Here is a 230,686-nt window from a genome sequence, read left to right as displayed (position 1 = left end):
AGACCAACGCCGAGCATCAAGTCAAACTGCCGGCCAACGTCGCCCAGGAACTCTTCGCCGAATATCCCGAAGTCGACACGATCTACGGCAGGCAGCGCCCTTGGGCGCCGTCGGTTGCGATGTGGGAAGCTCCTGCTTTCTATCATCGCCCGCTTTACTTCGAAGAAGTGAACTTAGAGCGTTATGGCAATCGCCATCGCGTCGTACAACCGGCGGTCTCGGCGGCTCACTTCTTCGCCAACACGCTGATCTTGCCCTACAAGATCGGCGTTAATCCGCCGTGCGAACGGATCTATACGCTGGGTCACTATCGCCCGGGCGACAACAATCCGCACGATCGACACGGACTCCCCTGGAGCTGGCGTGGAGCCGCCTACATGGGAACGTTCTATACCGGGGCCGCGTTCGTCCTGCCGTAAAGCGGATGCAGGCGGCGCTACAGTTCAAAACGAAAGTTGCCGCTGATCCACCGAGAGATCCGCTCTCCCACAGAGAGCGAGCGTCCCAGGACGATCGCTTTGCCGCGAGTTCCCGGCAAAAGAGTCGCCGGCAGCGAATCCAATTCGACCGTCGCTTGATAGGTTCGCTCGACCAGCGCCAATTCGCCGGATTCTCCCTGCTGGATCGCCACCTCGGCGCCTTGGGCCAGATTGCGCGGAGCGGCGAGCAGTTCGGCCCGCGAGATCTCAACGATTCGTCCCCGGATCGTACTGCCTGAGAGTCCGTCAAATAGCAGTTCGACCGCGTCTCCTGCGGCGATCAGATCGACATCTCGCTGATGGACGAGCAGTTGCGCCTCGATCCGATTGGTCGCGGCGACGATCGCCAGCGGTTCGCCGCGGCGAAGCAGCGCTCCGCGATTCGTCAGATCCAGCGGCGTTCCGCTCCACGAGGGAAGCTGGCGATCGCTACTAGGTTGTTCTACGCGTAGTGGAGGGGGAAAGACGATCCCATCGCTGGGCGCTCGAATGGTCAGCCGCTCGACGTCTCGATTCACCACCTCCAATTGCCGCTCTAAATCGGTCAGCACCGCGGCGGCCGCAGGAATTTGCGCCGCGGCGGTCGGATCATTGTTCAACTGCCGACGCAGGTTCTCGACATGCTGTCGCTGCTCGTCCAGATCGCCGGTTAACTCGACGCGCCGCAGTTCGATCTCCTCGTTCAATAGTTTAGCCAACGCCGCGCCGGCGACGACTCTTTCACCCGCTGCGACCGTCGACTCGATGCGACCTTCGACCGGAACATAAATCGTTTGCGAATCGGCCAACTGGGCCAAGATCGGCGCTTGCACGCGCGCCGCCCAACGGATTTGCAGCATCCCCAGCAGCAATAGACCGACGACAACTACCGCCGCCGCGAAACGTTTTCCTCGAAGTTCACGCATCGCCATCGGACGTTTCCACCACCTCGCTAAACCAATCGCCGGCTGCAACAGCAACCCGGCGAGCACCAGCATCACGACCGCATCGCCCAGCGGCGCCATGTCGTTCGCTTTTAACATTTTATAGACGAACCAGAGCAGAACTCCGATCACCATCGTGCGATAGGCGAGCGCCAGCACCGCATAGGTTCGCAGGAACGCCGGACTTGCGTCGAGCCGGATGTCACTGGTTGCGCGGCGTGTGAAAAAGTGCGCCAGCGGGCGTTGCAACGCTTCGCTCGCTTGTTGCGACAAATTCGGCACGTCAACCCAATCGGCGAACAAATAATATCCATCGTAGCGCATCAACGGATTGCCGTTGACTAGCACCGTGCTGACGCCGGCGATCAACATCACGCTCAAGCAGATCGACTGCACGATCCCCGGCTCACTGAAGTACCACAGCACCGCGCAGAGCGAAGCGATAATCAGCTCGACGTACATTCCCGCCGCCGAGACGAACATTCGCTTTTTACGCTCCGGCAGCAGCCAAGCATCCGATACATCGCAGTAGAGACAAGGGACAAACGCCAACAGCATGACGCCGATCTGATGACATTCGCCGCCAAAATGCTTACAGGCCAGTCCGTGTCCCAGCTCATGCAGAATTTTGACCAGCGCCAGCGCGAGCGTCATCCACAGCAGATTTTCACCCTGCAATAGCGACTGCGCACTCGGCATCCGGTCGAAGATCTCCTCGGCATGCAACAGCCCCAGCAACATCAGCACGCTTGCGAAGCTCAAGACCAACGCGACCGTCGTTCGTTGAAAGAGCCACGCGAAGTAGGGAGCGACCGCCGTCAGCGTTTGATCGAGATCGACGCCTGGTAAGCGAATCGAGAGAATCGAGAGCGGCGTCGTCGACCAGCGCCAAAGTCGTTGCTGATCGGCTCGCTGCAGTAGTTGCTGCGATTCGCCGGTCACGCCGCCGATCGCCAACCCACGCGAATGCAGCGAGTGACAGAACGAGGTGATCTCGATCGGGCGAATCTTCAGGGGAGCATATTCTTCTTGGTACGCCGTTTGAATTTCGGCGACCGACATCTGACCATTCAGACGCCGCATGATGAACATCTCGTGTTCGCCAAAGTAGAAATAGCGCAGCGCGACAGGGTCCTTCACTACGTACCGCGGCTCTAACGTCCCCTGCTGACGAACGATCTTCAGATCGGGGCGAACGCGAACTTGCAGCGATGCGGCCACGGCTTAGCTTCCCACTGCGACCTCTTCGGCCGCCTGATCGTCGGTGTTGTCGGTCACCGCCGCGTTGGAGATCGACATCTCGACTCGCAACCCGGGACGAAGTTTTAAGTCGACATTCTCGATCTCTACCCAAACGCGTACGTCGCCGCTGACCGGGTCGACTTCGGGATCGACAAAGGTCACCTTGCCGGGCGCTACCAACTCTGCGCTGCGCGGCAGCGTCACGCGAACGGTCGCCGAGCGACCTTGCAGCCCCAGCGCCGCTTCTTCACTCCGTACGAATCCTTCGGCTCGTAGTCGATCGATCCGTACGATCTTGACGACCGGATCGGCGATGTCGACCCATTCGCCGGCGCGACGAAAGACGCGAACTACCATCCCTTCGATCGGCGCGGCGATCTGATGCTTGGCCAATTTCTCGGCGGTAATCTCCGCTTCGGCTGATTTCAATTCGGCGGTCAGCTTGGCGATTGCCTGCTGTTCGCTCGACTGTTCAATCTCCAGGCGATTCTTCTCGACCAACAGTCGCAAGCGATCGAGTTCGGTATCGGTAACGGCGTTCGGAAAGGTCGCGATCGCGTCGAGCGCTCGTTGCAGCTCGGACTGAGAAACCTCCAATGATTTGCGGGAAAAGCGAATATTAACGTCGTTCGTCGCTTCGCGTTGGGCGATCGCTTGTTCGGAGCGTTTGACGCTCAGCTCCAACTCCATCTCTTTGGCGGCGACGTTGGCGATCACCTCTCCTCGCTCAACGAGCGAGCCTTCATGGACGTTGACTTTCTCCAGTGCGCCCGACTGCTGAGCCGGAACTTCGACCGTTTCAATAATTTTGAGCAGCGTCGCACTGACCGGTATGTCGTCTGCGTTGGCCGACGATACGGCTAGCGCCGCCAAGCAGAACGTCATCGAGAACAATCGCTTCATAGGGCTTCGTTACCAGAAAAGGCGGCGGCGAACCGCGTCGAACAGTTCGTGCGTCCAGACATAAGCCAAACTGCGCGTGCCGCAGTTGACGCGTCCCGCAACCGTCACGCCGGGGCGCAGAAAATCGACTTCCGCTTTGTCGAAGTGAGCCGTCAGCAGCGCCGCCGGCTCGTCGGTCTCGGTTCCAACTTCGATGACCTGCGAAATCTCGGCCAACGTCGCGGGATGCTTGACGCCGGGCTCGCTCACCAAGTGAAACGTGATCGGCAGCGGTTCGTCGGCTGCGGCCTGAGCGTTTAAAATATGTTTGGTGCGACGATCGGCGGCTTCTAATTTCAGCACCCAGGGACCGTCGACTTCGGCAACTTTCAGCAACGAGTCTCCCCGAGAAACCGGCCGAGACTGCAACGTCTCTGCGATATCCCAGCTTAAGATTTGGCCGGCGACAGGCGCGACTAGCGTCAACGCTTTCCCTTGCGCTTCCAGCAGCAGCAGTTGTTCTTGCAGGTTAGCGATCCGCCGGGTAAGGCGAATCTCGTCGGCCGAAAGCTTGTCGCGATCGGCGCTGCGACTGTTGCGACGATCGTCATCGCGACGAACGTTTTGCGTTCGTTCGACGCGCACCGCATCCAGCTCAGACTGGGCGGCGGAAAGCAGCCCCGCCGTTTCGGTTTGTCTCAGTTCCAAGTCAGGCGAACGCAACGTCGCGACCACCTGGCCGGCGGCGACCAGCTCGCCATGTTTCACCAGAATCTCATCGACATAACCGTCGAGCGGTGCGAACAGTTGCCGTTCGACCTCCGGCTGCAATTGCCCGCGGACGTCGATTTCAAACGGCGCCGGAATCCACCAGGTCGCCAATAGCGCTAATAGCACCGGCAGCACGTAGCGCATCGTTCGCGATAGTTTGCGCCAACCGAATTGGGCGAGCGTCGTACCGATCAGTTGCATGACGCCGCGAAGCGGAAGTCGCTCGTAGCGCTGCGCGTTGGCCAGAGCCAAAGTCGCCGACTCGGCCAGACTACGCGTGCGTGCGAGCAGGCGTTCTACTTCGGTCGATTCCAATTGCTCGACAATCATCACGCCGATCAGGATTCCGTCATTCGACGTCCGAGGTTCTGCGGCGGCGTCCTCCGTTTCGCGGACAAGCGGCACGGCGATCAACAGACGAGCAGGCGACTCTTCCAAGTAGTCGACCAGCGCCTCTTCGATTTGCGGCGGCAGATTTTCTCGATCGCCGCGAAAGATCAATGGTTGTCTTTGTTTGGCGACGGCGGTCGCCAAGCGTTCTAGCTTGCGGACGACAGCGGCGCGACGGTTGAGGACGTCCACGCCGCTGATCGCTTGGACCTGCGCCGCAGGTCCATCCCACTCGGCGACGCTGACCCGATCGGCGTCAAGCGCTTGTCGTGCGTCGTTGGCGATCCGGTAACAGGTCTGTTTGACGTCCAATTCGCGATGAACGTCGCGGGCAAAGTGAAGCTGATTCTTCCAGTTTTGTTCGGCGCCGGAAAAATCGGCCAGCAAACGCCGTTCTTGGAAGTGGATGGCGATTTCGCCAAATGCGTCCAACAGCCGAAGATGACCGTTTTGCGTCACGGCCGGCAGATCGGCCGGTTGATACAACACCAACAAACCAGTCGCCCGCGCGGCGGTGGTTAAAGGGGCGACCAACATCAAGCGGGCGGGACCGCCTGCCTGACCACCGCTAACGATGGTCGACGCCTTCGGTTTGCGGAGAGCCGCTTCTAGCGAGCACGCGTCGATTTCGATCGCCACATCCCGCTGGTGACCGGGATAGACTTTGTCAAAGCCTTGCTCAAACAGCGGCTGCAACCGCCGTGATCCTCCCCATTGCCAGATCGCGGCGCCGTGGGCGGAAGCGGCGAAGACTAACCGCGACAACAGTTCGGGCCAGAACTCTTCCGGCGCAGAGGCCCCCTCAGCCAGATCCGCGAGTTCGTCTAACAACGAATCAAGCTGCCGGCGAGCATCATCTGCTGTTCGAACGGAAATAGGAGTCTCGGAAGACATAGTCGGACTAAAAAGCGGCGCAAACGGCTGGACATCCTACCCAGGCCGGGGCCTCTTTGTGCGGCGGCGATCCTCGCTGCGCATCCGTTGCATGATAATGGTCGACCTTCGCTGGGGGCAAATCGAAGCGATCGACAAGTTCCAATATATTCACACATCGTCCCGCCAGACGACTCTTTCGTGATTCCGCGACCCAGGGTGCGACATTTGGTTACTACAACCGCTCTAACCCACCCAAACGGTACGTCTATCAGTAGGAAGCGAATCGCCGGGGGATGCATTTTCGCCCACGGCGTTTAGCGGATCCTACACTCCCGAAGATACATTGCATGCCGCTGTCAGCCCGCCAACCTCCATCCGTACTGCGAAAGCCGCCCTGATGTCCGGACTCAATCTGAAATCACTCGTCGGCAAACTGAATCCCGTCTGCCGAGGCGCTCTCGAATCTGCCGCGGGGCTCTGCCTATCGCGCACCAACTACAACATCGAGGTCGAACATTGGCTCACCAAGATCTTGGAAGCCCCGTTCACCGACCTGGAAGCAATCCTCAAGTACTACGAAATCGACCGCTCGCAGTTCACCTCAGAACTGACAAAAGCGATCGATCGCTTCAAAACCGGCAACGGCCGTCCGCCGAGCATTGCTCCGGCGATCGTCGATCTGGCTCGCGAAGCCTGGCTGTTGGCTTCGATCGAATACGGCGAACCCGAAGTACGCACCGGCCACATCTTGCTGGCCTTGCTAAGTGACGAAAATTCGTCGCGGGCGATCGTCGGCAGTTCGTCGGCGCTCGGCAAGATCTCGGTCGAATCGCTGAAACGTGAACTCCCCAGCATTATCGCCGAAACGGATGAAGCGACCAAAAAGCCTGAATCCAAAGATGCCGCGGCGACCGGCAAATCAGGCAAACCTTCCAAAACGCCGTCACTCGATCAATTTACGGTCGACCTGACAGAGCGAGCCAAAAGCGGCGCGATTGATCCGGTCCTCGGCCGCGATGACGAAATCCGCCAGATCGTCGACATCCTCTGTCGCCGTCGACAAAACAATCCCATCCTCACCGGCGAGGCCGGCGTGGGCAAAACGGCGGTCGTCGAAGGCTTCGCGCTCCGCATCGCCGCCGGCGACGTGCCGGAAGTGTTGGCCAACGTTTCGATCCGCACGCTCGATCTCGCCCTGTTGCAAGCAGGCGCCGGGGTTAAAGGTGAATTTGAAAACCGCTTGAAGTCGGTCATCGAGGAAGTCAAAAGCTCGCCCAAGCCGATCATTCTATTCATCGACGAAGCCCACACCATGATCGGCGCCGGCGGTCAGGCAGGCCAAGGAGACGCCGCCAACTTGCTGAAGCCGGCGCTCGCTCGCGGCGAATTACGCACGATCGCAGCGACCACTTGGGCCGAGTACAAAAAGTATTTTGAACGCGACGCTGCTCTAGCGCGACGTTTTCAAGTGGTGAAAGTCGAAGAGCCGAGCGAACCGAAATGCATGGACATGATGCGTGGTCTGGTTGCGACGCTCGAAAAGCATCACTCGGTCCGCATTTTGAACGAAGGAGTCGAAGCCGCCGTCAAACTGTCGAATCGCTACATCACCGGTCGGCAGCTTCCGGACAAAGCGGTCAGCTTGCTCGATACGACCTGTGCTCGGATCGGGCTGAGCCAGAACTCGACTCCGCCGGAGATCGAAGACTCGCATCGCCACATCGAACAGCTGACGACCGAGATCGTCATTCTCGAACGAGAAATGGCCGCCGGCGCCGATGATCACACGTCGACGATCGCCGATCTAGAAGCGACCCGCGATGTCGAGACCGAGCGTCTCGCCAAGCTCAACCAGCGCTGGGCGAATGAAAAAGAGCTGGTCTTCAAAATTCGCGACCTGCAAAAGCAACTGATCGAAGACGACGCGCTGCGCGGCGCCCCCGTCAAAGAAGGGGAAGAACCGCCGGTTCTGTTGACCGACGAAGAGCGGAGCGAGATTCGCACGCAAATCCAAACGACGCACGCCGAATTGGAAACCGCTCAAGGCGAAGATCCGCTCGTTCATGTCTGCTGCGACTCGGCCGCCGTCGCCGAAACCGTCGCCGCTTGGACCGGAATTCCGGTCGGCCGCATGGTCTCAAACGAGCTCAAAACGGTGATGAACCTCCAAGGTCTCATGGAAGAAGCGGTGGTGGGCCAAACGCACGCCATGCTGCAGATCGCCGAAAGCATTCGGACGTCGCGGGCTCACCTGGATGACCCGAGCCGCCCGATCGGCACTTTTTTGCTGGCCGGCACCAGCGGCGTCGGTAAGACCGAAACGGCGCTGACCTTGGCCAACTTGTTGTACGGCGGCGAGCAGAATCTGACCGTCATTAACATGTCGGAGTTCAAAGAAGAGCATAAAGTCTCCCTGTTGATGGGTTCGCCTCCCGGCTATGTCGGTTACGGAGAAGGAGGCGTGCTGACCGAAGCGGTGCGTCGCAAGCCGTACAGCGTGATCTTGCTCGACGAAATGGAGAAGGCGCACCCCGGCGTGCAGGACATCTTCTACCAAGTCTTTGACAAAGGTCATATGAAAGATGGCGAAGGTCGCGACATCGACTTCAAAAATACCGTGATCATCATGACGTCCAACGCCGGCACGGACCTGATCATGCACATGTGCCGCGACCCGCAACAACAACCGAGCCCAACGGTCTTGGGCGAAGCGCTGCACGAAGAATTGCTCAAGACGTTCAAGCCGGCGTTTCTCGGCCGTGTGAGCGTCATTCCCTACTTCCCCTTGGCCGACGACGTGATGAAGCAGATCGTCCGGCTGAAGCTGAAAAAAGTGGGCAAGCGCGTCAAAGAGAACTACAACGCCGCGTTCGAGTATACCGACCAACTGGTCGACGCGATCGCCGCGCGCTGCACCGAAGTTGACACCGGCGCTCGTAACGTCGACAAGATTTTGACCCGCACGCTGCTGCCGGAGCTCTCGTCCGAGTTCCTCGCGCGGATGGCCGACGGGGGAGAGATCGGCGGCGTCAATGTCACGGTCAACCAAACAGGCGACTTCGCTTACGAGATTTTGTAAGCCAAACAAGTCGCCAATCTTACGCACGTCGGGGGCGGTCACTCAGCAGGACCGCCCTCTTTTGGTTTCTTGACGACTCGAGATCGTTTCCAGCGAAGCATGGAACACGGCAACGGCACAGAGGAAGAACGGAAAGACACGGTCGGAAACTTCTCCGCACAAGCGTCGAATAAGCTCGTTCGGATCTTCCTGCGAAAAGCAAACCATTCCTAGTATTTGATCACGCGAGTTTTCGGCCTTTTCACACCGCTCTAGCTTCTCGTCGAACCTAGGCGGCTTCTAGGCGAACTCTCGCCTGCCGGATACCATTCATGATGCTTGTCTTCTCCGTTTCCCAGAATCTCGCAATATCCTAGTCTTCCACTGTCATGCCGACCTATCAACTTGAGCCGGATCTTACGGTCCCCGAATTTCAAGATCTGCTCGAGCGCTCTACCCTGGCCGAGCGTCGGATGGTCGATGATGCTTGTCTAGAAGGGATGTTGCGAGGCGCTGACATAATTGTCGCTGCTCGCGAGGGAGACTTGCTGGTCGGCATTTCCCGAGCGATCAGTGATTTCCACTATTGCACCTATCTGGCCGACCTAGCGGTCGACGTCGCCTATCAAAGGCAAGGGATTGGCAAGCAACTGATCCAGCAAACGCACGAAGCGGCAGGGCTCAATACGATGCTTATTTTGCTGTCGGCGCCGGATGCGGCCGACTTCTACCCTCACATCGGCATGGCGCAGCACCCATCCTGTTGGATTCAAATGGGGGAGTAACGCAGCGACGTTAGCGAGAAATCCAGAAGGCCGACGCGCCTGGCTCTTCGCCGCCGAAATCGATTTCCTGCTCGTTGGACGCTTCGCTGACCATCGGCGGCGAGTTCTCGGCGCCCAGCGGATTGTCCGCCGAGGCCTGTTGAACGCTCGGCGTCTCGCTTTTCTCTTGTCGCAGCGGATTCTCCGGCGTCGTGTCGGCTTCTGACGTCTCGGGGAAGGCCGGACCTTCAAAGATCGGCGTCGACTTATACGGCTTCTTCGACGGCTCGAGTGAGAAGTCGACCTTTTTTGGACGCCCGATCACCGCGTCGTTGATCACAAAATTGGTCAACGCATGCCGTTTGTTCAAGTCGCGTTGCAAAGCGTCGTTGTACGCTTTTTGCGGCCACGGGCCTTCAGCCATATAGATGTTGTTGTGCTCTAGCAGCGAGCCCTTCTCGTAATGCACGTTCTTGATCGCTTGGGCGTAGTCGACGCGGGCCTGATAAAACAAGATGTTGGCGTCGATCACGCGGCGCTGCGCTTCGAGCAGCAAGTCGAGCGGAGCAAAGCCGGCTTCGTGCGAAGCTTCGACGGCACGCTGCTGAGCATAGGCCGCTTCTCGCCGATTGAACTGGGCTTCCATCACCTGATGGGCGCGTTCGATCTCGCCGTAGGTGTTGCTCAGCCCGTACATGATGAAGTTTTCCTGCTCGCGCAGAATCGCCTTTTCGCGAGCAAGCGCCAACTCAGAGCTGCGTACCGCCGCATGTCCGCGGCGGAAGCCGATCGGCATGTCGAACTCGACCCCCATTTGATACTCTTGGAAGTCGCGGTCCATCATGCTTTGAATCGCGTTGTCGTATTGCGGCTGATCGTAGCCCCACAAGTCTTTACCGAAGCCGCGCAGCCGATAGCGAGCGACCAGGTCCAATTGCGGCTTCAGGAAGTTCTTGTTGGCGATCAACTCCAGCTCGCGCTGCTTGATGACCCACTTCTGGCGGCGAAGCTCTGGGCGACGCGCGACTGCTTCCAGTGCGATCGCGTCCCAGTCGAACTTCACCTGCGCCACGGGAGGATCATCGTCTGGACGCAGCAACTGCTGTCCGTTGATCTCGACGGCCATGATCACTCGCAGTCGGCGTTCCGAAACGCGAACGCCGCCGTTTTGGATGAACGTACCGCCGTTACTGCCGTAGTTGGTTTGCGTCCGCGGGGTCAAACGACCATGCAGCGCGTTGATCACTTCCGACTCGAAGCGATAATATTGCTCGCGCGCCTGACCTTCCTGATCGGCGGTCCGGCGACCTTGTCCGGCGTTGGCTTGAACGTTTTGCCAAACTCGCAGCGCGTTGTCACGCGCTTCCACTTTGGCGTCCAGATCGCGATACGCGTAGTAGAGATCCCAGTAGGCGTTTTCGGTATCGCTGACCAGATTGCGGACGGCGATCTCAAAGTCGGCCAAGCTGATGTCAGTACGCGTGCGAGCGACTAATACGCCGTTGGCGAAACCAGGTTCGCCGTTGGGACCGGCGATCCGGTTGTACATCACGCCGGCGCCTTGCAACAACGGTTGACGCCACTGGGCTTCGGCGTAGTTCGTCCAGGACTGGCCAAAGACAAACGGGTTGGTGATGAACGACGCTTCTTGATTGTTATTGTCGTATTGCGTGACGTTTCGCAAAGTGAACGTAGCGCCGGTAACGCTCTTCTTTTGCAGCGACATCTCGTAGTTGTTGTAGTCTTGCTTGAACAGGCCGTTCTGCCCGACCGTCACGTTGTTCACGCCGTAGTCGTTTTGTTCAAAATAGGCGCTGGCGCCGAAACTAGCGTCGAAAGCGCTCAACGCCGCTTCTTCACCAAAGCGGCCATCGGTGTAAGTACGGGCCGGATCGTAGATCGTCGCCAAAGCCGCCGGGCTGCGGAGTACGCCCCCCAGGTCTTTCATGACTTGCGAGTTCGCCAGCGCCGTTTCGACCGCTTCCTGCAGCGAGAGGTTCTTGTACTTCACTTCCCCGCTGACCGCCGTATCGGGCGACACCGGGACGCTGGGAAAACTGTCATCTTCACAAACGTTGCGCTCCGGGTCCTCGATCTTTAGACCGCGGCCCGCGTACTTCAGAATTAAGTCCTCTTCGTAGGCCGGCGGATCAGGACAATCATAGAGTCGCCAGCACTGCAACGAACAACCGTTGAGCGCAAGCGCGACGCAACCTAGCGTCGCAATGATCCATCGTGTCCAGCGATGCGGCATCGCCGTCCTTTCCTCGAGGCTTCCGACCAAGGGGATCCACGCGCCTCCCCTCTGCAGAGACCGCTTCGGCCGGTTGAGCCCGTCAGCACAACGCGCAACGTCTTCCGGCAGAAACAGAATCCATCGTTTGTCTTTTCGGCAAATGCGGCATACCTGCTCCACCAAACCCGCAATTTCGGATTCTTTCCCCAAATCCGCACCTTGCTAGCAACCGTCAGCATGCGGATAATCGCGCCCTCTACGGAGGAAAGGCAAGATCGGGCGAATTCTAACGCCTCTATTTTTGGCAGCGCCTGCGACAATTCGCCGCAGTTGCCAGCACTGCTTTCAGCAGTTAATCTCAATCAATTATTCGGATTGGAGGAATTAGGCGTGATGCTCGGCCTCGCCCAACGCGGCCAACGGATACTGCGAATAGCTCGCAGCAGCGTTCTCATGCGCCGGCATAGCCTGATCGCGATCCTGCTGATCGCCAACATTATCTTCCTGTCGTTCGGCGTTCGTTTTCACGGGACGGTGCTGCAGGACCTCTCGATTCCATTTCCCTGCCAAGGGGGAACATGCGGTTGTCGCGACGCATATACCTGCTGGAACAACTGCTGCTGCAATACGGCCGCAGAACGGCTGGCCTGGGCGAAAGCCAACGGCGTCACGCCGCCCAATAATGTCATGGCGCGATTGCTGCAAGAAGCGGCGCTAATCACTGCCGCTGGCAGTTGTGAAACGCCGAAGGTCGCTTCCTGCTGTGCGGCTAAGACAAAAAGTTGCTGCGCTACGCAGAGCGCCCCCTTGTGCAGTACGCCTACACCAGGAAGCTGTTGCGAAACAAAAACTACCCCCGCCCGACCGCAGCCCTATAAAGGTCCGTTCTTCACGGTCTCGCGCTGCGGCGGCTTGCCTGAGTTGTTTGCGATCTTCTCTAGCTCGGTTGTCGAAACGGTCGCTCCTTCGTGGAGCCCGCGACTAGAGTTCTGTGGCTATCTCTTGGCCTGCGACAAAGTGCCCGCGTCTATCTTTACGACGCCGGTAAGTCCACCGCCGGATGCGACTGCGGTTTAGTACGAATTTCGTTGGCTCCAACGAATCCGAACTATTCGATCGCCGGATGTGCTTGCGCATTTTGCTGCGCATGCGTTTTCTACCAATCGCAACCAGATCCCCTGAATTCAATCGACATGAAAATACGTCACGCATTTACCTTAGTCGAACTGCTGGTGGTGATCGCCATCATCGGCGTTTTGATCGCATTGCTACTGCCGGCCGTTCAACAGGCCCGCGAAGCGGCGAGACGAATGTCTTGCACGAACAACCTGAAGCAGTTGGGACTAGGGCTGCACAACTACGAATCGACGTTTACGGTCTTCCCGATGATGGGAACGGTCGACGTTGATTTCTCGGTACAGGCCCGCCTGCTCCCCTTTGTCGAACAAGCGAATCTGCAAGATCAACTTGATTTCTCACAGGATGCATTCACCGGAGGTTGGAGCGGCAAATCGCCAGCTCCGGAGTTCGTCACCGCATTTGAAACTCCCCTAGAATTGTTTCTTTGCCCCAGTGATCCGGCGCCGTCGCAAACCACAGCGAACGGATACACCTATGGCGGCAACAACTACATGGTCAGTTTCGGCAGCGGAACCGGAACCAACTATGACTTAAAAAAGAGAACCGACGGTATCGTCTATGAGAATTCGGCCGTTGGTTTCCGAGACATGACCGATGGAACGTCCAACACGGTCGTAATTAGCGAAACAGTTCGCAGCGTCGGTCCTGATATGACGCTCGCTTCTGGGGAGAAGCCGCCGTTTCCTTATCAGTTCACGCTCAACGGATCCTCCGGCGTCGACTCGGGCTCGCAGCCGGGACAAGGAATGACCGCTTCCGGCGGAGGCTGGAGCGGCTATACCAACGGCGACGGCGTGATCTTCAACCCAGACCTCTCCAGCTTTTGGACCGATTTCACCTCATGGCGCGGCGGCGAAAGTTCGGCGATCCGCGGGCGTGGGATGTCATGGGCGTTTTGCGGAGCGATCAACTCGCTCACCAATGGGTTCCATACGCCCAACAGTCGTATTCCTGACATCGTGACGCATTGGACCGGTTACTTCGCGCCGCGCAGTTTCCACTCCGGCGGCGCGAATGTCACGCTCGGCGACGGATCGGTTCGTTTCCTTCCCGACACGATCGACCTGACGACGCACCGGGGGCTGCACAGCACCAACGGCGGCGAAGTTCTCGGCGGATTCTAGGCGAACCCTTTCGCCTGCTCGCAAATTGCGGCTAGCGCGCTTCGTTGCGGAAGCGCGCCGGCTCGCGTTGCGCCCCCATCGGTCCATTCCCCCTCCAACAGTCAGCGAACTATGAATACTCGTGAAGCGCCGCGCAAGCGGCCTTGGCCTGACTACCGCGCCGTATGGCGTTGGCACTTTTATGCAGGCCTGTTTTGCATTCCCGTTTTGCTCGTGCTGTCGATCAGCGGCACGATCTATTTGTTCAAGCCGCAGATCGAAGCTTGGCTTGACCGGCCATACGATCAACAAGCGGTCACCGAAAATACGCAGCCGATTTCGACGCTGATCGAAACGACGCTGGCGACTCTGCCTGGCTCCAAGTTCCACTCGCTCGAATTGCCGACGGCGGATAATGCGGCGACTCGGATCGTGGTCACGCAACAGGGCGAGCGGATTCGCTGCTATGTCGATCCAGCGAGCGGGCAGTTGCTGCATCAAACGCCCGAGGCGGATCGCTTCATTGCGGTCGTGCGTCGTTTGCATGGAGAATTGTTTCTCGGCAGCCGCGGATCGTACCTGGTCGAACTGACCGCTTGCTGGACCATCGTCTTGATCTTCACCGGTCTCTACCTGTGGTGCCCCCGCAAGTGGAGCGGGTTTGGCGGAGTCCTTTTTCCGCGTTTGACGAGCGGCAAGAAAATCTTCTGGCGCGACATCCACAGCGTCACGGGAATCTGGATCTCTGGGTTCGCGATCGTGCTGATTCTCTCCGGTCTTCCCTGGTCCAGCTTTTGGGGAAACTACTTTCGCACTGCACGGCAATGGACCGGAACGGCCGTGGCGCGCCAGGATTGGCAAATCAACCGGCCTCGAAAAGAGCAGTCGACCGACGAGAAACCGCCGTTCGATTTCCAATCCGTGGATCAGGTCGCCGCCGCGGCGACGACGCTACGTTTGCCGCCGCCGGTGATTATCTCACCGCCGCGCGGCGATTCCACCGACTGGAAGGTGCAGTCCATGACGCAAAATCGTCCCTATCGTGTTGATTTGACGATCGACGGCGAGCGCGGCGAAGTGACCAGCCGAAAAGATTTTGCCGATCGCCACGCGATCGATCAAATCGTGGGCGTCGGCATCGCGCTGCACGAGGGACAGTTGTTTGGCTGGCTCAATCAACTGCTGGCCGTCATCACAACCAGCGGGCTGATCCTGCTTTGCGCCAGCGGCGTCATCTTGTGGTGGCGACGCCGCGATCGCGGCGTCTTGGGGGCTCCCAGCGTCGGCGCCGCTCCCCGGCTATCGATTGGGTTGACTGCGATCGTGCTTGGACTCGCGATCTATCTTCCTCTGTTCGGCGCGTCGCTCCTGGCCATTTGCCTGGTCGAACGTCTCTTGCTGCGTCGCATCCCCAGCGTCCGCGGTTGGCTTGGTTTACGCAGTTTTCATACGCCGGAGGTCACTCCTCAATGAACCGTTTGAATATACTCCTGACGTTGTCCGCGATTTTATTGCCGCTCAGCGTCGGTTGCGGCCCGCAGCCGGTTACCGGCGGAACTTCCGGCACGCTCGTGACCAGCGGAAATCCGCTCGGCGAGATGCAGGTGCACGTCTATCGGTCTGATGCAGCCGACGATACGCCGCTCGGTTTTGGCGTCACCGCCGCCGATGGTTCGTTTGAGTTGGTTCAGCCAGCCGCGGCGGGGCCGCTGCAGTTAGAGCCTGGCAAGTATTTGTTTACGGTCGAGTCTGTTGGTTCGCCGGTCATCTTGCCGAAGAAGTACGCCAGCCGCAAAACGACGCCGTTGGAAGTCGACTGGCTGCCTGACCAACCGCTTGAGTTAGATATTCCCGGTCTGAAGTTGCCGCGATAAAGAAGGCGAAAAACAAAAAAGCGTGCCGGAGTAATCTCTCCCGCACGCTTCTGCTTGCTTCTTGTCGAAAGTTGCGACGCTTACGCCAAACCGCGCCGCTTCAGTTCGCCGACGACATTTTGCACGATGCGGGCGACTTCGTCCGAGTCGACTTCTTCTTTGATCGCACAACCGCCGATCGGTTCGTCAACGTACCCTTCGGCCGCCAACAAACATTGCAGTTCGCGTTTCAGTTCATCAATCGCCAAAAGCTGACTGTCCGACTGCGGCTGACGTCCTCGCCCTGGCTGGAAACCGCGCAGCGCCAGCGCCGCTCGGAAACCTTCCGGAAATTCGCTGTTATAGAGCATCGCGTCAAACAGCTTGAGCAGCCGATACTGCAAATCGCAAGCTTCATCCAAGCGCCCGGCTTTGGTCAGGTCATAAAGTTTGCGGGTGATTTCCGGCACGACACCGCTGGTCGCGTTGGTTCCGCCGTCGCAACCGATCAACATCATCGGCATCAGCGCGGCGTCCCAGCCGGTCATAAAGCCAAAATCAGGACGCAGCGGGCGAACGGCCGCGATCATCCGCATCATGTGAGGCAAATCGCCCGACGAATCTTTGATCGCAATCACTCGCGGACACTCTTCGGCCAACCGCTGCACCGTCGGCACATCGATCGGCGACGCGAACATCGGAATGTTGTAAAGCGTGACGTCGATCGGCGTGTTGTCGCCGATCTCTTTGAAGTAGGCGTAAACGCCGGCCGGGCTCAGTTTGTAGTAAAACGGCGACACAATCGCGACGGCGCGGCAGCCATACTCATAATAGTTTTCGCAAGCTTTGATCGTTTCACGAACATTCGCTTCGGCGGCGCCGGCCAAGATCGGCACGCGACCGGCCGTCTGGTCGGCCATGATCTCGATGATCCGACGGCGTTCTTCGGCCGTAAAACGGAGGAACTCGCCGGTTGATCCATTCGGGTAAAGACCATGCACGCCGCGTTCGATCAGCCAATCGACGTAGCGCCGCAGCTCTGGCTCATTGATATCTCCGCGAGCATCCAACGGGACAATATTGGGTGTAAAAATACCGGCGAGACGGGCTTGATTCGACATGATTAGCGAGGCTTGGCCTAACGGCGACGGGCTGACGGAGGTAAAATCAATTTTATACGATTTAGATATCTTAGTTCATGTTCCGCTCGAAGTCAGCGGTGACTTCCTCTTTGGATTTTTCGTGCTTTTCAAACAACATATCCTTGAACAAATCGCCGCCGGCAAGGTGACGCTCGCTTTTCGGCGCTGGAAACGGCCCACCGTCAAAGTGGGTGGGACGCTCACCACGGCGATCGGCGTGCTGGCGATTGAGGAAGTAAAGCCGATCCAGCCCCAGCAAATCAATGAACGCCAGGCGGCCCAGGCCGGCTTTGACTCGCTTGCCGACCTCCGGGCCAATCTCACGACGCAGCGTGACGCTCCGCTTTACCGGATTCGGTTTCGCCTGGCTGGCGAAGATCCCCGGATCGCCCTGCGTCGCGATGACGACCTGACCGCGGAAGACCTGGCCCTGTTGCTGAAAAAATTGGGCAGATACGACGCCGCGTCGAAACAGGGCGCCTGGACCGAGCGCGTGCTGACGATGATTGATCGCCAGCCCAAGACCAAAGCCGGCGACTTGGCTGACTTGCTGCGGGTCGATAAAGAATGGCTGAAGCTCAACATCCGTAAGTTAAAGCAACTGGGACTGACCGAAAGCCTGACGCCGGGCTATCGAATTTCTCCCCGGGGCGCGGCGCTGCTCGATCACTTGAAGCAACAAGCGCAGGACGCGTAGTCGTATGTCGAAAAAATCTCGCCGCGAGCGAACTGCTTCCTCATCTTCTGACGCCACAGAAGTGGGATCCCCCCTTCACGATCACCGCCGATTTGTCCCGGCGGCGTTGTTGGCCCTGCTGAGCTTCGGCTATTTGCTCGTTTATTTCCAAGCGCCGCTGCCGGTCTACCGTCAGGAACCAGCCGATCGCCTAACCGTGCTGTTCACCATCCTGGGCAACTTCACGTCGGTCTTGGCGACTTGGGCTGATCTACTGGTTGATCCCCTGCCCTTCTTTACTCAGCGGACGCCGGTGTTGCTGGCAGCGATCGCCATCCTGGTCAGCGCAACGCTGGTCGGTCGATTTTTGCTGACCAGAATAGGTTTGCCGGCGATCTTGTCGCGGCTAGAAATGTTCGTCCTTTCGGCGGCTCTCGGCATGGCGGCCGTTTCGCTCTGGACGTTCGCCATTGGTTTCGCCGGCTTGCTTCACTACCCCTTATTGATCGTCGCTCCGCTCCTGTTGATGGCCGCATGGGGAGCATTCGATTGGTATCGACAACATCGGTTGAGCCGCGTTGAAGCGTCGACCAGCGAGCCAATTCCTTGGCCCTGGATCGCCGCGGCGGCGCCGATTGTCATTTGCACTTTGTTGGGCGGGATGATGCCGCCTTACGAATACGACGTATTGGAGTATCACCTGCGACTGCCGACCGAGTGGCTCGCCAGCGGCCGGATCGCCGTGGAGTCATACAACGCCTACAGCGGGCTGCCGATGGGCGCCGAGATGTTTGCGCTGTTGCCGATGACGTTGTGGCCCAGCGATCAAGCCTGGTTCTGTGGCGCGCTGGTCGGCAAGACGCTGATCAGCATGTTCGCGCCGCTGACCGCGCTCGCCGCTTACTGCGCCGCAAGACGCATCGCAGGGTCCTATGCCGGGCAAATCGCGGCCATCGTCGTGGTCGGAACTCCCTGGATCGTCTTCGTCGCCGTCTATGGCCTGGTCGACGGCGTTTGGGCCTTTTACACGTTGGCGACGATCTTGGTCGCGATCCTCTGGTTTCAAGCCAAACGCAGCAGCGAAGCTGAATCGGCGGCTCCACTTCCGCGGCTCGCGCTGTTGTGTGGACTCATGGCCGGCATGGCGACGGCCTGTAAGTATCCGGCATTGCCGCTGCTGGTGATGCCGCTGGCAGTTTGGATCTCGCTGGAAGGGGGCCGGTTGAACTTCAAGTCGGCCATCGCGTTTACGATCGGCGTGACGCTACTATTCGCGCCGTGGCTGATCAAAAATGTCGTCTACACCGGCAACCCGGTCTATCCGTTGGCGGGCTCGGTCTTCGCCGATTCGATTCGCACGCCGGAACAAATCGCCCAGTGGCGCGCCGCGCATCGCGTTCCGACCGACGCCTCCGGCCATAGCGTTACGCCCACTTTGCTATTGAACGGGCTTAAAAAAGTCGCCTACGCCAGCGATTGGACCAACGTAGCGCTGACGCCGTTGGCGCTAGCGGCGCTCGCGGTTTTTTCCTTAGCACGTTGGTGGCCGCGGTCGTTTCCGAAGGACGAATCCGATGGGTCGCTCGCCGACGCCGCGGTCTGGCGATTGGCTCTTTACGCGGTTTACTACTTCGCCGTTTGGTGGCTGTTCACACATCGGTACGATCGCTTTTTGATCCCGCTCGCGCCGGTGGTGGCGCTGATCGCCGGATATGGCGCCGCCCGATTTCGGGCTGCCGGTTGGCGAGTCGTTTGCAACTCGATCACCGCCGCGGGCCTAGTCTTCTGCTTTTTTTGGATCAACTGGCAAAACTCGTTTCTGGCGCCCACCTTCTACTTCACCGATTATCGGTTGCTGAAAGAGGCCAACGCCGGTCCCGATGTCCCGCTGCTCGCTGCACTGGTTCCGCCTGATCACTGCGCGATTGTGGAAGGGAAAGCGGACGTCTTCTATATGCAGACGCCGATCCACTATCACACGTGCTTCGACAGTTCTCCCCTCGTTTGGCTGAAAGACAAAACGGCGGCCGAGCGAAAGGAGATCCTGAGAGCCCGCAAAGTCAGCCACGTCTACGTAAACTGGAGTGAAATAGCCCGGTTTCGCAGCCCCGGCAACTATGGGTTTGCGAAACTGGTGACCCCCGAGTTTTTCGCGGAGCTGGTCGCCCAAAACGTCCTGCAGCCGGTCGCTCCGCCGCCATCTGACGACGAAAATCAGCCTTCCGCCGCGTGGGGCCAGTTTTATGAGGTCATTCCTTAACCTTCGGCTAACCCGTCGCTCTTGCCAGAATGGCCTGGCTCGCCTACCTTGATGATTCGTTAGAACGCGTAGGATCGCTTCTAACCTCATGTTTCCGTCGACGTCAGGAAGGATTGCATGGAAGGCGCCTCCCCCACGGCGAGCAATCGCATCTCGCAATACGCTGTCGACCTGCGCGCGAAAGCTCGCGCGGCTGTCGCTTCGACCTGCGATTGGCTCCTCTCTCACCAACACGCAGACGGTCATTGGTGCGCCGAGCTCGAAGGCGACTCGATCCTGCAAAGCGAGTACATCCTGCTGCTCGCCTGGCTGGGCAAAGAGCGAACCGAAATCGCGCGGCGCTGCGCCGCGCATCTGCTGAAACAACAAGAGCCCAACGGCGCCTGGACGCAATTTCCCGGTGCGCCGATTGACGTCGGTTCGAGCGTAAAAGCCTACTTCGCCCTCAAGCTGACCGGGCATGACGCAGCGGCCGATTATATGGTCCGCGCTCGCAATGCGATCCTCGAAGCCGGCGGCGCCGACAAGGTCAACAGCTTTACGCGGTTCTATCTGGCGCTGCTCGGTCAAATTCCGTTCGAGCTTTGCCCGGCCGTTCCGCCCGAGATGGTCTTGTTGCCCAACTGGTCGCCGATCAACATCTATCGAATCAGTTCGTGGTCACGAACGATCTTCGTGCCGCTGTCGATTGTCTGGGCCCATCGCGCCGCTCGCGACATTGTCGAAGACGTGTCGATCCACGAACTCTTCATTCGTAAGCCGGAAGATTGGCCCGAGCTCCGCTGCCCTGGACTGGAAAAGCCTGCCGGACTGTTCAGTTGGGATCGTTTCTTTCGCACCGCCGATAGCGGGCTCAAATTACTCGAAAAATATGGCCTGCGTCCGCTACGCAAACGAGCGCTACGACAAGCACAGCAGTGGATGCTCGACCGCTTTCAACAGAGTGACGGTCCTGGCGCAATCTTTCCGCCGATCGTCTGGAGCGCCATCGCGCTGCGAACGCTTGGCTACGCCGAGGATAGCCCAGAGATCCAGTACTGCTTGGATCATCTGGAGCGACTGGTGCTGGAAGATGGTGAAACGACCAAGCTGCAACCTTGCAAATCGCCGGTCTGGGATACGTCGATCACATTGCGAGCTTTGGCCGCCGCCGGCTTGGGACTCGCTCAAGAGCCGACCTGCCGCGGCGTCGAGTGGTTACTGTCAAAAGAGGTCCGCGTCCCCGGCGACTGGACCAATAACGTTGACTGCGAACCAGGCGGCTGGTTCTTTGAATACGAAAACGCGTTCTATCCCGATAACGACGACACGTCGATGGGGATCATGGCGCTGGCCGATCAATTGGCCGCCGCCAACATCACGCTGGAAGTTCATCCCGGCGAAACGCTGGCCAATACTTCGGTCGTTGTCGGTGGTCGCGGCATTGCTGAGCAGCTCGCCGGCTCCTCCGCCGCGATGATGGAACAAGCGGCCGCGGCGACGCGCCGCGCCGTCGCGTGGATGGTCGCGATGCAAAACAAAGATGGCGGCTGGGGCGCGTTCGACAAGAACAATGACGCCGAGTTCCTCTGCCATGTGCCGTTCGCCGATCACAACGCGATGATCGATCCCAGCACGCCCGATCTTTCGGCCCGCGTGATCGAATCGTTCGGCCGGCTCGGCGTCACGATCGAATCTCCCGGTAAGCTGGGCGACACCGTTCGTCGCGCGGTCGCTTACATTCGGGCCAATCAACTCTCGGACGGCTCGTGGTTCGGCCGCTGGGGCGTCAACTACATCTATGGCACTTGGCAGTGTCTGGTCGGTCTACGGGCTGTCGGCGTGCCGGCCAACGATCCTGCGATCGAGCAAGGCAAGCTCTGGCTGCTCGCGCATCAGCAAGCCTGCGGCGGTTGGGGCGAATCGTGCGAAACGTACGAAGACCCGTCGCTACGCGGACAAGGGAGCCCGACTGCTTCGCAAACCGCGTGGGCGTTGCTGGGAATCATCGCCGCCGGCGGCGCCAACTTGGCTGAAGTTGTTCACGGCGTGCAGTATCTGATGGATACGCAGCGCGAGGATGGAGCCTGGGACGAAATCGAGTTCACCGGAACCGGTTTCCCCCGCGTCTTCTATCTGAAGTATCACTATTACCCGATCTATTTTCCCCTCTTGGCCTTGGCCGAGTGGAACCGCGCAACCGCGCGAAGTTAGGAATCGACATGGGCGTACCCGTCTCGCAAATGTGGACAGTGGCCAGCTACGTGCTGAAAGAACGCCTTTCAGGGCGCAAACGCTATCCGCTGGTTTTGATGCTCGAGCCCCTCTTTCGCTGCAATCTGGCCTGCGCCGGTTGCGGCAAGATTCAGCATCCGGTCGAAACGCTCCGTCGCCATCTGACGCCGGAGCAATGCTTCCGCGCGGTCGACGAATGCGGAGCGCCGATCGTTTCGATCCCCGGCGGCGAACCGCTGCTGCACCCGCAGATCAACGAGATCGTCGACGGTCTGGTCGCGCGTAAAAAGTATATCTACCTCTGCACCAACGCATTAAAGCTGGAAGCGGCGCTGCCGAGCTTCACGCCCAGCAAGTACCTGTCGTTCTCGGTCCATATGGATGGTCCGCGCGAAGAGCATGACGCCGCCGTCTGCCGCGAAGGGACGTACGACATCGCCGCCAGCGCCATCAAAGCGGCGATTGACGCCGGCTTTCGCGTGACGACCAATACCACCATCTATGACGGCGTCCAGCCCGAGCGGATTCGCGACTTCTTTGACGACATGATGGAATTGGGCGTCGAAGGAATGATGATCTCTCCCGGCTATCGCTACGAAAAAGCGCCCGACCAGGACCATTTCCTGGCGCGCAACGAAACGAAGACGCTGTTTCGTCAGTTGCTCGACAACGCGAGAAAGTGGCGCTTCAATCAAAGCCCGCTCTTCCTAGAGTTCCTCAAGGGGAACTATCAGCTGGAATGCACGCCGTGGGGCAATCCCACCTACAACTTGTTCGGCTGGCAGAAGCCTTGCTACCTAATGGACGAAGGCTACTGCGAAACGTTTGCAGAGTTGATGGCGACAACACAGTGGGAAAACTACGGCTGCGCCAGCGGCAATCCTAAGTGCGCCGACTGCATGGTTCACAGCGGTTACGAGCCGAGCGCCGTCGATGCGACGTTCGGTTCGCTCAACGGCTTCTGGAATACGGTCAAACTGACGCTGCTCGGTCCGCCCAAACGCAGCACCAAGCCGCTCGCCGCGCCGGCCGATCGCCAGGCGCAAGAGCTCAAGCTGCGCCGCGACATCCCCAGCGCCAAACCATCGCCGACCACGCGTCCCGATGATATTCCGCTGCCGCTGATCAACGACCGCTAGAGCCAGCGCAGCATTTTTCTCTGCATCTCGCTGCGCATGTAACGGGACGGATCCGCAGACTGGATGGCAACCCAGCATCTGCGCACGTCGTTCTTGAGAATTGAAGATCAATCCAACCGAAAGTTTCGGCCGACTTTGCGCTTTGTTCGCTGTTCCCAACTCTTCTCTTGAACCGCCTTATTTTTACGCAAGCGCCAGATTGCCGGTTTTTGCAGTTGCCTATCGATGATGCACTCTCCAAAAAATTTATCACAAGATTTGCCCTCCCCTACCGCGAATTCTTAAGGGCCGCAAGGGACCGATAATCCCCTCCAAAGAACGTCCTTAGGCCAGTCATTTCTACTTTGCTTTTCATCTTGCCGGATCTCTCCGGCTAAATTTCGCCAGCATTGCCCACTGGTACGTCAATTGCAAAAGAATTTGCTTAACATCGCATGATGTCACGATATATTAGCAACGTTTCCGCAGTTTTTGGCTTTAAATCGCCTAGGCGCGAGATTGCACATCAGTCATTCCGCTTTCTCGTTGACCTCGGCTCCTCCCTCACCAAAAGGCTTGGGCATGTCTATGCAAAGATTCTCTCGCAACGGTTTTACGCTCGTGGAACTGCTGGTCGTGATCGCGATTATCGGCGTTTTGATCGCACTCCTTTTACCGGCCGTACAACAAGCGCGCGAAGCGGCTCGGCGGATGCAATGCAGTAACAATCTAAAGCAACAAGGTCTGGCGATGCACACGCATCACGACACCTATCTGACCTTTCCCGACGGCGCTCCCAATTCTCAGCGCCCCAATTGGCGGTTTCAACTGTTACCAGGACTCGAGCAAAAGTCGCTTTTCGATCAGGTCGATCCCGATGGAGCGATGCATTCCGGCTGCAACTCAGACAGCACGTATGGTCAGCAAGCGTACGACTCGAATCTCATTTTGATCGACTTGACGGTTCCGGTTTACAGTTGCCCTTCTAGCGCACTGTCCGATCATGCAGAAACGAGCATGTGCAACTACGATCGTCTGCAAACGATCGACTATGTCGGAGTCAGCGGCGCCTTTCCTGATCCGGCCGATCGGGACGACGTTTGTTCGACTGGCGCCGATTACGGCGTCTATTGCAACACCGGGATGCTGGTCCCCAATAAAAAGTTGAAATTCCGTGATGCGACCGATGGGACGACCAACACGATTATGGTGTCCGAGCAGTCAGCGCCGGTTGGCAACAGCGACTATCGCGCCAACTACCATGGCGGCTGGCGCGGCTGGTCCAGCAGTGGAGATGTAGTCACGAAAACTGGGGCGCATCACATTTCCGGAGTCACCAGCGTCGCGTTCAGCATCAACGCAAAGTCAGGACAAACAGGTGGAGCTACGGTGCCAAAATCGGACCGGCCCTACGCCGGCAACACCATTCTGACGTCGTACCATCCCGGCGGCATCCAGGTGCTGCTCGCCGATGGATCGGTCCGATTTATCGGGGAGACGCTTGATTTTCTCACGCTGCGACAGCTATGCGTTCGTGACGACGGACTCGTGATTGGACCTTTCTAGTCCCAGCAATCGAGTCGCTCTCGTTCTACGTTCACGCAATATTCCAGCTATCAGGTACATCGATATGACAAACACAATTTCCACCAGAACCTGGAGGGATCTCATCCCCTGCGTTCTGTTTGTCGCCGCGACTTACGTGGGCGCATCCGGCTGCAACGCTACCTCAGGACCACCAACCGGCGTCGTCCAAGGTCAGGTCACCTTTGATGGAAAACCAGTCACCAACGGCGATATCACTTTTTACTCGGGCGAATTAGGAAGCGGCATCTCGGAAGCGTTGGATGCGGACGGCAAATACGTCACGCAAACGCCTATCCGAACCGGCAGCTACACCGTGACCATCCTGCCGCCGTCACAACCGCCGCCGGAGGACCCCCGACAACTGATCGTCCGAGTCGTCTCGAAAGATATCCCAGCCAAGTATCGCGATCCCAAGAAAAGCGGCTTGAGGATCGACGTGCGCGAAGGCGACAATTCGTTTGATATCGAGATGAGCGAATAGCGATTTAAGCGGCCGAGCCAACACGAGCCCGCTGCGCGACTACTTCGCGGCGCGGCTGAGCGTTAGATTGTCGCGGTGGATCAGTTCGACGTAGGGACAGTGTCCCAAGATGTCGCTGATCTTGTCGCTTTGAATGCCGCGAATGCGGGCCACTTCGGCGGCGGAATAGTTAGTCAGACCGCGCGCAACTTCGTTTCCTTCCGGTCCGCATACGCGGACGACGTCCCCTTTTTCAAAGTCTCCTTCGACGCCGACCACGCCAATCGCCAGCAAGCTGCGGCCTGACTCTTCGACGGCTCGTTTCGCGCCGGCGTCGACGGTGATGCGTCCCCGCGGTTCGACCGAGAAGCCGATCCAACGCTTCCGCGGCGAGACCGTTTTGCCTTGCGGCAGAAAGAGCGTGCCGATCGTTTCACCGGCGACAATTTTGGTGATCGCCTGCGGATCGCGACCAGATGCGATGATCACGTTCTCGCCGGCCGTCGTCACCAGCCGAGCCGCTTCTAACTTGCTGGCCATGCCCCCTTTGGAGAGGCCTGTCTTTTTGTCGCGGACAAACGACATTAACTGGTCGTCAAATTTGTGTACGACCGGAATGACCTGGGCCTGCGGATCATCGGGGGAGCGATCGTACAAACCGGCGACGTCGGACAAGATGACCAACAGCGGCGCTCGCAGCAGATTGGTGACGCGAGCCGCTAGGCGATCGTTATCGCCAAAGGTGGTCATCAACTCGTCGACGGCGACGGTGTCGTTCTCGTTGATGATCGGCAGCACGCCAAACTCAAGCAGCGAAACGAGCGTATTGCGGATGTTCAGATACCGAACGCGATGATCAAGATCTTCGGCCGTCAGCAAGACCTGGGCGCCATGGCGACCATGCACGGCCAACGTTTGATCGTACGCTTCGATCAAGCGAGCCTGACCGACGGCGGCGACCGCTTGCAAGCGAGCCAGGTCGGTCGGACGCTGCTTGAGCTTCAAGCGATCCATTCCGGCGCCGACCGCTCCGCTCGAAACCAGCACCATCTTGCGGCCCGAATCGAGCAAACGGCTCATTTCTTCGGCAAATTGGGCGATTCGCTCGCGATTGAGCGTTCCATCCGGCGCGGTCAGCACGCGCGTTCCGACCTTCACAACGATCAGATCGGCGGTCGCGGCGATTTCCTGGCGCAGAAGATCGGTCATAGCAAGCAAGAGCGGCGAACAAGGACGAGTTACGACAAACCGTAGTTATCGACCCCCGCCGCAATCGCGGCAAGGGGACGCCAACAAATGAGTTAAGCCGATTGCGGCTGCACGTCACGCAGCAGTGCGACCAAACTGCTGGGATCGACCGGTTTGACGACGTGGTCGTCGAAGCCTGCCTCTTTGCTGCGACGACGATCCTCAGGTCCGCCCCAGCCGGTCAACGCGATAATCTTCACTCCATCTTGCCGCTGATCGGCGCGGATGCGTCGCGCAACTTCGTAGCCGTCCATCCCAGGAAGACCGATGTCGAGCAAGATGAACTGCGGCTTCTGGCGACGCAGTAAATCGATCGCCATCGGTCCATCGTAGGCGACGGTGATCTTCATCCCTTCAAAGGTCAATAACATCGACAACGTCTCGGCCGCATCCCGATTGTCGTCGACGATCATGACCGAGATCGAAGCCAGATCAACCAACTCGCGACTCTTGACCACGCGAACCGACGGCGTCGGCAATTCGACCAGCGGCAGACGAACTTCAAAGCGACTCCCCTTGCCGGGGCCGCGACTGATGGCGTCGACCGTGCCGTCGTGCAACTCGCACAATTGTCGCACCAGCGCCAATCCCAAACCGAGTCCCCCATGGTCGCGGGTATGCGAAGAATCAACTTGGGCGAACGCTTCAAAAATGCGAGCGCGATCCCCTTCGGCAATGCCGACGCCGTTGTCGGAGACGGCGAGAATCGCGAATCCATTTTCGGTGCGCAAATCAATACAGATACGGCCCCGACGCGGCGTATACTTCGCCGAATTGCTCAGCAAATTAGAAACGACCTGGACCAGGCGAACGCGATCCCCATTGACGCCGATCGGTTCGTCCGGAATTAACAGACGGACGTCATGCTCTCGCTCGTCAATTTGCGGCTGCAACATTTCGACCGCGGCGCCGATCGCTTCTCGAAAATCAAACGGGTCGCGCACCAGCCGCATCTTCCCCTGTAAGTAACGGGAGACGTCCAACAGATCGTCGACGATCCGGACCAATTGCGACAACTGCCGCTGCACGGCGCGGCGGAGCGCATCAAACCGGCGACCGTCATCGCGACAACGAGCCATCAGATCGACGCTGGTCGCGATCGGCGCGAGCGGATTGCGCAGTTCGTGGGCCAACAGCGCCAGGTATTCATCTTTTTGCAGGTCCGACTTCTTCAGCGTTTCGGTCAGCGCCTGGTTTTCGGTCGAACGTTGCTCCGCTTTGCGTTGGTCGCAACGCGTCTTTTCAAACGTCACGATCGTAACGCAACCGACAATCGCATAGATCAACAGCGAGACCCAGTCGGCTGGTTCGGTGATCCACAAGCTGGAGGCCGGCGGAATGATAAAATGAGCGGCGGCCAACGTTCCCAACACCATCGCGACGGCGGCGGCATGCGTGCCGCCTAACCAAGCGCTGATGATGACCGACAGATAGAAGACGCCGAAGGGAAGCCGCTCTTGCAACACGGGATCAAGCAGCGTTCTGACCCACAGCGCGGCCGCGGTAGCGGCAATCGCGAAAATGTAACCGCGAAAATGCTCCACCAAAACATTTCGCATGCTAGCACTCCCTTGGGCTTTATTGCGGATGAGACGCCGATACGAATCCTCGATCGGCTTCGCAACTTTATAAACCCGCGCTGGTCCATTCGCCAAGCAGCAATACGGAAAGAAATGGTTAGTATTTCCCTATTGCCGGAAAACCGCACTAGATCCTACATTGAACGTTCTGAGAAGTTGCGTGTGAAATGGAAATCCACGCCAGGATTGATCCGCGATCAGGCTTAAGGAGTGAGCCGGGTTGTCGCAGGGTGAACGCTCTCTTGCTTGAGCGGCCCTCACAGGATGATTGTCCGCCGCTTGTTTTGCGGCCCTGGTATGGAGACCTCCCCATGTTAGTTCTATCTCGCCGCGCCAAAGAAAAGATTGTTTTTCCCAATCTCGCGATCACCGTCGAACTGCTCCAGATTCGGGGAAAGATGGTGAAGATCGGGATCGATGCTCCCAAAGAGGTATCGATCATCCGCCCCGACGCTTGCAGCGAAGGGGAGTTAGAAGAAATGCAACGCAAAGCTTCCCCCTTGCTAGGGAGCCATCAGTTTCGCAATCGCCTGAATACGCTCAATCTGGGTTTGCATCTTTGCAGCAAACAGATTGACGCCGGGATGACCGCCGAAGCGACCAATACGCTGCAGCGTCTACTTTCGGAACTGAAAGACCTGGACGCCGAAGTGGGCCAAGGCCGCGCCTCGATCCAACGCGACCGCTCCAGTGACAAATCGCGCAATCTGCTGGTGGTCGAAGATGACGACAACGAACGTGAGCTGCTCGCCGGCCTGCTGCGGATGTACGGCTTCAACGTCTCGGTCGCCAAAGATGGCCAGGCGGCGCTCGAGTATCTGGCGCTGAACGATCTGCCCGACTATGTGCTGCTCGACCTCAGCATGCCGCGGTTCGACGGCCCGGCCACGTTACGCGTCCTGCGAAATGACCCCCGGATGGGCAAGCTCAAAGTGTTTGCCGTCACCGGCAGCGATCCGAAGCAATTTGCAGACGACGGAAATGAACCCGAAGATCAATTCGACGCGTGGTTCCGCAAGCCGTTGGATCCGGCCGAAATTGTCGAAGCGGTCAGCCAAAAGATTCGCCCGGCCCTGGCGGCCCGCTAAAGACGCAATCATTCTCGCCCACCACCAAAAAAGCCCCCGACATCGCCGAGGGCTTTTTTCATGTTCCGATCATTCAGCGGCGCCGTAGCGCTACTTCGTCACGATCTCAAACTTCAGATCGCGCGATCCTTCGTCTGAGATCGTCGCCGTCAAACCTGATCTTTCAGGATTGGCGTACTTGCGCGGCACGAGATGAATGTTTGGCGGCGAAGGGGGATATTGGCCGGTTTTCTCTTGGACCGCCTGCGGATCGAGGGTCACTTTGTTCGTATCCACGATCGATTTGATAATGGCGACTTGATAGTCGCCCGGCAAGATTCCGTCGGCCGGCTCCAGGGTTCCTAGCGAGAACTCGCCCGCTTCGTTGGTCATTGCATTGGCCGAGCGACCATCTCCGCTCGGCGAAAATATGACCGTCGCGCCTTCCAACGGCACGCCGTCTAGCAAGACGATTCCTTTGGCCTCGACGCCGCCGGGAAGCAAATTGCTGCTGCAGCCCGTCAAAATCATCGCGGCGCTTGCCGCGCAGTAAATGATGAATCGCATGAATCGATTTCCTCCAAAGCGAAATGCGGTCGCAAAATCGACCGCACGCGGGATGACGGCGTCAATCGGCCGCCGCCTGCGGAAAGGAGAGTACGGGAAACAGGTCACGGACAACTAAAGCGAAGTACTTACTTCACCGCCGCTCTTGGTTCCGATAGCGCCCCACACTCCGAACGGAGAAGGACCGCTGCCGGTGGGGATGGTCGAGAGATTTCCGGTGTCAATCGTCTCGGTATAGAAATGAGCCGAGCCGTCGCCGAGCAACCCATTCGCTCCGCCGGGATGAAAACTATTGGGGGTCATAATGGCCGCCGAGCCATCCCAGGTCGAGTCCGAAAAGCAAGACGGTGAGTTCGGGGGCAAAATGGTCGTGATCGATCCGCCATACGGATTGGCGCCATCACTCCAACGACGACCGAGATAGTTTTTGGTCGTCACTCCCGGCAAATATCGTTTGCCAGCGCCGGCTTTCGCCGCACAAACCGCAGGCGTCACCTGATTGTCATTAGAATCGCTCACAGAGCCCGGCCAAGCGTCGGCCGCTAGGACCAACCCACCGCCGATGATCTTGTTCGTATCCACTCCGACGGTTCGCTCGGCGACCGCCAGCGTGTTACTGAGTCCATCGGTCACAGCGCTGAATTTGAACCAACTCAACGCTCCAAACATGCCGTTCGACACGGGATTGTGCGACCGCCGCGGCGTATCCCCGATCGAAAATGCAAAATTGCAAAAACCCAGCTCGGTATCGAAGTTACTGTCGGCGCCATCCGAGGGGCAACGCAGCGCGTCGATCTTCGTATGCCAGAGCGTGTATTCGTTGTACCACGGAGCGCCGCCGTAAGGATTCCAATCGTGGCCATTGAAGGTTTGCGGCGACTTGATTTGGTCGTACAAATTTCCTTCTTCGAGAAACGACAACAGCGAAACCCAGCCGCTGAGACGCGACGCGTTATGGACGTAATATTCGCCCGATGCGCCTGTGGTCCCCCCCTGACGCGCCGGCAACGCGCCGAAAGTGTCATGGTAGTTGTGCAGCGCTAAACCGATTTGTTTTAGCTTGTTCGTACATTGCATCCGCCGCGCCGCTTCTCGGGCTTGCTGAACGGCAGGCAAGAGGAGCGCGATCAAGACCCCGATGATCGCGATCACCACCAATAACTCGACGAGCGTAAAAGCAGAACGTTTCATGGCATGACCTTCGGGCGGGAATATAGGCGGGATAGATGCAATATGCTGCCCAGCAGCAATCAACGGCAGAGAGGGCATGATTATCACGGCTTAACGCGCAAATGCAATAGCTTTCATGTTAATTCGATGAAGATCGAGATTCCATACTCAAAAGCCGTACCACAAGGGGGGCATTTTTACTTCCCTAACAAGCGGAAATCCGCTGTCTAGGACGGTTGAGTCTTTGGGGGGCGACTCCTAGAATGAAGTTTCCCGCCTCTTCGATGGAATTTTCTGTGAAGACAGCGTCGCAAGCAGCGACGTAAGTCCCAGTCCGGCAACGGTTTTTAGCGCGAGTCGTTCATGAGCGAGCTATTTCACGAGTGCGGGATCGCCGCCGTTTATCACCTTCCCAGCGACGAGATCAGCCCTCTTTGCCCGGACCAAGGGATCGATCATGTGTCGCGGTTATTGCCGCGAATGTTGCTCGATATTCAAAATCGAGGTCAGCTAGCGGCTGGGATGACTTCTTATAATCCCGACCGCAAGCAGTTGATCGACACGCATCGCGACATCGGCACGGTGCGCGAAGTCTTTCGCTTGTCGCATCGCGGCAAGAGCGAAGCGCTGATGCGAGAATACGCTGGCTGCGCTGCGATCGGGCATGTTCGCTATGCGACCTGCGGCCAAGACGACCGCAGCTACGCCCAGCCGTTCGAGCGGCACCATCTGATCAAACACAAATGGTTCAGCTTCGCGTTCAATGGCCAGTTGGCCAACTACGACGAGCTGCGCGATCGCCTATTGGCCGACAATGATCACCATTTGGCGCGTGAGACCGACACCGAAATCATCATGCACGAGCTGAGCCGCGAGATGAACGGCGAACGCAAAGTGCCGTTGATCGAGGCGCTCCGCAACGCCAGCAAACGCTTTGACGGTGCGTATAGCCTGGTCATGATGAACGCCGAAGGCGAAATGCTGATCGCCCGCGATCCGCTCGGCATCAAGCCCCTTTGCTATGCGATCGAAGGTCCGATGTTCGCCGCCGCCAGCGAAAGCGTTGCGCTGCTGAACCTGGGCTTTGAGCCGGAAAGCATCAAGTCGCTTGAGCCGGGTCACGCGATCACGATCTCGAAAGGGAAGTTCGCGATTCAGGAATTCGCCAAATCCCCCCGCAAAGCGCACTGCTTCTTCGAGTGGATTTATTTCGCCAATGTCGCGAGTACTCTGGATGAGCGGAGCGTGTACGTCACCCGCACCAATCTGGGGGTCGAACTGGCCAAGATGGAACGGGAAGACGGACGCGTCACGATCGACGACGACACAATTGTCGTGCCGGTTCCCGACACGAGCAAAGCGGCCGCCGATGCGATGGCGTTTGAGTTGAAAATACCGTCTCGCGAAGGGCTGATCCGCAATCGCTACTCAGGCCGTACGTTTATCGAAACCGGCAATCAGCGCCGTCGAGCCGCCGAGGTCAAATACACGCCGCTCCGCGAAGTACTAGAAGGTAAACGCATCTTTCTGGTCGAAGACTCGATCGTCCGCTCGACCACCATGCGAGTGCTGCTCGATCGCCTGCGGGATCGCGGCGGCGTGAAAGAAATTCACGTTCGCGTCGCTTGTCCGCCGATCATCGCTCCTTGCTTTTACGGCATCGACATGTCGACGATCGGAGAGCTGTTCGCTCCGCCGTTTTTGCCGGATGGTCAACTGACCGAAGAGGCGCAAGCCGAAATGGCGGTCGCGTTGGGCGCCGATTCGGTCCGTTTCCTTCCGCGGGCCGCGATTTCCCGCGCTGTCGGTCTTTCCGGCGAACAACTCTGTCAGGCCTGTATCAGCGGCGATTATCCGACGGTTGGTGGAGAACGCTTGTATCAAGTGGCGCTCGATAATTGCATCAGCGGCAACGAAGGACGAACCTACGAACGACGCGATCCGGCGATTTCGACCACGTAAGTAGGTCGCTTTTGCGACTTGCTTCGCTCGAATGCCCCTTTGCGAGCGGCGGGCCGGCGCTTTAAGCTGGTTGGTTCGATTCTACCCTCCGTCCGCAACAGCAGATCGCTATGGTTCGCACACGCTTCGCTCCCAGTCCGACCGGATATCTCCACATCGGCGGGGTTCGCACCGCGCTGTTCAATTGGTTGTTCGCCAAACGACATGGCGGACAGTTCGTTTTGCGCATCGACGATACCGACCAACAGCGGAACGTCGACGAGGCCCTGGCCCCGATTCTGCATGGGTTTCGCTGGCTCGGCATGGACTGGGACGAAGGCCCCGAAGTCGGCGGACCGTTTGAACCCTACTACCAATCGCAGCGACTCGAGCGCTATCAAACGGCCGCTAAAAAATTGCTGGCCGATGGTTTCGCTTACTACGACTACGCAACGCCAGAAGAACTAGACGCCGAGCGAAAAGCGGCCGAAGCCGCGAAACGCCCCTTCCAGTACAGCCGCGCCTACATGGCCGAAACCGAGGCCGAGCGCGCCAAATGGGAAGCGGAAGGCCGCAGTTTTGTCGTTCGGCTGAAAATGCCCCGCGAAGGAGTTTGCGCCTTTAACGACAGCGTCCGCGGCGATGTCGAGTTCCAATGGTCCAAAGAGAATGACCACGTCATCCAGCGGGCCGACGGCACTTGCTTGTATCACTTGGCGAGCGTCGTCGACGATCACGACCTGGAAATCACGCACGTCATTCGGGCCGAAGAGCATCTCTCGAACACGCCGCGTCAGATCTTCATCGGGCAGTCGCTCGGTTACGAACTGCCGCAGTACGCTCACTTGCCGTATGTCGCCGAGCCCGGCAGCAAAAACAAGCTGAGCAAGCGGAAGCTCGAAAAGTACCTGAAGAACGCCGATTTCAAACGGTTGAACGAACATGGTCAAGCGATCGCCGAGCAAATCAAGCTGCAAACGTCGGCCGAGACCTTCAATCCGGTGATCGTCGACTTCTACGAACTGACCGGCTATTTGCCGGAAGCCATTCTGAACTATCTGGTCTTGCTCGGTTGGTCGCTGGATGACAAGACCGAAGACCTGACGATCGACGAGATGATCGCCAACTTTTCGTTGGAGCGCGTCACCAAAGCGCCGGCCAGCTTCGACTGTAAAAAGCTGTGGTCGTTTCAAGATCGCTACATGCAAAAGTTGCCGCTCAAGCAGAAGACCGCCAAGTGCTTGTCGTTCCTGCAAGCGGCCGAGTTGGTCGCTGATCCGGCGCCGTGCGAAGCAGGCCCGAAGCTGACCCGCATCATCGAAGCCTGCGGCGATCGCTTGAAAGTGCTGGGCGACATCATCGCCTACGCCGACTACTTCTTCGTCGCCGACGATCAGATGAAGTACGACGAGAAAGCGTTCGCCAAACGACTGAGCGACCCACAGCCGCAAGCGCTGCTCGCCAAGTTTCGACAGACGCTCGCCGCGCTCGAGACCTGGGACGTCGCAACCCTGGATAAGGCGATGCACGACTTTGTCGCCGCCGAAGGGATCAAGATCGGCGAAATCATTCACGCAGTCCGCATCGGGACCACCGGCCAAGGAGTCGGCCCCGGATTGTTCGACTGTCTCGACATTTTGGGAAAAGAATCGTGCCTGGCCCGCATCGATCGGACGCTGGCCCTGGCCGCAGAAAGGAACGCGACGTAACGTCGCTATACAACCAACATGTCGCAACAAATTCCCGCCTCAGACGTACCCAAGGCAGTCTTGCTCCCGCGCAAGGCGCAGCCCTTATACGGACGTCATCCCTGGGCGCTGCACTCGGCGTTTGATCACATTGATACAGCGGCTGTCGACGGCGACGTCGTGCAGTTGGTCGGCGACCATGGTCGCTTCGTCGCTTACGGCGTCGTCAATCGCAAGAGCCGCATTCATGTCCGACTTTACAGCTGGGATGTCGAGCAGCCGCTGACAGACGACTTCTGGAAACAAAAGATCGCGACGTCGATCGACGCGCGCCGGCAACTGGGCCTGTTCGACGAAAACGCCGGCTGTCGCTTGATCTATAGCGAAGCGGATGGGCTAAGCGGTTTGATCGTCGACTACTTCGCCGGGCACATCGTGTTGCAAGTCAACGCGCTGGCGATGGAACGTCGTCTCGATGTGATTGTCGCCGCTTTAAACGAGCAGGTTTCTCCCAAGAGCATCACGCTCCGCGGCGAAGCCGGCGTCATCAAGGCCGAAGGGGTCACGATCGAACCCCGCGTCCTGCAAGGAGAAGTTCCGACCGAGCCGATCTTCATCCAAGAGAACGGCATCGAGTTTGAGCTCGATCTCTCCACCGGGCAAAAGACCGGCTTCTATCTCGATCAGCGCGAAAATCGGGTCGCTGCGGCCAAGTATTTTTCGGGCCGCCGCGTCCTCGACATGTTTTGCTATACCGGCGGATTCGCATTGGCCGCCGCCAAGTTGGGCGGAGCGAGCGAAGTGATCGGCATCGACGGCAGTGACAAAGCGATCGATCTGGCTCGTCGCAACGCCGAGCGCAACGGTCTGTCAAACGTCCGCTTTGAATCGGTCGACGCTTTCGATCATTTGAAAGCGCTGGTCGACGCCGGTGAAAAATTCGACGCGGTGATTCTTGATCCGCCGAAGTTCACCAAGACCCGCCGCAATATCAACGAAGCGCTGAAGGCCTACTATCACATCAACCGTCAGGCCGTCAATCTGCTCAACCCCGGCGGCATCCTGGTCACCTGCAGCTGCTCGGGAAACATCTCACGCGACGACTTTCAGATGACGCTGCTCGGCGTCGCCCAAAAGTCCGGCCGCGATATTCAATTGCTCGAGCAACGCAGCGCCTCGATCGATCACCCGACGCTGCTGACCTGCCCCGAGACGCAGTATCTCAAGTGCTTCATTTGTCGGGTGGAGTAATGATGCAAATGTCTAAGGACGAACGTCGAATCCGAAAAAACACGATCCAGAGGCGCAAGCCGATGCATCGCGGCCTCTACCGGATGGACCGGACTTCCCCCAAAAATCAGCCGCACGGCGTTAGCTGCGGCTTCTAACTTCGCGACCGCCAATGAAGATCACGACAAAGTAAAACGTAGCCCCGATTCGATGTAAATCATTGCCGAGCGGTCTCAGGTTGAACACGTGAAGCACAAGCCCGGCTGGACCATCCAGCCGCGGAATACGGCGGGGCTGAAAACTTGGACGGGACTCGCTCGTTGGACAGGACTCGATCGTTGGACGGGACTCGCTCGTTGGATGGGACTCGCTCGTTGGATGGGACTCGATCGTTGGATGGGACTCGATCGTTGGATGGGACTCGATCGTTGGATGGGACTCGATCGTTGGATGGGACTCGATCGTTGGACAGGACTCGCTCGTTGGACGGGACTCGCTCGTTGGACGGGACTCGCTCGTTGGATGGGACTCGATCGTTGGACAGGATTTGATCGTTGGATGGGACAGGACACTTTTTTTCTACCGGCGCCTTTGGGTGATCGCTCAGGTAATACCTGGCGTTAACCCCGGTCGGCTTTTCTTTGTCACGCGCGGTCATGACGATTTCGCTGATGTCGATCATTTCGTCCCAGATGGGACTAAACCTTGTGCCGCTGATGCCGCTCTGCTCGCGAATTTTCGACTTGGTCGCTTTCTCCGGATCCAAGCGCTGGATCGCGGCGCGGATTTTGGCTCGTAACTTTTGGGCGACTGAACTGGCTTCTAACTGAGCCGCTTCGTCTTGCAGCGACTTGGTCTCGTGCAGCGTGACCTCCCATTTTCGACGCGCCGGATCGGCGAATGTTCCTTCATCAATGTCGACGCCTAGGATGCCGCCGTGCCCCGCGTTGCCGCCGTACGTTAACCACAAATGATGCTGACCGCTCCCCGGTTCATATTGTTGGCGGCGATTTATCAGCAGCCACTGCCGAGCGAAATCGAGACAACCGGCGCTTTGCATGTCGGAGACATTCATCGGGCGTAACGGAAGCGACTTGCGGGCCAGGCAACAGACGATCGGCGTAGCGCCTGCTTCGAGACAACAGCGGACTAGCACGCGCAACTGCGTCGCTTGCGCCGCTCCGCGAACTGCGATGAGTTGCTGCGGATCGATCACGACCGCTTCCAACCGATGGCGCGAAATCCAGTCGCGCAGCTGGCTCAGGCTCGCGGCGCTGGTCGCGTTGTTCATCATCAACGCCCAGAACAAGTTCGCACGCTTGCAGGGATCGTCGTGGGCCGCACCGCTGCGGCGCCGCGCGACATCGGCCAACGTTGGCCGCTCCCCTTCGGCACTGAGAAAGCCGACCCGAAACGGACGTTCGGCCGAATATTGCCCGAGGAATTCCCCCCCGAACGCCAGCGCAGCACACAAGTCGACCGCCAACGAGCTCTTCATACTTTTGCTCGGTCCCACGATGACCGCCGGTTCGTTGCGGACCAGAATGCCCGGTAGCAGCCACTGTAGCGGAGCTTGTTCGTCAAGAAGTTCGGCGGTGGTGAGCTCTAAGAACGAACTGTCGTTTGTCGAGGTAGGCAGGGCATCTTTTCCGTTGTGCGCCAAGCTGTCGACGGCAATATCCTCCGGCGGATCGCCCTGGAAACATCGCTCCGCAATCACCGGATTGCGATCGACGTTGTAGACCACCCATTGAGATTCGACCGGTTCTCGCGGCAACGGATTGCGCGCGACCGAACGGCTTCGCCCCGCTGCTTGGAGCTTTCGAACTCGCTTTCGCCGCTGACGAAGTCGCTTGGTTCCCATGCGAATTGCCCCCTATCGAGAGAAGAGAAGTAAAGATGACAGAAATGCGCGCAGAGAGATCCGCCCTGGTCGCCGGGCAACAAACCGCACGCCTTTACCGATCGATTAAGAACCAAATATTAACGAAGTCCTAAGACTTTGTCAACACTTAAAAGAGACTATCACGGGTTACGGCGAGACCATCTTCGCCTTTCGCTCTGCGAAAGAAGCGTCTTACTGGATCCAGTTTGAGTGGCGAGATTTTGGTGGCGCCCAAGCGCTGCTTTTGCGGAGCAAGAGGGGACGATGGGGTAACGCCAACGCGTCTCGAGGGGAATTACCGTCGAGCGAATCGATCGTTCCGAGTTCAAACACTTGGGGAGCGTAGGCTGCTGGTCAAGCCAGAAGCGGCACACGATGCATTCGTCATTCGCCGAATCGCGTCTTCCGCCGTCATTCGCGTCGTCGGCAATACCTGCGTCAGCGGCAGCGGCACATCATCTAGTCGGTGCATGCTGCCGCCGCACTCGACGCCGGGTTTGGCGACGCGAAATTGGATGTTGGCCGGCAGTTCGCTCTGACGCCAACCCAGCGAGATCGTCGGTAGCTTCGCCATCGCGGTCAGCAATTCTGACGGCGCGCTGGTCAGCCAATCGCCGTCAAAGCGAATCAGCGCGTCAACTTGCCCACGCGACAATAATTTCGCCGCTCGATAACCGGTCGGATCAAACGTCGGACCATCGGCGGCAAAGCGAACGGGGCTGGGATAGCCGGTTCGCCAGGCGATCGACTCCGCAGCTCCGATCCAATTAGGTCCGCTGCGCTCGAGTGAGATGATCGCGCGGCTGTTACGATTTAACTCACGCACATAATCGGCCAACGTTTCCAAAATGGCGGCTCCGTCAGCGCCGCCATAAAACCTGGGGGCGCAGACGATCGCCGCGTAGGTCGCCGACGAGAGTCGCGCGTGAATCGATTCGATATCCTGCAGTTGCGGCACACGCTTTCGATCGATCTTCTTACCGCGGGCCAGTGCTAACAGCGTATGCGCCGTTTCCAGATTTTGAGAGAGCGGCGACTCGCAAAACAATTCAGCGCGCGCCGTGGTCGCTGTCGCCTGACTGTCGATCGCCAGCGCCGTTCGCGGAGCTGTCAAAAACCGGCCTGGCGCGTCGAGACTAAATCGTGTGAAGTGACGCGGCTGCGTCGTCGCCGGATCGGCGTTCCAAAAGAGAATCACGTCGGCCCGATCGCGAATTTCTCCCAGCGTCGCAGTAATCATTCCGGTCGACTGCAAGACGACGCCGCTCGGATCGGATTCGGCAGGATTTCCGGCGTCGACATAGGCGCCTAACCGGTCAGCCCAATCGAGCGCCGCACGTTGGCCGTCGATCGTCAGTTCGCCCAGCCCCAACAGCAGCGGCGACTTGGCGCCGGCGAGCAACTTGGTAGCGGCGGCGATCGCAGTGTCGATGGTCGCGGCTTTTCCGTTGATCTGGCAATTCGACTGGGCATCCTCTGCGATCGCAAAATAGCTAGCCGCGTGTGGACAAGCTGGGGCAATTTGCGCAATTTGTCCCGCGGCGACGGTGATTTGCAAGTCATCACAGAGACAACTGCAACCGCAACAAACGACGTCGGCAAAGGTAATGGGCTGGCTCAATTCGATCCGATCCGCTGCTAGGTGGTGATTTGATATTATAACGAAACCATTTCGCCGAAATGTCCCCCTTTTCGCGATGAAATTCGCCGCCCAGGACAAGATTTTGCCGCCGCGAGCGAATACCATAGCGTTTTCACGAGGAAGACCGTAGTCACATGGGGAGATGATCACTGTTGAAGTGCGACAACTGTGGAGGAGATTCATCGCCTGGGGCGAGCTTTTGTCAATACTGCGGCGCTACGCTGGTCTGGAAGAGCGTTGAAGAGCTTAGTCGCGAACAGACGTTCGCCAAGATTCGTGCTTCGCAACAATTCCAGCAGGCTCTATCGTCGGCGCGAATCGTCAAGCTCCCCAAGATTCACGGCATTCAAAAGGCGATGGTGACGATCGCTCCGCTCATGATCCTCTTGGTCGCTGTGCCGATGCTCTTTATACCGCTGGTCATGGGGGGCATCTTTGCCGTGGTTGGGTTTTCGTCGCGATCGCCGTGGGGGGGACTCCTGGGGATCGTCCCGCTGATTGCGATTCCCGTTCCTTTGATTGCGATTGGGGTCGGCATCTATCTGTTCAAAAATCTCCGCAGCAATATGAACAAGATGGAGAACGCTCCGGTCCATACTGAACCGGTGATCGCCGTCGCGAAACGGACCCACATCTCAGGCGGCGGCGGTGACCATTCGGCGTCTACGCATTACTATGTCACCTTTGAGTTGGAAGATGCGGAGCGCCGCGAGTTTCCTGTCTGGGATGGCCGGATGTACGGCCGAATTGCCGAACAGGATGCCGGCGTCCTCTTCTTGCGTGACAAATTCGCCGTCGACTTTGATCGCGTCGCGATCACCCTTTAGTTATCGAGCGATCTGGGACCGAGCACCTATCATGAAATGCGACAGTTGCAGCGCCGACATCTCACCAGACTCGCTGCGCTGCGCCTTCTGCGGTTCACACGTGCATCGTGCAGCGCCGGTCGCTCATGCTCCTAAGTCTCGTTCGCGATCTGACATCTTCGCGCAAATCAAAAGTTCTCCTCAATTTCAAGCAGCGGCGCTTGGGCAAGGATTGGAACCGCAGTCGGCGCCCTTTGCTCTCTATGCGCAAGCCGGATTTCTGACCCTGTTTATCGGCGTAACGATCTTCATGACAATTGTCTTCGCCCTCATGGCGGGACCGATGTGCATTGTCCCCTTAGGGATGGCCCTATTCGGTTGCTTTATGCTGGCGAAGTCAGGCTCCACGATTCACTCATTCGCTACGTCGCCTGCGACACCGATTCCGGCAATCGTCGCGACAAAGCGAGTCGAAATGCGCGGCAAAAATGGAAACATGGCCTGCTATTTCGCCACGTTTGAATACGAAAGCGGCGACCGCGAAGAGTTTCCGATCTGGGAACGAAAGCTGTTTGGGCAACTCGCCGAAGACGACGCCGGCGTCCTCATCCGGCGCGGAGAAATCGCCGTCGGTTTCCGCCGCGTGCCGAGGTAGGTCCGGCCTTGGCCTAATCTACTCCGATTCTCTCTACTCGACCGGCCAAACGTACTTGGTCAGCAAGTAATACTCGCCGCCGATCACGGCCGCGCACGAAACGAAAAAGAAGAGCGTATTAAAGACGCTGCCGTCCGTTTCGGGCTCACTGTCGATAAATGCTCGCATGAAGGAGGGGACCAAGGCCGCTTTGATAATCGCCAGCGTCGTCTCCCAAAACGAATCGGCGGCGTTGTGCGTCGAATCGAACATAATCCAGCCCAGCAGCCAATAGACGGGAATATTGAGAATCAACAGCACCACGATCAACGTCATTTTCTGCTCCCTGGGAGATCGAAATCGACGACTCTATTATTTCGGCAGCCAATCCCGGTCGCAAATCAGTTTTTGCTTTTCCCGAGCCGAAATGAGGTACAATACACCAACTGCCCTGAAGGGATTTCACCCCGTTTGCGAGAGAACCGATGACTGACATCAACTGGACCGAAGTCCTGACCGCCTACGACGAGAGCCAGGCCGAAGTGATCAAGATCGCGCTGGCCGAAGAAGGAATTCCCTGCACGATTGAAAACGCCCATCAAGGCGGCTTCACCGGCGTCTTTCAAGCGCGCGTCTTGGTGCCGGAAGACTACGCCGCCGCCGCCAAAAAATTGCTTGACGCGCACCAACAAAAATAATAGAGGGTCGCCGGTAAGATTCAGCCGGCGCTGGCGAATAGCAGAGCAAGGGTCTGCCCCGCTCTCGAACAACAAGGATTTTGGATGAATCAAAGCAATACGCATTCGCTGCTGATCGGCTATATCTGCTGGATCTTTGGATTTTTCGGCGCTCATCGATTTTACTATGGTCGCCCGATTACCGGTACGATCTGGTTTTTCACGTTGGGGCTTTGCTTTATCGGCTGGATCGTCGATCTCTTTCTCATCCCGTCGATGGATCGCGCCGCCGACCAGCGTTATGCGCCAGGCCGAGTTGACTACAATATCGCGTGGATCTTGTTGGCGATTCCCGGAATCGGAACCCTAGGTGCGCATCGCCTGTATATGGGCAAATGGGTGACGGCGATCATCTGGTTTTTCACGATTGGACTCTTTGGGGTTGGTTGGCTGTACGACCTCTGGACCCTGAACGCACAAATCGACGAAGTGAACCGCACGCCTGTTTGATGCGTCATCAGGCGTAATTTCCTTCGCCTGGAGCGCCGTAAATGCCGCTGAATGACGAAAGCCCCCCGAGCGGACGTCTGGATAATGACGCCGCTCTGCTGGCTCGCTTTGAACAACAAGCGATCCCCCGCGATCAATGGACCCATCGTCGGCATTTTCAGATCGCCTATCTCTATCTGACACAGCGCCCGTTTGACGAAGCGCTCGAGAAAATTCGTCGCGGCATTCAGGCCCTCAATCAGCGAAACGGCGTCGTTGACGCGCCCGACAGCGGCTATCACGAGACGATGACCGCCGCTTACGCCCAATTGATTTTTCAGCGCCTCGCGGTCGACAGCTACGCCGACTCGGTCGACTTTTGCCACCGCAATCCCGACCTGCTGAAAAAAGGGGTCTTGCTGCATTACTACTCAACCGAAGTGCTGAAATCGCTCGAGGCTCGCCGCACCTTCGTCATGGCCGACATCCATCCGCTCGATTCTTCGGTCAACACGACCCACGAGACGACCATCGTCAAGCAGGTCATCGTCATGCGGCACGATCTGGGGATGCGCCGCGGCAAACAAATCGCCCAAGGCGCTCACGCATCGCTGGCGTTTCTGGCCTACCGCATGTTTCAGGGCCCCGTTGCGATCGAAGACTTTGGCCCTGCTCAGCAGGCCTGGCTCTCGGGGCATTTCGCCAAAATCTGCTGCCGGGTCAACAGCGAGCAGGAACTGCTCGACATCTACGCCGCCGCCCAAAAGGCGAGACTCGAAGTTCACCTGATCACCGACAGCGGGCGAACCGAATTTCACGGCCAACCCACTCACACTTGCCTGGCGATCGGCCCAGATGAGGCCCAAAAAATTGACGCCGTAACCGGCCATCTGCAATTGTTGTAATCGCCCTACCCCAACCATTGGCCATTCCGACCCGAACCACTCCGACTAGTTCGTGTCCTGCTGCGCGGCCCCTTGATTCCGTAGCGGCAACATGGAAAATGAGGGGACGACGTCGAGCACTGCCTGGGCGTCCAAGGAGTTCAAAAAGCTTCCCCAGGGCCCCTTGCCCGGCAGAGAGTCGAAGCTATACTTGAAAACTTCCCAGTGATGGTCCAAGGCCGCCTGTAACCCAGGCAAATTTGACCAAGTCGCTTTTCAGGTCCCCTGAAGGCGACAATCATCGGGAAACCCAAGAAATTGGGGCCGTAGCTCAATTGGTTAGAGTCCCGGACTGTCGATCCGGAGGTTGCGGGTTCGATCCCCGTCGGCCTCGCTTGCTGCGACTTGTCGTCAGCACGAGATATTTGAAACGCTGAGAGTTTTACTCTCAGCGTTTTTTTATGCGCCCGCCGAATCGGGCCCAACAACGGCAAAATTGCAGCTGGGAATTCTAGTGCTAGCAGCTTTTTGCCCCGGTCATACCAATTTTGCTGGCGCCGTTGGCCTGGTTCACGTCGCCGCGAATGGAAGGCCGAACAACAGACGAGAGGCTTTTGTCGGCAAAATTGTTTTGACCCATGCTGTGGATGATGACGCGGACCTTTCTGTTTCTCTTGGTGCTAAGCGTCACCGATGCTCCGGCGATTGCTGTAGCACAGTTTCCTCTGCCAAGCATTTCCGAGCATGCTTTTGCTCACCGCGGCGAAGGTGATGAAGAAGACGAGATTGAGACCGATCGAGACTCGTTTACACCGGCGACTTCGGTGGTGGGTTATCACCATACGGTGATCGAATCGGCCTATACGTTTATTGATAACCGCGGCGTGCCGGAGACGCACAGTTATCCGGAACTGATTGCCCGCATAGGGCTGAGCGAGACGATCGAATTGCGCTTGGGCTGGAACTACGAAGTCGGCGGCGCCGGCAATCCCGTGTCGGGCAATGTGCCGGACTACGATGAAGAAGAAGCGGAAATCGAGCGTGAAAGCAGTCTGTTGTATGGCGGCAAATTTTTGCTGACCCAGCAATGCGGCTGGACTCCGCGCAGCTCGCTCATTTTGCAAGGCTACACGCCGACCAGCGGTGACGCGAACGACAGCAGCTTTTCGACCTCCTACGTAAGTGGTTGGCAGTTTTGGGACGGCTGGCAGTGGGACTCAGCGATCCGCTACAGCACCAATAGCCAGGAAGAAGATCATTTCAACGCCTGGGCGCCGTCGACCGTGCTCAAGGTCCCTGTTGGCGAACGCTGGAAGGCGCACGCCGAATACTTCGGAATCTACACTGACGGCCGCGAAACGGAAAGCGTGCAGCACTTTTTCAGCCCCGGACTGCATTACCTTGTCACGCCCAATCTAGAAGTCGGCTTCCGCGTCGGCTGGGGCTTGAACGATCAATCGCCCAACTTCTTCAGCAACTTCGGCGGCGGCGTTCGCTTCTAAATCGTCGCGCGTGCAGACGCCGACGCGAACTGCTCATGCGTCAAGTGCGCGAACTGTCTGATACTTCCCAGCCTGTAAGCTGCGACTTGCCGTTTAACACGAGCCGATAACCCTCCCCGATTAGGTGAATTTCATTCCGCCTGAGGGATGAAAGTAAAAACTTCCTTTTTTGCTTGACGCAGATTGTGCATTATGCACAATGCACAATATTGATGTGCAACTTGGGCGTTTTGTCCGTTCTCAACTGGAGTCTTCGCCTGATGGCTACGATTCATTCCCTGCAAGAAACGGGGAGCATCTCTGGATCTCTCCGCATGGATATCTTCACGCAGATTTTGCTCGCGATCTTCCAAGGCGAGTTCCCCCCTGGCGCTCGACTGAAGGTGCAGCATGTCGCCGCTCAGTTTGGCGTCAGCAGTACGCCGGTGCGGGAAGCGTTTGTGGAGCTCGTGGGACTGGGCGTAATCGAGATGGTTCCGAACCGGGGCGCGACGGTCTCGCCGTTTGGCGTCAAAGAAGTTCGCGAGATCTACCACATCCGCCGCTTGCTAGAAGTCGAAGCGGTGCGCTGCGCCTGCGACTGCGCCGACCTGAAGCCGCTACAGCAGATTCAGCAAGACACAATCGCGCTGCAATCCGCCTATCGCGACAAAGATTGGGGCATCCGCTGTCTAGAGTTGGATCGTCTGACGCATCAAGCGATTGAGGAAGCGTCCGGCGTCAAACGCCTGGCGACCGAGATCAATCGCTACAACCGCCTTGTCCACATGATGAGGTTGTTACTACGGCATCAAGACAAATATCTCGATCCGGTCCTGTCGGAACATCTGACCTTTTTCGAGCCGCTGCTGCGACGAGACAAAGAGGCGGCCGGCCAAAAAATGGCGCTGCATATCGATGCGACCTGCGAGCGAGTCGTTGAGGGAATTTTCTCCTCTGATCGTGCGGAGAACTAGCTTGCATTGCGGTCCTGCCGAGGACGCCGGGAACGATCACTCGGGCGTCACGCGGCTCTGCTTCTCGACAATCTATTCGGAACGGCAAAACTCTTTTCCCATATCCATTTTATCCCCTTCTTTTCGTAGCGGAGACGAACCATGGTTCGCAAAAAATCAGGATTTACACTGGTCGAATTGCTGGTAGTGATCGCGATCATCGGCGTATTGATTGCGTTGTTATTGCCTGCGGTGCAACAAGCGCGAGAAGCGGCTCGTCGCATGTCATGTACGAACAATTTGAAGCAGCTCATCTTGGGGCTGCACAACTATCATGACACGCATCTGAAGTTTCCGCCCGGCATGATCTATCGAGATCCCCTGCCCGGCACGACGGCGACGAAGCGAACTCCTTTCTGCATTCATTTGTATCCCTATATCGAACAGCGGGCCGCTTATGATCTGTTTGATCACAACACCAGTTGGCATGAAGGGGGAGCGAATCACAAGACGGTCCGTACGACGCCGGTGCCGGCTTGGCAATGTCCCAGCGATCGCGACGCCGTCATCCTTGACACGGCCGCGTTATGGGGTGATCCCGGCGCCAGCATCAAAGGCAATTACGGTCTAAACTGGGGGCGAAACACGTTCATTGATCAGGGAGAGAAATCTCCGTTCAATAACCTCTTTGGCGCCAATTTTCGCGACATCAACGATGGCACGACCAACACGTTGGCGATGATGGAAATGCTGAAGCCGGCCAGCGAAGCCAAAGAGTATCGCGCCTGGATCTGGAATGATGAGCCGGACGCCTATTGCCTGATGACGCGAGTTGGTCCCAATAGCGGCGCGAATGATCTGACCGACCTATGTATCCATGAACCAGGTCGCTTGCCGTGCACAGGTTTGGGGACGACGGCGCCGGCGAAGCTAAACGCGAGCGTCGCTTCGCGCAGCATGCACCCCGGCGGCGTGCAAGTCAGCCTTTGCGACGGTTCGGTCCGGTTCATTTCTGAAACGATCCAACTCACTACCTGGCAAAACCTGAGCAGTATGGCCGGCGGCGAAGTGGTCAGTGAGTTTTAAGGATTGCTCTCCAAGCGGTTCCGCAACCGTCCAATCCAGCAAAAAACGGAACTGCTGCGGCGTCGATCGAGCCCGCAGCGTCTTGGCCAAGCACGTTATTCGAACGAGGAAAAAGAAACTGCGATGTCAAAATCTCTGCTCTTCTTCGGCGGCCTGTTCCTGCTCGTAGCGGCGTTCAGCGCCGGTTGCAGTACGGCGCCGCCTAGCGACCGACTAGAAATCGAAGGAAGCGTGACGCTCGATGGTGCGCCGCTGCAAACGGGAGCGATCACGTTCATCCCGCTTTATCAAGGCCAAGCGGTCGGCACGACGATCGACGCCGGCAAATACAAAATTGATTCGCAGGAAGGTCCAATTCCTGGAGAATATAAGGTCGAAATCGATTCGACTCACCCGACCGGCAAAACAACACAAGACTCGCTGGGCAACGGCACGGACGAAGAATACGTCAACCTGGTGCCCGCAAAGTACAATCGGAAGTCGACGTTGACGGTGCTGTTTCAACGGGATGGCGGCGACTCCAATTTTGCGTTGTCTAGCAAATGAGAAGCCAGCGCGTTGTGAAGTTGTGCCATTGGATGTCATCGGCGCCAATCCCTCTTCGTAGCCCGATGCGCAACTTCAACACAAGCGCGTCGGCAATGATTCTTGCCGTGGGATGCGACGTTCATTTACAACGACCGATTTGGGAAGCGCAAGGCGCGATTCAGATCGACCAGCGAACCGGAAGTTGAGATGTCGCAGCGGAAACCAATCCTGCTAACAATCGCCGTCGTGCTAGTGCTGGCCGTTCGCCCCGTGTCGGCGGCGGAGCCGGTGACCGTTGTCCAGCGGGTTTTGCAGCAAACGTGTTACGACTGCCATGACGAATTCTCCGCCGAAGGAGATCTCGTCCTGGCGAAACTTCCTTGGGATCTGCAGGATGTAAAAGTACGTCGCCGCTGGACGCAAATTTACGATCGCATTGCGGCCGGCGAAATGCCGCCTGAGCGGGACGACCTGGCCGAGGATGATCGCCACGCGATCTTGGCGGCGCTGCAGCAATCGATCGGGCAAGCGGAAAAAGCGGAAATCCAACAACAGGGACGCAGTTCGTTGCGTCGGCTGACACGATCCGAGTACGAAGACAATTTGCGCGATCTGCTGCAACTTCCGCATCTCGATGTGGCCGCTCGACTCCCCGAGGATCGGCAGTTGCATGGTTTTACGAAGGTCGCCGATTCGCTCGACATGTCGAGCGTCCAGCTGAACGCCTATCTCGACGCGGCGCAAGCGGCGCTCCAGCAAGCGGTCGCCAGCGGCGTAGAGCCTCCTTCTCAAGTGCGACATCGCTTTACCGGGACGCGGCTCTTTCCGTCCGGCGAAACCTTCGGCGGACGCGAAGCGATGTTCTTCGCTCGTAACAACAAAATGATTTCGAGCGGTCGTGTGAACCAATTGACGCCGCAAGAACTGGACAAAGCTCCTGTTGAACTAGCGCTCTTTCGTGCAGCGACGTGGCCTTACTTTGGATATCCGCGGGGGTTTGTCGCCCAGGTCGCGGGAGAATACCGAGTACGCTTTTCTGCGCGAGCCGTACGCCAGTTGCCGGGGTTTCGACTTGTGCCGGCATATGATCCGCTGCCGATCAGTTTTCGGGCGCGGCAACCCTCCGGCGCCGATGTTTCTGGCGATGTTCGCGAGACCGGCGGCTGGATCGATTTGCAGCCGGAATCGGAGACGTTTGAAACGACGATTCTGCTGAAAGCGGGCGAGACTTTCGAATACAGCTTGCTTGGACTGCCGGTGCCGTTTATCCGTACCGATGGCGGATTCTTTTATGACTTTCCGCCGATGCCGGCCGAGGGACATCGCGGCGCCGCTTTTGAATGGCTAGAAGTCGCCGGGCCGCTCTCTCCGCACCAGTGGCCAGCCGCTTCGCACCGAGTACTTTTCGGAGAGCTCGCGATTGGGCCGCCTGAACCAACGAGCCGGCTGCCGGTGTCGGTCGTTTCGCAACAACCGAAAACCGATGCGAGACTGCTGTTTCACCGGTTCGCCGCCCAAGTTGCTGGCGGTCCCCTTACGGATCACGCCGCAGACGCCTATCTCCGTTTGATCGACGCCGAACTCGACGCAGGCGTTCCCTTTGGCGACGCCATGTTGAAGGGATATCAGGCGCTGCTCTGCTCAGGGCACTTCCTCTATCTCACCAATCCGCGGCATAATCCCACGGCGCTCGCTTCCCGTCTTTCGCACTTCCTCTGGAACTCGCGCCCCGACAGAGAACTGCTGCAAAAGAACATCGACGGCAAACTGGCCAATGCGGAACAACTGCATGCGGAAGTTGACCGCATGATCCTCGATCCGCGATTTGATCGCTTCGTCGACAACTTTACCGATCAATGGCTCAACCTGAGCGATCTGCGCCGCGATTTGCCCGATATTCGACTCTATCCCGAGTATCGCAAAGATGACTACTTGGTCGATTCGATGGAGCGCGAGACGCAAACGTTTTTTGCAGCGATGATTCGCGACAACTTACCGATTGCGACCATCATTGATTCTGATTTCACCTATCTCAACGATCGCCTGGCCGCGCATTACGGATTGGCGCGACAAAGCGGCTCAGCGATGCGCCGCGTCGATCTGCCCGCCTGGAGCCCCTACGGCGGATTGCTAACGCAGGCGTCAGTCCTGAAGCTGACAACCGATGGTACGACCACTTCGCCGGTCAAACGGGGCGTCTGGGTGATGGAGAAGTTGCTTGGCCAGCCGCCTCCGCCCCCTCCCAAATCAATTCCAGCGATCGAACCCAATATCCGCGGAGCTTCCACCGTTCGCCAGTTGCTCGCGAAACATGCGGCCGAAGCGTCTTGCGCCGCTTGTCATGCACGCTTCGACCCGGTTGGTTTTGCACTGGAGAATTTCGACGTGATGGGCGCGTGGCGCGATCGATATCGCAACTTGGCCACCGGAGAAGAAATCACCGGAATTGATCGCGCAGGGCATCCGTTTAAGTACCACATTGCGGCCGAGGTAGATGCTGCAGGCAGACTGCTCAGCGGGGAGCAGTTTGAAGATGTCCATGAACTGAAAACGTTGCTCTTAGCCCAACCGCGCCAACTTGCTCGCAACTTGCTGCACCAATGGACGCTGTACGCGACCGGCGCCGAAGTTCGATTTTCAGATCGAGCCGAGATCGATTCGATTCTCGATCAATGTGCCGACAACGGCTATCGCGCGCGAGACCTGCTGCATCAATGGGTCGCCAGTCCGATCTTCACCGAAGTAGAGAGCACGCATCAACGATGAACTCGCACATCCCTACGCATTCATTCAAACGCCGTCGCTTTTTACAAGGCGTCGGCGTCTGTCTCGGCTTGCCGTTGCTCGACTGCTTCCGTCCGCTCTATGGCGATTCGATTCCAGCGGCGGAAACTCCGCAGCGGATGTTGCTGATCTCGAACAACCTGGGCGTTTTGCCTGATCCTTTTTTTCCGCAACAAAGCGGCGCTGACTACCAATTATCGCCCTATCTGAAAGTGATCGGCGACCATCGCAAAGACTTTACCGTGTTCAGCGGATTGTCGCATCCGGCGGTGGTGGGTGGTCATTCGACCGAGAATTGCTTTCTTACCGCAGCTCGAGATCCGACGCGCAGCGGTTTTCGCAACTCGATTTCCCTCGATCAATTCGTAATCGAACAGCTCGGCCAACGAACGCGATTCCCGACGCTCAATCTAGGCGTCAACATCGACAAAGCGAATCGCAGCTTGTCGTGGTCGCGCGACGGCGCATTGCTGCCGGCCGAAGATAGTCCCGCGGCTCTTTTTCGGAAGATGTTTGTGCAAGGGAGCAAAAGCGAAGTCGAACTTCGCCTGCACCAATTGCAGCAACGCAGCAGCATCTTGGACGTCTTATTAGCAGACATGCGTCATTTCCGACGCGGGCTGGGAAGCGACGACCAACATCGACTGGATCAATATTTTACTTCGGTTCGCCAACTGGAAGAACGTTTGCATGCCGCCGGCGACTGGGAACAACGGCCGAAGCCGCTCGTCGAGCGCGAGCCGCCGGTCGACATCCTGGACAAGTCGCAGTTTTTCTCAAAACTACAGTTGATGCTTTCGATGGCGCAGTTAGCGCTGGAGAGCGATTCGACCCGGATCGTAACGCTGATGGTCGACGCGTTCGCCACCGGCGTGTTTGAGATTGCGGACCAAGAAAAATCGCTCGACGGCTATCACAACCTGAGCCATCATGGTCAATCGCCGCAAAAGCTCGCTCAGCTCGAAAAAGCAGATCTGCAACAACTAAGAATCTTTGGCGAGCTGTTGGAAAGCCTGGCCGCCCAACCTGACGGCGCTGGTCGTCTGCTTGACAGCACCATGGTGCTGTTTGGCAGCAATATGGGAGACGCCAACATCCATAGCAACACCAACCTGCCGATCCTGCTGGCAGGCGGCGGATTTCGACATGGCGAGCACCTTGCGTTTCGTCAGGATGACAATACGCCGCTTTGCAATCTGTTCGTCAGCATGCTGCAGCGAATGGGAGTCGAGACCGATCGATTCTCCAGCAGCACCGGCACATTGACTGGACTGACGCCGATTTCTTATTAAAGAATGCGTCTGCGCTGAAACTACTTCCGACTCCGCTCGCGATCTAGCCCGCTATTTTGGCGGTAACAGCTGTGTCGATTGTGCGTTTTCTGCTGCCCACAGTTCCCTGACCCATGTGGAGTTGCGGTGAATATCTCCCAGCTTGCTCCCGTGAATTTGCGGGCAACCTAGATTTTCGAGAGACGAAAATCATCTCCCCAACGGCGGCGAGCGGAACGCAGCAGGTTTTGCGCTCGGCATCTATGGGCGGAGATTGTCAGAGGGCAGGTATCGAAATGCAGACGAAAATTAGTCATCGCCATGAATCGCGCACTGCAGCGACCATTGACGCTGCATGGCTAATCATCGCTGCTCGCATTCTGCTTGGCCTGAGTCTCTTCACTTCGTTGCTCGTGCTTATCGCCTGGCCGGCAGGCTGGACCAGCTTACGATCGATCATCGAGGGACTCCCCACGATGAAAGCCAACACGGCCGTTGGCTTAACGCTGCTCTCTGCGGCCGGACTTCTTCGCACGATCGTGACGCATTCTTCAAGACGACTTCAACTGCTTTCCCAACTGTGCGCATTGCTGGCGATCACCTTGGGAATCGCGAACCTGACGCAAGACCTCCTGACGATTGATCTGGGGATCAATACGTTGCTATGCGATGACCCCGCTTCCATCGCCATCGGCGAGATTCCAGGACAAATGTCGACTGGAACGTCACTGGGGATTGCGCTGCTGGGCGTTGGAACGCTGCTTTGTCGAGGGAAACTGAAGTCAATTGGGATTGGCGCGACGATCCTCGGTGGTGCGATCGGGATTCTCGGCGTGGCGATGTTTCTATCACGTGCGTCGGGACTCCGCGATATCCCTCTCTTTTCGACAACCGCGATCCATACGGCGTTACTGCTCTGGACAATTGCGGTGAGCATCCTTTTAGTCTCACGCGGTTTGCGGTTCGCGCAAAAAGACGTTGGTAATGCGAGCCTAAGAAACGAATTCCGCCGCGCGCAGCCTTTGATTTTCGTCGTCACCGTGACGTTACTCGTCGGATTTTTGGTGACCGCTTTTTTCGTTCGCGATTCGCAAAAACATATTTCCGACGCCAACCGCGCCCAGTTCCTGCGGCGCAGCGAATTGCTAACGCTGGAGATTCAACGCCGCGTCAACATCTGCGTTTACGGCCTAAACGGCGCACGCGGCATGTACACCGGCAGCCAGTTTGTCAATCGCGATGAATTCGCCGCGTATGTCTTCTCACGCAACTTGCCGAAAGAATTCCCCGGCGCTATCGGCTTTGGCATGATTCAACGCGTGGAGCGAGACGACATCGATTCGTTCGTCGCCACCGAGCGGTCCGATAACGCCCCCGAATTCATGGTTCGCTCGCTCGGCGCAGCGTCGGTCGCGTACATCATCCAACATATATATCCCTTGGAAGACAATCGTGCGGCTTGGGGATACGACATTGGGTCGGAGAGCGTTCGCCGCAACGCAATTGAGAAAGCGATCCGCTCTGGTGATCCGACAATAACCGGCATGATCCACCTGCGGCAAGACGATGTTATGCGAGCAGGGTTTCTCTATTTCGTCCCGATCTACAAGAATGGGACGAATCCGCAAACGCCTGCAGAGCGAGAAACCAACCTGGCTGGCGTCTTGTATGCGCCAATTATTTTGGAGCGCAGCCTTGATTACATGGGTGATCTGCTCGACGACGGACTCGACTTTGAGATCTTTGACGGAGACAAGGCAACCCAACGAACCCCGTTGTATGACCACGATCGCCATCTAGACCAGTTCGTCGATATTGAATCCGCGAAAGCAGCGTACGCGCGCCGCATGTTCTTCCATAGTTCGCCGATCATGGTCGGCGGTCGGACGTGGACCATTGTGACCAGCACCACGGCCCCGTTTCATGCGCAGGTCGATCGCGTTACGCCGGCGGCCTTAGGTCTCGGCGGCGCGACGCTCAGCCTCTTGCTGGCCGGCATCATCTGGTCGATGGGTTTGAGCCAGACGCGCGCAATGGCCTTGGCCGAAGACATGACGCAAGAGTTGCGAGCCAGTGAAAAAATCGCGACCCAATCCGCCGAAGAGGCGGAGCGGTTGGCCAAGATTATTCGTCGCACCAGCAACGGCGTAATCATCACCGACATTGACGGCAAGATCGAATGGATCAACGACGGATTCACGCGGATCAGCGGATATCAGCTGGAAGAAGCGCTCGGAAAATCTCCCCGCGACCTGTTGTATGGCCCCAACAGTAATTTGGATGCGATCGCACGGCTGGAAGATGCGTTCCGACTGCAAGCTCCCACCAATTCAGAAATCGTCAACTACGCCAAAGATGGGCGAGAATATGTTGTCGCCACCGAGATAGCGCCGCTGCTTGACACCAGCGGTACGCTAACCGGCTTTATGATGATCGAAAACGATATCACGGAAAAATGCGCCGCCGAGGCTCGCCTCAAAGCGGTCAACGCCGAGTTGATGCTGGCCCACCAAGATGCGGAACGTGCAAGCAAGATCAAGAGTGAATTCCTCGCCAACATGAGCCACGAAATCCGCACGCCGATGACCGCGATCGTCGGGTTCAGCGATCTGTTGCTCGAACAAGGAATGTCGGAAGAAGAAAAACGCAAATCGGTCGGAACGATTCAGCGCAACGGGAATCACCTGCTCGAATTGATCAACGATATTCTTGATCTTTCGAAAGTCGAATCGGGCAAATTCGACATCGAACTGCGCGACATGGATCCGACCGAAGTCATTCGCGACGTGCACGAATTACTGAACGAACGAGCCATTACCCAAGAAAATCGGCTCCAAATCGAATTGAAAGGGGCGCTGCCGCAAACCATCCACAGCGATTCGACGCGGTTAAAGCAAGCATTGTTCAATCTGGTCGGGAATGCGATCAAGTTTACCCAAAACGGGGTCGTGAAAGTCATCGCCGAGTGTGACTTTGCTCACGAGCAAATGATCTTTCAAGTGATCGACTCGGGTATCGGCATGTCCCCGGAACAACTCGAACAAATCTTTCAGCCATTTCGCCAAGCCGATGCATCGACGACACGCAAATTTGGCGGAACTGGTCTGGGATTGACGATCACCAAACAAATCGCCGAACTACTGGGAGGCGATGTCAGGGTCGAAAGCCAGTCAGGTGTGGGAAGCTCTTTCACCCTGCGCGTCGCGACGGGCGATCTGACCAAAACTCCATTGCGATCGTCGCGAGACAACGCCGCCGCTGAGAGTCAGTCGGTCGCCGCCGCCTCGACTGTCGATATTGAAGGTCGCATCCTCTTTGTCGAGGATGGTCCCGACAATCGAAAGCTGATCAGCTTTATTCTGCGCAAGGCCGGCGCCGACGTCACCATCGCCGAGAATGGCAAACTCGGACTTGAAGCCGCTCTACACGCTTGGCGAGCGGGAACTCCCTTTGACGTCATCTTGATGGATATGCAAATGCCGGTCATGGACGGCTATACGGCGACCGCCCAACTTCGCGATGCAGGCTACACCGGCCAAATCATCGCGTTGACCGCGCATGCGATGCGGGGCGACATCAACAAGTGTCTGGAAGCCGGTTGCGACGCTTATCTAACCAAACCGATCGAGCGTAAATCGTTCCTGACAGAAGTCGGCGCCCGCATTCGTAGGAATGCATTGCAAGCCAACGCCGCAGCGCCGGAAAAGAGCTGAGTTGAGCCGCGACGATTCTCTCGCACAGCAAGCCAGTGAGAAATGAAGTTGTCGCCAATTCAAGTTATTTCGCTCTGCTCCGCGTCTGCGCCGCTGGCGTGCTTTGAACCAGTTTCCCCGGGACCCGGCCAATCGACGCGATCCATGTTTCGCGCAACTTGAGATCGCTGTTCGCACCGACTGGCGAGCTCTTTGCAAAAATTTCTCGCCGGCGCTTCCCTGAAAGGGAATCTTGCTATCCAATACTCGGAATTGTGCGCACGATCGATTTTCTCAGGAGCTTCCCCCGATGCAAGTCAGCCCCTACCTCTTTTTTCATGGCGATTGTCGAGCCGCGTTTGGGTTTTATGAAAAGCTGCTGGGCGCCAAGATCGAAGCGATTTTGCCCCATGCCGGTTCTCCCGCCGCCGAGCATGTCCCGGACGATTGGCAAGACAAAATCATGCACGCGAGCATAAAGATCGGCGATACGTTGCTGATGGCTTCGGACTGTCCGCCAGAGCAGATGGAGAAGACGCAAGGGTTCAAGGTTTCGTTGCAGATCGACGAACCCTCCGAAGCGGAACGGGTTTTCGCCGGGCTGTCCGAAGGGGGCAAGATCGAGATGCCGCTGCAAGAGACCTTCTGGGCGCTGCGTTTTGGCATGGTGATCGATCGATTCGGCACGCCGTGGATGATCAACTGCCGCAAGCCGGAGTAAGCAGGTCGCATCCCACGGCCGGCTCAAGGAGGGGAAAGCGGCGAGGAACTATTACTTCTTCGCCGCTGCTGGTCGTCTAAGATCTTGTCGATCACGATTGTCGAACACAGGATCGCGACATCATCTTCCCCCTCTTCGGTTTCGATGCCATAGGTATCGGTCCAAGCCCAATACGCTTTGTCGACTTTGGCGACCACACGGTCGTCGCAACGGAACTGATAGCGGTGATCCCAAAAGTCCCCCTGAATGACAAGGCTGTCTCCCTCGACCATCTCCAGCGTAAACTTCTTTGTGAACCAGGTAAAATTCTTCCTCACCTGTGCGAAGCGTTGACCATCACGATGGATTTCGTATTGCGACATCCAGGTCATCAGTTTCTGCTTGATGAACGCCAGCTCGTTTCCTTGCATATCTTGAAACGAGAGCTGATGTCCCCACGAAAAGACTCGCCCTTTGGCCCAGAAAACGGGCTGATGCTGTTCGTCATAGACATGAAGTTGATCACCCCACGCCCAAAACTTCTGTTGCATTACGTACCGCACGGTCTCTCTCTCAGGCAGCCCATTCAATCAATGATATGCGGCATATTGTAATCGCTGCGCTCCGGTGTTTGCTGCACCTGGTCTCGTGTGGACGGCAATCGATAAAAAAAACCGCGGTCCGCATCAGAGCGTCCCGCGGTTTCCCGAAAGGGCGATTTGTCGTGAAACCAACCGGGGGTTGGAAAAGCAGCTTATCTTGATTACTTGGCCGCTTTCTTCTTCGCCTTCTTTTTCGCTTTCTTTTTTGTCCCCGCTTTGGACGCGGCGCCATTTTGGTACATCTCAAAGGCGGGATTATCAACTCGTTTCCACTCTTTTCCGCTGTTCCACGGTCCATCCAGATCTTCGCCCATTTCGCCTTCGCCTGTCGAATCGTTGTAGAACTGATTGACATATTCATCAACAATCGGCATGTCCCCGATTTCGAGCGGACCTTTTCCCATGCTTTCCAACGCAATCCCGAAGGCTTTCATGTGGGTAATCTCGCGTGTCATGAGAAACTTCAGCGCATCTTTCGTGCCGGGATCATCGCAATATTGAATCAAGCGTTCGTAGGTGATTTTCGCCCGCGCTTCGGCCGCCATATTGCTGCGGAGATCGACTTCCAGTTGACCTGTCACTTTTAGATAGTCGGCTGTCCATGGATTTCCCTGAGAATTGTTGAGAGAAACTCCGCCGCCGCCCACCACAGCGATCAAAGGATCGGCTTCCGCCTCATCGCGATCACCGTCTTTTAACGGTTTAAGGTGCATGCGAGCCAAACTGCCGATCACTTCTAAATGGCTCAGTTCTTCGGTGCCGATGTCGAGAAGCAGGTCTTTTCGCTTCGGGTCTTCGCAGTTAATACCTTGGATCGAATACTGCAGCGCAGCGGCAAGTTCGCCGTTGGCGCCGCCAAACTGTTCTAGCAGCATCTTGCCAAATCGCGGGTCAGGCGTACCTACGTCCACGGTATACATCAATTTTTTTACATGGTGATACATGAGATTTACCTTTCGTTGAAAATTCAATTTCAGCAGTGGATTGGATACTCACTCGAGAAACGCGGTTCCGATTTTGCAAGCTACCGACGTTGTGTGAATGAACATCGATCGCACTGATCCTTTGCCGATCAGCAGAACGTTTCGAGACTTGTCGTCTCCGTCCTCTTTTCCTTCAGTTCAAACACGCGCAATTCTCGGATCAGACCGGTGCTTTACGAAGCTTCGCATAATGCAAGATGCATGCCATTTCAAATTGCCGACCGCCCAGCAGAGTCTGATCCGCTCGCCGCGACCCAATAAGAAAGCCGCGAGACGCTTGGAAACGTCTCGCGGCTATGCTGACTGCAAAAGCTCTCGAAAGTTAGGCTCAGCTCCGTTTCGCCGGCTCATTCGCCATCGAAATATCTTCGGCATCGGCCTCTTCGAAGATTTGCTTGGCGCGTTTCGTTTCATCCGAATCTTCGGAATGAACCGAAATCAGCGCGTGCCCTTCGCTGACTTTGCGTTCGTAGAGTTTGGCTTCATATTCCGGAATTCCCATTCCGATCAGACCGCCGGTAACTCCGCCCACCGCTCCGCCGACTGCGGCTCCGGCCAATGCGGCCATGATCGGTCCGGCGGCGATCAGCGGGCCCACCCCGGGAATCGCCAGAGCGCCGATCCCGGCGAGCCAACCGAGTCCGCCCCCTAGAACGGCGCCGGTGCTGACGCCGGTCGTAGCGCCTTCGGGCGCTTTCGTCTGATTATCGACACCGAGTTGATTCGGGCCGGTGTCATCGGGAAATAGCAACGAAATGTCGTTGTTGTCGAAGCCGGACGCTTTCAAGCGTTCGACAATTTTCGTGGCCTGATCAACAGATTTGACTGTGCAAAATACCGCCTTAGACATGGTATTCATCCTAATAGAATGTTGATTTGAAAAGAAAACCGCGTACTCGACGCCTTGCTTCGCCTACTCGACGTCTAGCTCATTGATGACGTTGCCTTTGCCGGCCACCTTCGTGGCGATCTCGTCAATCTGCGCCTTTTCTTCGGACGACTTCACTGGACCGCGCAAAGTCACTTTGCCGGCTTGCGTGATGATCTTGACGTTGTGGGCATTGGTCGACATCTCGGTATCGACGACGCGCGACCGAATGTCGGCCGTGATGTCGATATCCTTTTGATTCTCGTTTTGATTGATCGGGGTTTTTGCAGCATCACTGCGATCCCGTTCATTCATCGCCGTATTGTCCTGATCGACATTCGAATCTGCGTTTTGTTCGACGGGGGCTTCATTGGAGGCGCGATCTTGCATGTTGCAACCTCCGCCGATCCCCAATGCGATGCACGCAGCGATGGTAAAAACTCTCATGGTCATTGCTTCCGGGGGCTCAAAGAAAGTGAAATTCCGCCGTCATTCCAATGGCAAATTGCGTGCCGTTGGAAAGAATGCGACAACGACCACTTTTTTCGATCTAGATCGCATGCCGCAGCGACCTGCACCGCAAGTTCAGAGATCAGCCTGAGCGTCGGTCGCTCGGATTTGCGACCGCAAGCGTGTGTCGCATTGGTAACCACAAGGGTATTGCAGAACGGACTTCGCTCGCCGGTCACCGGAGGCGGCCGGCGAGGTCCTGGCGCTCAACCGCGAAGAGAATGGCCTGGCTCATCATGACAAAAACCGCCAGACGCTTTGCGAGCGCCTAGCGGTTTTTCAGCAGATCGTGCAGCGATCCGTCGTTCGGCGTTCTAGAAGCTGGCCGCGATTTCGGCCGCTTGCCGCTTGGCGTTATCTTTCGCCGGACCGGCGACCTCCGGCGGCGCCAGCATCGGCTCGACCACGATGCTCTTCACGTCGGTAAAGCCAATAAAGCCGAGCAAAAATTCGACATACGACTTTTGAAAGTCGAGCGCCTGCATCTGCTCGCTGGACGTGTATTCTCCGCCGCGAGCATAAATCACCGTGATCGGTTTGCCGGTCACCAGGCCCGTGTAGCCGGTCTCCGGCGAAAAGCTGAAGGCCAACCCCGGTTGGGTGATGACGTCGATCAGGTGCTTCAGTTTATACGGAACGCCAAAGTTCCACATCGGCAGACTCAACACGTATTTGTCAGCCGCATTGAATCGATCGAATACGTCGGTCACTTCTTTCCAAGCGGCGGCTTGCTCCGGCGAGTGATCTTGACCATTCAAAACCTGGTATTTGGCGTCGATCGTATCACCGTCGAATTCCGGCAACGAAGTCGACCACAAGTCCCAGGTCTCGACTTCGTCCGCCGGATTCGCTTCTTGATACTTCGCTATAAACGCTTTCGCCACGGCGATCGAAGCGGAGCGTGCTTTACGGGGAGACGACTCAATATGCAGCAATTTGGCCATTGTGAATTTCCTGTTCTAAACATCAAAACGTTGTAATGAGTTCATTTAAAGTCCGCAGCCGCAGCTAGTTTCCTAGACGCGATCGTCGGCCGCCATTGATCGTTTCCCCTGGCGGGCGATTGGTCTGTACGAAGGCGGCTACTCCGCCGCGACAACTAGGCCAAGATCTTACGAGCCGGCGGAGCTTTGTGGACCATCGTATAGGCGTACTCGATGCCGACGCCATACGCTCCGCCATGTTCGCGGAAGATATCCATCACCGCGTTGTAATGTTCGCGATTGGCCCAATCGCGCTGGAACTCGAGCACCGTCGCGACCGTCGTCATGCGAACCGCGCCGGCTTGGACCATGCGTGATAACGCGGCGTCATGGGCTGCTTGCGATGTTCCGGCGCTGGCGTCTTCCACGACATAGATGTTGTAGCCTGCGGCCAACATGTTGAGGGTCGGCCAGGTAATGCAGACCTCCGTCCAGAGGCCTGACAGGATGATGTTCTTTTTGCCGGTCGCTTCGATCGCTTCGCGGAACGCAGGCGTATCCCACGAGTTCATGCCGGTTCGCTCGATCGGCGATTGAGCGGGAAAGATATCGAGCAATTGCGGCCACATCTCACCGCTAAACGATTCGGTCTCGACCGTGGTCAAAATAACCGGCACGTGAAACTCTTTGGCGCCCTTGGCGAGCAACAGAACATTGTTCATCAACAGTTGACGATCGATCCCGCTGGCGACGCCAAACGCCATTTGCGGTTGGTGATCAATGAAGACGACCACGCTGTTGTCCGCCGTCAAAAGTCCGCCGTCGGTGTGAGCAAGAATGTTGGCCATGATTGGTAATTCCAGTTTCGTAAATGGGGGGATTGCTAAAGAAGATTCGCAAATATGTGTTGCAACATACATCCAGCCAAAAAAAGGGCGGCACGTTACTCCTCACTCTTGCGAGCAGCATAGAGCAACTTGGTCAGCGACTTCAATTGGTCGTCGCTGAAAGCCGCAAACTGAGACTCATGGAGATCGGCGACCGGTTGATCGAGTTTCTTCAAGATCGCACTTCCTTGCTTGGTAAGCGTAACCCACACGACACGGCGATCTTCGGCGCTTCGTTCTCGCTCGACCAGCGCGTTGGCTTCCAGGCGATCGACCAGGCGAGAGATATCGGTTTGAGACGTGATCATCCGCTCGGCGATCTGGTAAGTCTGCATCGGCTTTCCTTCGCCCCGCAAAATGCGCAACGCGTTGTACTGCGGATCCGAAAGGCCGTGCTGTTTCAACAGCCGGGCAAACTGACAAGCAAGCTGCTCATGCGTGCGAACCAGATTCAGATAGGCTTCCTGTTTCAAACTGGTAAACGGAGTTCGCTTGCCGATTTCGGCGGCCAGCCCGTTCTCCTTGTTGTGAGGTGCGTTTGTCATGACCTCGTTATACGTCACGCCATTCTATGTTGCAACATTCATTTTAAAAACATTTCAAGGTTTGCCAAAACCCCTTACCCAATAAGCACTTACCAAACGCCGCAATCCCTGCGAGCCTAGTCGCGGACCTCTAGATTTGGCAGAAATGCCGTCAAAAGTCCCACTAGCGGCAGGAATGAGCAGACATGATAGACGTATTCGATACTCGTCTGATCGGCCAGCCAACCAAGCGCTGCGGCGCCGATGCCGGCGATCCCAAAGGCGAAACCAAAGAACATCCCGGCGATCATGCCCACTTTGCTCGGCATCAGCTCTTGGGCGTACACGATGATCGCCGAAAAAGCGGACGCTAGGATCAAGCCGATCGGCACGGTCAGGACCGCCGTCCAAAACAAATTGGCGTACGGCAAAATCAAGGTGAACGGCAACACGCCGAGAATCGAAAACCAAATCACCGTTTTGAATCCCAGCCGATCGCCGACCGGTCCCCCGCCCAACGTGCCGACCGCAACCGCGCCTAAGAAGACAAACAGATACAACTGAGCCGATTGCACCGGCACGTCAAACTTGTCCATCAGATAGAACGTGTAGTAGCTGCTCAGACTGACCAGGTAGATGTACTTGGAAAAGACCAACATCAGCAGCACGCCGACGGCGCCATACACGCGGCCCGGCGCCAGCGTAGACGTTTGCTCGAGTCCGACTTTACGCGGATTCGCTTTCAGGTCGTTCAAATGACGGTGATACCATCGCCCGACATAGCCCAAGATCATCAGGGCCGCGATCGCGCCGATGGAGAACCACGCGATACTCGGCTGTCCCCAGGGAGCGACCACAAACGCCGCCAACAACGGACCAATCGCCGAGCCTGCGTTGCCTCCTACTTGAAACAACGACTGCGCGAAACCATAGCGTCCGCCCGAGGCGAGCCGCGCCACGCGCGACGCTTCGGGATGAAAGACCGACGAGCCGATCCCGACCATCGCCGCGGCGATCAAGATCGATTCAAAGCTGCCGGCCATCGCCAGCATGTTCAGACCGACCAGCGTAAAGCCCATTCCGACTACTAGCGAATAAGGCCATGGCCGGCGATCGGTCGCCATCCCGACCAGCGGCTGCAACAGCGAAGCGGTCACTTGAAACGTGAACGTGATCAGCCCCACCTGAAAGAATGACAGCGAATAGTTTTCTTTCAACAACGGATAAACCGCAGGCAACAGCGACTGCATCACATCGTTCAGCAGATGCGACACGCTCAGCGCCCCCAGAACGGCGATCACCAACTGCGGGCGACTCACCTTCGCATCGGCAGTTTCGGAGGCAGGAGCGATTTCAGGGGAGACGTCGTTGGCAAGCGTCGATTCGGGGCTTTCGGTCGCCATACAATCAGTTCGAGTCAGGGGTGCATTGGAAAGGGCTGATGGCAGTTGGATGCCGGAGAACGCTGAGGGAGACAGTGCGCCAGGACGCTTGGTTCAGACCCCCAAGAATGGCGACTGCATCCGGCGCTACTCCTCTCCTTCTACTGTAAAGCGTTTCTCATGGACAGTCGTCCCGGCGACGTCCCGATGCCGTAAGGTCAGCCGCGGCGATTCCTCCACACGTTCGACGTCCACACTAAGGAAACCGCCGGCAACCCGCAGAAAGCGATGCTGCGGCCGCAAATTCTCTTGGCTCCATCCGCCAGCATGTTTATCGGTGCTCGGACCGCTGCAAAACTCATGCACGCCGGTGTCGGCGTCGACCGAGTAATATTGCCAATGTCGATCGCCGCACAGGACCAACATCTTTTCGTCCGCGAGAAACTTGCGCACACGGTCCCCTTCGGATCGCCAAACTGCGTTCGAGTGATTGTCGTTCTTTCCTTTCGGACGATCGGGCCCGACGATCGGCGTGGGGCTGATCAAAATCTTGAAGCCCGCGTCTGATGCGGCGACCGTTTCGCGGAGCCATCTCCACTGCGCGTCGCCCCAGATCGATTTTTGAGGACCATCCGCCATGCGGTTAGGACTACGATAGTCACGCCCCTCCATGATCCAAACTTGCAAATCCTTTCCCCATCGAACGGTGCGATAGGGAGCTTCGCCCAACGGGTTCTGCTCGTTAAAGATCGCTAAACCAGCTTCGAAGGTGAGATCTCCATATTTTTGTCCCGGCCACGCGTCATTTTTCAGAATGTCGTGATCGTCCTTCATGAAGTAGCTAGCGACGTTCGGATAGAACTGCCGGTGATACGGCAAATTATCCATCCGATGCCAATGCAGCCGCGCCAGCTCGACGTTGGTCGCCAGCGGTTTCGCATCGTTGTCGTAATAGACGATATCGCCGGTATGGACGAAAAACTGCGGCGCCAACTCCAACATGGGCCGATAGATCTTTTGCCCCTTGCCGGGCGCGTCGATCGTCTCGTATTTGTGACATGAAGTGACGACAAAGCGAATCGGCGCCGGCTCGCTTTCGTGGGGCGCCGTTTCAAACGTGCCGCTGGTTTCGTTTTGGCCAGACTTGTTGTTCGCTTCGACGACATAGCGATATCGGACGCCAGACTTCAACTTGGTCAATGGAAACTGCACCGTGAAGTCCTGCTCTGGCGTCGTCGGCAGCCAATCGGTCGTCTGTTCCGTCTCGCTCTGACCGGCGATCCAATAGCGCACGCGCACTTTCGCCGCCGATCCTGGCAACGCGTACTTTTCGTCACACTGATCCACGGCAGAGGTCCGTGTCCACACGATCGCCGAGTCAGACGTCACTTCGCCTACTTTGGTTCCTCCGCCAAAAAAGGGACCAGTCGGATCGGCGCCAAAACTGGGGGACGCCAGCGTCAACGGCAAACCGGCCGCTAACAACTTGAGGGTCGAGCGACGATGCATCGAATTCTCCAAGCAACGGATGATGGGAGCAAGAAGGGAGCCCGTTAGTATAAGATGAACCGCAAGCCGGGGCGCTTGAGCCGCATGCTACTTGACGCCGACCGGGCGCTGTTTCGTACGCGGCTTAAGCTCGGCAGCCGCTGGCTGAAACCGCGTCAACTCTGGCAACTTGACCTGCACGCCGCCGTCCGGCACGGTTTCTTTCGCCGACCAAATGATGCCGTTCAAGATGCAGCAGCGCAGGTCATCGTTTTCCCAGTTTTTGTAAAAGTGAGGCATGACGATCGCAAATCCGCGGCCGCTATCCTCGCGTTGGACGGCCCACGCGACAATCTCGTTGTGCGGGTTCTCTGGCGGCAACTTTGAAGTCGCGATCGGCGTGACATTGTCGGCCGGGCGATTCTCGGGTCCGCCAAAGTAGTTGAGAATGTACGGCTCATCGTGCAACGTGAACGACTTCCAGCCCCGCAAGATTGGATGTGGGCCGATGGCCGGCTTGATCGTCGCTTGCGGAAAAACCTTGGCGATCCCCTGATGATGCGGACAAGTGCCGTTGGCGAAATATCCCCCAAGCCAACGCAGCAGCGGATGATCGCCGTCGGCAGTCACATCTTCACCCCAGAGTCCCGTCGCATAATGAACGCAAACGATACCGCAGCCGCGCTGCATCATCGCATCGAGCTGCGCTAAGATCTTCTTCGTCTCGGGCATGCGCTGCGGCGGAAAGGTGTCTCCCAAAAAGACGACCGTGCTGGCCTGATCCAGCAACGTCTCTTCTTGGGGCCACTCATAGACCACGTCCGCTTTTATGTCGTCGACACCGCTTTGCTCGATGCAATACTTCAACAACCGCCCGCCGGCGGCGACTTCATGCGATCCAGGCGGATGCGAACTGGGACCGACTACAATCAACACTTGCGTCGGTTCCGCCGCCCAGAGCGACGTTGCAATCAACCCGACAAACGCCAGGGCCAGCGATCGTTTATACATTTTCCGTCTCGGCACGAGTAATGGATACGTTCATTATAAGGTCGCTCGACAGCCGCTTCCAACCGCTTGGCCAACGTGGGAAAAGCCATCTGCGGCTAGCAATTGCAACAGCCCGCGATTGATTCGACCGACGACGCCAGGGCCTTCGTAAACCAGCGCTGTGTAGATCTGAATCAACGATGCGCCGAGTCCCATCTTTTCGTAGGCGTCGGCCGCCGAAAAGACGCCTCCACCCCCGATGATGACATACCGGTCGCGCGGCATCCGTTGATACATCTCTGCGATACAACGATTGCTGAGCGCCGCGACCGGCTGGCCAGCGACGGCGCCAGGCATCTTTTCCCAAACTTGGCGCGGCGTCGTCAGCGCTAACGACGCCGCTTTGCCGACCGGCAAGTTGAACAGAAACCCGCGTACCGCGGCGAACGGTTCGCATTCTTCGAGGAGGCGCTCGATCTCAGCTGGATCGGGATTGGGCGCGACCTTCAAGAAGAGAGGACAAGCGATCTCCAACGGCAGCAGCGCCGTCAGCAACTGTCGAATAGAACCTGGTTGAGCAAAGAAGTCTTTCCCGCCGGCTGCGTTCGGACAACTGAGATTGAGCGTCAAATAGCTCGCATGTCGATGCACGGCCTGGGCGCTGCAAACATAGTCGTCCACGATTCGCTCGGCCGAACTTGCCGCGGCGTCAGGTCCCTGGTTCGTCTTCACCAGGTTGACCCCCAAGGGACGCCGAATCCGATGTTTCGCCAATCGCTGGGCGATCACTTCGGCCCCGTCGTTAGGTAAACCGTAGTTCACCACGATGGCGCGATCCTGTGGCAAGCGAAAGAGTCGCGGGCGCCGATTCCCCAGCGACGCAGCGGCCGAAATCGATCCGATCTCGGCGAAGCCAAATCCCCAACTATCCAACAGCCGCAGCGCATGGCCGTTCTTGTCCCAGCCGGCGGCTAGTCCGACAGGATTGGGAAAAGTAAGCCCGGCGACGTTCGATTCCAGCGGCGAAGCAGCGAAGTCGTACCAGGCGCGCATCAGTTGCGGCGCCAGCGGAATCGCGCCAGCGATCCGACACGCGGCGATTGTCGCATGATGCGCCGTCTCTGCATCCCAGTGAAACAAGAGCGGTCGCAGGATTGAACGATACAAATTCATAAGCTGGATCGTGACCCGATTCCTCACGCACTGTCGACACGCGACTGACTTCTTGTTGACCGCCGGAAGCAAGCGGGACGAAACTCTGTTTCCATTCGCAGCAACTCCCCATCGTACATGCCGCGGCGTTGATCGGTTCACTTATAAGCAAACTTCAATGGGAGCCGATCAACAAGCTGCAAACTTCACTTTCCCGCTTCACGGTTTTCTTCAAACACTGCCGGCAGAATCGACACTTCCCTTGCTCTCTGACTAACGGTGTTCCGCATAGTTAGCCAAGTTGCTCAACACAGGGACTGCGTCAACCTATGTTTGCACATCGCCCCCCGCAGCAAGGGATCGAAAAGACTGTTTACCAAGCCGGGATCTTAAGTTACATGAGCATCAAACGGAAAATCATCGCCCAAGTAACGCTCAGCTGTTTGGCGTTAGCGTTTATCGCCGGACTCGGCTGGCGAACTTCCAGCTATCTCTTGGGACAACTTGATCGCGTTGTGGATGAGAAGTTTGTCCACTTGATTGACAATGAGATTGCTCCGCTGATCGAAGATGAGATGCTGCCGGTGATCAATAAAGATCTGCCGGAACTTCGACAAATGCAGGAAAGCATCGAACTGATGCTGCAAGCCGACCGCGACGTTCATCAAGCGATTATTGCCGAAAAACTGGCCCTGGCCGCTTCTAATAAAGAACAATTCGCCGCGGCGAAAGCGACGCAGGAAGAAAACATCGCGCAGGCCGACGCGCGTCTCCGTCTGGCCGCTGAAGGAATGAATGATTCCGAAGTCCGCGTCGTCTACGACGGGCTGATGGCCAAATTCAAGCTCTGGACTGAAGCGTCGCGCAAGATCTTCGTCGACGCGGAAGAGATTGCGAAAAAGGACGAAGTCCGCCAGGCGAGCGACTATGGTTACGGTTTGGAATCCTTCAGCGATTTCCGCGGTCGATTGGACGCCGTGACCGAAGCTCAGGAAGCGTCGCTTGCGCGTACGCGAGCCAAATTGGAAGCGAAACAAGAGCGAATCGCCCTCAAACGAGCCCAAGCGAACGATGCTCGTGACAACGTTTTGGCGACCGCGGTGGAGATTCGCGCTGAAGCGGCGCAGAATATCTTGGTGCTTTGCACGCTCGGCGGCATCTCGATCGTCGCCATGTTGATCTTTGGCTGGCTGATGGCGCGCTCGATCCTCAATCCGTTGACCGCGACCACCAAAATGCTGGACGAAATCGCCCAGGGGGACGGCGATTTGACCCAGCGATTGCCGGAAAACAAACACGACGAACTAGGCCGTTTGGCTGGTTCTTTCAACCTGTTTGTCAGCAAGATTCAAGAAATTGTGCGCGAACTGATGGGAGACACGCATACGCTCTCCAGTTCGTCGCAGATGCTGCAGACGACATCAGGTCGTATGACCGAAGGCGCCGAGAACACGCAACGTCAATCGACCAGCGTCGCAGCCGCCGCGGAAGAGATGTCGGTCAACATGGAAACGATTTCGACGACTACCAGCGAGATGAACCGCACCATCGAATCGGTCGCCGCCGCAGTCGAAGAGATGACCTCGAGTATTGTCGAAATTGCCCGCAACGCCGAGAACGCGACCAACACGTCGCGGGAAGCTTCGCAGTTGGTCGCAGCGAGCAACACGACGGTTTCGGCGCTCGGTCAGGCCGCGATCGAAATTGGCAAAGTGACCGAAGTCATCCAGGAAATCGCCGAGCAAACCAACCTGCTGGCCCTCAACGCGACGATCGAAGCGGCCCGCGCCGGCGACGCCGGCAAGGGGTTCGCCGTGGTCGCGACCGAAGTCAAAGACCTGGCTCGCCAAACGGCGACGGCGACCGAAGACATTCGCCAACGGATCTCGCGAATTCAAGACTCGTCGCAAAACGCGGTCGATTCGATCGGCCGCGTGCTGGGCGTCATTCAGAATGTCGATTCCGTCTCTCGTTCGATCGCCGCAGCGGTCGAAGAGCAAAGCATCGCGACGAAGGAGATTTCGCGCAACCTGTCCAATGCGTCGTCGAATGTCCGCGGCGTGACGATCAGCCTTGAGCAATCGACGCAGGCCAGCACCGAAGTCAGTCGCAACATTGTGGGCGTGAAGAAGTCGGCCGACGACGCCGCCGACGATTCGGCGCAAACGCGGAACGTCAGCCTCGAACTGACGCGCGTCGCCGACAAGATTCAGAAAATGGTGGGTCAGTTCCGCTGCTAGTCCGCGGCCCCGCCGAGACCTCAAACTCTCCCAAAGACCGCTTTCGCTTGGAAAGCGGTCTTTGTTTTTGCGCCGGCGCTCGCCGTGAGCGAGGGAATAATCGGCGCCATCCTTGCAACCGCTACAAGCCGACGACGATTCTCCAACAAGCGGCTGCATTTTACGCGTTGGCGAATTTGTGACGTAAGGTTGCCATGAAGAGACAACGGCTCCGCAAATCCTGCCGGCAATTCCGATATGCGCGAATACCTCCTAACTTCGTTCAAAAACGTAGAGCAGTTCGTCGGGCGAATGGACTCGAGTGACTGGACCTACGTTTTCATATTTGTAGTAATTTTCGGCGTGATCTGCATGCGCGGCGTTGGAAATCGCACCAACGCCTAACCGTGTCCCCAGACTGCTCCCCCCCATCGCCTAGAGTGCAGCTCGAGAGGAGATTCGAGAAATGGAAAACTGGATGCTTGGAATCCCGGTCCCGGTCGCCTTGGCGCTAGTTGCGCTGATCGGCTACTTTTTAGGGAAACGCAACGCCAACGCTGCTGTCGCCGAACAAAGCCGCGCGCGTCGCGAAGTAAAACGAGCCCAAGCGGTCATTCGTCAACTCGAAGACATTTCTCGCGACGTTCGCCGCAACCTGGCGACGCACCAGAACAGCATTCTGCACTTCAAAGAACGCATCAACGAGCTGAGCGACACGCAAGACACCCAAGCTTGGCAAAACCTCTGCGAAGAAGCGGAGCAGATGCTCAGCCCCACGATGCGACTTTCTTCGCAGATCGCCAACGCGTATGACGAGATCCGTCAACAAGCCAATCTGCTGATGACCTTCACCGAGTCGCGCACCGATCCATTGACGGGATTGAGCAATCGCCGTGCGTTGGATGACTCGCTGGAAAATATGATCGGGATGAAGTCGCGCTACGATTTCACTTTCACGCTCTGCATCTTTGACGTCGATCACTTTAAACGAGTCAACGATCAGCATGGCCACCTGCACGGCGACCGCGTGTTGGTGGAAGTGTCGAACCTGATCGACAACTGCGTCCGCGAGACCGACATTGTCACCCGCTACGGCGGCGAAGAGTTTGTCGTGCTCATGCCGTCGACCGACGTCTATGGCGCTTGTATCTTCGCCGAGCGTTTACGGACCAGCGCCGAAGCGCAGCTGGGCGTAACCATCAGCGGCGGACTTGCGCAAGTGCGCCGTGAAGACGAAGCGCGCACCTTGTTGGCTCGCGCCGACGCCGCGCTCTATCGCGCCAAAGCGAACGGCCGCAACTGCAACTTTTACCACGACGGAACCCGCATTCTCAGCTGCTTAGACATCGATCTGGAAGCCGAAACGGACTCGACGGACGAAGCCGAAACGCTGCTCTTAGAAGTTCGCGACCTAGAGCAACTGCACGGCGTGAACGAAACGATCACGTCGCCAAGCAATTCGCATAGCCCGGCGTAGCGCCAGGCCGCTTGCTGAATTTCGGCATGACGCGGCGCGTGCTACCAGTGCCCGGCTTGTCGGCTGTAACCGAGCTTTTCGGCTTGTTGCATGTCTTGCTTCGCATCGTCGCTGCGGTCCAGCGCTTGCAGCGTTTCAGCGCGATGATGATAGAGGACGCCTAATGCGCCTCGCATCTGCTGCAGACTCGCCTGTTTCGCCGTCTCCCAGATATCTTCTTTGTCTTCGTAGGCCAGGATCTCCGCTTCGAACAACGGGATCGCGTTGTTGAGATCGCTCAACGCTCCTTGATCGTCGCCGGCGAGATGCTTCAGATAGCCGCGCGTATCGAGATACGAAGCTTCGATTCCATAGATCTGCAACGCCTGGTTGATGTCATCGAGGGCTTGATCCAACGACTCTTGCGGCAAATCGGCGCCGTCGGACCAAGCGAGCGCGGTTGCGTAGGCCCTCTGATTCAGCGCGCTGTGCAGTTGAAACTCGTCGACCTTCGCTTTCTCGATCAACTGATCGGTCAGCGTCAACGCTTTCTCATGGGCTCCCATTCGCGACAGGAAATAGCTTGCTCGCGCGAGATCGCTGGGATCGTCGGACAATAAATCTTCGGACTTCTCGATTAGCGCGATCGCGTCCTCTTTTCGCTCGATGCGAAAGAGGAGCTCGGCCATACGTAGATGCATCTGGGGAGAATCGCCGCTCCAATCTAGCGCTTGCTCGCCGAGCCGCACGGCGGCGTCGTTGTCGCCGGCATCCAGCTTCTCGAGGGCCGAAGCCCAATACCACTGGGCGACCAGCGCCGGCCGGAATAATTGCGAGAGAATCGCGGCGACGATAACCGCCAAGATCACATAGCGTACAAGAGGTAAACGTGATTTCACAAGCAGCTCATCCTTTTGGCCGTGGCCGGGGTCTGACGCGGCTGGCGGCATTTCTTTCCCGATTTTGCAGCTTCGTCAACCGTAACATTCGCCATCGTCGCTGGCCATGGGAGAGGCTCGATTCAGGCCCGCCAAACCGCGGCAAAGTCGCTTTTTTGCGGTCAAACAAGGGGCGCCGGCGCTGTAACCGGCCTGATTTTCGTTGCCGATATTGGGGTCAGAGCGTAAGATCAGCTCTACGATTCTGGCGTACGGCAGCGAGTGCCCGGCTTGCCGTTCTTCTCGCGGCGCGCCATCCTACTTTCCAACTGCACTGTCGGGGCCCATTGCTCTTTCGAGGAAAGGAGACAGCCATGCCGCTGTACGAAATCGAGACGAACGCTCACATCCTGATTACCTGGGCCGAAGACGAAGCCCAGGCCAAGATCGTCGTCAACGATAACTACCCCAATGACGATGTGATCCGACTCACCAAGCGTCCTCGCAATAGCTGGGTAATCTCCAAAGCGGCCTTGGGACTGACCGATCAACGCGTGGACCCTTGTTTGGTCGCTCGCGACTGTCTCTCGAAGGCGGAGGGGGACAAAGTCCACGCTATTCGCTTATATATGAATGAGACAGGGGTTGATTTGGACAAAGCCCGCAAAGCGATCGAGTCCAACATGGTTCTCGGCTGGTAATTCAGCGAACCTACGAAATACCGCTCTTGTCCCATTTTGTCTTAATGGATACTACATTCTGACTCGATGAAAATAGCATCGCAGTAAGTTTGGGGACAACGGAGCGAGATTACCATGAGCCTGGATTGGCAAGAATCGACGATCGCCGTCAGCGTGCCTGGGGGGGATCCGCGACATTTTCGCGTTCAATACTTTGACACCAAAGAGATGTTTTGGCACCGCCACGACGTCTACAACACGCGAATCGACGCCGAGGAAGCTTTGCAGCAACTTGCTAGCAAAGGCCTAAAGTGCCGGATTCTCGAATTTGGCTCGTGTGCTGCCGCCCGCTAAGGGTCACGACAGCAAACGAGCGCCGGACGACGAGAGTATCATCAGGCGTCGAACTGCCCTTCGGCGCCGCTGCTGTTTCTTGGCGCCGAAGAGCGTTGTCTTAGCCGAAGCCGCTCTTAAGATTTGAGCAATTGGACTTGGCCATTGGAGAGTTCGTAGTACGAGCTCACGATCTTCAGAGCGCCCGATTTGACGCGTTCCGGCAAAATCGGCCCACTCGTTTCTAAGCTCATCGCCGTCTGAACCGCATTGGCCTTGGTGACATTCACCAGCTTGTCTCCCGGCTTCCCCTTCACCTGGCGAACGACCGGTCGGATGTAGTCGACCAGGCCTTCGATCGATCCCGGCAGTGATTCGTTGTTCTCGATATGCTCAATCGCCGCTTCGCACGCGCCGCAGCTGCTATGCCCCATGACCATGATCAGGCTAGAACCGAGCACGGCGACCGCATATTCGATGCTGCCCATCAGCGTCGGCCCCGAGCCGACGATATTGCCGGCAACACGCAAGACGAAGAGCCCGCCGATCGGTTGATCGAAAACCAGCTCGGGCGCAACTCGAGAGTCCGCACAAGCCAGAATGATCGCTGGCGGCGCCTGACCCTTTGCATCTCTCGCGAAATCGGCCGGCGTACGCGGCATGACCTTGGTCTTGCCGTTGGCGAAACGCTCATTGCCGGCGACCAGCTTCGCGAGCACATCGCTGGGATCCATCGCAGCAGCCGGCTCTGCAGCTCGCAGCGTTGAATACGCGCCCATGCTAGCGGCGCCAACTGCAAGTCCTACGCTTTGAACAAACTCTCGACGCGAAGTCGGTTGCGAATCGCACATATTTCTATCTCTCCGGAATGAGCATCAGTTGCTTGTTGACGAACTACCAAGACGGGCGCGTATCGCCCTAGCGCAGAGTTTCTCCCTGCGAACCGGCAAGACGGTTAGAAAAACCTAGCTTTTAACTGGCCCCAGGCGCACCAAAAGAGTCCCAAAAAATCAATATTCTCCTCTTCCGTTCGCCACAAACGGATCCGCGCGCAAAAAAAGACCTCGCACCAGGCGAGGTCTTTCGATGTCTTGTATCAACTCAGAGCGATTAGTATCCGCCCGAGTAACGCGATCCTGCCGACGTGGCGCCGCCGACGGTCGGGCTGCTCGTGCTGGCCGACGGATAGGTCGAACCGCTCGTGCTCGGGTAGTTCGACGTGCTCGGCGGATAGGTGCTGGCCGGCGTCGAGCCGCTGGTCGCATAGTCGCTGGTGCCGCCGGGGCGATAGTGCGGAGTCGATCCGGTCGACGAAGCGCCGGCCGAAGACGATTGATAGCTGGCCGGGCTGTTGTAGCTCGAAGATCCAGTTCCCGTTCCCTGGTAGCTGCCGCCGGTCGAAGGATACTGCGAGCCCCCAGTGCTCGGGTAACCGCCGCTGCCGGTCGAAGGATACTGCGAACCGCCGGTGCTTGGATAACCGTTGCCGGTCGAAGGATACTGCGAGCCGCTGGTGCTCGGGTAACTGCTGCTGCCGGTCGTCGGAGCATAGCTGGCCGGAACGGCGCCGCTGGTCGAAGCGGAAGGATAACCGCCGGCGCTCGGCTGACCATAGCTGCTCGGCATCGAAGTGCTCGGCTGCGAATAGCCCGGAGCGCTTGTCGCCGAAGCGGTATAAGCCGCGGCTCCTTGCGAAGCGTAAGGGTTGCTGACCGGTTGGGTCATCCCTTGTGGATAGCTCGATTGAGCGGCGGCCGACGCGCTGCTGGGATAGCCCGTCGAGGCCTGTCCTTGCGAAGCGGCGTAAAAACCATTTTGCGGAGCGGCCTGCGAACCCATGCCGGGATAGGCGCCGCCGTACGACGGGGAGCTGCTGGCTCCGGAGGTCGCCGCGTAGTTGGGCGTCACGCTGCCGTTGGAATTGCGGGCCATCGCCGACGAGCTGGGCATCGGCGTCGAAGTTGCCGACGGCGACGAAGCGGTCGCATTGTACGGAGGAGCCTGCGAAGTAGCGACGTTCGAAACGTCGGGCCCCTTCTTGCTAGCCCACCAACCCATGCCGCTCTTGCAGCCCACGGACGGTAAAACAGCGGCGGCGAGCAACGCCGCACCCAATGTCCACTTTTCGATTTGCACTCGCATAGCTCACGCGCCTTTGGCTTTGTGAGGCGGCATCGCACCAGAAAGCACGTCCCTGTGCTCGTCTGCGGCCTCGTCCCTGAGTGATTTGTATTTCTTCCGCCGCATGCAGCGGCGACTTCCCTGTAAACTTTAGAGTCGTCCTCAAAAGGAGCGGCTCATTAACCATTCCGACCCGTTTTATCGGAAAAGTCCCCCGCGCGTTTTGCGCCGGCTTGGCACGGAGAGTATGGAGAGCCTTCGTTGGGGTCAAGGTCAGAAAAATAAGTCTTCGCCGCTAGCAAACAAAGAGCCGCTGCACACGGCGAGCGGCTCTTCTCTGAGCAATGTCGTAAGACGCCGACTTAGGCGGTCGCTGCTGCGTACAGCTTCGACACTTCGTCCCAGTTGATGACGTTAAAGAACGCCGAAACGTAATCGGGACGGCGATTCTGATAGTTCAAATAGTAGGCGTGTTCCCAAACGTCGAGACCCAAGATCGGCGTCCGACCTTCCATCAGCGGCGTGTCTTGATTCGGCGTGCTTTCGACCAGCAACTTGCCGCCGTCGACGCTCAACCAGGCCCAACCCGAACCGAAGCGCGTCGCTGCAGCCTTCGAGAAATCTTCTTTAAACTTCTCGAAACCGCCCAGTTCGGCGTCAATCGCCGCAGCCAATGCGCCGGTCGGCGCTCCGCCGCCATTGGGCTTCATGATCGTCCAGAACAGCGAGTGATTCGCATGACCACCGCCGTTGTTGCGGACGGCGCCGCGGACGTTTTCCGGCACGGCCGACAGATCCGAGACTAGCTCTTCGATCGTCTTGCTTTCCAGAGCGGTTCCTTTGATCGCGTCATTGACCTTGGTGATGTAGGCCTGATGATGCTTCGTGTGATGGATTTCCATCGTCTTGGCGTCGATCGACGGTTCCAGTGCGTCGTAAGCGTACGGCAATTCCGGCAGCGTATAAGCCATGGTTGCTCCTCCGTAAATTTGTTCGATCGGGATTCGATTCGTTGGTCGTAAAGCTAGGCGCCTGCATGCACTGCCGGCGCCGGCGTTTCACGGTTTAACCTACCCCATTGCCGGGGTCGTTACAATCGCCCGGAAGAATCCTAAAAGCTCGTCCCAATAAATCAAATGTCTCCCCCGGCAGACGCTCATTCGCTGGCGCCGACAGCTTGCTTGCAGCTCCTCGGTTGGGATTCGCCTTGCTTCGCCTGCCGGCTTCCTCTAATCTCCTCGCGGCGTTTCTTCGCGTGCCGAATGTCGCGTTTTCTCAGGCTTACTTGCATGTCCGAGCTCAAGGTCTATTCCCCCCCCACGACATCCGAAGATCCCTCGGAAGATGTCGTCATCCTGGTGCACGGCACATTTGCCGGCAGCGAGCATGAAGAAGGCGTAGCTTTCTGGCAGCGGAAAAGCAGCGTCTGGGGCGAGCTCGAAAAACGACTCCCCGCTGGAATCTCGCTGCAAGACTCCGGCCGCCTGTTTCATTGGTCCGGCGAAAACAACGAGCGCGAACGGCTCAAAGGGGCGAAAGCGCTGCTCGACTATCTGGCGAAGTTTGAAGCAGCCGGCCAAGGCTATCATCTGATTGGCCACAGTCACGGCGGCTCGATCATTTGGATGGCGCTGCGACAAGCGAGCGTCGACGGCATTCCGTTAGACCACATGCGCACCTGGTCGACCGTCGGCACCCCCTTTCTCCGCCACCGGACGGTCAATCCGATCAGTCTCGCCAATGGGATCAACATCATCGCCGGGCTCTTTTTTCTGAGCCATGCGCGGACGTCGCTGCATCAGATCTTCCGCATCCTCCATTGTGCGATGTTCCACCCGGATCATTACGCCAAAACGCAAATCGAAATCTTGGGTCGCGACGTCAACTTGATGGACTACTTGATGTACGACCAACTCGGTTGGTTAGCGATCGCCGGCGTGTTGGTGATGTTTTTCGTCTTCGTCCAATTGGCCAGCTTCTTTATCGGTCCGGTGATCGAATCACGGCGCATCCGGCAAGAGCTGCATGCCGAAAAATGCGTGATGCAAGAGTTCGGCTGTTGCTGGCTCGGCGTTTGGTCGCCGGATGATGAAGCGATCAACGGCCTGCGGACCACGCTGCATCTCGACATCACGTTTGTCGGCAAGGTAACCGCCGCCGACCGGATCTTCGTTTCCGACTATCTCAGCTTCCTCTGGATTCCGTATTACTGGACCGTCGCGCCCACGTTCAACTACATCGTGCGGCCGCTGCTCAATCACTTTGTCCGGCAATATGTCAGCAAAGCCGTGCAAGGCAACAACCGACCTTCGGCCGAACTCTGCAACGTCTCGACCGCTCCGATCGGCGACGCCGAGGTCAACAGCATTCCGGCGCTCCCCTATTTCATCGCCCAGCGAATCACCGAGCGCGCCAACGCCAAAGCGAAAGATATCGCTCCCAAGCTCCGCACGCTGCTCGGACAAAAAACGCTCATGGCCGGATTGGCCGCGTTCAACTCCGAACTCTCCGGAGAAGAACTGGTTCATACCAGCTACTTTGAAGACCCCGACGTGCTGAACTTGCTGACCATCCATATGGCGCTGCAGCGCAACGATCGCCGCTATCTCATGCAGGCCGCCGCCTACCACCGTCAACTGCTCGAGTGGACGCGCTACTTCCGCGAAATGGCCGGCGACTGGGAAAACGCCGAACAACTCGATCGCATCCTCCGCGACACCCCAGCCGAACCGATCGAAGTCCGCCGCCGCGCCGCCGCCTAAGGTGGGACCGTTGGACCGGACCGCCACGTTTTTTTCTACCGCCGGCCCGAACCACCCCACACACTAGCCCGAGTGCGCAAGCCGAGGGAATACGCTCCCCACCCCCAACGACAAAGCCCCGATCAGACCGGACCGGACCGCCACGCTTTTTTCCACCGCCGGCCCGAACCACCCCAAACACTAGCCCGAGTGCGCAAGCCGAGGAAATACGCTCCCCACCTCCAACGACAAAGCCCCGATCAGACCGGACCGGACCGCCACGCTTTTTTCTACCGCCGGCCCGAACCACCCCCACACTAGCCCGAGTGCGCAAGCCGAGGGAATACGCTCTCCATCCCCAACGACAAAGCCCCGATCAGACCGGACCGGACCGCCACGTTTTTTTCCACCGCCGGACCAACCACCCCACACACTAGCCCGAGTGCGCAAGCCGAGGGAATACGCTCTCCACCCCCAACGACAAAGCCCCGATCAGATTGGACCGGACTGCCACGTTTTTTTCCACCGCCGGCCCGAACCACCCCACACACTAGCCCGAGTGCGCAAGCCGAGGGAATACGCTCTCCACCCCCAACGACAAAGCCCCGATCAAACCGGACCGGACCGCCACGCTTTTTTCCACCGCCGGACCAACCACCCCACACACTAGCCCGAGTGCGCAAGCCGAGGGAATACGCTCCCCACCCCCAACGACAAAACCCCACCGGACCGGACCCCTCACGTTTTTTCGCGCTTCCTTGGCCATTCGGGTTTCGAAGTTCGTGATTCGTTTCACGATGTGGACTGGACCGCGGCGCGTTTTTTTTTTGCAGTCGATGGGACCGGACCGGACCGCTGAATTTTTTGCGCTAAACGCCCCAATCTACCTCCGGGCGTAATCTGGGCGATTTCACGCTACGACCAGCACGCCCCGTCCTGCGGGTGAATCCACTGGACAGGACAGAACGTCAATTCTTCGATCGAACAATCCATCCTGTCCAACCGACCGTCTAGGCAATCAGGACATCCGACCAGGCGCCACACCCCAGCGCGCAGCAAAACACCACCGGCAGCGGCCACCCCAGCCGACCAGCAATCCCAACGAGCAAGATTTCGCCCCCCAGCGGCATCCTCACCAGGGACAATTCTGCAATTCTTTCCTGGAAATATTCTAAGCAATCTCTCAGTCTTTATCAATCCTGAAAGTGGCCCAAGGGAGTCGAGAGGCGCCCCGACCGAAAACATCGCTCCTGCTACACGCAGGACATTAGAAGGCTGTGTGATCGAAGGGGGGCGGCGATCGGATCGACAGTCCGGGACTCAGTTTGAATACTAGATTCCCCCCAAGTGAGGTGCTAGATTTGGTCTCAAAGGACTTTGTTTCACCGTCTAAATTTGATGTAACGCCTAAAAACAAAAAACTGACCGTGAGGTGCTTTGCCAGTAACTATGTCCGATCATTCCGATAGTGTGGCTACAGTCGTAACCAAGGCACTTCAGAAACTTGAAGTTGTTTTGAAGGTTACCGCAGATGAACTGCAGGGGGATTTTATTGACCCCAGAAGTAATCTCTTCGAGCCAGGAGAAATTAATCTAGAAGACGAAATTGTGCTCGGGTTTCCGCGATGCGACGACGGAATTGAACTAACCTACGGACAATTGCCGGCGCTGGTAGGCGAAGTCTCAGAAATAGAATTGGTCGGCAATCTTGAGTGCTGGACGTCTAATCAACTTTGTATGCGTATAGCGCCGGTTTTCCCCGATACTTCTTTTTATCAATTGGAAGAATTGGTTGGGCGTGGTGTACTCCAGTCAGTTCACGTCGACGGAAATGACTATGAATTGAGCTTCGTAAGCGGAGCGACCATTTTCGGATTTGCCGTGCTCAAATTTGGGTACTGGGACAAATATATTCCGCCCCTATTGTCAGAGGACTTCTTCATTAGCGTGCGTTGGACTGGTGCAGCAGATCGTAATGTTGTTCGTCGATTGGTTGATTCTCTTATTTTTGAGCTTGCAGCATCATTCAACGTAAATCTGGAACGAAGTCCAAGACCTGAAACATTAGTTGAATTTGAACAGTTTGACACGCTTCTTCCGGATCGGGAACTTCGCCCTTTAGTTCACGATGAGGGATTGGCAGAGGTGCTACGACTGTATTCGTTTGCGATTGCTACCTCAGATCCGCAGTTTCAAATAATTGGTTTCGTAAAAGTCTTGGAGCACATTTCGGTCACGGTGGTTCGAGAGGATCTAACTGCCGCTGTTCGCACAAAACTATTGAGCTCAAGAGCCCTTGAACCGGATGCGGAATACATCCTCGATCTTGTAACGGAAATTAATTGTCATAAAAGCCAGCATCGAAAGGACAGCGACGCCCTCTTGCTAACAATTCAAAAGTGTTGTGACCCGACCGAATTAGCAAGGTGTGCCCCTCACTATCTGCAAATCCGAAAAATAAACGTCACTTCAAGTCAGAAAGATCGAGATGCTGCTTTGAAACAGTTCTCGGCGGCGATAAGTGCGACACGAAATGAGATCGTCCACGCAAAATTAAACTACGAAAAAACGGGCGACGAATGTCCCGAGGAGTTTAGATCCTCATTCGCTAAGAGTTGCAGGGTGGCTGCTGAGCAAGCAATTCGCTGGTTTGCTCTGCAGCATAAAAGTTTGAGAGTGGATCGATTTCCCGATTGATCTCGGCCGGACACGGAAAGAAACAAAGTCCCAATTCTTGATTGTTCCCGCTGGGGTCGACCCGCGGCGGCCTGGGGAAGAACCTAGACCAGGGGGGCGCCGCCGCTGGTCGTCTGGCGACCAGGGGGCCGGGCTGTGCCGGTCAGGCCGCTTGTGACGCCCCCAGCGTCGCCGCTCGCAGCCGCTCGGCCGCGAGCGCGGCGATTGTCTCGCATTGTTCGACGCCGACGCTAGAGAAGCCGCAGCGACGGGCGCCGATCAGCGTCGACCCGGATCCGGCGAACGGATCCAAGACGCGCGGCTTCTCCCGATGCGCGACCTTAGCAGATCCCGGTCGACCGGCTTTTGCGCGGCGTGGACGCGGTCCTTCCCCGCATCACCGAACGCCCGTCTTCCCAACACGCGTTCCCTTCGCCAACTTCTTCTTCGCCGCTGGCTTCTTACGGTCGCCACTTCTCGAGCCCTTCTTTACTTCCCTTTTCTCGGTCACGCTGCCGCGCAGTTATTCAGCGACCCAGGCGTTCAGGCTCATTTTGTCTGCGGCGCTGATAGTCGCCTTTCGCTCCGCCGAAAGTAGCGCCGGCGTGACGTTTGCCAATTGCATACCGGCACCGGGGGCGTGACGGTGGCTTGGTGCGGGGCTCAAGACAGCAGAGGTAAGAGTAGACACTGACTGTGGGCCGATGGCACGCAGATTAGCAGGGAGTTCGCCATGGGCGTTCCGCCGTCCGGATCAAGACTTCACGCACGAATTTGAGAAATCGATCATTCGTAAGTGCAGCAACTACATTGAAATAAGTAACGCCGGTTTAGTAGGTGCCCGGAGATAAGCAAAACCCCGCCCAGCGGAGTCGATAGCGCCGCATAGCGCATCAGCATATCTTCGATCGAGGCTCCTTTGACAGGCTTTGCCGGACTGACGGCGATGTCTTCGCCGATCCCGCCTTCGAGGCCGCGATGTTGCGCACAACACTGCGTTGAGCCACATGACGAGTCGTTGCCGTTGAGGGGAAGCTCGGCGGAACAGACGCCGGTGGGTGCGCAGGTCTCGCAGCACTCGCCGGAAAGACCATATGCAGCGCTGGTAATCACAGCCAAGCCGCAAATCGCGATGACGCTTGGGAGCCAGCGACGATGCTTTCGCCAACCCGGAACAAACGCCGCGAGGGCGAAGACAAAGCAAGCGCCAGCCATCCACCGATGAAACGACTCGTCCGCCAAGAAACGAAGACCCAGCATCGGCAAAAAACCAATCGCTAACGGCATCGCCGCGCAGTGGAGAGCGCAAGCTATCGAAGCGACGATGCCCGCATGGTCTTGCCAGTTTGACCTGAACATAACACTCTTCCGAAAGCCATAAACGGAACCTGAACCTCAACCCGCTTCATCTTACGCAGACGCAATCCTTTTGCAAGTAGTTTTCTTATGCATAACATGTTCGATACCGGCAGGAATTGAGTTCTGGATTCCCTCAGCCGCTACTCGCAGCCTGCCCCACGACCAACTGCGGCAGGTGAAAAGCTCCGGCAGCAACAAGCCGAAGCGCCCTGAAAGCGTTGGCTAGCCATTACTGCCTGCGCGGGAGCGAACGGCGACGCTGGGCGGCTTGCTTGCTGATTGGGGATGTTGTCGGTTACGTTATTTGACTTACCAGTTGTCCACATTCTTGGCCAACGCGCCGTCGACGCCCCCTTCCCCGCTCTAGAAAAATCTCTCCACGATGATCGTCACCGAAAAAGATAGTTGGCTGCGGATGATCTTTGCGATTCATGGGACGACCATGGATCGGATTTGGCCGCGGTTTGCGGTGGTGGTCGGCTTCTCGATCTTCACGACGGCGATTGCGTTGGTTTTTCCGGCGCATGCTTATACGTTGACGATGGCGCCGTTTACGATTGTGGGGCTGGCGCTGGCGATCTTTCTCGGCTTTCGCAATAACGCCGCCTACGACCGTTATTGGGAAGGTCGCAAGTTGTGGGGGCGGATGGTGAATGTCTGTCGCACTTTTACGATGCAGATCAATACGTTGATCGGCGACGAAAATTCGACCAGCGTTTCCGCCGCACCGGCCCAAGACCAGCGTCGCATGGTGCTGCTGATCATTGCTTACATCAATGCGCTGCGGCATCGACTGCGGGATACGGACGCTTCGGTGGAAATCCGTCAGCGACTGGAGGATACGGAAGAAGCCGAGAGCTGCCTTGCACAAGACAACGTGCCGGCGGCGATCGCCGACCGAATTTCTCGCTGCATCAACAACGCGTGGCGCGGGGAGCGGTTGAACGTGTTTCATCTGCCGCTGCTGCATCAAAATTTGACCGAGATGCTCGCGATCCAAGGTGGTTGCGAGCGGATCAAAAGCACGCCGATTCCGTTTACTTACAGCGTGCTGACCCACCGGACCGTGCTGTTGTACTGTCTCGCGCTCCCCTGCGGGCTGCACGATACGGTCGGCATCTTGACCCCGGTCGTGGTCGCATTGGTCGCTTACGCCTTCTTGGGATTGGATGCGGTCGGCGACGAGATCGAACAGCCGTTCAGCATCGATGACAACGATCTGCCGCTATTGCAGTTGACCACGATGATCGAAATCAACGTGCGGCAGCTTTCGGGTCACCCGGCCCATGAGATTCCACCGCCGATCGAGCCGGTGGATCATTTGCTGATTTAAGGCCGCGACGCGCCGATTTTCACCTTATCTCCGAGCGCATCGATTTGAAAGAACGGTAAACCACACGCCGCTTCGCCCCTAGCACTGTGGGCGCAGTGGGTTACAATTTGCCAGTACTGTTGATCTTTCGCTAATTGGCATCTGAGCATTGTCGAGCGTCGCTCTTTTGAGTGCGGCGTTGGGCGCCCTTCTCTTTCGCGTCGCAAAAGTTGTGATTCGAGAGCGATCTGGTTGTGCGCGAACAGTATTTGCGACGCCAGCCGCCTTGTTGCCTTGTATCCTGCGGAAATCCATTGGTCCCAAACCACCCTGGAGCAAGATGACGCTCGCCAAAACGCCTCTTTATGATTGGCATCATGCCGCTGGCGGCCGCCTGGTCGATTTCGGCGGCTGGTCGATGCCGGTTCAGTACACTTCGATTATTGACGAGCATAACGCGACGCGCACCGCGGTCGGCATGTTCGACGTCTCTCATATGGCTCGCTTCCGCTTTGACGGGGCTGGCGCTGGCGATTTCCTTGACAAATTGCTTACCCGCAAAGCCTCGGTCGTGCCGATGGGCAAGATCCGCTACAGCCTGGTCTGTAACGACGAAGGGGGAATCCTGGACGACGTTCTGATTTACAATCTGGGCGAAGGAGACAACCAGTACTTTTGGCTGGTGGTGAACGCCGGAAATCGCCAAAAGATCGCCGCTTGGATCGAGCAACATCTCCCCAGCGAAGGGGTCGTCTTTACCGACCACACGCTGGAGACGGCGATGATCGCGGTCCAAGGACCGAAAGCGATCGCAGCGGTCCAGCCGCTGTGCGACGTACCGATCAGTGATTTGAAATATTACTCGGGCGCCCTCGGCACGCTTTGCGGCGAGCCGGCGCTGATCAGCCGAACCGGCTATACCGGCGAAGATGGGGTCGAAGTGACCGTGCCGGCCGCCGCGGCGATTGCGATTTGGGACCAGATATTGAATGCCGCCCAACCGCTCGGCGGGTTGCCGTGCGGACTAGGGGCACGCGATACGTTGCGTCTGGAAGCGGCGATGCCGTTGTACGGGCACGAACTGTCCGAGTCGATTGATCCGATCACCGCGGGCCTCACGTTCGGCGTTTCGTTTGATCACGACTTTATCGGCAAAGACCGGTTGGAAGCGGCGCGTGACGCGGCTCCGCCGATGGTCCGCGTCGGCTTCCGCTGTGCGGATCGTCGCGTTCCGCGTGAACATTGCACTGTGCACATCGGCGACCAACAAGTTGGCGAAGTGACCAGCGGTACTTTCTCGCCGACCCTCAACCAACCGATCGCGATGGGTTATGTTGATCCCGCGATTGCGGTCAGCGGCACGGCGGTCGAAATTGATATTCGCGGCAAACGTGTTGCGGCCGAAGTCGCGCCGCTCCCTTTCTATTCTCGTCCTCGCACCTAAAAAACCCTCCAGGAGACGCTCAACGTGGACCCTTCTCAACTGCTATACGCGAAAACGCATGAATGGGCCTTCGTCGAAGATCAAGACGGCGGCAAAGTGGCGACAGTCGGCATCAGCGCCTTCGCGATCGAAGCGTTGACCGACTTGGTTTATCTGGAACTGCCGAAAGTCGGATCCCAGACAACCGCCGGACAACCGTTCGGCGAAATCGAATCGGTGAAAGCGGTCAGCGACGTCTATGCTCCGGTGACCGGCGAAGTGATCGCCGTAAACGAAGAGTTGCCGAACAAACTGGAATCGTTGAACGACGATCCCTACGCCGGCGGATGGATCGCCAAGATTAAGATCACGGACGAAAGCGGCCTGGCCAACTTGTTGGATCAGCCCGCGTATGAAAAGCAGTGCCAGGAAGAAGGCTAGTCCTTCCCCGTCACGATCGAATCGCCGCCGGCAAATCCATGCCGCGGCCGGCGCCTAGAGGCGTCCCTTTCCTAGAGGCGATCACGCAACGTCAAATATGGACCAACGCGAAAAGTTATGGCTTACCTATTTAACACTCCCCAAGAGCAGCAAGAAATGCTCGCGTCGATCGGCGCGGCTTCGATCGAAGAGCTGTTCGAGCAAATCCCGGCGTCACTGCGTCTCGGTCGTCCTCTCGACCTGCCGCCAGCGATGGGTGAACTGGAACTGACCCAGCATTTGGCGACCTTGGCCGCCAAAAACCAGGGCCCCGGCGACAAGATCTGCTTCTTAGGGGGCGGTAGCTACGATCACTTTATTCCCGCGGCGGTCGACGCACTTGCGTCTCGCGGCGAGTTCTACACCTCCTACACTCCCTATCAACCGGAAGTGTCGCAAGGGAACTTGCAGGCGATGTTCGAGTACCAGACGCTCATCTGCGAGCTGACCGGCTTGGACGTTTCCAACGCTAGTCTGTACGACGGCGGCAGCGCCATCGCCGAAGCGGTGATCATGAGCATGAACACCGTGCGTCGGCATGACAAGATCGTCGTCTTGGGCAGCGTGCATCCTGAGTATCGCCAGATTCTTGACACGTACTTTGGCCCGCTCGGCACGCAGATTGTCGTCGTTCCCACGCCCAATGGAACGGTCGATCCGGCCGAAGTCGCCGCAGTCGTCGATGATCAAACGGCCTGCGTCGTGGTCCAGTCGCCCAACTTCTTCGGCTCGCCCGAGCAAGTACAGGCCTTGGCCGACATCGCCCACGCCAAAGACGCGCTGCTGGTCCAGTCGTTCGATCCGCTCAGCCTAGGCGTGATCAAACGTCCCGGCGATCTGGGCGCCGACATCGCGGTGGCCGAGGGCCATTCGCTCGGCTCGCCGATGCAGTACGGCGGCCCTTACTTGGGCATCATGGCTTGTCGCGAACAGTTCGTCCGTCGCATGCCGGGTCGCATCTGCGGCGAAACGGTCGACCGACGCGGCAAGCGCTGCTGGGTGCTGACGCTGCAAACGCGCGAACAGCACATCCGCCGCGAAAAAGCGACCAGCAACATCTGCACCAACCAAGGCTTGTTCGCACTGCGTGCTTCGATCTATCTCGCTTTGATGGGGCCGCATGGATTGCAAGATGTAGGCGAGTTGTGTGCCCGTAAGTCGCACTACGCCGCGACGCAGATCGCATCGCAAGAGCGGTTTGAACTCGCGTTTTCGACGCCGTTCTTCAAAGAGTTTGTCGTCCGCGATTTGCAAAATGACGTCGCGACCGTCTTGGCCGACGCGTCCGAAGCAGGTTTCTTCGCCGGCGTAGCGCTGGGAACCTGGTTCCCCGAACTAGCCGACTGTTTCCTGGTAACGGTGACCGAAAAGCGAACTCGCGTCGAGATCGACGGTCTTGTGAAAACCTTGGCCCTGACAACCAATCGGACGACGATCCATGCGTAATACACGATCCACTCATCTGTTGACCGAACTTTCGCAGCCGGGTCGTCGCGCCGTAGTGATGCCCAAGTGCGATGTGCCGGAGACGCCGCTCAGCGAACTGCTGCCGGCCGACGTCTTGGCCGACAACCCGCCCGCTTTGCCGGAGTTGGCCGAACCGGAAGTGGTGCGTCACTACACCAACTTGTCGACGCTCAACATGTCGGTCGACACGCACTACTATCCGCTCGGTTCGTGCACGATGAAGTACAACCCGAAGCGCAACGAGCGACTCGCTTCGCTGCCGGGCATCGTCGACTTGCATCCCTATCAGCCCGAAGATTCGCTGCAAGGCATGCTGCAGTTGCTTTACGAACTGCAGCAGTTCCTGACCGAGATCTCCGGCCTACCGGCGATCTCGCTGCAACCGGCCGCCGGCGCTCACGGCGAATGGACCGCGCTGATGTCGGCCGCCGCCTACTTCCGCTCAATCGGCCAAGAGCAGCGCAAGCTGGTGTTGTCGCCGGACAGTTCGCACGGCACCAACCCGGCCAGCGCTCAGATGGCCGGCTTCACGGCGGTCACGGTCCGCACGGTAGACGGCGCAGTCGACATGGACGACCTGCGCAGCAAACTAAACGACCAGGTCGCCGTCTTCATGATCACCAACCCCAGCACGCTCGGCTTGTTTGAGACGCAGATGGCCGAAATCGCCGACGCGGTTCACGCTGCTGGCGGCTTGATTTATTTGGACGGCGCCAACATGAACGCCGTGCTGGGGATCTCGCGTCCCGGCGACGTCGGCGCCGACATGATGCACTACAACCCGCACAAGACTTTCAGCGGCCCACACGGCGGCGGCGGCCCCGGCGCCGGTCCCATCTGCGTCGCCGAGAAAATCGCGCCCTTCCTTCCTTCGCCAATCGTGGTGAAAGAGGGAGACAAATACCGGCTCGACTACGATCGCCCCGAATCGATCGGTCGCGTCCGCACCTTCTTCGGCAACGTCGGCGTGTTAGTGCGGGCCTACTGCTACATCCTGTCGTACGGACCAGACGGGCTGAAAGCGGTTTCTGAAAACGCGGTGCTCAACGCCAACTATCTGCTCAGCAAGATCAAACACTTTCTGCCGGTGCCGCACGGGCTGCGTTGCATGCACGAGTTTGTCGCGTCGGCGGCGAAGCTAAAGCAGGAAAAAGGAGTCACGGCGATGGATATCGCCAAGCGCCTGCTCGACTATGGCTTTCATGCTCCGACCGTTTACTTTCCGCTGACGGTGCCCGAAGCGATGATGGTCGAGCCGACCGAAACGGAAAGCAAAGAGATGCTCGACGCGTTTGTCGAGATCCTCTTCCGCATTACCGAAGAGCCGGCCGAGCTATTGCACGAAGCGCCTCATACGACGCCGATCAGCCGACCGAACGAAGTTCAAGCGGCGCGGCAGCCTTGCCTGCGGGCCGTGTGCGGCTAGGGCGGTCCAATGGCGGTTCGTCTGATTGAAAACGCTTCCCACCGCGGAAGCTGGAATATGGCGGTTGACGACTCCCTGCTGGAGTCGACCGCCGATAGCCTGACGCCGACGCTCCGGTTTTATGAGTGGAGCGCGCCGACGCTGTCGCTTGGTTACTTCCAAAAGTACGCCGATCGCTGGTCCCATCCTGAAAGCAGCGATGCTGCTTGCGTGCGTCGCGGCTCTGGCGGCGGCGCCATCATGCACGACCAAGAGCTGACCTACAGCTATTGCGTACCGACGGCCGACCCACGCAGCACGGCGGTGACCGGTCTGTTTGATTTGTTTCACCAAGCTTTGATTCGAACGCTGAAAAATTTAGGCGTGACCGCGACAATTTGCGGAAACCCACACAAGAACGACGGCGACGCTCCCTTTCTCTGCTTCGAACGTCGCAGCAGTGTCGACGTAATCATCGATGGCTATAAGGTTTGCGGCAGCGCGCAGCGCCGCGGCCGGGGCGCTGTGCTCCAGCACGGCAGCATCCTGTTGGCGCGATCGCAAAAAGCCCCCCAACTTCCTGGCATTACCGACCTTGCTAGCACGCAAATTTCATCCAATGCGCTGCAAAAGGCTTGGCTACAGGAACTTAGCGACGCACTGAGTCTGAATTTTAAAGTTGGCCAACTTACCGAGGCCGAGTCGACTTCAGCCGTGAAGATTGAAAGAGAGCGATTCGCTGCGGCCGAATGGACCGAGAAAAAGTAGAGAATCGCACTCATCGGAAGATAAATCTCCTTTGACCGCAACTTTACGGCGGAGTATTATGAGTCTGGCGAAAACGCCATGCTTTTGCCGATAATTAAGAAAGAAGAAGACGATAGAAGGGAGTGTGAAGTTTTCAGAAATGAAATCATACCCCCTCAGATTGGTCATTTTTTCTGGCGATCGCCAGCATTACGCTAAGTAGCTAATGACTTGCCTATTCCTACTTATCCTCCGGCAAGTTGAAGATTCCTTTTCCACCAGACATTCGAGAGCAATCCCCTGGATTGCGTTCGGGATGTCTCCCAAATCCTATTCGCGGTTTTATCCCCAACCTATTGCGACCCGTAATTATTTTGTTCAGAGAATCTCGGGGGCGGGACCAATGCGAAGGAAGGATTGTCGATGCAAGTAATGTTAAGGGTTGTTCGAGGGCCAAGTTCCGGCAAGGAATTCAAGATTCCGGTCGATAGCTTTGTCATTGGACGCGGCGATGGATGTCACCTGAAACCGAAAAGCGACATGATCAGTCGCAAACATTGCGAGCTGCGCGTCGCCGACTCGAAGCTAGTGATCGAAGATTTCGGCAGCAAGAATGGCACCTTCGTCAACAACGAAGCAATAAGCGGCACGGTCGAATTGAAAATGGGGGACGAACTTCGCGTTGGTCCGCTCGAATTCCTCGTGTTGATTGATCATTCGCTCGGCGCCGCCAAACGGCCCCGCGTGAACAGCGTCAAAGAAGCGGCCACGCGCGTCGCCGAAGCCGGCTTAAATGATTCTGACGTCGCCGGCTGGCTGGCCGAAGCGGACGAAGAAGATCGCCGAGACCGGATCGACAATCCGGAAGGTCGTCAGTTCCGTCTCGGAGAAACGGTCAACGTCGAAGATTTCGACGAAGACATGGAAAATGCGACGAACGAAGACGAAGAAGGCGCCTCGACCAAGTCGGGCTTTATGGGCATCTTCTCGGGCCGCAAAAAGAAAGAGTTCGGCAAACTGCCGAAGATTGACAAAGACGAGTCGACGAACAGCCGTGATGCGGCCCAGGAAACGCTGAAAAAGATGTTCGATCGACGATAAATGTCGTCACTTTCCCCATCAAGATTTGAAAAAGCCGGCCTCAAGCCGGCTTTTTTACGTTGATCCAGCCATAATATTCTGAAGACGCGCGTTCTCGCAGCGAAGTGCGAGTAGGCCGAGACCGGTCTCCAATTCCTGCGGATTCGCGTGAAACTCCGGTCGACGTCCCCAAGTAAGTTTGACTGAACGGAAACGCCGCGGAAAGGTTTGGCCGTTGACCTCCGACATTTGCCTGTTGGTCGATCAATGCCGTGCGGGAGACGATTCCGCCATCCGGCAATTCATCGACCTATTTCGACATAAAGTGTATGCGCTCTGCTTCCGGATGGTGGGAGAGCACCACGAAGCCGAAGATATGGCCCAAGAGACCTTCGTGCGCGTTATCCGCAGTTTGCATCACTGGGATCGTGAGCGTCCGCTGGAGCCCTGGATTTTGACGATCGCCGGCAATCGCTGCCGGACGTTGTTGTCGAAACGGAAAAGGCGGCCTCAAGCCCACCCCATTGAGGAGCATGTCGCCGATCATCGACCTGACCTGCAGCCGGCTCAAATTTTGGCGGAAGAAGTTCATTTGGCCCTGCAGCAAGTCCGGTCGGAATACCGACAAGCCTTTTTATTGTTTCATGAACATGAACTGAGCTATATCGAGATCAGCCAGCAACTGGGACGACCGCTGGGAACGATCAAGACATGGGTACATCGAGCACGGAGGGAAATGATTGCTCGACTTTCGCAAAGAGGGGTACTAGAAGGACGTGAAGATGAAGTACGTCGAGTTTGAAAACCAGCTGCAAGATTTGCTCGACGAGCGACGTCTGTCCGATGTCGGTCAACTGCTGGCGCGCGTCGACTCGGCGGATCGCGACCGCTGCGAGCGGCTCGCCGCCGCCTATGACACCCTTTTCGATGGCCTAGAATCTTGGGACCATCCGTCTGGCGACCAGGTTCTGGCCGACCGCGTGATTCAGCAAGTCCAATCTCTGTCGGCCGTTCTTCCCCCACTCGCCGCAGCCCCAGTCGCGGAGAATCGTACGATTTTCGGCCAAGCCGGCGCCTGGCTGCCGATCGCCGCTCTCGCGTTGGCTGCTTCACTGCTGATTCTGGCGTTCATCCCCTTCTCGCTACGCCAGGAAAGAGATGACCGTATCGGAACCTACGTCGCGACGACGGATGGGCAGCCGGACTTGAATTTCGCGATGAGCGACGATTCGCTCGAGCTACTGGATTGGGAAGACGCCAAGTACGTTTCTCCGGTCCGGTCTCCCTTTGATCTGCCGTGGGAGCTCACCAGCGATCTGGTCGTTTCGACCACGACCGCGCCTCGCTTGCCGCTCGATCCCAGCTCGCTGGCCGTCACATCGATCGATACGAATCCCTGGATCAATAGTTTTCGTCCTTTGACGCAATCGATGGGGTCGGCGCTGATGGTCATCAAAGACGCCACGCTCCCCCATTCCACGAGCCGGAACAACGCGGAAGCCAAACCCCAAGCACGCGGCGCGACGCTCCCCACTTCGCTGGGACGCCGCGTTACTTAATACGCTAACCATCTGCATTGCGCACATTCTAGCGCTGAAATCGCCCTGTTTTGCTAGCCAGACCGGGCGTTGCGGGTTACATTGCCAAACGACCTACTTGGTTTCCCGCCTAATCCTCTTTCCCACCTGAGCGCCGTTGATGAACCATTTTCGCCTACTCTCGCTTGCGCTTCTAGCGTCCTGCATGGTCGCCTGCTCGACCCTGGCCTTCGCCGAAGAAGCCTGGACGCGGTTTCGTGGTCCCAACGGCAGCGGACTCGCTGCAGCGGTCGATTTAAAGCTTCCTTACAGCGAAGCGGACGATCTCTGCTGGAAGACGGCGCTGCCTGGCGTGGGCAACTCGTCGCCGGTTTTGTGGGGTGAGAAAGTGTTTCTGTTGAGCGGCGAACAAGATGGCTCGTACGTCTACGCGCTGTGCCTGAACGCCAAAACCGGCGAGCTTATCTGGAAGAAGGACCTTGCTTCCGGCGGTTATCGGCTGCACTCGAAAAACACCTTTGCTTCCACCACGCCGGCGGTTGATGCGCACTCGGTTTACATTACCTGGAGCGACGGACAGCAAACGACGCTGGCCGCGCTGACGCACGATGGAAAAGTGGAATGGACCACCGAACTTGGCCCCTGGGTCAGTCAGCATGGATTCGGCGTTTCGCCGATGCTTTACGACGAGTACGTGATCTTGCCGCTGATGCAGCTGGGTGATCCCAAGAAGTTAAACGGACGCAACGAGGCGCAAAGCCGCGTCGTGGCGCTCGATCGTGCGACCGGCCGCATCGTCTGGGAAGCTGCTCGCGATGGGGATGTCGCCGCTTACTCGGTTCCTTGCGTCTACAAAACGAAGGATGGCCGCGACTTGCTAATCTGCTGCAGTTCGGCCCATGGAATGGCGGCGCATAATCCGATGAACGGCGATCAAGTCTGGGCGAACCCTGCATTTAAGATGCGAAGCGTTTCGTCCCCGGTTGTCATTGATGGAGTCGCCTACGGATCGTGCGGATCAGGCGGCGGCGGCAACTACGTGGTCGCAGTCAATCCGGAAACCGGCGAAACGCTCTATCGCTTCGAGCGTTCGGCGCCTTACGTGCCGGGCGCCGCAGGTAAAAATGGCCTGACCTACCTCTGGTACGACAAGGGAATCGTCACTTGTATCCGCACAGCCGACGGCGAAAAAGTTTGGCAACAGCGGATCGGCGGCAACTATTCAGGCTCACCGATCCTCGCTGGAGACCGCTTGATCAACGTCAGCGAAGAAGGCGAAGTCGTGATCTTGGCCGCCGGCGAAGAGTTCCAGGAATTGGGACGGTTTTCGCTCGGCGAAGGAAGCAAAGCGTCGCCGGCCGCCGCTGACGGAAAACTCTACATTCGCACCGATTCGCATCTGTTTTGCTTGGGTAAAAAATAAGTTTCACGCGCGAAACCAAAAACGGGGACGCTCGCCCAGCGGACTCTATTCTTCTTAGCCCGAAGCGCGGGCCGAGGGAAATCGGTCCAACGTTTCGAAAACGGTTCGAAGTATCCAGCCGCATTCCCTCGGCTCGCGCCTCGGGCTACGATAAAAAAAAGCGACGCTTTAGGCGTCGCTTTCCTGCGTTTGATCCAAATTTGATTCGCTTTAGATCCCAGCGTTTCCGAGAATGTCGACCATGTTGCCGACGATTCGGGTGAGACCGGGATGCGAAGTCTCGAAGTCTTGCGTCGCTCGGTTGAGGTTATCGACCAGCGAAGGATGTTGCAGCGCTTCGGTGTTGTCGTGACGCAGCGCCTCGTGAATTTCTTCCATGGCGCCTTCCAGCAATCGACGCGTCTCTCCATCGATCTCGTCGATTTCACGCAACTCGGCCTGTAGTTCCTGGAGCTTCAGGCGCAGTTGTTCCGCATCAGTCATGACGTTCGTGTTCCCAGGGGGGCAGAATGAGGTATCAAAATCAATAGGCTGCCGCACCGGTCGAAACGGTTTGCGGGGCTGCCTCTGATTTTAACCTCTGAACGACTTCTGACAAAATGCTCGCCGGAATTGCATAACTGGCGACCCGTCCGGCCCGAGCGATATTGAGGCCAACCACTTTGCCATCCAGATTGACGACCGGTCCGCCGCAATCCTCTGGCCGCAGGAAGGTATCATGCTGAAAGACGGTCGGAAACCCGCTCCGGCGCGAGCTCAGCGGTCCGCCCAGATGATTCTGAAACTCGTGCCGAGCCATCCCTTCGGAGCCTTCGACGCCTGTAAAGCGATCTCCCAGCGTGCAGAGGAGGTCGACATTGCCATCGCCGCGCGAAATCGTCAGGCGGACCACATCGCCGGGCTGAAACCCTCGAATCGCTTTTTGCAATTCGCTGGCGGTCTGGATCACGACATCATTGACCGAGCGAATCAGATCGCCGGCCAACAATCCCGACTTGTCCGCCGCGCTTTTGTCAAAGACTTGCATCACGCGGGCTTCGCTGACCGCTTCTCCGACACCTGGCAGACGAATGCCGAGCACGCCGAACTCGCTTTGAATTTGCCGCGCGGCGGAACTCATCACGCCGATCGCCAACGGCTCTTCTTTGGGACTGGTCGTCGCCAACAGACTGCCGACCAGCGGCGCGGCGTCGGCCATTTCGATCGGATGGAGTCCGGTCGCGTCGATCTTAATCAGGGCCACGTCAAACTTGCGATCTTGGGCCGCAATCGTCGCGGCGAAAGTATCGCCGTTCGAGAGACGACAAATCAGCTTGTCGAGGTTTTCTTGCGCCAGAATTTGGCTCGCTTTGGTGATGACCCAACCTTGCGAATCGACAATTCCACCCAAGGCGACACGTTCGTCGTCGATTAACAGTTCAATGGTCGAATCATGAGGTTCGGCGACAACTTCGCGAAAAGCGGCCATCACGCGGACATTGCTGCGCTCGTTCACCTTCTGCAGGAAGCGCGCCATCATTCCTTCGTGGCGCTCTTGGCCGTAGGCGAATCCCACGATCGAGATCGTCACCAGCAACGTTGCAATGCTCCAAATCGTCCGCTCGCGCACGAGTTTCGCCATCATCGTTTATCCCTCAACTTGGACAAGAGAAAAGCAGAGAACAGCCGCTAGGTCTAGCCGCCGACTTCGCGAGCGTCTTTGATAATGACGTCGCCCAGCGTCAGCGTCTGATCCCCGCGTTGAACGATCAAGTCCACCTGATCGCCGGGGCTGGTCTGATCGACTAGCAGCTTCAAATCGTCAAATGATTTTGTTTCGCGGCCGTTAAAGCGGACGATGCGATCGCCGACTTCGACGCCGGCTTTCGCCGCGGGAGAATTGGGCGTCACTTCAACGACGATCGGCGCCTTCTTTTCTTTGTCGCAGCGAACGCCCAACATCGGTCGCGTCCCGGGCAATTTGCCCCAGACTTCGCCATCGGACAGTCGGGTCCAATTGTCCGAGTAAGCGTCGGACGGGACATGCATGTTGGCGGTGATTCGGTTGCCGATCCGGCTGTTGATACCGATCACGTCGCCATCCATATCCAACAACGGTCCGCCGCTATCTCCCCCCACCAACACGCAATCGGTCGCGACCACGTCGTCATAGGCGGCCAACACGCGTCCCAGTCGCAGCACCGGCAGACGATCTTTGACGTATCCGCCGGGATGCCCGGTCACCAACACCCATTGGCCCTCGCGTAGTTCGGCCGAATGGTCGATCTTAAGGTGCTGGTACTTGCCTGGCGTAGTGATCTTCAACAGACCCGAGTCAATGCTGCGATCGGTGCCGAGCGTGATCGCTTTCACTTTCTTTCCGTCCGGCAGCGTGATCACCGCTTGGCGATTGGGCTCTCCGATCACATGGCCGGCTGTCATCACATAACCATCTGCGGTGACGATCACGCCGGAACCTTGCGCTCCGCCGACCGATACGCCGACGGTACAAGGAATCACTTTCTGCGCTACTTGCTGCACCCGCTTTTCGAGGGCGCGCAATTCATTCAGACCGCTCGGCGCTTCGCCGGCTAAGATCTCGGCAAAATGAGCTGTTTGCACAACCGTTGGTTCTGCGAGAGTCGGCTTCGCGACGGTGATCACTTCTTCCGCGTGACCGAGCGAAATTCCACACACGACAAATAGGCAGAGAAGAAGAGGGAGGAGGCGTCTCGTCTGATGCGTCATAGTCCTACGTTTCCGCGATCGAGAGATTGGGGGCTCTGGTTGGGGACTTTTATTATAGGCGACAATTCCGGCAAATTCGAAGCAATTCGTACAACACAATTTTGTAGAATTTTGCTCAAGTCCGCCGCACTATTCAGAATAGTCGCTACGTAAGTGTTTTTATAGTCGCTTGTTACAACCGTTCAAACCGTTAAGATCGACCAGGTTGAAGCAAACTACCAACAAGTCCCAGAAAGGTCTTCCATGAGCACGGGACATTCTCGTCGGCTAATTTTCGGCTGCGGCTACGTCGGCTTGCGTGTCGCCCAAAGGTGGCGAAAACAAGGAGACGTAGTCTTTGCAGTAACGCGAAGCGCCGATACGGCCGCCCAGTTCGCCGCTGACGGACTGCAGCCGATCATTGCTGACGTGACCGACGAGGACTCGCTCGGCGACCTTCCTGCGGTCGATACCGTGCTGTTTGCGGTCGGTTATGATCGCACAGCCGGCAAGCCGATCGAAGATGTCTACGTCGCGGGTCTCGCCAAAGTTCTTGACCATTTGCCCAGCCATTGCGGCCGCTTGATTTACATCAGTTCGACCGGAGTCTTCGGCGACGCCGCTGGACAAGTCGTCGATGAACAAACCCCATGCGATCCGCGACGTTCCGGGGGGAAAGCATGTTTGGCTGCGGAAGAATTGTTACGTTCCCACCCCAGCTGGCAAGCCAAGCACGTTTCGCTGCGGCTCGCCGGCATTTATGGGCCCGGCAGAATCCCGCGAGCGAAAGAGATTGCCGCCCAAATTGCGATTCCGGCGCCTGGCGCAGGCGCATTAAATCTCATTCATGTGGACGACGCCGCCGAGACAGTTTTACTGGCGGCCACGCATCCCGCCCCCCAATCTCTCTACATCATCAGCGATGGCCATCCGGTCGAGCGGACCGAGTACTACGCCCAGATCGCGCGCAGCTTGAACGCGCCGGATCCGGTTTACGAAGCGGCCGATCCCCAGTCACCGGCCGCACTGCGAGCGGCGACCAACCGGCGGATGTCGAACGCGCTGGCTGTCGAACACCTCGGCTTGACCCCCCAATACCCCGACTACCGAGCCGGCCTGGCCGCGATCTTAGGGATGTAGACCCGAAAGTTTAAAAAAGGGGAGGCAGGCCACTCGCTTCCACTTTCCCGCTTTCCGCTCTCGGCTTTCCGCTTTTCTTCCCCCTCCCCCGCTACCTTGTTCTGCGGGGAAAATCGGATCACAATGAACCCCTTCCCTGCGGGCCTGTCTGCTCGGCAGGGACCTTACTTTCCTTCTTACTGCTGGAACGGTTTTCGCCAATGCCTAGCTGCGTACTTGCCTACTCGGGCGGTTTGGACACTTCGGTCATCCTGGGATGGCTGCAAGACGAAGGTTATGAAGTACACGCGGTTTACGTCGATCTGGGACAGCCCTGCGAAGACCGCCAAGCGATCCTCGAGAAGGCGAAGACCTGCGGCGCAAAGACGTCGCGCATCGTCGACGGCCAAGAAGAGATGTGCCGCGATTTCGCGTTCCCCATCGCGCAGTGGCAAGCCAAGTACGAGTCGATTTACCTGCTGGGAACGTCGATCGCGCGGCCGCTAATCTCAAAAATCTGTCTGCAGGTCGCGCGCGAAGTGGGGGCCGACGCCTACGTGCATGGCGCGACCGGCAAAGGCAACGACCAGTGTCGTTTCCAACTCGCGGCCGAAGCGCTCGATCCGTCGGTCAAAATCATCGCTCCCTGGCGCATGGAAAAGTTCCGCGCACTCTTCCCGGGCCGCAATGCGATGATCAAGTATTGCGAAGAGAAAAACATCCCGGTCAAAGCGTCGATGGCGAAGCCGTACAGCTCGGACGAGAACTGTCTGCATATCAGCTACGAAGCCGGCAACCTCGAAGACCTGATGGTCAACGGCGTCGAAGCGGTCGACTTTGGCATGACCGTCTCGCCGCAGGAAGCCCCCGACCAGGTCGAAAACGTAAAGATCACCTTCGAGAAAGGGGTTCCAGTCACGGTCAACGGCGAGAAATGTTCGCCGCTGGAAGTCGTGCTGAAGCTCAACGAAATCGGCGGCCGTAACGGCGTCGGTCGGATCGACATGGTCGAAAACCGTTTCGTCGGCATGAAAAGCCGCGGCGTGTACGAATCGCCTGGCATGACGATCCTGTACGACGCGCTCTTGGTGCTAGAGCAACTGACCGTCGATCGCGACTTGATCCACCTGCGTGATCAGTTGGCTCCGGTTGTCGCCGAGATGGTTTACTACGGCTTCTGGTACGCTCCGAAGATGGACGCTTTGCTCGCCTTCGGCAAAGAAGCGATGAAGCATGTCACCGGCGAGGTGAGCCTAAACTTGTACAAGGGGAACGTCATGGTCGACGGCCGCTCAAGCAAGAACAGTCTGTATGACGAAGGCATTGCAACCATGGAAGGGGGCGGCTCGTACGATCAGACCGACGCCGAAGGCTTCCTGCGAATCCAAGGTTTGCCGTCGCGCGTGCAAGGACGTGTGACGCCGCGAGCTTACTAGTCTTCGCAGCAAAAACGACACCACGCAACAAGGCGCCCATCACCGCGCCTTGTTGTTTTTCTTGGCGAGGTCAAATTTGCAGAGTTTCACCAATTGCGTACAGCCCTGCTTCCCGGCGACAATTCACGTTTGCTAGTTGGCGGCGTAACGATCAACATGACGTCGGGGCGGCGTTGGCGAAAGTCGTCGAGCACCGCGTCGTCGATAACCGTATCACGTATTTCCAAGTACGTAAGCTTCGGCAAATTAATCAACGGCTCCAGCGAGTCGAATTCTTTCGCGTGCAGCGTCAGGTTCTCCAACTTTCGCAAGTTGGAGATCGGTTGAAGATCGTACGTGAAATACTGAGAAGAGACAAAAAGCATTTCCACCGATCCCTGCGTGGCGAGCGGACCAATGTCGTCCAGCGCCGGATCTCCGACGCCGATCGATCGCACTGCCTGAAACGGCTCATCCCCCAAATAGCGCCGCAGGATCTCCGGCGCCGGCGGGAACTTTGGATCGCCAGCCTGATCAGTCGCGCTGGGTTGCCAGTCGTATCTCACAAAACCGCCGACGCGATGCACCCAGCTTACCGCTTCGCGCTGATGCCTTGCCGTTCGCTCCACATAGGCGAAATAAGCTGCGAAGATAGTCATCACAACGAGCATCGCCGCCAAAGACCAGCGTGGTCGCCGCAGAAAATTCATGACGTTTTACCATTCACGCAAGACATTCGATCGCCCGGTTTTAGCCAGGCGACACTTCGCGATTTCAATTCCCATCGCCAGCGCATGGCATATCCTACCGCAGATTCGAACGGCGACTCAATCGCGTTTGCTTGCTGATCGCCCCCGCTCGAGGCGATAATGGTTCTCGCCCCTGAACAATCCAACACTCGTTTACTCCTCCCATCGGAAACGAAGAGCCCCCTCATGCAACGACGACCGCTTCTCCTCCTGCTGACGTTGGTTTCTCTCTTCCTGTCCGGCATCGCGCTCGCTCAGGAAAAAATCGTAGCGAAGACCGCACTGCCGCGCAGCACGCCGGAAGCCGAAGGGGTTTCGTCCCAAGGAATTCAAGCGTTCATCGAAGCGGCCGACAAACAAGTCAACTCGATGCACAGCTTTATCTTGGTCCGACATGGCAAAGTCGTCGCCGAAGCGTATTGGGCGCCCGAGTCCGCCGACAAGCCGCATGTTTTGTGGTCGCTCAGCAAAAGCTTTACCTCGACCGCCGTTGGTCTGGCGGTCGCTGATGGCAAGTTGAGCGTGGATGACCCCGTCTTAAAATTCTTCCCCGACTTGGCCCCCGAGAATCCTTCCGAAAATCTCCAGGCGATGCGCGTGCGCGATCTTCTGACGATGAGCGCCGGTCATCAAGACGAGTTGAACTGGCGCGAAGCTCCGCACTGGGCGAAAGCTTTTCTCGCCCATCCGGCGCCGCACAAACCGGGGACGCACTTTCGCTACAACACGCCGGCGACTTACATGTTGTCCGCGATCGTACAAAAAGTGACCGGCCAGACCGTGTTGGAATATTTGACGCCGCGGCTGTTTACGCCGCTGGGAATTGAGACTCCGATTTGGGACAAGAGCCCCCAGGGTGTTTCGATCGGCGGCTATGGTCTTTATCTGCACACCGAAGACATCGCCAAGTTCGGGCAGTTGTACTTGCAGCGCGGCCAGTGGAACGGCAAGCAGATCTTGCCGACCGAATGGGTCGATCTGGCGACATCCAAGCAGGTTCCCAACGGCGACAGTCCCGATAGCGATTGGAACCAAGGTTACGGTTTCCAGTTCTGGCGCTGCCGTCATAACGCCTATCGCGGCGATGGCAAAGATGGCCAGTTTTGCATCGTCATGCCGGAACGGGACGCGGTGGTAGCGATCACCGCCAACTCGGGCGACATGCAGGCCGAGCTTAACGTCGTCTGGGATAAGCTGTTACCAGCGCTGCATGCCGAACCGCTGCCTGCCGATGCGAAAGCCTTCGCCGAGCTGCAAACAACCATCTCCGGTTTAAAAGCGACGCGTTGATGGGGCAGCTTCCAACTTTCGTCCTATTTCTAGCGTTACTTCGAATCGTTTTGGGCTATTTCCCTAGGGACATCCTCAAAATGTCTCCTTTTCAAAACGCCGCTTTTCTGGGGTGGATGACTGCCACTATTGAGGTACGATAGCGATAGCCCCCCCATCGTAACGCTTTTCATTTGCGATATCGGAGTCCTACATGGCGGAAATCGATCTCTCGGGCATCTCAGCTCTTTCTGTCGAAGAACGCATCAAACTGGCCCAAGCGATCTGGGACACCATTCCTGATCCAGCGACAACGACGGCGACAAACTTGTCGCCGAGGTATGCTCACGGCGCCGCCGTCGATACGTGGCGAGTTCCGGGACTGCAGGTGGAGTCGTGGATTTCGTTCTTTGGCGCCGATCAGCTAACTTATTTGCATCCGTCCGACGATCAGTTGCGGGGCGACGTCCAAGGGTTTCTGCAATCGTTTGGACTTCCCCATACCGTTCAATTTTCCGGCGCCCAGGAATTGAAGATCTCGTTCGCACCGCTCACCAGTCCGATCGTCGGCTACAACTCGCTGATCGGCTGGGGAATCTTTTTCGATTCTGAGCTCGATGCGCGCTTGGGCGAGCAATTAGTAATCGGTCAGGAAGATTCGGCGGCAGGAGTCGCGTCGCTATGCGTCGATCGGATTACCGGCGTCGTCAACCGCTTGGATATCACCGCCGCTCCCCCGCAAATGTTTGTGAACTCAAGCGTTTTACAATTCGGTCAATCGCTGCAAGCGGCCGTCGCGTGGTCGCAAGAGCGAGAACAGTTCCGCACGATTCCCGCCGACTTCACGTCGCAGCTAGAACAACGCCTACGCACAATCGATCGCGCCGCGTTCGCCGCTGCCGAGCATTATTGGCCGAACTTGCTGGCGACGATCAGCATTCGACACCGCGGTTGGCGCGTTCCCTGCGAACCGGGTTCGGCGGAATAGCGGTTATTCATCGCTGGAAAACGTAGGAAGCTGCGTTAAGCGAATAGATAGTCGCTTTACGTTGCTTTTCAGCCGATCCAGAAAATACGCTGAGCTGGGAAGAAGTGCGGCGAAGTGTCTGAGGTGCGATTCTTGCCGGCCGCCTATCGCGACTTGGCTGAGATTGTCGCATGGTACGACTCCAAGCAAACGAGCGTATCCCGCGACCCTCTGCATGCTGGCTAAGATTTCTCTTTCAACATTTTCTTCGCCGCAAATGCAGCGAGGGAAGCTTCTATCTCCTCCCAATGCCGCTCGGCCCAGATCCAGACGCCGCAAAAAGCCTCTCCCAAGCTTTCTCCCAGCGGCGTCAACTTGTACTCGACTCGCGGCGGCGTCTCGGCATAGGCGGTTCGTTGAATCAGTCCGTCGCTCTCCAATTGTCGCAGTGATTGCGTCAGCACCTTTTGACTGATTCCCTCGACCATCCGCTGCAATTGATTGAACCGAGCATCCGGATATTCGTGCAGCGCCTCAATGATCAGCAGCGTCCATTTGTCGGCGATGCGCGCAATGATCTCACGGACGAGCGCCGAGATCTTGGGGTCTAGTTCTGACCATTCAGGCGAATCGCCTGCGGCGTTGTTCACGGGATTTGTCCTGTTTCTGCGTTCATACTTACCAACAGGTGCGTAACGCACTTTGATGTGCGTTCTTTCCATTTTAATCGATCACGCCTATCGTTGCCTGCAGAGACCCATCGCAGCCCAAGGAGCATGACATGCAGACAAATGGCGACACGATCTTGATCACCGGCGGCGCTTCGGGCATCGGCAAAGGCTTGGCCCAAGCGTTTTATCAACGCGGCGACCAAGTTATCCTCGCCGCGCGACGGACCGATGCATTGGCGAAAGTCGCTGCCGAAAGTCCCGGAATGGCCTACTATCCGCTCGACGTTTCTTCGCCAGAGAGCATCGCCCAACTGACAGCTCAAGTCATCGCCGATTATCCGTCGCTTAACGTTCTAATCAACAACGCCGGCGTCATGATCCCCGAGGATCTGTTGAGCGATCCGCTCGACCTGACCGCCAGTATGACGACGATCACCACCAACCTGATCGGCCCAATTCGACTGACCGCCAGCTTGCTGCCGCATCTACGTCAACAACCGGCGGCGACGGTGATGATGGTTAGTTCTGGCCTGGCCTTCACGCCGCTGGCGATGACTCCCACGTACTGCGCGACAAAAGCGGCGATTCATTCGTACTCGCAATCGCTCCGCTATCAACTGCGTGAAACGAACGTGGAAGTGTTGGAACTAGCGCCCCCTTACGTTGCGACCGAACTAATGGGAAGCCAACAAGCGGCCGATCCCCGGGCGATGCCGCTCGAGGAATTCATCACCGAAGTGATGAACCTTGTTACTAGTGGTGAAACGCCTAACGGAGAAATACTTGTGCAGCGCGTTCATCCGCTTCGATTTGGAGAAGCCAACGGCAACTATTCGCAAGTCTACGAAGGCTTGAATGCGATGCAGCATCCGGAATGAGCCCGTGCAAATGGGGCTCGCCTGCTGTTATCGGCTCCAACCGATCGACAGCGACAACAGTGCGCCGGAATCGATGCCGATCTGGTCCATGCGATCGCTCGAAAATCCTTGTGCTTGGAAGATTTCGCGATCAAACAGATAAGCGCCGGAGAGATCGGCCGAAAAGCCCCAGCCTAGTTCGCGCCGCAGTCCGATGGTGAGACGCTGATCAAAGAAGTAAAGCCGATCCGCGTTGTCAGCGCGGCCTGAGAGAAGATAAATCTTGTTGTTGACCGAGTATCCGCCGTAGACGACGACCTTGGCTCCCAACTCTTGCTCCACCAACAGATTGACATTGGTTAAGGGAGTGTAGGTAAACGAGAACGTCCGTCGCTCGGTCGGGCGATACTTCAGTGAGAAGGGTACGCCGATGTTCATTTCAAACTGCTCGTTCGGTCGCCACACGTACGCGATGCCAGGCAGCGGAAATTGAATCTGTCCGGTAGGCGAATAGAACAAGCTAAGGTTCCAAGAGTCGCGTCCATCGCGCCAAGGAATGTTTAAAAAGGCGACCGCCGACAGGGTCATGTCATTAATGTCATCGAACGGCTCATTGGTCGCCGTGCCGACGCTCAACATGCCGCCGGCCTGCCAACCGTTGGCGAGTTCGCGAAAGTGCGTGACGCCAAAGTTGATTTGATAAAAGCGATCGGGAAGCGGTACGCCGGAGTCAGGCAAGATGGCGTTGGAACTGATATCGAGTTGATCGTAATTGAACGTCGCCGCCCAGATTCGCCCTTCCTGCATTGAGATCGGCAGCGTCAACGACGCGAGAAAACCGCTCATCGTGAGATCGCCATTTTGGCTGTTCAGATTTTGCTCTGGCGCCCAAAAAGCGTAGGTTTTGAACGGATCGCGTTGCTTTCCGCCAAAACCTTTTTTCTTCACCGGCTGTTTCGCTTCGTCTTCGACAAAGCGCATTTCTTCTTGAAAGAATTCGGTCTGCGGATCGGCCGGCAGCGCATAGGCCGCTTCTTGATACGGCGAGGGAGCTTGATACGACTGCGACCACGGGACGTATTCGGCCGTCGCAACGTCCTCAGGCACGACGTCAAAATAGCGAAACTGGTCCGTAGGCGACGGCTGAGGGGTTTGATAGCGAGATTCTGCGGGTCCGTCGTACGTCTGCGCAGCCGCGATTCCCTGCCCGCTACAGGCGCAGACCGCTAGCAATACGATGATCCGTCGATTCATAATGGCCCGAGCATCCCTTCTCGTTTTGACGCGCGTTGCGGACAGTACTAGATACTGCAGTTGGCGTCAAAGGGTTTCGGATTCCCATTCTGCGAAAACCAAACGGCATTTGCCTCAAAAATGGTCGCTCCGAACGCCGTGAAACGAATAGGATCACCACGAAGAACGCACCAATCCCGATTTCCAGAAAGGGCCGAAAGAAATGGCTGACCATCCAGATCTACACAACCAGGAAGAGAAGTGGAGTTGCCGATCTGCCCCCTGCCCAGTTTGCGAAGGCGGCGAATTTGCCTGGGGCAGCGTCGACGCCTACCACGGTAGCGGAATGCAATTTATTCCTAAAGACTCCTCATTTTTAAAAAGGCTGGGCGGGTTCGAGAAGATTCTTGAGATCACGCACCGCGCGTGCTATGGCTGCGGCGCGATTCAAATGTTTCTCAAACAACCGCTGCCCGTCCCTAAAGAACAGACCTGACGGCCGTTATTTTTTCGGCAGCGCCGTCTGAATCACTTCGGCCACGTGCTTGCCAAGTTCTTCGTTCGCGCCGCTGTTAAAGTGGACGTTGCCTTTGCTGGTCTTCCACTTATCTTGGTTCGGCTTCACGAAGCTCCACATGTCGTCGACGATCACGTCGGGGTGATTCTTCAGCACCAGCAGCGCAGCGTTGTTGTACTTGGCGGCGTAGCCGGGGATGCGGCCGTTGGATCCTTCTTGCGGCACCGGCGTGGTGTTGCGCCAGATCAGCGTGGCGCCGGTCTTTTCTAGCCGCGTGACTAGCTTCTCTAGGTTCACCATGTATTGATCGACCGGTACTTGCATATGCGAGAGCGGATCGCGGATATCGGCGATTCCTTGGCTCTCCCCTTTCACATGCTTCAAATCGTGCAGGCCCCAGTTGAAATGAATCACATCCCATTGGCCGTCGCCCAGCCACTGGTCGATATGCTCTAGTCCTTGTTTGGTCGAAGAACAGTTGGTCGGCGGACGATGGACGTTGGCGATCCCTTTCAGATTATCACGCACCTGCAACGTATAGCCGATCGAGATCGAATCGCCGATCAACAACACGCGCGGCAGACCAGCGACATCTTCCACCTTTTCGTAGGGATTCCGTTTGGCCGCTTTTGTTTCGGCAAACAGCGGAGCGGCCAGACCGGCGACGAGCAACAAGACGAGTGATCGGGAAATAAGCGTAGACATTCGTAGTTCCTAGGCGGGAGAAATCAGGCGGGATCGAAATAACTTGTCAAGCTGACGCAGCGGCAATTGATGGCCGCATACCGGCGACTATTGCGCCGGTCGCACCAATACTCGCAGGCGTTTGTGCATGTACTGCGAAGCGTTGTGGCTGAAGGTCCAATCGCGTTGTTCGCCGGTGCTGTTGCCGATGCCGATGTCGGCGTCGCTGCCGGCGTTCCAATGATTGACGGCGAAGATCGTTTGTTGGGCGGCGCCGTTGTGCACTTGCATGCTGCCGTAACCGTCGACCGGCGGAGCTTTCGTGTCGCCAAAGTCATAAACGGTTTCGGAAGCGCCGGGGACTTTGGCTGCATTCGGCGTCCCATAGTTATTGGGCCAGAATTCAATGTTGCCCCCTTCCAGATCAGCGCCGGCCGTCACGTCTGCACCGCTGACCCAAATGGTCAGCGAATTTACCGGTTGCTGGAAGGACGCGCCGCTCGCGAAGGTCGGCACGCCGATTTTGGTCAGATCATCGGTGAACGCTTCCATCGAGACGAACGCCGCTTGGCGCTCGCCGCCAGAGGTCTGTAGTTCCAGCAGATAGCCGACCCGATCAAAGGCGATCGATTGTCCGCTGTTGTCAACATCGTACTTCACGCCGCCGGCAAGCTTCGACAGATCCAAGTCATAAATCAGGTTGTAACCTTTTGCGGCGCCAACTTTCGGCAGCGCGTCGGGCTTCGGTACTTCGCCGGCGCGAAACGCCGAGGTCGGCAGACCGGCGCTGTTGGTCAAGTTGGGTTCGGCCAGCTTGTGCCAGGCGAATCGCATGGCGACCGGCTGATCAATTTCTTTCGAGCTGAGGATCACCGAATCGCCGTCGATTTTGGCGTCGGCCTTCACCCAACCGCTGTCGGCGCCGATGATCTCGAAACCGGTCAACGGCTGATCATCACGCGATCGGAGGCCGTCAGCGACGTTGTCAAACACGACGCGCAGCATGCCCTTCTCTTGCTTCATCGCTTTAAAGGTCGGGCCATCGGCGACAATCTCTTGGCGGTCGTAGGTATCTCGCAGCGCGAGATTCGCCAGGCGAAGTCCAACTTCTTGCTTCATCGGCGGGTGAATATCGTGAAGCGTTGCGACGTCGTTGATCACCACCATGCCGGTGTTCGGAATGGCCAGCGCCGCTGATTGGGCTTCCCAAAACTCGGCCAAGACTTCCGGCTTTTCTTCGCCGTATTGATACGGTGCGATTTGCACGTAAAGGAACGGGAAGTCGCCCATGTTCCAAAGTTTTCGCCAACCTTCGATCAGCGCTTCCATCTTGGAAGTGTAAAGCATGCCTTCGCCGTGATTCGATTCGCCCTGGTACCAAATCGCGCCGCGGAAAGGCAAACCGATCAACGGATGAATCATCGAGTTGTAGATCGCCGTCGGATCACCGGCGCCGGTATGCGGCTGCAAATCATCAGGCGCCGTCGGGCTAGGGGGAACCGGCTGACCAGCGGCGGCTTTGATCTTCGAATCGGCCAGCCAACTTTCGACGTTGGCCATATGCCGTTTCGCCAACTCCGTATGCTCCGGCGTGCCGGGCGTGCGGCGCTGTACGGTTTGCGACAAACTCTTCAATTCTTCCACGCCAGCAAAACCAACCGGCGGCGTCCAAGGTTCGATCCGCGTGCCGCCCCAGGAAGAGTTGATCAGGCCGATCGGTACGTCCAACTCTTGGTTCAATGTCCGCGCCATGAAATAACCGCACGCCGTAAACCCGGCGACTGTTTGCGGCGAACAGATCAACCAGGTTCCCTTCACGTCGTCTTGCGGAGCGACCGAAGTTTGATGGCTGAACTTGATCTGGCGAATCTCGGGGTAATTGGCGGCGGCGATCTCGGCGGCGGCGTTGGTCGACGAACCGACCGTCCATTCCATGTTGGATTGCCCCGAGCAAAGCCAGACTTCGCCCAGCAGAATATCTTTCAGCGTCACCGTTTTGTCGCCGGCAGTCACGGTCAATTGCAGCGGACCGCCGCCTGATTCCATCGCGGGCAGCTCCACCTTCCAGCGGCCTTGTTCATCCGCTTTCGCAGTCGCTTTGTTTTCGCCCAGCGTTACGGTCACCGACTGACCAGCATCGGCCCAGCCCCAAACGGGAAGCGGCATCTGACGTTGCAGAACCATGTGATCGCCAAAGAAGCCTGGCAGGCGAACTTCGGCGGCGGCAGGAGTCGCCGCCGTAGCGGTCAGCACCGACAGCAACAGCGCCGGTAGAAATCGGAGTCGAGTCATAGAGATGTTCGGGGTGACAGGGGTGAGCATGGGCGGGACAAGCGATATCACGGCACAGGACCGATAGTATCTAAGATAATCTCCAGCGAATCGCGAAGAAATAGTGACGTGGAGCCTATCGCCAATTATCCGCTTATCCGCGCGGAACAAAGGCGAATGCCGAGAAATGAGGCTTTTTCATCAACGGAACGTCTAGCTGTAAGCCGGCTGTTTCCGCCGCGGCGATCATCCACGCAGCCGTCTCCGGAAAGTCCGAGGCGCGAATATGCTCGATCGCCATCTCCAACTGCCGCGACGATAGCTGATCCCACTCGGTTCGCATGCGGGTCGCCAACCGCTCGACGCTTTCCGCGTAGGTCTCCTCTGCGGTGCGGACCACATCGGACCAGACAAAGCAGCCGGTCGGTTTCAGCACGCGGCGAATCTGCTCGAGCAACCACTCCTTTCGCGATTGCGAAAAGTGGTGAATCGAATAGCTCCCCAACACCAAATCAAACGACGCTTCCGTTTGCTGTGGGAGGAACGTCGCCAAGTCGCTTTGCGCCAGCGTAGCGCCGATCGGACTGGTCATCCAACGCTGCTCAGCGCGAGAGAGCGCCGATTCGGACAAGTCGACTCCCACATACTCGGTCAGCGGTAATTTCCCCAGCGACTTCGACGCCAAGTAACTATCCCCGCACCCGAGATCGAGCGCTCGGCCAGTGACGTTTCGCCGTTGAGCATATTCGACGATCGCCGCCGCTAACGTTTCATGCTGCATGTAGTCATGCTGGATAACGGCGTCGTACAATTCCCACTGTTCAAACAGCGCTTTGACCGAATCAATCGCTTCTTTATCCATAGGGCTGGCTTCGCCTCCTTCGATGGGATGGTGATCGGGGGAAGTTTAACTTGCGTCCTGTGCAGGAGAGATAAGGGCTAAGCCCCAATCGCCGGGAATGATTCCTACCACATCTGGAGGGGCCAGTCAGCAAGAGGTGAGGCCCGCAGAGCCGCTAGCGGGCAAATCATCGGATCCAAAAATCATTTGCTCCGCCGCGTGGATGGCATTCTAATAAACGACTCCCCCCTGCCCTGTCTTCTTTTTGGAGCCCCGACATGACCATGGATCGCTTCTCATCCGTCGATCGCCGTCAGTTTTTGAAAACCGCGGGAGCCGGCGCCGCTTTGGCCGCGACAACACCGGGGCTGCTGTTGGGGGAAGAAACGAAACCAGCGACCGACGCGAAAGCCCCCGAGTCGTTGGTGAAGCATTTGTATGACTCGATGAACGAGAAGCAGAAGAAAGAGCTTTGCCTGCCGTGGGACCATACCGATTCGCGCGGACTGCTGCGAACCCGCGTCCAAAACAACTGGCACATCACCGCTCCGGTCATCAATAGCGACTATTTCACCAGCGATCAAAAACATCTGATCCGCAAGATCTTTGAAGGAATTGTTTCGGAAGAATGGATCGAACGTTTCGATCGTCAGTTGAAAGATGACGCCGGCGGTTTTGGCAACGATCAGAATATCGCGATCTTCGGCAAGCCAGGCGAAGAGAAATATGAGTTGGTCATGACCGGCCGCCATATGACGGTTCGCTGTGACGGCGATTCGGCCGAGCATGTCGCCTTCGGCGGTCCGATCTTCTATGGGCATGCGGCCAAAGGCTTTAACGAGAAACCGGAACATCCGAACAACGTCTTCTGGCATCAAGCCGTCGCCGCGAACAACGTCTACAAGATGCTCGATGGCAAACAGCAAGATCAAGCGTTGCTAAAGACCGCGCCGTTTGAAGAAGACGTGCAGTTCCAGGGACCGGATGGCAAGTTTTTGGGGATCAAAGTCGCCGATCTCTCCAGCGATCAAAAAGAAGGGGTCCAGAACGTTCTGCAAACGCTGATCGCTCCTTATCGCCAATCGGACCGCGACGAAGTGGTCGCCTGCCTGAAAAAGAATGGCGGTCTGGACGAATGTCGACTGGCCTTCTTCAAAGAAGGCGATATCGGCGACGACAAGGTCTGGGACATCTGGCGGTTGGAAGGGCCGACCTTCGTTTGGCACTATCGGGGAAGCCCCCATGTGCATTGCTGGGTAAACGTGGCCGACTCGCCAGACGTGGCCACGAATACTGGTTAACCACGAGACAAATTGGTTCGGCCAATCGTTACAACCAATTCATCCCCCCCTCTTGATGCGAATCACCGTATCCTAAAGTGACGGGAAGATTTGGCATCGGGACGTTTCGGGCGTAGGTTCCAGAAGTGGTGTATTCGCCTGTCCCGAATCGAATTATGTCCGTTCTATGACCAAGCCCTCTCAACTTGAATGCTTCGAACTACTCGAGGAGTTTGCCAATGAGGCGGCGCAAACTCTCGACGTAGAAGCTTCATTGGATGAGTTGCTGGGCGAGGACTTTGATGACATCGAGGTGATGCGCGAACGTCGCCGCAGTCCGCGGCATGCGTTCCAGACGATTCAGATGTACGCCGAATACGATGGCGAAAACATGCCGCCGACATCGCGTTTTCGTCATGCGTCGTTTCATGACATCTCGTCCACCGGCATTTCATTCGTGTTGCCCAACAAGCCGACGCATGCTCGCTTTATCCTGGCGATCGGCATCGCACCGTTTCGGTTTTTCGAGGCCGAACTGGTGCATGTGCGCGAAATGGAGTCCGAAGGACGAATGAGCTATCAACTTGGTTGCCGATTGGTTCGCCGCATTACTCCCCACAAGCCGAGCTAACGCCGCTTGATCGCCAACCCCGATCCTTCGGCTCGCGCCTCGGACTGGTGTTCGATCGGTTCGACTAATGCCCTCCCTTCAAAACTGGCGCGGAGGGCTACGAAGACTATAATCGGTCTGTCTCGTGCAACCGAACAACGATCGCACCATTCCGCGTCCTTCCCTTAGGCTTTAACGTGCTGACTCGAACCCTCTCGCTCGTTCTCGCGTTCTGCTGCGCAGCAATCGCCGCTGCGAATGAGAGCGATACGTTGACCTTGAGCGATGGGCGAACGCTTCAGGGGATGATCTTGTCGCAGCAAGACGAAGGCGTCGAGTTTTTGGAAATCGTGCAGCCGGCGGGCAAACCAACATTCGGCGTCGTGCGCAACTACGAAAAAAGTGAAATTCGCGGCATCGCCAAAGCGGACCAAGCGGTTCGCCCTCGCTTGATCAAACGGGTCGAACGACTTCGAAATCGAACGCAAGTCGAAGCCGAAAATCGTGAAACGATCCAGCTGCGATCCGAGAAGCTAGGCGACGTCCGTTATCTTGTCGCAACCGGCGATGATTACGATCTTTACAGCCGTCTGGATGAGCCGCTGACGCGCCGCATGGCGGTTCGCCTGGAACAAGCGTTTCGCGCGTATCACCACATGATTCCGCCGCGCAAGGCTAGCGAAACGCGGTTGCGGGTATTGCTATTTGACGACGTGCGCGAATACTCGGACTACACCGCGACGCTGGGAGCCGCCGTGCGTAACCCAGCCATTTTTCTTCCGCAAGATCGGCTGATCCTGGTCAGCGCCGATTTTCGCCGACTGCAACAGCAAGCGAAAGCGGCTGGCGCCGAGCATCAGCGTCAGTTGGATTGGTGGGAGGAATTGCGCCGCGAACTACCCGCGCGATTGGACGCCTATCGCGAAGAGTTGACAGCGGCCAAAATTCCCGCGGACGAAATCGAGCAGGAAATCGCCGTGCGGCGCGAAACCTTTCGACGCCAACGTCAAGACGCGATCGTCCGCATCAAAGCGGTCGAGCGGGCCAACGACGACTCCTTGGAACGGGCCGTGGATGACACGACGCGCCGACTCTATCACGAAGCGTTTCACGCCTATCTCGAATGCTTCGTCTTTCCGGTCGCCGACTATGACGTGCCGATCTGGCTAAACGAAGGACTCGCTCAGCTCTTTGAACATGGCCAATTAGAAGGTGACGCGTTTCGCATTGACGCTCCCCCGGCCGAGCTTGTCGCCGAACTCAAAAAACGCCTGGCGTCGACCGATCGTCTGCTGCTGGCCGAACTACTGGACCGAGACAGCGCCGCCTTCGTGCTGACGACGTCTCCCCATCGCGAACAACTCGACTATGCGCTGGCATGGGGATTGGCCTGGCGACTCGTGTTCGAGGAGCGTCTGTTTGAAGGAAATCGACTGGAGCAGATGGTCAGCCCAGGCCAAAGTCGCCGCGAACGTTTAGAAACGCTATTGGGCGAGCCGCTCGATCAGTTTGAGCCCAAGTGGCGCGCGTATGCGGCCGGCCTGGCCGATAGTGGCCGCAGCCGTTAATCATTCTGGGCGCGAAACTCGTCGACTGCGTCGATCAAGTGCTCCCGTATTTCTTGCAATCGCTGTTCGTCCTCGATCTTTTCTCCCGCTTCGTCCGAGACGTAAAATACGTCGACAACTTGATCCAAGTGGGTCGCAATCTTAGCGATCGAAACGCTGAGTCCCAGCTGAAAAATTGCCCGCGAAATCGCGTATAACAACCCCACGCGGTTATGTGCGAAGACCTCGACAATCGAGAACTGCTCTGACGTTCCATTGTCGATCTTCACCTCGGTTGGCAAGACCTGCACATGGGCCGCGGTGCGCGACGCTTTGCTGGTCCAGCGCGAGCGGAAGTTCGGCGGAGCGTCGTTCTTGTCGAGCACCATCTTCTTGATCTTCGTCGCCAGATCATCCATCCGCTCGGCAGCCGGCTCTCCGCTCGACTCTTGATCAATCACATAGAATCGATCCAGCACCAAGCCGTCGGCCAGCGTATTGATCTCGGCCGAAAGAATGCTCATGCGTAAACTGCTGACGGCCCCGGCAATCCGATGAAAGACGCCAGGCACGACTTGTTCGTGCGTGCCGACGGTGATTTCGATAACATCGTGATCCGCCAGATAAGTCGTGCTGACAAACGCGCCCTCCACCGGCAACTTTTGCAGTTGCGCCAGCTCATCTGCAATTCGATCCGCAGGCGTATCGTTCAAATAACTGGGAGGCAACGCGTGGAATTGCCGTCTAAACCACGCCGGGTCTTTCTGCTTTTGCGCCAATTGTTCGAGCCGTTCGCGCTTGTGTTGCAGGCGTTTGGAAGACTCTCCTTCCAACTCGACTCCCAAGTGCCGCATCGACGCTCGATAGAGTTCGCCCAAAACGCGAACCTTCCAATCATTCAAGACGCCGGGTCCGACGCCGTCGAAGTCGGCGCAGGTCAAGACGAAGAGCATCTTCAACAGTTCGGGCGAGCCGACGTCGATCGCGAATCGCACGACCAGATCTTTGTCGGTCGTATCACGACGAAACGCCAGGTGCGACATCACCAAATGCTGCTGCACCAAAAACCGGAGCGACTCGGCGTCGCGCGGCGTCAATTGCAGCTTGGCCGCCGTTTCTAGCGCATAGCGAGCGCCGACGTCGCTATGATCTTCTTCAAATCCTTTGCCCAAGTCATGAATCAGCAGCGCCAAGTGCAAGATCCGCTTGGAACGCAGCGAACGATACGCTTCGCCGAGCGCATCGTCTCGATCCTGATACTTCGTGGCGCAGCGCACCGTTTCGATGCAATGCACGTCGACGGTATATTTGTGGTACTGATTGAATTGCAGCAAGGCTTTGGCGTGCGGCATTCCGGTGATGATTTTCTCGAGCACGCCCAGCTCGTTTAAACGGCTCAGCACTTCGCCTAACCGTGGAGGATGCGACATGATCGAGAGAAACCGCTTGCGCCCTTCATCATCCAGTTCGATCTCGCCGATCGTCTGCATACGCAAGCGGATCGACTCCCAAGTGGGATGATCGATCCATCGATCGTACAGATTGGCCAGATCCATCAGACGCAAAATCTCCGACACGTGGCCGCTCTTCTCGGCCTTCCAGCGTTTGGAAGTGCTTATTACCCGCGGGCCGACATAAATGTCGCGATCAACGCGATGCGTCATCAGCGGAGCAAGCGTACGGTAGAGAATCGAACGGGGACGAATCGTTTCGATAAAGTTGCTGACCACGCTGCGGACGCCGCTGGAATGGACAAAGTATTGCTGCATGAACTGCTCGACCGGCAACATTCCTTTCGTGCCGACATAGCCGTAGCGATCGGCCAGACGCAGTTGTTCGCCCCGGTCTAGCTGATCGTTTGACTTGCCGGCGTGAAAATGCATCTCGTTGCGAATTTGCAAAAAGAAGTTCCGCGCATTTCGCAAAATCTGTCGATCCCGATCCGAGAGCACGCCCAGCAGACTGAGCGAATCGATTTCGACTTCGCCGCACTTGGCGAAACCGAGCCAACGCACCAATTGAACGCCGCGCAGCCCGCCGCGCGAACGTTTCAAATTCGGCTCTAGCAGATAAACGGCGTCTCCGTATTGCACCCGTTCGCTATGCCGCGCCTGGAGGATCGCGAAAAACAACCAGCGGAAGCGACGGACGGCCCGGTTGCGCAACTGATCGGCGAAGGTCCGAAACAGCGAGACGCTTCCAGTCAGGTAGCGATTCTCCGCCAGGGATGTAAAGATCGTCGCGTCGGAGAGCCCCAGACTGATCGCCTGGCGGGGAGTTCGCAAACTATGTCCCAGCACCAGGCCGACGTCGGACATATCCTGCACCATGCGTTTGGCCAGCTCGGCGGCTCTTGCAAAGGCGCTCGGATGATGCAAGATCATCAAGTCGACATCGGAATAAGGCGCCACATCGCGGCGACCATACCCGCCGTGCGGCACCAGCGTGATCTTCGACGCGAGCCCGTTGGGTCCATCTTCGCCCAGATCGACCAGCGCCGCATCAAAAATATCGAGCACGATCTGGTCAAACAGATCGGTCAAACGCGTGCATACCTGCACGCCAGGCGAACCTTGATCGTGTTGCAGACGAAGCTTCTCGCGGCCCGCGGCCAACGTTTCTTTGGCTTTCAGGACGCTAGGTCGCAAGCGGAGCGCTGAATTCATCGATAGTTTCGGCGTTGACGGATCAAAGGAAGGAACGGGCCGATTTTCGCTTATTTGTCGACCAAGTCTAGGTTAATCGGCGCCGCCTGGTTAGCGGGTCAAGCCTTACTCGGCGGTTCGTTGGGCGATCGCCCACTCGCGCACCAGTGCGCCGCCGGACAAGTTCTGCACGTCGGCGAACCCGTTTTGCCGTAAGATCCGGGCCGCCACATGCGCACGAACGCCGACTCCGCACGAAACGACCGTCGGGCGATCCTGGTCAAGTTCCCCCAAGCGTTCGCGCAGATCGTCCAGCGGAATCGCGATCGCGTCGTCGGCGCCGGCCAGCGGTTTGGCGCTCACTTCTTTTTCGGTTCGGACGTCCACGACCTGCTGCCCTGACAAATTTGCGTCACTATCCAGGAACAGATCGACGCCGTCGAGATAGTTACAGGCCGAGAACGCGGCCATGTGAACCGGGTCTTTGGCCGATCCAAACGGCGGAGCGTAGCTGAGATCGACGCCCGCCAGTTGGCGAACCGTCCCCCCGAACTGCATCGCCGTCGCGATCACATCGATCCGTTTATCGACGCCTGCGACGCCAACACATTGTGCACCGAGGATCTTGCCGGTTTCGGGTGCGAACACCAGCTTTAACACCAACTGTTTGGCGCCGGGATAGTAGCCGGCATGATGATTGGCGGCGATCGTCACGCTCCATGCGTCGATTCCGAGCTTGCGAGCCATTTTGACGCTCAATCCGGTCGTCGCCGCCGCTTGCTGAAACACGCGAACAATCGCCGTCCCTTGCACGTCCGGCATTTCGGCCGACGCGCCGCTGGCCGCATGTTCGCCGGCCAGGCGACCGGCTCGATTGGCAGGCCCAGCCAGCGGCACGCGCTGTTGCTTGCCGGTCGGCCCGTAGGGATACTCGGCCGCATCGCCGACCGCGTAGATATCGGGATCGGCCGTCTGCGAAAAGCGGTTGACCGCAATCCCGCCGGTGGCGCCGATTTCTAGTCCCGCCTCTTGGGCGAGCTGCGAGTTGGGTCGCACGCCGAGTCCCAGGATCACCAGATCACCGGTCGTGACTTCGCCGCTTTGCAGTTTGACGCCGGAGGCGTTGCCTCGTTCGTCGGTCAGGATCCCGGCGATGCCGTCCCCCAAGTAAAGCTGGACCTCGCGATCGCGGAGCGCTTTTTCCAACGGGTAAGTCATTTCCGGGTCCAACGGCGGCAAGACTTGCGGCTGCAGTTCGGCCAAGACGATCTTCAGTTCAAGTCGATGCAGTTGCTCGACCATCTCCAAACCGATGAAACCTGCGCCCACGACCACGGCTTTGCGCGCCGACGTCTTGACCGCGTGTTCCCGTATTTTGTCGGCATCGGCCAAATTACGGAGGGTAAAGACGCCGGGTGCGTTGGCGTTCTCTATCGGCGGAACCAGCGGAGCGGCGCCTGGCGAGAGGATCAACTTGTCGTAGGCCAGCGTGTAATCTTCGTTCTTCAGGTGATCGCGAACGTCCAGCTGTTTGGCGGCGCGATCGATGCGGGTCGCCTCTTGATTGGCGCGCACATCAATCCGAAAACGTTTGCGCAGCAGATCGGCCGTCGCGACCAGCAGCTTCTGCCGTTCGGCGATTTCGCCCCCAATGTAGTAGGGCAACCCGCAATTGGCGAACGAAACGTGCTCATCCTTTTCCAGCAGGATAATCTCGGCCGCTTCGTTCATCCGTCGAGCGCGCGTCGCAGCCGACGCGCCTCCAGCGACTCCACCAACAATGACGATCGTAATTTTTTCGGGCATAGCAAGCGATTCCTGAGCGCGGGACGTGACCGATTCGATTCTATGCGAACCGATGGCGCCAGCTCTAGTCGTCGCTCAGATCTTCCGCCGGCGGTTCCGGCAAGAAAAACGAGCAGATCGCCCCGACCAGACAAACAAACAGCGCCACGGTCCCCGCGGCCAGTGCGGTCGATTTATCAGGCATGCAGCTCGCCAACAGCGACGTAACCAAGGCGAACGAAGTGCCGATCATGCGGCCGCCGATGTTTGCGGCGAAGCTTTCACCCGTCCCCCGTAGATGGAGCGGATAGACGCGTGGGAGATAGTTCCCCCAAAAGCTGAATTGCCCGACCGTCAAAAATCCGGCGAAGAAAATGCCGTAATGCAGCAGCGTAAGATTGTCACGGGCCGGAAAAAAGTAGAGCAGCGGAATAAAGAAGAGCGCCGGAATCAGGAACAACCGAATCAACAGTCCGCGACTGACGATCACCACGGCCAAGATCGCCAACGCGAATCGTCCCGCCAAACCACCGATTTCCTGCACGCCGTTCACTTCGGCGGCGACCGACTGTTCAATCTTTTTCTGCTCGGGAACCGGCTTGCCGGCGGTCATCTCTTTCACCTGCGGCAAACCCGGCACAATGCGCGGCGTTTGCTGCAGTGCGCCGAACGCGATGCCATACGAGCAGGCGAACATGATCGTGGTGACGATCGTCGTCCGCCGCAGCTTGGGCGAAAAGAGCTGGGCGATGCTGGGCCGCTTGAGCGTTCCGGCCGCCTTCTTTTCGGCCCACGCCGGCGACTCCGGCAGGAACGGCCGAATCACCAGCAAGGGAATCGCCGGGATAACGCCGGAGATCAACGTGTAGCGCCACGCTTCGTGCCCTTCCATGATCGCCGGAAGTTGCGATCCGTAATGGATCGCCAGATAGTTGGCGCCGGTCACCAACATCCCCCCCAGCGACGAGAATGCTTGGGTAAAACCGAGCACCGCTTCGCGCCGTTTGACGTCGGGAAAAAGTTCGGCCAGCCAGGCGACCGCTGCGACAAACTCGACGCAGACGCCGATAAAGGTGAAACAACGTAAGACCAACAACATCGTGACCGACGTGCTGAAACCAGACGCAGCGGCTGAAACGGCGTACAGCAAAATGCTGCCGACCAGCACGCGGCGACGTCCCCACAAGTCCGTCAAATAGCCTCCCAATAACCCAAACACGCCGCCGGCCATCGCCGGGACGAAGAAGAGGAGCCCCACCCACAAGTTGAATTCATCCGTGCCCGGCGCGGCGCCGATCAGCTCTTGCAGCGCCGGCCGCACAATCAACGGCAGCATCAACAGTTCGTAAATGTCGAAGGCGAAGCCAATCGACGCGATCACGCAAACAGTCCACTGAACAGGCGTTAAGCGAGGGAGATTCGACATGAGGGGGAGCCGAAATGGGTGGAGAACGACTGGGGCAACAGCCGAAAGACTGCTTCAACCCGTCACGAAGAATTTTCAAGAGCCGCCGACCGCTACACAAGGCGCCATCACGGCAAAATCGACAAGATTGTTACATCTGTTTCCCCCGGCAAGTGGTAGTTTGCCCGCTCGAATTGGCAAGCGCGTGGGATAGGCTACACTTCGGTACCATTCGCAAACTCGTATGTCGCTTGAGAAAGTCATTTCAGTGGACGTAGAAAACGAAGAATCGCCCAGCCAACAGCTCGACGAAATCAAACGCCTGATCAAAGCCCGACAAAAGATCCAAGCGATTAAATTGCTGCGGGAGGAGACCGGACGCGGGCTGAAAGATTCGAAAGAGATGGTCGAGCAGATCGAGCAGCAAATGGTCGCCGACGGCGAACTCGACAAAGCCGGCTCCGTCGGCTGCAGCGGCATGATCTTGTTGGCCGCCACGACGATTGGCGCGGGGACGGTTTGGTTGCTGGCGTAGTCTTCGCTGCGTCGTCAGGCCAAGGCCCAATGATGTTCGGCACGCTTTTTGCGCCAAGAAATCGTCGTGTACACTTCTCGTTTTTCGAGGGAGCGACGATGGCCAAGAAACGGAAACTGCCTACGGAGTTTTCGGCTCACGGCGCTGCGATGCTTCGGCAGGTGTTTCCGCTGCTGGCGAAGCTTTCTGCGTCGGGCACCGAACGTGATAAAGCCGGCAATCGGCGACTGTTGTTTAGCCAATACGCCTCTCTAATCTTGGTAGGACTGTTCAATCCCGCTTTGGAATCGGCTCGCGCGATTGTGGCGGCGTCTGGGGTGAAGAAGATCGCCAAGCTGACTGGGGGTAAGAAAGTCGCGGACGGCTCTTTCTCGGAGGCTTCTTCCATCTTCGATCCTCGGTTGCTGGAGGGGATCATCAAAGACCTTCGCTCGCGCTGGCATCAGCAACGTATGTCGTCGGAGCCACGGTCGGGGCGCGCTTCGGATCGAACCGTCGAACGATTGATCGCCGTAGACGGATCGGTGCTAACCGCTTTGCCGCAGATCGTGGGACGAATCGCCGCCAAGGAGAAAGGACAATGGCGCTTTCATGCGCTGGTTCACGTGCTGGACGGTCAGCCTGTCGCCTCAAAGCTGACCGAGGAACCGTCGGCGAAAGGACGCGCTGAACGAGACGTACTGGCGGAAATGATTGCCGCAGATCAAATCGATATTCCTCAGTCGGACGAAGGCCATCTCTTCTTGATGGATCGCGGCTACCGTTCCGCCGAGCTGTTTAACAAGATCCATACTGCAGGCCATGACTACATCTGCCGGCTGAATCGCACCGATGGAAAACTGCTGAAACCGCCGAAAAAAGGAGAAGTCAGAGAGCCGATCCAACTGCCGCCGCTCTCGGCGGAAGCAATTGCGATGGGAATCGTCGCCGATGAACTGATCACAATGGGAGGCAACTGCGGCGCCAGTAAAATTGGCAGCGATCATCCAATGCGGCGAATTAAGTTGATTCCCCCAGCGGATCGCCCCAGTTCGGCCCGCCAAGGTCGCGTGCGAACCGACCAGACAGGCCGCGACGAACTAGTGCTGGCGACGACGCTGATGGATCTCACGGCCGAAGAAATCGTGCGACTCTACGAACATCGCTGGGAAGTGGAGCTGTTCTTTCGCTTTCTCAAGCAAGTCTTAGGCTGCAAAAAACTGCTCTCCGCAAAAACAGCTGGGGTCCAAATCCAACTCTACTGCGCCATCATCGCCAGCTTGCTGTTGGCGCTGACGACAGGCGGAGATCTCACTCGTCGAAAGTTCGAGATGATCTGCCTTTACTTCGCCGGTTGGGCCGACGAAGAAGAACTCCTGGAAGCAATGGAAAAACGCCCGCCGTAAATTTCGCAAACGCCGTGCCGAACATCATTGGGCCAAGGCCTGACCTACAAATTGCCAGAGGCGCGAGCCGATGGATGGTGATCGGCGATCCGAACTCGGATTGAAGTAACCAGCCGCATTCCATCGGCTCGCGCCTCTGGCTAATGTGCGCTTGTTTCGGAAAATCGCAACCGCAAAACTTGCACTTCGGGCTACGCAGATGAACGGGCGGCGGCGACTTGCATCGCCCGCCGTTCAGGTCGGCCACTCTGGCTCTCGTTTCTCGAGAAACGCTTTCATCCCCTCGGCCGCCGCTTCGGTCGTGCGGCTCGTGGCGCTGGCCGCGGCGCCGGCGGCGAGAAATGTTTCGAGCGTTTCGCCGATCGTTTCGTTCAGCATTCGCTTGGTAAGCTGAATCGCTTCGGCGGCCGAGAGGGCGACTTCTTTGGCGATTTCCATCGCGCGGGCCCACAGCTTCTCGTCGGGCAGGATCTCTTGAAAAATGCCGATCGACTCGGCGCGCTGGGCCGATATTGTCTCGGCCAATAACAACAAGCGAGCCGCCTGCGATCCACCTACGCGGAAAGTGAGAAGCGGCGCACAAAGCCCCGAGATCACGCCGCGACGCGGCTCTGGAAAACCAAACGTCGCCGTCGGCGAAGCGATCACAAAATCGGACGCCAACACCAAACCGGCGCCGCCGGCGACGGCTGGACCGTTGACCGCGGCGATGATCGGCTTGGGAAAGCGGAGCATCAGATCGTACAAATCGCGGAGCCGCACGACATCGTCGCGCCAACGATCAAAGGAGTCCTCTTCACCGGCAGCCGCGTGCATTTCGGCCAGATCCAAGCCGGAGCAAAAGGCGCTGCCGGCCCCGGTCAGAACGATCGCGCGCACGCTTTTCTCTCCATGCAAATCGCGAAACGCCTGTTCGAGCTCTTCGATCATCACGCGCGAGAGCGCGTTGCGCTTCTCGGGCCGGTTCAATTGGATCGTGCCGAGGGGGACATGTTTCTTCACGAGGACGATCGGTTCGCTCATTTTGATCACGCTAGCCTCGGCAATCTGCGCAGGACAGTTGGAATAGTTTCGAAAGTCTTATGATAGCGAATTTCGCGAAATCGCGGCAAGTCGTATGACTGCAATGATTTACGATGAATTCTTTCACTCAGGGAATATCCCCGCCCAGAGGATGTGTGAAGAATCGAACATGTTGCGTCTTTTCAACGTCGATGTTTCCGGCAGTTTGGCGGAACTTCTCGCAGATTGAGAAACACCTTAGTTATTAACGCTTGATAGAGTTCTATCGAGTTTTTCAGGCCTGATTTCCCCCCCTCCGTTTCACTCATCCGAGGTTTTTTGTCGTTGTTCGTAATCACTAAGCCATGCCGGATGATGCTCTCCGGCAACACGGAAGCCGCCAGGGAGGTGCAGCAGGATATTTTTAAAGCGTGTGAGGGATTGCGTTTAGGTCGATTAACGACCGTTCACTATGGGTTCGGCACGGACGCTGCTTCTATGTGGATCGTCGCCTGATCGCTGACTCGCGGTCGCCCAGTCAGAACTCTCGAGGAGAACGCACCTATGGCTCACGCTTTTGACAATGATGACTTCGAACAAGACCCCGCCGCTCGCTTTCCGGCCGACGCCGCCGAAGAGCAAGAAGACATGTTCGAGGACCCCAGCGACGATAGCCAGATCGATGACCCGATCCGCATGTACTTGATGCAGATGGGCGAGATCCCGATGCTCTCGCGCCAGGAAGAGGTCGACGCGGCTCGTCAGATCGAATTTTGGCGAACTCGTTTCCGTCATGCGTTCATCTCGAACGACTTCATTCTGGAACAATCGGTTCAACTGCTCGAACAGGTTCGCGACGGCAAATTGCGTCTCGATCGGACCGTCGAAGTCTCGGTCACCAACGCCAAAGAGAAAAAGAACATCATGCGTCGGATCGGACCGAATCTGGTCACGCTCCGCAAGCTGCTCACCGGCAACGTTACTGACTTCAAAGTGGTCATCAGCAAAACGGCCTCGCTCGCGGAGCGCTGCGCCGCGTCGAAAAACATGATCCGTCGCCGCGCTAAAGCGGTTCGCCTGATCGAAGAATTAAATCTTCGCACCAACAAGATCTCGGCCCTGCTGCCGAAGCTGCGGGAAATCTCGGAGCGGATGGATACGTTACTGGGCCAGATTGACGAAGCGACCAAAGCGGGAGTTTCTCGCACCGGCCAAACGGTCAACGAACTCCGGACCGAGCTTCGCTATCTGATGAAAGTGACGCTCGAAAGCCCCACGATGCTGCGTCGTCGCTTGCTGCGGATCAGCGAATTCCAGGAAGAATATGACGCCGCCAAGCGTTTGCTGTCGGCGGGCAACCTGCGTCTGGTCGTCTCGATCGCCAAAAAGTACCGCAACCGTGGATTGAGCTTCCTGGACCTGATCCAAGAAGGCAACACCGGCCTGATGCGTGCGGTCGACAAGTTCGAGTACCAACGTGGTTACAAGTTCTCGACCTACGCGACGTGGTGGATTCGCCAGGCGATCACTCGTGCGATCGCCGATCAAAGCCGCACGATCCGCGTGCCGGTTCACATGATCGACACGATGGGCAAAGTTCGCGCCGTCACTCGCGATCTGCTGCAAGAACTCGGCCGTGATCCGACGGCGGAAGAAGTCGCCGAACGTGCCGGTCTGTCGATCGACGACGCTCGCGTCATTCTCAAGATGAATCGCAACCCCTTGTCGCTTGACCAACCGGTCGGCGATCACGACGACAGCTTCTTTGGCGAATTTCTCGAAGATCATCGCGACGAAGACCCGCTGTACGAAACCCACCAGCAGGCCCTCAAAGATCGCTTGTGCGAAGTGCTGGAAGCGTTGAATCATCGCGAACGCGAAATCATTCGTCTTCGCTATGGCCTGACCGACGGTTACTCGTACACGCTGGAAGAAGTCGGCAAGATCTTCTCGGTCACGCGCGAACGCGTTCGCCAGATCGAATCGAAGGCGGTTCGCAAACTTCAACAGCCCTACCGCAGCCGCGGCTTGGCTAGCTTTTTGGAAGGCGCCGAAGAATTGGTCGCCGACCATGCCGAGACCGCATAAGGCCTGAACCGCAGGCCATCCATCTTAGGGTGCGTGAGAGGGCGAGTCCGCCAGGCGACAACCATCGGACTTGCCCTCTCCTCCTTTTCTTGCCCGCGGAACTTTCTTTCCAGCATCGCGCCCGAAAATTGTCGCGTGACGCAACACTAGCCCGCTGCGCCAACGAGGGAATGCGGTCGGCGATCCCGACTCGGATTGAAGTAGCCAGCCGCATTCCATCGGCTCGCGCCTCTGGCTGGTGTTCCGCCACGGAGTCTCGCTACGGGCTGGGCGACGATGGTTGCGACGTCATTGGTAATCGCGAAATGGCCCGGAACTGCACACCAGGAATCAATGCCGCTTACGGCTGCGCCGCCCCGATAGCGGAGCTATCGCGGCCAACCAGGAAAATGTCGCAACTTCAAAACTGGCGCTGCGGGCTACGAAGAGTAATAGACGCCGGCGACTTGCATCAGCGCCGCTTCAAAATGTGCTCCTGCGGCGACAGGTTGCACGCCGACACGCTAAGGGGCAAAATACCTGTTTGCTGCGACGCGTCCCGCGGCGGTCTGATTGAGTCGCACGCAAGTCTCTCACCCCCTTCTATTTCTTCTAAGACGCCTAAGAGGAGCTCCACATGGCACGCCCCGTGATGATGTTTACCGGTCAATGGGCCGACTTGAAACTGGACGACATGGCCAAGGCGATGCGCGAATTTGGTTTCGACGGCCTGGAACTCGCCTGTTGGGGCGATCACTTTGAAGTCGATCGCGCCGGCGCCGAAGGGGACTATTGCGAGAAGAAACGAGAGCAACTCGAAAAATACGATCTGCAATGCCATGCGATCAGCGCTCACCTGGTCGGCCAGGCCGTTTGCGATGTGATTGACGAACGTCATAAGTCGATCTTGCCTGATTACGTTTGGGGCGATGGCGACCCGGCCGGCGTCAATGCTCGCGCCGCCGAAGAAATGAAAGCGACCGCTCGCGCCGCCCAAAAATTTGGCGTCGGCGTCGTGAACGGCTTCACCGGCAGCAGCATCTGGCATTTGCTCTATAGCTTTCCGCCGGTGCCGCCCAAAATGATCGACGACGGATTTCAACTGTTCGCGGATCGCTGGAATCCGATCCTTGACGTCTTTGGCGAGTGCGGCGTGAAATTCGCGCTCGAAGTTCATCCGACCGAAATCGCCTTTGATCTCTATTCGGCCGAGCGGGCCCTCGAAGCGGTCGGGCATCGCGAGGAGTTCGGCTTCAACTTCGATCCCAGCCATCTCTTGTGGCAAGGCGTTGATCCCGTCGAATTCATTCGCGCGTTCCCCGAGCGGATTTACAACGTTCACATCAAAGACGCTATCGTCACGCTGAACGGCCGCAGCGGCATTTTGGGAAGCCACATCGACTTTGGCGATCATCGCCGCGGTTGGAATTTCCGCAGCCCTGGTCACGGCGGCGTCAACTTTGAAGAAATCATCCGCGCCCTGAACGATATCGGCTACGACGGCCCGCTCGCGATCGAATGGGAAGACTCGGGCATGGACCGCATGCATGGCGCCCAAGAATCTTGCCAGTTTGTTCGCGAAATTGACTTCGCCCCCAGCAACGTCGCATTTGACGCAGCGTTCGACAAAGAGAAGCAATAAGCGAAATCGTCCCTATTATCGGTACGACCACCAGGCCGCTGGCGCGTTTCCAGCGGCCTTTTTGCTGCGCGATTGGGAGCGAGAAAGTAGACTAAAAGATACGCCTTCGCCTGTCCCTCCCCTCTGAAGCCGCCGATTGTGTTCGCCCCGTTGCTGATCAGTTTGTCGCTGCTTGCCGCCGATCCAACTTTGGATCGCGCGACGATCGACGTACGCTTTCAAAGCGAACTGACGCAGTTGGCCGACAAGTGCGACGAGCTAAAGATGGCGCCGCAAGCGGCGGCGACGCGTGATTGGTATTTGCAACGTCGTCCGATCTACAACTATGCGGTGCTGGTCCCCGAGAGCGATCCGCTGCAGCCGACCGGCCAACCGACGCAACTGATCGCCTTCTGGTACGAAAAGCTGACGGCGCTACGGCACGCGTACGCCGAGCAACTGTTTGCACTGGCCCACCAAGAGCTGGCCGCCGAGCGGGCCGACGTCGCCTATCGCTTGGTGCATGACGTATTGCGTGAGAATCCCGATCATGCCGAAGCCAGACGTATCTTGGGTTATCGCCAAGTGAGCGGCGTCTGGCGGCGCCCCGGCGTGACGACGCGTGTGAAACAACTGCGGTTGGACCATCCCAAATTTCCCTGGCCGGCGAAAACGTATTGGTTGATCGAATCGCCCCATTTTGAGATCAGCACCAATCACAGTGAAGCGGCCGGACTGGCGCTAGCCGAAAAGCTGGAGTTGCTCTACTCGGCCTGGGAGCAAATGTTCTTCGACTATTGGAGCAATCGTCGTCAGTTGCAAAGCTACTTTGACGGCCAAACGCCTAGTCCCAGCCGCAAGAAGTTTCACATCGCCTACTTCCGCTCGCAGCAAGAGTACGTTGACTATCTGACTCCCCTTGAGCCGCAAGCGGCGATGACGCTGGGGATTTATCTCTTCGCCAAAGAAGAGGCCTACTTCTTCGCCTCCGACGATGCGGCCGCTCAATCGACCTGGCTGCATGAAGCGACGCATCAACTCTTTCATGAGTACCGCTCGGCCCCGGCCGACATCGGCCAAGAAGCGAACTTCTGGGCGATCGAAGGCGCCGCGCTCTACATGGAGTCGGTTCGCATGTTCGACGGTTATTGCACGATCGGCGGCTTCGACGCGTCCCGTTTGCAGTTTGCCCGCAATCGCCGCCTGGTCGGCAACTTTCATCTGCCGGTGCAAGAGCTAAGCGCTCTGTCGCGTGAGCAGTTGCAAAAGCATGCCGACATTCGGCCTCTCTATAGCGAAGCGGCGGGACTGGCGCACTACCTGATGGATGGCGACTCCGCCCTGCATCGCAGCAAGTTTGTCGAGTATCTCCGCACGATCTATTTGCGGAGGGATCACGCTCGATCGCTGGAAGAAACGACCGGGCTATCGGCCAACCAGATCGACGAGAACTACGCCAAATTTCTGGAAGTCGATGACGCGATGCTCGCCCAGTTGGATCCCCAGGGTCCGACCGTTGATCTGGCGCTGGGTCGCACGGCGGTGACCGATGTCGGTCTCGCAGCGATCGCGCAACTGCCGCGTTTGGACTGGCTCGACTTGACCGGCACGCGCGTGACGAGTCGCGGCGTGCAGCAACTGCAAACGCCGCGTCTGCGTGATCTGGGACTCGGCGGCACCGCGACGACCGATGCGGCGACGCCGACGATCTCGCAGTTGGCGAATCTAGGCGAACTGGATCTCAGCGGCACGGCGATCACCGACGATGGTCTGCAACCGCTGACAAAACTTGAGCGTTTGCAAATTTTGCGACTCGCGGTCACCAAGATCTCCGACGCCGGATTGGCCGAACTAATCCGTTGTGCGCAACTACGTGCGCTTGATTTGCGCCGCACGTCGACCACGGCTGACGGCATTGCAAAATTGCAGCAGGCCATGCCGATGTTGCAGGTTACGGTTGGCGCCCAATAGCCGTTAGAATAGCGGCTTCCTGCTTTCTCGCCCCCTCAGTCCCCGCCGAAGGTATGCCGCTATGAGCGAAATGCGTCCTTGGATCTTGTCGGAAGTGAATTACGGATACGTCAAAGAGAATCCGTACGAGGTCGCCGTGTTGCCGCTAGGCGCGACCGAACCGCACAATTTGCATCTCCCTTACGGCACCGACATGTACGAAGGGACCGTCATCGGCGAGCGGATTTGCGCCGCGGCTCACCAGCAAGGCGCGAAAGTCGTGCTGTTGCCGACGATGCCTTACGGCACCGAAACCAACATGAACCAGTTTCCGTTGGCGATGAACGTCAACCCTTCGACGTTGTTTCTGTTGGTGACCGATCTGGTGAAGTCGCTGGTCGAAAGCGGGATTCGCAAAGTGGTGTTGCTCAACAGTCACGGCGGCAACGAGTTCAAACCGTTGCTGCGCGAGCTGTACGGCAAGACCGAAGCGCAACTCTTTCTTTGCAACTGGTTCCGCATCTTATCGCCGGAAGACTACTACGAAATCTTCGAGCACATGGACGATCACGCAGGCGAGATGGAAACGTCGCTGATCATGGCCTGCCAGGGTCACCTGGTCGAGAAAAACGCCGACGGCACGCTCAACGCGGACGCCGGCAGTCAGCGCGCGATGCAGTTTGAGGCGCTGCAACAAGGCTGGGTCTCGATCACGCGACCTTGGCATCTGCTGACCACCAACAGCGGCTCTGGCTATCCGCATGCATCGACGGCCGAAAAGGGAGAGAAGCTGCTGGAAAAAATGACTGAGCGGCTCGCGAAGTTTTTGGTGGAGTTGTCGGCGGCGGAAATTGACGAGACGTTTCCGTTTGAGAAGTCGTGAGTCTAGCCTAGCACGGTTTCCTGCTAGCCGACGGTGAGAGTGAAATGCATGCCGACATTAGCCGCACGACATTAGCTGCGGTTTCTTGTCTCCAATTTTCCGTCGACGATACGTTCCTGTCAGAAACCGCGGCTAACGCCGTGCGGCTGATTTGGGAGAGAAGCCGGAGCGAAAGGGGACGCTTGGTTCAGCTCGCTGAAAAGTTCTCTAGCCTAGCGTGGATGCCATCTCTTCGAGGCGCAATTTCGTCCCGACTCGCACAAATGGGCCCGCCCAAAAAGTGAGCGACGGCTCCCCCGTTTTCCTCTCAAAATGAGACGCAAGCATGAGACAGTCGCACTGAAAATGGCAAGGCCGGTTATCGTTTGCGCCAAAGCGAATTGGCCAAACGCTTGTCGCGATGAGACTTATGTGATTTGCATCATTCTTTGCGCAGTTCGGCACGCGGGATGCTATTTATTGAGGAGCACCATTTTTCAGGAGGAAAACGATGATGTCGCAAAAGAGTGCCCCACGAGCCAGAACCATTACCATTGCTGCGAAACGAGGAGACCTGGAGATGCAAAAAGCCAAGATTGCTTCGCTTTTCGTCCAGAGTCTGGTCTTGATCGGAGTGACCGCCATGTCAGCAGCGTTGATTTTTTCAACGCTGCTGTAAGGGGCGACGATCAGGCTGACTGTCAGGCAGGCAAGCGCTAGCGAACTTTGTCGCCTGAGGGGGGCTCGATCAGAGGAAGTCCGAGACCTTTGACGTTCGAAATCTGAAACCAGTCGGTTTTGCCCGATCGGATCAGCGAACGTTTGTGAATCAAACGATCTGCCGCTAACGCGCGTAGTTCGGACTTGGTGAAAGGTCCGGTCTCCGGCGCGTGCGGATCAAATTTGATGTAGTAGGTTCCCTTTTCCTGCGGTTTGCGAGTTGACTGCTGGGGCGGCGGGCTGGCGGCCGGACCCTTCGTCACGCGGATGATTAAACCGCGAAGAGCTTCGGCAAACATCTTGTTTCTGTTTCGCTGTAAGGATGGATAGAGTACTCCATTCTCCAGTACGACGACAAAAACGTTCGGTTCTCTCCAATCGGCAAAGAACTGGAACTTTCTTTCGCATGTAAAGCTCTTGTGAAGATCGCGTAAGCGCCCTCCTACATCGAGCCGAGATTTACCTTCAAACCGGGGATCGCTGCGGAGAGTTGCTTCGCACTTTCTGGCGTCGCTTTCGTCTGCCAAAGATAAAGATGACGCAGGCTGGGCAAGCTGTAGAGATGATCGATGCCGGCGTCGCTTACTTCGGTTGCATACAAGTTGAGATAGCTCAGCTTCTCGCAAGCAGCCAAGTACCGTAGTCCCGAGTCGGTCACTTTCGTCTTCGCCAGGTTCAAGCGTTCTAGCTGCTTCAGGCCGGCTAAATGTTCGAGCCCGGCGTCGGTCACTTCGGTTCCCATCAGATTGATCTCGACCACATTGCCGATTTTGCGCAGCGGCGCGAGCGCTTCGTCATGCACCGGTTTGTCGGAGAGATGGTAGGTCACGACTTTGGCGTCACTGCTTTGCGCGACGCGATTGATCGTGCCGCCAAACTCGGCGATCTTCTTCATCGCTTCGGCTTCCGCTTGTTCGTCGATCGGCGCCTGAGGGTATTTGGCGGCAATTTCATTCGCCGTTACCGTCGCGTCCAACATCTTGGGAATTGCGGCCGATAGCGCCGCTTTGGCGGCCGCGAGTTCGGCCTCCATTTCGGCTCGTAGCTCGGCCTTGAATTTGGCGATCGCTTCGGGGGAGAGCGCGGCGACTTCTTCGGTTTTCGGCGCCTCTTCCGGCTTCATCTCTTCTTTGGGCGTTTCCGGTTTCGCTTCGGCGGCAGCGCTCGGCAACGATCCGGCGGCGATCAATTCGCCAAACGGTTTCGCCTTGTCGTTCTCTTTCTGGGCAGAGGCCGCTTCCAATGCGGCGATCACTTCCGCTTCCGCTTTGTCACGCTCCCCTTCGATTCGCTCCTTTTTGAAGTTCTCTTTTTTCAGCGTTTCGGCCAACGCGACTCCGTAGGGATTGCGTTCTTTTTTCGACTTGCCGTCGATGTGACAAACATTGCACTTGGCGGCTGCCGCAGCGGCCGAGAACTGTTTCACCTTGTCATCTTTGGCGTCCGCATGGACATATTGCTTTTCGAAAACTTCCCAGAAGAAAGGAATTGCCGCGGCTTGGCGCGCCGAGAACGACAGCACGACGCAAAAGCAAATCGTAGCGGCAAGAACTCGAAACGTGGCTAGCGAACGCAACATGGAAGGCTCCAAACTAAGCAAGGCAGGCGAATGTGAATTGGCGGGCTATCTCTTAATTCTGGCTGCGCAGGCGGCCAGTTTCAACTAAGGGGAAGTTTTGCGGGTCAGGCATGCCCAACTCTACTAGGGGAAATCTACGCCGTAAAATGGGCAAAACAGGCCGATTTCCAATGAAGTAGTGCGCATATTTTGCCCCGATCCCCAAACAACGCACAGTTCTCTACACGTCCTTCTCATCATCAATCTCGCCGACCAACTCTTCCAACACATCCTCGAGCGTGACCAGGCCGACCGTCTTTCCTTGGTCTTGTACGATCGCTAGGTGAATCCGCTTCGCGCGGAACTCTTTGAGAAGATCGTCACACCGCTGATCGGAAGTCACCACCAACGCAGGGCGAACCAGATCGGCGACCGGCGCTTGGTCTTTCTCGCCGGCGAGTTCGGCCAGGACCTCGCGACTGAGCACCATGCCGACAACGTCGTTCACCGAATGGCCGAAGATGGGGAAGCGTGAATACTCGTGCTCAAAGACGGCTTGCGCCGCTTCGCGGACGGTCGCTTCTTGCTTCACCGAAACGATATTTTTGAGCGGCGTCATCACATCCGTGGCGAATTTGTCGTTCAAGAGAAACGCGCGATGGACTAAGCGAACCTCCTCGTTATCGATATGTCCCGCCGTTCGACCGAGCGCCGCCAACGAACGAATCTGGGCTTCGGTCCCCACCGGTCGTACGCCTGATTGAAACTGCCGCGAGAGCCAATCCAGCGGCAACACGATCGGGTACAAGACATAGATCAACGCCAAAATCGGCGGCGCGGCGATCCGGCTGATCAGCGGCGCATAGTGCGTCGCGAGCGACTTGGGGATGATCTCGGAAAAGATAATCGTGCCGAAGGTCAGGATCGCCGTGACGATGCCGATCACGGTGTCGCCGTACAATTCGACCGCTTTGCTGCCGGCCAAGACCGGCCCCAGCACGTTGATCGTGTTGGTCAAAATCACGACCACCACCACGGCGCGGGTGACTCGATTCTTGACCGCTTGCAGCGGTATCGCGCCGGGCAATTTTTTCATGACCATCTCTTCGACTTCGCTGCGCGAAACGCTCAGGATGGCGGCGTCCACCAAAGCGGCGACGCCAGAGAGCAGGATGAAGCCGACAATGTAGAGAATCAAGATGAACATGCTGTTTCCGAAATAGAACGAAATCCATGGTGAGTCGACGCGTCATCGTAACGGACGACTCTCAGAGCGTCGAAAAAGGATAGCGACATTTCTGTCATTCAATCCCGTGAAAGCGGCCCCCGTTTGGCAGTCGCGGATCGAGAGAGCGCTAAAAACGGGGTTCTCGCGGCGCTTTCCAGGGTGATATTCGGCAGCTTCCCAAAACACGCAAATCCTCTGAAATCCTTTGGTTAAAGCCCCCAAACCTCCGATTCTTGGGAATCTTCGGCTAGGCGGCGCTGTTTTCTTGGAGATTTCGCATCGTTTGGGTGTGCAAACATTGACGAGAGCCCCTCATAGGCATAGGATGCACCGAAGTTTTTGATGGCGGCTGTCAGGTTGCGAGAGTGTTTTTTTGACCGGCAGTCGCAGCTTTATGTTTTGTGAGTGATTTTGATGCCAGAAGGTAAAATCAAGCGTTTGACCGACAAAGGTTTCGGTTTCATCGACACCGGGTCAAACAAAGACCTGTTCTTCCACATGTCGAGCTTGGAAGGATGCCGCTATGACGATTTGCGCGAAGGCCAGACCGTCTCTTACGTCGAAGGCCAAGGCCCCAAGGGTCCGCGTGCCGAACAGGTCCAAGTGATCTAAGCAGATTGCAGAGCCGCCCTGCGAACTTTTGATCGCGGGGCGAGCTCGCCCTCTGGGGCATCTTCTTCCTCGCAATTTTGCTACGCAACCCGCGACTTCTTCAAGCCGTCGGAAGTGACGTTTTTCTCCTGTGATTCGCTCATCCGCGATCGCATACAAACCACGGCAAAAATATGTACAAATGCCAACGATGCGGCACGATTACTCCTGCGCGCACTCCGGCTCACCAAATTATTATTTCGGAACGCCATAAAGAATATGGTTCACGCTCGCGCCCGGCTCCGCGCGGACCTCGAATGCGTCGCGACACGCAAACGATCGATCGCGGCGGACGAGGACATGAGATTGTCGAGCAACTGACCGTCTGTCCCAATTGCGCCGCACAATCGGTGGCCGCCGCCGAAGAGCCGCGAATGGTCAACCAGCCGCGACCGGTCTACAAAGACTACTCAGAAGATTACGACTCGGACGAAGAATAAACTTCGTCCCCTCTCGGCGGTGCTAACCGCCTGTGTCGTTCGGGCGATCAATCAGCAGATTGGTCGCCAGATGGTCGGCGACCGTCCCATACATCTCATCTTCGTTCAATTGCTCACGCACCGTTTGAGCATCATCTACCAAATAGCCAAGATGACAGATCGGCTCGCCGGGACTAACCGCCGGTAACGTCGTCGTGCCGATAACCACCGCGTCAAACGGAGCGAAGACCTGGTTCCGCTGCTGCCCCAAAAGCCCGGTATTGGTCGCGAGCAACTGCCCTTTCTTGACCACGTCTCCCGGCGAAGCGTGAAACTGCAAAAAGCCGCCGCGATCGGCCCGAACCCATCGCGTCTTATCGATCACCAGCTTGCGTGACGAGGGAACTTGCTGGCCAGAAAGCATCCCCAGCTTGACCAGCACATTGCGGATCCCACGCAGCTCCCAACTGACGATCGACGGCTCGACCTTCGAGGTTTCGCCTGCTTCAAGGATGATTGTGGCGCAACCGGAACTGCAGGCCGAGCGGCGAAAAGCGCCAACCGGGCCTTTGCCGGCGACGATCAACTCGCTGCCGAACGCTTCGGCCAACATACGGGCCTCTGGGTTTTTCCAATCGACGCGGACATTCGGAAAGTTGGTCCGGCGAATCGCCGCCGTGTGCAGATCAATTCCGTAGTCGCAACGCGCGACGATCTCGTCAAAGATGCGTCGCGCCATGCGGCTGGCCAGACTGCCGTTGCGCGAGCCGGGAAAGCTGCGGTTCAAATCGCGGCGATCAGGCAGATAGCGGCTATGGCGATCAAACCCCAAAATATTCAGCACCGGCGCCAGGACCAATGCGCCTCGCTTGAGACGCAGATTATCATCCATGATCAGCGAACGGATCGCGCCGGTCCCGTTGATCTCGTCGCCATGCAATGCGGCGGTCACAAAGATGACCGGGCCATCTTCGACGGCGCGGCGGACTTGCACCGGGATCAAGACGTCGACGCCGCTATAGCTTTCGCCGATGGCGACCTGCACGTCGCGCACTTGGCCCGGCTCAATAATGACGCCGTTCCAATCATCGATCGGTCGTTTGATCCGCAGAGGAGTTTCGTCTTCGCTGGCCGTCATTGGCGATTCTTAGACGTCGCGTATCGAGTGCGGCGTCTTATCCTTTCCCTTTGTCTCTCTGGCGTCCCGGCTTGGCATGCGCGTCGATAAAGTCGATCACTCTGCCCGCTACGTCGACTGACGTCGCCCCTTCAATTCCTTCTAGGCCCGGCGAAGAGTTGACTTCCATCACGACCGGACCATGATTCGATCGCAGGATGTCGACGCCGGCCACGTTCAGCCCCATCGTTTTGGCGGCTCGCTTGGCGGTCGTGCGCTCTTCCGGCGTGATTTTGATCTTTTCGGCGTAACCGCCGCGATGCAGATTCGAGCGAAACTCACCCGGCGCGGCCTGCCGCTTCATCGAGGCAATCACCCGACTGCCGACCACGATACAGCGAATGTCGCTGCCGCCGGCCTCTTTGATGAATTCTTGAACCAGGATGTTCGCATCGAGTCCGCGAAACGCTTCGATAACGGCTTGGGCCGCTTTCTTCGTTTCGGCCAGGATGACGCCGACCCCTTGGGTCCCTTCCACCAACTTGACCACGCAGGGAGCGCCGCCGGCGATCGCGATCAGTCCGTCGATATCTTTAGTTGAATGGGCGAATCCGGTCACCGGCAAGCCGACCCCGTCCCGTGCTAGCAGCTGGGTTGAACGCAGTTTGTCGCGCGAGCGATTGATCGCCTGCGACTCGTTGACGGTAAACACCCCCATCATCTCGAACTGCCGCACCACGGCGGTGCCGTAGAATGTGTAGCTAGCGCCGATACGCGGGATGATCGCGTCAGGATGCAGTTCTTCCCCCTGGTATAACACTCGGGGACGATGGGACGTAATGTCCATGTAGCAGCGCAGGTAATCGACGACACGGACTTCGTGGCCTCGCGCAACCGCCGCTTCGCGGAGGCGACGAGTCGAATACAAAGAGGCCTTCCGAGAGAGAATTACGATGTCCATCGACAAAATCTGCTCAAACGCGGGGGTATTGGATCAGTATGCATGACGCCGCCAGTCTAGGTCGGGAATTCGGCGATTTAGGCGGTTCGTCTTGATATTCGCCTAGAAAATTCCGCCGTCCCGTGTAACGATCGGCCGTTCATCTTATCAATTGCCTATAACTTGCCAATGCGGCGTCTACGACCGCAGCGGGAGCCTTGAAACTAACCGCATGTTCCATAAACGTCATCCCCAAGTCGGCGCCGCCCCCGGAACGCTGGTCATTCCCGCCGATGCTCCAACCCCGCGGGTCCGCCAGATTCTCTATTCGATCGACGGCCTGAAAAGCGACCGGACAATCACCGATCTTGATCAATTGGAAGCCGCTCCCGCGGCGGGAGTGTCGTGGGTCGACATCCAAGGCTTCGGCGACGAACGTCTGTTGATCGAACTAGGCGAGATTTATGGGCTGCACCCGCTTTTGCTCGAGGATGTGGTGAACGTGCCGCAGCGGGCCAAGGTCGAACTGCACGACGACAACTTGCTGATCGTCTTGCGGATGGTCCGGGTCGACGAGAACGCCGAAATCACCGTCGAGCAGATTGGAGTGGTCCTGGGGGAAGACTACGTACTTACCTTTCAAGAATGTTATGGAGACGTCTTTGATCCGATCCGCAAGCGGATTACCGCGGGGCATCGACGTTTTAAGGAAAAACGCGCCGACTACTTGGCCTACGCGATCGCTGATTCGGTGATCGACCACTACTACCCGGCGCTAGAAGTCATCGGCGAACGCTTGGAAGAGATGGAAGAAGAAGCGGTTATGGCCCCCACGACCGCGATTTTGCAAAAGATTCAATTCATGAAGAATCGCCTGCTCAACTTGCGCAGAGCCCTCTGGCCGCAGCGTGAAGCCCTCCATTCGATGGTCTGGGAAACCAACGCTCTGGTCAGCGAAGAAGTCCGGCTTTACCTCCGCGATACCTACGACCACTGCGTACAAACGACGGAAGTGATCGAAATGTACCGCGACATGATCAGCGGCATGCTCAACACCTACCTCTCGTCGATGGCCAATCGCACCAACGAAGTGATGCGCGTGCTGACGATCGTCTCGACCATCTTCATCCCCATGTCCTTTCTGGCAGGCGTCTACGGGATGAACTTTGACGACATGCCGATCCTGCACTGGAAGTTTGGTTATGCCATGTTTTGGTCGCTGGCGATCACCCTAGCGGTCGGCATGCTGGTCTTCTTCGGCCGCAAAGGCTGGCTGCGGCCGCAAGAAACAAAGAACCAAAAGCCGGACTAATCGCCCGCAATCCCGATAGCAGCACTGCGCCTTTAGCCCCCGTTAAATTGACATTTAAAATGGATATCTCTTGATTGCGCCGATAGAATAGCGGCTTCCTCCTCTTCCGCCCCCGATTCTATTTCGCGCCTCAGGAGCCCCTCTATGCCTGCATCGCAACCGCAGTCGACCCGTCGCCGCTTCCTGCAAACCTCCGTTGCGGCAGCCGCGGCTGTCGCTTCGCCGCTGCTGCTGCATGCCGACAACAAGTCAGGCGGCAAAGCGAAAACGGTGGGCGCCGGTGAGCACACCTATGAATGTCACCATTACTGGGGCGAGTTGCCCAAGTCGGTCGAGTGGGGCGCGACGCATGGCGTTTGCATCGATCAAGCCGGCCTGATCTACATCAAACATCAGCACGGCGGCAGTCAGCCGATGGACGCGATCGTCGTGTTTGATCCGACCGGCAAAGCGGTTCGCTCCTTCGGTAAACAGTATCACGGCGGCGGACACGGAATCGATATTCGCAATGAAGCTGGCCAAGAGTTTCTCTATCTATCCGATGTAAAAAATCGCCAAGTGATCAAAACCGACCTGCTGGGCGATGTCGTCTGGAAGAAGGACTTCCCGCAAGAGCCCGGCGTCTATAAAGACGCTTCCGGTTATCGGCCAACCAATGTTGCGTTCGCGCCTGACGGCGGCTTCTACATCGGCGACGGTTACGGTTCGCACTACATTCATCAGTATGACAAAGACGCCAACTGGGTCCGCACCTGGGGCGGCGCAGGAACCGAGCCTGGCAAGCTGCGCACGCCGCACGGCATGTGGTTCGACAATCGACCTGGCCGCACGCCGGCGCTGGCGGTCGCCGATCGAGCCAACGCACGCCTGCAATACTTCTCGCCCACCGGCGAACATCTCGGCTTTGTGAATGACCTCCTCTTTCCTGCCGATATCGACATCCAAGGCGAAGTAATGCTAGTCCCTGACCTGCATGCTCGGCTCACGCTGCTCGACAAAGACAATCAAGTCATCACGCACCTAGGGGACGACCCCCAGTGGCGCGCCGCCGTCCTGGGGGACGGTATGAAAATGCGCAAGCAACGCGATCGCTGGCTCGACGGCAAGTTTGTGCATCCGCATGACGCGTGCTTTGACAAAGATGGCGACATCTATGTGACCGAATGGGTCGAAGGGGGTCGCGTTTCATTCTTGAAGAAGGTGGGCTAAAGCCAACCCTCTGCTGTTTGAAGTTGCGCTATATTGCCAAGCCACGCCTGGTTGGCCCGGATAGCTCCGCTATCTGGGCCGACGAAGTCGGCAAGAGGCATCGGACCGCGTTCGGACTTACTACGGTGGTCGCTGCACCGTTTAAAATGGCGAAAAGTCCCTGAACTGCTTGCGGGGAACAAATGCCTCCTACGGCTGCGCCGCTCCGATAGCGGAGCTATCGCGGCCAACCATCGGAATCACGCCGCAGCAAAACTTCTGTCTTACGCTCGATTCAACCCCGGCTTGCCGGCTTCCACCACAAAGCTGGCGCGCGTGTTCAGCGGTGCGTTCGGCTTGCTGACGAACGGCACCGTGCGATAGTGCGTGGTCCACGTCTGCGGCGTGATCTCGCAAGCGACATAGCCCCGTTCGTAGTTGTTGAATTTGACGAATGGGTTTTGCGCCATAACGAGCGGCGTATCTTTTCGTTCTTCCGACCCATCTCCGCCAGAGCTGATCGACGTGCCGACAAATTCGACCGCGACCGCCGGCGAATCGACCTCTTCGCTGTTGACCTGCAAGTCGTTCGCCCAGTTGCAGTGAATGTCGCCGGTCAGCACCACTGGGTTCTTCTCGGGATGCTGTGCGAAGAAGTTCAACATCCGCTGCCGGTTGACCTCGTAGCCGGGCCACTGATCCATCGAATAGCCAACCGCGTCACTCGAATCGCGATCGACGCGCCCCATCATCACCTGCTGGGCGAGCACGTTCCAGACGCTGTCCGAATGGGTGATCTCGTCGGCGAGCCATGCTTCCTGCTTGGGGCCCAAAATCGTCGCTTCGGGATGATAGACTTCGTTGCACGGCGCCTTGCGACCATCGCCGCACGGTTGATCGGTCCGGTATTGCCGCGTATCCAATACGTCAAAGTCGACCAACCGGCCATGCTTCACGCTGCGATACAACTGCATGTCGGGCCCAGTCGGCATCTGGGCCGTGCGCAGCGGCATGTTTTCGTAGTACGCTTTGAACGCGTTGGCTCGCCGCTGCATGTAAGCGTCCGCTTTCGCGCGGTCCGAACCGGGGTGCTCCGAAATCTCGTTGGCGTAGTTGTTCTCAAATTCGTGATCGTCCCAAGTCACCAGCCAAGGGCACATCGCATGCGCCGCTTGCAGATGCGGATCGGTCTTATATTGAGCATGCCGCACGCGGTAGTCGACCAACTGATCCAAGTGGGGCCCGGCATGCGTCCGCAACTTGCCCCCTTTCCCTTCCCGCTCGTAGATATAGTCGCCCAGATGAGCGACCAGATCAAAACCTTCTCGGGCCATATGGTCGTAGGCGGTGAAGTAGCCTGACTCATAGTGCTGACAGGACGCAAAAGCGAACTTCAAGTTGCTGGGCATCTCGTCCGGCTGCGGCGCGGTGCGAGCGCGTCCTTTCGGGCTGATCTCGCCCGCGCCCGCAAACTGATAAAAGTACCACCGATTTGGATCGAGCCCCGGCACTTCGACATGGACCGAATGCCCCATGTCAGGCGTCGCAATCACCGTGCCTTGCGCGGCGACTTTCGTCATCGCTTCGTCATGACAAACCGTCCAGCGGAGTTCGACATTTTCGTTCGGCATGCCGCCGGTCTCTTCCAGCGGCTTGGGCGCCAAGCGCGTCCACAGCACAAACCCATCCGGCGCCGGCTCGCCCGACGCGACTCCCAACGCAAAAGGATAATCGCCGATCGTGACATTGCGGCGAAAGCCGGCCGACGCGATCCCTTCCAACGTGGGCCATGCGGCCAACATCGATCCCCCCCAGGCCAAGATTTGACGACGGTTCCAAGTTTGGCCAGGGAGATGAATGCGTTGAGCGCACATAGCGATGGTCTCGGCAGATAATAGGCGGGCAATACAGAGCAAGCGGCACGCGTTGAGCCGAACCTAGCGACCCCTGTCGGCAGGTTCGTTGCACAAGCTGTCCGGAGTCTACTTGGCGCCTCTGAGAACATCAAGTTAACGAATCATGAAGACGGAATACCGCAGCATGAAAGTGTGAAACGCTTCGCTCAACTCCTCGTTTTTCCCCACCATTTGCGATCGAGTCTTCATTCCCTCGCCAAGCAGTCCGCCACAATAGATCGACAAGTTCTAAAAACTTCTGCCTAGACGCCGCTATAGCTTTGCACCGCGCTGCTGATTTCGGCAATCTCTTCGCTGGTCAGTTCCACATCGCCGGCGCCGGCGTTGTCGATCGCTTGCTGCGGGTTTCGCGCGCCGCACAGCACATGCGAACAACCGGGCTGGGCAAGCGTCCAGGCCATCGTCAGCTGCGCGAGACTCACTTGATGCCGCTCGGCGATCGGCAGCATCGGTTCGAGCATTGCCTGCACTTTGCGGACGTTCTCCGGCTTGAAACGATCTTTGAAGCGGCGCTGGTCGCCTTCGTCATACTCGCGCTCCGGCGTGATTTTGCCGGTCAGCAACCCTTGCCCCAGCGGGCTATAAGCGAGAAAAGCGATCTGCTCGTCGGCGCACTTAGGCAAGTTCGCCGTCTCCATCCCGCGATCCAGCATCGAGTATTTTTCTTGATCGGTATCGACCTGTCCAAACTGACGATACTGGTCAATCTGCTCGCGGCTGGCATTCGAAACGCCGATCGCGCGAATCTTCCCTTCCTGCTTTAACTCTTCGAGTGCGCCCATCCGCTCTTCAATCGGCGTCGCGTCATCTTGCCAATGCGTTTGATAAAGATCGATCACGTCGGTCTGCAGGCGTTTCAAACTTCGCTCGACTTCTTCGCGGATCCCATCGCGACCGCTGTAGATAAAGACGTCAAAACTTTGTTCCTGCTTTTCACCGGTCCAGTCGACATTTTGCTGGGTGGTCGAGAACTTCTTCTTGGCTCGCTCCTTTTGCTGGTCGCTCAAATCCCAGCGCATCGAACACTTGGTCGCCAAAACAACTTTGTCGCGGCGATCGGCGATCGCTTTGCCAACCACTTCTTCACTGGCCCCAAACCCATAAATCGGCGCCGTATCAATCAAATCGCCGCCAGCGTCGAGAAAGGCATGAATCGCACGAATCGACTCATTCTCGTCCGCGCCGCCCCAGGTCCACCCGCCGATCGCCCAAGCGCCAAACGCAATCACCGACGCTTCAATCCCCGATCGACCTAATGCTCGCTTTTTCATCTGTAGGTTCCGTAGTCTCTTGGCTTAAAAAGGACGCGACCGCGGCCCCGTCGTTATTCACTTGGCTCCATTCGTTACTAGGCTAGCTTCGCCCGCCGCCGAGAAAACCCCACCCGCTTCGCAGCCCGCTTGCGCTAACAGCGCAAAGAGGGACGAACCGGACCGGACCGCTACTTTTTTCTTCGCAGCCCGATTGCGCAAATCGAGAGAGTACGGTCGGACAGGACCGGACCGCTCCACTTTTTTGTGCGAGCGGAGTGGACCGGACTCGGCGTCGTTTTTTTGGAGTGGGCCGTGTGGACTCGACCACGACGTTTTTTTTCTGGTTCGCAGAACGCGCCAAGACGCCAGAGCCCCCTCTTTTTCAGCCTTAAAATACGTCTCAACGCCATCGGCCACGACTTCGTGACTGGTTTCACAATGTGGACTGGACTCGAGCGCGTTTTTTTTGAGCGGCCGAGTGGACTCGACCGCGACGTTTTTTCCGCGGCATCCGCAAACGACGAATGGGAATTTGGGCAATTTCCAGATCGATCCCCGCAGAGAGGACCGGACCGCTGAAAAAATTCGCCCTCCCAATCCCCAACGTACCCGAGAGATCATCTGGCATTTCCCCAACGCACGCCTGGCCAGATTCGGGCCGATCGTCACCAATCGGTACGATGAATTTTCAAAGAGAAGCCGCGCAAGACGGTCCTACCAGCGATCTGAAATCGACCACAATTCCGTGCGTTTTGGCAAGCGACAAAACGGGCTCTGATCGGCGGCCGGGCGGCGACCTTATCACGGATTCCGTGGTGATGTTGGTGCGTGAGATCTACGTCGCCTGTGTTGCCGCATTCATGGCCACCCGTGCGCAGCTCGCGCACTCTGGGACACAATACAGATCCGCAATCAAGCAAGATCAGCAGTATCGCCGAACCGACCGCCATGTTGAAGCTGTGGGGTGGGCCGGCCGGTCTCTAGAGAAGACGGGCCGATTTGCTTTCGTAACTAGATGGCGCCTGCTGAGGCGCTAAGCTCGCCGAACGGCACAAGGTCGCCGGCTACCCCGCCGGCATCTTCCTCGATGCTGAAGGCTAAGAGCTCTCGCGGTTTCGCGGCTATCAATCCGTGCAGAAGATGACTGCGGCGTTTGGCAAGCTGCCGCAGTAGTCGCTGGAATGACAAACGAAGCGAACAAAAAACGCCTGCGTCTTTCGGACGCAGGCGTTTTCTAGGGGGCATCGATTTTTGCACCGATGACAGAACCGATCTCTTTACGGGAAGCGCCAAGCGACGCCAGAGAGCGAACGAGCAATTCCATAGAAACCGATTTGTCCGCGGTTTCTAGTTTTGCGATGCGTGATTGACTAGATCCGACTAATCTGGCTAGTTGAACTTGCGTGAGTTTGCGCCGTTGTCGCAACTCTCGTACTTTCGCCGCTAGCGCAACACGCATTTCAATGATCATCTCTTCATCTTCTCGCAATTCCAGCAGATCGGAGGCGTCGCCGACCTTCCAGCCAGCTCGTTCCAGTTTTTCGCGTTTTGCGTCTTTCATGACTGATCCTCGTCGTATTTCTTGAATCGCAGCTTGCAAACATCGATCACCTTCTTAGGCGTCTTAGCGGCTATCAATCCGTGAAGAAGATGACTGCGGCGTTTGGCAAGCTGCCGCAGTAGTCGCTGGAATGACAAGAAATCGCAGCGTCATTGCCAGGCGAGCTTGGCAATGGCGATTCATTAGGAAGGCGTTTCCGGTGGGAGAACGCCTTCGGCGACGAGCTGTCTGCGATGCGCGACGCGATGACCAACATTGATCTGGAGAAGCTCGATCGTCGTTCGACCTGACGGCGTTTGGCTTTGCAGAAGTGGTCCTTGCCCAGCGAAAATGTTCGTTCCACTGGTCGTTGCGAGGATCAAAAAGAAATGCCTTCAATCCTGTTTGAGGGTCGATGCCTGCGATGTTCGGCCCCTTATGGTTATTGCATTTGAAACAAGCCAAGCAGAGGTTCTGGGACACGGACGCACCGTTCATCTTCTCTGGAATAACATGGTCGATCTCGAAAGTGACGGGGTCGAAGAGTTGCGGCATTTGACAATACTCGCAACGATGACCAGCCCGGTCCCATACTTCCCGGCGGAGTGCCGTCGAGATCGTCATGAAGCAGGTTGCTTGAGCGCAATGTGTGCTCGCGACTGCAGAATACCGAGCAAGCTGCTAATTCGCTCGAAACTGTCGGCTTCGTCACGTTCCTGCAGCGTCAATTCGCCAGAGCGAGCTTTGGCGGCCAGCTCCCGCATTCGCTGCTGTTGTTGCGAAGAAAATCCCAGGGCAAGAATCCCTTCGGTTGCCGGACGTGAGATCGCTCCGTCCAGATTCGCGAGGATGGCGTCGTCGTAGATTTCCGTGGCTGGGTTCATGCGAGAATTATACCTCGGCAAACTATCGCGTCGAAGTTTTTCCTGCTGCTCAGCGACGATATCCGACCGCATCCAACATCAATCAACGCCGTGGAAATGGCCCAAACAAAAAAACGCCGGCGTCCCAATGGACGCCGGCGTTTTTCGTAAGTCATTACGCTAAAAGCGTTTTCTTCAAGTGCCGAAGGTGGGAATCGAACCCACACTCCCTTGCGAGAACTGGATTTTGAATCCAGCGCGTCTGCCAATTCCGCCACTTCGGCTAGGCATCTTCAAGACGGCGATTACCCTTAGGCGGTTCGCTATCTTCTCTCCCCTGTTATCTGGAACAGGCCCAGACTGACTTGGGGAATTTCGCATTTTAAATGGGAAGGCCTTGGGACGCAACTACCGACTGAAAAACGCTTTCGATCCCCGCAGCTGGGAGCGTTTCGCCCAAATATCGGGCTGGTCCCGCAGGTCAAGTCGTGGCCAAATCGGCGGTCCGGCCTTAGAATCGAAGTTTTCCCCTTTTGGCGGCGCCGTTCGCGCGTTGCCAACGTCTCGGCTGAAAAGTACGGCATGAATCCACTTCATCTTTGCATCGCACTTTGCCCGCTGGCCGCCTACATGTTTTTGCTGGGGGCGATCAATCTGTCGCGACGGCCGTTTTTGACGACCGGGGGACGCGATTCGTATTCGCTGGGGGTCGCGGTGGTCGGGCTGGTGATCGCCGGTCCGATGAAGCTCTTCTTGCCTGACAACGCAGCGGCCCTGTTTGGCCCCTACATCTGGCTGCTGATGCTGTCGCTTTACTTTTTGGCGGTCACGTTTTGGGTGCTGATGGAGCGGCCGCGGCTGGTCGTATTCAATTCGACGATCGATCAACTGAAACCGGTCCTACGGCGGATCGCGAACGAGCTTGACTCCGAAGCGCGTTGGTCAGGCGACGCGATTCTCTTCCCATCGCTCGGCATTCATCTGGTGCTGGAAGAATCGACGGCGATGCGTAACGTGCAGATCAACTCGGTCGGCGCTCGGCAAGACTTTTTGTCTTGGCGACGCTTCGAGCTGGCGCTCGGCGGCGCACTGCGGCGCGAGACGACCACGCCCAATCCGTACGGCGCGATCTTGCTGACGATCGCGGTCTCGATCACGGTCGTCGTGATGTTGCAGCTGCTGCGGCGGCCCGATCTGGCGGCGCTGGAATGGCGCGAGCTGATGATGTTTTAAGCGGACGGTGGGAGCGGTTTGCCTAGGGAGTAGAGATACTCATAGGTGTAGATGCCGGAGTCATGCCCATCGCTGAACGCGATCTGATAGGCGTAGCGGCCGATCGGCTGCATGCCGGTGATCCGCAGCGGAGCTAATTCTTCTGGCGCCAGAATCGTCAACTCGGTCGACGGCTTCTCCGCCGCGACCCGCGCCTTCTCGCGCGTCAGCGCATCAGGGCTGGCGTCGCGCAAATCGCGAACCGGATAGACCAACTGCACGCCGTCGGACCACTCGATCCAGAGTCGCCCGTCGTCCAATAGTTTTAGCTGCTCGGGAATGGCCGACATCGCTTACTCCAACTCTCGCAAAATTGCCAACACGCGATCAATCTCGTCTGGCGTGTTGTAATGAACCATCCCCAGTCGCACGGCGCCTTCGGGCTCGAGCCCGAGCGCCTCGGTCAGCGGCAACGCATAGTAGTTGCCGTGCCAGGCGAAGACGCCGCGATCCGACAAATATTTCGCCAACTGCTTGGGCGGCAGCGCCTGATGCCGAATCGAAAAGGTCGGCAAGCGCTCTTCCAGTCGCCGGGGATCAGTCATGCCGTAAACAGAGACCGCATCGATCGTTTCCAATCCGGCCAGCAGTTTGGCGCTGAGGGTCTGTTCGTAAGCGACAATCTTCGCGTAGGTCGCTTTTAGCTGATCGCGGCGCGAACCGCCGACGCCGGCGATCTGCGACAGATACTCAATCGCGGCGACGACGCCTGAGATCCCTTCAAAGTTCTGCGTTCCGGTCATCCAGCGCCCCGGCAGCGACTCTGGCGCCGGCCGCAACTTGTAAGGCCGCAGCGTCTCCATCCTCATCCGTTGCCCGTAGAGGATGCCGACATGGGGGCCAAAGAATTTGTAGGCCGAACAGGCCAAAAAGTCGCAGCCCCAATCGGTGACGTCGATCAGCGCGTGCGGTGCGTAATGAACTGCATCGAGAAACACCAGCGCACCGGCGTCATGCGCTAGTCGGGTGATCTCGGCGACCGGATTGATCGTGCCGACGGCGTTCGACGCACAGCCGACGGCGACCAATTTCGTCTTGCTCGAAAGCTTGCTGCGAAAGTCTTCTAGATCGAGCGTGCAGTCGTCCAAGCGGACCGCGATCTGTTTGACCGAGACGCCGGCGTCTTGCGCCGCCAACACCCAGGGGCTGACGTTCGCGTCGTGATCCAACCCCGAGACGATAATCTCGTCGCCGGGGCGCCAGGTTCGGGCCAGCGCTCGCGAAAGGGCGAACGTCAGACTGGTCATGTTCGCGCCAAAGGCGATCAGGTCTGAGTAGCCGGCGCCCAACAGATCGGCCACCGCGGCATGCGCGTCATCCATCAGCGCGTCGGTCTCGCGACTGGTCGCGAACGCACCATGCGTGTTGGCGTTGTGGTGCAGCAAATAGTCGCTGACCGCATCGGCGACGCTTTGCGGAACTTGCGTGCCGGCCGGACCATCCCAATAGACGATCGGTTGGCCGTTTTGCTCACGACGCAAAGCGGGGAACTGCTCGCGACAACGCGCGACAAACTCAGGAGGCATAACGTTTATCCACAAAGCGGCGACCTTTGCCCTCGAACCGGGGCAACGAGCCGATTTCGACCGAGGTAACTTCGATCCGAAGACCGAGACGAATCTGCAACTCGTTGGCGACCCGCTCAGGGCGATCCAAACGATCTTCGATTTCGACCGACAGTTGATCCATCTGTCCCTGCTTCAGCGCGGTCATGCGGAACTCAACGATTTCAGGAAAGCCGCGCACGATTTGTTCGACCGACGACGGAAACACGTTGACGCCGCGAATGATCAGCATGTCGTCGGCGCGGCCGAGAACGCCCCCTTCGAGCAAGACAAAATTGCAGGGCCCGTTGTGATTCCAGCTGGGCCGGACCAGATCGCCGGTCCGATAGCGAATGACCGGCGCGCCGTAACGACCGAGCGTGGTGATGACCAGTTCCGAAAGCTCCAACTCGCTGGCCGGCTTGCCCGAATCAACCGAGATGAACTCGGCCAGAAAGAACGCTTCGTTCACGTAAACGCCGCGCTGCTTCTCGTCGGAAAATCCCCACGGGCCAATTTCGGTAGCGCCGGTGTGATCAATCACCTTGGCGTTCCAAGCCGATTCGATTTTCTGCCGCACGCTCGGGATTGAGCCGCCGGGCTCGCCTGCCAAAATCACGCGGTGAACATTCGTGTCGGCAATGTCCATCTTTTGCTGCTGCGCGACTTCGGCCAGGTGCAAAGCGTACGTTGGCGTACAAAAGAGGGCGGTCGCCCCATTTTGGCGAATCAGTTCGAGTCGCGCGATCGTGCTGAGTCCGCCGCTGGGAATCGCCAAACAGCCGCGCGCGGCGACCGCGTCAAAGGCGCTCCAGAATCCCACGAACGGCCCAAAGCTGAACGCAAGGAAGCAGCGATCCTCGGGCCCGATCTCGGCCGCGTCCAGCACAAACTGCCAACCGTCGAGCCACCACTGCCAATCGGCCGCCGTATCCATGACGACCATCGGACGGCCGCGCGTCCCGCTGGTGCGGTGAAATCGGACGTATCGCTCGAGCGGATAGGTCCGATTGGCGGCCAAATCGCCCGATTCGACCTTGCCGACCAACTCGTCCTTGAAGGTGAACGGCAGATCGGCGATCGCGTCGAGCGACTCAAGCGGGTGGTGCAGCGATCCTAACTTGTCGGCGTAAAAGGAATTATGCGGCAAGATCTCGGCGACCAGCGCGTTGAAACGCGCTAGTTGGTGGGCGGCGAGTTGCGAAGCGTCGAGACGGCGAAGTCCGTCTCGCTGGGCAGGCGTGTTAGTAGTCATGCCTGCATCATAGAAACTGCGGCGTCCTGCGGAAAGTCGGCCCAATGGCGGCGCCAACCGCCGCTGACCCCAAACGGTTAACTAGGCTACAATAGGCCCCTTTCCTACCGTATCGCCATGAACACTTCTGCAAAGTAAACGCGCCGCATGAGTTCTGCACCTGCTGATAAAATCGAAACGACCAGCCGCGGCTCGCTCGCCGTCGTTTTTTTGACGGTCTTTATTGATCTGCTGGGCTTCGGCATCGTTTTGCCGCTGCTGCCGATTTATGCGGCGCAGTTTGGCGTGGACGAACATGGAATCGAGCTCGGCCTGTTGATGGCCAGCTTCTCCGCGATGCAATTTTTGTTTGCGCCCCTGTGGGGGCTGCTGTCCGATCGGATCGGGCGACGCCCGGTGATTATGATCGGCCTGTCGGGAAGCGTGATCTTTTATGCGATCTTCGGGATCGCGACCGAATGGCAATGCATTTGGCTGCTGTTTGTCGCGCGGATCGGCGCTGGTATCGCCGGCGCTACGATTTCGACTGCTCAGGCCTATATCGCCGATACGACCAGTTTAGAAAACCGCTCGAAGGGGATGGCGCTGATCGGGATGGCGTTTGGCTTGGGCTTTACCTTCGGGCCGCTGCTCGGCTTTCTGGCGGCGCCTTCCGGAGAAGGAGATCCCGGTCCGTGGCCCGGCTATGTTGCGGCGATCCTATCCGCCGGAGCGTTGATCCTGGCCTGGTTCAAGCTGCCTGAATCGATGCCGCGCGATTCTGCGGTCCGATCTTCCAACACGCATCGCGGCCTATCACTCGGATCGCTGCGTACGGCGCTGGGCACGAAATCGATCCGCGGCCTGTTGATCGCCTTCTTTGTGTGCGTCTTCTCGTTCGCCAACTTTGAAACCACGCTGGGAATGATGATCCACGGCAGTCGTTTGCCGGGTAGCCCGTTTCACTTTTCGTTTCGCGCCGTCTGTTTGACCTTTGCTTTTATCGGAGCGACCCTGGCGATCGTCCAAGGCGGAATCGTCCGCCGGCTAGCGGGTCGCGTTTCGGAAGGAACGTTGGCCGCGACCGGCGGGATCGCCCAAATCATCGGGTTTCTTCTGATTGCGGCGGCCGTGAATACCGGCTCCACCGGCGTGCTGTTTTTAGCTTTGGCGATCATCGTCGGCGGCTTCGCCTTCGTGACTCCGTCGCTCAATTCGTTGCTCTCCCGCCGGAGCGATCCCGAAAAGCAAGGCGAAATCTTAGGCCTAGCGCAAAGCGTTAATTCGATGGCCCGCATTGTTGGATCGGGCCTCGGCATTCCGTTGCTGATGATCTCGATGACGCTGCCGGCCTACGTGGCCGCCGGATTGATGGCGGTCGGCGTGGTGCTAGTGATCGCAGCCGCTCGCGGCGGATCCGACTTTGAGACGGAGACGCCCAGCGAAGCGGCCGAAACCGAGACGATTTAGGCTTTGCGCTATTCGGATGGTTGGCCGCGATAGCTCCGCTATCGGGGCCGACGAAGTCGGTAGGAAGCATCGGGCCGCCGCCGGACTTACTTCGGAGGTTGCTGCACCGTTTGATATGGCGAAAAGACCCTGAACTGCTTACGGGGAACAAATGCTTCCTACGGCTGCGCCGCCCCGATAGCGGAGCTATCGCGGCCAACCACGGAGAAAGCGGGCTTAGCGCTTTCTCAGTCGTCGAGCGAATCGAGGCCTGCGTCGGCGCGGGCGGGGTTTTCTAGATAGGCTGTCAGCAAGATCTGGGCGGCTAGTTTGTCGATGACCGCTTTTTTCTTTTGCTTGGTCATTCCCAGACCGGCCAAGTAATCTTTGGCGATGCTGGTCGTAAAGCGTTCGTCGTAGTAGACGATGGGAACGCCGGTGATGCGGCCGAGCCATTGGCCAAACTTGCGGGCCTCGCCTGACTTGCCGCTCTCATTGCCGCTCATGTGGACCGGCAGGCCGACGACAAACAGCACGATCCGCTCGAGCTTGGCCAGCTCTTCAAAATATTGCCGATCGATCTTCAGCGAACGGCGCGTGTAGTTCTCAAACGGACTCGCCAAGATCCGGTCGGGATCGGTAATCGCGACGCCGATGCGGACCGTACCAAAATCGATGCCGGCGATGCGGCCGACGGTCGGAATTTCAGGAAGCGCCGCGTCACTCATAAATGAGCGTCCCAGCCGTTGGCTTGCAGCTGTTTGACGACTTCGCGAATTTCTTCTTCCCGGTTCTTATCGGCGACCAGCGTCGCGTCGCGGGTATGAACGACGATCACTTCACGCATGCCCAGGGTCACAATCAAGTGATCATCGTCCGCTTTGATGATGCACTGCTGCGTGTCGATTCCGAGATGATTGGCCAACACCGTGTTGCCGTCCAAATCGGAATCGTTCAGTCGCTGCAAGCTTTGCCAGTTACCGACGTCATCCCACAAGAACGGCGCTTCGATGACCGCGACGTCCTGGTGATGCTCCATCACGGCATAGTCAATTGATTTGCCGCGGATCGCGGTGAACTCGGCGGTGAAGGTTTCGGCTTGCTCGGGAGTGCCCCACGCGGCGCCAATCGCTTCGAGATGAGCGAACATTTCGGGCTCATGACGTCGGAGCGCATCGAGAATGGTCTTCGCTTTCCAGATAAAGATGCCGGAGTTCCAATAGAAACGACCTGACTCAAAATATTCGCGGGCAACGTCCCCTTTCGGCTTTTCACGAAACCGGGCCACGCTAAACGTGGGAGGCGCCTCGGCGTCGCTGGTCAGCGAATCACCCCGTTCGATATAGCCAAACGTCTCGGCAGGGTATTTGGGCTGGATGCCAAACGTGACGATCTTGTCCGCAGAATCGGCGACCAGCGCTGCGCCATAGCGAATGGCCGACTGAAACGCCGACTCTGGCGAAATCACATGGTCCGACGGCATCACCACCATGATCGCGTCGGGATCATGACGTGCGACCAATAGCGCCGCCAGGCCGATGCAAGGAGCGGTGTCTCGCTTGCAAGGTTCCCCCACAATCGCCGAGGCCGGCAAGCTGGGGAACTGCTGCTGAATCGGCTCGATCAGTCGCTCGTTGGTGACGATCAAGATTCGCTCCGGCGACATCAGATCGCCCAGCCGCGATGCGGTGGCCTGAATCATCGTTCCGTCGCCGGTCAGATCCAACAGTTGCTTGGGCCGGTCGACGCGACTTGCCGGCCAAAACCGAGTTCCGGCTCCGCCGGCCATAATCACCGCATGTAGCATTGGTGCGTTCCTATTCTGACGAATCGCCTAAGACCGTTGGTTCAACGATCGGCGACATTCCATCGGCTTTCGATTTTAGCTCTTCTGCGTCCAGAGCGAACAGCGGACTGATCTCGACCGGAACGCCTGACTCGACCGCAACTCCAGCTTCTGTGAGCCAGCTCGTATAAATCGCCGTTAATGCGGCGCGGGCGGCGCTCGGCGTGTCGCTCGGTGCGCCATCGGCGTTTTTGACCGGCGCAAAGGTGGTCGACGGTAAGATCTCGACGACGATCGCATTTTTGGCGTGCGGAAGCAAATCAAAGATGAAACGCTCGAACTTCACCCCGTTCGGCGTCTGCGGATCGACCTGCTCTCCCTGAAAAGTGCAGTAAGGGACTTTCTTACTCGCCAAATGCCAGGGCAAGCTCTCGGCGTCGGCCGCCATCCGGCCCAAAAAGTCGACGTTCAGTCCGTGAATTGCGATGTTGCCGGCCCAATACTTCAGCGAACCGCTCGCGTCGCGCTCGGCCGCTAACTCTTCCGACAGTTCGCTGTACTCGACCAAACGCAGACGGCCGTCGACTTCGACTAAGACGCCTACTTTTTCTTCGGGACGCTGTTTGGCGACGACCTGGGTCGACATCTCGCTGCCGCTCAAGCGGTGATAGCCCAAAAAGAGAGGCTCACAAACATCGGCCAGAGGATTGTCGACCTGAAAATAATAGATCTCTTCCAGCCCGCGACTTTGAATATCGGCCAGGCAACCGCTTTTGACCAGCGCCGCCAACGTGCCGCCGTGTCCGTCAGGGCTAAGCGCCAGTTGATCGGGTCCAGCCAACAGCAACTTGCCGCTCTCGGCGTCGATCGCCGGCATCGTACCTTGGCAGAAGATCTTGAGTTGGGAGTCGGGCAGACCGAAGTTGTTGTTCGCCGCAAAGCACTCGACCGTTTCGTCATGCGTCGCGGGGCTGGTCATCAGATAGAGCGGGATCGCCGCGTTGTACCGATTTCCACGCGCGATCAACTTTTCGACAAAGATCTGAAACAGCATGCGATCGGTGACCGGACCGATCGGGAACATCCCTTTGGGATGGTCAAACCCGAGTCGCGTCCCCTGCCCTCCGGCGACCAACAGCGCGGCGACCTTGCCGGCCGACAGAAGTTGCTCGCCGGCGGCGATCGCTTCGGCCTCGTTGATGCGCGGAGCGACGTCATCCAGACGAATCGCCGGCGGAGAGGCCATCTCCAATGGTCCTGCGGCCGCTTCCGATTTTTTCGCGAACGTAGCGGCGATCTCCGCCAGATCGACTGCGGCCAATTGCGCCGCTAGTTGGGCGGCGACCTGCGGATCGGCGGACTGCAGATAGCTCAACAGTTCCTGCTCGCCGGCGTCGGTTAGTTTTGCGGTGAGTTGCGGATCAATCGACATTTCGTCAGGCCTTATTCCGAAGTTACCAAAGCCAGCCCTGTACAAACGCGTACGCCGCCAGGCAAAGGAGCGGGAAACCGACAAATATCAAACCATACGTGGCCATTGTCGTCCAAGCATGTCGCGGCCACCGGGCCATAATCGGCTTCCCCTACAAAACACCCATTATTGGCGGTTTGAGAAATGGAACAACCGCGCGTTCGCGAACATTCCAAGAACTAGAGTTGAATTTCCGAAAAGCGTCATCGAGAAGAGATCGAGAGACAAGTTGACAGCCTCCGATTCTACCACGCGGGTCCGCGGCTCGCGCTTCCCCAAAGCAGCATGCCTACTGTTCGCCGTTCTCGGCGGCCGCATGCAGTTCAAGCACCACCGAAACCGCTTCGTCCAATCCGCCGCTGCGGCGGAGTTCGACCCGGGCGCCGTGCGCTTCGACCAAGGTCGTCTTCACCGAAACTTCCGGCCCATCGACCTGACAGATCTCGACTTCTGGAATGTGGGCCAGCGGCGGGCAAAACGCGACGTGCAATGTTTGATGTCGCTCGCCGGCGGCGAAATCGGCTCGTAGATAACCGTAGACGACCTCGGTGGTCGCTTCGTGGGCGCGGGTCAATTGTTGCGAGACGTTGCCGGCTACAAAATGCGGGCCCTGCGTCTCGGCTTCATCAAACCGCCACAGTTTGTCCTCGGCATCGGCGGCCGGAGGCGGCGTCGGCATCAGCGGCGAACGCGATTCGCGAGACTCACCAACACGGCGACTCGCCGCAGGCTTGGCCGCCGCGATCTCGTCCGCAGTATGCGCCGCACGCAGTTCTTCGCGGGCGCTGGTCAGCGGACGCTGAAAGCGGGCAGGCAAGATCTGCGGAACGAAAAAGAGGAGCGTAATCGCCTCTTCGGCGGCCACGACAAACCAGAGCAAGAAGACGACAAACGCCGACATCTGACTGCTAGTCAACGCGGCCGCCAAAACGATGCAGCAAATCAACGGCGCCAGCGCAATTGCGAACTCGGCCTGCGGCAGCGAACGACATCGTCCGCCGTAGAGCCACAATGCGCGGATCGCAGCAGCAACCCCGGCCAACGCGATCGCCGCGAAAAAGATAGCGAAGCCGGAGACGTCGACCAAAGACCAACCGGCCAACCGCAGCCAGATCGCTTGCAGCGATGCAAGCGCTAAAGCGATGGTTCCGATCCAAGCGGTCGGCAAAAGTAAGAGCCGAGCTTCGCTGTTGGGGGGCTGGTCAGACATCCGTACGAATCCATTCGGTGAGGCGCAGGAAAAAACCTTCCTGCCGCGGTAGTTTGGCAGGAAGGTTTTGAGCGTGCAAGTCGGTTTACCGTGGTAAACGACTCGTGAACTAGCTGGCGGCGGCGGCGACGCCGGCGTCGGAAGCGAGCGTAGCGGCCATCTTGGTGCTTTCCCACGAAAATTCTTCGCGGCCAAAGTGCCCGCCAGCGGCGGTGGCGCGGAAGATCGGGCGACGCAGATCCAAGTAGTCGATAATGCCGCCGGGGCTGAGCGGGAAGTGCTCGCGAATCAGCTCTACAATGCGAGCGTCATCAATTTTGTTGGTGCCGAAGGTTTCGACATGGACGCTGACCGGTTCGGTCACGCCGATCGCGTAGGCGAGCTGCACTTCGCATTGTTCGGCCAAACCAGCGGCGACGATGTTCTTGGCGACGTGACGGCCCATATAGGCGGCGCTGCGATCGACCTTGGTCGAGTCTTTGCCGCTGAAGGCGCCGCCGCCGTGACGGCCCCAGCCGCCGTAAGTGTCGACGATGATCTTGCGACCGGTCAAACCGCAGTCGCCCATCGGACCACCGACCACGAACTTGCCGGTCGGGTTGATGTGATAGGTGATATCGCCGTCGACCAGTTCGGCCGGCAGCAGCGGCTTCACGATCTCGTTCATGACATAGCTGCGAATCTCGGCGTTGGTGACCGAATCGCAATGCTGCGTCGAAACGACGACGGTGTCGATGCGAACCGGCTTGTCGCCGTCAAACTGCACCGTGACTTGGCTCTTGCTGTCAGGACGGAGCCAGTTGACTTCGCCTGCTTTGCGAGCTTCGGTCAAGCGATTCAAGATCTTGTGCGAAAGCGAAATCGGCAACGGCATCAGTTCCGGCGTTTGGTTACAAGCGTAGCCAAACATCAAGCCTTGGTCGCCGGCGCCGATCTGCTTGCCGGCTTCGCTGTCTTCATTCACGCCTTGCGCGATGTCGGGGCTCTGTTTGTCGAGCGTCACCATGACGGCGCAAGTGTCGGCGTTGAAGCCCATTTTGTCATCGGTGTAACCGATGTCGCGAACGACCGAGCGGGCGACGTCTTGATAGTCGATAACCGCTTTGGAAGTGATTTCGCCTGCCATGACGACCAGGCCAGTGTTGACCAGCGTCTCGCATGCGACGCGGCTCATCGGATCCTGGGCCAAAAGAGCGTCCAGAATGCCGTCAGAAATCTGATCCGCCATCTTGTCCGGATGGCCCATGCTGACAGATTCGCTTGTGAACAAGTACTTTCCAGAAGCCACTAGATCCCACTCCTAACCGATTATACGCGACTGCGCCCCCGGCCCCCGAATGGGAAGGGAACGATTCAGCAAAACGCGCATTATAGGAATATTAAGTCGGTTTGAACAACGGCGGATGAGGGCAACTTGGGGAGATTCTTCATTCCCAAGACTCCAAGCCGCTCTGCCGTTCAGGTCCCGCCGAGTAAAGCGACGCTCCTAGGTTCCGGCAGGGCTGTAGCTGACCACCGAACGAGGGACGGCGGCTTGCCGAGCCCTACGCGACTTTACGATCGGCGAAGGCCAGCCCCCCCACCAATGAGCCGCAAGGTCGAAAGGATTCTCAAAACTGAGGTGAATTCCTCGTATACGCAATTGCTGGCATATGCTATAAATACACTTCTTATCCGCCGATTAAGGCCTGATTCTCCCTGTTGACGCCATTTTGCGAGAGTACTGAATCATGAAGTCAAATCGATCTGGCTTTACGCTCGTTGAGCTGCTTGTTGTGATCGCGATCATCGGCGTCTTGATTGCTCTGTTGCTGCCTGCGGTTCAACAGGCGCGTGAAGCAGCGCGACGGATGCACTGCAGCAATAACTTGAAGCAGATTGGATTGGCCATCCACAACTACCACGATACGTTCCTGTCACTCCCCCCCGGCGGATATTGGGCGCATGACACGCCGTGGTCGACGGCGACGACGCCCAATCCAGAACGTGGTTCCGCGATCGTGGCGATCTTGCCGTTTCTCGAGTTGTCGACGCTGCACGACAGGATGGACTTTACTTCCAACACGTCGATCCACGAGCAATACGTCGATAGCCCGGCGAATACCAAAAAATTCAAACAGGTCATCGTGTCGGCCTACCTCTGCCCCAGCGACACCACCGGCGGCGTCGTGCCGGGGACCGATATCGGTTGCCATAATTACTCGGCCAACTATGGCCCCAGCAACGTCTCTTCCACCGGCAATCCAGACTGTCTTTGCTCTCAGGGCGCGGCGATGAACGGCTTCCGTATCGATACCAGTCACGGCGAAACCAATCCGGCCGGTCCCTTTACGCGTCGCGGCAATAAGTATATCGGCAAGTTCTCTCAGACGACGGATGGACTATCGAACACGATCTACTTTGGCGAAGTTCGCCCGCAATGCTCGCACCACAACAGCCAAGGCTGGGCGCACTCCAATAATGGCAACGGCCTGGCGACGACGCTCATCCCCATCAATACCGATACTTGCAGCACCAAGGCCGAAGCGCCCGGCGGCGATACTTGTTACTCGCTCTGCAATTGGAATTTGGAGTTCGGCTTTCGTTCGCTCCATCCGGGAGGCGCTCAATTCCTGAAAGGAGACGGCTCCGTTTCGTTGATCGCCGAAACCGTCAATCACGATGCGTACCAACGTCTCGGACAGCGGGACGACGGACGGGTCAACGAGTTGTAGTCGTCGCTCCGCCAATTCGACATCACCACATGCTCCATCACGCTTGGATCGATTTCCCATGCTCGCCCAATATCGACTTTCCTTGCTCTTGATCGCCGCCATCCAGCTGGGCTGTTCCGGCGGCGGACTACAACCGCTGCAAGGGACCGTGACTCTCGATGGTCAACCGCTAGCGGACGCAGCGATCAGCTTCAGCCCTGTGACCGGGGGCCGACCTGCTACCGGCAAAACAGACGCCGACGGACAATTTACGCTTGCTTCGTATACCGCAGGCGATGGCCTGCCTGCCGGCAGTTACAAGGTGACAATTGTCAAAATTGCAACCAAGCGGCAAGCCCAAGCCGCGCCGAGCAACAGCGAGGAACTGTCCGAGACGCAATCGCTAGGCAATCTCGAACAAGGCGTCTCCTTCGTGACGCCGGTCAAATATTCTTCCCCCGCGACAACCGATCTGATCGTCGACGTAACGCCGGGGATGGAGCCTGTCCTGCTTGAAATCAAGTCGAAGTAGTCGCGGTTAGATCGCCGTCGACTCCAAGATTGAAATCGGCTGATCGGTGCGGATCACGCGCTGCAATTGAAAACCGCAACCGGCGACCAGATCGCGATACTCGGCTTCGGTTCGTTCTTTGCCGCCGGGGATCAGCATCATCGTCAGGTCGAGCAACTTCCCGAAAAAAGGTTCGTCGCCCGAGGGGATGACATATTCGACCAGCAGCAGTTTCTGTCCCGGTTGCATCGCGGCGCGACAGTTTTTCAGAATCAGCGTGCTCTTCTCATCATCCCAGTCGTGGATGATGTGCCGCATCATGTAAGCGTCGGCGCCGCTGGGCACTTCGACAAAGAAGTCGCCGCCGATCAAGGTCATCCGCTCGTTGACCCCTGCGGCGACAAAATTGGGAGCGGCCCGCTCGACCACATGCGGCAAATCGACCAGCATGCCGCGAACTTGCGGATGTTTCGTAAGCAGCGCGATCAACTTCGATCCGTTGCCGCCGCCGACATCGGCGATCAGGCCAAATTGGGAGAAGTCATAAGCTTCGAGAATCGCCGCCGTTTCGCGACCATGAATACTGGTCATCGCGGCGTCAAAAATCGCGGCCGATTCGGGGTGTTGACTCAGGTAATCAAAAAACGGCAGTCCAAACTCTTGCTCAAACTCGTTCTCATTCGACTGCACGGCGCGGCGCAATCGCCCCCAGGCAGCGTAATGCTCTGAGCCCATCATTAGCGTCAACGGCTGCAACGAGGTCGGATGATCGCTTTGCAAGATTTCCGAGAGGGGAGTCGCCGCAAAGACGCGCGGCTCCGTTTCTGTAAAAACTCCGAGCGACGCCGCCGCGCGCAACAACCGATAGAGCCGGTCAGGATTGGCGCTGCACGCTTGCGCCAAATCTTCGACCGATGTCGGTCCCTGCTTCAGCAAGTCGGGCAACCCCAACTCGCCCACCGTTAGGACGATCTGCGAAACTTGATAACCGCAAATCATCTGCATCAACTGATCGTGTGGAGAAGCGTTCGTCATCGAATCGAGCTCCCTGAGATTCTCGCTTTGTGAAACGGCAGACCTTCATTCTAGCGACTACCAAACGCAGCTGGCGAGCCGGTGCAACCGGGGGCCCCCGCTTCTGCGGATCGGTTAATTTGCTCGCAAACAACGTAGCTACGCGGTTCTGCCGAAAAAAAACTTACCGTTTGAAAACCCAGTTCGATACCATCAAGATAAAGGAGCGTCGCTCGGACACAAATCATCCGGCTCTTCTAATTCAAGCGGTCTTCTCATGTCGATCTATTTCACCTGCGCCAACTGCGGCCGGCCTTTTGATGTTGCGGAAGAAACGGTCGGCCAGACGTTCACCTGCGACGTTTGCGAAGCGTCGCTTATGGTCCCGGCGACATCCCAGCCGCGCCCCGAGCAGGAAGGGGAACTAAGCGTTCGACAGTTTAAAAAGCTGATTCGTTTCGTCGCTATTTTTTTCGTGCTCGCTTTTTCCGCCGGCACGATCGGCCAGTTCTGGACGTTGCTGTGGGACGATCCGCTCGCCAAGCAAGCGGAAGAATCAAAACTGCGTGCGGTAAACGCCAAACGCAAAGCGGAATTCGAGGTGAGAAATGCAGTCGAGAATCGTCTCCCCAATATTGCTTATCCCGACCTGCCGCCGCCGGGAGCATTCACCGAAACTCCTCCTTTCAACTTTCCGACAACATGGGTCCAATCCAAAACCGGAGAAGGCCCCGGTTCACGAATGCAACTACGCATTTACTTACCGCCTGGCGAGCATGCGGACAAAACCTTGAGTTGCGTGGTGATGCCTCCTGCGCGAGCGAATGTCGTCGCGGGCTACCCGGTTTTCCCCACCGCTTCGTTCTTCGAGGCGAAACCGTTTGTCGAAGCCGGCTATGTGGTCATTGTTTTTTCGCTCGATGGCCAACTTCCCAAGGATGCGTTTGACCTTCCCAAAGACGAGTACAAGAAATACTTAAACCGTGCTCGCAAGCGATTTGATGACGCTTGTTTTGGCGTGGCGAACGGTCGCGCCGCCATCGAGTACGCCGTGCGTAACTTGCCACAAGTCGATCCGCAGCAGATCTATGTCGCGGGGATCGAAGCCGCCGGATCGGCTGCTTTGCTGCTGGCTGAGAATGAGCCGCGATTAGCCGGCTGCATCGCTTTGGCGCCTTGCATCGATATCGAAGAGAGAGCGCGAGAATATCTTTCGCCTTGGGATTCCGTCGATCGCGAGCAATTACCGAGCAGCCATGCCGACCGAATCCAGTGCCCCGTCTTTCTGTTCGACGGGAAAGGAGATCCAGCCGAAACAATCGACGAGATCCCGTTTTTTTACGAGCTGTTAAAAGAGCACCACGTCAACGTCACGTTGGATCAGGTCGAAAGCAAGGACATGGAAGGATCAATAATGGATATCGGCGTCTCGCACGCCGTCGATTGGCTCAAGCAACAAGCCGATCCGATGAAGGATAACAGCGAGCAGCCAGAACCTACGCCGCCATCCGTCGACGACTAACTTCGGCCGGCGGCAAGAAAGGGCGGATCACTTCGAGCGTGTTCTCTACAGCGCCCAATTGCGAAGCGACCACTTGTCGTGCGTTTTCGCCTAAGACGGCACGCCGCTGCGGATCATCGAGACAGCGTCCCACAAAGTCGACCAGCGCCGCTTCGTCTTGCACCATCTCGGCGGCGTCGGCGTCGAGCAGCAACTGGACGATGTCGCGAAAGTTTTTGATGTTGGGGCCAAAGCTGACCGCCGCGCCATAGGCGGCCGGTTCGATCATGTTTTGCCCGCCGCGGCGCCCAAAGCTGCCGCCCACAAAGGCGATGTCGGCTAGCCCCCACCAGGCGCCAAGTTCGCCCACCGTATCGATCAGCAGAACATGGGCCGTCGGATCAACGACGCTCTGTTCCAGCGAAGAGCGCCGCGACCAATTGACGTTGTGATCATCCAACATCGCCGCGACCTCGTCGAAACGCTCCGGATGCCGCGGCACCAGGATCAACCGCAACTGCGGATGACGCGGCGCTGCAGAGACGAACGCGTCGAGCGCCGCTTCTTCTTCGCCTGCTTGCGTACTGCCGGCGAGAAAGACAATCGCTTCAGCGGGGATCTGCGCCAATCGTCGCAACCGCTGCGACTTGGGATTGCGACGGTCCGTTTCCGCGCCGTCAAATTTCAACGAGCCGGTTGCGATCACACGCTTGGCCGGCGCTCCCAAAGCGATAAACCGCTCGGCATAGGCCCAGTCTTGCACCGCGATGCAGTCTAGCTTTCGCAGGATCGGCCGCAACAGCGACCCGACGCGGCGATAGCCTTGATAGCTCTTTTCGCTCAAGCGACCATTCACGACCACCACGTTGACGCCGCGGCGCTTCGAAATCTGGATCATGTTGGGCCAGATTTCTAGTTCGGCCAGGATCAGCGTCTGCGGACGGATCCGCCGCAGCGCCGTTTTGACCGCCCAGCTAAAGTCGAGCGGAGCGTAACTGACCAGGCAATCGTCATAGCGAGCGCGAGCCAACTCGTATCCGCTATGCGTTGTCGTTGTGACGTAAATATCGACATGGGGCGTTTCAGCGCGAATCGCCTGAATGATGGTCGCTAGCAGATTGACTTCGCCCACGCTGACCGCATGCAGCCAAACGCACGGACGATCCCCTTGGCGAAACTCGACAAGGCCCAAGAATTTTGGCAACAGCCCACCGCGACGACGCCCGCGGACCAACGTCGACCAGGCGAAGTACGGAACAGCCGCGACGAGGGCGCCAAGATAGACGAAGTTGAGTAGCCAACCCATGGGGAATCCTTTCCCGGGCCCGTCTCATTGCACAGCGGCGACGCGACGGGGCGAGCAGTTCTAGCGACGCGTCAAAGGGGGGAACCGAAAGCGGAGCGCCGGCAGGCTCCGCTCTCTGTTTGTCGGCAGGTATGCTACGTAACTCCGCGATCTTTGCCCATATGACAATCTTTGTATTTTTTGCCGCTGCCGCACGGGCAAGGCGAATTACGTCCCACCCGCTTGCCAACATTGCGAATCGGTTCGACGACTTCCTTTTCGCCGGGGGTCGAACCTTCGTTGTTCTCTTGCTGTTGACGGGCCAACTCGGCCGCGGCCGAACCTGCTTCGTCATGGCGAGCTTCGGTTTCGGTCCAGGTCGAGCTGACGAAATCCTCGTTCAGGCTTTCGATTTTGTAGACCAGGTCGGTGACGCGTTCGCCGATCGACTGCCACATGCTCTCGAATAAACGCATGCCTTCACGTTTGAACTCGACCTTCGAGTCGACTTGGGCGTAACCCGAAAACGCGACGGCGCTCTTGAGATGATCCATCGCCAGCAAGTGATCTTTCCAGATCGAATCGATCAGCTCAAGCAGAACGCTGCGCTCCATCCGGGTCATTTCGGGACGATAGCGTTCGTTGACTTCGCGAATCAAACGCTTCTCGAGTTCGGCTCGATCAAGCGAGGCCAACTCATCGGCGGCGACTTCTTTGTTGATCGTCGTGCGGATCCAGTCGGCGAGCGAGTTCAACTTGCCGTTGCCGCCGCTGACGATCGCCAACGTTTGATGGTCCGAGCCCGATTCATAGATCGATGCGACCTTGTCGCGGACCTTCTGCATCTTCTCGGCAGCTTGCCGGCTATGTCCATGGCTCTTTTCTTCGAGCAAGCGCTGAATCTCATCGCGTTGCTTGCTCTTGATATCTTCGAGATCGATTTTGATTTCAAAGCGCCGCGCCGCCCAATCGACCAGACCTTCACGATCCAACCGCGAACGACCGCCTGACTTGTCGCTGAACTTGTACAGCCCCGCCAAAACCGGATACTGCGATTCCTTCTGTTCGTAGGCCTCTTTCGCCATTTTCACAATCATGTCGGCGATGTCGGCTTTGCTCTTCTCACGAAGATCCTCAACCGCGATTTGCAAATCGAACTTGTAGTGAACCCAGCCGGCCAGACTCTTGTAGCCGAAATCGGGATCGAGAAATTTCTTTCCTTCCGTCAAATCGACCTTCTGGATCTGCTCGCGAGCTCTTTCGACCAGCAGCGTATCGACATGATCGCGGCCCACCTTTTTCAGGTCGCGATCGCTGAAGTTGGTCTTCCACATCGAATTGGAAAAGCGGGCCATCGCTTGCCAATTCCATTCCGACTCTTCTTCTTCGGAGGGGAGATTTTCGTCGATCGCGGCCATCACGTTGGATTCGGCCTGACCTTCGGCTTCGTCTTTGGCGTGCTCAGCGGCGGCGGTGATGTCGAGCCCGCGATAGTCGCGCGGATCCAGCTCACACGACAACTCGATCCCGGCCCAACGCGCAAAGGTTTCGACGCCGTAATCTTTGGCCAACAGCATGTCGACAAAGCGGTCGGTCTGTCGTTCGACCATGTCGAGGATCAGCTCTTTGCAGTCGTCGCCATCGAGAATTCGTTGGCGGAAGCCATAGACGCGCTTGCGCTGCTCGTCCATCACTTCGTCGCTTTCGAGCAGATTCTTACGAATGTCGAAGTTGCGTTCTTCAATCTTCTTTTGGGCGCCTTCGACGCGGCGCGTCACCATACGGCTTTCGATCGCTTCGCCGGCTTTCATCCCGCCTGGCATGCTCATCAGGAAGCCGCGGATCCAATCGCCAAAGAAGATCCGCATCAGGTCGTCTTCCAGCGACAAGAAGAAGCGGCTGCTGCCGGGATCGCCTTGGCGACCGCAACGACCACGCAACTGCAAGTCGATACGTCGCGACTCGTGGCGCTCGGTGCCGATCACATGCAGACCGCCCAGTTCGCGGACGACCTTGCCTTCTTCTTTCATCTTTTCGCGCGATTCAATCTCGGCGATCAGCGTTTCCCACTCTTCTTCCGGCACTTCCAGACGTGTCGGATATTTGTCTTGCAGCTGCGCCCACGCCAACGTCTCAGGATTGCCCCCCAAGACGATGTCGGTACCGCGACCGGCCATGTTGGTCGCGATCGTGACCGAGCCGATGCGTCCCGCTTGAGCGACGATGTCGGCTTCCCGACGGTGTTGTTTGGCGTTGAGCACCTGATGGCGAACGCCGCGACGTTCGAGCAAGTGCGACAAGCGTTCGCTCTTTTCAATCGAGACGGTGCCGACCAAGATGGGTCGTCCCTTTTTCTGGATATGACGAACCTGAGCGCGGGGGAATTCGGTGCGGCCCTTGCCCCCTTTTTCTTCAAAGACGACGACGCTCTCGTCTTCGCGAATCAGCTTGCCCCAGCGTTCGCCGCCATCTTTCATCTCGAGCACGTCCCACTTGTGGAAACGCTCGATCTCGTCCGCGACGGCTTCGTACTTTTCCTTTTCTGACATGTAGATGATGTCAGAGTGGGTGATCCGCTTCATCTCGCGATTGGTCGGAATCGCGATCACTTCCAGCTCGTAGATCTTCCACAATTCGCCCGCTTCGGTCATCGCCGTACCGGTCATGCCGCCGATCTTGTCGTACAGCTTGAAGAAGTTCTGCAACGTAATCGTCGCCAGCGTCTGCGTCTCTTCTTTGATCGGCACGCCTTCTTTCGCTTCGACCGCTTGATGCAGGCCGTCGCTCCATTGCCGACCTTCCATCTTACGACCGGTATGCTCGTCGACGATCACCACTTTGCGATCTTCGACCACATAGTTGACGTCGCGAATATAAAGGAAATGCGCCTTGAGCGAGTTGTCGATCAGGTGGGGCCATTCCATGTTGCCGGCGGTATAGAAGCTTTCGACGCCGGCGAGGCGTTCCGCCTCGCGAACGCCTTCGTCGGTCAGGTTCGTGCTGCGATCCTTTTCGTTCACTTCAAAGTGAACTTCCTTTTTCAGCGTGCGCGCAATCTTGTCAGCGACTTCGTATTTGCCTTTGTCTTGGTTCGCCGGACCCGAAATGATCAACGGCGTCCGCGCTTCGTCGATCAAGATATTGTCGACTTCGTCGATGATCGCGTAGTTCAAGCGACCTTGCGACTGCTGCCAACTTTTGGGGAAGCGCTCGTCGCCGCGCGCTGCGGGGCGCATGTTGTCGCGCAGATAGTCGAAGCCGAACTCGTTATTTGTACCGTAGGTGATATCGAGCGAGTAAGCGATTTGCCGCTCGTGAACCGGCATGTTGCTTTGAATCGCGCCGACCGTCAGGCCCAGTCCGCGATAAAGCGGCGACATCCACTCCATATCGCGACGCGCCAAGTAGTCGTTCACCGTGACGACGTGAACTCCTTTGCCTTCCAACGCGTTCAGATAGGCCGGGAGGGTCGCGACCAAGGTTTTACCTTCGCCGGTCACCATCTCGGCGATCGCGCCGCTGTGCAGCACCATGCCGCCGAGCATCTGCACGTCGTAATGGCGCATGCCGAGAAAGCGTTTGCCCCCTTCCCGACAAACGGCGAACGCTTCGACCATCAGGTCGTCTAACGTTTCGCCTGCGGTAAGGCGCTGTTTAAAGAGCCGCGTTTGATCGAGCAGCTCTTCTTCGCTCATCGATTCGTATTTTGATTCGAGCGCATTGATCGCGTCGACTGTGGATTGCAGGCGTTTCACGTACCGAGCATTCGACGATCCGAAGATCGACGTGATCAGTCGCTCAAAGCCGCTGAGCAAACCGCCGAAAAACAGGCAAATTTGCTCCCAAATCCGTTCCAAATACTCCATCGGTCGCTTTGCTTATGTCGGGTCTAAAAAGGAGGGAAAGGCCAGATGCGAAAACGTCCGGAAGAAGACACGAATTTCGCCGGCAAAATGTGCGCAAACCCTTTCCGCTGGGTAGCTTATAAGGATTATACCACTCGGTCAACCGCGCTTCGATCGGGGCCATTAGGGCTGTTCGCTGAAAATCGGTCAATCTTGATCGCCAAATCTTGCAACTGCCTGAAGATCGGTCGGATCGACGGTCCTGCGGTTGAAAACCGACTCCAGGACCGAAACAATCATCCAGTCCAGCTTGTCGAACGCTGAGCGACTTGCCCAAACGCTTGTTTCCTCAACACCTTAGGTCGTCGCCGCTTTGAACTCCGTCGTCAAACCAGTAAAAACTCGCGATATTCGCGGGAAATTGATCCTGCTCGGGACAGGCACCTCAGTCGGAGTGCCGGCGATCGGCTGCGGTTGCCCCGTCTGTACTAGCCGCGATCCGCACAACAAGCGGATGCGCTGCTCGGTCATTTGGGGCCTTCCCGAAGGAAATCTGTTGGTGGACACTCCGCCAGACATGCGTTCCCAACTGCTGCGCGAAGAGATCGGCATCGTTCACGCCGTCGCCTACACCCACCAACATGCCGATCACCTCTATGGACTGGATGACCTCCGCGTATTTCAGTTCTATCTTGGACACGGGGTCCCGCTCTATTGCGAACCGAACGTAGAGCGGCAAATTCGGGCCGCTTTTAGCTACGCATTCTCAGAGATAACTCCGACCCATGTCGGCGCGACGCCGGCGCTAGAGTTCCAACGTATCGGCCTCAACCCGTTTACCGTACTCGGCGCCCAAGTAACGCCGATTCGCCTGAAACATGGCCCCCGCTTTGAAGTCCTCGGCTTCCGGATCGGCAATGTCGCCTACTGCACCGACACCAATGAGATTCCCGCAGAGAGTTTTGCGCTGCTGCAAGGTCTCGACGTGCTGATCCTCGACGCGCTCCGCTTCGATCCTCATCCGACCCACTTTTCGCTCGACGAAGCGGTCGCGATGGCCGAAAAAATAGGCGCCAAGCAGACCTATTTTACCCATATCTCCTGCCGCATGGATCATCAAGAGACGAACGCCAAGCTGCCTGACCACATGCAACTAGCGTACGATCGACAAGAGATCCCGCTCTCTTAAGCGGCGACGTTGCTTAGTCTGTCGGGCGTCTGGATTCGCGAAACCGCCCCAGTGATTCGCTAGAACGTCCATCGATCCGCACAGAGGCTCCATTCTACTGAACTATTTTCTGTATTTTCTATCGTCATCTATTTAGCGCATAAGCCAAGCCGGATACAATCGCCCTAATATCCCGTTAGTGTGGCGTTTTTTTCCACACCCCGCTATTGGGCTTATTTTTTTGTCTGGGGTCTAATTGCTAGGGATTATCTCTACAAACATTTCCCAGCGCAGCAAGCTCTTATCCATATCATCGGCGATTACTTTTCTCCCTCATTTATCCATTCTTGCAGGAGTCTCCCTGATGCGCAAAACGCGAGGATTTACTCTGGTCGAGCTGCTGGTCGTGATTGCGATCATCGGCGTCTTAATTGCGCTGTTGCTGCCGGCCGTCCAACAGGCCCGCGAAGCGGCTCGGCGGATGCAGTGCAGCAACAATCTCAAGCAAATGGGATTGGCTTGTCACAACTACATGGACACCTATTCCGAGAATTTACCCCCCGGCGCGTTTTACATCGCAGCGACTAGCACGTGGAATTCGCATAGTTTCGCGGTCGCAATTCTGCCGTTTCTAGAACAGACTGCACTCTACGAGAAGTACGACTTCACGAAGTCGCCGGACGCTTCGCAGAACGCGACGGTTCGCAAGGCGCAAGTCAGCGCCTTCTACTGTCCCAGCTTTGATGGGCTGCCGGTCAACACTTCAACGACGGCTTATGCGGACGGTGCGATGTTTACTTACCAGGCTGTGGGCGGCGTCTATTACAACAATGCGGCCTTGGATCAAGATCTCACGGAGTCGAATCACGGGAAGTTCCCTAGCAACGGCGTTTTTCGCATTGACGGGTCACGTCGTGCGGCGAAAGTGACCGATGGCCTCAGCAACACGGTGATGATCGGCGAATATACTCATCGTGATAAATCAGGGACCAACGGCGGCTTTCCTGGTAACGTCCGCGTCTGGGTAATTGGGAGCTTAACCAACCAGGCCTTCTACAGCACGAAGGCGATCTATCAAGACACCATCAATTCACGACGCGATCGCTTGGACGGGGTCAAATTCAACCATTTGCCCTTCACCAGCCTGCATCCAGGCGGAGTCAATTTTGCCGTGGCGGACGCCAGCGTTCACTTTCTGCCAGAGACGATCGACTTTGACGTCTATCGTTCGTTAGCGACGATCAACGGCGGTGAAACTGCTCAGCTTCCTTAGCGCTGATGCAACACGCCGTTGTTGTCTGACCGGCGAGAGACGATTGTCCACGGAGAATACGATGTATCGATTCGATCGAATAGCGGCAGGGGTCGGCCTCTGCATTTTGCTCTGCGGCTGCGGTGGTGGTAACGGACTCGAGACAGCGCCGGCGACCGGCCAAGTTCTCTACAACGGTAAACCGCTTCCTTACGGCACCGTTAGCTTTCGTCCGAAAGCCGGTTCGCCTGCGACCGGCGTGATTCAGACGGACGGCAGCTTCACTTTGACGACTTACCGCAATGGAGATGGCGCAATCCTGGGCATGCATGAAGTGCTGATCAATGCGACCGAACATGACGCCGGAATCGCCGCGCCGGTCCAACCCGATACAGAAATGCTGGCGCCCAAGTCGCTTATTCCCGAGAAATATATGAGCTTCTCCACCAGCGGAATCACGGCTGAGGTGAAACAGGGAGAGAAGAATCACTTCCAGATCGAGATGCGTGACTGAATGGAACGACGATCCGACTTGCTAGCGACAACCGAAGAAACCCCCGCTTTGATCAATCAAAAGCGAAGGGCTCGCCGATACTAACTGCAAGCTCAGCGACTGAAGTTGAAATGCGCCGGCACGTCGTCCGCATCGCTTCGACTTGGTCTCCTTGCAGGACTGTCAGCATGTCGCGTCCATCTACTTTCCCACGCTGGAAACGGGTTTCCCTTGCGCTCGCGCTGGGTTGCTGCCTGTGGGGACGCGAAGTTCACGCCGACGATACGTCCCACGCCGCGTTCCGTTCTTGCTTGAGCGGGACCTGTTTTGACCCCTGCGATTCGGCCGCTAACATCGTCCGTACTTATGGTCCCTGCGCGTGCCAACGGCGCGGCGCGCTGATGCAGTGGAGCTATGGAACAAGCTTCACCGGCGGGCCCAATCTTGACGAGCCGCTGGTGACCGACCGCCCTGATTTTACCGAAGCAAGTTCGACCGTCGGCCGCGGCGTCGCCCAAATTGAAATGGGCTATACGTACATCCATGACAACGATGGAACCACGACCACCGATTCGCATTCCTATCCAGAGACGCTACTGCGTTACGGCGTTTGGGCCGATTGGCTCGAGTTTCGCATCGCGTGGAACTACGGCCATCAATCGAGCGAATTGGACGACATCGTCGGCAGCGAAGACTTGTACTTGGGCTTCAAAATTGGCCTGACGCCGCAAGAAGGAATCCTGCCCGAGACAGCGTTGATCCCGCAGATGGTCGTTCCAACCGGCGCCGACGAGATGACTGCGGACCGCGTACTGCCGGGGCTGAACTGGCTCTACGGCTGGGACCTGTGCGAGACCATTTCGACCGCCGGCAGCACGCAGTTTAATTCGGCCGTCGATGAAGAAACCAACGACGTCTATACCGAGTGGGCCCAGTCATGGACGATCGGTTATTCACTGACTGACAAACTGGGCGGCTATACCGAATGGTACGCTCTCTTCCCCCACGGCGCCGAGACGATGCTGCCGGAACATTATCTCAACGGCGGCTTCACTTATCTGATCAGCGACAACATCCAGTGGGACATCCGCATCGGCGGCGGCCTGAACGACGCCGCCGATGACTTGTTTGTCGGCAGCGGGGTCTCGGTCCGGTTTTATTAGAGCGACTCCATCAGGGCTGCATTCGCTTCCGCTCAAAATCCTCTAGCCGCGCAGGCGTGATCAACGATCCTTCGCTTTCGACATAGGTCAGCTTTGGTTGCCGCAACAAAGCGTTTAAGCCGGCGTCCGAAATCTTGGTATCGGCCAATCCGATCCCTTCCAGCTTCGGCATGATCGGCAGTTGCTGCAGATCCGCGTCGGTAATCGCACAGCCAGACAGATCCAGCTGTTCTAGATTGGGTAGACCGGCCAACAGTCGCAGTAAGTCGGCGCGATAGACGTCCGGCTCGATTCGGGCGGCATAGATCGGCGCGTGTTCGGTTCGCTTTAACATCACTACGCCTCGGTTTCCTAACAGAAAAACGGAGTGCTGATCGTCCAGCCCGACGCCGGCGACGACTCCAGGCGCATCCGCGTGAAACTCGTCGAGCGTGATCAGAGCAATCTGGCCGTCCGGCTTTTTGACATAGTACAAATCGTCCAGCGCATACCGCGTATCGGCGATATGCAACTTCGAGCCAGGCGGAGCCGACAGCGCGAAATACTGCCGCAGCAATCGCCGCTCGTTCGGAAACGGCACGTTCAAGTCTCCCCAACCTTCCACCAGTTCAAGACCTGACTCCGAGGTGATCAGCGCGTCGGGCAAGTTGCCGGAATACAGCACGCTGGCGACGCCATGATCGACCCAGCCAACGTAGAATCCGGCCGGATAGATCAGCATTACGGCCGCGGCGGCCCACTCCCAACCGACCTCCGGCAACCGCTGCGGAACGCTGGCCAACAACCAGCAACCGACGACGGCTGTGCAAAGATTCCAAGGGATGACGCTATAGTTCCAGTCATACGCCAGCGGCGAGAGGAAGAGCACAATCCCCACATGCATCAGCGCGCAGGGGATCGCCGCCCAGTGGGGACGCAAGATCGCCAGTAAACCGACGCTCAACTCTCCCAGCCCCACGCACCAACCGAAAGCTTCGCCGAACTCGGTTGGATCGAGCCCGAGTGATGACGTCATATTCCAAGCGTTAAAACTGAACCAATCAGGCGAGAGCAACTTGTGCAGCCCGGCCCAGGTCCAGAGCGAAGCGAGAAACCAGCGCACCAAACGCAGCCCGCGCTCGTCCACAGTCGCGGCCATCAACACCGCCGTCGCGATAAACTGCGGCTGCGTCCGAAACTGATCGAAAACAAACGAGATCAAGAGAGTCGTGACATGAATCCCCAAACCGAATCGCGGGCGAAGCAACATCACGACGAGCGTCGCCAGCAACCAAAATCCAAACGGGATCTGCGGCAGATCGATCAGCGGCAAATGAACCGGCGCCTGGCGCACCTGCCAGAGCGGCCAAGTAAAAAGAATCGTCGCCGTTTGAGCACTGACGCAAACGACCAACATGCCGTACTGCAGCTTCGTCAGACCGGCCCAAAACTTAGATTCCGCCGGTTGGACCAGCATGTTCGCGATATCGACCGCCGGGTTGAAAGAGCGAGTAGCCACAGCACTTTATTTTCCGTGTTGGGCGGCGACCGCGACAGCGCCAGCAAGGTTGAAATCGAACTTCGTTTGGCAAGGATGCAATGTTGTTGTGCCACAACCTGAGCAAGATGTCCATCCGAATGGGCCGGGAACAATCTCCTTCCAGGAGCAAGCGTTTTCCCCTGCTTGAATATTCGTCCCCGCGCTAGACTGGTCCCGTGGCTATTTCCCGAGCGGATTGACAAGAAATTGTCAGAAGCGGAGATGAAATGGCTGGCCTGACCCAGCATTCTATGGAAGAATAGCAAAAGCTGATATATCGTGACATCTAATCGAGCCGCCCCACGCCCTTTAGACAGGTCCCTATCAGCGGCGGACACTTGCGATATCGCCCTCATCGTGCAATCCATACATTCTATCTTTTCCAGGAGTGCATTTATGCATGGTGGTCTTCGATTTGGATGCGCAGTCGCCGCTGGGCTGCTGCCGTTCCTTCTGGGGTGCGGATCGCCCCAAGACAGCTTGAATCGACAACCGGTCTCCGGCTCGGTCACGCTGAAAGGCCAGCCGCTAGATCGCGGCTCAATTTCACTAGAAACGCAAAACTCGGCGCAAGGAACAAGCGGCGGCGCCGTGATTGAGAACGGCGAGTTCTCAATCTCGAGACAACGGGGTTTGCCGCCGGGAAGTTATACCGTGCGGATTTACAGCCCCGATCCGACCACCCTGGGTTGGCCTGCAGGAGAAGCTCCCGGCGAGTCGCGTCGTGAGCCCCAAGAACGGGTTCCCGCCGCTTGGAACACCAAAAGCGCTCAAACCGTGGTCGTCGAAGATGGCGGCGAAAATCGTTTTGACCTGGCGATTCCTTAACGGCGCCGCGACGCGACAAAACTCATAGCGCGCATTCCTCCTTTCTTTTTACGATTCGGGAACCAAAACCATGACTCTTCCGCACCACAAAACACGCGGGTTCACCTTGGTCGAACTGTTAGTCGTCATCGCAATTATCGGCGTCTTGATCGCGCTGCTGTTACCGGCAGTGCAGCAAGCCCGCGAAGCGGCGCGACGGATGCAATGCTCGAACAACTTGAAGCAGCTCGGCTTGGCGATGCACACCTATCACGACACCTACAACAACCTGCCGGCCGGCGTGAACGGCTGCTGCTGGGGGAGTTGGCAGTTGGCGATCTTGCCGCAGATGGAATTGGGCAATTTGTACAACAACTATGAGCAGAAGATGTACGACACCGACTATCGGTACAGCAGCGCGCCCAACGTCGACGTCACCAGCACGCGCATCGCTACGCTGACCTGCCCCAGCGACGAACCGAACGCGCCGATCGCAACCAGCGGGGTGAACCTGACCTCACACAACTACGCCGTCAACTACGGTAACACCGGATACGCTCAGCAAGCGACCCTGAACGGCGTTACCTTTGGCAAAGCTCCGTTCTCGCAAAACTCCAGCACCCTCGACAAGTTCTACGGGTTCCGCGATATCGTGGACGGCACATCCAACACGCTGCTCGCATCCGAAGTGCTGCAAGGCAAAGGAACCGATCTGCGCGGTTTCACCTGGTGGGGAGACGCATCGCAGTTCACGACCTATTTACCCCCCAACACGTCGCAGCCCGACGCCTACAACGGCACTTGCCACACCGATCCCCAGGCCAATCTCCCCTGCACCGCTTCGTCGACCAGCAATCCCACCATGATGGCTTCACGCAGTCGGCACCCCGGCGGCGTGCAAGCGCTGCGCTGCGACGGCTCGGCTCGGTTCATCTCCGAGAACATCCAGCTTGATACCTGGCGAGCGCTCTCGACTACGCAAGGAGGCGAAGTTCTGGGTGAGTTTTAAGTGATTAACAGAACGGAATGCGATCCGCCCAAACCTTCAGGCGGATCGCATATTTGTCGGCCAGGCCTTGGCCCGATGATTACTGCACTACCCCACACGCTCGGCCGTCCAAGCTTCGCACTTATAAACCACTTCGATCTGCGGCACTTCTTCTCGTTTTAGATACTCGGCCAGTTCCGTCAAAAGCGTTTCTAGCCGCTCTGGCCCGGCGATGTGACTCAACCGGTTGTGACTGCGCCACAGCTGCAGGTAGCGCTGGGGCGACATCAGCACCGCATGCTTCGTCTCGCTGCGACCGACGAACTGAAAATCACCAGTCGACTCGAGCGTTTGATCCCAGTCGCGGTTGCGGTAGGCCTCGCTGAATTCCGGCACATGACGGCGGATCGCATGTTCCGTCCAACCTACGGTGGTTCCGGTCGCCGCAACGCGGTTGTTCCAGAGCAGGGTCAGTTTTCGCTGCGGCTGCAGAATGCGGCGAATCTCTGGTAGTGCGCTCTGCGGCTGGGCCCAATGAAACGCTTGCGCCGCGATCGCCCAACGCTGCGATTGATCGGGCAAGCCGGTCGCGTCAAACGTGCCGTCGACCCAGGTAACGCCGGCGACGTTGGCCTGACTGCGCATCGCTTCGTTCGGCTCGACCGCGGTAACGCGAAAGCCGGCGTTGGCCAAAATGTGGGAAGAGATTCCGGTTCCTGCACCCAAATCGACGACCGGATCGCCGGCCGCGACGCCTGCATTTTCCGCTAGCAGCGAAATAAATTCGGCCGGATAACTGGGGCGCGACGTGCCGTAAGCGGCGGCTTGATGCGAGAAATCACCGAGCGAAGACATGCGATAACACCTAGGGATGGAAAGGAGCAAAGCTGCGGTTCACCTTGCCTCGCAAGGGGGCGTCGATTTAAGATGCGGGAACTCAATCGGACGAGTCGCGTTGCACGGGAAGCATCACGCGGGTGACGCGTTCGACTTTCAGGGAAGGAGAGCGGCCATGTCATCTACCGATTCGCCGCGGATACTGATCGTACGGCTCAGTGCGTTGGGAGACGCGATCCTAACGCTCCCGCTCTTGTGCGCCTTGCGAGAAAAGTATCCACAAGCTCACATCACTTGGCTCGCCGAACCGGTCGCCGCTCAAATTTTAGCGGGGCACCCCTGTCTCGACCAATTGCTGACCGTAAAAAAAGGGTGGCTGAAGCGTCCGAGCGAAATCGTCTCGCTCCGCCGTCAGCTGCAAGCGGCGAAATTCGATCTCACCTTCGACGTGCAAGGACTAACCAAAAGCGCCGCCGCCGCCTGGCTAAGCGGAGCCAAGAGGCGAATCACTTTCGCTCGAGGTCAAGCGCGAGAACTAGCGCCCAACCTGGCGACCGAACTGGTCACGCCGCGGCATCCGCATGTCGTGCATCGCTATCTGGAACTCGCGACGGCGGTCGATATCTATTCGCCGGCGATTGAGTTTCGCCTGCCGATTGACGAACCGGCGCGAGCCGACGTCGCCGCGATCCGCCGCGACCTTGACCGCACGCGCAACTTTGCCGTGCTGAACCCCGGCGCCGGTTGGTTCAGTAAGACCTGGATGCCGCAGCGCTTCGCCGAAGTGGCCCGACATCTCCAATCGCAGTATCAATTGCCGTCAGTGGTCACTTGGGGCAACGAACAGGAAGCGGACTGGGCCGAAGAGATCGCCCAAATGTCGCGTGGCGCCGCGATCGCGGCGCCCAAGCTGTCGCTGCCGCAATTGAAAGAACTGTACCGGGGGGCCAATCTGTTTGTCGGTTGCGACACCGGCCCGCTGCACTTGGCCGCGGCGGTCGAGACCCCCTGTATCGCCCTGTTTGGCGTCACGCCGACCGAGCTATGTCGCCCTTTGGGACCGCATCAGCAGGTCGTGCAAGCCTATTACCAGCCGCTCACCTCCCGCCAGCGCGCTCGGGCCGGAAACGAAGCGATGCGTGCGATTTCGACCTCAATGGTGCTCGACGCGATCGATTCTCTCTTTCAGCCGCAAAGCCGGGAAGCCGCCTAGCGATTGGCGCCGTATAATCGATCTTACTTCTCGCTGAGCGGAATGCGATGGAAAAGATAATGCGCAAATTTGACGGGGCAACCCTCTTTCTCGCGGCGATGATCGCCGTCGCGATCGCGGTCGTGGGATTTATGGTCGTCTCCCAATATCAAAACGCGCAGCGACCTGCGGCGCTGACCGTGGCCGTCGAAAAGCTGGAAGATTACGCGCCATTCGACGGCTCCCTAGCGATGGGGTATCTCGAAGGAATGTGCGCGATCGGGCCGCGGGTCAGCGGTTCGCCCGGTATGGCTCGGCAGCAGCAATATCTCACCAAGATCCTCGAAGCGGCCGGCGGCAAAGTGTCGCTACAAGAGTTTGACGTCCGCCATCCGGAAGATGGTTCTCGCGTGCCGATGGCCAACTTGATCGCCCAGTTTTATCCAGATCGGCCCGAGCGCATTTTGCTCTGTGCGCATTACGATACGCGTCCCTTTCCGGACCAAGATCCCCTCAACCCGCAAGGCACGTTTGTCGGCGCCAACGATGGGGCGAGCGGCGTCGCCGTCCTGTGCGAACTGGCGCGTCATCTGGGCGACCTTAAGTCGCACGTCGGAGTCGATATCGTCTTTTTTGATGGCGAAGAATTGGTCTTCGACAATCGCCGTGATCCTTACTTTTTAGGTTCCGAGTATTTCGCTCGCGACTACGCCCAAAATCCTCCGGCCCATCGCTACCGGTACGGGGTGCTGCTCGACATGGTCGGCGACAAGGACTTGCAGATCTTTGAAGAGAAGAACAGCTTGCGATATCCCGACGTTCGCCCGCTGGTGCGAGATATTTGGAGCACCGCGCGCAAACTGGGGATCCGCGAATTCATCGCGCGGCCGCGACACGAAGTTCGTGACGATCACCTAGTGTTGAACGATATCGCCAAGATCCCGACTTGCGACATCATTGATTTTGACTATCCCAATCCAGGCTACGGTCCCAAGTACTGGCACACCGAAAAGGATGTGCCGGCGAACTGTTCGGCTTTGTCGCTCGCCAAGGTGGGCAAGACGATCTTGACCTGGCTCAACGAACTGGAGCCGTCGCGGTAAGGACGCCGCCGCGCATCTCCCCTTTTTTCAAGAATGCTGGTCTTCCATGCTCGCTTCAGCCATCCTCTCGGCGTTGATCTTGTGCGTCGCCATCTTGATGCATGCGACGCACCATGCGACCTGGCGTCGCGCTTCGGCTGACGCTTCGATCCCCGCCTATCGCCGTAACTATCTCCGCCTACAGTTTCAGCGCCGCATGGCGGTCTGCTATATTCTGGCCGCTCTGGCGGCGGCGATCATGATCGGACATTTCATCCCCCGCTCGATCTTCTTCATCATCTTCTGGGGCTGCGTGATGCTGTTGATCCTGTGGATGGTCGTATTGGCGATGGTCGACATGATGGCGACGCGCAACCTGATCCTGGTCGAAAGAGATCAGCAAATCGCGCGGCGCCGAGCGCTGGAGCAACAATTCGGTAAGCGTTCTGCGGCGCCGCAAAATCCAGCCCAAGACTCGGCGACGGAAGAACCGCACGAGTGAAACGAACAAGGGGCTCAGGTCCGAGATTTGCGACAGGTTAAGAGTCCGCGTTCACGCCGTTTTTCCGATTTGCGGGCGCCATTGCGCCCAGCAACTTTGGCGTCGAACCGTATTGGACCTGCCCCCTTTTTCGCAGACGCTATTCTCCGGTCATCCCGGCAGGGATCTCTCCCTGGTCGTTCAGATCAAAATCAAAGTGGCGCTGCGTCTCGGAGACGTCAATTCGCAGCTTCGATTGATCGTTGTATTCGGCCGGCAGAAATTGCCGGCTGTTGTGGGTCATCCCCCATTCGATATCTTGCTGCGTCGGATTTGGTTTGAGCTCTTTTTTATTGCCATAGATCAAAACCGAGGCCTTGCCCGGCGACGCGGCGATATGGAAACGCCCAGAGGAGATCACGCCGCCTGCGGTGACTCCTTTACCATCAATCGGCATCAGCGATATCGCTCCATCTTCGACCGGTTCTCCGTTAAACGTGACGACGCCGGTCACCGAAATCAGGCCATCCGTGCGACCACAACCTAGTAAACCGATCACCAGCAGCACGATCGGTCCCCAAGAGCTCCGACGCGACAACATCATCCCATTCATTTTCAACCTGCATTACCAAGGATTTTTTGAATCGCTGAGACATTCCAATTCGATCCAGCGCAGCTAGGGAGCAATCACTTCCGCCCCTTGCGTCGAAGTCATGCCGCGCCAAGTGTCGATATCGATATTCTGTGCGACAAATTGAACGGAGCCGTCAAAGTTGGTCGCATTGACGCCGCCGGGATGCATGCTCATCGCTGCAAAAGTCGCGGCGTACCAACGATCGATGACGTATTTGCATGGAATCTTCTTCTTGAAATCGTTGGTCTGCCAGCAATAGCGACCGCCATCCACGACCGCCGAAGTATTGGGAGAGAGATATCCGGTAAATCCTGCGCCTGAGGTAAAGATCGTTACGCCATAAGTTCCGTGGTAGCCGGCCGAATTTTGATTGATCGGAACTTCCGATGTCATCACGCTACTGCTGGTCCCATCGGTCACGGCGGCCAGACCATAAATCTCATCGACGCGAAATGCCGATCCGCCGTTCGAATAGGTCCAAGTGCCGTCCCAGTTGTTCGCGTCATCCTGCCGATAGTTGGTGTTGCCGACGCAGACCGCGTAGCTGGCGCGTTGATGACACCAACGCGGATTGCTATCCGCTTGTCCTAAAACCATTTCTTCGGACGGACAAGACATGACCGAAAGCGAAGTGGTACGGTAAGCCAAATTGTTGCCATCGTTAACACGAACCGTCCAATCCAGCGTGTCGTACAGAGCTTGTTGCTCAATAAACGGCAGCACGCGCCCTACCCAAGAAATCGTATCGAGTTTATTGCCGGGTTCACCGGGAAAGAGCTTCGGCCCAAACCCAAAGTACGGCAACTTCTGATAGGTGTCGTGATAGTTGTGCAGCGCCAACGCGATGTTCTTTTGATTGCTGACGCATTGCGTCCGCCGCGCCGCTTCGCGCGCTTGCTGAACCGCCGGCAGCAGCAGCGCAATTAAAACGCCGATGATCGCGATCACGACCAACAGTTCCACCAGCGTGAAGGCCTTACGGAATGGGAGACGCAGCATGGAAGACACCTATGAAGAGAAAAAGATGCGGAAAACCGAATATTAGATATTGCCGCACCGCGCCACAATGAGATCTCTTTCACGACCTCTGAGTTTCTTTCCGGATCGGCCCACCCAAGCGATCGAATAGCGGCGGAATGATTGAGCTTACGCCCCATATCGAGGCAGCTAAGCCCCTAGCCCCCACTTTGTCGCTCACAGAAAGAGCGCCGGGAATCTACATAATTTGGGAGGCGAATTCGACCGAGAGTTGGTCGGGTGGGAAATGTTTTTAGAAGTTTCGCCGCCAAGAAAGCGCCAAAGGCCGTCCCCAGCGGGCACGACCTTTGTTAATGCGCCGTTCCTGAATCGGTGCTTTCTCTAATTACCGGTCATTCCGACAGGGATCTCTCCCTTGTCGTTCAGATCGAAGTCAAAGTGGCGCTCTGTATCAGAAATCGTAAGCCGCAATTTCGACTGCTGGTTGTAGGGAGCAGGGAGATAGGGAACGTGATCCGACAGGATATTGCGTTCAATTTCTTCCGCCGTGGGATTCTTCTTGACGACTTCTTTGGTCGCGTAGATCTGCACGGCGATCATCCCTTGAGAGGACTGCCCGCGGACGATCTTTCCCTCCTCAATCGTCCCCCCGCCTGCCGCGCTTTTGCCATCCACCGGCGTAAACGAAATCGATCCGTTTTCGACCGGGACTCCGTTGTAGGTGACCGTGCCGGTCACGGTAACCATTCCATCACTTCTTCCACAGCCGATCACGGCGACGCAAACGGCGGCGATGCCGATCCCCGCCCAGGCGCTGCCCAAGTTATTCGTCATCATCGTCATTTACTCCGCCAGGATTGTTAAAAGAGAGGCGAGCGACGAGCACTTGCGCAGCTCGCCGCAACTTCTGCCGCTGTGCGTTAGTTCGCGAGGACTTCGCCGCCTTGCGTTGAAGTCATGCCGCGCCACGACCAGATGTCGATCGTTTCGGGGACAAACGAAACCGAGCCGTCAAAGTTGCCGACGCTGACGCCGCCCGGATGCATGCTGAACGCTGCGTAGGTCGCGCTTTGCCATCCGCCGCCCGACTTGTGGCACGGAATCTTGTGCGCCGGAAAGTCGTTCGGATTCCAACACTGTCGGCCGCCGTCGACCGAGGACCGCGTGTTGGGGGTCAGATATCCGGTAAAACCGCCGTTGTTCGAGAAGATGACGGCGCCATATCCGCCTTGCCAACCCGATTCGTTCTGATTGGTCGGCACTTCGCCCAGCATGACCGTGTTGCTAGTTCCGTCGGTCACCGCCGAAAGATTGTGGACGCGGTTCATTTGAAACGCGGCGCCGCCGTTGTTATACGTCCAGAGTCCGTCCCAGTTGTTGGCGTTGTCTTGGGCGTAGTTCGTGTTACCAACGCACACGGCGTAGCTCGATCGTTGGTGCGAATAGTTGCCGATGGTGCCATCCCCGTTCCGTTCGCCGACCGTCATGTTTTCTGACGGGCAAGACATCACGGACAACGAAGTGCTGCGATACAGTTTGTTGTTTCCGTCGTTGGTGCGACCGTTGAAGTTCATCGTTTCGTACAAAGCGTTCTGCTCGAGAAACGGCAGCACGCGGCCGTACCACGAAACCGTGTCCCCATCGGGATGCGTATCGCTGGTCGCAAAACCAAGATAAGGAAGGTTGCGATAGGTGTCGTGATAGTTGTGAATCGCCAACGCAACATTTTTGATATTGCTGATGCATTGCGTACGACGAGCCGCTTCTCGCGCCTGTTGAACCGCCGGAAGAAGAAGCGCAATTAAGACGCCGATAATGGCGATGACAACCAACAATTCGACGAGCGTAAAACCCGCTGGAGATTTTCGGAGTAGCATGATGAACTGCCTTCGATGAGAAAAACAAAAAAGCCCAGGAACCCCTAGATTCTATAATGGCCCGACACTTCATCAATGAGATCTGAGTTACTGGCAATTGAGTTCCTTTACAAGCGTTTTAGGAGCGTCATGCACACGCTATGGTTTCCAATGCGTTTTTTTGCTTGGTATGGCCATGAGGCGACCCGCCACTTGCGGTAGTTTTGCCTGCTTTTTCCCTTACAGGGAGGGATAAGCAACTCTGCATCAATCTTTGGTTGCTCGAACGCCCCAGCGTGCTGGCGGAAGAAATTCGCGGTAACCCGAACGGTAAAACAGCGTCCGCAGGGGGATTTTGGGGGCGGCGCTAGTCTCCGCTGAGCCGACTTTCATCGATCCGCGCGTGGAGCGCCCCCCCGGAGCGGCGGAAAATCATCGTGATTTCGTTGCCGTGCTCATTGAAGCGGACCTCGTCCATGAAGGTCCGAATCAAGAAGAGCCCACGGCCGCTGGGACGCGTTAATTGCTCGACATCTTCCGGGTCATAGTGGATACGCGAGACGTCGAAGCCGGGCCCTTCGTCACGCACAATATAGTGCGATTCATCCCCCAACTCCCGCGCCGTAAAATAGACGCGTCGCGTCTGATAAGGCGCGATCAAGCGGCGGCGGGTCGCTTCTTCAAAGTAGCGATCCCCTCCGGTCTCTTTGAGCGCTGAGCTGAGTTCAAGATTGCCATGATGCATCGCATTGCGAATCGCTTCGTCAAGCGCGATGCCGACGCGTAACAGTTCGCCATCGTCCAGATGACGAAACTGCTTGAGATAGTGCTGCACATGCGCCGTCACGGCGCCGATCAGTTGAGCGTCATTTTCTAACACAAACTGAAATTCGGTCTGACTCCAACATTGGCCCAGCCGAGCTTGCTGCCGATCATGGTGCGCCGCCGCCAGGACCTTGCCTAACGTTTCCAGCAGCGAACCGGCGAGATTTCGCTTCGGCACGTAACTAGCCGCGCCGCGCTGCAGAGCCGCAATCGCTAACTCTTCGCTGCCAAAAGCAGTCATCAGGATCGCCGGAACCAGCGGGAACTGGTCTCGAATCCGCTCCACCAACTCTAGCCCATCCATCTCCGGCATTTTCAAGTCGGTCAGCACGACGTCCGGTTGCCGCTCGACCATCTTCCGCAGCGCTTCTTCGCCGGAGACGGCGGTGGTCACTTCTAGATTGCCGCGATTATTTTGCGAGAGCAGACCTTCCACCAGAGTTCGATCGACAGGGTTATCATCGACCACCAAAATCCGTATGTCGCGATAGCCGGTGACGTAGAGTCCGCCGGGCCCTGGCGACTTTTCAGATCGAACATCCTGCTCTGGCGAAGACATTGGACCGGCGATTCCCGACAGATTTAGAGACTTCAGCCGACGTGCGGCAAGCGACAATCGCTAAGCGTAAATCGTGACGCCGCGACTCTCTATTTGCATCGAGTTAAGTTCGCGCGAAGAAACCCCTGGAAACGGATCTTATCGCGCATGTCTCCGCAACGCTTCCGCGTTTTACGTTCGATTCTGACGATCCGCTTTCAGCAGACCCAGTAAATTCCGTTCGATCGTTGCCGAGATTTCACTCAACGGCAAATGCCCCAGATTCCCCGTCAGAAACGGGTTTTGCAATTCAATCCCGATCTGATCGACCGACAACAGCGGATAGGCGACCAGCATCGTCATCAGCGGCGTGAGCCAAATGATCTGGAGGTTATGCAGCAACACCAGCGGCAGCGTCAGCAAAAACATGGCCAGGTACCGCCGAATTTTGATCGAATAAACGAGCGGCAGCGGAGTTTTCAAAATTCTCTCGCAACCGCCGACATGATCGATCAACAGGGCGCGCTCTTTGTCGATTTGCAAAAAGGCGAAGTGATCCAGATCACCTGCTTTGGCGCCTTGCTGCAGCAGTTCCGCTAATTGCAGCGCGACATAGCTTGGCATGTGCGGCGCGGCGGCGATCTTTGCGGCGTTGTCCTGGCCCACCAAATTGACCACTTCGGTCGCCGGCGATTGGCCGCGCAAACTATGTCGCACCACATGCGGATAGGCGGCGGCCCAATGGATCAGCTCTGATCGCCAGTGCGGATCGCGCGGACCATAAGCCAAACCGCTGATCACCAGGTTGCGCGCTTGATTCACAATTCCGCCCCACAGTTTGCGAGCTTCCCACCAACGCTCATAGCCGGCGTTAGTTCGCAAGACCAGCAGTACGCTGAGCGCGGCGCCGGCGATTTCAAACGGAGTTTCTTCCAGATCAATCCAAACCGCCCACCTGCGATCAAAAATCACCACGACGCTGACAATCAAAGTTGCAATGAGACCGAAGAGCAGCACGTCGCGAAAGATCCGCGGCGTTACCGATCCACGCAGCGAAAACGCTTCGTGCCAAAAGTTCATTCGATTAGGATCTCTCACGCGGGTGACTCCTGAAGGGAGAAGACGAATCAAACGACAATCGAAGGCATCGCGGCATGGCCCCCATTCTCGGCGGCAGAGCCGATCCTACCAAGATCGATTGCCGACAGGGCGGAAAAGCGAACGCCGGCGGTCAAGTCAACGCCGCTCGTTGGACCCCAGAAAAGGCCGACCATCGCTGGGGAAGGACGGCCTGGGTTGAAAAGCAAAAGCATCCCCGGCAGGGATCGAACCTGCAACATCCCGCTTAGAAGGCGGGTGCTCTATCCAGTTGAGCTACGGGGACAAAAGAAGCGAACAACGGCTCAATTCTAGCAAAATCGGCCGGCGGCCATAGATGATCACGGCAGACAGCCTTCAGACGCAGTCGAGGCCGCCGGGGATCGCACTAGGCGGCCGATTTTTCTCGAAAAAGTACTGCATTGGCTTATTTGAGCGACTGTAAATAGGCGGCGACGTCGCGTAGCTGGCGGCGCGACAGGACCTTGGTCATCTCCGGCATCAGCGAGATTCGCTGCTCGGCCAAGTCGTCGACGTCGTCTTGCGGAATCACGACTTCTTTTCCTTGGGCGTCGCGCAAGACCAGCTCGTCGTCATCTTCGGAGGTGACGATCCCCTGCACCGTCTTGCCGCTGACCAGCAACACCGTCGTCGCGCGATATTTTGGCTCGATCTCGGCGCTGGGCGCTACGATCGATCGCAGCAGATACTCGGCGTCTCGCCGTTTGGCGACTCCATCCAACGCCGGCCCCACATCGCTCCCTTCTTTGCCGATCCGATGACAGCGAATGCAGGCGGCATCTAAGTGGGTCATAAAGATCTTCTCTCCCAGCTTGGCGTCGCCGCCGAAAAGGCTCGACCGATAGGGGGCGATTACCGCGGTGTCAGCGGCGTCCGATTGCAGGCGAGCGGCCAGCTTGGCAATCTGCGGCGAGGTCGACGCTTTGGCCGCGGCCGCGATCTCTAGTTCTAACTGCACCTCGGGCATCTGCTGCGCAAGATGCTTTTCTAACTCAGCGACCAGCAGCGCGTCGGCTTCTGCTCCTGGGATTCTACCCAGCAGATCAATCGCGACTTGGCGTTCGCCAAGTGACGCGTCGTCGCGAGAAAGCAACTGACCGATCCGAACCACCGCGGCGTCATGAAATTTCGGCATCTCCATCTGTCGCAGCGTCGCCAAACGGAGCTCCGCCGATTTTGCTCGCCATAACTTCGGCAACGTTTCGAGGATGAGATCAGACTTGGCGGTCGTCAACGACCTCATCGCTTCCACACGCAGTTCGGTGTCCAACTGTTGATCCAAGGCAATCAGCTGCAACCCTTCTGGCGAGAGCGTAAGATTCAGCTTGTCGGCCATCGCTAGGGTGGCGGCGCGAATCTTTTGACTCGGATCTTCCAGCAGAGCGGCAATCAACGAAGCGAGTCGGTCGGTCGGCAATGTCCGGTCTGAGGAGATTCGATATTTCTCTCGATTGCGACCATCCACGCGATCCAAGCGGGGTTCGCCGCGCCAATGAGCCAACGCGTCGATCGCTTCCAGACGCATCGCCAGCGGCGACTCGACGTTTTCGGCAAAGGCGATCAGCCGCCCGGCGCTGACTGCGTCTCCCAATCGATAGTTGGCGTTAATCACGCGGATCATCACCGCATCGCTGGCATCCAGGTCATGCGTCAGCAGTTCCGCCATCGCCGGCATTGCGGCGGGAATTGAAAAGTCATCATGAATCGCCGTGACCGCTTCGCGAACGATGCGCGGATCGGCGTCTTGCAAAAACTGGGCGACATCTGGATTGGCTTGTTGCCGCAGCGCCACGACCGCCGCCAAGCGAACTTCCGCCTGCGGATGCTGGGCCAATGTTGCGACGTCACCTCGCGCGGCCAAGGCCATCGCGCCGGCATGTCGCAGGTAGAGGTCTGCCCCGTTGTTCTTCGCCAGCAGCGACGCGATCCCCGCTAAGTTGCCGCACGCGGGATGAGCCGCGAGCGCCTGAGCGGCGAAGAAGCGAACCCGCGGGCTCTCATCCTCCAGCCCTTTGGTCAGCGACGACTGGGGATAGCGGGGCAGATCCGAAATGGTCCGCAGCGTCTGGGCGCGAATCTCGGCATCGCCGTCGGCGACTAATTCGCCCAGCGTTTTGACAGCGGCTGAGTTTCCCTGTCGCCCGAGCTGCCCCAGGCCCCAGATCGCATGGATGCGAGCAAGTTGGGACTTGTTGGTCTTCGCGACCGCTTGCAGCGCGGCGAGGTCGCCCTGCTTGACCAATTGAAACTGCGATTCCAACCGAATGCGCTGATCGACGTGCGCCAGCAACTTGGTCAGTTCGGCCGTATCACGCTGGGCGAAACCGGCGGCCAACAGTTCGCGGACCTCGGTACGAGCTGGCGACTTGGCGGCGGCCGGAACGTCGATCTTCCAAACGGCGCCTTTTTCGTTCAGCGGATAGCCCCCGCCCCAGTCGACTCCGTACAAGCCGCCGTCCGGCCCAAAATTAATGCCGACCAGCGGAACGCCGTTGCCGATCTTGTGCTGGTTGGTCATCGTGAACGAAGCGCCGTCCGTCTCGGCTTGAAACGCGACCTGCACGCCGCCGGGCGCGCCTGTCAAAAAGAAATAGTCTTTGTACTCAGGACTGAGCGCCGTGCCGGGGTTAAACGTAAAGCCGGCTGGTCCATCTAGCGAGTAGGCCAACGGCGGCGTTAGATAGGCTGGTTGCGCTGCACGCCGCGTCTGCCACAACTCTTCGGCCATCCAAGGGTTATAGCCGTCGCCGCGATATTGATAGTTGCAGCGCCAACCGGCGTCGATTCCTTTCGCGATGTATACGAACCGCTCCTTCTCTCCCTTTTGATCCGAGTCATTGTCGACGCCGAACAAATTGCCATATGTATCAAACGCCAACTCTTGCACGTTTCGCAAACCGTGCGCGAAGACTTCGAAGTCGCTGCCGTCAGGATTGCACCGCATGACGCCCCCTTGGTTCGGATAGCGAAATTCGCGTCCTTCCTGCGAGACGACGTGGATCCCCTTATCTCCCACCGACCAATAGATTTTTCCGTCTGGCCCCACCGTCAAACCATGCATGTCATGCCCGGCGTAGGCGATGTGAAAACCGAAGCCGGTCGCCATGATTTCGCGATGGTCCGCTTGGCCGTCTCCATTGGTGTCGCGCAATCGCCAGACATCCGGCGCGATGGTGGCGAAGACATCGCCGTCATGCCATAACACGCCGGCGGCGATTCCGGTGATTTCGGTTTGAAATCCATCGGCGTAGGTTTCGATCTTGTCGGCAGTTCCATCGCCGTCGACATCTTCGAGCCGGTGAATCTGTTCGGACAACATGGTCAGATCATGCCAATCTTTGACGCCATCCCGGTTCAGGTCGTCGACGCGCTTCTTCTTCGGATCGGGTCCGCCGCTTGGCATTTGCGCATGAAAAAAGGCCTGCTTGTCGGCAGGCCACTCAAAACCAACATCGTCCGGTATCCAATCTTTGTTGGCTCGAATGTCGAGATCCTGCGACTTTCGCCGCTTCGTCTGCGTGACATACGCACGGCCTTGATTGTCCAGGCTGATCGCCACCGGGTCGGGCACGTTGACATCGCCGCTCCAACGAAAGAACTCCAACGTACTGGGATCGGCGTGCGACATTTTCTTGGTCGACTTGTCGTTGGCTTTGGCGGGAGCTTTATCGGCTTCCTTCGCGCTCTTAGTTTTCGATTCCACCGGAGGCTGCGCCGCCGACGAGTCGTTATGGGACAGCGAAGATGGCTTGATGGCGACTCCGTTAATTTTAACGTCGTCCCACAATCCCATGTCGTCAAATGAACCGATCGCGATCTCTCCCCACACGAAGCGTTTGTCATGGGCGACCATCTGCGGCTTTTTCATGTCGTCGAAGTAAACTTCGATCAGGCCGCTGTCGATCTTGCGGACCACTTTCACTTGGTGCCAGGTGTCGTCCTTCCACGGCGTGCCGGCATTGGTTTGGTCACTGATTTTAATGCGGGGAGCGTCGTCGACCACAAAGATCTGATTCGAGTGATCGTCGGTCTTCTCGCCCAAGTGGACATAGTAGAAGTTCGCCGGGTCTTGCATCCCCCATGCGATCACCATGTCGCGGTGCCCCCGCGACGTCTGCAGCGTTTTCGCTTTGGCGGTCAGAACGAAATCGCCCAGCAGCTTGTCTTTCAAGATCGCTAACGAAAACGGGCTGCGGTGCGGCGGCTTGTATTTGCCGACGCCGCTTAGCTTGAACGCATGGCTACCGTCTTCTAACTTCACCACCGACCAGCTCGCCGGATCGGTCGGGCTCCACGCGGCGGCGCCGTTCTCAAAGTCCGCGGAGATGACCAGCGGCAACGTCGCTGGCTGTTTCTCGGACTGGGCGACCGCGACCCGCACCGTGGCGGGAAACAAAATCAACAAACCAAAGAGGGCGATTCGCAGCATAAGTCGGCAGGTGGTTAGCGGAAGGGAATCGGACGCTGGTGAAACCAGACTCAGCGCCGTGGAGGATTCTGTTAAGAATAATCCGATTCTCGGCCCCAGCAAACCGCCAAAAGTGGGCGGCGACAGAAATAGAAGAGATCGGCGGCAAATAGCCGCCGATCTCTTTGCATGGGAGTGCAGCAATTACGACGGGACGTAATGTCGTGAGATCAAATCCATCTGGATCCAAAGTAGCTTGTTGAAGGCCCGGAGCGTCGCAAGTTCGGTCTCGCGCGGCAAGCCCAAGCCGCAAATGGTCGCGATTAACGCATCGGTGACAAATGTCATCAACGCATTCATCTGCACCAAGGGAACGACAATTCCCTTGTTGCCGGCGTCCGGCGTGTGGATTTTACCGACCATATCCAAATACAGCAGCATCTTGGCGTCGTAGGTGCGCGTGACGAGCGCCTCGAGATAGCGGCTCAAATGGAGCTTGCGAAACGTGATCTGCTCGTGATCCATCCCCAAATCTTCCAGATTGTCGGGCATCGGCCCGTCGTACCCGTGCTGTCGCGGCATAAAGTGTCGCCAGGTCGCGTCGTATTGATGCAGCTTCTCGTAAACGGCGTCGACCAGCGCCGGCACGATCGGAGCCAGCGCCGGCGCCGCCGCATGGATCGCGGCGATATCGTCCGGTCCAAAACCGGTGAACTCTTGCAAGTATTGAAAGCGATAGGCGACATCGGCTTCGAGACGCGATTCATCAATGTGTTGCATAGCGACCACCTTCGACCTGTCCGGTTGGGCAAGTTTGGCTAGAATTAGGATCCATCGGCTACCTGGACGAGAGTGTCCGATTTACTTTTCAATCTAGGCTTCGCTTAATTGGATGTCAACATCCAATTAAGTCGTTAGAGACCGGACTCCCTATGTTTTCTCAAACTGTCGAATACGCGCTGCGCGCCGTTTGTCACTTGGCGTTCATCGCTCCGAACTCTTGCACGACCGAAGAAATTGCGACCGGGACCAAGGTTCCCCTCGCCTATCTTTCGAAAGTGCTGCAAGGGCTAGCAAAAGCCGGCGTCGTTCGTTCGCAGCGTGGAATCGGCGGGGGAATGTCGCTCATCAAACGCCCCGATGAGCTTACGATCCTCGAAGTGGTCAATGCGGTCGATCCGATTCAACGAATCCGAACCTGCCCACTGGGACTTTCGACGCACGGCGTCAAACTATGCCCTTTGCACCGTCGTTTGGACAACGCATTGAAAGGCGTCGAAGAAGCTTTTGGCGGCACGACGCTGGCCGAAGTGATCGCCGAGCCGTCCGAAAGTATCCCCTTATGTGAATTTCCGGGCAAATCTCCGATCAAAAATGGACCGTCTGCCGATTAAACCAGTTTTAATAGAGCTACGGGTTACCCTTGGCCAGCTGAATTCCTCCTGACCTATCTTGCGAAAAAGCTACAATATCCCCATTAGGGCGTCGGCGCCCAACTTGGTGATTGAGATCGTAAATGGACCTTTACTCTTCTGCGAAAAAAATCGACTGGGCCCAACAAGCGGAACAGTTCGGCGAGTACTTTTCGAGCACTGTGCTGATTAATAACGGCATCGCGACTCTCGTGATCGTCTTGCTGCTGTTGATCCTGCGCAGCGTCTTGGTGCGCGCTGTCCGTCGGAGCGATAAATTACCTAGCGACGTTCGTCGCCGCTGGCTGGTCCAAATCCGCAATGGACTCCTTTTCCTGTTTCTGCTCGGCATGACCATCGTCTGGGCGTCGCAGATCCAACACGTCACCATTTCGATCTTGGCCTTCGCCGTCGCCGTGGTGATCGCAACCAAAGAACTGATTCAATGCGTCTCGGGCTCGATCATGAAAGCAGTCGGGCGCCCGTTCAAGCTGGGCGACCGGATCGAGTTTCAGCATATCCGCGGCGACGTCATCGACCATAACATTTTGACGACGACGATCATGGAAATTGGTCCTGATCAAATGACGCAACAGTTGACCGGCCGCGCGATCGTGGTGCCCAACAACATGTTCCTCAACAAGGTGGTCATCAACGAGACCTTCACGCAGGAATATGTGCTCCACTGTTTCAAGATCCCGTGCAGCCTAAAAGATGACTGGCGACAGACCGAGCAAGACCTGCTGGAAGCGGCCAAGATCGAATGCGAACCTTGGCTCGCCAAGGCGCGGCAGCACTTTGACTTGCTGGCCAAACAACAAGGGCTGACCGTGCTGTCGGTTGATCCGCGGATCACGTTTCGCATGCCCAAATCGAGCGAGCTTGAGTTAGTCGTGCGCGTCGTCGCGCCGGCTCGGCGAAAAGGACGCGTCGAACAATCGATTCTCCGCCGCATGCTCGACAAACAATGGGAACGCGCGAAAGCGGCCGAAGCCGAGAAGTTGGCCGCCGAAGAAGCGAAAGTCGCCGCTGCAGCCGCAGCGGCGGCCGAAGCGACGGCCCCTGCATTGCCGGCGCCCAGCGAAACCGAAACGCCGGCCAGCGCCGACAACAGCCCCGCCGCACCGCCGCGCGACACGCCGGAGCTGTCGGAGACGCCGACCTTACCCAGCATGGCCTTACCGCCAACCGCCGATCCCAACCCCGGCGCGGCCGGTGGAGCCACCTTGGGAAATACCGGCGTAACCGCGTCGCGAAACACGCGCTTCCCATAGAGCTCTTGTCTCTCGAAGCGGAAGATCAGGCCCTGGGGCGGCAGCAAGTAAATCGATCCAACCAGGCTTGCGATCCCCGTTCTCGTCATCGCATCTAGCCAATTTCCTGGGTGAAAATCTCGGATTTACTCCGCGATTTTCTCGACTGCGGGCAAAAATTGGGGCCAAAAGCGTTGTTGCACCAAGCCATGGCAATTACATTGACATGGCCGCTAAGACACCTTCTTATGACCAGGATATTGGCCACAACATGAGGGATACTTACTCTCCTTCGTCCAACGAGGATCTCGATTGGGCGCATCTGCTTGATCATGCGCGATCGGGTGACGCGACGGCGATCAATCGCGTTTGGAGTCACATGCGATCTTACCTGCTGTTGGTAGCCGAGCGTGGACTGGGCGACGCACTCTCCGCCAAAGTCGATGCGTCCGATATCGTTCAGGGATCGCTGCTAGAAGCGCAACGCGACTTCGATCGATTCACCGGCAATAGCGAGTCCGAACTGAAAGCTTGGCTGCGGCGATTGGTGAAGCACAACCTGGCCGATAACCGCCGCCATTTCCAAGACGCTCAACGCCGCGACATTCGCCTGGAACGCCGATTGAGCGGCGGAGCCAGTGACGAAATTGTCGACCCTCAACAAGCGACCGCGAGCAGCATGATTCGCCGAGAAGAGACCGATCTAGAACTGATTCAGGCAGTTTCTCAACTGCAGAGCGATCAGCGTCGACTGATTGAGATGCGACATCGCCATGGCATGACCTACGAAGCGATCGGCCAAGAACTTGGCATCTCCGAACGCACCGTACGCAACCGCTGGGCCAACGCAATCACTCAACTGCGAAAGGAGCTGTGCAACGGTGGCCGAAGTCCCCTTTGATCAGCCCGATTCGCCTGACGACGCACAACTCGATGCTTTCGCTGACCTGAGCCCTGAAGATCAACAATTGATCCAGCGGCTTGATCACTTGTGGGGGATCGAGACAGCGTCCGCTGCGCCGGCGGAGCGCCGCGAAACGCAGATCGGCCCCTACCTGGTGAAACGTACTGTAGGGCACGGCGCGTTTGGCGTCGTCTTTCAAGCGACCGACCCACGACTGCAACGTGATGTGGCGCTGAAAGTGCCGCGCCCGGAAGTACTGGTCTGCTACGACAAACTGCAACGCTTTGAGGACGAAGCGCTTACAGCGGCCCGGCTAGACCATCCCGGCATCGTGCCGATCTACGCCGCCGAACTCACCGGCCCCACTCCGTATATCGCGTCCGCGTTTTGTGCAGGCCCCGATCTGGCCGCGTGGATCGAACAGCATCCTTCCAAGTCGCGCGACTGCCAAAGCGTCGCCCGGTTTATGCTCGACATCGTCCGCGCGGTCGCCTACGCCCATTCGCAAGGAGTCGTCCATCGCGACATCAAACCGAGCAACATCATGTTGGCGGCCAAAGACGAGACGGCCGCAGGGGAAAGTCTTGACGATTTCTCTCCGCGGCTAACCGACTTCGGCCTAGCGAAGCTCACCGATTCGCCGCTGACGAATTCGCGGTCGAGTTGGATTTTGGGGACGCCAACCTACATGGCGCCAGAACAACTGCTGCCGCAGTGGGGCCCTGTTGGCGAAAAAGCGGACGTATTCGCACTGGGGGCGATGTTGTGGGAGCTGCTCTCAGGCAAACCGCCGCGGATGGGCGAAACCTACTCCGATATTATAACCGAGTTGCTCAGTGAACAGCCGATCGATTCGACGCTGCAGCGAACCGACGTTCCCCGCGATCTGCGCGTGATCGTGGCCCGTTGTCTGGCGAAAGATCCGAATGAACGCTACGCATCAGCTGCGGCGTTGGCCGAAGATTTAGCGGCGTTTGTAGCGGGAGAGCGAATCTCGGCCAGCCGATTTAGCTGGCTCGATACATTCGCTCGATGGGCGAGCCAGCCGCAACGTCCGGCGCAAATCTGCTTCTTTATGATTCCGGTCAACCTAGTGATGGCGATATGGCTGATCTCCTCGATGTTTCTGCTCTGGAGCGCGATATTCCCCGGAGCAGATCGCTGGAGCGTCTTCGTCCAAATGTGCATGATCGCGCTGGGATACAATCTGCAAGTTGTCTTTTACTGTTGGCTTCGCTTGCACGGCCGCAAATGGGCGACGGTCGTGGCGCTGGTGCTGACCATTCTGGTGACCGTACTCGTGCCGCTGTTGGTGCTAACCGGCGCGATTCGGACCTTTTCTGACCTCTATCGCGATTTCCCTTTCTTTGACACGATCAACCACACGCAGATCTTGTTCTTTGGGCTTTGTCAGACCTTTCTGTTAGGCGTCTCGGTCTATGCCGATCTGCAACAGTCCCGGCGCATGCGGGGGCGATAAGAAGTCGCGTGCAGCACGAAAAAAAGGCGTCCCAGGGGACGCCTTGTCTGTGTCGCTTTATTAGCTTGTGCGGCTTACTCTTTGTACTTGCCGACAATCACCGAAGCGTTGTGTCCGCCGAAACCGAAGCTGTTGCTCATCGCAAAATTCAGCTCACGCGTTTTGGCGACGTTCGGCGTGTAGTCGAGATCGCACTTCGGATCGGGGTCTTCCAAATTGATCGTCGGCGGTACGGTCGACGTCTTCATCGCCATGATCGAGATGATCATTTCGATCCCGCCCGAGGCGCCCAGCGAGTGCCCCAGGGCGCTCTTGGTGCTCGAGACGCTCAGTTGATAGGCGTGTTCGCCAAAGACGTTTTTGATCGCCTTCGTTTCGGCGACATCCCCCGGCGGCGTGCTCGTGCCGTGGGCGTTGATGTAATCGATGCAGTTGGCGTTGAGCGCGCCGTCGTTCAGCGCGTTTTGCATCGCACGCGACGCTCCGCGACCTTCTTCGTCTGGCGAAGTGATGTGCCCGGCGTCGCCGCTGCATCCATAGCCGACAAGTTCGGCGTAGATGGTGGCTCCGCGAGCTTTGGCGGACTCTAACTCTTCCAGCACGACGATCCCTGCGCCTTCGCTCATGACGAAACCGTCACGACCGAGGTCGAACGGACGACTAGCTTTGGCCGGATCATCATTGCGGGTTGAGAGGGCCCGCATGTTGGCAAAGGCGCTCATGCCCATCGGCGTGATTGCGGCCTCGGTGCCGCCGGTGATCATGACGTCGGCTTCATCGTATTGAATCGCCTTCATCGCGTCGCCGATGGCGTTGGTAGCGCTGGCGCAGGCGGTCGCAACGGTGAAGTTGGGTCCGCGCAGGCCGTATCGAATCGAGATATTACCGCCGGCTGCGTTGAGCATCAGCTTCGGAATCGTCATCGGCGAGACCCGATCAGGCCCCTTCATCAGCAAACGCTCGACTTGATCTTCGATCGTTTGCAAACCGCCGATTCCGGAACCGAGAATTACTCCGCAGCGGAACGAGTCGTAATTCGAAAATTCAATTTTGGAATCGTTAATCGCATCGACCGCGCCGACCATCGCAAATTGCGTAAAGCGGTCGATGCGGTTGAGCTCCTTCGAATCAAAGTATTCGGTCGGGCGCCAATCATGGACATCCCCACCGAAGTTGACTTTGAACTTGGAGGTATCGAACAGCTTCAGTTCATGAATGCCGCTCTCCCCCGCTGTCAGCTTCGTCCAGAATTCATCCAGACGATGACTAAGCGAGGTTACAATCCCCAAGCCGGTAACGACGACTCGTCGCTTCATTCCCTTGAACTCTTCCGAAGGCCGACGAAATTACGAATTCTTTGCTTCTTCGATAAACTTGATCGCCTGGCCGACCGTTTCGATCTTGTCAGCGGCGTCTTCGGGAATATCGATGTCGAACTCTTCTTCCAATTCCATCACCAACTCGACCGTATCGAGCGAATCGGCGCCGAGATCGTTGACGAACGAGCTCTCCATCGTGATTTTGTCTTGGTCGACGCCCAATTGGCTGGCGACGATCTCAAATACGCGTTCTTGTACCGACACGGCGTGAAGCCCTCCGCAAGAAACCAAGGAACCTGGCTTATTTACTGTATGTAAATTGTGCAAGCGTTAAAAATTCAAGTCCAACAAGATAGAGGAATTCTGCAAGACAGGTCAAGGTGGAAGAGACCTGCACCGCGGCAATTCGTTTCGATCCGATGGACTTGCGTGACTCTAGTCTTAAATGTATTCAGGTCAGCAAGTTTCGTCGATCAGGGGTGACCAATTAACCGGTCATTCCCCCATCAATTGTCAGAACTTGCCCGGTAATATAGGCAGCTTGGGGGCTCGCAAGGAACAGAACGCCGTCGGCGATCTCCTCGGGCTTTCCCATTCGTTGAGCTGGAATCCGCTTTTTTACCTCGTCCATCACCGCCGGGCCCAGGGCCTTGGTCATGTCGCTTTCGATGAAACCAGGGCAGATCGCATTGACCGTTACCTTCCGCTTTCCCAGCTCGCGGCTCAGGCTGCGTGTGAAACCGATCATACCCGCCTTCGACGCCGAATAGTTGGTCTGGCCCGGGTTTCCCATCAGCCCCGAAACGCTGCTGATGTTAATAATACGGCCAAAGCGGGCTCGCATCATCTGCTTCGAAGCGGCCCGCGTAAAGAGGAACATGCCGCGGAGATTCGTTTCAATGACGTTGTCCCACTCGTCGTCGGTCATGACCGGCAGCAGGTTATCGCGGGTAACGCCGGCATTGTTGACCAGCACATCCAGCTTCTCCCACTTCTCCATCACCGCGTCAACAACCGCTTCGACGCTCTCTCGCTTGGTGACGTCGCAGCTGTACGCTTGGGCGACTCCGCCTGCGGCTTCGATGATTGCGACGGTGTCGGCCAGCTTTTCCGCATTACGAGCGACGACGGCGACTTTGGCGCCGCGCGAGGCCATCGCGGTCGCGATCGATTTGCCGATCCCTTGCGAAGCGCCCGTGACGATTGCGGTAAGTCCGTTCAAATCGACCGGCAATGCGGCGTGGGAATTGTCGCTCATCAAAATCACCTAACGTAGTAAATGGCTGAACGGCGTTTGGCCTTAGGCCGTAATATTATGAAATTCCGCTTTTCGATCGATCCGCTTCATCAGTCCGCGTAGGACGCGACCGGCGCCGATTTCAAAAAACTCGTTGAAACCGGCCTCCAGCAGATAACGCATCGAGTCTTCCCAGCGAACCGGGGAGCAAACCTGCTGAATCAGCAACTGACGAATTTCTTCCGGATCACGATGCGGGACCGCGTCGACGTTCGACACGACCGGTATTCGCGGGGCCGACATCGGTACGTCGGCCAGGGCAGCGGTCAGTTTCTCGACCGCCGGCTGCATGATTTGGGTATGAAACGCACCGGCTACGGCCAGCGGCATCACTTTCATCGCGCCTACTTTTTCGGCAACCGCCGGCACGCGCTCACAAGCATCATTCGAGCCGGAAACGACAATATTGCCTGGACATAGCAGATTGGCGATTTCGAGAATCTCGTTTTCGCGCGCTTCCGCACAAATGGCCGAGACCTGATCGCGATCCAACCCCAAGACGCTGACCATGCCGCTCGGAACGGCGTCGGCCGCTTCCTGCATGGCGGCGCCCCGGATCTGGACGACCCGCAGTGCGTCTTCAAACTGCATGACGCCGGCAAAGACCATGGCCGTGTATTCGCCCAGACTCAGCCCGGCGGTTCCTTCGCACGACAAAAGTGCGTCCGGGTTTTCTTCGCGCATCGATTCGAGCGCGGCGATGCTGGTGACAAACAGCGCAGGCTGACTGAACACGGTCGAATCAAGCCGTGCGGCTGGACCGTTAAAGCAGAGTTCGGCCAGGTCGTAGCCGAGGATCTCGGCTGCGCGCTGAAACAACTCGGCCGCCTTCGGACTCGAAGCGGCGAGCTGCTTACCCATGCCGACGTATTGAGCTCCCTGACCAGGGAACAGAAACGCGATCTTGCTCACGCGATTCCCCTTCTCGTGGTCGCGCTAATGCAACGCACGCGCGACGCGTGAGCTGACTACTCGGCGGCGGCCTGTTCGTCTTTGATGATGACCCGCTTCATGTAGGTGCCGCAATTTGGGCAAACGACATGAGTCGGCAGAGCGATCCCGCAATTCGAGCAGGACTGCAGTTCCCGGGGTTTCAGCGCATCGTGCGAACGACGCATTCCGGTACGAGAATTAGACTGTTTACGCTTTGGTACTGCCATGGCGACTTCGCTGTAGGTTGAGAAGGGCGGCCGGTGGATCCCTGCTGCTCGGGAGCAATAACTACAATCGGCCCCGATCGCCTCAGAGTAAACGGATCATTTTAGGGAGGTTGGTCCGGCGTGTCAAAGGGCGTACGGCCGGTCCGCTGGAATGATTGCCGACAGCCGCCGCTGGCTGTAAGCTTCTTATACCACTCGATTTACGCCCATCCGAGCCTGCATTATGCCCCCTGCCCCACCCAGCGTTATTCAACTTCATGCGGCCGACAACGTCGCTGTGGCGGCCAAAACACTGGCTCGCGGCGAGGATTTCTCGGTCGGCGGCGGCGCCGTTACCGCCGCCGCCGAGGTTCGATTTGGCCACAAGATCGCTCTCACCGCGATTGCGGCCGGGGCGCCGATCCATAAATATGGCCAGGTAATCGGCTACGCGACCCGCGCCATTTCGCTGGGCGAGCACGTCCACAGCCACAATTTGCATCTCGGCGAGTTGCATCTTGATTACGCGTCGGCGAGCGAAACCCCGGCGCCGCCGGCGCCGATCACCGGGCGAACCTTCGATGGATACCTGCGTGCCGACGGACGCGCAGGCACACGCAACTATATTGCGGTGATTTCGACGGTCAATTGTTCGGCCAGCGTCGCCAAGTATGTGGCGCATGCGTTTGACGAGCGGCGATTGGCCGATTTTCCGAATATCGACGGCGTCATCCCATTCACGCACCAAAGCGGCTGCGCCATGCAGTTTGGCGGCGACGCTCATCAGACGCTCAATCGCGTGATGGCCGGCATCGCGCGGCACCCTAACATCGGCGGCTATCTGCTGATCGGCCTGGGTTGTGAAACCGGCGCGATGGGCTATCTGGTGCAGCAAGAGCGGTTGGTCCAGCTCGACGGATCGGCCGATCAGCCGGCGGGAGCTCCGCTGATCCTCTCGATGCAAGATCAGGGAGGAACCGCCAAAACAATCGAAGCCGGCGTCGCGCGGCTGGTCGAAATGCTGCCGCGCGTCAACGATGTTCGCCGCCAAGCGATCCCGGCCAGCGAGATCGTGTTGGCGACCGAATGCGGCGGCAGCGACGCTTACTCAGGCGTCACCGCCAATCCGGCGGTTGGCGCCGCGGCCGATCGGATCGTCGCCGCCGGCGGAATATCGATGCTGGCCGAAACGCCGGAGATCTTTGGCGCCGAACAACTGTTGACGCGTCGCGCGATCAATGTCGCCGTCGCTGACAAATTGATTGAGCGGATCGAGTGGTGGAAAAGTTATGTCGGGATGTTTGGGGTGCAGCTCGACAACAATCCTTCGCCTGGCAACAAAGAAGGCGGCCTGACCACGATTGCCGAGAAGTCGCTGGGCGCCGTCGCCAAAGCCGGCGGAACCGCGCTGGTCGACGTTCTGCAATATGCGGAAGCCCCCACTGCACGTGGTCTGATGGTGATGGACACGCCGGGCTACGATCCGGCCAGCGTCACCGGCATGGTCGCCGGAGGCGCCAACGTGGTCGTCTTTACGACAGGTCGCGGCAGCTGTTTCGGCTGCAAGCCGACACCGTCGATCAAGATCGCGACCAATACGCCGATGTACGAGCGGATGGTCGATGACATGGACATCAACGCCGGCGAAATCCTGCAGGGGGTCTCGGTCGACGCGATGGGCGCGAAGATCTTTGAAGAAATCTTGGCCGTCGCCAGCGGCAAGTCGACCAAAAGTGAAGCGTTGGGAATCGGCGAAGAAGAGTTCGTGCCGTGGCTGGTCGGCCCGACGCTCTGAATCGCCGCCGCTCTTTACAGTTTCTTCATAAGATCTGAACGCTTGATGACGAAACTGAATCGTTTGCATGCTCACTGGCCGCTCTCCGTTAGATCGCTGAATGCCCCCCAGTCACGTCCATTCGCCGCCGCTCTATCGCTTGCATCGATTCTGGATCGGGCTGATTCTTGTCCTGGGCGCCATCTTTTACGCCAACAGTTTTCGGGGCGCGCTGGTCTTTGATGACGATATGATGATCGCCGGCGCGCGCGGAATGGCCAACGCGCCGCTCGCCGTATGGGTGCGTCCAGGTCCGCGAACGGTTGGCGCCGCGACGTTCGGCCTGAACTATTTGGCCGGCGGCGTGAACACTTTCGGCTATCACTTGGTGAATCTTGTGATTCATCTCAGTTCGGCGACCCTCCTTTATTGGTTGATCTGGCGCACCTTTCAGTCTCCGCGACTTGCGGCACGATACGCGCAGGCGGCGATCCCCTTAGCAGGCGTGATCGCACTCGTCTGGACGCTGCATCCATTACAAACACAAAGCGTAACTTACATCGTGCAGCGTTATGAGTCGCTGATGGGGCTCTTCTTTTTGTTGACGCTGGCTTGCTTGATCCGCGGCGTCGATCGCGGCAAACGAAGCTGGTTGGTCGCGTCGCTCGGCTTCTGCGTGCTCGGTATGGGGACCAAAGAAGTGATGGCCGCGGCTCCGATCATGGCGCTGTGGTACGACCGCGTTTTTCTCGCCGAAAGCTGGCGCGAATTATGGCGAAAGCGGTGGGGCTACTACGCGTTCTATTTGCTGGCGTTTGGCGCGTTGATCTGCTTCATCGCTGCGCGGTGGAGCTGGATCTCGAAACGCGGCTCTTTGTTTCACGACCAGATGTCGCCGCTCGTCTATGCGATGAATCAAGGCCCGGTGATCCTGCATTACATCCGCTTGGCGTTTTGGCCGCAGGGGCAAAACATCGATTATGGTTGGGCGGCGTCTGACAATCTCGTCTCGCTCTATACGGCCGATCTCGTGATGCTGGTCTTGCTGATCCTCGTGATCTGGTCGATCTGGAAAGCGCCAGCGCTTGGCTTTCTCGGCGGCTGGTTCTTTGTAATTCTGGCGCCATCCTCTAGCTTTGCGCCGATCATCGACCTCGCGTTTGAGCATCGCATGTATCTTCCGCTGCTCCCGTTGGCGGTGCTGGCGGTGATCGGCGGATACGAGTTGATCGCGCGACTTGCGCCGCCGCATCGCACCAAGCTCGCCGGCGCTATGGCCGCGGTGATCATTCTTTCGCTCGGCGTCACGACGGCGCTGCGGAACGAAGTTTACGATTCGCCGATGTCGCTTTGGAGCGACGTAGTCCGCAAATCGCCCGACAACTGGCGCGGCTACACCAATGTCGGCAAGCAATATGCAATGCAGCAAAATCAGCGACAGGCCTACGCCTTTTTTATCAAGGCCTACCAACTGAATCCGTCCGACCATCGCGTGCTGAGCAACTATGCGTCGATCCTCGAAACGTACCAGCCGAACCCCGCGCTATCAGAGCTTTGTTACCAACGCGCCATCGCCGACAATCCTGACTTTGTTGACGCTCGCTTCAACTACGGCATGTTTCTGTTCGACTCTCATCGTTTGGGCGAAGCCAAAGAACAATTGCAGATCGCGTATCGCAAGGCTCCCCACCTGCCGGAACTGCTTGAAAAGCTTGCCTCCATCGAGCTGCATGAAGGAAATCACGACGCAGCGCAAAAATACCTACAGCAAGATCTAGCGCTCAATCCGCGCAGCGCCAAGGCGCATCAGCTGTTGGGAAGCTGTCTGGAACAACGCGATGACCAGAGCGCCGTGGTCCACTATCTGACCGCGATCCAATTGAATCCGAGATACGTCGAAGCGCATAACAATCTAGCGGACGTATTCGTGCGTCTCGGGCGTTACGACCTAGCGCAAACGCATCTCCAAGCAGCGCTTGCCCTGGAACCGCAGAACAAGACCGTGCAGCGCAATTTGGCCGCCGTCAAACAAGCGTTGGCGGCTCCTAACTAAGCGCTAGGGCGTGACTGGAAACAGCTCGACCAAAAAAGGGCGATGATCGGAAGCGATCGCCTCGTCGATGACGCGAACTTCGCCCACCCGAAAACGTCGCATCGGCCGATACCCGACAAAGTCGATCTGCCGCTCTGGCTTGGCGACCGGAAACGTCGGCTTCTCAACCAGATTCGACAACGTCCAATGTTCCTGAAATCTCTTCAGGACGGCGCTCTCGAGCGTCGCATTGAAGTCGCCGCCGATGATCGTCGTTCTTTCTTTTTCGCCTACGAGTTGACGAATGAAATCGATCGACGCGAGTCGATCCGCTTCGCCGGCGCGATGATCCAGATGCGTCGCCAAAACGAGAAATGGTTCGTCGCCGGTCGACGAGGGAAATCGCACCATCGCGCTCAAGACTCCACGCGTCTCGCCGTTGGTCAAATTGGGGAGCGAGTGATTTTTTACTTCGGTTAAGGGAAACCGAGACAAGATCGCATTTCCATAGTCTCCTTTGCCGAGCCGCAAGTTTCCGCCGAAAGCGACCTCCATCCCGGTCAGCTTGCCTAGTTCGGCCGCCTGATCGACATTCCCGGTCCGTGCGGTGTGGCAATCCACCTCTTGCAGCAGCACCAAGTGCGGTGCGACCGACTTGATCACGGCGGCGATGCGCGGCAAATCAAGCTTGCCGTCGACTCCTTCGCCGTGGTGAATGTTGTAAGAAAGAATTCGGAGCGGCTCTGGCTGGGCGGCGGAAGCGGTTGTTATGCACCACAGCGACAACAGGATCGTCAGCAAATTTCGAATCACAGCAATAGAACTTTCAAGGCAGGCGTCGTCGGATGCGGATCACGTGAGCAGAAGAAACGATTATCGCTCGGCGGTCAATTGAATATCATTGATCCCGGCGACAACCGCAACGCGCCAAGGGCTCGTTCCTTCGTCCCAGTATTTGCCGGGGACCAACTTCGCGGATGCGGATTCGTTTGGTTTGGAAATGCGACGTTGCCCCGCAAGCGACTCCGGCGCCTCTTCGGCATACGACTTTGGCACCAGAAAAGCAACGTATTCTCCCGGAGGAAGTCGCTTTTCGGCCGCGAACGCTCCATCGGTCTGCACATCGGCCGCGACGGCTGCGCCGGTCTTCATGCTCATCAAGACGACCCGCGCATTTCCCGTGACCGGTTGGCCATTGAACTGGAGCGCCCCCTGAACAATTCCCTCCGGCTGTGCTGCTCCGCAGCCTAGACAAAGAGAAAGAGCAGTTGAAATCAAAACAAAGACGACGAACGGTTTCACGAAATTTTCCTTGCGACTGCAGTGTAAGCGAGACAGGGGAAAGGATTAAAAATCCTCTAAGACTTCGCCATCGTTTCGAACGGCCAGACGCTTGAGCGTCTCGAGGCTGATCGTATCGGAAATAAAGCGAGTGCTGCCGTCAGTCAGCAACATGTTGACGCCGCCGGGGTGAAACGAATTGAGCACCGTATTGTGCCGATACTGATAACTGTTGCCCGGGGTGATGATGTCGTAGTTGGGGTTGTAACGCACGGTTGTCGTTCCCGCGAACCAAACCTGACTACACGTCGACGTGCTGGCGGTATCCTTGCCGCTGGCTCCGTGCCATCCGCCGCGATAGTTGGCGGTCAGCTCTTGGTTGTCAATCAGCCCCGATTGTTCGGCCAACAACATCGTATTGGATGTTCCATCGGTCGCATCACGTAATTTGGTCGCCTGATTGGTCAGCAGCATTCCATTGTTGGCGAACCACCCGTAGCCGCAGTCCATGTACCCAATCAACGGTTGCGTATCGGAAGGCGCTCCTCCCGAAATGCCGACATAGCTGATATTCATCGCTTTTTCATCATTCCGGCCATGCGGATTCGAGAAGGGATCAAGGGCGCTGGACGGACAGATCAAACCCGGCACGATCAGCTCGCGGAGAATCTCGTTTCCCGTAAGATTGTCTCCTTCAAACCGCCCGGCAAAGTTCAGTTGATCATGCAGCGCGGATTGTTCGATAAAGGGCAAGACCAGCACGCGCCAGTTGGCGCCGTCGTATTTGCCAGAAGCGCTCATGCCGTAGTTGCCCGGCGGCATCGAGCTGAACGTGTCATGATAGTTGTGCAGCGCCAGACCTAGCTGCTTGATCTGGTTGTTGCAGGAAATACGGCGAACCGCTTCACGCGCCTGCTGGACAGCCGGTAACAACAGCGCAATCAACACGCCGATGATCGCAATTACGACCAGCAGTTCCACTAGCGTAAACCCGCGGCGATGTGGAAAACCAAATTCCCGACGCATAATAGACCTTCTTGAAACTATGTTACGATGAAACCGAATGTGGCCCCAGCTGACGACCGCCGGAGCGTTGGCACATGTGAATATCGCGGCGACCCTCATTTCGTTAGCAACTTCGCGGAGAAATTCATCAAACCTGAACAATCCAGCAAACTGGGGAAACCTAGCCACCCCAAATAGTGTTCACGGGAAATAGCGACACGAACCTCTTTTTGACGACCTGATTGGCATATTTGCATCCATGAACCAGCCCGCCGAAAATTCGCCCCCCTCTAACGCACTGACGCCGGCCCAGTCGCGAGAGCTCCTGGCGCGCAGTTGGGTAAAGGCGCAGTCCTCGGTCTTGGCGTTTGTGATCGCGTCGACGCCGCAGTTCACCGACGCCGAGGATCTGTTGCAAGAGGTCGCCGCCGAAATCGCGATTCGCTTTGACGAGTATGATGTCAGCCGACCGTTTCTCCCCTGGGCGTTCTGGGTGGCCAAGATCAAGATCGCCGATTTCTACCGCGGCAAGAAACGAGAAAAGCTGGTCTTTGTCGGGGAAGCGATGGATGCGTTGGTCGAAGCCTGCACGCGCGTACAAGACATGATGACCGAGGAACAACAAGCGCTCAACGAATGTCTGGGCGCGACGACGGGACGTTCCCGCGAGTTATTAACGATGCGCTATGCGCAAGATATGAAGCCGCGACAGATTGCCGCCAAGCTCGGCATGTCGGCCGCAGCCGTACGTGTGACTTTATCTCGAGTACGGACGGCGCTGTCCGATTGCGTCAACCAGCGTCTCGGGAGGAATGCATCCTAAGATGGACTCGCGGCGAGCGATGGAATTGATCGATGCGCATCTCGACGGCGAAACGCTGAGCGACGTCGACGCAGCCGCGTTGACCGAGTGGATCAAACAAAACGAAAAGCAGGCCGATGACGCGTTCCGCCGCATCTTCTTGCATTCGTACTTGCGGCAACGGATTCAGACTCTCGGACTGCTACCGTCCATGGAAGGCGAGAAGGCGCGACTGAATCGACCGCAGCTAGGCGGCGACCTTGATTTGCCAGCGCCTTCGTCTCGTCCCTACCGGTTCATTCCTACCATCCTCGTATTGATCGTCTTGGCTGCGATCCTGGGGGGACTGATGCTTCCCTCGGTTAGTTCGCTCCCTCGCGGGCCGCGATCGGCGCCATTCGCTTATGAAGGCTTTGACTATGCGCCCTATGACGCGCCGATCGGAGAAAATGAATGGCCGACCGAAGGGGGACTCAACGGTCTGAACGGCGGTTTGGGATTCTCGGACGCGTGGATCGAAGCGGGCAATCTGGTTTCGCTGATCGAGGCCAATCCGTCGGATCATCCTTGGACTCACCATGACATGCGGCAGTTTGGCATGCTCGGCTACTCTGACCGCTTTGGCGGCATCTTGGCCAGCAGCGGCAATCAATTGCGGACCAGCGCCGGGCCGCAGTCAATTACGAGCCGCCGGCTAGATGTCGCAGCGGCGCCTGAGAGACTGCAGGACGGCGACGCGCTTGGCGCCGACGGCAGTTCGCTTTGGCTTAGCTTTTTGACCCAGTCTTTTGATAGCAGCGGCGATGGTCGGTACGCCTATTTGCAATTGGGCCAAAACGATACCGGACTAAGAATCGGCAAATTGCGAACGGCTCCTAGCGGCAACTGGTCGGCCGCCGCCGTCACCGATGGCGCCGAAGTCAATTTGCGGTCGAGTGACAAGCCTTCCGGCGAAGGAGTGTTGATTGTCGCTCGCATCGACTTTCGGCCCGGCGCCGAACAAGCGACGATCTGGATCAACCCTGATTTGAACGAGCCGCCGTCCGACGCTCAGTCAACGCTGCGATTGCCGACTCCCGACTTTCGTCTCGATCAAATTTCGATCGCCGGCCGTTACTCGACTGATTTTGACGAGATCCGGCTCGGCGCCAACTTTCGGGACGTAACGCCGATCACCGAAAGGCCGCTCTCTCCTTAGCCGATGCAGGCCTAGCCAAATCGGCTAAAATCGGTCGCTCGCCGGCGAAAAAAGGACCGATCAGGCCGATCCCAGCCGTCCGGCGAGACGATGCCGATTCGATCGACTATAGTTGAACTGGATCGACTCCGATCTCTTTCGCCTAAGCTCAGGCTCACCCCACATCCCCCCCATCTCGAGAAGAAAGCGACCGACATGAGAGCTCTCGCACTTGGTTTGACGCTGCTGATGGCAACCGCAGCCGTGGCCGAAGAAGGCAAATGGCGTCCCCTGTTCAATGGCAAAAACTTGGAAGGTTGGACGCCCAAGATTCGCTATCACGAAGCCGGCGACAACTATGGCGATACCTTCCGCGTCGAAGATGGCGTCCTGAAGGTCGGCTATGACCCCGAACAGTATCCGGAGTTCAACGAAACGTTCGGGCACCTCTTCTTCGACGAGCCTTTCTCCAACTATCGCCTGCGGCTCGAGTACCGCTTTGTCGGCGATCAATGCAAAGGGGGTCCCGGCTGGGCGTTTCGCAATAGTGGGATCATGATTCACGGCGAGTCGCCTGAGACGATGGGGAAAGATCAAGACTTTCCCGCTTCGATCGAAGTGCAACTGTTAGGCGGCGACGGCACGGCAAAACGGTCCACCGCCAACTTGTGCACGCCGGGGACTAACGTCGTGATGAAGGGCAATTTGTTCATGCCGCACTGCACTAGCAGCAGCAGCGACACCTTTCACGGCGACCAATGGGTCACCTGCGAAGTCGAAGTGCACGGCAACGGCGTGATCAAACACTTCATCAACGGCGAGCTGGTGCTAGAGTACGAGAAGTCCCAGCTCGACGCTCGCGACGCTCATGCGAAGAGCCTGGCGAAAGATGGCGACCTGATGCTCAGCGGCGGCACGATCTCGCTGCAGTCAGAGAGCCATCCTTGCGAGTTTCGCAAGATCGAGATAATGGAGTTAGAAGAATAAGCTGACGGCTGCGACGAACGAAGAAAACAAAAAACGCCGACGGTCGATCCGTCGGCGTTTTCTTTTGATTTACCGCAAACGAAGCGCAGCTTACTTCGCGACTTTCTTCTTCTTGGCGGGCATGTCTTTGATGCCGGCGGCTGCTTTTTGCTCCGGCGTCAGAATGCCGATCAGCTTGGTCCGCACGACGGCGGTCAACGCAGCAAGATCCTTCTGGGCCGCTTGCTGCTGGCTCGAAAGGTTGACCTTGCCGTTGACAAATTCCCGCGCGTCTTTGCCTTTCAGGCCTTTGTCTTTGACTTCCTGCATTGCGGTCTTGCGAGCCGCTTTTTGCTCGTCGGTCAGTCCAACCGCTTTATTGGCTTCGGCCAGTTTGTCGCCAAATTCCTTCTTCAGCGCGGCGACTTGCTCTTTCTGACTGTCGGTCAGTTCGATTTTCTTCAGCACGGCGAACACGCCGGCGTTGGCGCCGCCTTTCGCCTTCTTCGCTTTCTTTTCGGGTTTATCGGCGGCCATCACCGGCAACGCGATCAAAGCGACAAAAGTCAAAATCAACATCTGACGAACAACGTTCTTCATGGGGGGGTCTCCACCTAAGAAAAGAAACCCGGCGTTTCGCTCGACGCACTGTCGAATTCAAGGGACGCCAGGCATGGGTTACAGCCAACCTTAAGCAAACAACTTTTCAATTACATTGCCATCGCGAACCAGCGTGATCGGCCGACCGCTGCTGGTGTGATACTCTTTGGTGTGATCAATGCCGAGCGCGTGATAGAACGATGCGGCGACATCATCGGGACGGATGCCGTGACCATCGGCAGGCGCCGAACCTTTTTCGTCACTAGCGCCGATCACCTGACCACCGCGAACTCCACCGCCTGCCATGAGCATGGTCATGCAGCGCGGGTAATGGTCGCGACCGCCGTTGGCGTTGATCTTCGGCGTACGGCCAAATTCGCCGGTGACAAAGACCGTCGTTTGATCGAGCAACCCGCGGTCGGCCAATCCGCCGTAAAGCGCGGCCAGACCGTTGTCGAGCGGCGGCAGTTGCTTCTCTTTCAAGCGCGTAAAGCCGTCGACATGCGTGTCCCAACCGCCGTTAGTGATCGTGACAAAGCGAACGCCGGCTTCGACCAGGCGAATCGCCAACAAGCAGCTCATGCTAAAGCTGTCCGCTTCAAACGCTTTGGCGAACGCCGGCGATTCTTTACTCACGTCAAACGCTTCGCGGGCCTTCTTTGAGGTGATGATCGCGTGCGCTTGTTGGCTGAACTGATCCAATCCTTCCAGCAGCTGATCATCCGACTCATAGCCGCGAAACTTGCGATCGAGCGAAGTCAGCAAATCTTGCCGACGGTTCACCTCTTCGATGGTCAAGCCGCCGCTCAAACTGACGCCGCGCACCGCGTAGGGCGCGCCGGCCTTGGGTGTCGAGTTTGTGTTGAGCGACGCATATTTGACGCCGAGAAAGCCCGACGAATGCGAGCCGCGGGGAATCGCGACATTCGGCGGCAAATCGACCGGCGCCGTCAGTTCTTTGGCGACGACCGAACCGTAGGCGGGATAGGTCAGCGACGCGATCGGCCGCGTACCGGTGTTGACGTATTCCGAACCAAGTCGATGCGCGGCCAACGTGTGCGACACGCCTCGCAGGATGCAAAACTTGTCGGCTTGTTGGGCCAGCTTCGGCAGGTGCTCGCTGATTAACATGCCGGGGACGTTGGTTGCGATCGGCTTGAAGTCGCCGCGGAACTCGCTCGCCGCATCGGGCTTCAAGTCAAAAGTGTCGAGATGCGTCGGTCCGCCGGTCAGATCGATAAAAATGCCCGCTTTGGCGTTTTTATCGGCGACTTCGCCTGCGCTGGAGAGTTGCAGGTAGCCGGAAAGGCTGAGTCCGACTCCGCCCATAAGGCCGATTTTCATCGCGTCGCGGCGCCGTATTCCGTCACAAGTTCGGTGAATCGCCATATCCCAAGTCTCCGTAAAAATGATCGTAGCGCTGCAGGCGCCGGTGGGAAGCGTGACTTCAATTAGTGGTTAACGATGAACTCTTTGGTGTTGACCAACGCCCACATCAAATCGCGAATGCTGTCGACCGGGTCGCCAACCTCTTGGAAGTGCCGCTGGGCGAGCGACTTTTCTTCCTCATCGGGCCAACGGCTGAGCGTTCGCAAATAGGCTTCTTCCACCAGAGAATGAATATCGGTCGGCGTCGACTTTTCGGCGGCTGGCAGTTTCTGACGACGAAGCTGTCGTTCGAGCGTTTCTAACCGCGAGCGGGCCGCGGCCAATTTTTTGGCGCCCTGGCGAATCGCTTCCGGCTTCGCGTTGCTTTGACGCAATCGCGCTAGTTTCTTCTGGCCGTTGTTGATCAATTCGCGGCCTTGCTCGACGCGACGCTCCAGCTGTTTGTCGACATCCGGATTGCCGTTGATCTGTTTCGACAATTCGGCGACCCAGCCGCCGTTATCGGTTAGACGCTTCAATACTTCGGAGTCGTTTTGTAGATAAACGGTCTGCAGCAGACTCGCTTCCATCGAGCGATCGCATTCGCAGTTGCTCTCGCGAGTCGAACGGCCGAAGACTTGCAACGCATACTGGGCGTTGCGAGATTTGCCTTGCGGCGACGTGCCGGGAATCGACATGGCCCGATCTTCAAGGGTCGCCGCATAGTTCTCTAACGTTTTGTCGTTGGTCGTCGCTTGGGTCACGATGTCGTAGGCGACTTCGGCCGGCAGACGACGCGGGATGGCGCGACTGAAGTTGCGAAAATCCATCCGGTTCGTGTCGTTGGGCAACCAGGTTCGCTGGTAAGTGTCGCTTGAGGTGATCTCGCGATGGAGCCACTTCATGTCGTAGCCGTTTTCGATAAAGCCGGCGGCCAGATAGTCCAACAGCGGGCCGTTGGACGGCGGATTGCCCAGGCTCAGGTCATCGGCCGGATCGACAATTCCCACATTGAAATAAGCGGCCCAAACGCGATTGACGATCGCTTTGGCGAAGTAGGGATTCGTATCGCTGCCGAGCCATTTCATCAGCGGCTCGCGGATATCTTCCACCTTCGACAAGTCGACTTCGGTCTCGCCCAGGATGTTGGCCAGCATGTCGGGCTTCGGCATGTTTTTATTTCGCTTGCCGCGATTGGGCTGACGAAAGACCGCGGCCGTCGGCAGCAATTCGACTTCTGGAAAAGGAACCGTGCTCCCTTGCTGCAACTTCTTGGCGATATTGCGGCGAACCTCGCCGCCGTTCTTGCCGGTAACGTCCAGCTCTTTCATAAGCGCCGTATATTCTTCAAACGAAGCGTCGTTGCGACGCGGTTGACGCGTGAAGCGGGCCTGGGCGAAGAAGGTTTTGAAGTCGTCAAAGTCTTGTTTCGACCAAACGTCAAACGGATGCTTGTGACATTGAGCGCACTGAATCCGGATCCCCATGAAGGTATAGGCGAAACCGATGGCGCGATCTTCCGGCGTGCGGAAGTTGAGCCGCGCCCAGTAGTGGGTCAACGTGTCACGATCGGCGAACGATTCGTTCTTGCGGTAAAGATCGCTCATCTCTTCGCAATAGTCGCGGTAAGAATCGCCCGGCTCGCGGCTGCGAGCCATGATGATGCCGGTCGCAAGTTCGTCGTATGGCATGTTCTGTTCGACACGGCGGTAGATCCAGTCGTACCATTCCTGACTCGGTCCCAGCCGCACGGGCGAGACGTTGTTCAACTGCTGGTCGTTGTTGCCGGTAATGTCGCACAACAGCGTCGTCCATTTGGCGACATAGGCGGTCGTATCGAGCAGCTCGTCGATCTTCGCTTGGCGTTTGTGGGGATCTTTGTCGGCGACGAACGCGCGAACCTCATCCGGCGTCGGCAACGTGCCGGCGATGTCGAGATTAACGCGGCGCAGAAATTCTTCGTCCGCGGCGACCGGCGACGGCATGATCCCCAGCTTGCGAAGTTTGCCGACAACCAGCTCATCAATTTTGGTCGTAGCGGAGACTTCCGGGTATTTGGAGCCAACCAGATCGGTCAGGGGGCGCAAAACCGGCACCGAGATCACCGCTTTGTCGTAGGCGACAATAACGTGCGTGTCCCCTTTTTCGCCGGCGCTGATCACGCCGTCGCCGTCGACCGCGGCGATTTCGCCGTCATTGGTCGTGTAACGGCAGAGCGGCGTGACATCTTCACGCGTACCATCGGCCCAAACGGCGACCGCTTTCAGTTGAACTTGTTCAGGATCGACGCCAAACAGCACTTCGGCCGGCGTCACTTCCAGACGATCCAGCTTGGCGACTTCGTCTTTGTCAAACTTGGCGCCGGCCGAGATCCAATTTTTGAAAACGCGATGCTCCCAGCTACCAAGCTTGTAGCGTTCGCCTCCTTCGTGGGTGAACTCGTCGGTCGGCTTGGCGATGATCATGCTTTCGTCGATCGCGTCGACGTTGACGCGGGGTTCATCCCCTTTGGTCATCGCATCGTGATCGGCTTGAAAGTCATACCCGAAGAGAGACAGCTGAAAGCCGCCGCGGCCCTGAAACGAACCATGGCAAGAGCGGCCGTTGCAGCCCAAGCGGCTCATGAGCGGAATCACGTGACGCTGAAAATTGGGGACCTCGTCGATCGCTTCGTCAGCAAAACGCTGATCGAGCGTCGGCAGATCGGCGCCGTTGGCGCCGGTAACGGCGAAGCAACAAAACCAAGCGACGATCAACATCCCCCAGGGGGCGAGCAAGCGGTGCGTCATCGAAAACTCCTTGTTCGATTCGGTCGAACCGGCATCAGTCAGAAAGGCGGGCATCGTTTTATTCTTTCGGCGAATCCTGCGACGCGGGGGGCGCATTGCGGAGACGAGGCGATCTTTTCGCGGCTGGATCGATGGCCCGCAGACGCTGCTCGACCATGGTCGCAACATCCCCGTCCATCCGTTCCAACTGCGCGTTGAGAAACTCAAGCCGCTGCGAAACGCGGGCTTTTTCAAACGCAAACAGCTCACGCTGCGAAATGATCTGCTGCGAGATCACGGCCCGTAGTCGGTCTCGCAGTTCTTCATCGTCCGGCGACATCTGCAACTGAGCGGTCAACAGCTGAATCCGCGACTTGGATTTCCAGATCGCTAGTTCCAACTCGTAACGCTCTGGTTGGCGTTGTTCGATTTGATTCAGCTTTTCGCTCACCCGCGAGAGCTCGCGAATCGCCATCTCGTATTGCCGCGGCTTGAGCCGCTTCAGCGGTCGCAACAGCGACAGAAGCTCTGGATGATGCTTGCGAACGAGTGCGTAGGCCAATTCTTCGCGACGCGATTTCTCGCTCTCACTGATCGAGTCGTCGGCGTCTTCCTGCTTTTTACTGGCTTTCTTTTCGGCCGGCTTCTTTTCGAGCGAAACCGCGTTTTGGGCGACGGCTTTCGCGCGGGTCTTGCCCGGTTTTTGCGCCACGGCGGCCGAAACCAGCAGACAGAAAACCAGCGTTAATGCGCAGCAGCGGTTCGCGATCGGCGTCACGGCTGAAAGGATCACTGCTGCACCTCTTCGGTCGTCGCTTCACGATCGAGATCATCCTCTTGCTCCAACGCGACGGCGGCCAGCATCCAAGCGGGAGGAGTATTCCAGCCGGCTTCATCCTCGCCATCCCACTGCAGCGCATTCAGTTGCGGCGTCAGCGATTGTTCGGCAACCGGCAAAGTTTCTACCGCTAAAAATTCGTCGACGGCGTCGGAAGAATCGATCCAGGACTGCGCCAATCGGGTGTCGGCGTCCTCATTCCAGGCAACCATCGTCGCTAGTCCGCCGACGACCGCCAACACGATGGATGCGGCCAGCGCCGCCGGCCAGAACGAAGTCGAACGACGGGAGGATGTCGTGGTAGCGAGACCGCCCCGCGTCGGCCGCGCATCCGGCGCACTGGGGACGGTCATCATCGCTGCGGTCAGCTCGACGACATCGGCCAGACGTTCACACGCCGAGACGTCATCGGCCAACAGCATCTCGAACGCGGCGGTCTCGGCCGGCGAAAGTTCGCCAGAGAGATACCGCACCGCGGTGAGATCAAAATCAGCTTGTTCCGAGAATTGGCTCATAAGACTTGACGGTCAGTTTTCGCGTTTGGTTTGTTGGTCGAGTTTGGTGAGGGCCGTTTTTAGTTTCGCGAGCGCGTTTCGCATCCGGCCCAACGCGGTGCCTAGCGGGATTTGCAACGTCTCGGCGATTTCGGCAAAAGTTTGTTCTTCGTAAGTTCGCAAGTAAACGATTTGTTTCAACTCTTCCGGCAAGCGGTCGATCGCCTGGCGAACCTGGTCGATCAATTCACCGCGAACGAGTTCCGTATCGGGCGCCGCCGAGTCCCAGCCTGCGTGCAGCCATTGGAGCCGCTCGTCGACTTTGCGGCCCACGGCCAAGCGACGGCGGATCGACAATGCCTCGCGATAGGCGACTTGGTAGAGCCAGCTCTTGCGAGCAGCTGGCTCTACCGAACCGCCCAGCGCGGCGAATTTGACAAAGGTCGTGTGGACAACATCCGCCGCCGTAGGCGCGTCACGCACCACCCCCCAAACAAAGCGTTGCAGGCGTTCGGCATGTTCGCAGTAGTACGTTTCGACGGCGGCAGCATCTATCGGCGCCTTTTCGAACGTGGAGTCGTCCTTGCTCAAAGGCTCGTTCTGTCTTGTTGGATCGTCGCGATGAACCACAGGTAAGAGCCGCAGACCGGGGCCGATATTGGCGGAAAATGTCGAAATCGCGCCAAATAATCCCATCTGGGGGGATTCAAGCAGGCGCGAAGATGGAAAACACCCCAGGTTTTAACACGCCGGCGCCGGCGACGGCGTCCTAATTCAGTGGGTCTCCAGCTATAATCGAAGCTTTTCCGCTTCTGACCGCTTTCCTTCGACCAAGGACCGCACGTTGTTCATCGGGCCCGTCTTTACGCGAGAAGCCGCCGTTACTCCACGGCGGAGCAAGTTTTACACCTACCGCACGGTCTATGTCGCCGCGCTCTTTTTGCTGATGTGCACCGCCTGGCTCGTGATGGCCGGTACGCAGATCATTCGCAATGTTGGCGATATGGCTCGGTTTGGGGCCGTTCTCTTTCAGATTCTTGCCCCGATTCAGTTGAGTCTGGTAATTTTCTTCGCCGCCTTCTCGTCGGCCAGCGCCGTCGCGCTGGAGAAAGATAAAAAGACGCTCATCCTGCTGCTGATGACGCGACTAAATAACTCGGAACTGGTCCTCGGCAAGATGCTGGCCAGCTTGCTGAACGTGCTCGTGCTGATCCTCGCGGCGCTGCCGCTCTTTACGGCCGTCGTGCTGTTTGGCGGGGTCTCTCCTTCGCAGATCATCTATGTCTTTCTGGTGACATTTGTCACGGCGATCGCCGCAGGCAGTTTGGGGTCGACGCTGGCGCTGTGGCGCGAGAAGACGTTTCAAACGTTGTCGCTGACCGCGCTGGCGATCGTATTTTGGCTTGGTTTTTGTGAAGCGATCGCCGCGGGCGCGTTGACCTGGTTGATCGGCGACATGCCGTTGGGCATGGCCCCCGACACGCTGGCGACGGCGCTCAGCCCGATTCGCGCGGTGCTGGAAGCGGCTCGCCCGTTTCCGACCTTGTCAATCGAACTGGGAGCGTTGGGCAATCCAATCTGGCTTTATCTGGTGATCGCCTGCGGCACGACGCTCGTGCTGAACGGGCTGTCGATCGCCCTGGTCCGCGTCTGGAATCCGTCACGAGAAGCGCGGCGTGATTTTGGCCCCAAAGCCGAAACGCAAGAGTCGATCTGGGGCGCCGAGCATGACTTGGCCCTCAAACAAGACAAACCGGCCGCCGAATCGGATGAATCGCGGCGCTCAGAGCATGTGGATGCTCGGACCCGCAAGATGCAGTCGAATCATCGTCAGGTCTGGGATAACCCGGTCTTATGGCGAGAGACCCAGACCTGGGCGTATGGTCGCAAGGTGATCATCATTCGGGTTGTCTATATGCTGCTGGTCGCAGCGGCGGCGGTGGCGCTGCACCAATTGATCCTCAGCAATGCGGCCAAGTCGATCGTCGATCAGATGGGCGCGATCATTCCAGACGCCGCTCAGGCGCTGACGCCGCTGTACCTGGTCAGCATGGTGATTGTCAACGCATTAGCGGTCACCTCCATCACCAACGAACGAGACGGACGATCGCTCGATATTCTGCTGGTGACCGATCTGACCCCGCGAGAATTTATTTTTGGCAAGTTGCTGGGCGTGTTGTGGGTGACTAAAGAAATGGTGGTCGCGCCGCTGCTACTGACGTTTTACCTCTGGTGGCAAAACGGCATGAATACCGAGAACCTGGTCTTCCTGAGTCTCGGCCTGGCGGTGATGTATCTGTTTGTGACGACGCTCGGCATTCACTGCGGCATGATTTACGCCAGCAGTCGAGTTGCGATCGGCGTGAGCCTAGGCACGGTCTTCTTCCTGTTTTTGGGGGTGATTACCTGTATCTTGCTGATGATTTCGTTCAGCGACTCGTTCCACTTCCAGCTCTTCCCGTTCCTGGGATTCATCGCCGGCGGGGGACTCGGGTTGTATGTCGCGATCGGCCATCGCAATCCTTCTCCGGCGATCGCGACGGCGGCGTTTGTGGTGCCGCTAGCGACGTTTTACGCGATCACGACGTTGCTGCTGAACAAAAATCTAGAGGTCTTTCTGGTGACTGCCTTCTCCTACGGCTTTACGACATTCGCTATGCTGATTCCAGCGATCTACGAATTTGACGTCGAAATGGGGAGAACGTCTGGGCAAGATGACTCGTAAAGAGAATCGCCCTCACGCCGGAGACTATTCATGGAATTAATGACGGCGATCACGCCGTGGTTGATCTTCATGGCGGCGCTGCTTGCGCTATCCGGAATTTTTTCCGCGGCCGAAGCGGCTTTCTTCTATCTCAAGATCGAAGACCGGCGGAAGCTCGCCTCCGGCAGCAGCACGCAGCAAATCGCCGCCCAACTGCTGAACGACCCTGACCGCTTGCTCTCGGCCGTCCTCTTTTGGAATCTGGTCGTCAATGTTCTCTACTTCAGTCTGGCGTCGGTCGTCGGCATTCGGATCGAACGAGAATTTGGGGGCGCCGCCGCAGCCGGGTTCGCCGCCGGATCGCTGATGGTGATCATCTTCTCCAGCGAGATGCTGCCGAAAAGTTTCGCCGTCTTGCGGGCCCCGGTAATCGCGACGCTGTTAGCGCTGCCGGTCGCATTGGCCGTCAAAGCGGCCGATCCGATCCTGCCGCTGCTGCGGACCGTGATTACCCTGTCGCGTCGGCTGATCTGGCCCGGCTTTAAGCCGGAACCTTATCTGCAGGTATCCGACCTTGAGCGGGCGATTGTGTTTTCGACCGAGAACGCCGCGCTGCTTGAGCAAGAGCAAGTCGCGCTGCAAAACATCGTCTCGTTGTCCGACTTGACCGTGAACGAATTGATGCGGCCGCGTCGCCAATATCGCTCGTTCCGGCCGCCGGTCTCGCGTGCCGATCTCGCGGGAGAAGTTCCGCCGAGCGGCTATCTGCTGGTGACGGAACCAGACTCAGAAGATGTCGCCGGCGCGTTCAACCTGATGACGGCGACCGAGTTGCCGGAAGAGAACCTAGAGCGGCTCGCGTCGCCGGTGCTGTATGCGCCTTGGTGCACCAAAGCGGCGGTCGTGCTGCAGCAGATGATCACGCGGCAGCGCGAAGTCGCCGCGATCGTGAATGAACTGGGAGAAGTAATCGGCGTGTTGACCCTAAGCGACGCGGCCGAAGCGATCTTCTCGTACCATTCTGGCCGCAGCGAACGTCTGCTGCATCGTCAAACTTTCGAGCAGGTCGAGCCGGGCGTTTGGCTGATTCCCGGCATGACCAGTTTGCGACGCCTGGCGAAACGCTTTGGCGCCGAGGTCCCGTCCATTCGTCCCACCACCGTGAACGGCCTGCTGCACGAAGAGCTGGAGCAGCTGCCGGAACCAGGCGACGAAGTGACCTGGGGACCGTTTCATTTTCATGTCGTCTCGGTTCCGCTGCGCGGCCAACCGATCGTGCGTCTCTCTTTGTTTGAAAGAGAGGAAGAGTCGTCATGATTTGGATCGTCACCTTGTTCGTGTTCGCCGTTTTCCTGTCAGCGTTTTTCAGCGGCACCGAAACCGGCTTTTATCGAGTGACGCGCATTCGCTTGGTGTTGGATGCGCTGGACGGCAAATTCTTGGCCAAGTTCCTGTTGTTCCTCACCAATCACCCGGCGCTGTTTGTGGCGACTACGCTGATCGGCAACAACCTGGCCAACTATTTGGTCTCGCTCTCGATCGTGTTGGCGGCGGGAATGCTTTTCCCCGGCAACTCGACGGCCGAATTGGCGTTGCCAACGCTGCTGGCGCCGGTGTTGTTCGTCTACGGCGAATCGTTACCCAAGAACCTGTTTTTTCATGCTCCCAACAAGCTGCTACTGCGCGGCAGTCCGTTGTTCTTTCTTTGCACCATTCTGTTCGCTCCGTTCGCCGCCGTGTTGTGGATCATGGGGCAAGCGCTGCAGTGGCTACTGGGCGAATCGCCCACGCAAGTTCGCTTGCAATTGGCCCGCAAAGAGCTGGAAGACGTTCTGGACGAAGGGGGCGAAGCGGGACTGTTGAACGCCGGTCAACGACGATTAGCGCAAGGGCTGTTCGCCGTCGCCAATCAATCGGTCGGCGCTTTGGCGCTCCCCCTGTCCCGCACGCATGTGGCGATAGTCGGCGCCGAAAAAACGTCAGCGCTGGCCTATGCGAAAAAGAACAAGATCACGGCGCTGCCGGTGGCGGCGAAAGCGGCTGACAAGAACGAAGTGATCGGGTACGTACGAACTTGCGACTTGATTCTGACGCCGGAGAAGACGATTCAATCGTATCGCGTGCTGCCGGTGGTCGCCGGTAGCGATACGCAAATCGCGGCGCTGCTCCGCATGCAAAGCAGTGGAGAAAGTATGGCCGTCGTTAAAGCGCGCGACGGTAAGACGCTGGGCATCGTCACTCTCGACCAGCTGATGCGGCCGATTTTGTATAGCGAAAGCTAAACCGCAACTTGCTGACTATTTGTGATAACCCAGCGACGCGATTACCTGGAAGATCTCTTCGTAGGTCACGAACCGTCGTCGATGTTGGATCTTGTAGCCGTCAACCGCGTCTGCAATCTCACGCGCCGCGTCCGACAGTTCGCTATGACTGTTGGTAAATTGGCGACGTTCAAGCTGCTGCGACGTTTGCCGATTCGGGTCACGCCGATCCACAAAGTTCGCGTCGAGCACATGCGACATAATAAAACCCCGGTTTCCCGTGTCAGAAATTAATTCGCCAACTTTGGCGCATCTACGGATAACCTAGGACCGTTCCGCCGCTTGTCAAACGCCTGTAAGAGGTTACGCCGCCCTCGTTTCGCCTAACCAAGATTGGGTCGTAACGATCCTAGCGATTGTGCGTTTATCGCTGCAGCGTCTGCCCCATTCGCTGCCGGGCAAGGGGGATTTCTGCGGCGATCTCGCGCCCCCGGACATTTTGCGGATCCATCGATAAGGTTTGCCGCAAAGCCCACTCCGCCCGGGCGATCCGCCCCGCCGAGAGTTCGCATTGCGCCAACCGCGACATGAGCTCGGGGTCAGGCGTTCCCTTCTCCATCGCCGCAATCAAGTGGTCGGCGGCCGCTTCGAAACGACCAGCCGCTTGCAGCGTCAGCCCTTGCTCGACCAGCAACTCGATCGGAGCTTCTCCCAGCGGATAGGCTCGTTCGGCGCGGGTCAGGCAAGCCAGCGAACGATCGGGCTGCGACAGTTGACGTTGGGCTCGAGCCAAGCGAATAAGAACCGGCGTCACGTCTTCTGTGAACGAGGCGCACCGCAAGTAGCACGACTCGGCGTCTTGCCAATCATTGCGATTCTCGGCCAGATCGCCGGCCAACAGCCAGGCGTCAGCACACCGCGGATATTGGGCGATTGTCTGCTGCGCCTGCTGATCAGCTTCGGGGAGCCGCCCCGCTCGATAGTAAATCCGTCCCAGCCGAACCATCATGCTGGCGTCATCCCCCGAGATCCGAATCGCCTCCTTCATTTCGACGATCGCGCCGTCGATATCCCCTTTGCGATGGAGCGCCTCGGCGTACTGCGACCGGGTATGCACATCGACCGGACAGGCCTTTTTCGCTTTGGCCAGCAAGGTTTCGGCCCGCTCGATATCGCCCCGCTGCAAAGCATCGACCCCCTGCTGGGCGAGTTGCCGGCCGTTGACGACTTTTTGGTGCTCGGCCGACTGCCTCGAGAAGGTCGCGCAGCCGCTTATTGCTAGCAACAAGAGCCCCAACGCGAGGCGCAGCACTGCCGACGCACGAATGTCGTACGAAATTCGGTTTCTGGGAGTGCCAAAAAGCCGCGTCATGAGCGGTAAATCGAAGGGGTAAAAAGATAGAAGCGGCGAACGATATCAAAACCTGCTTCGTCCAGCCAGAGCGGCGCCGGTTACGTTTCTCGCGCAGAACGGTAAAATCGGGTGTTTAGAGAACAAAAAATCGCTGGGAGCCCTGCTGATGGCGGCCGTGTACGAAAATTTTGGGGTCAGTTTCTCTTATCCCGAGAACTGGAAGCTGGTCGAAGAGCAGGCCCAAGAGTGGCCTCGCTCGACCTCGGTCTACAGCCCCAGCGACGCATTTTGGAACATTACGGTCCATCCTAGCGACACCGATCTGCAGGAAGCGGTCGACGCCGTCGTCGCCGCGATGGACGAGACGTACGACGATTTCGAATACGAAACGACCACCGAAACGTTCGCCGGTTACGAAACGTTCGGCTGCAACATGCACTTCTATTGTTTGGACATGCTGGTCCAAGCCCAGATCCGCGCCTTCGACTTCGCCGACGCCAAAGTGCTGGTGATGTTCCAGGGAGAAGATCGCGAGTTCGACAAGCTGCGCGACGTCTTCTCGGCGATTACCCATGATTTGGTGAATCGGCAAACGGGGGTTTGAAAAGAGCCGCTCAGCAGCTAGCACGCAGTCACGTTCGAGAGACGGTGCTGTCACCAACGCGTTTGCGTCCTTTGCCTAGTCGTCAAAGTCTGGCATTTGACGGTTTTGCATTGGTTGAAATGGTGAAGTGCGGCAATGTGAGAGTTCGGATTCGACGATCATTTACGATGTGCCGATTCCGTTCGCCCTTCGCGTTGACTTCACTATGTTCCGCTATCGTAAATCCACGAGTTGGTTTGCCAGCATTCTTGTCTTCGGCAGTTGCGCCTCGCTAGCCTGGGGGCAGCCGGTCTCGCCGACGAGTCCGACAACGCCGGGGACGCTGCTGACGTCGCCTCCGGACGAGGGTCTCAAGACGGTCGCTGCGGGGATTCGCTGGAATGATCTGACGCCTGACGCGGCTCCGAAAAATTTGACGCTGGAGCAACTGCTCGACCTGGCGGCGCGCAACAATCCAACGATCCTGCAGGCCCAGTATCAAATCACCGGGTCGCTCGCCAAAGCGCAGCAAGCCGGTCTCTATCCCAATCCGACCCTCGCCTACGTAGCCGAAAATATCGGCGTCGAAGGAACTGCTGGCGAATGGCAAGGAGCCGAACTAAAACAACGGTTTGTGACCGCCAACAAGCTGCAGATCAGTCGTGACAAATACTTGCAGCGCGCCAAAGTGGCCGAGCATCAAGCGGTCGCTCAGCAGTTTCGCGTTTGTAATGACGTTCGGCTGCACTTCGCCAAAACGCTCGCCGCACAGCAGATTCTCGCGTTGCAAAAGGAATTGCTGAAGACGGCCGAAGACCATCTGGTGACGACGCGTGAAATGTTCAATCTCGGCCAGGCGAATCAAGTCGATCTGCACAAAGCCAACGCGTCGCTCCGCCGCGAACAACTGGCCCTGCTGCAAGCCGAAAATCGGATCCGTCGCGAGTTCTTCCAACTCAGCTCCCTCGTCAGCGTCGACTTGCCGTACCAACCGCTGATCGGAGATCTCGCGATCCAAGATGGCCTGATTGATTTTGATCTGGCGTATGAGCGAATCCTGCGCGAAAGCCCCGAGATCCTCGCCGCCCACTCGAAGCTGCGTGAAGATCGCATCACCGTCACGCGCGAAAATGTCCAATGGGTGCCGGATGTCGTCGTCGGCGGCGGGCCTGGCTACAACTTTGAAACGTCCGACGCGACCGCCGCGCTGAACGTAATGATCGAGCTGCCGATCTACGATCGAAATCAAGGAACCATTCGCCAGGCCCGGTCCGACTATTCCCGTCAACAGAACGAAATTCGGCGCGTTGAGATGCAATTGCGCATGAGCTTGGCCGAACAATACGAACAGTATTTGAGCGCGATGCAACATGTGCTCACCTACGAAGAAATCGTGTTGCCGGAACTAAAGTCAGCTTACGAAACGTCGCTGAAAAGCTATCAGGCTCGCCGCGAAGAATGGCCCCACGTGCTGCACGCCTATCACGATTTTACGCAGCGTCGGATTGAATTGATCGATCATTTGCTGCAAAAGCGGACAAGTGAGATACTGATCGATGGCTACTTGCTGCACGGCGGGCTCAACGCGGCGCCCAGCCCGACGCCGGCCGGACATATCGACGCGACTCCGCATCCGCGCTAAGCGCTTCCTCTCATTGACGAGTTTCCGCTATGGACCAGTCGACCCCGTCCCCGCGACGTCAGTTTCTCAAAGGCAGCGCCATTGCCGCCGCCACGGCCGCACTCGGCGCCGGCCGTGCGCTGGGGCAAGACGCGCCGTCAGACGCCGCTGATCCTGCGGAACCGATGCCGGCCCATCCGCACGCGGACCAGCCTGCGGTCGCGGATGAGTACGAAGGCTTCTCGCGTTTCAAACCGAGCCGCGGCAATAATCCTGATAGTGATTACTACATCGGCAAGTTAGTTCCCGGCTTTCGCACGGCTGCCGCGGGGCCCGCGCCGTTCGTTGCGCCCGACCTGGAAAAGCTCCCCTTCGTCATGAAAGATGGCGCGAAACAGTTTGAGCTGGTCGCGCAAAACGTCCGCCGAGAATTTTTGCCGGGCTACCCAATGGATGTCTGGGGCTTTAACGGCTCGATCCCGGGTCCCACGATCGAAGTCACCCAGGGAGACCGCATTCGCATCATCGTGCATAACGAACTGCCGGAAGAGACCACCGTTCACTGGCACGGCTTTGAACTGCCGGTGCAGCAAGACGGTTCGATGACGCTGACGCAAAATCCGATCATGCCCGGCAAGACGCATGTCTATGAATTCGACATCCACGAAGAAGGGACCTTCTTCTATCACACGCATGTCGCGATGCAGGAAGCGTTTGGCATGGTGGGCTGGATCATCGTTCATCCGCGCCAGGTCTTCGATCCGCCGGTCGATCGCGACTTTGGGCTGATCTTTCAAAACTTTCATATTCAGCCCAATCAAACGATTAGCGATTCGTGGGCGATGGATTGGAACTGGCACACGATCAACGGACGGAGCGGACCGTTCACCACGCCGCTGGTCGTTAAACATGGTGAACGCGTCCGTGTGCGGATCATGAATTTTTCGCCGATGCAGCATCACCCGATTCACCTGCATGGGCACACGTTTTGGCTGACCGGACACGAGGGCGCTCGAGCGCCAAAATCGAGTTGGGCGCCGCGCAATACCGAGTTGATCGCCGTCGCCCAGGCCAGCGTGTTCGAGTTTGTCGCTAATAACCCCGGCGACTGGATGTTCCACTGTCACATGGTTCATCACATGATGAATCACATGGTTCGACCAGCCGGACCGCGCATTCGCCAAAACGGCGACGTCAGCGCCTATCTAGCGAATCTCGAGCAACGTCCCCCGGTCGATTTCGTCCACACCGACCCCGGCTTCGATACGCCTGGCTATCCGCAAGGAATGAAAGGGATGAAGATGTCCGAGGAGTTCATGAAGTCGATCTGGTCACGCCGCGAAGTGCAAGGGATGCGCACGACCTGGCCGATGTCGATCATGGGGCTGATGACGGCGCTGCGCGTGCTGCCGGACGATCTCTATCACCGCGTCATGGAAACGGACGAAGAGATCCCCAAGGGCGCCATCTTTGCTGAGATCGTCCAACGCTTTGGCGACCCGGCGACTTACCAAAAGGCGCCGATGACGATGCACCACGGAAACTGACCAGTAAGCTCCGCTTGAGCTGATCGCCCTGCCCACTCATGCAGCGGATTCTGGCGGAAGGCGCCGCCGATTCAATCGTTGCTCGCGCCAGTGAACGCGAAGTGCATTGAGCAACAACGCCAGCAGCGCGAAGTGCGTAAAAAAGATCAGTGAGAAGACCAGAAAGCGGGCCATGATGTTGTCGCCGTACACGCTTTGATGCACCGTGGGCTGTTCCCCGATCGAGAACAGCACCATCAAGACCGGGATCCCTGCGAACCACGGTCCGACATACAGCCCCCAAGCTTTGTCAAACAAGATCGCGATTCCAGACGCCAACATCGGCAGCACCAATGTGACGACGATCGTCATCGACGTGACCCATTCAGACGGAAAATCGGCTTTCTCAAAGCCCAACTCCTTCGGCCAGAACATCAGCGTCGCAAAACAGACCACCACCATCCAGGTCGCCATGCAGATGGCTAACCAACAAGCGACCGCTCCGGCTTCGTAGATGCGTTGGCGTTCGTTAGCCCATTGAACAAACCGTTCTGCGAGATTCGGGCGACGGATGCTAACCCGCCGACCGGCCAGCGCCTGTCGCAGATCGCGGGCCAAGTCGCCGCAGTTGTCGTAACGATGCTGCGGCTCACGTTCGATGCACTGCATCACGATCGCCGCCAGATCGCGCGAAACGGCCGGATTCAACCGCCGCGGCGAAACCACTTGACCACGCATCACCGCGTTGGCCACGGCGAAATAGTTGTCCCCGTCATACGGAGGCTCGCCGGTCAGCATCTCATAGAGGATCACCCCCAATGCATAGACGTCGGTGGGGGGACCGGTCGTTTTGCGGCCGCGGTATTGTTCGGGAGCCATGTAAAGCGGCGTCCCCATCACCAAGCTGGTGCTGGTGTCACGCATCCGCTGTTCACCCAACTTCGCCAGACCGAAATCGGTAATCTGCGGCGTAAAGGGGAGATCGCCGCATGGCTTGTCGGTCAGCATCACGTTGCTAGGCTTCAAATCACGATGGATGACTCCCCGTTGATGCGCATGGTCCATCGCGTCCGCCAAATGCACCGCAATCTCGACGGCGGTTCTCAGATCGCAGGTCTCTCGCACGCGTAAATATTGCGCGAGATTTTGCCCCGGACAAAAGGCGGTTGCGATGTACGAAATTTCGTCGATTTTCCCGGCGTCATAAACGGCGACCAGATGCGGATGCTCCAGAGACGCCGCTAGTTCGGCTTCTTGGAGAAATCGCTTTTGCTGCTCTGCCGGCAAATCATCGATGCGGGGAATTTTGAGCGCTACTTCGCGATTCAATTGCGTGTCGGTCGCCAAATAGACGACGCCGAAGCCGCCGGCGCCGATCCAGCGCTGCACGCGATACCGACCCAACTGTTGTCCGCTGGCCAACCCCAAGGTCGCCGCAGGCGCCGCCGCGGTCCCTGTCTCTGTGCTGCCGCGACTCGAATCTTTGACCGACTGAATCGCGTCATGCAAACGCAGTTGGCGCATCAGTCGCTGAGAGAACTGCGGAAATCGTTTGATAAACTCCACCAGATCAAACTGGTCCAACAACGTGCGGCGTAATTGCAGTTCGTTGTAGACCAAGTCAAACAGATCCTCGGTGTGATCGCTCAACTCGGAATGTTGCGACAAATAGCCTTCGACGGTCGGCCGCTCGCCTTGTCGCCACCGATGCGTCTGGTCATGGCATAGCCGATCCACCAAGCGAAACGGGGCGCGCGAAGCTTCGTCTCCTGGAATATTCATCGGCAATGTTAGAACCAAGGAGTCAACGTGCGACCGATCCGTTCGATCGCGCGATGAAAACGTTTGCGAAGCGCTTCCGGCGATTCCCCCAATTGCTCTCCGATCTCGTCCCACTGAAAACCTTGTCGCCGGAGCGACGCAATTTCAAATTCATGCGTCGATAATTGGCGCTCCAGCTCTTCCAGCAGATCGGTCAGTTCCGCAGCGTTGGCCGCTCGTTGGTCTTGCCGCGGCTTTTCTCCCTGCTCATCCACCTCGTGCAAGGGGCGCACGCGACGGACATCCCGTTTGTCGGCCAATTGGGCCCGGTAGACGTCGTTGGTCTTGTGGCGGGCAATTTTTAACAGCAACCGCAGCAGGTCTTGCGACTGGGCGATTTCATACTGGCCGGCGCCGACCCGCAAAAAGAAAGAAATCATCACCGACTGGCAGATATCCTGCGAGTCCACCACACGACGAACCGCCGCGCTGCGCAACCGATAACGGATCTCGGCGCGAATCTCTGGCTCATAACTGTGAAATAATTGCTCGGCCGCCGCCGGCTGGCCGCCGCGAATTTGGCGGATAAGCTCCGCTATATCGAGTAATTCTTCCGCCATCGTCGTACGTGCTGTAGTCGTCAAAAGGAAAGATGCGAGGCAGCGCGACGCCGTGAGGGACCGCCACCCTATTGTACTTGCCGCCCCCGCCAAAAGAATGGGGCCGCTCCTTCCTTTCTCGAAGTGAGGACATTCACTTATTCCCCGATCGTCCCCCTAAGCCGGTAGGACAGATTACCCGCCGTAGTCGCTCAATTACCCCATTTTTGGCGACCCAACCAAGCAGCGAGTTTCCCCAGCGGAACGATCGCGATTATGGCAATTGAAGTCGCTCCCTCGACAACTTATGAAATCCGCAAGGCAACCGGCGCAGTCACCAATCAGCGAGCTATAGATAAGTAGCCAGCTTGTTGATTGACCTCGATCTGGCCCCCGCCAAAGAGAAATGTGATGAGCCAAACATCCACGTGTAATCATTTGTTCCATTTCTGTGGCAAACAAGTGAACCACGCCGGAGTGGAGTTCTGTCCCTGTCACGGCTGTCTCTCGAAGTTCAGCTGCCGCGGCTACTGGAATTCGTCGGCCAAACCGCGATCTTCCTCCGCCGAAACGTTGCCGGTGCTGCTGACGCTCAGCGGCGATCTTCATTCGCGCCTCGATCCATCGCACGAGACGGTGGAAGTTCATGAAGATAGCTTTAGCACGATCGCCTAACGCGCCGCGTCGCAGTCCTCTCATTCTCCTGTTGTGCTGACAGCCGTTTCGTCGCGAAAATCGCGAACAAAAGTGTAGCGATAGCGATTCGCCGCCGGGTAGATTGGACGTTCCTCTTTTCTTTGGGAGCGACTATCGAGTGACGCAGCAAGAATTAACCCCCGGCAAAGGTCGGCGCTGGGTCCGCTTTGGATTGCGTGCTTTGCTGGTGCTGATCCTCGTCTGCTGCATCGGCCTGGCTTGGCTCGCCGCGCTGATGGCCGAAGGCCGGCGTCAGGAACAGATCGCCACAGCCCTTTCCGCCGCGCATTGCACGGTAGAAATGTCGCACTACAAACGGGTCGCCACCAAGGGTAACTATGGGTTTCAAATGGATCTCGTATCCACGCTGAATCCCGCCCTCGAATGGCTGGGACTCGGCAAGGCGTTTCGCCGAATTGAGCACGTGACGTTGCGCGAGAATTCAGAGATGACGCCTGCGCTGGCGCAGTTGCATACGCTCGACAACCTGACGATGCTGGGCACGTACCACTCGGGAATTACCGCGGAGCAACTTGCCGAGTTGCTCGACGAGATCGAGGTCCAGAAGCTTTACATTCCCAGCGTTCCCCTCTCCCGCCGAGAACTGCCCTGGCTCAATCGGCCCAGTCTCACTTGGATCTGCGTCGCTCGCACCCAATTTTCCAACCCGGCGATCGACAGCCTGCCGCTATCGCTGGTCTATTTTGACGCGACACGCACACGCATCAGCGATGAAGGCTTAGATAAATTTCGCCGTCTGACCAATTTGCGAATGCTCAAACTGCGGCGCACGCAGGCCAGCCTAGCCGCGGTCCAGGGTCTGCGGAAGAAAATGCCCTGGTGCGTGATTGAATGGCAAGACATCCAGGGCCGCAGCGGCGTCAGTTATGGGGTCGACTAATGACTTGCCGGCGATCGTCAGGTTTGAAGTTGCGTTTTTTCGAACCCAGCGAACACTCGTGTAGTGTCAAACCGCTATTTTCGGCTTCCACGAAATCAGCCGCACGGCGTTAGACGCGGTTTTTGTCCCCCATTGTCCATCGCCAATGAGTTTTCGTTAGTAACCGGTGCTAACGCACTGCGGCTAATAAGAGCATGGCGCCGAAAATTGTCGCGTGACACAGCAATAGCCCGAGGCGCTGATGCAACGATTTTCGGCTGATTCTGACCTTGTTCTACCCCCCTTCATCCGTGGCTGGGCCGTGTTCCATTCTTGTCACCGAAAAATAGCGCCACTTCAAAAAGCGGCAGCTCTCCTTCGCGTAGCCACGCGAATGAACTTGGGCGCCGCTGCGGCAATTCCTGGTGCGTTCAGAAGTGCACGATCGGGACCATATCCCCGGCGCCGTCGTTCCGTCTTTATGGCCACGACGCATGGCTAGTCTACTCGGAAATGGTAGGAAGCGGACTCAAAATTGTCTCTCGACACAGCGTCCGGCTTCGGAGTCTATTGGGGGGATGACGATCCATCGGGGGTCAGTAATGGCCGGCGCAAGCGGGGGCTGCTGCGCGGTTTGGTTTTCCCATGTTGAGTGGGCAGGTTAGATACGCCGTAGGAATGTCGGTCCGGTCCAACCTTGTCCAGTCCGGTCCGATTGTCCCGTCCAATGGTCCCGGTCAGCCGCCGGGGTGGGTGAAGTCATGCTCTTTCTGCGAAGACGCCGTAAGAGCACGGCGCCGGACGCAAAACTGCCCAAATTAACCCTGAGGGGTTTGGGTTATTCGATGTAAAAAATTTAGCGGTCCGGTCCAACCTGGGGCGAATGCCGAATGTCGAAACCAGAATGACGAAGGCAGGTACTCCCCGAGCGGGAAGCGGGCTCGTCATTTGGGTTTGGGGCATTCGTTCGACATTCGGATTTCTTCCTTCGTCATTCGAAATAGAGGCCGCATTCCCTCGGCTCGCGCACTCGGGCTAGTATTGGATTGGTTCAATCCGCTGGCGAAAAAACAGGATGCGGTCCGGTCCGGCCTTTGGGGACTAAGGGCAAACCTACAAGAGCGTTACTCCCCCGCTCCCACCGCCGCATAAATTTGTTTCGCCGCTGCCTCATCGGGAGGAAGCGCCATAATTTCGCCTTCGTCCAGTCCGGTTACCAGACATGCCAAGACGCGAGAGAGCGCCACGTGGTCTGGCAAGCATTCGCGTTCGATCCAGACGTCGGCCATATAGATGACGCGACCGCGGGTTAGTTCGAGCGGGACCCGGTTGCGGCGACCTTTGTGATAGGCGTCGTTTTTGAGGAGTTCGGCCGCGTGTTGTTGGTGCGGCGGTAAACCGGCGATCTCTTCGTCGTCGGCCGTGTAGAGATCAAACAGATCGTCCGCTAATTCACGCAACACTTCGGCCAGCGACTTGGAGGGAGGTTCGTGCGAAAAAATCATCAGCGCCGGCGCCGACGCGATACTTTGCTGTTGCAAGAACTCGGAATTGGCCATCACCAGGACGGCCAAGACCGGCTTCCCATTTTCACGGATGCGCCGCTCGGTCGCCGCTTCGTTGTACGACGAGTAGAAATAGAGGAACACGATCACAAGCGCAAAAAACAACACGACGCACATGCATGCGCCGCCGCCAACGGTCAACCATGTCATCAAACCGCCTCGCCGAGAAGAGAAGGACACGAGCGTCAGACGCGTCTTATCCTAGTGACTGCGATACGGTTTACAACTTTTTCCTGACGGAATCACGCGATCACGCCGCAAGGCGAATCGGCCCTTTGGGACTTCTCAAATTAAAGAGACCGAAGATATCGTCTTTCGACAAACCGCTGGGCTGCGGCGTCCCCGCTTCGGCGAACAACGTATTGAAGAGTTCGCGTTTCTCACTCAATACCTGATCGATGCGATCTTCGATCGTGTTCATCGCTAGATAGCGGGAAATCGTCACGGCCCCTTTGGCGCCGATGCGATGGGCGCGGTTGATCGCTTGATCTTCGATGGCCGGATTCCACCACCGATCAAACAAAAAGACATACTCGCAAAACTGCAAGTTTAAGCCGACGCTGCCGGCGCCGTAGCTCATCAAAATGACCGACTTGGACGGATCGTGCTTGAACTGCTCGATCACGCCGTCTCGTTTTTTGCTGGGAATTTTACCGTGATACTCCAACGGTCCAAACGGTTCCAACTGACGACGAATCTGCTCGATCGTCTGCGTCCACTGACTAAAAACGATCGCCTTTTTGCCGCTCGCTACGACTTCTTCCATGTCGGCGCGCAGCTGATCCATTTTGGTGCTGTCGCCGGTTCGCGGATCAAAGTTGCAAATCTGCTTCAGCCGCAGCACCAGCTCAAACACATGCTGCACCGTCAGCTCTTCCCCCATTTTTTCGAGCCGCACAATTCCTTCGTTCTCGGCCAGTTCGTACGTCTCTTGCTGAGCCGGCGACAACGTGAGATCGGCGTCGCGATAGAGCCGCGGCGGCATATCCTCGAGGACCTCATCTTTGGTGCGGCGAATGATGTACTCGCTGGTCGCCGTACACAACTGCTTGAGCGGCATTCCCTTGTACAAGTAGCCCGGCACGAGAAACTCGAAGATGCCGACCAAATCGTCGGTGCAGTTTTCGATCGGCGTGCCGGTCAGCGCCCAACTGCGATCACGCGGAATCGCGCGCACAATCTGCGCCGTGGTGCTCCCCGAGTTTTTGATCCGCTGCGCTTCGTCCAGCACGACCAAGTCAAAGCGAATCGATTCGTCATTCACGATCTGTTGATCGCGCATCAGCAGCTCGTAGTTGGCGATCCGGACCGGCGATTCGGCCGATTGCCATTGCCAGGTGCGGCGTGCCTGGTCCCCTTCGATGATCGAAACCGGAATCTCCGGCGCCCACAGCGCGAACTCGCGTTTCCAGTTGGTCACCAGCGGCTTCGGACATATCAACAAGATATTGCGCGCCTCACCCGATCGGATCAACATCCGAATGGTCGAGATCGCCTGCATCGTTTTGCCCAGTCCCATCTCGTCAGCCAAGACCGCCGCATGTCGCGGGTAGAGGAACGCGATCCCTTCAAACTGATACGGAAAGGGTTCGAACGGAAATTCGAGCGACCCAGAACTAACCAGCGATTCCAGCGACGGCTGCAGCAGATAGTAGAGCCGATCCTGCAGCTTGATCACGTCGCCAGGCGGCTTGATACGTGTCGCCGGCTTACGGACGTTTCGCTCTTGCGGCTCTTCGGGACCTTCCGATGCGGTCGTATTGTCGGCCGGCGGTTTCTTCGGAGGCGGCGCAGAGACCGCCCATTCCGGCGCTTCCGGAAAGACATAAGTCTTGACCGCGACGCGCGGCGCACGACAAGGGATCGACACGACTTTGGGCGCATCGACGCCGATCGCAGTCGACTCGATCGACATCGCCAGCTCGGCATCGATCGACTCGCTGTACGTTTCGACAGCGACCGTCAAATTGGCGAACGAGACAATCGACGGCGCTGCGGCATCCGCTTCCGGCAGATTCATCTTCCCATCCTTGGGGCACGAGGAACTTGGCGTCGACACAAGGCCGACCCAGCCGTTGACTTAACCGCGTTGCGCTTGCTGCGCTTCGCTGATCGCTTCATGAATCCGACCAAACGGCTCAGTCAAATCAATCCGCGCCGCGAACGTTTCCCAGACGGCGGCGACGTCGGCCTGGTCTTGCGGAAACGCATCGGCGATCCTGACATCTGCGCCGGCCAACGCAAACCCAGCAGGCGACTTGGGCGCAGCGACTGGATGCGCGGCGTCGACGCGCCAAACCTGACCGGCGGCGTTCTCGCTGCGCTCGGTCTCAGACGTCGTCGTTGGCTCAGCGACCGTCGGTGCGACGGCGATCACCGGAACGTCGACATGCTGCCGCACGGCTAGCACTTCGGCGATGTCAGTGCAGATCATCCGCGGAGCCAGGTTGGTCTTGCGAACCAAAGCGGCGGCAATTTGCTCTCCACACAAATATTCGCGGAGCGTCGGACCGTACAAAATCTCTTGGGCACGATTGGCGCGAACCGGGGTCGTGCAATGAAACTCAAGTGGGCGACCGTTGGAATTTAACAATAGATACCCGCCGAACAGCCCATGCTGCTCGTCTTCGACCACCGTTAAGTATCCTACAGTCGGCACGGAACTTTTGTCCCTCGCGGTCACAGGCGGCTTTCTCTCTAGGTGCATTTCCAGGGGTGCTATCACATCGCCGGTAATCCCTCACGCAGCGATGCTTCCTTCACAATCGGTGCTGCGCGGTGGTCGACTTTAACCGTCGCAGCGAACGTGCCAGAAGCGGGATCTGCTAGCGATCTACGCAAAACCCGCAAATGCTCGACAATCTTCGGAGAGCGTGACTATACTTGGGGCATCGAATCCGGAGTTAAAATAGATGTCTAGCCCGAACAACTTCCCCTCCCTGTTCACCCATGTCGACGTAACTGCAGGCTCCCCCTCAGGTAACGACGACTCGGCCGCCGGCAATATCACCATGCTGTTGCAACGAATGGTGACCCTGCAAGAGCGGCAAGCAGAGCTACTGGAAGAAATGCTGCAGCAGCAGATCTCGCAACAAAAGCAGCGGCAATCCGAGTTGGCGGCGTGGCGCAAGGCCAACCCTCAACTAGCGGACAAGTGCCGCAAAGCGGCCGAAGCGCTGAGCAAAGTTCACACAGAATTTCTTGGCTCAATCGCCGACGAGATCGACGACAGCGGCGAAGATATGGCCGATAGCGAATTCATGCTTAACGAATTTGTCGATCGCTTTGGCCCCCGCATCGCCCATCTTAACGGCGTACTACAGATGCTAGCCCAATTGGGTAGTCCGCATCCCCCGGCCAAATAAGCGGGCGCTGTTGCCTGAAACCCGACTGCCAGCAGTGAGGTAGCATCTATGTATGCCCTGCTGCTGATCTCTAGACGGGAACTGGCCATGATCCAACGCCTTCGACCGCTGCTCGCTTTGCTGCTTCTGACCTGCGCTTTTCTGGCCCCCGCCGCAGCGGCCGCAGAGACCAAGGTTCAACAGATCGACCTCGAGCCGAAAGACGCGGCGCGGGATCGCGTCGTCCCGATTCGCGTCTATCTGCCCGAGACGGCTAAGCCGCTGCCGGTGATCCTATTTTCGCACGGGCTGGGGGGTTCGCGTGAAAACAGCGTTTACCTAGGTAACCACTGGGCGAGTGCTGGTTACGTTTGCGTCTTCATGCAGCATGCCGGCAGCGACGAATCGGTCTGGAAGGGAGTTCCGCGGCGCGAAATCATGCAAGCGATGAAGCAAGCGGCCAGTGGGAAAAGCTTGATGGATCGGATTAAGGATGTTTCGTTCGTGATCGATCAGTTGGAAGTCATGAACAAGCAGGCCGACAGTCCCCTCCAAGGCAAGCTCGACCTCGAGCATATCGGCATGACCGGGCACAGCTTTGGCGCGGTCACCACCACGGCGGTCGCCGGACGCAAATTTCCGCTCGGCCGCAGCAACGCCGAACCGCGCCTCGACGCCTTCTTGCCGATGAGCCCGCAGACCACCGAAGGCATGTCGGCCGAGAAATCGTACGGCGAAGTCAAGCTGCCGATGCTCTGCATGACCGGCACCGCAGACAGCAGCATGATCGATCCGCGGACGACGCCCGAGTCGCGCCGCGAAGTCTACCAAGGCCTACCGACTGGCGACAAATACGAGCTGGTCTTTGACGGCGGAACGCACGCCGCATTCTCGGATGCTCGCGGCTTGCGGATCGGCAAGCGCGATCCCGCTCATCACCCGGCGATCCAGCAAATTAGCTTGAAATTTTGGGACGCTTATTTGAAAGAAGACGCCGCCGCCAAGAAGTGGCTGCAATCGGATCAACCCAAAACGGATGCGAAGTTGAAAGAGAAAGATGTTTGGCAGTGGAAGTAGGAGGCCGTTGGCGGCTCGCTCCGCTTTCCGCTTTCCCCCCTACTCTTCCAGCGCAAACGTGAACACATTCTCCCCCGGATCCATCACTTCCACCGTCAGCTCGCTTGTCTTTGCGCTGGCGTAACGCTTGGGCAGTAGATGCCTGGGAGCGCCCGAGAGCGCCGCGTTCAATTCGCGCGAGAGTCGGTTGTATTCGGCGGGGCTGACCGAATCGGGATCAGGCAGCGCCAAGACTTCCAACTTGCGGATCGCCACGCTATACGAGCCAGGGATCACTCCGTCTCCTTCGTCATACGTCCACATCACCACTTCCCCGCGATCGTTCGTATGGCCCACAGCGCCGCGCAGTTCGGCGCCGCCAAACGTCACGGTCGCTTTTTCGACCGGCTGTCCGTCGTGGGTGACAATCGCTTTGACCGGCACCATCCTGGGACGATTGGGATCCGGCGCTTGGCCGCATCCAACCAATCCGACCAATACCAGCAGCGCTGTAAGTTCAACTCGATTCATGAATTCTCTCAATCGAAATCGCTTAAAAATTAGCCGTTACTTCACCGCTGCTAATCGTTCCCATCGCGCCCCAAACGCCGTAGGGACTGGGCCCCGACGTCACTTCGGTCGCGGTCGGATCTCCGCTGTCGATCGTCTCGGGGATAAAGTGCGTTGATCCGTCGGCATAACCAACATTGACGCCGCCGGGGTGAAAACTGCTCGGCGTCCAGATCCCCCAAGTCGCGTCAGTCGACGCCGTCGTGCAGCGGGGCGCGTTGGGAGGAAGGACCGTACTGAAACCGGAAAAGAAAACGCGTCCTTCGGCCCAGCGACTACCGGGCGCTCGATGGACGTACGATTCGGCGGTGACGGTGACGGCCGAGTTCACCATGCCGTTGGTTCCGCGCGCCGCCCAGCAGTCGGCCGGGCTCGACGGGTTGGCGTTGATCCCCGGCGTCACGGCGACGTTCCCCTTCAGGGTTCGCGTAATGTCATTGGGACCGACCACCACTTCAGAGATCGCGACCGTATTGCTAGTACCGTCGCTCAGATCACTGAAGTCGCGATTGAGTTGTGTGACGAACATCCCTCGTTTCGAGGAATCCACGGTATCGTTGCTGCGAATACTATCCCCGACCGAGAAATGATAGCTGCGCGGCTTGCGCCCATTGACGTAGGCCCGACTGTCCCAGTTGGGGTCGGAGGGACAAGCCAACTCGGGGATGAGCGTGCTCTGATGCGTCGGGTTCCAATCGGCCGATCCATACGGCGGACTGGCGCTGGTCATCCCGTCGTAGATCGCCGTTTGCTCGATATATGGCAACAACGAGGCGAACCCGCTCGGACGAGCCGGCGCCGCTTGGATCTGCATCGCAGGAAAGGCCGAGTACGTATCGTGATAGGTATGCAGCGCCAAACCAATCTGCTTCATCCGGTTGATGCATTGCATCCGCCGCGCCGACTCGCGGGCCTGCTGCACCGCCGGCAACAATAGCGCGATCAACACGCCGATGATCGCGATCACCACCAACAGCTCGACCAACGTAAAAGCAAGGCGCCGATCGGGCGCAAGCAGCCTTCGTGAAAAGTGCATGGCCTTAGTCTCTCTCTTCCAGGGATGAGGGAAAGATGAATACCGCGGCGCTGGGGCTCGGCGAGAAACCGCTCCGAATGAAGCAATCGGCCCCGCTAACGCATTTTAACAGGTATTTTTCTTCGGTTCTTTTATAAAATTCCCTCGGCGCGGCGTCAAGAAAATAACCGGGGATAGCTGCTATTTAACGGATCGATATGCCAGGACAACGGCGCCCGATCTCCGTTGGGATCCGATGAGAAAGAAGAGAAACACGATGGAATCCAAGCGCCGCAATGGGTTACCGATGCGTGCGAACGGTCGGTTCCTGGGGGTGCGGTCGCCAGAAACGACCTATCACGCTCTTGAGAATCAAGATGCTCGCGTAATGACTGAAAACAGAACGGCGATCAGTCTGCTACCTATGCGGCCAAGAAGTAACGCCGTTCGTTCAAGCCAAACTGTCGAATCTCTTCGACGGGCTTTTGCTCCCATTGTGCGTGTGTAGGCTGAGCAGGCTTAAAATTCTGCTCGAAGGTCGCCTTGTTTCGCTTAGCCCGTTCGTTTGCGGGATCTAAGGCAATCGCGGCATCGAACGTTTTAAGAACAAGATCGGGAGAAAAACCTAGCTCGGCTTGAGCAATTGCATGCCACTCTTCGAGTTGACTTTTTGCGGTATCAGGTCCTTCTCTCCTCAGACCTGACTCGCACATTTTCCGACAGGCTTCAAAGCGATTATTTGTCAAATAATGATTCGCTAAAAAGAAGTAAGGCCAGATTATTTTAGAACCTAGTTTTACGGTTCGTTCAAAATCCATAATCGAATCGCTAGACTTTCCATAAAGATGAATCGCTCTCGTGATGAGAAATACTTCGTCGTCAGGATAAAACTCAAGCGCATTGGTGTAGTGCTCAACAGCAGCGTCAACGTCCCCCAGGCATTCATGACAAAACCCAAGTATTGAAATGGTCAATGAATGTGCAGATTCTTCTCCATCATGGACTTCGCTATTTAATTTAAGCCGCTCGACGTTTCTTTCGAGTATCGGGACTAACCAACGACTAACCTTTGCCGCCTCGGGATCTGAGACTTGCTTTGCAGCTTGAATACAAATGCCAGCCGCACGAGCTATAACTGCCGGCGTATTGTTCGTTTCTTCATTTAAGATATTGACCGAAGCTTTCTGCGCCATCGCTGGATCAGAGTACCAAAGCGACAAAATGTATAAGTTCAAATACTTGGGATTCGATGGCTCACACGAAACTGCATGGCCGTAGAACTCTGTTGCGACATCAAAATTCCCTGCTAATTGCCAGATTTCACCTCGCATGACAGAAAGTAGAACTGGCTCAATGTAACTTCGCCAGCGTCGCAATATCGCAAGTGCTGAATCCCAATATCCTTTCTCTCGTGCTTCGAACGATTCCATCAAATATCGCAACGACTGGGGATTCATCTCCTTTATCACAACCTCATCCGGCGGATCACTAATCGAGTAAAGATCCTCCGAAAGCCAACCAATCCTCTCCCTCTCCTGCTTGTTCAATTCCGCATAGGGCGCATCCATCGCATCGCGCACCGCATCCGCCTCAGGCGAGTCGTCTTTGCCTTCTTTCATCAGCCGATGGAGCTCAATCATCCCCTTGGCCACCTGATTGAAGGCAGGACTTCCGAATGGATGTTGTGCAATCATGATTACGTCTCGTCGATCTGCCAGGAGGATCGCGTACTGGCCAAGTCCGCTTGGTATTGAGTGAGTGAAACTGCCGAGATCGGCGCCACCACACCATGTGTTATCGGTTGCGGTTTACGATCTGGAATTAATTTTAGTCCAGAAGCAACAATTCCGTCAGCAAACGCGCCGTTTCCCATGACAAAACAGGCCACACTGTTTGACCCGCTGGCCCCGGGAACGACCGCTCGCAATCTCTTGGGAATTCTATACCTGGGTAAATCTTGCCAGCGCGGGGCAACCGACATTCCATTCTCGTCCAGATTAACATTTCCGCCGGCATCGACATGAATATCGACGCCAATTCGGACTCCTAGCTCCTTGGCTGTTGATCCGACAACTGGCAGCGAATCCTGAGAATCGAAGATCATCGCCCGATAGACTCTTGGCGGCTCAAAACTTTCATCCGAACGATTCATTTAATTTTTCGTCGACAATCATCTATATGCGACCGCTATCCTGGCCAACAGCATACCCCCCTACACTACGCTTCGCAACAAAGTCGGTCGGCGTTCCCAAATTTATTCCGTCCGACAATGGTTGTCGAAACAACCTTTTCTCTCTATCCTGATAGAAACAGACCCGCGGCTCGCAAATTCTTCCCTCCACTTCGCCTGCCGCGCGGCGATTTTACTGCCCCCATGTTCCTGCGTAGGTGGTGAAGATGAATTCTGGCGAAAGCGTCTTGTCGGCTGATATTCAAGCAAAAGCCCAGGCCGCCAAGGACAAGCTCGACCAACATGCGTACGAGACCGTCCAGTGGCACTTCCACGAGTCGACCGGTTGCCCTTTCTGGCTCGAGAAGAAGAAAGAGCTCAACTTCGATCCGTTGACCGAAGTGAAAAACTACGAAGACATTCAAAAGTTCCCGTTGTTCGAAGACGACTGGCTTCGCGGCGGACCGGTGCGTCGCTGGGTTCCCAAGGCCTTTGAAAACGATCCGGTCTACGTCTTTGAAACCGGCGGGACGACCGGCGTTCCGAAAAGCCGAATCGCGATCAACGACTTTCGGACCGACTACGAGAACTTCAGCCACACGCTGCCCGATCAGTACTTCCCCAAAGGCTCGAACTGGTTGATGCTCGGTCCCTCAGGCCCGCGTCGTCTACGTCTGGCGGTCGAACATCTGGCCCAGTATCGCGGCGGCATCTCGTTCTGCATTGACTTAGACCCTCGTTGGGTAGTCAAGTTGATCAAGAAGGGCTGGATGGAGCACCTGGAAGAATACAAGAAGCATTGCATCGATCAGGCGATCACCGTACTGACCGCCGGCCACGACGTGAAGTGCATGTTCGGCACGCCGAAGCTGATCGAATCGCTTTGCTTGGGTCTGGAAGAACGAGGAACTTCGCTGGCCGAAGTCGGGATCACCGGCATCTTCAGCGGCGGCACCGAGTTCACGCCGCAGTGGACCCGCTACTGCGTCGAAGAGCTGTTTGGCGGCTCGCCCGAAGAGAGCGGCATCTACATGACGCCCACCTATGGCAACACGCTGATGGGTCTCGCTTGCAGCAAGCCGGTAACGGCGGACGAAGGTTACAAGATCAGCTACTACGCTCCGCAGCCGCGGGCCGTGACCGAAGTCGTGAGCTTTGACGACCCAATGCAAAAGGTCGCCTATGGCGAGACCGGCCGCGTGAAACTGACGACGTTGACCCAAGAGTTCTTCGTCCCCGGCTTCCTCGAACGGGATGAAGGCGAACGCGAAATGCCGTTCGACAAATACCCCTGGGACGGCGTCAGCGGAGTTCGCCCCTTCCACGGGATCGCATCCGGCACCACCGTCGGCGTTTACTAACGGCTTTGGTACGATAAAAGCAGGGTCCGGC

198 protein-coding genes and 3 tRNA genes (1 of these 201 only partly in view) are annotated in these 230,686 nt (G+C 57.6%); 101 read left to right on the top strand and 100 right to left on the bottom strand.

The genetic code is table 11. The annotated features are described in order from the left end of the window. Positions 1-419: the 3' portion of a hypothetical protein gene (locus DSM3645_RS07065; RefSeq protein ID WP_131282307.1), read on the top strand. The gene continues 367 nt to the left of window position 1, outside the view; the window shows 419 of its 786 coding nt (coding positions 368-786); its start codon lies beyond the left edge, outside the window; it ends in the stop codon at positions 417-419. Between the two features lie 17 nt (positions 420-436). Here DSM3645_RS07065 and DSM3645_RS07060 read toward each other — a convergent pair whose 3' ends face one another. Genes DSM3645_RS07060 through DSM3645_RS07050 form a run of 3 tightly spaced genes read right to left on the bottom strand, consistent with a single transcriptional unit; the run spans position 437 to position 5,518 of the window. Further along, entirely contained in the window at positions 437-2,623 is a 2,187-nt protein-coding gene (locus tag DSM3645_RS07060) for an HlyD family efflux transporter periplasmic adaptor subunit (protein WP_002651397.1), read from the bottom strand. 3 nt (positions 2,624-2,626) lie between these two features. After that, positions 2,627-3,547 carry an efflux RND transporter periplasmic adaptor subunit gene (locus tag DSM3645_RS07055; RefSeq protein WP_002651396.1) on the bottom strand — a complete coding sequence of 307 codons (921 nt, stop codon included), beginning with the start codon at positions 3,545-3,547 and terminating at the stop codon, positions 2,627-2,629. Positions 3,548-3,556: 9 nt separating this feature from the next. After that, complete coding sequence (locus DSM3645_RS07050) at positions 3,557-5,518, bottom strand: GAF domain-containing protein (RefSeq protein ID WP_002651395.1); 1,962 nt, start codon at positions 5,516-5,518, stop codon at positions 3,557-3,559. A gap of 442 nt (positions 5,519-5,960) precedes the next feature. Between DSM3645_RS07050 and tssH the strand changes: the two genes are divergently transcribed. Continuing rightward, positions 5,961-8,642, top strand: a complete 2,682-nt coding sequence (tssH, locus tag DSM3645_RS07045) for a type VI secretion system ATPase TssH (protein ID WP_040351676.1) — start codon at positions 5,961-5,963, stop codon at positions 8,640-8,642. Between the two features lie 368 nt (positions 8,643-9,010). After that, on the top strand, positions 9,011-9,406 hold the full coding sequence (locus DSM3645_RS07040; RefSeq protein WP_002651392.1) for a GNAT family N-acetyltransferase: 396 nt from the start codon (positions 9,011-9,013) through the stop codon (positions 9,404-9,406). 10 nt (positions 9,407-9,416) lie between these two features. On the opposite strand, the gene DSM3645_RS07035 is transcribed toward DSM3645_RS07040, so the two are convergent. Then, positions 9,417-11,639, bottom strand: coding sequence for a TolC family protein (locus DSM3645_RS07035; protein WP_050769321.1), 2,223 nt, complete (start codon positions 11,637-11,639; stop codon positions 9,417-9,419). A 375-nt stretch (positions 11,640-12,014) separates the two neighbouring features. On the opposite strand from DSM3645_RS07035, the gene DSM3645_RS30200 reads away from it, so the two are divergent. The 4 genes from DSM3645_RS30200 to DSM3645_RS07020 all read left to right on the top strand — a co-directional run bounded on the left by DSM3645_RS30200 (position 12,015) and on the right by DSM3645_RS07020 (position 15,738). Further along, entirely contained in the window at positions 12,015-12,698 is a 684-nt protein-coding gene (locus DSM3645_RS30200; RefSeq protein ID WP_237564772.1) for a hypothetical protein, read from the top strand. A 116-nt stretch (positions 12,699-12,814) separates the two neighbouring features. Then, a complete protein-coding gene (locus DSM3645_RS07030) occupies positions 12,815-13,885 on the top strand; it encodes a DUF1559 family PulG-like putative transporter (protein WP_002651389.1) in 1,071 nt (356 codons plus the stop codon). Between the two features lie 111 nt (positions 13,886-13,996). After that, positions 13,997-15,337, top strand: a complete 1,341-nt coding sequence (locus DSM3645_RS07025) for a PepSY-associated TM helix domain-containing protein (protein ID WP_002651388.1) — start codon at positions 13,997-13,999, stop codon at positions 15,335-15,337. Beyond that, entirely contained in the window at positions 15,334-15,738 is a 405-nt protein-coding gene (locus tag DSM3645_RS07020) for a hypothetical protein (protein ID WP_002651387.1), read from the top strand. The genes DSM3645_RS07025 and DSM3645_RS07020 overlap by 4 nt, the downstream gene beginning before the upstream one ends. A gap of 80 nt (positions 15,739-15,818) precedes the next feature. Here the strand turns inward: DSM3645_RS07020 and DSM3645_RS07015 are convergent, their stop codons facing one another. Next, on the bottom strand, positions 15,819-16,838 hold the full coding sequence (locus DSM3645_RS07015; protein ID WP_002651386.1) for a dihydrodipicolinate synthase family protein: 1,020 nt from the start codon (positions 16,836-16,838) through the stop codon (positions 15,819-15,821). Between the two features lie 121 nt (positions 16,839-16,959). On the opposite strand from DSM3645_RS07015, the gene DSM3645_RS07010 reads away from it, so the two are divergent. The 6 genes from DSM3645_RS07010 to DSM3645_RS06985 all read left to right on the top strand — a co-directional run bounded on the left by DSM3645_RS07010 (position 16,960) and on the right by DSM3645_RS06985 (position 25,195). Further along, positions 16,960-17,556, top strand: coding sequence for a hypothetical protein (locus DSM3645_RS07010; RefSeq protein WP_040352229.1), 597 nt, complete (start codon positions 16,960-16,962; stop codon positions 17,554-17,556). A 4-nt stretch (positions 17,557-17,560) separates the two neighbouring features. Next, the gene (locus DSM3645_RS07005; protein WP_131282301.1) at positions 17,561-19,795 is read left to right on the top strand and encodes an ArnT family glycosyltransferase; all 2,235 of its coding nucleotides are present in this window, start codon (positions 17,561-17,563) and stop codon (positions 19,793-19,795) included. Positions 19,796-19,912: 117 nt separating this feature from the next. Beyond that, a complete protein-coding gene (locus DSM3645_RS07000) occupies positions 19,913-21,988 on the top strand; it encodes a terpene cyclase/mutase family protein (RefSeq protein ID WP_002651383.1) in 2,076 nt (691 codons plus the stop codon). Between the two features lie 8 nt (positions 21,989-21,996). Beyond that, positions 21,997-23,148 (top strand): adenosyl-hopene transferase HpnH, encoded by a 1,152-nt coding sequence (gene hpnH, locus DSM3645_RS06995; protein WP_050769320.1) that lies wholly within the window; start codon positions 21,997-21,999, stop codon positions 23,146-23,148. A 561-nt stretch (positions 23,149-23,709) separates the two neighbouring features. Next, the gene (locus DSM3645_RS06990) at positions 23,710-24,693 is read left to right on the top strand and encodes a DUF1559 domain-containing protein (RefSeq protein WP_040351674.1); all 984 of its coding nucleotides are present in this window, start codon (positions 23,710-23,712) and stop codon (positions 24,691-24,693) included. A gap of 64 nt (positions 24,694-24,757) precedes the next feature. After that, positions 24,758-25,195, top strand: a complete 438-nt coding sequence (locus tag DSM3645_RS06985) for a hypothetical protein (RefSeq protein ID WP_202594928.1) — start codon at positions 24,758-24,760, stop codon at positions 25,193-25,195. Between the two features lie 39 nt (positions 25,196-25,234). On the opposite strand, the gene proB is transcribed toward DSM3645_RS06985, so the two are convergent. Beyond that, positions 25,235-26,383 (bottom strand): glutamate 5-kinase, encoded by a 1,149-nt coding sequence (proB, locus tag DSM3645_RS06980; protein WP_002651379.1) that lies wholly within the window; start codon positions 26,381-26,383, stop codon positions 25,235-25,237. A gap of 92 nt (positions 26,384-26,475) precedes the next feature. Next, positions 26,476-27,981 (bottom strand): ATP-binding response regulator, encoded by a 1,506-nt coding sequence (locus DSM3645_RS06975; RefSeq protein WP_002651378.1) that lies wholly within the window; start codon positions 27,979-27,981, stop codon positions 26,476-26,478. A gap of 332 nt (positions 27,982-28,313) precedes the next feature. Here DSM3645_RS06975 and DSM3645_RS06970 point away from each other — a divergent pair, with 332 nt between their 5' ends. Continuing rightward, positions 28,314-29,090, top strand: coding sequence for a response regulator (locus tag DSM3645_RS06970; protein ID WP_002651377.1), 777 nt, complete (start codon positions 28,314-28,316; stop codon positions 29,088-29,090). Positions 29,091-29,180: 90 nt separating this feature from the next. On the opposite strand, the gene DSM3645_RS06965 is transcribed toward DSM3645_RS06970, so the two are convergent. Then, positions 29,181-29,636: a carboxypeptidase-like regulatory domain-containing protein gene (locus tag DSM3645_RS06965; RefSeq protein WP_002651376.1), complete on the bottom strand. Its 456-nt coding sequence runs from the start codon at positions 29,634-29,636 to the stop codon at positions 29,181-29,183. A gap of 114 nt (positions 29,637-29,750) precedes the next feature. Continuing rightward, positions 29,751-30,827, bottom strand: coding sequence for a DUF1559 domain-containing protein (locus tag DSM3645_RS06960; protein ID WP_002651374.1), 1,077 nt, complete (start codon positions 30,825-30,827; stop codon positions 29,751-29,753). 342 nt (positions 30,828-31,169) lie between these two features. Between DSM3645_RS06960 and DSM3645_RS06955 the strand changes: the two genes are divergently transcribed. The 3 genes from DSM3645_RS06955 to DSM3645_RS06945 all read left to right on the top strand — a co-directional run bounded on the left by DSM3645_RS06955 (position 31,170) and on the right by DSM3645_RS06945 (position 35,686). Beyond that, positions 31,170-32,768 (top strand): amidophosphoribosyltransferase, encoded by a 1,599-nt coding sequence (locus tag DSM3645_RS06955; RefSeq protein ID WP_002651373.1) that lies wholly within the window; start codon positions 31,170-31,172, stop codon positions 32,766-32,768. A 110-nt stretch (positions 32,769-32,878) separates the two neighbouring features. Next, a complete protein-coding gene (gltX, locus tag DSM3645_RS06950; protein ID WP_002651372.1) occupies positions 32,879-34,456 on the top strand; it encodes a glutamate--tRNA ligase in 1,578 nt (525 codons plus the stop codon). An 18-nt stretch (positions 34,457-34,474) separates the two neighbouring features. Next, positions 34,475-35,686 (top strand): class I SAM-dependent rRNA methyltransferase, encoded by a 1,212-nt coding sequence (locus DSM3645_RS06945; RefSeq protein ID WP_040351673.1) that lies wholly within the window; start codon positions 34,475-34,477, stop codon positions 35,684-35,686. A 196-nt stretch (positions 35,687-35,882) separates the two neighbouring features. On the opposite strand, the gene DSM3645_RS06940 is transcribed toward DSM3645_RS06945, so the two are convergent. Further along, complete coding sequence (locus DSM3645_RS06940) at positions 35,883-37,529, bottom strand: AAA family ATPase (RefSeq protein ID WP_002651370.1); 1,647 nt, start codon at positions 37,527-37,529, stop codon at positions 35,883-35,885. A 346-nt stretch (positions 37,530-37,875) separates the two neighbouring features. Next, positions 37,876-39,171 (bottom strand): hypothetical protein, encoded by a 1,296-nt coding sequence (locus DSM3645_RS06935; protein WP_002651369.1) that lies wholly within the window; start codon positions 39,169-39,171, stop codon positions 37,876-37,878. Between the two features lie 173 nt (positions 39,172-39,344). On the opposite strand from DSM3645_RS06935, the gene DSM3645_RS30855 reads away from it, so the two are divergent. Continuing rightward, positions 39,345-40,019, top strand: coding sequence for a DUF2500 domain-containing protein (locus DSM3645_RS30855; protein ID WP_002651368.1), 675 nt, complete (start codon positions 39,345-39,347; stop codon positions 40,017-40,019). A 31-nt stretch (positions 40,020-40,050) separates the two neighbouring features. Then, positions 40,051-40,653, top strand: coding sequence for a DUF2500 family protein (locus tag DSM3645_RS06925; RefSeq protein WP_002651367.1), 603 nt, complete (start codon positions 40,051-40,053; stop codon positions 40,651-40,653). A 33-nt stretch (positions 40,654-40,686) separates the two neighbouring features. On the opposite strand, the gene DSM3645_RS06920 is transcribed toward DSM3645_RS06925, so the two are convergent. Further along, complete coding sequence (locus tag DSM3645_RS06920; RefSeq protein WP_002651366.1) at positions 40,687-40,968, bottom strand: hypothetical protein; 282 nt, start codon at positions 40,966-40,968, stop codon at positions 40,687-40,689. 149 nt (positions 40,969-41,117) lie between these two features. On the opposite strand from DSM3645_RS06920, the gene DSM3645_RS06915 reads away from it, so the two are divergent. The 12 genes from DSM3645_RS06915 (at position 41,118) to DSM3645_RS06855 (ending at position 55,201) form a co-directional block, all read left to right on the top strand. Continuing rightward, positions 41,118-41,330, top strand: coding sequence for a putative signal transducing protein (locus DSM3645_RS06915; protein ID WP_002651365.1), 213 nt, complete (start codon positions 41,118-41,120; stop codon positions 41,328-41,330). Positions 41,331-41,414: 84 nt separating this feature from the next. Continuing rightward, complete coding sequence (locus DSM3645_RS06910; protein WP_002651364.1) at positions 41,415-41,819, top strand: TM2 domain-containing protein; 405 nt, start codon at positions 41,415-41,417, stop codon at positions 41,817-41,819. A gap of 41 nt (positions 41,820-41,860) precedes the next feature. After that, entirely contained in the window at positions 41,861-42,703 is an 843-nt protein-coding gene (pth2, locus tag DSM3645_RS30850; RefSeq protein WP_002651363.1) for an aminoacyl-tRNA hydrolase, read from the top strand. Between the two features lie 299 nt (positions 42,704-43,002). Next, a tRNA-Asp gene (locus DSM3645_RS06895) sits at positions 43,003-43,076 on the top strand. Positions 43,077-43,332: 256 nt separating this feature from the next. Beyond that, on the top strand, positions 43,333-44,184 hold the full coding sequence (locus DSM3645_RS06890; RefSeq protein WP_237564771.1) for a transporter: 852 nt from the start codon (positions 43,333-43,335) through the stop codon (positions 44,182-44,184). Positions 44,185-44,444: 260 nt separating this feature from the next. Next, the gene (locus tag DSM3645_RS06885; RefSeq protein ID WP_116344374.1) at positions 44,445-45,140 is read left to right on the top strand and encodes a GntR family transcriptional regulator; all 696 of its coding nucleotides are present in this window, start codon (positions 44,445-44,447) and stop codon (positions 45,138-45,140) included. A gap of 141 nt (positions 45,141-45,281) precedes the next feature. After that, positions 45,282-46,205, top strand: coding sequence for a DUF1559 domain-containing protein (locus tag DSM3645_RS06880; RefSeq protein ID WP_002651358.1), 924 nt, complete (start codon positions 45,282-45,284; stop codon positions 46,203-46,205). 123 nt (positions 46,206-46,328) lie between these two features. Continuing rightward, positions 46,329-46,751, top strand: coding sequence for a hypothetical protein (locus DSM3645_RS27830; RefSeq protein WP_131282298.1), 423 nt, complete (start codon positions 46,329-46,331; stop codon positions 46,749-46,751). A gap of 189 nt (positions 46,752-46,940) precedes the next feature. Further along, positions 46,941-49,499, top strand: coding sequence for a DUF1592 domain-containing protein (locus DSM3645_RS06870; protein ID WP_131282295.1), 2,559 nt, complete (start codon positions 46,941-46,943; stop codon positions 49,497-49,499). Continuing rightward, complete coding sequence (locus DSM3645_RS06865; protein WP_002651355.1) at positions 49,496-50,809, top strand: DUF1552 domain-containing protein; 1,314 nt, start codon at positions 49,496-49,498, stop codon at positions 50,807-50,809. Before DSM3645_RS06870 ends, DSM3645_RS06865 begins: the two co-directional genes overlap by 4 nt. A gap of 275 nt (positions 50,810-51,084) precedes the next feature. Next, positions 51,085-54,501, top strand: a complete 3,417-nt coding sequence (locus DSM3645_RS06860; RefSeq protein ID WP_002651354.1) for a CHASE domain-containing protein — start codon at positions 51,085-51,087, stop codon at positions 54,499-54,501. Positions 54,502-54,790: 289 nt separating this feature from the next. Next, positions 54,791-55,201, top strand: coding sequence for a VOC family protein (locus DSM3645_RS06855; protein ID WP_002651353.1), 411 nt, complete (start codon positions 54,791-54,793; stop codon positions 55,199-55,201). 23 nt (positions 55,202-55,224) lie between these two features. Here DSM3645_RS06855 and DSM3645_RS06850 read toward each other — a convergent pair whose 3' ends face one another. The 11 genes from DSM3645_RS06850 to DSM3645_RS06800 form a co-directional block, all read right to left on the bottom strand. Then, on the bottom strand, positions 55,225-55,743 hold the full coding sequence (locus tag DSM3645_RS06850) for an LURP-one-related/scramblase family protein (RefSeq protein ID WP_131282292.1): 519 nt from the start codon (positions 55,741-55,743) through the stop codon (positions 55,225-55,227). A gap of 200 nt (positions 55,744-55,943) precedes the next feature. Next, the gene (locus DSM3645_RS06845; protein ID WP_002651351.1) at positions 55,944-56,726 is read right to left on the bottom strand and encodes a manganese catalase family protein; all 783 of its coding nucleotides are present in this window, start codon (positions 56,724-56,726) and stop codon (positions 55,944-55,946) included. A gap of 367 nt (positions 56,727-57,093) precedes the next feature. Next, entirely contained in the window at positions 57,094-57,615 is a 522-nt protein-coding gene (locus tag DSM3645_RS06840; RefSeq protein ID WP_040351671.1) for a hypothetical protein, read from the bottom strand. 63 nt (positions 57,616-57,678) lie between these two features. After that, on the bottom strand, positions 57,679-58,080 hold the full coding sequence (locus DSM3645_RS06835; protein ID WP_202594927.1) for a BON domain-containing protein: 402 nt from the start codon (positions 58,078-58,080) through the stop codon (positions 57,679-57,681). Positions 58,081-58,457: 377 nt separating this feature from the next. After that, on the bottom strand, positions 58,458-59,087 hold the full coding sequence (locus tag DSM3645_RS06830; protein WP_002651348.1) for an FMN-dependent NADH-azoreductase: 630 nt from the start codon (positions 59,085-59,087) through the stop codon (positions 58,458-58,460). Positions 59,088-59,242: 155 nt separating this feature from the next. Next, positions 59,243-59,914 carry a hydrolase gene (locus tag DSM3645_RS06825; RefSeq protein WP_002651347.1) on the bottom strand — a complete coding sequence of 224 codons (672 nt, stop codon included), beginning with the start codon at positions 59,912-59,914 and terminating at the stop codon, positions 59,243-59,245. A 95-nt stretch (positions 59,915-60,009) separates the two neighbouring features. Beyond that, entirely contained in the window at positions 60,010-60,498 is a 489-nt protein-coding gene (locus tag DSM3645_RS06820; RefSeq protein ID WP_002651346.1) for a MarR family winged helix-turn-helix transcriptional regulator, read from the bottom strand. Between the two features lie 116 nt (positions 60,499-60,614). Continuing rightward, entirely contained in the window at positions 60,615-61,880 is a 1,266-nt protein-coding gene (locus DSM3645_RS06815) for an MFS transporter (RefSeq protein WP_002651345.1), read from the bottom strand. 126 nt (positions 61,881-62,006) lie between these two features. Beyond that, the gene (locus tag DSM3645_RS06810; protein ID WP_116344373.1) at positions 62,007-63,368 is read right to left on the bottom strand and encodes an alkaline phosphatase D family protein; all 1,362 of its coding nucleotides are present in this window, start codon (positions 63,366-63,368) and stop codon (positions 62,007-62,009) included. Positions 63,369-63,455: 87 nt separating this feature from the next. Continuing rightward, positions 63,456-64,358 carry a ThuA domain-containing protein gene (locus DSM3645_RS06805; protein ID WP_002651343.1) on the bottom strand — a complete coding sequence of 301 codons (903 nt, stop codon included), beginning with the start codon at positions 64,356-64,358 and terminating at the stop codon, positions 63,456-63,458. 33 nt (positions 64,359-64,391) lie between these two features. Further along, on the bottom strand, positions 64,392-65,510 hold the full coding sequence (locus DSM3645_RS06800) for a quinone-dependent dihydroorotate dehydrogenase (protein ID WP_002651342.1): 1,119 nt from the start codon (positions 65,508-65,510) through the stop codon (positions 64,392-64,394). Between the two features lie 308 nt (positions 65,511-65,818). Here DSM3645_RS06800 and DSM3645_RS27825 point away from each other — a divergent pair, with 308 nt between their 5' ends. After that, entirely contained in the window at positions 65,819-67,729 is a 1,911-nt protein-coding gene (locus DSM3645_RS27825) for a methyl-accepting chemotaxis protein (RefSeq protein WP_002651341.1), read from the top strand. Positions 67,730-68,174: 445 nt separating this feature from the next. After that, positions 68,175-69,185, top strand: a complete 1,011-nt coding sequence (locus tag DSM3645_RS27820) for a GGDEF domain-containing protein (protein ID WP_002651339.1) — start codon at positions 68,175-68,177, stop codon at positions 69,183-69,185. 41 nt (positions 69,186-69,226) lie between these two features. Here the strand turns inward: DSM3645_RS27820 and DSM3645_RS06785 are convergent, their stop codons facing one another. Continuing rightward, positions 69,227-70,063, bottom strand: a complete 837-nt coding sequence (locus tag DSM3645_RS06785) for a tetratricopeptide repeat protein (RefSeq protein WP_161603303.1) — start codon at positions 70,061-70,063, stop codon at positions 69,227-69,229. A 353-nt stretch (positions 70,064-70,416) separates the two neighbouring features. On the opposite strand from DSM3645_RS06785, the gene DSM3645_RS06780 reads away from it, so the two are divergent. Together DSM3645_RS06780 and DSM3645_RS06775 are read left to right on the top strand one after the other, a co-directional pair. Next, on the top strand, positions 70,417-70,743 hold the full coding sequence (locus tag DSM3645_RS06780) for a DUF6793 family protein (RefSeq protein ID WP_002651337.1): 327 nt from the start codon (positions 70,417-70,419) through the stop codon (positions 70,741-70,743). Between the two features lie 114 nt (positions 70,744-70,857). Next, entirely contained in the window at positions 70,858-71,076 is a 219-nt protein-coding gene (locus DSM3645_RS06775; protein ID WP_002651336.1) for a hypothetical protein, read from the top strand. Positions 71,077-71,192: 116 nt separating this feature from the next. Here the strand turns inward: DSM3645_RS06775 and DSM3645_RS06770 are convergent, their stop codons facing one another. The 3 genes from DSM3645_RS06770 to DSM3645_RS06755 form a co-directional block, all read right to left on the bottom strand. Next, complete coding sequence (locus tag DSM3645_RS06770) at positions 71,193-71,834, bottom strand: carbonic anhydrase (protein ID WP_202594926.1); 642 nt, start codon at positions 71,832-71,834, stop codon at positions 71,193-71,195. A gap of 331 nt (positions 71,835-72,165) precedes the next feature. Next, positions 72,166-73,197 (bottom strand): hypothetical protein, encoded by a 1,032-nt coding sequence (locus DSM3645_RS06765; protein WP_002651334.1) that lies wholly within the window; start codon positions 73,195-73,197, stop codon positions 72,166-72,168. Between the two features lie 341 nt (positions 73,198-73,538). Then, on the bottom strand, positions 73,539-74,147 hold the full coding sequence (locus DSM3645_RS06755) for a superoxide dismutase (RefSeq protein ID WP_002651333.1): 609 nt from the start codon (positions 74,145-74,147) through the stop codon (positions 73,539-73,541). 318 nt (positions 74,148-74,465) lie between these two features. Here DSM3645_RS06755 and DSM3645_RS06750 point away from each other — a divergent pair, with 318 nt between their 5' ends. Then, complete coding sequence (locus DSM3645_RS06750) at positions 74,466-75,938, top strand: hypothetical protein (protein WP_002651332.1); 1,473 nt, start codon at positions 74,466-74,468, stop codon at positions 75,936-75,938. A 1,428-nt stretch (positions 75,939-77,366) separates the two neighbouring features. Further along, the gene (locus DSM3645_RS06740; RefSeq protein ID WP_002651329.1) at positions 77,367-78,614 is read left to right on the top strand and encodes a hypothetical protein; all 1,248 of its coding nucleotides are present in this window, start codon (positions 77,367-77,369) and stop codon (positions 78,612-78,614) included. Between the two features lie 142 nt (positions 78,615-78,756). On the opposite strand, the gene DSM3645_RS29955 is transcribed toward DSM3645_RS06740, so the two are convergent. Together DSM3645_RS29955 and DSM3645_RS06735 are read right to left on the bottom strand one after the other, a co-directional pair. Next, positions 78,757-78,906 (bottom strand): hypothetical protein, encoded by a 150-nt coding sequence (locus tag DSM3645_RS29955; protein ID WP_002651328.1) that lies wholly within the window; start codon positions 78,904-78,906, stop codon positions 78,757-78,759. 473 nt (positions 78,907-79,379) lie between these two features. Continuing rightward, positions 79,380-79,880 (bottom strand): MerC domain-containing protein, encoded by a 501-nt coding sequence (locus tag DSM3645_RS06735; protein WP_002651327.1) that lies wholly within the window; start codon positions 79,878-79,880, stop codon positions 79,380-79,382. 454 nt (positions 79,881-80,334) lie between these two features. Between DSM3645_RS06735 and DSM3645_RS06730 the strand changes: the two genes are divergently transcribed. The 10 genes from DSM3645_RS06730 (at position 80,335) to DSM3645_RS06685 (ending at position 90,827) form a co-directional block, all read left to right on the top strand. After that, positions 80,335-81,285 carry a bestrophin family protein gene (locus DSM3645_RS06730; protein WP_002651326.1) on the top strand — a complete coding sequence of 317 codons (951 nt, stop codon included), beginning with the start codon at positions 80,335-80,337 and terminating at the stop codon, positions 81,283-81,285. Between the two features lie 319 nt (positions 81,286-81,604). Next, positions 81,605-82,708 (top strand): glycine cleavage system aminomethyltransferase GcvT, encoded by a 1,104-nt coding sequence (gene gcvT, locus DSM3645_RS06725; protein WP_002651325.1) that lies wholly within the window; start codon positions 81,605-81,607, stop codon positions 82,706-82,708. Positions 82,709-82,732: 24 nt separating this feature from the next. Then, the gene (gene gcvH, locus DSM3645_RS06720; protein ID WP_002651324.1) at positions 82,733-83,128 is read left to right on the top strand and encodes a glycine cleavage system protein GcvH; all 396 of its coding nucleotides are present in this window, start codon (positions 82,733-82,735) and stop codon (positions 83,126-83,128) included. Between the two features lie 117 nt (positions 83,129-83,245). Further along, complete coding sequence (gcvPA, locus tag DSM3645_RS06715; RefSeq protein ID WP_002651323.1) at positions 83,246-84,613, top strand: aminomethyl-transferring glycine dehydrogenase subunit GcvPA; 1,368 nt, start codon at positions 83,246-83,248, stop codon at positions 84,611-84,613. Then, positions 84,606-86,060, top strand: coding sequence for an aminomethyl-transferring glycine dehydrogenase subunit GcvPB (gene gcvPB / locus DSM3645_RS06710; protein WP_040351666.1), 1,455 nt, complete (start codon positions 84,606-84,608; stop codon positions 86,058-86,060). The genes gcvPA and gcvPB overlap by 8 nt, the downstream gene beginning before the upstream one ends. 9 nt (positions 86,061-86,069) lie before the next feature. Continuing rightward, a complete protein-coding gene (locus tag DSM3645_RS06705; RefSeq protein WP_002651321.1) occupies positions 86,070-86,807 on the top strand; it encodes a lipoate--protein ligase family protein in 738 nt (245 codons plus the stop codon). Between the two features lie 402 nt (positions 86,808-87,209). Further along, a complete protein-coding gene (locus DSM3645_RS27815; RefSeq protein WP_002651320.1) occupies positions 87,210-87,887 on the top strand; it encodes an FHA domain-containing protein in 678 nt (225 codons plus the stop codon). Between the two features lie 214 nt (positions 87,888-88,101). Beyond that, a complete protein-coding gene (locus tag DSM3645_RS06695; RefSeq protein ID WP_040352215.1) occupies positions 88,102-88,668 on the top strand; it encodes an RNA polymerase sigma factor in 567 nt (188 codons plus the stop codon). After that, complete coding sequence (locus DSM3645_RS06690) at positions 88,649-89,425, top strand: hypothetical protein (RefSeq protein WP_002651318.1); 777 nt, start codon at positions 88,649-88,651, stop codon at positions 89,423-89,425. Before DSM3645_RS06695 ends, DSM3645_RS06690 begins: the two co-directional genes overlap by 20 nt. A 139-nt stretch (positions 89,426-89,564) precedes the next feature. Then, complete coding sequence (locus DSM3645_RS06685; RefSeq protein ID WP_081444742.1) at positions 89,565-90,827, top strand: outer membrane protein assembly factor BamB family protein; 1,263 nt, start codon at positions 89,565-89,567, stop codon at positions 90,825-90,827. A gap of 210 nt (positions 90,828-91,037) precedes the next feature. Here DSM3645_RS06685 and DSM3645_RS06680 read toward each other — a convergent pair whose 3' ends face one another. Genes DSM3645_RS06680 through DSM3645_RS06670 form a run of 3 tightly spaced genes read right to left on the bottom strand, consistent with a single transcriptional unit; the run spans position 91,038 to position 93,503 of the window. After that, positions 91,038-91,310: a DUF4404 family protein gene (locus tag DSM3645_RS06680; RefSeq protein ID WP_002651316.1), complete on the bottom strand. Its 273-nt coding sequence runs from the start codon at positions 91,308-91,310 to the stop codon at positions 91,038-91,040. A gap of 40 nt (positions 91,311-91,350) precedes the next feature. After that, a complete protein-coding gene (locus tag DSM3645_RS06675; protein ID WP_002651315.1) occupies positions 91,351-92,451 on the bottom strand; it encodes a S1C family serine protease in 1,101 nt (366 codons plus the stop codon). Between the two features lie 50 nt (positions 92,452-92,501). Then, complete coding sequence (locus tag DSM3645_RS06670) at positions 92,502-93,503, bottom strand: S1C family serine protease (RefSeq protein ID WP_002651314.1); 1,002 nt, start codon at positions 93,501-93,503, stop codon at positions 92,502-92,504. Between the two features lie 294 nt (positions 93,504-93,797). Here DSM3645_RS06670 and DSM3645_RS06665 point away from each other — a divergent pair, with 294 nt between their 5' ends. Further along, complete coding sequence (locus DSM3645_RS06665; RefSeq protein WP_002651313.1) at positions 93,798-94,673, top strand: SDR family oxidoreductase; 876 nt, start codon at positions 93,798-93,800, stop codon at positions 94,671-94,673. A 200-nt stretch (positions 94,674-94,873) separates the two neighbouring features. Continuing rightward, entirely contained in the window at positions 94,874-96,088 is a 1,215-nt protein-coding gene (locus DSM3645_RS06660; RefSeq protein ID WP_040351665.1) for an argininosuccinate synthase, read from the top strand. An 86-nt stretch (positions 96,089-96,174) separates the two neighbouring features. On the opposite strand, the gene DSM3645_RS06655 is transcribed toward DSM3645_RS06660, so the two are convergent. Beyond that, the gene (locus DSM3645_RS06655) at positions 96,175-96,777 is read right to left on the bottom strand and encodes a hypothetical protein (protein ID WP_040351664.1); all 603 of its coding nucleotides are present in this window, start codon (positions 96,775-96,777) and stop codon (positions 96,175-96,177) included. A 225-nt stretch (positions 96,778-97,002) separates the two neighbouring features. On the opposite strand from DSM3645_RS06655, the gene DSM3645_RS06650 reads away from it, so the two are divergent. Further along, entirely contained in the window at positions 97,003-98,106 is a 1,104-nt protein-coding gene (locus tag DSM3645_RS06650; protein ID WP_002651310.1) for a serine hydrolase domain-containing protein, read from the top strand. A gap of 193 nt (positions 98,107-98,299) precedes the next feature. After that, a complete protein-coding gene (locus DSM3645_RS06645) occupies positions 98,300-99,073 on the top strand; it encodes an SUKH-4 family immunity protein (RefSeq protein ID WP_002651308.1) in 774 nt (257 codons plus the stop codon). A gap of 221 nt (positions 99,074-99,294) precedes the next feature. On the opposite strand, the gene DSM3645_RS06640 is transcribed toward DSM3645_RS06645, so the two are convergent. Beyond that, positions 99,295-99,702 carry a winged helix-turn-helix transcriptional regulator gene (locus DSM3645_RS06640; protein WP_002651307.1) on the bottom strand — a complete coding sequence of 136 codons (408 nt, stop codon included), beginning with the start codon at positions 99,700-99,702 and terminating at the stop codon, positions 99,295-99,297. A 131-nt stretch (positions 99,703-99,833) separates the two neighbouring features. Here DSM3645_RS06640 and DSM3645_RS06635 point away from each other — a divergent pair, with 131 nt between their 5' ends. Then, positions 99,834-100,601, top strand: a complete 768-nt coding sequence (locus DSM3645_RS06635) for an SDR family oxidoreductase (RefSeq protein WP_002651306.1) — start codon at positions 99,834-99,836, stop codon at positions 100,599-100,601. Between the two features lie 27 nt (positions 100,602-100,628). Here the strand turns inward: DSM3645_RS06635 and DSM3645_RS06630 are convergent, their stop codons facing one another. Next, positions 100,629-101,834 (bottom strand): DUF6268 family outer membrane beta-barrel protein, encoded by a 1,206-nt coding sequence (locus DSM3645_RS06630; protein WP_002651305.1) that lies wholly within the window; start codon positions 101,832-101,834, stop codon positions 100,629-100,631. A gap of 202 nt (positions 101,835-102,036) precedes the next feature. Here DSM3645_RS06630 and DSM3645_RS06625 point away from each other — a divergent pair, with 202 nt between their 5' ends. Next, the gene (locus DSM3645_RS06625; protein ID WP_040351663.1) at positions 102,037-102,309 is read left to right on the top strand and encodes a hypothetical protein; all 273 of its coding nucleotides are present in this window, start codon (positions 102,037-102,039) and stop codon (positions 102,307-102,309) included. A 6-nt stretch (positions 102,310-102,315) separates the two neighbouring features. On the opposite strand, the gene DSM3645_RS06620 is transcribed toward DSM3645_RS06625, so the two are convergent. The 3 genes from DSM3645_RS06620 to DSM3645_RS06610 all read right to left on the bottom strand — a co-directional run bounded on the left by DSM3645_RS06620 (position 102,316) and on the right by DSM3645_RS06610 (position 106,147). Next, positions 102,316-103,035 carry an SGNH/GDSL hydrolase family protein gene (locus DSM3645_RS06620; RefSeq protein WP_002651303.1) on the bottom strand — a complete coding sequence of 240 codons (720 nt, stop codon included), beginning with the start codon at positions 103,033-103,035 and terminating at the stop codon, positions 102,316-102,318. Positions 103,036-103,122: 87 nt separating this feature from the next. After that, positions 103,123-105,306 carry a sialate O-acetylesterase gene (locus DSM3645_RS06615; protein ID WP_002651302.1) on the bottom strand — a complete coding sequence of 728 codons (2,184 nt, stop codon included), beginning with the start codon at positions 105,304-105,306 and terminating at the stop codon, positions 103,123-103,125. Positions 105,307-105,439: 133 nt separating this feature from the next. Further along, the gene (locus DSM3645_RS06610; RefSeq protein ID WP_002651301.1) at positions 105,440-106,147 is read right to left on the bottom strand and encodes a class I SAM-dependent methyltransferase; all 708 of its coding nucleotides are present in this window, start codon (positions 106,145-106,147) and stop codon (positions 105,440-105,442) included. A gap of 257 nt (positions 106,148-106,404) precedes the next feature. Here DSM3645_RS06610 and DSM3645_RS06605 point away from each other — a divergent pair, with 257 nt between their 5' ends. From DSM3645_RS06605 to DSM3645_RS06595, 3 genes are all read left to right on the top strand, one after another. Beyond that, positions 106,405-107,427, top strand: coding sequence for a DUF3500 domain-containing protein (locus DSM3645_RS06605; protein WP_237564770.1), 1,023 nt, complete (start codon positions 106,405-106,407; stop codon positions 107,425-107,427). Positions 107,428-107,593: 166 nt separating this feature from the next. Beyond that, on the top strand, positions 107,594-108,037 hold the full coding sequence (locus DSM3645_RS06600; protein ID WP_002651299.1) for a hypothetical protein: 444 nt from the start codon (positions 107,594-107,596) through the stop codon (positions 108,035-108,037). A 176-nt stretch (positions 108,038-108,213) separates the two neighbouring features. Next, positions 108,214-109,584 carry a DUF1570 domain-containing protein gene (locus DSM3645_RS06595; RefSeq protein ID WP_002651298.1) on the top strand — a complete coding sequence of 457 codons (1,371 nt, stop codon included), beginning with the start codon at positions 108,214-108,216 and terminating at the stop codon, positions 109,582-109,584. Here the strand turns inward: DSM3645_RS06595 and glnD are convergent. From glnD to DSM3645_RS06580, 3 genes are all read right to left on the bottom strand, one after another. Next, positions 109,581-112,229 (bottom strand): [protein-PII] uridylyltransferase, encoded by a 2,649-nt coding sequence (glnD, locus tag DSM3645_RS06590; protein ID WP_002651297.1) that lies wholly within the window; start codon positions 112,227-112,229, stop codon positions 109,581-109,583. The two genes, DSM3645_RS06595 and glnD, sit on opposite strands and share 4 nt — an antisense overlap. A 105-nt stretch (positions 112,230-112,334) precedes the next feature. Further along, positions 112,335-114,014, bottom strand: coding sequence for an FAD-dependent oxidoreductase (locus DSM3645_RS06585; RefSeq protein WP_002651296.1), 1,680 nt, complete (start codon positions 114,012-114,014; stop codon positions 112,335-112,337). Positions 114,015-114,078: 64 nt separating this feature from the next. Continuing rightward, positions 114,079-115,419, bottom strand: coding sequence for an MFS transporter (locus DSM3645_RS06580; RefSeq protein WP_002651295.1), 1,341 nt, complete (start codon positions 115,417-115,419; stop codon positions 114,079-114,081). Between the two features lie 247 nt (positions 115,420-115,666). Here DSM3645_RS06580 and DSM3645_RS06575 point away from each other — a divergent pair, with 247 nt between their 5' ends. Next, the gene (locus tag DSM3645_RS06575; protein ID WP_202594925.1) at positions 115,667-115,933 is read left to right on the top strand and encodes a ribosomal protein L7/L12; all 267 of its coding nucleotides are present in this window, start codon (positions 115,667-115,669) and stop codon (positions 115,931-115,933) included. Positions 115,934-116,031: 98 nt separating this feature from the next. After that, entirely contained in the window at positions 116,032-117,318 is a 1,287-nt protein-coding gene (locus DSM3645_RS06570; protein WP_040351662.1) for an IS4-like element ISBlma3 family transposase, read from the top strand. A gap of 234 nt (positions 117,319-117,552) precedes the next feature. Here DSM3645_RS06570 and DSM3645_RS06565 read toward each other — a convergent pair whose 3' ends face one another. Then, the gene (locus tag DSM3645_RS06565) at positions 117,553-118,341 is read right to left on the bottom strand and encodes an enoyl-CoA hydratase/isomerase family protein (protein ID WP_040352210.1); all 789 of its coding nucleotides are present in this window, start codon (positions 118,339-118,341) and stop codon (positions 117,553-117,555) included. A gap of 543 nt (positions 118,342-118,884) precedes the next feature. On the opposite strand from DSM3645_RS06565, the gene DSM3645_RS06560 reads away from it, so the two are divergent. The 5 genes from DSM3645_RS06560 (at position 118,885) to DSM3645_RS30410 (ending at position 125,499) form a co-directional block, all read left to right on the top strand. After that, complete coding sequence (locus tag DSM3645_RS06560) at positions 118,885-120,408, top strand: sigma-70 family RNA polymerase sigma factor (RefSeq protein ID WP_002651289.1); 1,524 nt, start codon at positions 118,885-118,887, stop codon at positions 120,406-120,408. A 616-nt stretch (positions 120,409-121,024) separates the two neighbouring features. After that, positions 121,025-122,029: a sugar phosphate isomerase/epimerase family protein gene (locus DSM3645_RS06555; RefSeq protein WP_040351661.1), complete on the top strand. Its 1,005-nt coding sequence runs from the start codon at positions 121,025-121,027 to the stop codon at positions 122,027-122,029. Positions 122,030-122,167: 138 nt separating this feature from the next. Next, a complete protein-coding gene (locus DSM3645_RS06550) occupies positions 122,168-123,979 on the top strand; it encodes a hypothetical protein (RefSeq protein WP_002651286.1) in 1,812 nt (603 codons plus the stop codon). Between the two features lie 61 nt (positions 123,980-124,040). After that, the gene (locus DSM3645_RS06545; protein ID WP_002651285.1) at positions 124,041-124,841 is read left to right on the top strand and encodes a creatininase family protein; all 801 of its coding nucleotides are present in this window, start codon (positions 124,041-124,043) and stop codon (positions 124,839-124,841) included. A gap of 490 nt (positions 124,842-125,331) precedes the next feature. Beyond that, positions 125,332-125,499 carry a hypothetical protein gene (locus DSM3645_RS30410; protein ID WP_154657801.1) on the top strand — a complete coding sequence of 56 codons (168 nt, stop codon included), beginning with the start codon at positions 125,332-125,334 and terminating at the stop codon, positions 125,497-125,499. Between the two features lie 37 nt (positions 125,500-125,536). Here the strand turns inward: DSM3645_RS30410 and DSM3645_RS06540 are convergent, their stop codons facing one another. From DSM3645_RS06540 to DSM3645_RS06530, 3 genes are all read right to left on the bottom strand, one after another. Next, the gene (locus tag DSM3645_RS06540; protein ID WP_002651283.1) at positions 125,537-125,839 is read right to left on the bottom strand and encodes a DUF4339 domain-containing protein; all 303 of its coding nucleotides are present in this window, start codon (positions 125,837-125,839) and stop codon (positions 125,537-125,539) included. 143 nt (positions 125,840-125,982) lie between these two features. After that, positions 125,983-127,119 (bottom strand): hypothetical protein, encoded by a 1,137-nt coding sequence (locus DSM3645_RS27810; RefSeq protein WP_002651282.1) that lies wholly within the window; start codon positions 127,117-127,119, stop codon positions 125,983-125,985. A 220-nt stretch (positions 127,120-127,339) separates the two neighbouring features. Then, positions 127,340-128,305, bottom strand: coding sequence for a hemolysin family protein (locus DSM3645_RS06530; protein ID WP_002651281.1), 966 nt, complete (start codon positions 128,303-128,305; stop codon positions 127,340-127,342). Positions 128,306-128,740: 435 nt separating this feature from the next. Here DSM3645_RS06530 and DSM3645_RS06525 point away from each other — a divergent pair, with 435 nt between their 5' ends. Continuing rightward, complete coding sequence (locus DSM3645_RS06525; protein WP_040351660.1) at positions 128,741-128,938, top strand: cold-shock protein; 198 nt, start codon at positions 128,741-128,743, stop codon at positions 128,936-128,938. A gap of 296 nt (positions 128,939-129,234) precedes the next feature. Continuing rightward, positions 129,235-129,417, top strand: coding sequence for a hypothetical protein (locus DSM3645_RS30195; RefSeq protein WP_131282286.1), 183 nt, complete (start codon positions 129,235-129,237; stop codon positions 129,415-129,417). A 22-nt stretch (positions 129,418-129,439) separates the two neighbouring features. Here DSM3645_RS30195 and DSM3645_RS06515 read toward each other — a convergent pair whose 3' ends face one another. Both DSM3645_RS06515 and rimK read right to left on the bottom strand, forming a co-directional pair. After that, the gene (locus DSM3645_RS06515) at positions 129,440-130,534 is read right to left on the bottom strand and encodes a succinylglutamate desuccinylase/aspartoacylase family protein (RefSeq protein ID WP_002651278.1); all 1,095 of its coding nucleotides are present in this window, start codon (positions 130,532-130,534) and stop codon (positions 129,440-129,442) included. 37 nt (positions 130,535-130,571) lie between these two features. Next, complete coding sequence (rimK, locus tag DSM3645_RS06510; RefSeq protein WP_002651277.1) at positions 130,572-131,474, bottom strand: 30S ribosomal protein S6--L-glutamate ligase; 903 nt, start codon at positions 131,472-131,474, stop codon at positions 130,572-130,574. Between the two features lie 211 nt (positions 131,475-131,685). Here rimK and corA point away from each other — a divergent pair, with 211 nt between their 5' ends. Continuing rightward, positions 131,686-132,765, top strand: a complete 1,080-nt coding sequence (gene corA / locus DSM3645_RS06505) for a magnesium/cobalt transporter CorA (RefSeq protein ID WP_002651276.1) — start codon at positions 131,686-131,688, stop codon at positions 132,763-132,765. Positions 132,766-132,909: 144 nt separating this feature from the next. Continuing rightward, a complete protein-coding gene (locus tag DSM3645_RS06500; protein WP_002651275.1) occupies positions 132,910-133,974 on the top strand; it encodes a hypothetical protein in 1,065 nt (354 codons plus the stop codon). Between the two features lie 263 nt (positions 133,975-134,237). On the opposite strand, the gene DSM3645_RS06495 is transcribed toward DSM3645_RS06500, so the two are convergent. From DSM3645_RS06495 to DSM3645_RS06465, 6 genes are all read right to left on the bottom strand, one after another. Beyond that, positions 134,238-135,827, bottom strand: coding sequence for an alkaline phosphatase D family protein (locus DSM3645_RS06495; RefSeq protein WP_002651274.1), 1,590 nt, complete (start codon positions 135,825-135,827; stop codon positions 134,238-134,240). 284 nt (positions 135,828-136,111) lie between these two features. Then, positions 136,112-137,140 (bottom strand): aldo/keto reductase, encoded by a 1,029-nt coding sequence (locus tag DSM3645_RS06490; protein ID WP_002651272.1) that lies wholly within the window; start codon positions 137,138-137,140, stop codon positions 136,112-136,114. 1,216 nt (positions 137,141-138,356) lie between these two features. Continuing rightward, the gene (locus tag DSM3645_RS06475; RefSeq protein WP_202594924.1) at positions 138,357-138,722 is read right to left on the bottom strand and encodes a helix-turn-helix transcriptional regulator; all 366 of its coding nucleotides are present in this window, start codon (positions 138,720-138,722) and stop codon (positions 138,357-138,359) included. Between the two features lie 24 nt (positions 138,723-138,746). Then, the gene (locus tag DSM3645_RS31780; RefSeq protein WP_081444739.1) at positions 138,747-139,286 is read right to left on the bottom strand and encodes an HNH endonuclease; all 540 of its coding nucleotides are present in this window, start codon (positions 139,284-139,286) and stop codon (positions 138,747-138,749) included. Beyond that, positions 139,283-139,546 (bottom strand): hypothetical protein, encoded by a 264-nt coding sequence (locus DSM3645_RS06470; protein ID WP_002651267.1) that lies wholly within the window; start codon positions 139,544-139,546, stop codon positions 139,283-139,285. Before DSM3645_RS06470 ends, DSM3645_RS31780 begins: the two co-directional genes overlap by 4 nt. 179 nt (positions 139,547-139,725) lie before the next feature. Beyond that, positions 139,726-139,809: transfer RNA gene (locus tag DSM3645_RS06465), tRNA-Leu, on the bottom strand. A 298-nt stretch (positions 139,810-140,107) separates the two neighbouring features. Between DSM3645_RS06465 and DSM3645_RS27805 the strand changes: the two genes are divergently transcribed. Continuing rightward, complete coding sequence (locus DSM3645_RS27805; protein WP_002651266.1) at positions 140,108-140,758, top strand: hypothetical protein; 651 nt, start codon at positions 140,108-140,110, stop codon at positions 140,756-140,758. On the opposite strand, the gene DSM3645_RS06455 is transcribed toward DSM3645_RS27805, so the two are convergent. Genes DSM3645_RS06455 through DSM3645_RS06445 form a run of 3 tightly spaced genes read right to left on the bottom strand, consistent with a single transcriptional unit; the run spans position 140,755 to position 143,596 of the window. Further along, complete coding sequence (locus DSM3645_RS06455; RefSeq protein WP_002651265.1) at positions 140,755-141,087, bottom strand: gamma-butyrobetaine hydroxylase-like domain-containing protein; 333 nt, start codon at positions 141,085-141,087, stop codon at positions 140,755-140,757. The genes DSM3645_RS27805 and DSM3645_RS06455 overlap by 4 nt on opposite strands. A 3-nt stretch (positions 141,088-141,090) precedes the next feature. Continuing rightward, positions 141,091-142,323, bottom strand: coding sequence for a cysteine desulfurase-like protein (locus DSM3645_RS06450; RefSeq protein WP_002651264.1), 1,233 nt, complete (start codon positions 142,321-142,323; stop codon positions 141,091-141,093). After that, positions 142,313-143,596 (bottom strand): phenylacetate--CoA ligase family protein, encoded by a 1,284-nt coding sequence (locus DSM3645_RS06445; RefSeq protein ID WP_002651263.1) that lies wholly within the window; start codon positions 143,594-143,596, stop codon positions 142,313-142,315. Before DSM3645_RS06445 ends, DSM3645_RS06450 begins: the two co-directional genes overlap by 11 nt. A 147-nt stretch (positions 143,597-143,743) precedes the next feature. On the opposite strand from DSM3645_RS06445, the gene DSM3645_RS06440 reads away from it, so the two are divergent. Next, positions 143,744-145,045, top strand: a complete 1,302-nt coding sequence (locus DSM3645_RS06440) for an MFS transporter (protein WP_002651262.1) — start codon at positions 143,744-143,746, stop codon at positions 145,043-145,045. Positions 145,046-145,272: 227 nt separating this feature from the next. Here the strand turns inward: DSM3645_RS06440 and ruvX are convergent, their stop codons facing one another. The 5 genes from ruvX to metK form a co-directional block, all read right to left on the bottom strand. Beyond that, complete coding sequence (gene ruvX / locus DSM3645_RS06435; RefSeq protein WP_002651261.1) at positions 145,273-145,752, bottom strand: Holliday junction resolvase RuvX; 480 nt, start codon at positions 145,750-145,752, stop codon at positions 145,273-145,275. Then, on the bottom strand, positions 145,749-146,831 hold the full coding sequence (locus DSM3645_RS06430) for a mannose-1-phosphate guanylyltransferase (RefSeq protein WP_002651260.1): 1,083 nt from the start codon (positions 146,829-146,831) through the stop codon (positions 145,749-145,751). Before DSM3645_RS06430 ends, ruvX begins: the two co-directional genes overlap by 4 nt. Before the next feature lie 10 nt (positions 146,832-146,841). Next, entirely contained in the window at positions 146,842-148,242 is a 1,401-nt protein-coding gene (locus DSM3645_RS06425; protein ID WP_002651259.1) for a UTP--glucose-1-phosphate uridylyltransferase, read from the bottom strand. Positions 148,243-148,570: 328 nt separating this feature from the next. After that, positions 148,571-149,491, bottom strand: a complete 921-nt coding sequence (locus DSM3645_RS06420; RefSeq protein ID WP_002651258.1) for a hypothetical protein — start codon at positions 149,489-149,491, stop codon at positions 148,571-148,573. 109 nt (positions 149,492-149,600) lie between these two features. Then, complete coding sequence (gene metK / locus DSM3645_RS06415; protein ID WP_040351658.1) at positions 149,601-150,779, bottom strand: methionine adenosyltransferase; 1,179 nt, start codon at positions 150,777-150,779, stop codon at positions 149,601-149,603. A 442-nt stretch (positions 150,780-151,221) separates the two neighbouring features. Here metK and DSM3645_RS06410 point away from each other — a divergent pair, with 442 nt between their 5' ends. After that, the gene (locus DSM3645_RS06410; RefSeq protein WP_002651256.1) at positions 151,222-152,205 is read left to right on the top strand and encodes a DUF1559 domain-containing protein; all 984 of its coding nucleotides are present in this window, start codon (positions 151,222-151,224) and stop codon (positions 152,203-152,205) included. Positions 152,206-152,263: 58 nt separating this feature from the next. Then, positions 152,264-152,716: a carboxypeptidase-like regulatory domain-containing protein gene (locus DSM3645_RS27800; RefSeq protein WP_002651255.1), complete on the top strand. Its 453-nt coding sequence runs from the start codon at positions 152,264-152,266 to the stop codon at positions 152,714-152,716. Between the two features lie 6 nt (positions 152,717-152,722). On the opposite strand, the gene DSM3645_RS06400 is transcribed toward DSM3645_RS27800, so the two are convergent. Then, on the bottom strand, positions 152,723-153,730 hold the full coding sequence (locus DSM3645_RS06400) for a methyltransferase (RefSeq protein ID WP_002651254.1): 1,008 nt from the start codon (positions 153,728-153,730) through the stop codon (positions 152,723-152,725). A 256-nt stretch (positions 153,731-153,986) separates the two neighbouring features. On the opposite strand from DSM3645_RS06400, the gene DSM3645_RS06395 reads away from it, so the two are divergent. Further along, complete coding sequence (locus DSM3645_RS06395) at positions 153,987-155,231, top strand: alpha/beta hydrolase family protein (protein ID WP_002651253.1); 1,245 nt, start codon at positions 153,987-153,989, stop codon at positions 155,229-155,231. On the opposite strand, the gene DSM3645_RS06390 is transcribed toward DSM3645_RS06395, so the two are convergent. Both DSM3645_RS06390 and secA read right to left on the bottom strand, forming a co-directional pair. Then, positions 155,206-156,516 (bottom strand): 3-deoxy-D-manno-octulosonic acid transferase, encoded by a 1,311-nt coding sequence (locus tag DSM3645_RS06390; RefSeq protein ID WP_002651252.1) that lies wholly within the window; start codon positions 156,514-156,516, stop codon positions 155,206-155,208. The two genes, DSM3645_RS06395 and DSM3645_RS06390, sit on opposite strands and share 26 nt — an antisense overlap. A gap of 134 nt (positions 156,517-156,650) precedes the next feature. Next, positions 156,651-160,361 (bottom strand): preprotein translocase subunit SecA, encoded by a 3,711-nt coding sequence (gene secA / locus DSM3645_RS31685; protein WP_002651251.1) that lies wholly within the window; start codon positions 160,359-160,361, stop codon positions 156,651-156,653. 352 nt (positions 160,362-160,713) lie between these two features. Here secA and DSM3645_RS06375 point away from each other — a divergent pair, with 352 nt between their 5' ends. From DSM3645_RS06375 to DSM3645_RS06360, 4 genes are all read left to right on the top strand, one after another. Continuing rightward, positions 160,714-161,529 carry an MBL fold metallo-hydrolase gene (locus DSM3645_RS06375; protein WP_002651249.1) on the top strand — a complete coding sequence of 272 codons (816 nt, stop codon included), beginning with the start codon at positions 160,714-160,716 and terminating at the stop codon, positions 161,527-161,529. A gap of 343 nt (positions 161,530-161,872) precedes the next feature. Then, positions 161,873-162,781, top strand: a complete 909-nt coding sequence (locus DSM3645_RS06370) for a DUF1559 domain-containing protein (protein ID WP_002651248.1) — start codon at positions 161,873-161,875, stop codon at positions 162,779-162,781. A 61-nt stretch (positions 162,782-162,842) separates the two neighbouring features. Continuing rightward, positions 162,843-163,274 (top strand): hypothetical protein, encoded by a 432-nt coding sequence (locus DSM3645_RS06365; protein ID WP_002651247.1) that lies wholly within the window; start codon positions 162,843-162,845, stop codon positions 163,272-163,274. A gap of 167 nt (positions 163,275-163,441) precedes the next feature. Continuing rightward, positions 163,442-164,416 carry a transporter gene (locus DSM3645_RS06360; RefSeq protein ID WP_161603301.1) on the top strand — a complete coding sequence of 325 codons (975 nt, stop codon included), beginning with the start codon at positions 163,442-163,444 and terminating at the stop codon, positions 164,414-164,416. Between the two features lie 10 nt (positions 164,417-164,426). Here the strand turns inward: DSM3645_RS06360 and DSM3645_RS06355 are convergent, their stop codons facing one another. Continuing rightward, positions 164,427-165,914: a MauE/DoxX family redox-associated membrane protein gene (locus DSM3645_RS06355; RefSeq protein WP_002651245.1), complete on the bottom strand. Its 1,488-nt coding sequence runs from the start codon at positions 165,912-165,914 to the stop codon at positions 164,427-164,429. Between the two features lie 417 nt (positions 165,915-166,331). Here DSM3645_RS06355 and DSM3645_RS06350 point away from each other — a divergent pair, with 417 nt between their 5' ends. Next, positions 166,332-166,763 (top strand): carboxypeptidase-like regulatory domain-containing protein, encoded by a 432-nt coding sequence (locus tag DSM3645_RS06350; RefSeq protein WP_002651244.1) that lies wholly within the window; start codon positions 166,332-166,334, stop codon positions 166,761-166,763. Between the two features lie 70 nt (positions 166,764-166,833). Further along, entirely contained in the window at positions 166,834-167,751 is a 918-nt protein-coding gene (locus tag DSM3645_RS06345) for a DUF1559 domain-containing protein (RefSeq protein WP_002651243.1), read from the top strand. An 87-nt stretch (positions 167,752-167,838) separates the two neighbouring features. On the opposite strand, the gene DSM3645_RS06340 is transcribed toward DSM3645_RS06345, so the two are convergent. Next, a complete protein-coding gene (locus DSM3645_RS06340) occupies positions 167,839-168,585 on the bottom strand; it encodes a class I SAM-dependent methyltransferase (RefSeq protein ID WP_002651242.1) in 747 nt (248 codons plus the stop codon). A gap of 157 nt (positions 168,586-168,742) precedes the next feature. Here DSM3645_RS06340 and DSM3645_RS06335 point away from each other — a divergent pair, with 157 nt between their 5' ends. From DSM3645_RS06335 to DSM3645_RS06325, 3 genes are read left to right on the top strand one after another with little or no spacing between them, the layout of a single operon-like run. After that, the gene (locus tag DSM3645_RS06335; protein WP_040351656.1) at positions 168,743-169,780 is read left to right on the top strand and encodes a glycosyltransferase family 9 protein; all 1,038 of its coding nucleotides are present in this window, start codon (positions 168,743-168,745) and stop codon (positions 169,778-169,780) included. Positions 169,781-169,839: 59 nt separating this feature from the next. Then, entirely contained in the window at positions 169,840-170,862 is a 1,023-nt protein-coding gene (locus DSM3645_RS06330; RefSeq protein WP_237564768.1) for a M28 family peptidase, read from the top strand. Positions 170,863-170,908: 46 nt separating this feature from the next. Further along, positions 170,909-171,343 carry a hypothetical protein gene (locus DSM3645_RS06325; RefSeq protein WP_002651239.1) on the top strand — a complete coding sequence of 145 codons (435 nt, stop codon included), beginning with the start codon at positions 170,909-170,911 and terminating at the stop codon, positions 171,341-171,343. 139 nt (positions 171,344-171,482) lie between these two features. Here the strand turns inward: DSM3645_RS06325 and DSM3645_RS06320 are convergent, their stop codons facing one another. The 9 genes from DSM3645_RS06320 to DSM3645_RS06275 all read right to left on the bottom strand — a co-directional run bounded on the left by DSM3645_RS06320 (position 171,483) and on the right by DSM3645_RS06275 (position 182,460). Further along, positions 171,483-171,923 (bottom strand): hypothetical protein, encoded by a 441-nt coding sequence (locus tag DSM3645_RS06320; RefSeq protein WP_237564767.1) that lies wholly within the window; start codon positions 171,921-171,923, stop codon positions 171,483-171,485. Between the two features lie 75 nt (positions 171,924-171,998). After that, positions 171,999-172,955, bottom strand: a complete 957-nt coding sequence (locus DSM3645_RS06315; RefSeq protein ID WP_002651237.1) for a DUF1559 domain-containing protein — start codon at positions 172,953-172,955, stop codon at positions 171,999-172,001. Positions 172,956-173,315: 360 nt separating this feature from the next. Beyond that, positions 173,316-173,771, bottom strand: a complete 456-nt coding sequence (locus DSM3645_RS06310) for a hypothetical protein (protein ID WP_116344459.1) — start codon at positions 173,769-173,771, stop codon at positions 173,316-173,318. Between the two features lie 83 nt (positions 173,772-173,854). Next, positions 173,855-174,811 (bottom strand): DUF1559 domain-containing protein, encoded by a 957-nt coding sequence (locus DSM3645_RS06305; protein WP_002651235.1) that lies wholly within the window; start codon positions 174,809-174,811, stop codon positions 173,855-173,857. A gap of 346 nt (positions 174,812-175,157) precedes the next feature. Then, entirely contained in the window at positions 175,158-176,174 is a 1,017-nt protein-coding gene (locus tag DSM3645_RS06300) for a response regulator (RefSeq protein WP_002651234.1), read from the bottom strand. 171 nt (positions 176,175-176,345) lie between these two features. Beyond that, the gene (locus tag DSM3645_RS06295) at positions 176,346-177,251 is read right to left on the bottom strand and encodes a bestrophin family protein (protein ID WP_040351654.1); all 906 of its coding nucleotides are present in this window, start codon (positions 177,249-177,251) and stop codon (positions 176,346-176,348) included. Between the two features lie 212 nt (positions 177,252-177,463). After that, positions 177,464-177,537: transfer RNA gene (locus tag DSM3645_RS06285), tRNA-Arg, on the bottom strand. A 141-nt stretch (positions 177,538-177,678) separates the two neighbouring features. Further along, on the bottom strand, positions 177,679-181,701 hold the full coding sequence (locus DSM3645_RS06280; protein ID WP_002651231.1) for a PVC-type heme-binding CxxCH protein: 4,023 nt from the start codon (positions 181,699-181,701) through the stop codon (positions 177,679-177,681). A 183-nt stretch (positions 181,702-181,884) separates the two neighbouring features. Continuing rightward, entirely contained in the window at positions 181,885-182,460 is a 576-nt protein-coding gene (locus tag DSM3645_RS06275; RefSeq protein ID WP_002651230.1) for a protoglobin family protein, read from the bottom strand. A gap of 152 nt (positions 182,461-182,612) precedes the next feature. Here DSM3645_RS06275 and DSM3645_RS06270 point away from each other — a divergent pair, with 152 nt between their 5' ends. The 4 genes from DSM3645_RS06270 (at position 182,613) to DSM3645_RS06255 (ending at position 186,729) form a co-directional block, all read left to right on the top strand. Next, the gene (locus DSM3645_RS06270; protein WP_002651229.1) at positions 182,613-183,074 is read left to right on the top strand and encodes an RrF2 family transcriptional regulator; all 462 of its coding nucleotides are present in this window, start codon (positions 182,613-182,615) and stop codon (positions 183,072-183,074) included. A 122-nt stretch (positions 183,075-183,196) separates the two neighbouring features. After that, complete coding sequence (locus tag DSM3645_RS06265) at positions 183,197-184,366, top strand: mechanosensitive ion channel family protein (protein WP_002651228.1); 1,170 nt, start codon at positions 183,197-183,199, stop codon at positions 184,364-184,366. Between the two features lie 205 nt (positions 184,367-184,571). Then, the gene (locus DSM3645_RS27795) at positions 184,572-185,246 is read left to right on the top strand and encodes a sigma-70 family RNA polymerase sigma factor (RefSeq protein ID WP_081444735.1); all 675 of its coding nucleotides are present in this window, start codon (positions 184,572-184,574) and stop codon (positions 185,244-185,246) included. Then, a complete protein-coding gene (locus DSM3645_RS06255; protein WP_002651226.1) occupies positions 185,227-186,729 on the top strand; it encodes a serine/threonine-protein kinase in 1,503 nt (500 codons plus the stop codon). Before DSM3645_RS27795 ends, DSM3645_RS06255 begins: the two co-directional genes overlap by 20 nt. 74 nt (positions 186,730-186,803) lie before the next feature. Here DSM3645_RS06255 and fabF read toward each other — a convergent pair whose 3' ends face one another. The 5 genes from fabF to rpmF form a co-directional block, all read right to left on the bottom strand. Then, positions 186,804-188,045, bottom strand: a complete 1,242-nt coding sequence (gene fabF, locus DSM3645_RS06250; RefSeq protein WP_002651225.1) for a beta-ketoacyl-ACP synthase II — start codon at positions 188,043-188,045, stop codon at positions 186,804-186,806. Positions 188,046-188,075: 30 nt separating this feature from the next. Beyond that, on the bottom strand, positions 188,076-188,312 hold the full coding sequence (locus tag DSM3645_RS06245; protein WP_002651224.1) for an acyl carrier protein: 237 nt from the start codon (positions 188,310-188,312) through the stop codon (positions 188,076-188,078). Positions 188,313-188,535: 223 nt separating this feature from the next. After that, positions 188,536-189,306 carry a 3-oxoacyl-[acyl-carrier-protein] reductase gene (gene fabG, locus DSM3645_RS06240; RefSeq protein ID WP_002651223.1) on the bottom strand — a complete coding sequence of 257 codons (771 nt, stop codon included), beginning with the start codon at positions 189,304-189,306 and terminating at the stop codon, positions 188,536-188,538. A 42-nt stretch (positions 189,307-189,348) separates the two neighbouring features. Next, positions 189,349-190,257: an ACP S-malonyltransferase gene (gene fabD / locus DSM3645_RS06235; RefSeq protein WP_002651222.1), complete on the bottom strand. Its 909-nt coding sequence runs from the start codon at positions 190,255-190,257 to the stop codon at positions 189,349-189,351. A gap of 56 nt (positions 190,258-190,313) precedes the next feature. Then, the gene (gene rpmF, locus DSM3645_RS06230; protein ID WP_040351652.1) at positions 190,314-190,505 is read right to left on the bottom strand and encodes a 50S ribosomal protein L32; all 192 of its coding nucleotides are present in this window, start codon (positions 190,503-190,505) and stop codon (positions 190,314-190,316) included. Between the two features lie 223 nt (positions 190,506-190,728). Here rpmF and DSM3645_RS06225 point away from each other — a divergent pair, with 223 nt between their 5' ends. Further along, positions 190,729-192,279 carry a UxaA family hydrolase gene (locus tag DSM3645_RS06225; protein WP_002651220.1) on the top strand — a complete coding sequence of 517 codons (1,551 nt, stop codon included), beginning with the start codon at positions 190,729-190,731 and terminating at the stop codon, positions 192,277-192,279. A 100-nt stretch (positions 192,280-192,379) separates the two neighbouring features. Continuing rightward, positions 192,380-194,311, top strand: a complete 1,932-nt coding sequence (locus tag DSM3645_RS06220) for a tetratricopeptide repeat protein (protein WP_002651219.1) — start codon at positions 192,380-192,382, stop codon at positions 194,309-194,311. Between the two features lie 3 nt (positions 194,312-194,314). Here DSM3645_RS06220 and DSM3645_RS06215 read toward each other — a convergent pair whose 3' ends face one another. The 3 genes from DSM3645_RS06215 to DSM3645_RS06205 are packed head-to-tail and all read right to left on the bottom strand — an operon-like array spanning position 194,315 to position 196,597. Then, positions 194,315-195,103: an endonuclease/exonuclease/phosphatase family protein gene (locus tag DSM3645_RS06215; RefSeq protein WP_002651218.1), complete on the bottom strand. Its 789-nt coding sequence runs from the start codon at positions 195,101-195,103 to the stop codon at positions 194,315-194,317. 60 nt (positions 195,104-195,163) lie between these two features. Beyond that, a complete protein-coding gene (locus DSM3645_RS06210; protein WP_002651217.1) occupies positions 195,164-195,592 on the bottom strand; it encodes a hypothetical protein in 429 nt (142 codons plus the stop codon). A gap of 45 nt (positions 195,593-195,637) precedes the next feature. After that, the gene (locus DSM3645_RS06205; protein WP_002651216.1) at positions 195,638-196,597 is read right to left on the bottom strand and encodes a DUF1559 domain-containing protein; all 960 of its coding nucleotides are present in this window, start codon (positions 196,595-196,597) and stop codon (positions 195,638-195,640) included. Between the two features lie 238 nt (positions 196,598-196,835). On the opposite strand from DSM3645_RS06205, the gene DSM3645_RS06200 reads away from it, so the two are divergent. The 3 genes from DSM3645_RS06200 (at position 196,836) to DSM3645_RS06190 (ending at position 199,542) form a co-directional block, all read left to right on the top strand. Then, complete coding sequence (locus DSM3645_RS06200; protein WP_002651215.1) at positions 196,836-197,399, top strand: sigma-70 family RNA polymerase sigma factor; 564 nt, start codon at positions 196,836-196,838, stop codon at positions 197,397-197,399. 1 nt (position 197,400) lies between these two features. Then, positions 197,401-198,576, top strand: a complete 1,176-nt coding sequence (locus DSM3645_RS06195) for a hypothetical protein (protein ID WP_002651214.1) — start codon at positions 197,401-197,403, stop codon at positions 198,574-198,576. Positions 198,577-198,771: 195 nt separating this feature from the next. Continuing rightward, complete coding sequence (locus DSM3645_RS06190) at positions 198,772-199,542, top strand: 3-keto-disaccharide hydrolase (protein ID WP_040351651.1); 771 nt, start codon at positions 198,772-198,774, stop codon at positions 199,540-199,542. Positions 199,543-199,632: 90 nt separating this feature from the next. On the opposite strand, the gene DSM3645_RS06185 is transcribed toward DSM3645_RS06190, so the two are convergent. The 6 genes from DSM3645_RS06185 to DSM3645_RS06160 all read right to left on the bottom strand — a co-directional run bounded on the left by DSM3645_RS06185 (position 199,633) and on the right by DSM3645_RS06160 (position 206,180). Further along, positions 199,633-200,121, bottom strand: a complete 489-nt coding sequence (locus DSM3645_RS06185) for a hypothetical protein (protein ID WP_002651212.1) — start codon at positions 200,119-200,121, stop codon at positions 199,633-199,635. 90 nt (positions 200,122-200,211) lie between these two features. After that, positions 200,212-201,510, bottom strand: coding sequence for a DUF1501 domain-containing protein (locus DSM3645_RS06180; RefSeq protein WP_040351650.1), 1,299 nt, complete (start codon positions 201,508-201,510; stop codon positions 200,212-200,214). 62 nt (positions 201,511-201,572) lie between these two features. Continuing rightward, entirely contained in the window at positions 201,573-204,332 is a 2,760-nt protein-coding gene (locus tag DSM3645_RS06175; RefSeq protein WP_002651210.1) for a DUF1549 and DUF1553 domain-containing protein, read from the bottom strand. A 4-nt stretch (positions 204,333-204,336) separates the two neighbouring features. Continuing rightward, positions 204,337-205,050: a hypothetical protein gene (locus tag DSM3645_RS06170; RefSeq protein WP_002651209.1), complete on the bottom strand. Its 714-nt coding sequence runs from the start codon at positions 205,048-205,050 to the stop codon at positions 204,337-204,339. After that, positions 205,047-205,610 carry a hypothetical protein gene (locus DSM3645_RS27790; RefSeq protein ID WP_002651208.1) on the bottom strand — a complete coding sequence of 188 codons (564 nt, stop codon included), beginning with the start codon at positions 205,608-205,610 and terminating at the stop codon, positions 205,047-205,049. The genes DSM3645_RS06170 and DSM3645_RS27790 overlap by 4 nt, the downstream gene beginning before the upstream one ends. Before the next feature lie 12 nt (positions 205,611-205,622). Then, entirely contained in the window at positions 205,623-206,180 is a 558-nt protein-coding gene (locus DSM3645_RS06160) for an RNA polymerase sigma factor (RefSeq protein ID WP_161603300.1), read from the bottom strand. Between the two features lie 253 nt (positions 206,181-206,433). Here DSM3645_RS06160 and DSM3645_RS06155 point away from each other — a divergent pair, with 253 nt between their 5' ends. Genes DSM3645_RS06155 through DSM3645_RS06145 form a run of 3 tightly spaced genes read left to right on the top strand, consistent with a single transcriptional unit; the run spans position 206,434 to position 210,575 of the window. Continuing rightward, positions 206,434-208,314: an ABC transporter permease subunit gene (locus tag DSM3645_RS06155; protein WP_002651206.1), complete on the top strand. Its 1,881-nt coding sequence runs from the start codon at positions 206,434-206,436 to the stop codon at positions 208,312-208,314. 30 nt (positions 208,315-208,344) lie between these two features. Then, on the top strand, positions 208,345-209,610 hold the full coding sequence (locus DSM3645_RS06150; protein WP_002651205.1) for a CNNM domain-containing protein: 1,266 nt from the start codon (positions 208,345-208,347) through the stop codon (positions 209,608-209,610). Further along, on the top strand, positions 209,607-210,575 hold the full coding sequence (locus DSM3645_RS06145; protein ID WP_002651204.1) for a CNNM domain-containing protein: 969 nt from the start codon (positions 209,607-209,609) through the stop codon (positions 210,573-210,575). The genes DSM3645_RS06150 and DSM3645_RS06145 overlap by 4 nt, the downstream gene beginning before the upstream one ends. 15 nt (positions 210,576-210,590) lie before the next feature. Here DSM3645_RS06145 and DSM3645_RS06140 read toward each other — a convergent pair whose 3' ends face one another. Together DSM3645_RS06140 and DSM3645_RS06135 are read right to left on the bottom strand one after the other, a co-directional pair. Beyond that, positions 210,591-210,815, bottom strand: a complete 225-nt coding sequence (locus DSM3645_RS06140; RefSeq protein WP_002651203.1) for a hypothetical protein — start codon at positions 210,813-210,815, stop codon at positions 210,591-210,593. Between the two features lie 163 nt (positions 210,816-210,978). Beyond that, a complete protein-coding gene (locus tag DSM3645_RS06135; RefSeq protein WP_002651202.1) occupies positions 210,979-211,926 on the bottom strand; it encodes a tetratricopeptide repeat protein in 948 nt (315 codons plus the stop codon). 148 nt (positions 211,927-212,074) lie between these two features. Between DSM3645_RS06135 and DSM3645_RS06130 the strand changes: the two genes are divergently transcribed. The 3 genes from DSM3645_RS06130 to DSM3645_RS06120 all read left to right on the top strand — a co-directional run bounded on the left by DSM3645_RS06130 (position 212,075) and on the right by DSM3645_RS06120 (position 215,659). Further along, complete coding sequence (locus tag DSM3645_RS06130; protein WP_002651201.1) at positions 212,075-212,512, top strand: hypothetical protein; 438 nt, start codon at positions 212,075-212,077, stop codon at positions 212,510-212,512. A gap of 205 nt (positions 212,513-212,717) precedes the next feature. Further along, positions 212,718-214,133 carry a TolC family protein gene (locus tag DSM3645_RS06125; RefSeq protein ID WP_040352186.1) on the top strand — a complete coding sequence of 472 codons (1,416 nt, stop codon included), beginning with the start codon at positions 212,718-212,720 and terminating at the stop codon, positions 214,131-214,133. Positions 214,134-214,162: 29 nt separating this feature from the next. Continuing rightward, the gene (locus DSM3645_RS06120) at positions 214,163-215,659 is read left to right on the top strand and encodes a copper oxidase (RefSeq protein ID WP_002651199.1); all 1,497 of its coding nucleotides are present in this window, start codon (positions 214,163-214,165) and stop codon (positions 215,657-215,659) included. Between the two features lie 36 nt (positions 215,660-215,695). Here the strand turns inward: DSM3645_RS06120 and DSM3645_RS27785 are convergent, their stop codons facing one another. Continuing rightward, positions 215,696-217,420, bottom strand: a complete 1,725-nt coding sequence (locus DSM3645_RS27785; protein WP_002651198.1) for a serine/threonine-protein kinase — start codon at positions 217,418-217,420, stop codon at positions 215,696-215,698. A gap of 8 nt (positions 217,421-217,428) precedes the next feature. Then, positions 217,429-218,019: an RNA polymerase sigma factor gene (locus tag DSM3645_RS06110; protein WP_002651197.1), complete on the bottom strand. Its 591-nt coding sequence runs from the start codon at positions 218,017-218,019 to the stop codon at positions 217,429-217,431. A gap of 390 nt (positions 218,020-218,409) precedes the next feature. Between DSM3645_RS06110 and DSM3645_RS06105 the strand changes: the two genes are divergently transcribed. Together DSM3645_RS06105 and DSM3645_RS06100 are read left to right on the top strand one after the other, a co-directional pair. Next, the gene (locus DSM3645_RS06105) at positions 218,410-218,673 is read left to right on the top strand and encodes a hypothetical protein (protein WP_131282283.1); all 264 of its coding nucleotides are present in this window, start codon (positions 218,410-218,412) and stop codon (positions 218,671-218,673) included. 139 nt (positions 218,674-218,812) lie between these two features. Further along, positions 218,813-219,595 carry a hypothetical protein gene (locus tag DSM3645_RS06100; RefSeq protein ID WP_131282280.1) on the top strand — a complete coding sequence of 261 codons (783 nt, stop codon included), beginning with the start codon at positions 218,813-218,815 and terminating at the stop codon, positions 219,593-219,595. A gap of 1,103 nt (positions 219,596-220,698) precedes the next feature. On the opposite strand, the gene DSM3645_RS06095 is transcribed toward DSM3645_RS06100, so the two are convergent. From DSM3645_RS06095 to DSM3645_RS27780, 3 genes are all read right to left on the bottom strand, one after another. Further along, positions 220,699-221,289: a hypothetical protein gene (locus DSM3645_RS06095; protein ID WP_002651194.1), complete on the bottom strand. Its 591-nt coding sequence runs from the start codon at positions 221,287-221,289 to the stop codon at positions 220,699-220,701. Positions 221,290-221,389: 100 nt separating this feature from the next. Next, positions 221,390-223,159: a DEAD/DEAH box helicase gene (locus DSM3645_RS06090; RefSeq protein ID WP_002651193.1), complete on the bottom strand. Its 1,770-nt coding sequence runs from the start codon at positions 223,157-223,159 to the stop codon at positions 221,390-221,392. A gap of 60 nt (positions 223,160-223,219) precedes the next feature. After that, positions 223,220-223,798, bottom strand: a complete 579-nt coding sequence (locus DSM3645_RS27780; RefSeq protein WP_131282277.1) for a hypothetical protein — start codon at positions 223,796-223,798, stop codon at positions 223,220-223,222. Positions 223,799-224,051: 253 nt separating this feature from the next. On the opposite strand from DSM3645_RS27780, the gene DSM3645_RS06080 reads away from it, so the two are divergent. Beyond that, entirely contained in the window at positions 224,052-224,504 is a 453-nt protein-coding gene (locus DSM3645_RS06080; RefSeq protein WP_040351647.1) for a hypothetical protein, read from the top strand. A gap of 87 nt (positions 224,505-224,591) precedes the next feature. Beyond that, on the top strand, positions 224,592-225,560 hold the full coding sequence (locus tag DSM3645_RS06075; protein WP_040352183.1) for an alpha/beta hydrolase family protein: 969 nt from the start codon (positions 224,592-224,594) through the stop codon (positions 225,558-225,560). A 39-nt stretch (positions 225,561-225,599) separates the two neighbouring features. Here DSM3645_RS06075 and DSM3645_RS06070 read toward each other — a convergent pair whose 3' ends face one another. The 4 genes from DSM3645_RS06070 to DSM3645_RS06055 all read right to left on the bottom strand — a co-directional run bounded on the left by DSM3645_RS06070 (position 225,600) and on the right by DSM3645_RS06055 (position 229,276). Beyond that, positions 225,600-226,070 (bottom strand): hypothetical protein, encoded by a 471-nt coding sequence (locus DSM3645_RS06070; RefSeq protein ID WP_002651188.1) that lies wholly within the window; start codon positions 226,068-226,070, stop codon positions 225,600-225,602. 22 nt (positions 226,071-226,092) lie between these two features. Next, a complete protein-coding gene (locus tag DSM3645_RS06065; RefSeq protein WP_002651187.1) occupies positions 226,093-227,145 on the bottom strand; it encodes a DUF1559 domain-containing protein in 1,053 nt (350 codons plus the stop codon). A gap of 401 nt (positions 227,146-227,546) precedes the next feature. Continuing rightward, positions 227,547-228,818 (bottom strand): tetratricopeptide repeat protein, encoded by a 1,272-nt coding sequence (locus DSM3645_RS06060; RefSeq protein WP_002651186.1) that lies wholly within the window; start codon positions 228,816-228,818, stop codon positions 227,547-227,549. Between the two features lie 2 nt (positions 228,819-228,820). Then, positions 228,821-229,276, bottom strand: coding sequence for a hypothetical protein (locus DSM3645_RS06055; protein ID WP_040351646.1), 456 nt, complete (start codon positions 229,274-229,276; stop codon positions 228,821-228,823). Positions 229,277-229,521: 245 nt separating this feature from the next. Between DSM3645_RS06055 and DSM3645_RS06050 the strand changes: the two genes are divergently transcribed. Beyond that, on the top strand, positions 229,522-230,655 hold the full coding sequence (locus DSM3645_RS06050; protein ID WP_002651185.1) for a hypothetical protein: 1,134 nt from the start codon (positions 229,522-229,524) through the stop codon (positions 230,653-230,655). Positions 230,656-230,686: the final 31 nt, after the last annotated feature.

This window comes from Blastopirellula marina DSM 3645 (assembly GCF_000153105.1).
In the GTDB taxonomy this organism is placed as follows: Bacteria; Planctomycetota; Planctomycetia; order Pirellulales; family Pirellulaceae; genus Blastopirellula; species Blastopirellula marina.
The sequence above is the reverse complement of the archived record's forward strand: the minus strand, read 5'-3'. Positions and strand labels throughout refer to the sequence as shown.

Excerpts from the sequence above, each read along its gene's own strand:
- DSM3645_RS06805 (WP_002651343.1), bottom strand. The coding sequence starts at position 64,358 with ATGTATAAACGATCGCTGGCCCTGGCGTTTGTCGGGTTGATTGCAACG.
- DSM3645_RS06225 (WP_002651220.1), top strand. The coding sequence starts at position 190,729 with ATGCCCCCTGCCCCACCCAGCGTTATTCAACTTCATGCGGCCGACAAC.
- DSM3645_RS27810 (WP_002651282.1), bottom strand. The coding sequence starts at position 127,119 with ATGTTGCGTTCGCTAGCCACGTTTCGAGTTCTTGCCGCTACGATTTGC.
- secA (WP_002651251.1), bottom strand. The coding sequence starts at position 160,361 with ATGGAGTATTTGGAACGGATTTGGGAGCAAATTTGCCTGTTTTTCGGC.
- DSM3645_RS06280 (WP_002651231.1), bottom strand. The coding sequence starts at position 181,701 with ATGCTGCGAATCGCCCTCTTTGGTTTGTTGATTTTGTTTCCCGCCACG.
- DSM3645_RS06975 (WP_002651378.1), bottom strand. The coding sequence starts at position 27,981 with ATGCGAAATGTTTTGGTGGAGCATTTTCGCGGTTACATTTTCGCGATT.
- DSM3645_RS07015 (WP_002651386.1), bottom strand. The coding sequence starts at position 16,838 with ATGTCGAATCAAGCCCGTCTCGCCGGTATTTTTACACCCAATATTGTC.
- DSM3645_RS06855 (WP_002651353.1), top strand. The coding sequence starts at position 54,791 with ATGCAAGTCAGCCCCTACCTCTTTTTTCATGGCGATTGTCGAGCCGCG.
- DSM3645_RS06265 (WP_002651228.1), top strand. The coding sequence starts at position 183,197 with ATGGACCTTTACTCTTCTGCGAAAAAAATCGACTGGGCCCAACAAGCG.
- proB (WP_002651379.1), bottom strand. The coding sequence starts at position 26,383 with ATGACCGATCTTCTGCGCCAGGAAATCGCCGCGACCGCCGATCTGATC.
- DSM3645_RS27805 (WP_002651266.1), top strand. The coding sequence starts at position 140,108 with ATGAATCCACTTCATCTTTGCATCGCACTTTGCCCGCTGGCCGCCTAC.
- DSM3645_RS06960 (WP_002651374.1), bottom strand. The coding sequence starts at position 30,827 with ATGAAACGTTCTGCTTTTACGCTCGTCGAGTTATTGGTGGTGATCGCG.
- DSM3645_RS06815 (WP_002651345.1), bottom strand. The coding sequence starts at position 61,880 with ATGGCGACCGAAAGCCCCGAATCGACGCTTGCCAACGACGTCTCCCCT.
- DSM3645_RS06080 (WP_040351647.1), top strand. The coding sequence starts at position 224,052 with ATGTCTAGCCCGAACAACTTCCCCTCCCTGTTCACCCATGTCGACGTA.
- DSM3645_RS06110 (WP_002651197.1), bottom strand. The coding sequence starts at position 218,019 with ATGGCGGAAGAATTACTCGATATAGCGGAGCTTATCCGCCAAATTCGC.
- DSM3645_RS06685 (WP_081444742.1), top strand. The coding sequence starts at position 89,565 with ATGAACCATTTTCGCCTACTCTCGCTTGCGCTTCTAGCGTCCTGCATG.
- DSM3645_RS06050 (WP_002651185.1), top strand. The coding sequence starts at position 229,522 with ATGAATTCTGGCGAAAGCGTCTTGTCGGCTGATATTCAAGCAAAAGCC.
- DSM3645_RS06180 (WP_040351650.1), bottom strand. The coding sequence starts at position 201,510 with ATGGCGATTCACCGAACTTGTGACGGAATACGGCGCCGCGACGCGATG.
- DSM3645_RS06965 (WP_002651376.1), bottom strand. The coding sequence starts at position 29,636 with ATGCGATTCATCATTTACTGCGCGGCAAGCGCCGCGATGATTTTGACG.
- DSM3645_RS06410 (WP_002651256.1), top strand. The coding sequence starts at position 151,222 with ATGAAGTCAAATCGATCTGGCTTTACGCTCGTTGAGCTGCTTGTTGTG.
- DSM3645_RS06145 (WP_002651204.1), top strand. The coding sequence starts at position 209,607 with ATGATTTGGATCGTCACCTTGTTCGTGTTCGCCGTTTTCCTGTCAGCG.
- DSM3645_RS06090 (WP_002651193.1), bottom strand. The coding sequence starts at position 223,159 with ATGAATCTGCCGGAAGCGGATGCCGCAGCGCCGTCGATTGTCTCGTTC.
- DSM3645_RS27800 (WP_002651255.1), top strand. The coding sequence starts at position 152,264 with ATGCTCGCCCAATATCGACTTTCCTTGCTCTTGATCGCCGCCATCCAG.
- gltX (WP_002651372.1), top strand. The coding sequence starts at position 32,879 with ATGGTTCGCACACGCTTCGCTCCCAGTCCGACCGGATATCTCCACATC.
- DSM3645_RS06585 (WP_002651296.1), bottom strand. The coding sequence starts at position 114,014 with ATGCCCGAAAAAATTACGATCGTCATTGTTGGTGGAGTCGCTGGAGGC.
- DSM3645_RS06645 (WP_002651308.1), top strand. The coding sequence starts at position 98,300 with ATGGCGGAAATCGATCTCTCGGGCATCTCAGCTCTTTCTGTCGAAGAA.
- DSM3645_RS30410 (WP_154657801.1), top strand. The coding sequence starts at position 125,332 with ATGATGTCGCAAAAGAGTGCCCCACGAGCCAGAACCATTACCATTGCT.
- DSM3645_RS06990 (WP_040351674.1), top strand. The coding sequence starts at position 23,710 with ATGTCTATGCAAAGATTCTCTCGCAACGGTTTTACGCTCGTGGAACTG.
- DSM3645_RS07030 (WP_002651389.1), top strand. The coding sequence starts at position 12,815 with ATGAAAATACGTCACGCATTTACCTTAGTCGAACTGCTGGTGGTGATC.
- DSM3645_RS06735 (WP_002651327.1), bottom strand. The coding sequence starts at position 79,880 with ATGCCGTTAGCGATTGGTTTTTTGCCGATGCTGGGTCTTCGTTTCTTG.
- DSM3645_RS06660 (WP_040351665.1), top strand. The coding sequence starts at position 94,874 with ATGCCTAGCTGCGTACTTGCCTACTCGGGCGGTTTGGACACTTCGGTC.
- DSM3645_RS06690 (WP_002651318.1), top strand. The coding sequence starts at position 88,649 with ATGAAGTACGTCGAGTTTGAAAACCAGCTGCAAGATTTGCTCGACGAG.
- DSM3645_RS06070 (WP_002651188.1), bottom strand. The coding sequence starts at position 226,070 with ATGAATCGAGTTGAACTTACAGCGCTGCTGGTATTGGTCGGATTGGTT.
- DSM3645_RS06345 (WP_002651243.1), top strand. The coding sequence starts at position 166,834 with ATGACTCTTCCGCACCACAAAACACGCGGGTTCACCTTGGTCGAACTG.
- DSM3645_RS27785 (WP_002651198.1), bottom strand. The coding sequence starts at position 217,420 with ATGAATATTCCAGGAGACGAAGCTTCGCGCGCCCCGTTTCGCTTGGTG.
- DSM3645_RS06945 (WP_040351673.1), top strand. The coding sequence starts at position 34,475 with ATGTCGCAACAAATTCCCGCCTCAGACGTACCCAAGGCAGTCTTGCTC.
- DSM3645_RS06940 (WP_002651370.1), bottom strand. The coding sequence starts at position 37,529 with ATGGGAACCAAGCGACTTCGTCAGCGGCGAAAGCGAGTTCGAAAGCTC.
- DSM3645_RS06955 (WP_002651373.1), top strand. The coding sequence starts at position 31,170 with ATGAGCGAGCTATTTCACGAGTGCGGGATCGCCGCCGTTTATCACCTT.
- DSM3645_RS06605 (WP_237564770.1), top strand. The coding sequence starts at position 106,405 with ATGACCATGGATCGCTTCTCATCCGTCGATCGCCGTCAGTTTTTGAAA.
- DSM3645_RS06880 (WP_002651358.1), top strand. The coding sequence starts at position 45,282 with ATGGTTCGCAAAAAATCAGGATTTACACTGGTCGAATTGCTGGTAGTG.
- DSM3645_RS06450 (WP_002651264.1), bottom strand. The coding sequence starts at position 142,323 with ATGCCTCCTGAGTTTGTCGCGCGTTGTCGCGAGCAGTTCCCCGCTTTG.
- DSM3645_RS06885 (WP_116344374.1), top strand. The coding sequence starts at position 44,445 with ATGGCTACGATTCATTCCCTGCAAGAAACGGGGAGCATCTCTGGATCT.
- DSM3645_RS27795 (WP_081444735.1), top strand. The coding sequence starts at position 184,572 with ATGGCCGCTAAGACACCTTCTTATGACCAGGATATTGGCCACAACATG.
- DSM3645_RS06360 (WP_161603301.1), top strand. The coding sequence starts at position 163,442 with ATGTCGCGTCCATCTACTTTCCCACGCTGGAAACGGGTTTCCCTTGCG.
- corA (WP_002651276.1), top strand. The coding sequence starts at position 131,686 with ATGTTCCATAAACGTCATCCCCAAGTCGGCGCCGCCCCCGGAACGCTG.
- hpnH (WP_050769320.1), top strand. The coding sequence starts at position 21,997 with ATGGGCGTACCCGTCTCGCAAATGTGGACAGTGGCCAGCTACGTGCTG.
- DSM3645_RS06060 (WP_002651186.1), bottom strand. The coding sequence starts at position 228,818 with ATGATTGCACAACATCCATTCGGAAGTCCTGCCTTCAATCAGGTGGCC.
- DSM3645_RS07005 (WP_131282301.1), top strand. The coding sequence starts at position 17,561 with ATGTCGAAAAAATCTCGCCGCGAGCGAACTGCTTCCTCATCTTCTGAC.
- DSM3645_RS07025 (WP_002651388.1), top strand. The coding sequence starts at position 13,997 with ATGAATACTCGTGAAGCGCCGCGCAAGCGGCCTTGGCCTGACTACCGC.
- DSM3645_RS27790 (WP_002651208.1), bottom strand. The coding sequence starts at position 205,610 with ATGAGCCAATTCTCGGAACAAGCTGATTTTGATCTCACCGCGGTGCGG.
- DSM3645_RS06455 (WP_002651265.1), bottom strand. The coding sequence starts at position 141,087 with ATGTCGGCCATTCCCGAGCAGCTAAAACTATTGGACGACGGGCGACTC.
- DSM3645_RS06750 (WP_002651332.1), top strand. The coding sequence starts at position 74,466 with ATGTCCGAGCTCAAGGTCTATTCCCCCCCCACGACATCCGAAGATCCC.
- DSM3645_RS06740 (WP_002651329.1), top strand. The coding sequence starts at position 77,367 with ATGTCCGATCATTCCGATAGTGTGGCTACAGTCGTAACCAAGGCACTT.
- DSM3645_RS06890 (WP_237564771.1), top strand. The coding sequence starts at position 43,333 with ATGACGCGGACCTTTCTGTTTCTCTTGGTGCTAAGCGTCACCGATGCT.
- DSM3645_RS06530 (WP_002651281.1), bottom strand. The coding sequence starts at position 128,305 with ATGTTCATCTTGATTCTCTACATTGTCGGCTTCATCCTGCTCTCTGGC.
- DSM3645_RS06300 (WP_002651234.1), bottom strand. The coding sequence starts at position 176,174 with ATGTCTTCGCCAGAGCAGGATGTTCGATCTGAAAAGTCGCCAGGGCCC.
- DSM3645_RS06730 (WP_002651326.1), top strand. The coding sequence starts at position 80,335 with ATGATCGTCACCGAAAAAGATAGTTGGCTGCGGATGATCTTTGCGATT.
- DSM3645_RS06655 (WP_040351664.1), bottom strand. The coding sequence starts at position 96,777 with ATGAATTTTCTGCGGCGACCACGCTGGTCTTTGGCGGCGATGCTCGTT.
- DSM3645_RS06420 (WP_002651258.1), bottom strand. The coding sequence starts at position 149,491 with ATGTCTGACCAGCCCCCCAACAGCGAAGCTCGGCTCTTACTTTTGCCG.
- DSM3645_RS06545 (WP_002651285.1), top strand. The coding sequence starts at position 124,041 with ATGAGCGAAATGCGTCCTTGGATCTTGTCGGAAGTGAATTACGGATAC.
- DSM3645_RS06320 (WP_237564767.1), bottom strand. The coding sequence starts at position 171,923 with ATGTTGTCGCGTCGGAGCTCTTGGGGACCGATCGTGCTGCTGGTGATC.
- DSM3645_RS30195 (WP_131282286.1), top strand. The coding sequence starts at position 129,235 with ATGCGTCGCGACACGCAAACGATCGATCGCGGCGGACGAGGACATGAG.
- DSM3645_RS06845 (WP_002651351.1), bottom strand. The coding sequence starts at position 56,726 with ATGTATCACCATGTAAAAAAATTGATGTATACCGTGGACGTAGGTACG.
- DSM3645_RS06825 (WP_002651347.1), bottom strand. The coding sequence starts at position 59,914 with ATGGCCAACATTCTTGCTCACACCGACGGCGGACTTTTGACGGCGGAC.
- DSM3645_RS06310 (WP_116344459.1), bottom strand. The coding sequence starts at position 173,771 with ATGATGACGAATAACTTGGGCAGCGCCTGGGCGGGGATCGGCATCGCC.
- DSM3645_RS06440 (WP_002651262.1), top strand. The coding sequence starts at position 143,744 with ATGAGTTCTGCACCTGCTGATAAAATCGAAACGACCAGCCGCGGCTCG.
- DSM3645_RS06820 (WP_002651346.1), bottom strand. The coding sequence starts at position 60,498 with ATGACAAACGCACCTCACAACAAGGAGAACGGGCTGGCCGCCGAAATC.
- DSM3645_RS06185 (WP_002651212.1), bottom strand. The coding sequence starts at position 200,121 with ATGAAGAACGTTGTTCGTCAGATGTTGATTTTGACTTTTGTCGCTTTG.
- DSM3645_RS30200 (WP_237564772.1), top strand. The coding sequence starts at position 12,015 with ATGCTCGGCCTCGCCCAACGCGGCCAACGGATACTGCGAATAGCTCGC.
- DSM3645_RS06780 (WP_002651337.1), top strand. The coding sequence starts at position 70,417 with ATGCCGCTGTACGAAATCGAGACGAACGCTCACATCCTGATTACCTGG.
- pth2 (WP_002651363.1), top strand. The coding sequence starts at position 41,861 with ATGCCGCTGAATGACGAAAGCCCCCCGAGCGGACGTCTGGATAATGAC.
- DSM3645_RS06390 (WP_002651252.1), bottom strand. The coding sequence starts at position 156,516 with ATGGGTTGGCTACTCAACTTCGTCTATCTTGGCGCCCTCGTCGCGGCT.
- DSM3645_RS27825 (WP_002651341.1), top strand. The coding sequence starts at position 65,819 with ATGTTTGCACATCGCCCCCCGCAGCAAGGGATCGAAAAGACTGTTTAC.
- ruvX (WP_002651261.1), bottom strand. The coding sequence starts at position 145,752 with ATGAGTGACGCGGCGCTTCCTGAAATTCCGACCGTCGGCCGCATCGCC.
- DSM3645_RS06635 (WP_002651306.1), top strand. The coding sequence starts at position 99,834 with ATGCAGACAAATGGCGACACGATCTTGATCACCGGCGGCGCTTCGGGC.
- DSM3645_RS06315 (WP_002651237.1), bottom strand. The coding sequence starts at position 172,955 with ATGCTGCGTCTCCCATTCCGTAAGGCCTTCACGCTGGTGGAACTGTTG.
- DSM3645_RS06305 (WP_002651235.1), bottom strand. The coding sequence starts at position 174,811 with ATGCTACTCCGAAAATCTCCAGCGGGTTTTACGCTCGTCGAATTGTTG.
- DSM3645_RS06395 (WP_002651253.1), top strand. The coding sequence starts at position 153,987 with ATGTCGATCTATTTCACCTGCGCCAACTGCGGCCGGCCTTTTGATGTT.
- DSM3645_RS06120 (WP_002651199.1), top strand. The coding sequence starts at position 214,163 with ATGGACCAGTCGACCCCGTCCCCGCGACGTCAGTTTCTCAAAGGCAGC.
- DSM3645_RS06625 (WP_040351663.1), top strand. The coding sequence starts at position 102,037 with ATGGCTGACCATCCAGATCTACACAACCAGGAAGAGAAGTGGAGTTGC.
- DSM3645_RS06400 (WP_002651254.1), bottom strand. The coding sequence starts at position 153,730 with ATGACGAACGCTTCTCCACACGATCAGTTGATGCAGATGATTTGCGGT.
- DSM3645_RS06920 (WP_002651366.1), bottom strand. The coding sequence starts at position 40,968 with ATGACGTTGATCGTGGTGCTGTTGATTCTCAATATTCCCGTCTATTGG.
- DSM3645_RS06075 (WP_040352183.1), top strand. The coding sequence starts at position 224,592 with ATGATCCAACGCCTTCGACCGCTGCTCGCTTTGCTGCTTCTGACCTGC.
- DSM3645_RS06325 (WP_002651239.1), top strand. The coding sequence starts at position 170,909 with ATGCTCGCTTCAGCCATCCTCTCGGCGTTGATCTTGTGCGTCGCCATC.
- DSM3645_RS06770 (WP_202594926.1), bottom strand. The coding sequence starts at position 71,834 with ATGGGCGCGTATTCAACGCTGCGAGCTGCAGAGCCGGCTGCTGCGATG.
- DSM3645_RS06095 (WP_002651194.1), bottom strand. The coding sequence starts at position 221,289 with ATGACATGGTTGACCGTTGGCGGCGGCGCATGCATGTGCGTCGTGTTG.
- DSM3645_RS06200 (WP_002651215.1), top strand. The coding sequence starts at position 196,836 with ATGAACCAGCCCGCCGAAAATTCGCCCCCCTCTAACGCACTGACGCCG.
- DSM3645_RS06195 (WP_002651214.1), top strand. The coding sequence starts at position 197,401 with ATGGACTCGCGGCGAGCGATGGAATTGATCGATGCGCATCTCGACGGC.
- DSM3645_RS06865 (WP_002651355.1), top strand. The coding sequence starts at position 49,496 with ATGAACTCGCACATCCCTACGCATTCATTCAAACGCCGTCGCTTTTTA.
- DSM3645_RS07055 (WP_002651396.1), bottom strand. The coding sequence starts at position 3,547 with ATGAAGCGATTGTTCTCGATGACGTTCTGCTTGGCGGCGCTAGCCGTA.
- DSM3645_RS31780 (WP_081444739.1), bottom strand. The coding sequence starts at position 139,286 with ATGACGATCTCGACGGCACTCCGCCGGGAAGTATGGGACCGGGCTGGT.
- DSM3645_RS06500 (WP_002651275.1), top strand. The coding sequence starts at position 132,910 with ATGCCTGCATCGCAACCGCAGTCGACCCGTCGCCGCTTCCTGCAAACC.
- DSM3645_RS06560 (WP_002651289.1), top strand. The coding sequence starts at position 118,885 with ATGGCTCACGCTTTTGACAATGATGACTTCGAACAAGACCCCGCCGCT.
- DSM3645_RS06555 (WP_040351661.1), top strand. The coding sequence starts at position 121,025 with ATGGCACGCCCCGTGATGATGTTTACCGGTCAATGGGCCGACTTGAAA.
- DSM3645_RS06830 (WP_002651348.1), bottom strand. The coding sequence starts at position 59,087 with ATGGCCAAATTGCTGCATATTGAGTCGTCTCCCCGTAAAGCACGCTCC.
- DSM3645_RS06775 (WP_002651336.1), top strand. The coding sequence starts at position 70,858 with ATGAGCCTGGATTGGCAAGAATCGACGATCGCCGTCAGCGTGCCTGGG.
- gcvPA (WP_002651323.1), top strand. The coding sequence starts at position 83,246 with ATGGCTTACCTATTTAACACTCCCCAAGAGCAGCAAGAAATGCTCGCG.
- DSM3645_RS06275 (WP_002651230.1), bottom strand. The coding sequence starts at position 182,460 with ATGCAACACATTGATGAATCGCGTCTCGAAGCCGATGTCGCCTATCGC.
- DSM3645_RS06755 (WP_002651333.1), bottom strand. The coding sequence starts at position 74,147 with ATGGCTTATACGCTGCCGGAATTGCCGTACGCTTACGACGCACTGGAA.
- DSM3645_RS06470 (WP_002651267.1), bottom strand. The coding sequence starts at position 139,546 with ATGAACCCAGCCACGGAAATCTACGACGACGCCATCCTCGCGAATCTG.
- DSM3645_RS06135 (WP_002651202.1), bottom strand. The coding sequence starts at position 211,926 with ATGACGCGGCTTTTTGGCACTCCCAGAAACCGAATTTCGTACGACATT.
- DSM3645_RS27815 (WP_002651320.1), top strand. The coding sequence starts at position 87,210 with ATGCAAGTAATGTTAAGGGTTGTTCGAGGGCCAAGTTCCGGCAAGGAA.
- DSM3645_RS07000 (WP_002651383.1), top strand. The coding sequence starts at position 19,913 with ATGGAAGGCGCCTCCCCCACGGCGAGCAATCGCATCTCGCAATACGCT.
- DSM3645_RS06055 (WP_040351646.1), bottom strand. The coding sequence starts at position 229,276 with ATGAATCGTTCGGATGAAAGTTTTGAGCCGCCAAGAGTCTATCGGGCG.
- DSM3645_RS06630 (WP_002651305.1), bottom strand. The coding sequence starts at position 101,834 with ATGAATCGACGGATCATCGTATTGCTAGCGGTCTGCGCCTGTAGCGGG.
- DSM3645_RS06840 (WP_040351671.1), bottom strand. The coding sequence starts at position 57,615 with ATGTCTAAGGCGGTATTTTGCACAGTCAAATCTGTTGATCAGGCCACG.
- DSM3645_RS06675 (WP_002651315.1), bottom strand. The coding sequence starts at position 92,451 with ATGATGGCGAAACTCGTGCGCGAGCGGACGATTTGGAGCATTGCAACG.
- DSM3645_RS06335 (WP_040351656.1), top strand. The coding sequence starts at position 168,743 with ATGTCATCTACCGATTCGCCGCGGATACTGATCGTACGGCTCAGTGCG.
- DSM3645_RS06370 (WP_002651248.1), top strand. The coding sequence starts at position 161,873 with ATGCGCAAAACGCGAGGATTTACTCTGGTCGAGCTGCTGGTCGTGATT.
- DSM3645_RS06565 (WP_040352210.1), bottom strand. The coding sequence starts at position 118,341 with ATGAGCGAACCGATCGTCCTCGTGAAGAAACATGTCCCCCTCGGCACG.
- DSM3645_RS06175 (WP_002651210.1), bottom strand. The coding sequence starts at position 204,332 with ATGCCCGCCTTTCTGACTGATGCCGGTTCGACCGAATCGAACAAGGAG.
- DSM3645_RS06680 (WP_002651316.1), bottom strand. The coding sequence starts at position 91,310 with ATGACTGATGCGGAACAACTGCGCCTGAAGCTCCAGGAACTACAGGCC.
- DSM3645_RS06620 (WP_002651303.1), bottom strand. The coding sequence starts at position 103,035 with ATGTCTACGCTTATTTCCCGATCACTCGTCTTGTTGCTCGTCGCCGGT.
- DSM3645_RS06130 (WP_002651201.1), top strand. The coding sequence starts at position 212,075 with ATGGCGGCCGTGTACGAAAATTTTGGGGTCAGTTTCTCTTATCCCGAG.
- DSM3645_RS06125 (WP_040352186.1), top strand. The coding sequence starts at position 212,718 with ATGTTCCGCTATCGTAAATCCACGAGTTGGTTTGCCAGCATTCTTGTC.
- DSM3645_RS06765 (WP_002651334.1), bottom strand. The coding sequence starts at position 73,197 with ATGCGAGTGCAAATCGAAAAGTGGACATTGGGTGCGGCGTTGCTCGCC.
- DSM3645_RS06925 (WP_002651367.1), top strand. The coding sequence starts at position 40,051 with ATGAAATGCGACAGTTGCAGCGCCGACATCTCACCAGACTCGCTGCGC.
- DSM3645_RS27830 (WP_131282298.1), top strand. The coding sequence starts at position 46,329 with ATGTCAAAATCTCTGCTCTTCTTCGGCGGCCTGTTCCTGCTCGTAGCG.
- DSM3645_RS06580 (WP_002651295.1), bottom strand. The coding sequence starts at position 115,419 with ATGTCGAATCTCCCTCGCTTAACGCCTGTTCAGTGGACTGTTTGCGTG.
- DSM3645_RS06650 (WP_002651310.1), top strand. The coding sequence starts at position 97,003 with ATGCAACGACGACCGCTTCTCCTCCTGCTGACGTTGGTTTCTCTCTTC.
- DSM3645_RS06600 (WP_002651299.1), top strand. The coding sequence starts at position 107,594 with ATGACCAAGCCCTCTCAACTTGAATGCTTCGAACTACTCGAGGAGTTT.
- DSM3645_RS06150 (WP_002651205.1), top strand. The coding sequence starts at position 208,345 with ATGGAATTAATGACGGCGATCACGCCGTGGTTGATCTTCATGGCGGCG.
- DSM3645_RS06615 (WP_002651302.1), bottom strand. The coding sequence starts at position 105,306 with ATGACTCGACTCCGATTTCTACCGGCGCTGTTGCTGTCGGTGCTGACC.
- DSM3645_RS06915 (WP_002651365.1), top strand. The coding sequence starts at position 41,118 with ATGACTGACATCAACTGGACCGAAGTCCTGACCGCCTACGACGAGAGC.
- DSM3645_RS06105 (WP_131282283.1), top strand. The coding sequence starts at position 218,410 with ATGAGCCAAACATCCACGTGTAATCATTTGTTCCATTTCTGTGGCAAA.
- DSM3645_RS06800 (WP_002651342.1), bottom strand. The coding sequence starts at position 65,510 with ATGAATTTGTATCGTTCAATCCTGCGACCGCTCTTGTTTCACTGGGAT.
- DSM3645_RS06610 (WP_002651301.1), bottom strand. The coding sequence starts at position 106,147 with ATGGATAAAGAAGCGATTGATTCGGTCAAAGCGCTGTTTGAACAGTGG.
- DSM3645_RS06330 (WP_237564768.1), top strand. The coding sequence starts at position 169,840 with ATGCGCAAATTTGACGGGGCAACCCTCTTTCTCGCGGCGATGATCGCC.
- DSM3645_RS06525 (WP_040351660.1), top strand. The coding sequence starts at position 128,741 with ATGCCAGAAGGTAAAATCAAGCGTTTGACCGACAAAGGTTTCGGTTTC.
- DSM3645_RS06860 (WP_002651354.1), top strand. The coding sequence starts at position 51,085 with ATGCAGACGAAAATTAGTCATCGCCATGAATCGCGCACTGCAGCGACC.
- DSM3645_RS06430 (WP_002651260.1), bottom strand. The coding sequence starts at position 146,831 with ATGCTACATGCGGTGATTATGGCCGGCGGAGCCGGAACTCGGTTTTGG.
- DSM3645_RS06970 (WP_002651377.1), top strand. The coding sequence starts at position 28,314 with ATGTTAGTTCTATCTCGCCGCGCCAAAGAAAAGATTGTTTTTCCCAAT.
- DSM3645_RS07035 (WP_050769321.1), bottom strand. The coding sequence starts at position 11,639 with ATGCCGCATCGCTGGACACGATGGATCATTGCGACGCTAGGTTGCGTC.
- fabG (WP_002651223.1), bottom strand. The coding sequence starts at position 189,306 with ATGAGCGACAATTCCCACGCCGCATTGCCGGTCGATTTGAACGGACTT.
- DSM3645_RS06515 (WP_002651278.1), bottom strand. The coding sequence starts at position 130,534 with ATGACGGCCAGCGAAGACGAAACTCCTCTGCGGATCAAACGACCGATC.
- DSM3645_RS06140 (WP_002651203.1), bottom strand. The coding sequence starts at position 210,815 with ATGTCGCATGTGCTCGACGCGAACTTTGTGGATCGGCGTGACCCGAAT.
- DSM3645_RS06350 (WP_002651244.1), top strand. The coding sequence starts at position 166,332 with ATGCATGGTGGTCTTCGATTTGGATGCGCAGTCGCCGCTGGGCTGCTG.
- DSM3645_RS06910 (WP_002651364.1), top strand. The coding sequence starts at position 41,415 with ATGAATCAAAGCAATACGCATTCGCTGCTGATCGGCTATATCTGCTGG.
- rimK (WP_002651277.1), bottom strand. The coding sequence starts at position 131,474 with ATGGACATCGTAATTCTCTCTCGGAAGGCCTCTTTGTATTCGACTCGT.
- tssH (WP_040351676.1), top strand. The coding sequence starts at position 5,961 with ATGTCCGGACTCAATCTGAAATCACTCGTCGGCAAACTGAATCCCGTC.
- glnD (WP_002651297.1), bottom strand. The coding sequence starts at position 112,229 with ATGAATTCAGCGCTCCGCTTGCGACCTAGCGTCCTGAAAGCCAAAGAA.
- DSM3645_RS06220 (WP_002651219.1), top strand. The coding sequence starts at position 192,380 with ATGCCCCCCAGTCACGTCCATTCGCCGCCGCTCTATCGCTTGCATCGA.
- DSM3645_RS07020 (WP_002651387.1), top strand. The coding sequence starts at position 15,334 with ATGAACCGTTTGAATATACTCCTGACGTTGTCCGCGATTTTATTGCCG.
- DSM3645_RS06340 (WP_002651242.1), bottom strand. The coding sequence starts at position 168,585 with ATGTCTTCGCTCGGTGATTTCTCGCATCAAGCCGCCGCTTACGGCACG.
- DSM3645_RS06835 (WP_202594927.1), bottom strand. The coding sequence starts at position 58,080 with ATGAGAGTTTTTACCATCGCTGCGTGCATCGCATTGGGGATCGGCGGA.
- fabF (WP_002651225.1), bottom strand. The coding sequence starts at position 188,045 with ATGAAGCGACGAGTCGTCGTTACCGGCTTGGGGATTGTAACCTCGCTT.
- DSM3645_RS06365 (WP_002651247.1), top strand. The coding sequence starts at position 162,843 with ATGTATCGATTCGATCGAATAGCGGCAGGGGTCGGCCTCTGCATTTTG.
- DSM3645_RS06665 (WP_002651313.1), top strand. The coding sequence starts at position 93,798 with ATGAGCACGGGACATTCTCGTCGGCTAATTTTCGGCTGCGGCTACGTC.
- DSM3645_RS07040 (WP_002651392.1), top strand. The coding sequence starts at position 9,011 with ATGCCGACCTATCAACTTGAGCCGGATCTTACGGTCCCCGAATTTCAA.
- DSM3645_RS06570 (WP_040351662.1), top strand. The coding sequence starts at position 116,032 with ATGGCCAAGAAACGGAAACTGCCTACGGAGTTTTCGGCTCACGGCGCT.
- DSM3645_RS06870 (WP_131282295.1), top strand. The coding sequence starts at position 46,941 with ATGTCGCAGCGGAAACCAATCCTGCTAACAATCGCCGTCGTGCTAGTG.
- DSM3645_RS06810 (WP_116344373.1), bottom strand. The coding sequence starts at position 63,368 with ATGCATCGTCGCTCGACCCTCAAGTTGTTAGCGGCCGGTTTGCCGTTG.
- DSM3645_RS06540 (WP_002651283.1), bottom strand. The coding sequence starts at position 125,839 with ATGTTTGCCGAAGCTCTTCGCGGTTTAATCATCCGCGTGACGAAGGGT.
- gcvT (WP_002651325.1), top strand. The coding sequence starts at position 81,605 with ATGACGCTCGCCAAAACGCCTCTTTATGATTGGCATCATGCCGCTGGC.
- DSM3645_RS06985 (WP_202594928.1), top strand. The coding sequence starts at position 24,758 with ATGACAAACACAATTTCCACCAGAACCTGGAGGGATCTCATCCCCTGC.
- DSM3645_RS06425 (WP_002651259.1), bottom strand. The coding sequence starts at position 148,242 with ATGTCGATTGATCCGCAACTCACCGCAAAACTAACCGACGCCGGCGAG.
- DSM3645_RS06490 (WP_002651272.1), bottom strand. The coding sequence starts at position 137,140 with ATGAAAAAGCGAGCATTAGGTCGATCGGGGATTGAAGCGTCGGTGATT.
- DSM3645_RS06205 (WP_002651216.1), bottom strand. The coding sequence starts at position 196,597 with ATGCGTCGGGAATTTGGTTTTCCACATCGCCGCGGGTTTACGCTAGTG.
- DSM3645_RS06190 (WP_040351651.1), top strand. The coding sequence starts at position 198,772 with ATGAGAGCTCTCGCACTTGGTTTGACGCTGCTGATGGCAACCGCAGCC.
- DSM3645_RS06495 (WP_002651274.1), bottom strand. The coding sequence starts at position 135,827 with ATGTGCGCTCAACGCATTCATCTCCCTGGCCAAACTTGGAACCGTCGT.
- DSM3645_RS06705 (WP_002651321.1), top strand. The coding sequence starts at position 86,070 with ATGGCGGTTCGTCTGATTGAAAACGCTTCCCACCGCGGAAGCTGGAAT.
- DSM3645_RS06065 (WP_002651187.1), bottom strand. The coding sequence starts at position 227,145 with ATGCACTTTTCACGAAGGCTGCTTGCGCCCGATCGGCGCCTTGCTTTT.
- gcvPB (WP_040351666.1), top strand. The coding sequence starts at position 84,606 with ATGCGTAATACACGATCCACTCATCTGTTGACCGAACTTTCGCAGCCG.
- DSM3645_RS06270 (WP_002651229.1), top strand. The coding sequence starts at position 182,613 with ATGTTTTCTCAAACTGTCGAATACGCGCTGCGCGCCGTTTGTCACTTG.
- DSM3645_RS27820 (WP_002651339.1), top strand. The coding sequence starts at position 68,175 with ATGGAAAACTGGATGCTTGGAATCCCGGTCCCGGTCGCCTTGGCGCTA.
- DSM3645_RS06445 (WP_002651263.1), bottom strand. The coding sequence starts at position 143,596 with ATGACTACTAACACGCCTGCCCAGCGAGACGGACTTCGCCGTCTCGAC.
- rpmF (WP_040351652.1), bottom strand. The coding sequence starts at position 190,505 with ATGGCAGTACCAAAGCGTAAACAGTCTAATTCTCGTACCGGAATGCGT.